This is a genomic window from Streptomyces sp. CB02009, assembly GCF_001905825.1.
GTDB lineage: Bacteria > Actinomycetota > Actinomycetes > Streptomycetales > Streptomycetaceae > Streptomyces.
This window is the reverse complement of record NZ_LIVV01000002.1, coordinates 332,405-556,612: the sequence shown is the minus strand read 5'-3', so window position 1 is coordinate 556,612 and position 224,208 is coordinate 332,405. Positions and strand designations below refer to the sequence as shown.

Below are 224,208 nucleotides of genomic sequence, written 5' to 3'. Positions count from 1 at the left end.
CAGCGGTTGCCCGCGTCCCCCGCCGCGTCGAGCGTCGCCCGGCCCACGGCCACGTGGTCGGGGGTGTTCCAGGGGGCGCCGGGGCCCCCGCCCCAGGTGTCGCGGTGGTTGAGGGTGATGACGAGCTCCGGCCGGTGCCTGCGGATCGCCGCCGCGATGTCGCGGCGCAGACCGAGCCCGTACTCGATCACGCCGTCGCGGTGGTCGAGGAACTCCACCGTGTCCACTCCGACGACCGCGGCGCTCTCCCGCTGCTCCCGCTCGCGCAGCGGACCGCAGGCGTCCGGGGCGATCGTGTCGATCCCGGCCTCGCCGCGGGTCGCGAGGACGTAGGCCACCTCCTTCCCCGCGTCCGTCCAGGCGGCGACGGCCGCCGCGCAGCCGTACTCCAGGTCGTCGGGGTGGGCGACGACGGCGAGGGCGCGCTGCCAGTCGCCGGGCATCTCCGTGAGGTCGTTGACATCGGTTCCGGTCATGATCGCAGGATACGGGCGGCCTCCGACGCGGTCGGGCGGAACGCTCCGGAAAGGATCACCGAGCGCGAGACGTTCCTGGGCCGGTCGGGGTTGAGTCCGCGGCGTACCGCCAGCGCGACCGCGAGCCGCTGGGCGCGGACCAGCGCGGCCACCGGGTCGATCGCGTCGGCAGCGAACAGGGCGCCGGTGGACTCGACTTCGTCCTTGAGTCCCGAGGGGGCGGGGCCGAGGCACCACACGAGGCTGGACCGGTCGCTGATGCTGATCGGGCCGTGGCGGTACTCCATCGCCGCGTACGACTCCGTCCAGACGCGGGCCACCTCGCGCAGTTTGAGGGCGGCCTCGTCGGCGAGGCCGACGGTCCAGCCGGTGCCGAGGAAGGTGAACTGACCGCGCCGCTCCCACGCGGCGGGCAGCCGCTCGTAGAGGACGAGTTCGGCGTCGGCGACGGCGGGCCCCAGGTCCACCCCGAGCCCCGCACGCAGGAGTTGGAGCGCCGTGGTCGCGAACCGGGTCTGGACGACGGAGCGTTCGTCGGCGAAGCCGAGGTCGAGGACCCGGTCGGCGAGCCGTCCCGCGGGGCTGCCGGGCACTCCGGTGAGGACGAGCGTCGGGATGCGGCCCGCCGCTCCGGCGAGGAGCTGGACGACCTCCGTGGTGGTGCCGGAGCGGGTGAGGGCCACGATGCGGTCGTAACCGCGCCCGAGCGGCGTGGAGTCGGAGGCGGGGAACGCGTCGGTCTCACCCGCGCCGAGGGACTCGCGCAGCGCCGCGTAGGCGCGGGCGATGAAGTACGAGGTGCCGCAGCCGACCACCGCCACCCGCTCGCCGCGGGCCGGCAGCAGGGCGGCGTCGTGGTCGGCGATCTCGGCGGCGCGGCGCCAGCAGTCCGGCTGGCCGGCGATCTCCGCGCTGACGTGGGTGCTCATGTCCGGGTCCTCTCCTCGGCCGGCCCCGCACGGGGCCAGGACCGAGTTGTACCGGCTCCCGTCCGGTGCACTCCATGAGCGGGGGCGGTCCGACCCTTGGACTTTTGCGCGCCGCCGCCGGGCGGCGCGCCGTCCTCGCCCGGGCGGTCAGGTCTCGTCGCGGGAGAGCGCGAGCAGCCGGTCCAGGACGCGCGGTCCCCCGGCCCGCACCCCGTCGTGCTCGAACTCGTCCGTCACCCAGGTGCGCAGACCGCGGATCGCGCGCGCGGTGTCGAGGGAGTGGCCGGTGTCCACGTACATGTCGTCGTGGTAGACGGCCGCGGCGACCGGGACCCGGTTGGCGGCGAGGCGCTCGGGGTCGTACAGCGGGGTCCAGTCGGTGCGGGCGGCGAGGAGTTCCGCCGTCTCGCGGAGCGGGCGCAGGGCGGGGTCGGTGGTGAAGTGCCAGGGGTGGACGGTCTCGCCGGTGAAAAGCGGCGGCCGTCCCTCGGCGAGCGCGGCGCGGGCGTCGAAGTCGGGGTGCTCGGCGCGGACCCGCTCGGCCGCCCAGTCGGTGGGTCCCTCGCCCTGGGCGTAGATGGCCTCGTGGAGCACGGCGTAGAGGGGATGTCCGGCGTACGACAGGTGGGCCTGGACCTGCTCCAGGAAGGCGTCGGCGAGCGCGGGTCCGCCGGGGGTGGGGAGGAACGCGCCCTCCAGGAGCAGATGGAGCTGGTGGGTGCCCTCGCCGGAGCCGAGGAGGATGCCGAGGGACTGGAAGGCCTCGGCGGTGAGCAGGCCGCCGCCGGGCAGGGTGACCTCGTGGTCGAGGAGGTGGGCGACGACGGCGCGGGCCCGTTCGGCGTCCTGCGGGTAGCGGGTGTAGTGGGCCTCGTTCTTGCGCCGGATGCGGGGGTAGGCGGCGCGGTAGACCTCGTCGGCGGTGGCGTGCAGGGAGGGCAGACCGCCGGTGATCAGGACCCGCTCCAGGCCCTGCGGCGCGGCCGAGAGGTAGTGGGTGGCGCAAAAGCCGCCGAAGCTCTGGCCGAGGACGGTCCAGGGGGCGCCGCCGGTGAGCCGGCGGCGGATCAGCTCGCAGTCCGCGACGATCGCGTCGGCGCGGAAGCGGGCGAGGTAGTCGGCCTGCTCCGCGGGGGTGCCGCGGAGCGGCAGGGTCTGGCGGTTGGCAGGGGTCGAGCGGCCGGTGCCCCGCTGGTCGAGGAGGAGGACGCGGAACTCCTGGACGGCCCGGCCGAGCCAGGCCTGCGGGCCGATGAACCGGCGGGCGCCGAAGCCGGGACCGCCCTCCAGGTAGACCAGCCAGGGGAGCTGCTCGCGGCCGGGGCCGGCGTTGCCGCTCGCGACGACCTCACGGCCGAAGACCTCGATCCGCTCGCCGTCGGGGCGGGCGTGGTCGAGGGGGACGGGGAAGCGGTGGTCGGTGAGGACGAGTCCCGGCTGCCGGTAGGTGGTCACGCTGTTCCTGCTCCTGTTCGGTACGCCCCCGCCAGGACAGTGGATCACATGGCGGGGGCGTACCGGAGGAGGGGCGTCAGGAGGTCGGGAAGTCGTCCGCCGTCCTGACGCGGTCACGGATCCAGACGCCGGCGGGCTTCAGCTGGCCGGTGCCCGCCCAGGGGCCGCCGGAGGCGCAGGTGCCGGTCTTGAAGACGGCGCCGCTGCGCTCGTCGTCGGAGAAGTTCCAGTTGACCCAGCTGATCTTCTTGGCGGCCATCAGGTCGAGGAACCGCTGCGACATCGCGAAGTCGTTGCCGCCCTCGCCGGCGTAGTTCTGGGTGCCGAACTCGGTGACGAAGACGGGCAGCTTGTCGGCGGCGCGGGAGAGGGTGTTCAGGTACTCGTCGCGGTGCGAGAACGCGTAGAAGTGGAAGGTGTACATGATGTTGGCCGCGTTCACGGGGTTGGACACGACCTCGGACTCGTCGGCGCCGTCGGAGACTCCGAACGAGGACCACGCGCGCGTGCCGACGAGGATCGGGGTCTCGGCGTCCTTGGCGCGGATGACCGGGATGAGCTGCTCGGCGTAGCTCTTGATGCGGGACCAGGCGACGCCGTTGGGCTCGTTGGCGATCTCGTACAGCAGGTTGGTCTTGGCGCCGTGGCGCTGGGCGATCTCGGTGAAGAAGGTCTTGGCGCGGGCGAGGTTGTAGTGCGGGTCGCCCGGGTCGAGCATGTGCCAGTCGACGATCACGTACAGGCCGCGCGCGGTGGCCTGCTCGATGAGGGAGTGGGCGAGGTCGGTGTACTTGCGCGGGTCGGTCTCGTAGCCCTCCTCCTGGACGTAGGTGGAGACGCGCAGGACGTCGGCGTTCCAGTCCTTGGCGAGGGCGTCGAGCGAACCGCCGGTCAGGCACTGGCTGTACCACTGGGTGCCGTGGCTGGACATGCCGCGCAGCTGGATCGGCTTGCCGTGGGTGTTGCAGAGCTTGGTGCCGCAGACCTTGAGCTGGCCGTTCACGGCGGCGGGGGTGGTGCCGGTGGGCGGCGGGGTGGTGGCGCCGTCGACCTTGAGGTGGTCGACGTTGGGGCCGCCGTTGGCGGTGGTGGCGGTGGCGCGGATGGTGTTGGCGCCGGCCTTGAGGGTGGTGGTGAGGGTGGTGGTCGCCCAGTTGGTCCAGGCTCCGGTGCCCGCGAAGGACCTGCCGGAGGCGGCGACGGTGCCGTTGACGGCGATGTCCATGGGGCGGTCGGTGGTGGTGCCGTTGGCGTAGCGCAGGGTGAGGGTCGCGGGGCCCGCCTGGGCGGCGTTGACGTTCCACTGGACGTAACTGCCGCGGGCGTTGTCGTAGTTGACGAATCCGTTGCCGGTGAACCCGGTGTGGTTGGACTCGACGGCGCCCTGGGAGACGGTGGCCGTCTCCGCCTCGTGGGTGACGGGGGCGGCGGTCGCGGTGGGCGGGGTGACGGCGAGGCCGAGGAGCAGCGCGCCGAGGGCGGCTCCGGCGGCGGCGAGGCGACGGACGTCGGGCCGTCGGCCGGTGCGGGTGCGGGGTCGTGCGGATCGTGCCGAAGTCATGGGGGTCTCCACGGAACGACGAACGAGGCCTTGGGGAAGGCCGGGGAAGGGTGACGTGGGCGCCACCCTGGACTGGAAGGAAACTTTCCTAACGGATGAATAGCAGGGTCGCGATCCGCCTCGCAAGGGTCATGACAAGAGACGCAGTTCAACGGGCTGACGGCGACGGGCCTCCGGACTCAGCGCGGGACGAGCCCCTTCGCCACGAGATAGTTCCTCGCCACGTCCTCCGGCAGGCGGCGCCAGCTGTCCACCTGTTCGTTGAGCCGCGCCAGATCGGCCGTGGTCAGGACGGTGTTGAGACGCGACAGCGCCCGGGTGACGCGATCGCCGCCGGCGCGGGCCCGGTTGACGACGGGGACGATGTGGTCGGCGTTCTGCAGGTGCTTGTCGTCGGCGAGCAGGACGAGCCCGAACTCGTCGAGCGTGGCATCGGTGGTCGTGGTGAGCACCAGCTGGTCCTGGCCGTTCTGGACGGCCTGTTTGGCCGGTGTGGTACCGACGCCCTTGGGGTCGACGGCGGTGATGTCGATGCCGTAGACCTCGCGCAGACCGGGCGCGCAGTACGGCCGCCGGACGCATTCGTCACCGGCCGCGAGCCGGATGGGGAGGCCGGTGGCGCCGAGATCGCTGAGGGTCCTGAGCCGGTGTTCGGCCGCGAACTCGGCGGTGACGGCGAAGGCGTTCTGGTCCACGGCCCCGCCCGCGTCGAGGACGGTGAGCCCGCGCGGGGCGGCCAGCCCGCGGAGGGCCTTCATCGTCGCGTCCAGGTCGGGCGAGCCGACGGTCGGCGCGTCCGCCCCGTTGGCCTTGGCGTTCAGCCAGTCGGCGAAGGTCGCCGCGTACTCCGCCACGACGTCGATCTGACCGCGCTCCAGGGCCGGTTCGTACAGCTCGCGGTTGGTGACGGAGAGGATCTTCGTACCGTACCCGGCGTCCTCGAGGAGCAGGGCGTACATCTGGGCCAGCAGGTCGCTCTCGGTGAACCCGGCCGAGCCGACGGTCAGCCGGCGGCTGTCCCCCGGTGGCGCCGTGACCTCTCCCTGGGCCTCCAGCGAGGGTCCGGCGGCGCAGCCGCCGAGCAGGACGCAGGCCGCCAGGACAAGACCGGGCGCGGCGATCCGGGGCGGACGGGGCACTCCGCTCACCGGCCGCTCCCCCGCACGCCCGCGGGGGCGAGGCGCTGGACGCCCTCGAAGACCCCTTCCACGAGCAGCGCGAGGACGGCGACGAGGCACGCTCCGGCGACGACCTGCGGGGTGGAGGCGAGGTTGAACCCGGCCGTGATGATCCGGCCGAGCCCGCCGCCGCCGGCGAGCGCGGCCACGGTGGCGGTGGCGACGAGCTGGACGGCGGCGATCCGCACACCGGTGAGGATCAGCGGCAGCGCGAGCGGCACCTCGACCAGGGTCAGGGTCTGGCGGCCCGTCATGCCCATGCCCCGGGCGGCCCGTACGACGTCGGGATCGACGCCGCGCATCCCCACGTACGCGTTGGTCAGCAGCGGGGGCACGGCGAACAGCACGAGCGCGATGATCGTCGGCCACGGGCCGTACGAGCCGATCGGGCTGAGGAGGAGCAGGACGAGGACGGCGAAGGTGGGCACGGCACGGCCGACGTTGGACAGGTTCACGGCGAGCGCGCCGCCCTTGCCCAGGTGTCCGAGGACGAGGGCGACGGGCAGGGCGATCGCACAGCTGATGGCCAGGCAGACGACGGTGAGGAGGAGGTGCTCGGCGAGCCGGTGCCCGATGCCGTTCTCGCCGGACCAGTGCGCGGAGGTGGTGAGCCAGGACCAGGCGTCGGCGAGGGTGGTCATGCGGGCCGCCCGCGGGTCGGAGTGGTGGTCATGCGGGCTGCCCCCGGGTCGGAGTCGTGGTCATGCGGCCTGCCCCGGGTCGGAGTCGTGGTCATGCGGACTGCCCCCGGGTCCAGGGGGTGAGCAGCCGCTGCGCGCCGAGGAGGAGCAGGTCGGCGGCGACCGCGATCACGACGCACAGCGCGGAGGCGGTGAGCACCTGGGCCTTGAAGAACGTGTTCATGCCGGCGTAGATGAGGTTGCCGAGTCCGCCGTGGCCGACGATCGCCCCGATCGTGACGAGGGAGACGGCCGAGACGGTGGCGATCCTGAGGCCGGCCATGGCGGCGGGCACCGCGAGCGGCAGCTCGACGGCGAGCAGCAGCCTGACCGGACCGTATCCGAGGCCGCGGGCGGCCTGGCGGGTCTCCTCGGGAACGGCCCGGAGTCCGGCCAGGATGTTCCGGACGAGGAGCGTGAGGGAGTACAGGACGAGGCCGGCGACGACCAGGGCCGCGGACAGTCCGTAGACGGGCAGGAGCAGCGAGAACATCGCGAGCGCCGGAATCGTGTACAGGAGCGTGGTGACCCCGAGGACCGGCCCGGCCGCCCAGCGCCACCGGCGGGCCGCGATCGCGAGGGGGAGGGCGAGCACCAGGCCGAGGGCGACGGAGACGGCCGTCAGCTGGAGGTGCTGGACGACGGCGTCGGCGAGGATCTCGCTCCGGGTGGAGAGATAGGCGCCGCAGAGCCACTCGTTGCGGGCGAGGCAGTCGTCGGGCGGAGCGATCACCCTCCCATTCGAGGCGGTACGGGCCCGCCGCGCACGCGGGCCGGTCCGTTCGGGGGCGCGGACGGTGCCGGACGGTCGCACCGCCGCCCCGGCGCCCCCTGGGTCAGCTGCTCTCCTGGAGCACCGACAGGACGTTCCCCGCCGGGTCCGTGAACCACGCGATGGCCGGTCCGCCGTCGACCCGGACGACGCCCTTCGCGTCGGCCTCGAATCCCTCGTAGCGCTCCAGGGTCACTCCGCGCCCGGTCAGGTCGTCCACGGCCCGGTCGATGTCGTCGACCGCGAAGTTGAGGATCGTGAAGGAGGCGGGGGTGTGGTCGTCCTTGGGATAGACGAAGACCTTGGCCCCGCCCGCCAGGGTGAGGAAGAGCATCCGCATGTCGTCCTGCCCCTCCTCGCCCACCTCGAGGCCGAGGGTGTCGCCGTAGAAGCGCCGGGCGGCGTCCAGGTCGTCGACCGAGAAACCGCTGAATGCCGGGGTGTCGCCGAACATGGCGTGCTCCTTTCCGGGGCCCCGTTCCGGGCGCCCCTTCCAGGATCCGCCGAGTGTCCGCCGCCCGCCGCTCAGGCCGCGGGCCCGGGGCGCGGGCCCGGGGCGCGGGGCGCTCAGGGCGCGATCGGCAGTTGCCGCTTGTGCTCGGTGAGCTCGTAGCGGCGCACGATCGTGGCGAAGGCGGCCTCGGCGACCGGCTTGCCCTCCAGGAAGTCGTCGATGTCGTCGTACGTGACCCCGAGGGCGTCCTCGTCGGGCTTGCCCGGGTCCAGCGTCTCCAGGTCGGCCGTGGGGGTCTTCCAGACCAGCTCGGCCGGGGCACCGAGCTCGGCCGCGACCGCGCGGACGCGCCGCTTGGTCAGTCCGGTGAGCGGGACGACGTCGGCGGCTCCGTCGCCGAACTTGGTGAAGAAGCCGGAGACGGCCTCGGCGGCGTGGTCGGTGCCGACGACGAGCCCGTCGTGGGCGCCGGCGACCGCGTACTGGGCGATCATCCGCTGCCGGGCCTTGATGTTGCCCTGTACGAAGTCCTGGTGGTGGGCGTCGCGGAAGGCGACGCCGCCGGCGAGGGCGGCCTCCAGGGCCGCGTCGCTGGCGGCCCTGACGTCCACGGTGAGGACCTCGTCGGCACGGATGAAGCCGAGCGCGGTCTGCGCGTCCTTCTCGTCGGCCTGCACGCCGTACGGCAGCCGCATCGCGTAGAACGTGGCCTCGTGTCCGGCGGCGCGGGCCCGCTCCACGGCGAGCTGGCAGAGGCGTCCGGCGGTGGTCGAGTCGACGCCGCCGCTGATGCCGAGGACGAGGGAGCGCAGGCCGGTGGAGGTGAGGCGCTCGGTCAGGAAGGCCACGCGGCGCTCGATCTCGGCCCGCGGGTCGAAGGTCTCGGCCACCTGGAGGTCCCGGGCGATCTGCTGCTGGAGGGCGGTGGACGCCGGGTCGGTCACGGAGGTCTCCTCGTCGGGTGCAGGTGGTGCGAGGTCGACTCTACGCACCGGGGCGGCGGCCCGTCGCCCTGCCCCGGCCGCACCGCCCGGGTCGCCTCGGGGGCTCAGTCCGGGGGGGGGCGGGACGCGGGCGTCACGGGCAGCGGGGCGGCGCGAGCGGCGTCAGGGCCTGGGCGCCACGGGCCTCGGCGTCGCGGGCCTCGTGTACCGGGTCAGGACGCAGGCGCCACGGGCCTAGGCGTTGCCGGCCTCGTGTCCCGGGTCGGGACCGGGCGGCGCGAGCGGCATCAGGGCCCGGGCGCACCGGGCGGCGCGTCCGGGGCCGCCTCCGGGGTGCACAGGACCTCGACCCGCTGGACGAGGTTGTTGGCGAACCCGCCGCGGTTCCAGGGCTCCACGACCGGCTGGACGTGGCCCTCCGCGTCGGTGGCCCGCACGGTCAGATGGCGCAGGCCGGGGGTCGCCGTCCACGTGGTCCGCCAGGCGGACCACGCCCAGGGGTGCGCGGGGTCCCGTACGAGCTCCGCCTCGGTCCAGGCCGCCCCGCCGTCCTCGCTCACCTCGACACGGATGACCGGCCCGTGGCCCGACCAGGCACGGCCGGTGAGCGGGACGGGGCCGGGGCGGACCACGCGGGTCCTCGACATGAAGTCGGGGAATCCGGGCGGCACCATCAGGGCCCGGGGCGCGATGAGTGTGACGGGCTCTCCCGGCTCCCCGGGCTCCTGCCGTACGCGATAGGCCACGGCCTGCTGGAACCCGGTGTACGGGGTGTCGGTGAGCGTGATGTCGCGGAGCCACTTCACGTGGGCCATGCCGTACCAGCCAGGGACGACCAGTCGGAGCGGACTGCCGTGCTGCGGGGGCAGGGGCGCTCCGTTCATGGCGTACGCGACGAGGACGTCACGGGCCGGGTCGGCGGCCGTCGTGAGGGGGAGGCTCCGCCGGTAGTCCTGTTCCACGCCCCGCTCCACCCCGTGGTCGGCGCCGGTGAACACCGCCTCGACGGCGTCCTCCGCGACACCCGCCTCCGCGAGCAGCGCGGCCAGCGGGACACCGGTCCAGTCGGCCGTTCCGACGGCCTCGACGAGCCAGGGCTGGCTGACCGGCCGGGGCGACAGCCTGGCCCGTCCGTTCCCGGCGCACTCCAGCGTGACCCGGCGGGTGGCGGAGGGCCGGGAGCGGAGCTCGTCGAGGCCGAGGTCGAGGGCCCGCAGCACCCGGCCGCCGACACGGAGCCGCCAGCCGTCTGCGGCGGTGTCGGGGATGTCGTAGTGGACGAGGACGTAGTGCAGGCCGGGCGGCGTGACGTCGTAGCGCAGCGCCTCCAGGGGCAGCCCGTGGTTGCGGGCGGCGAGGGCCAACTCCTGCGCCGAGACGCCCTCGTCGGGCCCGGCCACGCGTCCCGGGGTGCTGATGTCACTCAGACCGCTCAGGGATCCGTCCATGCCCTCATGGTGCGCCGCGGCCCGGCGCCCGGCACCTCGGCACGGACGGGTCGCGGGCGGGTCCTGAACGAGTCCCGGACGGATCGCGGACGGGGCCTGGGCGGGTCCCCGGCGCATCGCCGACGAGGCTCGGGCGGGTCCCCGACGGGTACCCGAGTGCCGGACGGGTGCCGGACGGCCCGTGCCGAGCGCGGTGCCTCAGGCCTGGCGAGGGCTCCGCAGGGCTCGGTCCAGGCCGTCCTGGGGAAGTCCGGTGAGGGCGCGCACGAAGATCTCCTCGTAGGCCGGTTCGCCGATCGTCGCGCGGGCCGTGTCCGTGTACTTCTCGTGCAGCGCCCGCAGGCCGGGCAGGCCGCGACGGGGCTGGCCGGTGGAGCGCCAGTACGCCTCCCCCGTGCCCGAGACGTCGGCCGCCCGCTCGCCGTCACCCGCCGCCGCGAGCGCCGTGGCGAGGACGTCGAGCCCGAGCGCCACCCCCAGGCTGGCGCCGAGGCCCCGGGTGCCTTCGAGCATCGCGCGCGCGTGCCCCGCCGCCGTCGCGGGGTCGCCCTCCAGGAGGCCCGTGAGGGCGAGCTGGTACTCCAGGGCCGTCCGCGTCCAGTGCTCGTCCAGCTCCTCGCACAGGTCCCGCAGGGCCAGCGCCCGGTCGCGGGCCTCGCCGAGCCGGCCGAGGCCCGTCAGCGCGAACACCCGGACGAGGTGGCAGCGGAGCCGGGCGGCGGAGTCGGCGGGACCGCCCCTGGCGGCGTCGAGGACATGGCCCACGACGATGTGCGCGGCCATCGGACGGCCGGTGGTGAGGGCGAGGAGCCCGGCGAGGGCGGCGGCGTCGAGGGTCAGGTCTCCGGGTCGGCCGTGGTGGCCCGCGCGCCCGGCACCGTCGGCGTCCTCCAAGCCCTCCGCGTACTCCGTGTACTCCGTGTGCCGGGCCTCCCGGGCGCAGCGTTCGCTGACGTCCTGCGCGGGGCCGAACTCCCCCTGCAGCACCAGGGTGACACCGAGCGCCCACAGGGCGCGGGCCCGGGTGCGGCCGCGCGCGCCGCTCAGGAGCAGGGCCTGTTCGAGGCCGTCACGGGCCTCGCGGAGCCGCCCCCGGCAGGACCAGGCGAAGGCGACCGAGCCGATGAGGTCGAGGGCGGCGTCGGGGTCGGTCCGCAGCAACCGGTCGAGGGCGGTGCGCAGGTCGGTGTGGTGGGCGTCGACGGTCCGGTACCAGCGGAGTTGGCGCGCGCCGTGCCAGTCGGCCTCGCCCCGCCGCGCGAGCCCCCGGAAGTGGGCGGCGTGGCGGTCGGCGACGGTGCCGGTCTCGCCGGTCCGGTCCAGCCAGGTCGCCCCGTACGCGCGGATCGTGTCGAGCATCCGCAGCCGGCCGGCGGCGTCCGGCGGGCGGACCACGGAGGCGCGGACGAGCCCGTCGAGGGCTCCCGGGAGGGTCGCCCGGTTCAGTGGGCCGCCGATGCAGACGGCGGTCGCCGACGCCAGGTCGAAGGGGCCGCGGAAGACGGAGAGCCGGGCCCAGAGGAGGCGTTCGAGCGGGGCGCTCAGCTCGTGGCTCCAGCCGATGGCGGCCCGCAGGGTCTGGTGGCGGCTCGGCCATACCCGCTCGGTGTGCGCGAGCAGCTCGAAGCGGGCGGAGGGCGGGGCGTCGAAGCGGGTGCCGAGCTGGTCCCTGACGGCTTCGGCGCCCTGGAGGCGGATCTGGGCGGCGGCCAGTTCCAGGGCGAGCGGGATGCCTTCGAGGCGTACGCAGATCTCGCCGGCCGGGCCGGCGGCGGTGAACTCCTCGCCCGCGGCCCTGCGGAGCAGCTCCAGGGCGTCGCCCCCGGCCGGCGGCAGCGGGTCGAGGTGGACGACCTGCTCCCCCTCGACGCCGAGGGGACGCCGGCTGGTGGCCAGGACGGTGAGTCCGGGTGCGGCGGCGAGGAGTTCGGCGACGAGCCGCGCGCAGGGTTCGGCGAGGTGCTCGCAGGAGTCGAGGACGAGCAGCAGGCGGTCGTCGGCGAGCCGGTGGCAGAGTCCGGTGGTCGCCATGCCGGGGGTGTGGTCGGAGAGGTCGACCGAGTCGGCGACGAGGGCGACGAGGAGCCGGTCGCCGTCGAGCGGGCTGAGGTCGGTCCACCAGGCGCCGTCGGGGTACCCGTCGGCGGCGCGGTGCGCGGCGCGCAGCGCGAGCCGGGTCTTCCCGACTCCCCCGACGCCGGTCACGGTGACGAGGCGGTGCTCCGCCAACGCGGCGGATATCCGCTCCAGTTCCGTGCGGCGCCCCACGAAACCGGGGTTCTCGTCCGGCAGATGTCCACGCACGGGAGCAGTCTCCCTCATGAGAGCGACGAACGGGTGGTCGGCACCGGTTCGTTACGACGGCCGGACCGGCGCGGTGCCACCCTCCCGACCGTCACGATGCCGCACCTCGACCGTCACCGCCAGCCCCCGCGACCGTCACCGGTCCTTCACTTCGGGCGGGACGGTCGTCCCCGCCGACGGTCACGACGACGGAGTGCCAGCCCTGGGCGCCGTCGGGCATGGTGCCGGTGCGCTCCTCGGGCTGGGTGGCGCCGGTGCCGTCGGTGGCGCGGACGGTGAGGGTGTGCCGGCCCGGCGTCGCCTGCCACGGGTGCAGCCACTGGCGCCAGGTGTCGCTGCTGTCCTCGGTGCCGAGACGGGCGTCCTGCCAGGCGCCGTCGTCGATCCGTACCTCGACCCGGCGGATGCCCCGGTGCTGGGCCCAGGCGACCCCGGCGACCATGACGGTGCCGGCGGCGGGCCGGGCGAAGGCGCGGGGGGTGTCGATGCGGGACTCGGTCTTGACGGGGGCCTGGGCGGCCCAGCCGCGCGGGACCCAGTAGGCGTCGTAGGCGGCGAAGGCGGTGAGTTCGATCGACTCGATCCACTTGCAGGCGGAGACGTACCCGTAGAGGCCGGGGACGACCATGCGGACGGGGAAGCCGTGGGTGAAGGGCAGGGGTTCGCCGTTCATGCCGAAGGCGAGGAGGGCGTCGCGGCCGTCCATGACCTGCTCGACCGGGGTGCCGATGGTCATGCCGTCGACGGAGCGGGCGACCAGCTGGTCGGCGGGGCCGCCGGCGGAGGGCGGCCGGACGCCCGCCTCGCGCAGGAGGTCGGCGAGGGACACGCCGAGCCAGCGGGCGTTGCCGACGTACGGGCCGCCGACCTCGTTCGAGACGCAGGCCAGGGTGATATCCCGCTCCACGATCCGCCGGGTCATGAGCTCCCGCAGGGTGACGGTGAGCTCCTGCCGGACGCCCTCGCCGTGGACGCGCAGCCGCCACCGGTCGGCGTCGGCCCGGGGGACGACGAGCGCGGTGTCGACGCGGTAGAAGTCGCGGTTGGGGGTGACGAAGGGGCTGATGCCGGGGACCCGGAGCTGGGCTCCGGCGGGTACGGCCGGCGCGGGGGACGCGGGCCGGGGCAGCCGGAGGGCCGCGCGGGAGGCGGCGGCATTCTCCTCGACGGGGCTGCCGACCGCCCTGGCGAGAGCGGCGGCCGCGGTCGCGACGAGGCCGGCGGAGCCGGCGGCGATCAGGAAGGCCCTGCGGTCGGCGCGGGCGGCCTCCGACCCCGTCCCCGCCCTCCGGGCCAGGATGCCGGTCAGGGCGTACAGCAGGGCCGCTCCGACGGCGGCACCCACCAGTGAGGGCACGGCGTCGAGCGCGGAGTCCGAGTCGGGCCGGGTCACGGCCGCGAGGGCGCCGAGGACGCCGAAGGCACCGACGGCCGCGGAGCCGAGCAGCCGGTGGTGCAGCGCGAGGAGCCCGATCCCGGCGGCAAGGACCCCGAGGACGATCAGGATGCCGAGCTGGAGGACGGCCTTGTCGCTCTCGCCGAACTCACGGATCGCCCACTCCTTGACGGCCGCGGGCGTCCGGTCGACGACGCTGCCGCCGACGGCGGTCACGGGGCTCGCCTCGGGCCGTACCCAGTACGCGGCGAGGTCCGCGACGGCGAGGGAGACGTACCCGGCGACCAGGCCGCCGACGGCCGCGAGGAGTCGGTCCGTGCGGGTGGGCCCGCCGGGGGGCTCGGAGTCGGAGAGGGTCATGCTCCTCATTCGGCAGGAGCAGAGCTCAGGATGTGCCGATTCACCTGGACGGTGGACAGCGCCGGGGCCCGGCGGCGCGTGGGGGCACGGCAACCCGGCAGCGCGGAGGCCCGGCGGCGCGGGGCCCGGCAGCGCGGAGGCCCGACGGCGCGGGGCCCGGCAGCCCGGCAGCCCGGCGGCGCGGGAGCACGGCAGCCCGGCGGCTGGGCCCCCGGACGGGTCACGCCGCGCCGGCGGTGGCCTGGGCGGCCGTGGCCGCGCGTCCGCCCGGCGCCTCGTTCAGGGAGCGGCGCATCCGGTCGAGGCCGCGGCGCGCATGGCTCTTCACGGTGCCGAGCGGCATTCCCGTGCGCTCGGCGATCTGGACCTGGGTGAGGTCGCCGTAGAAGGCCATGGCGAGCACCTCGCGCTGCGCGGCGGGCAGCTTCGCCAGCTCGCCGGTGACCACGATCCGTTCGAGGACCCGGTCGGGGTCCGGGGCGGACAGGCCGTCGGGGGACAGCCGCTCGCCCACCGCGACCACCAGATCCCGGCGCCGGGTGCGCGCCGCAAGGGCGTCGGCGATCTTCCGGCGGGTGATGCCGACCAGCCAGCCGGGGAACGGACCGCGCTCCGGCCGGTAGCCGGCCCGGCCCCGCCAGGCCGCGAGGAAGACCTGCTGGCCGACGTCCTCCGCCTCCCTGGCGTCGCCGAGGGTGCGGGCGGCGAGGGCGTGGACGAGGCCGTGCCACCGGGCGTGGGCGACGGCCAGACAGTGCTCGTCGCCGCGTACGAACCCGTCGGCGACCTCTCGGTCGGACAGGGGCCGCGGCTCGCTCGGGAGCGGGGGCCGGGCTTCGACGCTCAGTGCGGTCATGGCGACTGCTCCTCTGGCCGGGACCGGCGGAGTCCGGTCGGCGGGCGTGGTCCCCTCGCGGGGCACCCCCAAAGGCTCCGTCCCGGCACGGCAGCCGCACCATTCGCAACGGTTGTGCGTCGTATCGTGGACCTATGACGGAACCCTCACCGGGTCTCACCAGCGGCGCGGTCGCGCGCCGCCTGGGAGTGGCGCCCACCACCCTGCGCTCCTGGGATCGGCGCTACGGCATCGGCCCCGCCGCCCATGAGAGCGGCCGGCACCGACGGTGGGGCCCGCACGACATCGCGGTCCTCCAGGAGATGTGCCGGCTGACCGCCGCCGGAGTCCCTCCGGCGGAGGCGGCCCGGTCCGCCCGGGCCGGAGCCGGGCCCGCCGTGCCCGCCGCCGACGAGGTGCCCGCCCCGCCCGCCGCCCGCGGAGCGGCCCTGGACGACGTCCGGCGGGAGCTGCGGGGCCTGGGCCGCGCGGCCGTCCGGCTGGACTCGGAGGCCATGGACGCGCTGCTGGAGTCCGCGATCGCGCGGTACGGCCTGGTCACCGCCTGGGAGGAGGTGCTGGCGCCGGCCCTGCACGCCGTGGGCCGCAAGTGGGAGACCTCGGAGGACCGTTACGTCGAGGTGGAGCACCTGCTGTCATGGCACGTGTCGACGGCGCTGCGCCGGGTCGGCGCGGCGGGCCGTGCCAGGGCCTCGGAGACGGGTACTCCCCCGGCCCTGCTCGCCTGCGTGCCGCAGGAGCAGCACACCCTGCCCCTGGAGGCGCTCGCCGCGGGGCTGGCCGAACTCGGGGTCCCCACCCTGATGTTCGGGGCGGCCGTACCGCCGGAGGCACTCGCCCAGGCGGTACGGAGGACGGGTCCTGCCGCGGTGGTGCTCTGGGCCCAGGCGCGCTCGACGGCGGACCACCCCCTGGCGCGCCATGTCGCCGACACCTCGTGGGGCGTCAGGGGCGCCCGGTCCCGGACGGCGGTCCTCCTCACGGGTCCCGGCTGGGCGGGCCGGACGCCCGGGCCCGGCATGCTGCGCCCCACGGGTCTGCGGGAGGCCCTGTCCCTGCTGCGCGGTCTGTGCGTCGCCGCACGGGACGGCGAGGGGGCGGCCGCCGTCCCGGGAGGCTCCTGAGCGGAACCGTTCGGCCAGGGCCCGGAGTTCCCGTCCGGTGCGGGCCCGGAGCTCCCGTCAAACCCGGGCCGGACGGGCCTGATCGGCAAGACACCCCTAGTCCTTGCCGCGGGCGCTCCGGAAGCGGGCGAGGCCGTCGGCGAGGTCGACCACGGGGTCCGGGTAGTCGTACCGGGCCCGTTCGAGCCCGGGCAGCTTCCACGGCTCGTGGACCGCGGGGCCGTCGATCCCGGCGAGTTCCGGTACCCATCGCCGTACGTACGCGCCGTCCGGGTCGTACCGCTTTCCCTGGATCACCGGGTTGAGCACCCGGTTGGGGCGGCTGTCGGTGCCCGTGCCGGCCATCCACTGCCAGTTGAGCTGGTTGTTGGCGACGTCGCCGTCGACCAGCAGGTCCAGGAAGTGCCGCGCTCCCTCGCGCCAGTCGATGTACAGGGTCTTGGTCAGGAAGGAGGCGGTGAGCAGCCGCCCCCGGTTGTGCATCCAGCCCTCGTGGGCGAGTTGCCGCATCGCGGCGTCGACGACGGGGTAGCCGGTCCGGCCCTCGCGCCAGGCCCGGAGGTCGGCGTCCGCCTCCTTTCCGCGGCGCCAGCGGTCGTGATGGGTGCGGTAGTCGTCCGCGGCGGCGTCGGGGCGTGCGGCGAGGACCTGGTGGTGGAAGTCGCGCCAGCAGAGCTGGCGTACGAACGCCTCGGCGCCCGCCCCGCCGCGCGACCTGGCCCGGTGGACGGCCTCGGTCGCCGAGACGGCGCCGAAGTGGAGGTACGGCGAGAGGCGGGACGTCGCGTCGCCCGCGAGGTCGTCGTGGCCTTCCTCGTACGCGTCGACGCCCCGTGCCAGCCAGGCGGCGAGCCGCTTCCGGCCCTCCTCCTCACCGCCGCCGGCGAGACCCTCGGAGGTGGCGGGGACGTCCGCGCGGGCCGGAAGGTCCTCGGAGCGGATGTCCGGGGGCGTCCGGACCACTCGCGGGGCCGCGATCGGCTCGCGCAGCCGTTCGCGCGACCAGCGGCGGAAGTAGGGCGTGAAGACGGCGTAGTGGTCGGATCCGTCCGGTGTCACGGCGCCGGCGGGCAGGGCGGTGACGACGGCGTCGTGCACGTGCAGGCGCCGCCCGTCCGCCTCAAGGGCGTGGCGGAGCCTGTCCTCACGGTGCCGGGCGAACCCGCTGAGCCCGGCCGCCATGTGGACGTCGTCGGCCCCGGCCTCGCGGGCGACCGCGCACACCTCGGCGACGGGGTCGCCCGAGCGCACCACGAGCCGGCCGCCGCGCTCGCGCAGTCCGGTGTCGAGGGCGGCGAGGCAGTCCGCGAGGAACGCGTCCCGGTTCGGCGCCCCGTGGCCCGCGCGGGCCACGGCCGGGTCCCGTACGAACAGGGGGACGACCTGGTTCTCCCGGCCCAGCGCGGCGCGCAGCGGCGGATGGTCGTGGACGCGGAGGTCCGAGGTGAAGAGGACGACCGAGACGTTCATGGCACCGCTCCTGGCATGGGGTGACCGGCCGGCCCGGCGAGGTGCCGGCCCGGTGGGTCGCTGTACTGATGTGACGCGTGCGGAGGTCATTCGCCCCGTGGGGGCGAGCCGGATGCGGGTGCCCGGGTCGACGCGGACGTGGAGCCGGTCCGGGGGGACGACCCGGAGGGGGACGACCCGGAGGGGGACGACCCGGAGGGGGACGACGAGCCGGGTGACGGGCCGGACGCGGCTGACGCCTCGGACGCGCCGGACGCGGGTGACGCCTCGGACCCCGGCGACGCGCCGGACGCGGGCGACGCGCCGGACTTCGGCGGCGGGCCCGCGGTCCCGTCCGCCTCGCCCGCCACTTTCGCCTCTTTCGCCTTGCCCGCCTCGTTCGCCTCGCTCGCCTCCGCCGTCAGCGCGATGTTGCGGGCCATGCCGCCGAAGACCACGGCGTGGAACGGCGCGACGCTCCACCAGTAGGCGTGCCCGGCGAGGCCGTGGGGGTGGAACAGGGCCCGCTGCCGGTAGCGGGTCTCCCCGTCCTCGTCGCGCTCGGCGTACATCTCCAGCCAGGCCAGGCCGGGGAGCCTCATCTCGGCGCGCAGCCGCAGCAGCCGGCCCCGTTCGATCTCCTCCACCCGCCAGAAGTCCAGCGAGTCGCCGGCCCTCAGGTGCAGGGCGTCGCGCCGGCCGCGGCGCAGACCGACGCCTCCGACGAGCCGGTCGAGCCAGCCGCGGACGGCCCAGGCCAGCGGGAAGGAGTACCAGCCGTTCTCGCCGCCGACGCCCTCGACGACCTTCCACAGTGCCTGCGGTGACGCGCCGACGGTGAGGTCTCGCTCGTCGGTGTAGAGGCTGCCGCCCGCCCAGTCGGGGTCGGTGGGCAGGGGGTCGCTGGGCGCGCCGGGCACCGACGCGGAGGACCAGCGGGTGGTCGTCCTCGCCTCGCGGACCCGCTGGAGGGCGAGGGCGAGGGCCCGTTCGAAGGGGAGGGGGGCGTCGGGCGGGTCCGGCACGAAGTCGGCGATGTCGTGCTCGCCGCAGACGACCTCGTAGCGGAGCGACTCGGCCAGCGGGCGGGCGATGGACCGGGGCACCGGGGTGACGAGGCCGATCCAGTGGCTGGACAGCCGGGGGGTCAGGACCGGCACCGGGAAGATGAGCCGCCGGGGCAGTCCGGCGACCTCGGCGTAGCGGCGCATCATCCCGAGGTACGTGAGGATGTCCGGGCCGCCGATGTCGAAGGCCCGGCTGACCTCGGCGGGCATCCGCGCGCTGCCGACCAGGTAGCGCAGGACGTCCCGGACGGCGATCGGCTGGATCCGGGTGCGGACCCAGCTCGGGGTGACCATCACGGGCAGGCGTTCGGTGAGGTAGCGGAGCATCTCGAACGAGGCCGAGCCGGAGCCGATGATGACGGCGGCGCGGAGCACCGTGGTGGGGACCCCGGACTCCAGGAGGATGCGGCCCACCTCGGCCCGGGACCGCAGGTGCGGCGAGAGCTCTTCGTCGGGCACGTCGCGGGGGGTGAGGCCGCCGAGGTAGACGAGGCGTCCGACGCCGGCGGCGCGGGCCTCCCGGGCGAAGTTCTCGGCCGCGGTGCGGTCGGTCCGCTCGAAGCCCTGCCCGGCGCCCAGGGCGTGCACCAGGTAGTACGCGACGTCGACGTCGCGGAAGGCGGGAGCGAGGCTCTCGGCGTCGGTGACGTCGCCCCGGACGATCTCCACCTCCCCGGCCCAGGGGTGGTCGCGCAGTTTCGCGGGGGTGCGGGCCAGGCACCGCACCCGGAAGCCGGCCTCCAGGAGGTCCGGGACGAGGCGGCCGCCGATGTAGCCGCTGGCGCCGGTGACCAGGCACAGCGGTGCCGGGGCCTCCTGCCCTGACGCGTCGCTCATGGATCTGCTCCGTTCCGCTGGAGGAGTGGTGTCCGCCGCGCTCCCCCGCCGGTCGGGGGTCCGGCTTCCTCCGGTTCACTTCCGGAGGGGCGGCCGCCGTGGATGCAGCGGCCGGTTTCTATAGGCTGATCGTGTGGCCAGTACAGAGGAACCCGAGACCGGTGGGACCGCGCCCCGGCGCGTGCCGGGTGACGCGCAGAGCTTCGCCCGCGCGCTGCGGCGGACGAACGGCGAGATCAACCGACTGGTCCATGGTTTCGCGCTCGCGCAGGGACTGCATCCCACGGACGTGCAGGCGCTCTCCGTCGTACTGGACAGTCCGGAGCCGCTGACCCCGGGTCGGCTGAGGGAGCACCTGGGGTTGACCTCGGGTGCGGTCACCGCCTGCCTCGACCGGCTCGAACGGGCCGGGCACATCCGGCGCTCCCGGGAGAGCGCCGACCGCAGGGTCGTCCATGTGCACTACGTGGAGGGGGCGAGGGCCGCCGCGCGCAGCTACTTCATGCCGTTGGCGCAGGCGGCGGAGCGGGCCCGGCTGCGGTTCGACGCGGAGGAGCTGGCCGTGGCCGTGCGCTTCCTGGAGGCGTTGAACGAGGAGCTCGGCGATCTGACCGTCCCGCGTCGCTGACCCGGCTCCGGGGCCGTGCGACGCCCGCCGGTCGCGCACCGCCGATGTCTCCCTCCGGCGAGCCCCCGGCACCCCCTGCACCCTCGCTCGCCCTCTCCGTGCTTCAATCTCTCTCAATCATTGAGATTCTTTCTCCTTGAGAGACTTCGTCCGTGTCGAGAGACCCCTTCCCTGGAGTCCGCATGCCACGCCCCGCACGATGGGCCGCACGTCTGCTGCCCCTCGTCCTGCTCGTCCTCTGGCTCGCCGTCGGCGGCGGGCTCGGTCCGTACGCGGGAAAGCTCGGTGAGGTCGCCACCAACGACCAGGCCGCCTTCCTCCCCCGCAGCGCCGAGTCCACCCGGGTGATCGAGGCCCAGCGGGCCTTCCGCCAGGACGAGACGCTCCCCGCGCTCGTGGTCTGGACCTCGCCCGGCGGCGCGCCGCTCGGTCCCGAGACACGCGCCGCGGCCACGCGCGCGCTGGCCACGCTCACCGGGCAGCCGGGCGTCGTGGGCGCCCCGAGCCCGGCCCTTCCCTCCGAGGACGGGGAGGCGCTGCGCGGAGTCGTCCAGCTCCGCCCCGATCTCGGCGACGAGCTCGCCCCCACCCTCGCGGAGATCGACCGGGCGGCCTCGGCCGTGCCCGGGACGACGGTGTGGCTCGCCGGCCCCGCCGCCACACAGGCCGATCTGTCGGACGCCTTCGCCGGCATCGACGGGCTGCTGCTCGCGGTCGCCCTGGTCACGGTGCTGCTCATCCTGCTGCTCGTGTACCGCAGTGTGCTGCTCCCCCTGATCATCATCGTCGGCGCGGTGCTCTCGCTCGCCCTGGCCTGCGCCGTGGTGTACGTGCTCGCCGACCACGACGTCGTCCGGGTCGACGGACAGGTCCAGGGCATCCTGTCGATCCTGGTCATCGGCGCCGCCACCGACTACGCACTGCTCCTCGCCGCCCGCTACCGCGAGGAGCTCGCCCGCCGTGACGGCGAGCGCGTCCCGGCCATGCGCGCGGCGCTGCGCCAGTCCGCCGGTCCCATCACGGCCAGCGCGGCCACCGTGGCCCTCGCCCTGCTCGCCCTGCTGTTCAGCGATCTGACGAACAACCGGGCCCTGGGCCCGGTGGGCGCCATCGGCATCGTCTGCGCCGTGCTGAGCACGCTGACCTTCCTGCCCGCCGTCCTGGTGCTGCTCGGCCGCGCCGCGTACTGGCCCTCCAAGCCCCGCCCGTCCGAGTCCGAGGGCGGCGGCCACGGGATCTGGCGCCGCGTGGCCTCGCTGGTCGACCGCGCTCCCCGCAAGGTGTGGGCGGCGACGCTCGCCGGACTGCTCGCCTGCGCCGCCTTCTCCCCGCTCCTGGAGTCCAAGGGCGTGCCGCTCGACGAGATCTTCGTCAACGACGCCCCTTCCGTCGCCGCGCAGGAGGCGCTCGGCCGGCACTTCCCCGGCGGGGCCGGCAACCCGGCGATCGTGATCGCCGACGCGGCCGCGGCGGCCCGGGTGACCTCGGCGGCCGAGGCGGTCGAGGGAGTCGACTCGGCCGCGGCCGTCACCGCCTCCGGCCGGCCCGGGGCCGGAGCCCCGCTGGTCGTCGACGGACGGGTCCGGATCGACGTCACGCTGACCGACGCCGCGGACAGCGACGCGGCCGCGGCGGCGGTCGCCCGGCTCCGCACGTCGGTGCACGCGGTGCCGGGGGCGGACGCCCTCGTCGGCGGGTACACGGCGCAGCGGTACGACACCCAGCGGACCGCCGAGCGCGACCGGATGCTGATCGTGCCGGTGGTGCTCGCCGTCATCCTGGCCATCCTCGTGGTCCTCCTCCGCTCGCTCCTGATGCCGCTGCTGCTCGTGGCCACGGTGGCCCTGAACTTCTTCGCCACCCTCGGGGTCTCGGCCCTGGTCTTCCAGCACGTCTTCGGCTTCAGCGGCACGGACTCCTCGGTCCCGCTCTACGGATTCGTGTTCCTGGTCGCACTCGGCGTGGACTACAACATCTTCCTGATGTCCCGGGTGCGGGAGGAGTCGCTGCGGCACGGGGTCCGCGAGGGCGTGCTGCGCGGACTGACCGCGACCGGCGGTGTCATCACCTCGGCCGGTGTGGTGCTGGCCGCCACATTCGCGGCGCTGGGCGTCATCCCGCTCGCCTTCCTGGTGCAGATCGCCTTCATCGTGGCGTTCGGCGTCCTCCTCGACACCCTCGTCGTCCGCTCGCTGCTCGTGCCCGCGCTCGTACGGGACCTCGGCCCCGTCGCGTGGTGGCCCGGCAGGCTGAGCCGGACGGCGACGGGGCCGGGGCCGGAGGGCGGTGCCTCCCGGAAGAACGCCTCCGCTACTTAGGCATCAGCACCGTGTCGACGATGTAGACGGTGGCGTTGGCCGTGGGGACGTTGCCGCAGACCACCTTCGCGGACTCGTTGACGGTGAAGGACTCGCCGGAGCCCTGGGTGGTCAGCCGGCCCTTCTGGAGGGTCGTGAAGGAGCCGTTCTCCAGCTGCTTCGGGGTGAGCTTCTGGCCCACGACGTGGTACGTGAGGATGTCCGTCAGCATCGCCTTGTCGGCGAGGACCTTGTCCAGGTCGGCCTTCGGGATCTTGGCGAAGGCGGCGTTGGTCGGCGCGAACACCGTGATGTTCTCGGCGTTGTTCAGCGTGTCCACGAGACCCGCCTGCTTGACGGCGGTGACCAGCGTCGACAGCTCCGGGTTGTTCGATGCGGCCGTGGCGACCGGGTCCTTGGCCATGCCGTCGAAGGAACCGGCGCCCTCCTTCGGCACCGACGCGCACCCGGGGCCGAAGGGGCCGTCGGCCGTCGTGCCGGCCGCCGTCGACGAGGCCGCCGCCGGGGCCGCCGCTCCGTCGCCGCTCTCCTCGCCGGAACAGGCGGTCAGGCCCAGCGGCAGCAGCACGGCGGCGGTCACGGCGACGGAGGCACGACGGAAGGTCTGGGTGTTCATGATCACTCCTGGGGCTTCGGGTCCACCGGTCGGCGGCCCCTCAGCGGGCATTCGGCGTGCCGCTGCGTCCGGATGGCTTCCCTCACCCGAAGGAGTGATGAGGACGGGCTGCCGCGCCCGGACCGGCCGAGCCGTGCGGAAATGTTTCCGCCGCGACCCGTCCACCGGGCCGTCGGCTCCGAACACCTCCTGTACGCGAGTGATTCCTGGAGGAGACCGCAGGTGAGAGAGAACGTGTGGATCGGCGACGTCCGACCCGCGACTCCGGACCTTCCCGAGCTGATGGGACGCGTGGCGCTCGGCGACCAGGAGGCCTTCACGGCCGTCTTCGAGGCCGTCTCGGGGCCGGTGCTCGGCCTGGTCCGCACCGTGCTGCGGGACCCCGCCCAGTCCGAGGAGGTCGCCCAGGAGGTGCTGGTCGAGGTGTGGCGGACCGCGGCCCGCTACGAGCCCGCCCGGGGGTCGGTCCTGGCCTGGGTCATGACGCTCGCGCACCGCAGGGCCGTCGACCGGGTGCGGTCCGAGCAGGCGGCCTCGAACCGCGAGAAGCGGGTGGCCCTGCTGGAGCACACGGCCGCCTACGACGAGGTGGTGGAGCAGGTGGAGAGCCGGCTGGAGCGGGAGCAGGTCCGGCGCTGCCTGCGGGGCCTCACCGAGCTGCAGCGCCAGTCGGTGGATCTGGCGTACTACCGGGGCCTCACCTACCGCGAGGTGGCGGAACTGCTCGCCGTTCCGCTGGGCACCGTGAAGGCGCGGATGCGCGACGGGCTCATCCGGCTCAGGGACTGTCTGGGGGTGGGGGCGTGAACACCGCGGATCCGCACACGATGACCGGCGCCTACGCGCTCGACGCGCTGGACCCCGAGGAGCAGGAGGCCGTACGGCGCCATCTGGCGGAGTGTCCCTCGTGCGCCCAGGAGGTCCTGGAGTTCTCCGAGACCGTCGTCCGGCTCGGCCTCGCCGTCGCGGTGACGCCGACCGCCACACTGCGGACCGGTGTCATGGAGCGGATCGCGACCGTACGCCAGGAACCGCCGGCGACGAGGGCCGTGCGGGCCCCGCGCGGGCGGCGCGGCCTGCGCCGGTGGTCGCACTGGGCGCTGGCGGCCTGTCTCGCCGGAGCGGTCGGGCTCGGCGGGGTCGCGGCCTGGCAGCACGGGCTCGCCGAGGACGCCCGGCAGGAGACGAGCCGCGCACGCCAGGCGAACGACGCCGTCGCCGAGGTCCTCGCGGCCCCGGACGCCCGGGTCTCCACCAGCCGGCTCGAAGGCGGCGCCGTGGGCACGGTCGTCGTGTCGGCCTCGCTCGACCGGGCGGTGTTCGCCGCCTCCGGCATGGCGCCGCCACCGGCCGGCAAGGTCTACCAGCTCTGGTACGACGACGAGGGCACCATGCGGTCCGCGGGGCTGATGGACCCGGGGGCCACCGCGGAGGCGACCCTCCTCGACGGTCCCGTGGACCGGGCGTCCGGGGTGGGAGTCACCGTCGAACCCGCCGGCGGCTCGCCGAGTCCGACCTCCGCTCCGGTCGCGGTGCTCGCCTTCCCCCGGGCCTGACCCGGGGGAGGGCGCACGGGGGCACGCGCACACGCGCACGCGTGCCCCCGCCCCGCGCGGCCCGCAGGGCCCCGCCCGGAGGTTCATGGGGTCCGGTCGGTCGGGCCCGCGTGCTCACCGGGCGTGGCCAGTTCCTCCACCGCCTCCGCTCCGACGACCGCGCCCGTGGACCTCTTGCCGCGCCGCAGCCGGCCTTCGAGCCAGGAGGCGAAGGTGGTGAGCGCGAAGTTGAGGATGACGAAGAGGACGGCGACGACGGTGAAGCAGGCGATCGTGTTCGCTCCGTAGTTGGCGCTCATCGGGCGGACGGAGGCGAGGAGCTCGGAGAAGCCGAGCATGGCGCCGCCGAGCGCGGTGTCCTTGACGATGACGACGAGCTGGCTGACGAGCGCGGGCAGCATGGCCGTGACCGACTGCGGGAGGAGCACGTACGCCATGGTCTGGCCCTTGCGCATGCCGATGGCCTTCGCCGCGTCGGTCTGTCCCGCGGGGAGGGCGAGGATGCCCGCCCGGACGACCTCGGCGAGCACGGAGGCGTTGTAGAGGACGAGGCCGGTGACGACGGCGTACAGCGGACGGGTCTCCGGGCTGATGTCGGTGAACTCGGAGTAGGCCGCGTTGGCGAAGAGCATGAGGATCAGGACGGGGATCGCGCGGAAGAACTCCACGACCGTGCCCGCCGCGCCGCGTACGGCCCGGTGGTCCGAGAGGCGGGAGATGCCGAGGAGCGCGCCGAGGGGCAGCGCGATCACCATGGAGAGTCCGGCGGCGATCACGGTGTTCTCGAGGGCGGGCAGGAGGTACGTCTCCCAGACCCGGGCGTCCGTGAAGAAGGGGGCCCACTTGGACCATTCGAGCTGGTTCTTGGCGGCGAGGCCCGCCACGACCCACCACACGACGGCGGCGAGCGCGAGCAGGAACAGCAGCGTCCAGAGGAGGTTGCGGCGCCGGGCGCGGGGGCCGGGGACGTCGTAGAGGACGGTGGGCCTGGTCTTCACCGCTTCACCGCCACCTTCTTGGCCACCCAGCCGAGGAACAGGCCGGTGGGCAGGGTCAGGCAGATGAAGCCGACGGCGAAGATCGCGGAGATGAGGATGAGCTGGGCCTCGTTCTCGATCATCTCCCGCATCAGCAGGGCGGCTTCGGCCACGCCGATGGCGGCGGCCACGGTGGTGTTCTTGGTGAGGGCGATGAGGACGTTGGCGAGGGGGCCCACGACGGAGCGGAAGGCCTGCGGGAGCACGACGATGCGCAGGACCTGGGGGAAGCTGAGCCCGATGGCGCGGGCGGCCTCGACCTGGCCGAGGGGCACGGTGTTGATGCCGGAGCGCAGCGCCTCGCAGACGAAGGCGCTGGTGTAGGCGGTGAGGCCGAGGACGGCGAGCCGGAAGTTGATCGTGGTGAACCGGTCGGCGCCCATGCTGACGCCGAGGGTCTGGAACAGGCCCAGCGAGGTGAAGACGATGATGACGGTGAGGGGGATGTTGCGGACGATGTTGACGTAGACGGTGCCGAAGCCCCGCATGAGGGGGACGGGGCTGACGCGCATCGCCGCCAGCAGCGTCCCCCAGACGAGGGAGCCGATCGCCGAGTAGACGGTGAGCTGCACCGTCACCCAGAAGGCTCCGAGCAGGTCGTACCCCTGGAGGAAGTCGAACACGACGACCCGCTCACTTCACGATGACGCCGATCTCGGGGGCGGGTTCGTTCTGGTAGTTCGCGGGGCCGAAGTTCTTCTTCACCGCCGCGTCCCAGGAACCGTCGGCGACCATCTTCTCCAGGGCGGTGTTGATCTTGTCCTTGAGCTCGCTGCCCTTCTGGACGCCGATGCCGTAGTTCTCGTTGCTCATCTTGAAGCCGCCGAGCTTGAACTTGTCCTTGAACTGACTCTGCGCGGCGTATCCGGCGAGGATCGAGTCGTCGGTGGTGACGGCGTCGATGACGCCGTTCTCGAGTCCGGTCAGGCACTCGGAGTAACCGCCGTACTCCTGGAGCTGGGCGTCCGGGGCGATCTTGTCCTTGACGTTCTGGGCGGACGTCGAGCCGGTGACCGAGCAGAGCTTCTTGTTGTTGAGGTCGGACGGCTGCTTGATGGAGTCGTCGTCGGCCCGGATCAGGACGTCCTGGTGGGCGAGGAGGTAGGGGCCGGCGAAGTCGACCTTCTTGGCCCGCTCGTCGTTGATCGAGTACGAGGCGGCGATGAAGTCCACGTCGCCGCGCTGGAGCATCGTCTCCCGGTCGGCGCTCTTGGCCTCCTTCCAGACGATGTCGGACGGGTCGTGACCGAGCTGCTTGGCGATGTAGGTGGCCACGTCGACGTCGAAGCCGGTGTACGTGCCGTCCGGGGTCTTCAGGCCGATGCCGGGCTGGTCGTACTTGATGCCGACGGTGATCTCCTCGCCGCCGTGGTCGCGGGGGACGGCACCGGTCGCGCCGTTCGCGAATCCCGCGGAGGTGAAGGAGAGGACGACGGCCGCGGCGACGGCCACGGTGGCCCTGCCGGTGCTGACGGTCGTCCTGCCGGTCCTGGTCGCGTTCATGAGGATCACCCCTGGGGGCTGCTCAGTGGTGTCAGTGGTGGAGGATCTTGGACAGGAAGTCCTTGGCGCGGTCACTGCGCGGGTTGCTGAAGAACTCGTCCGGGGTGGTCTCCTCGACGATCCTGCCGTCGGCCATGAAGACGACGCGGTTGGCGGCGGATCGGGCGAAGCCCATCTCGTGGGTGACGACCACCATCGTCATGCCGTCCCGGGCGAGTTGCTGCATGACCTCCAGGACCTCGTTGATCATCTCGGGGTCGAGCGCGGAGGTCGGCTCGTCGAAGAGCATCACCTTCGGTTCCATGGCGAGGGCGCGGGCGATCGCCACGCGCTGCTGCTGGCCGCCGGAGAGCTGAGCGGGGTACTTCTCCGCCTGCGAGGCGACCCCGACCCGGTCGAGGAGGGCGCGGGCGCGCTGCTCGGCCGCCTTCCGGTCCTTCTTGCGGACCTTGATCTGGCCCAGGGTGACGTTGTCGAGCACCGTCTTGTGCGCGAAGAGGTTGAAGGACTGGAAGACCATCCCGACGTCGGCGCGCAGGGCCGCGAGTTCCCGTCCTTCGGCCGGCAGGGGGCGTCCGTCGACGACGATCCGCCCCTTGTCGATGGTCTCCAGGCGGTTGATCGCGCGGCAGAGCGTCGACTTCCCCGATCCCGACGGCCCGATGACGACCACGACCTCGCCCCGGTGGATGGTGAGGTCGATGGACTGGAGCACGTGCAGGGTGCCGAAGTGCTTGTCCACCCCGCGGAGCACGACGAGCTCGTCGCCTCCTGCCGGGACGCCACCTTCCGGGACGGGCATGTCACCCTCCTGGCTCACGCCCCCGCTTCGCTCCTTCTCACGTTCATGCTCCGCCCTCCGTCCGGCCCCCGCACTCCGGAGGGGGTGCACGGAGAGTGAGCGGGCACACCGTGCCGTGGCCCCCGGCCGGGTCGGCCGGGGGCCACGGGGGGCCCGAGCCGCCGGACGGCGGCCGGGCCGCGCTCAGGAGGCGGTCTCGCGGGCGGCCAGTTCGATCAGGTCGCAGACCTCGACTGGCCGGGAGGCGAGCGAGGCGTGGCTCGCGTCGAGCTCGACGGTCTTGCGCGGGTTCATCCGCGCGGCCATGCGGCGCTCGTTGTCGGGGTGGATCATGCGGTCCTCGGTGGAGACCTGGTAGTACGTGGGCTTGGCCCGCCAGGCCGGGGCGGTGACGTTGTCGGCGAAGGTGGAGCCGAGCGGAGCCTTCTGCGTGACGGCCATGACCAGGGCCTCTTCCGGGGTCAGGTCCTGGGCGAAGCTGTCGTGGAACGCGTCCTGCTTGATCCAGAGGTAGCCGTCCGAGTCGGGGGCGATGTTCTCGAAGGCGGCGGGCGGCTTCTCCTGGCTGATCTGGCCGGGGCTCTCACCGGCGTCCGGGGCGAAGGCCGCGATGTAGACGAGACCGGTCACGTTCGGCAGGTCGCCGGCCTCGGTGATGACGGCGCCGCCGTAGGAGTGGCCGACGAGCAGGACGGGGCCGTCGACCTGCCGGACCATCTTCCGGGTGCGTTCGGCGTCGTCGGCGAGCGAGGTGAGCGGGTTCTCGACGGCGTGGAGCCGGTCGTGGCCGCGCCGGTGGAGCTCGGTGATCACCTTGGCCCAGTGGGCGGCGCCGCCCCAGAAGCCGTGGACGAGGACGATCGCGGGCTTGTCTGCCATGGGTTCCGTACCGATCTGCGCGAGGAATGGGATCCCGCCCCTGCCCCGCCCCGTACCCCCGCGGTCACGCTACGGGAGGGCAGGTGGGCCCGCATGTCAGGCCGGAACCACGCGCGCGTGGGGGCGGGCTGGCGGACACTGGGGGTGGGAGCCGAGTGCGTGAGGAGGGTCCGCCATGAGCAGTGCCGCACCCAAGGTCAGCACGTTGCCGCCGGAGCACCGGGAACGCCTGATGGCCTTCGCCGAGGACGTGTACTTCGAGTCCGGTCACCGGCTGTTCGAGGAGCAGCAGCACGCCGACCGGTTCTGGATCGTGAAGACGGGCGCGGTGACGCTCGACGCGAAGGTGCCGGGGCGCGGGGCGCCGGTGATCGAGACCCTCCACCACGGCGAGCTGGTGGGCCTGTCGTGGCTGTTCCCGCCGTATCTCTGCCAGTCGGGGGCGGAGGCGATGACCCCGGTCCGGGCCCAGGAGTTCGACGCCCCGGCCGTGCGCTCGATGTGCCGCTCGGACGCGGACTTCGGAGCCTCGGTCATGTTCTGGGTGGGCTCGATCCTGGCCCACCGCCTCCAGGTGACCAGGGTCCGGCTCCTCGACCTGTACGCGCCGCACGGGAGCGGCATCCTGGCCTGACGGACGGGACGGCACGCCACGGCGGTGCGGAGGAGACCGCGCGGCCGTGCCCTTGCGCCCGCGCCCGAGGCGCGGAGCCGGGGAGCCACGGAGCCGGGAAGGCCCCACGCGGGGGCGGGCCCGGACCCCGGGACCGCCGGACGCTACCGTGACGGTGCACCGGCGGGTCCGGTCCCCGGCGCTCACCGCGGGGCGGGCGGGCCCTCGGCCAGAACTCCGTCGACGAGCTGCGAGGTCCCGATGAGCGACCCGACGACGGCACGCGAGGCGATCGCCCTCGTCGCCGGCGACGACTTCACCGAGTTCCCCTGCGCGGAGGGGCCCTTGACGGACGACGGGCCGCTGGGATGGCCCGGCTACTCCGCCGCGCACGCGCGTGCCTCCGCCCGTACCGGCGAAAGCGAGTCGGTGGTCTGCGGGACGGGTCGGATCGGCGGGGTGCGGGCGGTCCTGGTCTCCTTCGAGTTCGGGTTCCTCGGCGGTTCCCTCGGGGAGCGGACGGGGGCGCGCGTCGCCGCGGCCCACGCGCGGGCCCGCGCGCTGCGGCTGCCCGTGGTCGTGCTGCCGGCGACCGGCGGCAGCCGGATGCACGAGGGCATGCGGGCGCTGCTCCAACTCCAGCTGCTCGCGGGCGAGTCGGCTCTCACCCGGGCCGCCGGGCTGCCGCAGATCGCCGTCCTGCGGGACCCGACGACGGGCGGCGGCTGGGCCACGCTCGGCGCCGGATCGGATGTGGTGCTGGCGCTGCCCGGCGCCCAGGTCGGCTTCGCCGGTTCCCGGGTCCGCCCGCCGGACGCGGACCCCGCCGCGTACACCGCCGAGGCGCAGCTCGCGCACGGCCACGTCGACGCGATCGTGGCGCCCGACGCGCTCCGTGACGTCCTCGGGCGCTGGCTCTCCCTGCTCACGCGTCCCGCCGCGGGCCGGGCGGCGCCGCCGCGCGCGCTCGGCGACCCGGGCACGCCGCCCGCCGCGAGCGGCCGGGAGGCGGTGGCCCGGGCCCGGCACCCGGAGCGCCCCCGGGCGGGCGCGTACCTCGACGCGTACTTCTCCGTCCGCGAGGAGATCTCGGGCGACCGTGCCGGGGGTGTCGATCCGGGGATGCGGTGCGGCTTCGGACGGCTCCCCGACGGCCGTACGGTGGCGTACGCGGCGCAGTGCGGGACCGCGACCCGCCCGGCGGGGTTCCGTACGGCCGCCCGGCTCGTACGGCTGGCCGACCGGCTGGGGGTACCGGTCCTCACCCTCATCGACACGCCCGGGGCCGCCAACGACCCGGAGGCGGAGCGCGCCGGCGCCGGCCCGGCGATCGCCGACCTGTTCGCCGCCGTCGCCACCGCGCGCGTCCCCGTGACCTCGCTGCTCGTCGGCGAGGGCGGCTCGGGCGGCGCCCTCGCCCTCGCGGCCCCGGGCCACCTGTGGGCCACTCCCGACAGCTACTTCTCGGTGATCGCCCCGGAGGCCGCGGCGTCGATCCTCAAGCGCCCGCCGGAGGAGTCCGCCGCGACGGCGGACCGGCTCCGCCTGCGCCCGCGCGACCTCCTGGAGCTGGGCGTCGTCCGGGGCGTCGTGGAGAACTGAAGCCCGCGGCCTCAGGGGCCGACCGCACCCGCGTGACCGGTCCGCGGCCGGTCCCGGGACACGGCACCCGGGACGGCTCGGCGCCGGGCCCGGCCCCGGCCGTTCAGTAGTAGTTGCGCATGATCTCGTCCGCCCAGGCCGGCTGGGCGGTCGGGCCCTGCGGGGCGAACTCGGCCATGTACGGCTTGATGTCGAGGACCGGTGTGCCGTCGACCGCGTCGAGGCCGCGTACGTGGATGTCCAGGCCGTCGGTGCGCACCAGCACGCAGCGGGAGAGTCCGAGCCGGTTGGGCCGGTTCTTGCCGCGCTGGGCGAAGATCCCGACCAGCGGCCACTCCGTGTTGCCGCGCGGGTGGCGGGCTCCGGTCTCCACGGCGTCCGGTCGTACGCGGTCGAAGTGGTAGACGACCTCCAGGTGCGAGAACGCGTCGAGGCCGGCGAGCGCCTCGGGGCCGAAGGCCTCCGCGTCCAGCCGGATGACGGACTCGACGTCGCCCCACTCGTCGTCGCGGACCTCCGCGCGGCCCCCGACGACCCGGCCCACCGGATGGGAGACGACGGACGTGCGGATCTGTTCCTCTGCCATGGGCTCCTCGTTCCTTCCCGCGCCCCCGGAGGGACTCCCGCCCGGCACGCTACCGCCGCCCGCAGAACCGTCAGATGCCGGGCCCGTACCCCGGATCGGGCCCCTGGCGCGGATGCCACACCACCGAGACCCCCCAGAGGCCGAGTGCGACCACGGCGGCGCACACGAGGAACGCCGCCCACGGGCGGAGCCACCGTGTCGCCGCCGCCCAGGCCACCGGCGGGACCAGCAGGCCGGCGAGCAGGATCAGGGGCAGCTCGACGAGGATGACGCTCCAGTCCCTGGCGTGCGCCTCGAACCCGCCGTCGATGCTGTACGCGGCCCGGGGCAGGGCGAAGACCCCGGCGGCGGCGATCCCGCCGACGGCGAGCAGGCAGCCGACGGCGCCCTGGGCCCGGCCGTCGTCGGCCCCACTGCCCCTGTCGGCGCTGTCGACGCCGTCGGTGTCGGCGCTGTCAGCGCTGTCAGCGCTGTCAGCGCCCTCGGTGACCTGGCCGATGCCGTCTGAACCGGTGGCGGGGTTCTCGCTCATGCCCGGGAGGGACGCCGGACGCCGCGGGCCGGTTCCGGAGGCCGGGTGCGCCTCACGGGGCCCGTGCGCGGTCCGCACCGCACGGCTCGCCGAACCCGCGGCCGCGGGTGACCATGGTGAACGGAACCTGGCGAGAAGCCGGCCGGCACTGGAGGGCACCCGTGGCGCACACCGGCACCACCACCGACGTACTCATCGTGGGCGCGGGTCCCGTCGGCCTGAGCGCCGCCGCCGAGCTCCGCAGGCACGGGGTGCGCTGCCGGCTCGTCGACCGGCTGCCGGCGCGGCTCCCGTACGCCAAGGCCGTCGGGATCCAGCCGCGCACCCTGGAGCTGTGGGACCGGATGGGCCTGATCCGGTCGGTCCTGGAGGCCGCCGTCCCGATGCGCGGCCAACTGACCTACGTCAACGGCGCGGTGGCGGCGCGTGTCTCGCTCGAACTGCCCCCCGACGTGCCGTACGGCTTCGCGGCCCTGCCGCAGTACGAGACCGAGCGCCTCCTGGAGGAGTACGTCGCCGGCTTCGGAACGCACATCGAGCGCGGGACGGAACTCGTCTCGTTCGTCCAGGACCCGGACGGGGTCACCGCCCTGCTGCGCGGCGCGTCGGGGCTCACCGAGGAACTGCGGGTGCCCTATCTGATCGGCTGCGACGGAGCCCACAGCGTCGTCCGCAAGACTCTGGGCCTGTCGTACGAGGGCGGCGCGTTCCCGGAGGCTTACATGCTCGGCGACGTCGTGGCCGAGTCCGAGTGGGACCTGCCGCAGGGGTACGCGCTCCGCTGCGAGCACCGGGCCGACGACGGGTCCCTCGACGACGTCCTCGTGTGCATCCCGCTGCCCGGCGACGGCCGTTACCGGATGTCGATGAAGGTGCCGCCCGAGCTGGCCGAACCGACCGACACGGCGCGGGCGCGACCGCCACGGGGCGGCGGCTCCCCGTCGGACGGACTCGCCCACGGCCTCCAGGACGGTCGCGGCCCCGACCTTTCCCACCTGCAGGCCGTCGTCGACCGGCTGGCCCCGGGCCCGGCCCGGCTCTCCCAGCTGCGCTGGTCGTCGGTCTTCCGCATCAGCCACCGGATCGTCGGCCGCTACGGCGAGGGCAGGGTGTTCGTCGCGGGCGACGCCGCGCACATCCACCCGCCCACCGGCGCCCAGGGCATGAACACCGGCATCCAGGACGCCGCCAACCTGGCCTGGAAGCTCGCCCTCGTGGTGCAGGGCGAGGCCGGGCCCGCGCTGCTCGGCAGTTACGACGCCGAGCGGCGCCCGGTGGGCGAGGAGGTCGTCGGCCGTACCGTGCGGCACGCCACCCGGGGCCTCGAGAACGACCCGGGCGATCTGACGACGCTGCTGCTCCGTGAGGCCCAGCTCCTCGTCGGCTACCGGGACGGCCCGCTCGCCGGCGCCCCGTACGGGCCGGTCGACGCGCCGCAGCCCGGAGATCTGGCCCCGGACTGCGGCGGTCTGGACACACCGGTCGCGGTCTACCCGCTGCGGCTGCTCGACGTCCTGCGCGACCGGCCGGGACACGTCGCCGTGCTGTACGGGGCCGATGCCACCGGGCTGGCGCGGGCGGTGGCGGCGGCCAGGGCCGTCGCCGTCGAGCGGCTGCCGCTCGACGTCGTCGCCCTGCTCCCCCGGGAGGCCGATCCGGACACCTCCCCCGACCTGGGCGCTCCGGCCTACCGGGACGCCGGCGGGGAGTTCGCGCGGATCTACCTCCCCGACGGCGACACCGGCTTCGTCGTGCGCCCCGACGGGCAGCTCGCCGCCCGGTTCCCGCTCGGCGCCACCACGGCGGCCCTGACGGACTGCCTCCGGACGCTGTCCGTACCGCTACGGGACCCAGTGGTTGCCTGAGGCCGTGATCATGACCTGGAGCTGGATGCTCGCGGAGAAGTAGCTGCTGGTGTCGATCGGGGTGGCCAGCATCTTGTTCCACAGGGCGTCCAGCCAGGCCTGGCTGCCGGAGTCGGTCATCGCCGCCACCGCGAACGGGGCGAAGAAGGCCGCCTCGCTGCCCGCCGAGATCTGGGTGCCGTTGAGCTTGTAGCCGATGGCGATCTTGTTCGGGTCGCCGCCGGTCTTCGTCTTGATCCAGCTGTTGAGCTTCCGCGCGGCCGCGAGCGACGTGGCGTCGCCGCTGGTCACCGCGTCGTCCGCGATGCGCCACGGGGTGCGGCAGGCGTTCCACCAGTACGCGCCGTCGTTGGGGTCCTCCAGGACCTGGCCCGGGGCGGGCTTCGGCGTGGTGTTGGTGTCGACGACGAAGTCGGGGAGGAGTCCGGTGCCGGAGGCGTAGGTCGACTGGAGACGGGAGATCTGGGTCTGGTGCGCGGTGCGCACGGCGTCCCAGGTCGTGTCGCCCGAGGCGGTGCGGAAGGCGCGGAAGTGGTCGACCATCCAGTCGGACGTACGGGTGATGTAGTAGTACTGGTCGCCGGAGCTGCTCCAGTCGCCGAGCTTCAGGAGCTTGGTCGTCGGGTTGAGTTCGTCCTTCTTGATGGCGGCGATGTGCTTGAGCGCGAGGTCCTTGTAGTTGTAGGTGCCGGTGCTGCCCCACTGCTTGTCGGCGAGGAGCAGGCCGTACGCCACGTCCATGTCGCCGTCGGTGGCGCCGTCACCGCCGTTGACGCTGCGGCAGTTGACGTCCTGTTCGGCGGCGAGCAGGTTCGGGTTGATGGCGGACGGGTGGTCGATCTTCCACTTGACGAGGCCGTCGAAGATCTTCTTCGCGTCGGGGTCGGCGCCGGCCATGGTCGCGGCGACGACCATGCCGTAGCCCTGTGCCTCGGCGACGTACGGGTGGTCGGCGTCGGGCGAGATGATCTGGTACCAGCCGTTGCCGCAGTTCTGCCGGACGAAGGCGGACTTCCACCTGTTGTAGTAGTCGACGACCTTCTGGTCGAGGGTGGCCTGGGACCCGGAGGGCTTCAGCGTGCCGGCGGCGTAGGGCCTGAGGTGGCTGCCGAAGGGGACGGCCGTGCCGCCGCCGCCCCCGGTGCCGGTGGGCGCGCCGTAGACCTCGAACTCCCAGAGGGAGTAGCCGTACGCGGTGCCGCGGCCGGTGCCGTACATACGGACGTAGCGGCCGCTGCCGGAGACCGTCAGGTCGTCGGTCGCGCCGTCACCGGCCGTGGTGGAGTAGACGTCGGACCAGGTCGAACCGTCGGCCGAGGTCTGTATCTTGTACGTCTTCCCGTACGCGTCCTCCCAGTTGAGCTTGACGCGGGAGATCGTGTGATTCACCCCGAGGTCGATGCGGATCCACTGCGGATCGACTCCTTCGAGGCTCGCCCAGCGAGTGGCCGCGCTGCCGTCCACCGCGAGACCGGGCCCGAAGGCCGAGGTCTCGACGGACGAGGCCGTCACCGCCTTTCCGGTGGACACCAGACCGTCGGCGGCCTGTGCCTGCGGCAGCACCGTCAGGGGCAACGCCAGCAGACCCGCGAGCCCGAGAAGCGAGACGCTTCGTCGACGCATGACAACTCCCTTTCCCTCCATGGCCAATGGTTAGGAAATGTTCCTAACCATTGGCCCGGAGAGTAGAGAGACCGGAAGGCCCGCGCAAGACCCCGCACCACAACCGGGACGCGAGGACGGTGTCGGCGTCGCTCGACGCGGGGGGATCTGACGGTGCCGCTGATGTCGCGGACGGGTTCAGCCGGACGGAGACTCCGCACCGCCCTCGGTCGGCTCCGAACCGCCCTCCGTGGACTCTGCGCCGCCCTCCGTGGACTCCGCACCGCCCTCCGTGAACGCGTCCCCGGCCTCTCGCCGCGCCGCGCGGGCGTCCCGTAGCGCCGTGTGCACCGACCAGACCACCGAGACCAGGGGGACGGCCACCACGGCGCCCACGATGCCCGCGGCGATGGAGCCCGCGATGACCGAGATCGCGACCACCAGCGGGTGGAGCCGTACGGCCCAGCTCATGACGAGCGGATGCAGGACGTGGCCCTCGATCTGGCCGATCACCACGATCAGCCCGATCACGATCGCGGCCACCAGGGGCCCCTGCGAGGCCAGCGCCACGACGGCGGCGACCGCCAGCGCGATGGGCGAGCCGATCAGCGGCACGAACGCGGCGACGAACTCCAGCAGGGCCAGCGGCACCGCGAGGGGCACGCCGAGGAGCCACAGGGCGATCCCGACGAGCACCGCGTTCACCGCCGCCACGAGCACGATCCCGTGGGTGTAGCCGGTGAAGGTCCGCCAGGCGGCGCGCCCGCCCACCGCCACCCGCTCGCGGACCGACCCGGGCAGCTGCTTCCGGAACCAGGCCCACTGGCGGTCGCCGGAGTGGATGAAGAACACCGCGGAGAACACGGCCAGGGCCAGCGTCGTCAGCACGGCCACCACATGGTGGGCCCCGCTCAGGGCCGTACTGACCAGGGTCGAGCGATGGCTGGAGAGGTACTCCCCGATCCTGGCCTGGAGGTCGCCGAGGGCCCCCGGGTTCAGCCGGAACGGCGGCCGCTCCAACCAGTCCTCGATCCGGCCGACCCCCACCCGGAACTCGCGCACGAGGGTCGTCCGCTCCCCCGCCACCGCCTCCCCGACCAGCGCGAGCACGCCCAGGACGAGCGCGATGCCGCCGAGGAGGGTGAGCGCCACGGCGAAGGGCCGGGGCAGCCCCCGGGCGACGACGTCGGCGACGGGACGGAGCAGCGCGGTGATCACGAGCCCGAGGAAGAGGGCCACGCCGATCTCGTGGAAGCGCCCGAGCACCGCGAACAGGCTGTAGACCAGTACGCCGACGACGAGCAGCCGCCACGCGTACGCGGCGGCCGTGCGGAGGAAGGGGCTGACCATGACCGTCGTGGATGTCCCTGGCTGCATCCCACCGACCTACCACCCGCGGCGGCCTCGCGCCGTCAGGATCACAGGCGGGCGCCGGGAACTCCGCCGATCGGCGGTGCGGCGGCGGCGCGACGGGCGCGTCCGGGCCCTTGAGGCCGCGATCGTCAGAGGGAGGCGATCGTGACGCGCGTCGCTGAGGCCGCGGCGGCGACGGCCGAGCGGGGCCGGTCCGTCCAGTCGAGGAGCCGGAGCTCGCCCTGCGCGGACTGACCGGTCTGACCGGTGTGACCGGTGTGACTGGTGTGACTGGTGTGACCGGACTCACCCACCTGGCCCGCCTTGAGCCGGGCCTCCGCCCGGACCCACAGCCGCAGCAGCGCCGGGCCCGCGTCCGGCGAGGCCGCGGCCTCCGCGACGTCCGCGTCGGGGAGGAGACGGCGGAGTACGTGGACGGGGCCGGGGCGGCGCGTCGCCGGCTCGACGTCGACGCCGATCGCACCCGGGCCCACGGCGGCCGCGACAAGGCCGTCGGCGTGACTGAGGCTGACGCCCACGCCGGGCCGGCCCCGCAGGTACGGGCGCCCGTGACCGTGTTCTCCGCACCCCGGGCACCGCTGGGCGAGGGCGGGCGTGTCCGGCGGAAGGCCGGTGGCACGGGCGACGCACAGCCGCAGGAGGAGGCGCGCCGCCAGTACGTCGTCCCGGCGGCTCGGCAGCCGTATCCCCGCGAGGCGGCGCCGTTCCCACGGGGCCAGCAGAGCCTCGTCCAGATCGGGGTGGGCCAGCACCTCCGGGGTCGTGGCCACGACCGCCAGCGCCGTCTCCGGGCCCGGCTCCGGCCCCCCTACGGGACCGCCGCCCGTCATCGGTGGGCGCTCAGCCGGCGGCGGCGCTCAGGAAGCGCTCCTGGACACGGCCGAGGGTGCGGAAGTCGTCGATGGTGACTTCCTGGAGGTCGATGGTGTTCCCGGAGAGCTCCTCCAGGAGGTCGATGAACTCGAGGAAGTCCATCGAGTCGATGAGACGCGCCTCGATGAGGTCCTCGTCGTGGGCGATGGGGCCGTCGAGACCGGGATTCTTCTCGTGGAGCCACTCGGCGATGCGTTCCATGGGGAGGGGTTGCTCCTTGCTCACAGCTGTCGTGGGGAAGTGGGAGGGATGCGTGGCGCCGCGGCCCGGCCTCAGACGCGGGCGTCTCGGAGCCGGTCCAGGGCCTGTTCTGCGGTGCCGTGGGCGAGGATCATCGCGTGGATCCAGCGTTCGAGCCCGAAGGCGACGCAGGAGCTGTACGCCGCGCCGGCCGAGCCCGCGCGGATGTCCAGCCGTTCGCCGAAGAAGTTGCGGTGCCGGTTCACGGAGGCGATGGCCGTGCCGTCGGGGGCGCAGAACTCGTGCTTCACCGGGTCGAGGGCCATCAGCCTGGCGCGGGAGCCGCCCTTGTCGTAGAAGGGGTCGTCGGCCACGGCCCGGGTCAGCTCCAGACCGAGGAGGGCGGCCGCTTCGAGGATGAACTCCGCGCCTCGCTCCAGGTGTTCGACGGATCCCTGCTTGGTGCCGAGGTACAGGACCTCGCGCATGTGGAAGCCCCACAGGCGGCGCAGGCCGTCGTAGTGGGTCTCGTTGCGGAAGCAGCGGCCCGAGGCGGAGAGGCGGAGGCCGTCCTCGCCGACGTCCCGGCCCTCCAGGGAGAGCAGGAGCCCGTAGCAGGTCGCGGACGGCAGCAGATGGCCGGTCGGCCGCAGGGGCAGCTCCCCCGGTGTCTCGCCGGCCGCGAGTCCGTCGAGCGCGTCCGGGGCGAAGCGCCCGGCGGAGACGCCGAGATGGGGGAAGTTACGGAAGAAGTCGAGGCGCGTCAGGCCCTCCACGGACAGCAGCGGCGGGCCGACGACCTCGGGCGCGGAGAGCCGTGCGGCGAGGCCCGTGAGCAGCTCGTCGAGTCCGCGCAGGAGCGCGGTCCGGACCGGGTCCAGCGTGATCAGGCCCGCACCCGGGCTCTTCAGGCCGCCGTCCGGCAGGGCCGTGGCGCTGGGTGTGCTCATGGAAACCGCTCCCTCTGGGCGTGGGCGAGCGAACCGGGATACGGGGAACGCCCTTGGATGTGGTCGCCGTCGACCGCGAGACGCAGCAGCGGTGAAGCCGGCCGACATCCCTGCGGGACCGGACTGCGCAAGGGGACACTAGGTCAGCCTCGCGCAGGTTGTCTAGACCAAAGCCGATAGGCTGTCACATGCAAGTCAGCATATTGAGACGTCACTTGACAACGAGTATGGTCTAAACCAATTCTTCTGAACGGTGTGGCCACGACCCCCACGCCGGGCGCCGCCGCGCGTCCGTTCCGTCCACCCCGACGTCCGACCTTCCGTCCGTCCATGCCACTCGCCCCCGGCTCCGCGCCGAGGGTTTCTCCGTGCTGTCCACCGGCCGGGGAACGCGTGCCCCGACTCCCGCCCTGGAGGGACCAGATGACGACGCCCGCACCCCATCGCCCCCGCCGCCGCCCCCACCTCCACCGGGCGGCCTCGGACCTGCCGTACTTCAGCGCGGACGGCGAGTCCTACCTCGCCCAGACGACGCTGCGGGAGCTGAAGAAGTCACGGCCGCTGCGGGTGCTCTCCGAGGAGGACTTCGCGCACTGGCAGACGTACGGCTACGTCATCGTCCGCGAGGCGGTCCCCGCGGAGGCCGCGAAGCGCCTGCTCGACTTCACCTGGGACTTCCAGGGCCTCGACCCGGAGCGGCCGGAGAGCTGGTACGAGGACCGGCCGTTCCGGTCCGAGCTGGACCAGCAGCTGCACGTCTACGGCTTCGTGGAGGCCTACCACCACCAGCTCCTCTGGGACAACCGCCAGGCCCAGCGCGTCTACGACGCCTTCGTGGACGTCTGGGACTGCGAGGAGCTCTGGGTCACCCAGGACCGGCTCAACCTCAACCCGCCCAACATCGGCAACCGCGACCGCGCCCTCATCGAGCCCACCGACCGCGGCTTCGACATCGATCTGCACTGGGACATCGACACCACGCTCGGGGTCCCTCCGCAGCGGGTGCAGGGGATCATCGCGCTCAACGAGACCCGGCCGGAGTCGGGCGGCTTCCAGTGCGACCCGGAGCTGTTCCGGCGGTTCGAGGAGTGGAAGGTCGCCCAGCCGGCCGACCGCGACCCGCTGCGACCCGCCGTGGACCGGACCGAGTACCCCGTCGTACGCCCCGATCTGCACCCCGGCGACCTGCTGATCTGGAACGGCCTGCTCGCCCACGGGGTGGCGCGCAACGTCTCCGAGGACCAGGTACGGGCGGTCCAGTACCTGTCGATGATGCCGGCGCTCGAAGGGCACGAGCGGCTCAGGCGGTCCCGCGTCGACTCCTGGCGGCACCTGCGGACCCCGCGCTGGAACCGGACCCTGGTCGGCGACCCCGTGCGCCACGAGTCCGAGCGGTACCCCACGGCCACCCTGAACGAGCTCGGCAGCCGCCTGCTGGGCCTCACCTCATGGAAGGACGCGGAGGAAGCCCCGACGGCCACCGCGGGCGCCGCCTCCGTTCCCGGCCAGGACGGGGAGCCGGCGTGCGCCGTGTCTGCCTGACCCTGCCCACCGACCGGGCCTGCGCCGCGACCCTCCGGGCCGTCGCCGAGGAGGCCGCCTACGGCGCCCGCGCGTTCGGCGTCGAGGTGCGACTCCTCGTCCTGGACTCCTCCGACCCGGCGACCCTCGCCGAGCACCGCGAGGTGGTCGCCTCACTGCCCCCGGCCCCCGGCGTGGTCGTGCACCACCTCGACGAGGACGAGCAGCGGACCTTCCTGCGGGAGGTGGTCGCCCGCTCCGGCGCGCCCGCTCCGGACCGCCTGCTCGGCCTGCTGCTGCCGGACCGCGTCTCCTACGGCGCGTGCACCAACCGCGCCTTCCTCCTCGCGGAGGCCCTGGGCTGCGCGTCGGTCCACCGCCGCGACTCCGACAGCCGCTACCAGTACCTGGACGGGGAACCGGTGTTCCCGCTCCACCACGAGCTCACGGCCCTGGGGCTGCGGGCCGCGGACGTGGCCGCCCTCGTCTCCCGGAGCAGGCTCGACCCCGCCTGCGCGGACCGGCCGGTGGCCCTGGTCGGCGGCTCCTTCGTCGGCGAGATGTCCGTGGACGTCGAGGAGATCCGCCGGCTCGACCCGGGGATCTACGAGGACGTCGTCGGTCTGTCGATCCCCTCCGGCTACCCGGAGATCTGGCGCCGGAACCTGATCGCCGAGTCCTTCCGGGGCGCCGGAACGGCCGCGTACACCGGCGACCGGACGACGCTCATGAGCGTCAGCCCGACGCGGGTGGACATGTGCAACATCGCCTTCGACCGCGAGGTGTACCGCCGGGTGCCGCTGCCGCCCGCCACCGACACGATCGGCAGCGACTACTTCCTGATCCATCTCGTGCAGGACGCCCGCCTGCCGGGCGTGCTCCACAACCGGCACATCGTCAACTTCCATACGGGTGAGCGTCGTTCGGACGCCGGATTCCTCGCCTATCAGCGCCGCTTCGCCAAGTACCTCCTCTCCACACCCCACTTCGCCTCGATGTACGGCGCGATGAAGGAGGCCGGTGACGCCCTGCTCGACGCCGAGGGGCACGTCCGGGCCTCCGTCGTCGCCGGGTTCGCCAGGGACAGCACCCGGGTGGACCGGTCGGAAAACGCCGAACGGCTCGATGTCCTCGACCGCTCCTACCGCGCCCTGGGCGGCCGCTACACCGCCGCCGCCGACACCCTGGCCCCGCTCCGCGAGCAGCTCCTCGACGAGGCACGACAGGACATGGAGGAGTTCGCCCTGCTGACCGACGCGTGGGAGGCCCTGACCCGCGCGAGCCGGGCGGTCCCCCCGGGGAGCGCCCGCACCGTCACCGTGGCGTACGCCGGGGGCGAGGCCCGCCGGGGCCCCGTCACCATGGGCCAGGCCAACATGATCCGCTGCATGCTGCGGGACGAACCGGAGCACATCAACATCCACGACGTGTGGCCCGTTCCCGAGGGGACCCGGACGGAGGCCGCGATCGAGGCCCTCCGGGCGCTCGCGGTCCGGCACGAGGCACTGCGCACGACGTTCCCGCACACCGCAGGGAACGCGCCCTGGGAGCAAGTGGTCGCGGCCGAAGGGACGTTCACGGTCACCGTCCTCGACCACGAGGACCTGCCCGACGACGCCGCCGGGTACGCCGACTCGCTGGCCCGGGCGGCCCGCGCCGAACGCTTCCGCCTGGACCGGGACTTCCCCCTCCGCGTCTCCCTCGTGGCCCGCTCCGGCGCTCCCGTCTTCGCGGCCATGGCCGCGAGCCACGCCGTGACCGACGTCGGCGCCCTCGCGGTCCTCAAGGACGAGTGGCTGGGCCTCCTCGCCGGTGAGACCCTCCCGCCGCCGGCGTCCCTCACTCCGCTCGACCTCGCCGCGGAGGAGGCGAGCCCCGCCGGGCTCCGCAAGTCCGACGCCTCGCTGCGGTACTGGGAACGGATCATCCGCACCGGGCCCCAGGCCGTGTTCGCCGAGCCGGCAGCCGAGGGGACCGAGGTGCGGACGCCGCGGCTCACCCTCCGGTCACGGCGGGCCGCGCGGGCCCTCGCCCTGGTGGCCGAGCGCACCGGAGGCATGCCGTCCACGGTGCTGCTGACCGCGTGGTGCGCGCTCGTCGCCCACCGCGCCGACCAGCACGCGTGCGTGGCCGCCGTCCCGACGTCCAACCGCTACCACCCCCGGCTCGCCCGCTCGGTGAACACGCTGTCCCAGGACGCGCTGCTCTCCCTCGACGTCCGGGTGCCGAGCTTCGACGCGCTGCTCAAGAAGGCCTGGGGGGCGGCGCTCAACGCGTACCGGCACAGCCAGTTCGACGCGGTGACCCTCTGGGAGATGATCGGGAGGACGACGCACGAACGGGGCAGCCGGTTCGCGCGCGATGTCGTCTTCAACGACATCAGCACGCTGCCCGCCACGGTCACGTCCGGGTCCGGGTCCGGGTCCGCGTCCGGGTCCGGACCCGGGGATGATGCGGCCGTCCCGGAGGCGGACGCGCCCACCGGCCGCGAACCGGAGCTGAGTTGGGGCCCGGACCAGGTCCTGCCGACCCGCGTCCTGACCTTCGTCCACGCCTCCGAGCCGCTGCTCCACCTGAGCACCTATCTGGATCCCGCGCTGTTCAAGCGGGACGAGGCGGAAGCCTTCGTGACCGGTCTCGTACGGCTCCTGGAGGCGGCCGCCGTCGACGACGTGCCCCTCGCGTCGCTGACCGAGGTGACGGGTGTCCGTCCGGTCGAGCGCGGGCCGCGGTGGCGGCGGGTCGACGGGTCCTGGACGTCGCCGCCGCTCGTGGCGCAGGCCCTGAGCGAGGCCCTGGAGGGCCTGCCCGTCCACGTGACCGCGGACGACGCCGGGGTCACGGACGGCAGCACGCCCCAGGACGGGGCCCTGACGGCGTACATCGCGGCCGGGGACGCCCCGCTGACACCGGCGCAGGCCCACACCGCGCTGATGGACGCGCTGCCCGGCCGCCCCGGGGTACTGGCCCCGCGCCGGTACGTGATCGTCCACAACCCGCCGGCGGAGGCGGACCGGACCCGTGCATGGCTCCGGCAGCAGATTCTCAGGGAAGGGACCGGCCGGGACCGGGATGTGACATGACGATGGACGAGGCAACCGCTCAGCGGGAGCAGGACTCCCCGCCCAGCCCGTGGCGATCGAGCCGCTTCCGGCTGTTCTTCACCGCGCGCAGCACCTCGCTGCTCGCCGACGGCATGCTGATGGTGTCGCTCACGACCGCCGTGCTCGGCGCGGGGTACGGAGCGGCCGGGGTCGGATACGCGCTGGCCGCGTGGATGGCACCGATCGTCCTGCTCGTGCTGTTCGGCGGCGTGCTCGCCGACCGGTTCACCCCCCAGGTGATGATGGTCGGCGCGGACGTGGTGCGCATGGTGGCCATGCTGGCGCTCGCGGCGCTGCTGATCGGCTCGGACGTCGAGTTGTGGCACATCATGGCGCTCCTCGCGCTCAGCGGCGCCGCGACCGCGATGTTCCAGCCGGGGCTGGCGAGCCTGGTCCCCCAGGTCGCCGAGGACATCCAGCGGGCCAACGCGCTGCTGCGGATCTCCGAGGCGATCTGCACCCTGCTCGGGCCGGGTGTGGCGGGCCTCCTCGTGGCCTACTGGAACGTGGCCGGTTCGTTCGTGGTCATCGCGGCGGCGTACGCGATGAGCGCACTGGGCCTGGCTCCGCTGCGCAGGCTGAGCACCGCCAAGGACGAGAGCGACGACCCGATGTGGCACCGACTCGCCACGGGCTGGCACGAGTTCAGGTCGCGCTCGTGGCTGTGGGGGGTCATCGCCGTGTGGGCGGTGTACGGCCTGTTCGTCTTCGGGCCGGCCCTGCCGCTCGGCGCGGCGCTGCTCACCGAACAGCACGGCGCGAGCGGGTACGGCTGGATCGCCTCGGCCGACGGCGCCGGCACGATCGTCGGCGGCCTGCTCGGCATGCGGGTCCGCCCGACGCGCCCGCTGGTCGCGGGAGCCTGCGCGATGTTCTTCTTCACCCTCAACCCGCTCGCCCCGGCCCTCGGCTGGTCCTTCACGGTGACGGCCCTCACCGGCGTCGTGGCGGGCTGCGGTTTCGCCTTCTGGGGCGTCATGTGGGCGACGAGCGTGCAGTCGCACATCCCGCTCGCCGTCCTGAGCCGCGTCTCGGCCTATGACGTGGCCGGGTCCATCATGGTCATCCCGCTGGGCCGTGCCCTGGCGGGCCCGGCGGCGGACGCGTACGGCGCGGACCGGGTACTGCTGTTCTCCTCGGTCATCGGCATCGCACTCATCGGGGTCATGCTCTCCATACCCGCGATCCGCGCCCTGGGGCGCGCACCGGAGGAGTCGCCCGCACCGGTCGGGGGTAGGTAGGGACTTCGGCGGGGAGAGCGAGGGCGGCGGCCCGTCCGCCGCCCTCGCTCCGCACGAAGGGCGTGCGCGGGGATTCCCGGGCGCGGGCGCGTCGGGGAACATGTTGCAGTACCGCACGGAGCGCAAGCGGCACGTCACGGAGGCGCGGGCCATCGACGCCGTCCGGGACCCCGACCCGCTCGTGCGTGTGAGACCCGATCGCGACCGGACCGCTCGACGCTCGACGGGAGTTCGTCATGCACGATCCCAACCCCAGGCTCACCCAACAGGAACAGAAGATCCTCGAAGGGATCGAAGCGGGCCTCCGCGGTGACACGTCCCTCGATCGCAGGCTGCGATCGCTCGGGCACACCGCCGCGGGGACTCCCGGCAGGGGCGGTGGGCGGGGCGGGGTCCCGCGCCTTCGCCTCGGCTGGTTCACCGCCGTCCTCGGCATCGCCTGCGTGGCCCTGTTCCTCCTCGCGGCCGCGTCCTCGTCGTCCGGTCCGCTGTGGCTCTTCGCCGCGGTGTGGGTGGTCACCGCGGTGTGCCTGATGCGGCTGCTGCTGGGGGCGGTGGCCCGCCGGAGGGGTGCGGCGGGCCGGCGGCGGGCGGACTGACCGCTCGGAGGGCCCCGCATGAACCCCGACATCGGGGGCAGTGGCCGGTTACAGGGAAGCGGACCCGGTGCGGGATTCGACGGAAGGAACCCGGTCATGCGCAAGAGCACCGTGCAGAAGGGCAAGGGGACGGTCGAGGAGGCCGCGGGGAGGGCCACCGGAGACACGCGCCTGGAGGCGGAGGGCAGGGCGGACCGCGCGGCGGCCGAGGCCCGGGCGGCGATCGAGCGGGTGCACCAGAGCGCGCGGCGGGCACGCGACGGCATGCGGAGCCACGACTCCTGACGGGATCGCCACGTCGTACGCGAAGGGGCCGGACGGATCACCGTCCGGCCCCTTCGCGTACGGCTCCTTCGGTGACACCTTCCGGTCAAACAAGCTGACAATGGGGCCAGTTGCCGCCGCGTGACGCGAGGTGCCCGTCGGAGCCGCGCCGGGAAAACCCTTGGACGGCGTGCGTCCCCACACGGAAAACTGCCCATCCTGTCCACTTTGATCCGAAAGGCAGGATTGGATGGGAACACCCGAATCGCGCAAGAGTTCGCCGGGCAAGGGCTCGGTGCTCCTCGCGCTTCGCTACTACACACGGGAGCTGGTCCGCCTCAAGTGGTGGACGGTGCCCGCGATGCTGCTCCCGGCCCTGGGCAACATCGGAATCTTCTACATCGTGCCGCTGATCGTCGCCAAGCTCGTCGGCCGCATCGCGGGGGACGCCGGAGGCGGCGTCGGCGGTGACTTCGGCCCGATGCTGCCGTACGTCCTCGGCTTCGCGGGCGTGCTGCTGTTCGCCGAGGTGCTGTGGCGGGTCGGGCTGCACTGCCTGAACCGTCTGGACGCCCTCGGCATCGAGCACCTGTACGTGATCGGGATGGACGCGCTGTTCGCGAAGGACGCCGCCTTCTTCCACGACAACTTCGCCGGCTCGCTGACCAAGCGGGTCCTCAGCTTCGCCTCGCGGTTCGAGGAGTTCGTCGACACGCTCACCTTCTCGGTGATGGGCAAGTTCGTGCCCCTGGTGTTCGCGTCGGTGGTGCTCTGGACGTACGAACCCCTGCTCGTCGTCGGTCTCCTGGCGATGATCGCGGTCACGACGGTGTGCGTACGGCCCCTGATCCGGCGCCGCCAGGCACTCGTCGACCGACGCGAGGAGGCGATCGCCCGGGTGTCGGGGCACGTCTCCGACAGTCTGATGAACATGGACACGGTCCGGTCGTTCGCCGCCGAGGAGCGCGAGGCGGCCGAGCACCGCTCCCGGGTGGCCGAATCACGCCGCCTCACCCTGCGGTCGTGGGACTACGGCAACCTGCGCATCGACACGCTCATCGCACCGATGTCCGTGCTGACCAACGTCCTCGGCCTGGTGCTCGCCCTCTCGCTCGGCGCCGGGGAGCACGGCGTCGAGGCGGTCGTCGTCGCCTTCACGTACTACTCCAACGCCACCCGGATCATGTTCGAGTTCAACCAGATCTACCGCCGCCTGGAGAGCTCGATGACCGAGGCCGCGCAGTTCACCGAACTGCTGCGGACCCCGCCGACCGTGCGGGACCCGGAGAAGCCGGAACCGCTGCTCTCCGACGGCGCCGACGTGCGCTTCGACCGGGTGACCTTCGCCCACGCGGGCGCGAAGCCCCTCTTCGAGGACCTCGAACTGGCCGTGCCCAGCGGGGCGAAGGTGGGTTTCGTCGGCCGGTCCGGCGGAGGCAAGACCACTCTCACCCGGTTGCTGCTGCGGATGACGGACATCGACGGCGGCCGGATCACGATCGGCGGACAGGACATCAGCCGGCTGCGGCAGACCGAGCTGCGGAGCCTGATCGCCTACGTGCCGCAGGACCCGGCGATGTTCCACCGGACGCTGCGGGAGAACATCGCCTTCGCCCGGCCGGACGCCACCGACGCCGAGATCCGCCGTGCGGCCGAGGCGGCGCACGTCACGGAGTTCGTCGACGCCCTGCCCGAGGGCTTCGACACGATGGTGGGTGAGCGCGGAGTGAAGCTGTCGGGCGGCCAGCGCCAGCGGGTCGCCCTCGCGCGGGCGATTCTCCGCGACGCGCCGATCCTGCTGCTCGACGAGGCGACCAGCGCCCTCGACTCCGAGAGCGAGATCCTCGTGCAGGACGCGCTCTGGCGCCTCATGGAGGGGCGGACGGCGCTCGTGGTGGCGCACCGGCTCAGCACGGTCGCCACCATGGACCGGCTCGTCGTCCTCGACAGCGGACGCATCGTCGAGCAGGGCACGCACCACGAACTGCTCGCCGCCGAGGGCGCCTACGCGAAGCTGTGGCAGCACCAGTCGGGCGGCTTCCTCGACGACACCGCGACCAGGGCGGAGCAGGTGTAGGGCCCGGTGGGCGCGGCGGCACGCCCACCCTCCGTGACCGGCCGGGTCGGAGGGCGCGACTTCGACGCACGAGCGACGCGCGTGGCGGACCCCGGTGGATCGAGGGACGGTGGAGGGACAGGCGGCCGAACGCCGTCCCGTACCACCCGGGGAGAGGCCATGACTCAGCCGCTCGTACCACCCCAGGAGACCCCGCCCGCGGAGGGCTCCACGTCCTCGGCCCACCAGGAGCGCCCCGACGGCGGCATCTGGGAGCACCCGATGTTCTGGCTCTCCCTCATCGCCCTGGGTGCGGTCATGGGAGGGCTGTTCTTCATCTTCAGGACCGTCGCCTTCTGAGACCCCGCCCGGCCCGGCCGGGCGGGATCGCCCGCTCCGTCACCGGGTCCGAGCGGCGGCGGTGATCGGCTCGATCACGTACCGCGCCACCGCCTCCGCCGCGTCCGCGCCGGGCGGCAGCGGCGGGGGGCTGCCGACGAACGCCCGGTCCGCGAACCCGCCGTCGAGGTGGGGCATACGCACGTCCACGACGGAGATCCCGCGGTCGCGCTGCTCTCTCCGCACCACGCCCAGCCAGGCCGCGAGCGCCGTCTTCGCCGCCGTGTAGTCGGCTGTCGCGCGCATCGGCCTGTCGACGATCAGACCGGTGACGACCACGACGGTCGCGGGAGGCTCCAGGACCGGCAGGGCTCCCCTGACGACGGCCATGGGCGCGAGGGCGTTGACCGTCATGAGGTGTTCCGCGGCGGCGTCGGTGACGTCCTCCGCCCGGCCGAAGCCGGCCACCCCGACGGTGACGACGACCGTGTCCAGTCCCCCGAGGGCCTGCGCTGCCCACGACGCCAGCGCGGCCCCGCCCGCGAGGTCGTAGGCGTCGAACGCGCGGTACGGGCAGCTCCCCCACCAGCTCGACCGCTCCGCCAGCTCGCGTGCGTCACGGCCGGCCACGGCGACGGCACCGCCCCGGTCGACCAGCGTCTGCGTCGCCAGACCGCCGATCATTCCCGTCGCACCCACGACGAGTACCTTTTCCCCGGCCATGTTCGAGACCTCCCGGACCTTTCGGTGTGCCGCCGTGCGGCGCGGGCGCGGCCGCGTGCTCCGCCCGTCCGACGGACCGACTCGGCCGTCTGTACTTCCCCCGGGGCGACCCGCGGGGATGCGGCTCCCCGCACCCGGTTCCCGAGGCGGGCGTTCCCGGGGACGTCCGCGGGGACCCGCATCCGCGGCGCGCCCGCGCGGCGAAGTCGGAGTGGATGCCACAAGGCGTCCCACGGGTCGGAGCGGATCGGGACCGGTATGACCAGCACGCATTGGCTCTTCGGCGACCAGCTGGGGCCCGGGTTCCTCGACGGGGCGGACGGTGAGGGGCCCGCGCGCGACGCCCCCGTGGTGATGATCGAGTCCCGCGACGTCTTCCGTCGTCGGCGCTTCCACCGGGCGAAGGCCCATCTGATCCTCTCCGCGATGCGGCACCGGGCGGCCGAACTCGGCGACCGCGTGACGTACGTACGGGCCGACACCTACCGGGAGGGGCTGCGTCAGGCGGTGGGCGGCGGACCGGTGACGGTGCACCATCCGACGTCCCGGGCGGCACTGGCTCTCGTGCGCTCCCTGGACGGCGTCACCGTGCTCCCGCCGCGCGGCTTCCTCCTCCGCCAGGACGACTTCCGCGGCTGGGCGGAGGCGCAGCGGGGCCTGCGGATGGAGTCCTTCTACCGGCACGTCCGCCGTGACCACGCGCTCCTGATGGACGGCGGGGAGCCCGCGGGCGGCACGTGGAACCTCGATCACGAGAACCGGGAGCAGCCGCCGCCGGGACGGCGGACGCTCGGGGTCGCGGCCCCCTACCGGCCGCGGGAGGACGCCGTCGACGAGGAGGTCCGCCGCGACCTCGACCGCTGGGAGCGCGACGGGGACGTCTCCTTCGTCGGCCGCGACGGGCCCCGGCGGTTTCCCGCGAGCCGCCGGGAGGCCCGGAGCGCCTTGCGGCGCTTCCTGAGCCACCGGCTCGCGGATTTCGGCGCGTACGAGGACGCGATGCTCGCCGACGACGAGGTCATGAGCCACAGTCTGCTGTCCTCGTCCCTGAATCTGGGGCTGCTCGACCCGGTCGAGTGCGTGGAGGGCGCGGAGGCGGCCTGGCGCGCGGGCGAGGCACCGCTGAACTCCGTCGAGGGCTTCGTCCGGCAGATCGCCGGATGGCGCGAGTACGTCTGGCAGCTCTACTGGTACTTCGGTGAGGACTACCGGACGTCGAACGCCCTCGGCCACACCGGCTCCCTGCCCGACTGGTGGAACGAGCTGGACGCGGACGCCGTGTCGGCCCGGTGCGTGGCCACGGTGCTGCGCCAGGTCAGGGACACGGGATGGACGCATCACATTCCGCGGCTGATGGTGCTGGGGAGTTACGCGCTCCAGCGCGGCTGGGATCCGGCCGCCGTGACGGACTGGTTCCACCGCTGCTTCGTCGACGGGTACGACTGGGTGATGCTGCCCAATGTGGTGGGCATGTCGCAGTACGCGGACGGCGGCCGGATGACCACGAAGCCGTACACGTCGGGCGGCGCCTACATCGATCGCATGAGCGACCTGTGCCGACCGTGCCCCTACCGCCCGGACCGGCGGGTCGGGGCCGACGCCTGCCCGTTCACGGCGGGCTACTGGAACTTCCTGCACCGTCATCGCGGCAGGCTGGAGCAGAACGCCCGGATCTCCCGCGCCGTCCACGGTCTCGACCGCCTCAAGGACCTGTCGGCCCTGCTGGAGCAGGAACGGGAGCGGGGCGAGGGTCCGCCGTGAGCGGGTCGCCCGTGCTCCGTGGTCAGCGCACCCGTCCCCGGGCCTTCAGATGGGCGGCCGGGACCTCCGGGGCGGGCAGGGGATCGCCGTCGTAGCCCTTCACGTCGCCGAAGCGGGTGCCGGTCGTCCAGGCCTCGCGCGCCTCGCGGATCTCCTCGTCGGTGCGGCCCACGAAGTTCCACCACATGACGATCTCCTCCTCGAACGGCTCGCCGCCGAGGAGCATCAGACCGGCGTCGGAGGCCGCCCGCAGCGGAAGTTCGGTACGGCCGCAGCCGAGGTAGAGCATGGAGCCGGGCAGGACCGGGACCCCGTCCACGTGGACCTCGCCGGACATGGCGAGGACCGCGTACTCGAAGTCGGGGTCCAGCGGGAGGCGGGCCTCCGTGCCGGAGGTGAGCGCGAGGTCGGCGCCGACGATCGGGCTGTACGTCGTGCCCGGCGACACGGCTCCGTCGAGCTCGCCCAGGATCACCGTGGCCGTCAGGCCGGGGCTCGTGGCCCGGGGCAGGTCCGCGTGGTGCTGGAAGTGCGGCTCCACCTGCCGGTGGGCGTCGGGGAGCGCCACCCAGAGCTGCGCGCCGTGGAGGTAGCGGGCGTGCGGGCGCGGGCTCTCCTCCGAGTGGGAGATGGCCCGGCCCGAGGTCATCAGGCCCAGCTCGCGCGGCCGGATGGTCTGCAGGCTGCCGGTGGAGTCGCGGTGCAGGACCTCGCCGTCGTGGAGCCAGCTGACGGTCTGGAGTCCCATGTGCGGGTGCGGCGGGACCTGCATGCCCGGTTCGTCGGCGATGTCGTCGGGACCGTAGTGGTCGACGAAGGCCCAGGCCCCGACCATCCGCCGGCCCAGGTTGGGGAGCAGTCGGCGGACCTCGGTCGACTCGCCGAGCCGGACGTGGCGGGGGCTGAGGAGTTCCCGCACCGGCTCGGCGACGACGAACCCGCGGCCGCCGCACACGGTCAGCGCGGCCTGACGATCAAGATTGCTCATGCTCAACCTGTTCCTGTCCGGAGACGGCACCCTTGGTGGAATGTTCAACCATCTCGGTGTGTTGACGTGGTCGACCACCTCACAGGGTGGCAGATCCGGGCCTCGGGAAAGGGCGAGCAAGTGAGCGACACGTACTACGAGTTCGGAACGGCCGGCGAGCGCTGGGACCGCGCCCGGCTCTTCTTCGACGCCAAGGAGTACGGAACAGCCGTCCGCATCCTCACCGGACTGGTCGCGGAGCACCCGGAGCAGACGGCGCAGCGACTCCTCCTCGCCCGCGCCTACTACCACTCCGCCCAGCTCTCCCGGGCCGAGACCGAGCTGCGGGCGATCCTGGAGCGCGACCCGGTCGAGCACTACGCCCGACTGATGCTGGGCCGCACCCTGGAGCGCCTGGGGCGCACGGACGAGGCCGCTCCGCACCTGCGGATGGCCGCCGCGATGGCGGGAGAGACCCCGCAGCCCTGACGCGCCCCTGATACCCCCGTCCGGTATTGTCGGCGGCCAGGAGGTCCTGGACGTGCGCACACACCGAGCGGAACGCCGCAGACGAGCGGAAGGTGCCCTGGCGCACCTTCTGCTCGTCGTCGTGCTCGCGCTCGGGGTGTTCCTGATGCACGCCGTCGGCCACCCCGAGGGGTCCGGCGGCATGGAGACCGGTTCGGCGTCCGCCCACCACTCCGTCGCGCCGCACGGTGCCGGTGACGAGGGCTCCGACGCCGACGCGGGGCACGAGCCGGGGCCGGGGATGGACATGACCACCCTGTGCGTGGCCGTCCTCGCCGGCTGGCTGTTCGCGGGGCTCGTCAGGGCCGCGCTCGGCCGCCGCCCCGACTGGCTCACCCTGCTGCTCGCGCGGCTGACGCCCGCGCTGGGCCCACACGCGCCCCCGCCGATACCTCCCGACCTCGCCCGGCTGTCCGTCCTGCGGATCTAGGCCGTACGCCGCCGCGGGCGCCTCGCGCTGCCCGTGAACGTCTTCGGCCTGCTCCTCTCCGTCCGCACGACCAGTACACGAGGTATCACTCATGCGTTCCTTCACCCGCCGTACCGCCAGGAAGATCGCCCTCGTCGGCGCCGCCACCGCGGCCGGGCTGCTGCTCAGCGCCTGCGGCACGGACGACGGCACGAGCGGAATGGACCACGGCGCCGCGTCCGCCGTCCCGTCCGGTTCCCCGTCGGCCGCCCCGTCCGCGTCCGCGTCTGCTTCCGGCTCCGGCTCCGGCTCCTCCGACGCGTCCGCCGCACCCGGCCCCTTCAATGACGCCGACGTCATGTTCGCCCAGATGATGATCCCCCACCACGAGCAGGCCCTGGAGATGGCGGAGCTCGCCGAGGGCCGGGCCGAGGACCCCGAGATCAGGAAGCTGGTCACCGCGATCGAGCAGGCCCAGGACCCCGAGATCCAGAAGATGAAGGCCTGGCTCAAGGGCTGGGGCAAGCCCGAGTCCGCCGGTCACGGAGCCGGCGGCGCGGGCGGCCACGGCATGGCCGGGATGATGTCCGAGCAGGACATGAAGGACCTCGCGGCCGTCAAGGGGAAGGCCTTCGACCGCACGTTCGCCGAGCTGATGATCGCCCACCACGACGGCGCCGTCGACATGGCGAAGGACGAGCAGAAGAACGGCGAGAACCCCACCGCCAAGGCGCTTGCCGACGACGTCGTACGGACCCAGTCCGACGAGGTCGCCGCCCTGAAGAAGATCCTCGACCGGCTCTGACCCGGTCCGGCTCCCCTTCCCGTACACCGGCACCCGGCAACCGGCACTCGTACCTGTCCGCGCGCCACGGGCGGTCCGTCCCCCTTCGGGGCGGGCCGCCCCCGCCGCGTGCCCCTGCTCCCAGGCGAAAGAACGATGACGACGCACTCCACCCGCCGGCCGGCCACCGCCGCTGCCGCCCTCACCCTCACCCTGACGCTCGCTCTCGCCGCGTGTTCACCGTCCGTCGAGCCGTCCCGCGCCTCCTCCGGCGACACGGCCCAGGACGACGGTCCGGCGACGGCCCTCAGCCACGTCCACGGGCTCGGCCTGCGGGGCGGCCGCCTCTACGTCGCCACCCACCAGGGCATCCACACACCCGGCGCCGACGGCTCCCCGGTCCTCGTCGGCGACCGCCGCGACGACTTCATGGGCTTCACCGTCACGGCCGACGGCGACTTCCTCGCCAGCGGACACCCGGCCCCCGGTACCGGCGGCCCCGCCGACCTGGGCCTCGTCACCTCGACCGACTCCGGGCTCACCTGGCGGGAGACGTCACTCGCCGGGCAGGTCGACTTCCACGCCCTCGACACCGCGCGCGACTCCACCGTCTACGGGTACGACAGCGCGAACGGGCTCCTCCGGGCCAGTGCCGACGGCATCACCTGGGACGACCGCGCGGCGCTGCGCGCCCTCGACATCGCCGTCTCCCCCGCCGATCCGGCGACGGTCCTCGCCTCCACCGAGTCCGGGGTGGCCCGCAGCACGGACGGCGGCAGGACCTTCGCACCGGGCGCGGGCCGGGTTCTCGCGTACCTGTCGTGGGGCTCCCCCGACGCCCTCTTCGGCGTCGATCCCGACGGCGTCCTCTTCCGGAGTACGGACGGGGGCGCCGCCTGGAGCCTCGTCTCCACCGTCCCCGGCGGGGCACCGCAGGCGCTCACCGTCGTGGACGCCCGCCGGCTGTTCGTCGCCACCGGGGACGGGGTGTACGAGTCACGGGACGCGGGCCGGACCTTCGAGCGCCGGATGGCGGTGAAGGCGGCGGACGGCGGCCACTGACCGGCACCGGGGGCCCGCTCCGGACCACGGCGCCGGCCGGGGCGGGGCGCCCGCAGCCGGGCGGCCGGGCCCGCTCGGGACGGCGCAGCCCAGGCCGGGACCGGTCGGCCGCGGCCCGGGCCGGGGCCGGTCGGCCGCGGCCCGGGTCGGGGCCGGGCCGGGTCGGGTAGCGCCGGGCCGGGCCGGGTCGGGTCGGGTAGCGCCGGGCCGGGTCGGGTCGCGTCGGGTAGCGCCGGGCCGGGTCGGGTCGCGTCGGGTAGCGCCGCGCTCTACCGCTCAGCGCTCCACGACCACCTCGCCGCCCACCACGACCGTCTCCGCCACCGTGCCCGGGATCTCCTCCGGGGCGATGCGCAGGATGTCGCGGGAGAGCACGACGAAGTCGGCCAGCTTGCCGACGGTGAGGGAACCCCGCTCGTCCTCCAGGAAGTTGGCGTACGCCGAGCCCATCGTGTAGCCCTCGACCGCGGTCTCGACGTCGATCGTCTCGCCCGCCGTCCACGCCTCCCCGCCACCGGGCGGGCGGCGCGTCACGGCGGCGTGGATGCCGACCATGGGGTCCATCTCGGCGACGTTCCAGTCGCTGGAGAGGGCGAGGACGGCGCCCGCCTCGCTCAGGCTGCGCAGCGGCCAGGCCTTGTGCCAGCGGTCCGGTCCGACGTTCTCGGCCCAGTCCTTGCCGGGTCCCGCGATGTCCGGAGCGGCGTGCCGGGGCTGCATGCAGGCGACGACGCCGAGTTCGGCGAAGCGCGGGGTGTCGGCCGGGTCGAGGCACTCGACGTGGACGACCTGGTGGCGGGCGTCGCGGGGCCCGTTGGCGGCGCGGGCCCGCTCGACGGAGTCGAGCACGGTCCGGATGCCGCGGTCGCCGGTGGCGTGGACGAAGCACTGGAAGCCGTGCGCGTCGAGCCGGGTGAGCAGCTCGGCGAACTCCTCGGGCGGGTAGAAGGTGTCGCCGCGGTGGTGGCCGCAGCCCGCGTACGGTTCCAGGAGCGCGGCGGTACGGGGTTCGACGACGTCGTCGATGTAGAGCTTGAGCGGTCCGACCCGCAGCCGGTCGTCCGCGAACTCCTCGGCCGCGGCCCGGAATTCGTCGAGGTCGGCGTCGGTCGTGCCGCGCGGGTGGAAGAGCGCGGCGACGATCCGGGAGCGCAGGCGGCCCTCGGCGCGGGCGCGCTGGAAGAGGGCGAGGTCGTCGAGCGAGTTCTGGGGCTCGACGACGGTGGTGATGCCGAAGCCGATGGCGTCGTCGAGGCTCTTGGCGAGCCGGCCGTACTGCCGGTCCGGCGCGGCCCAGGGGACGCCGAGCTCGCGCAGGGCGCGGTGGCCTTCGCGGGAGAGCCCCTTGACCGCGAAGTCCTTGACGAATCCAGTGGGTTCGCCGGTCGTCGGGTCGGTGACGGCCCGTCCGAAGGGGAGGTCGGTGTGGTCGCGGTCGACGCCGAGCGTGCGGAGGGCGGCGGTGTTGAGCCAGGCGGTGTGGACGTCGTAGCTGAGGACGAGGGCGGGGGTGTCGCCGGTGGCCGGGTCGAGGTCGGCGGCGGTCGGCATGCGGCCGCCGGGGACGGCGGAGTAGTCGAAGGCCTCGGCCTCGATCCACTCGGCGTCGGGGTGCGCGGTGTGCCAGGCGCGGATGCGGTCGTGGATCGCGTCGAGGGTGCTCGCGCCGGCGAGCTGGACGCAGGCGTCGTCGGAGCCGAGGCGGACGTGGTTGTGGGCGTCGACGAAGCCGGGCAGGACGAGCCGCCCGCCGGCGTCGAGGACCCGGGTGCCGGGCCCGGCCCAGGCGCCCGCTTCGGCGTCGGTGCCGATCCAGACGATCCGGCCGTCGCGGACGGCGAGGGCCTCGGCCTCGGGGAGCGCGGGGTCGACGGTGTGGATCCGGGCGCCGGTGAGGAGGAGGTCGGCGGAAGCGGAGGAGGGGGTGGTGGTGCCGTTCATGCGGGGTGACTCCGTGACGTACGTACGAGGGGGGGTGTGCATGCGGTTCGGGGGGCGCGCGGGGCTCTCGGGGTGTACCGAGGCCCGCTCCGGGGTCGGGGGCTCAGGGGTGTGCCGGCGCCGTTCCCGGTCGGACCGTGCGGCGGGCGAGGAGCACGTACACGAGCGCCGAGACGCCCGCGCCGAGCAGGGTGAGGTCCGCGCCGCCGAGGGGGGCGACGAGCGGTCCGGTCCACAGTTCGGAGGCGCAGGTCAGGGCCGAGAAGAGCAGGCCCGTGAGGAGCGCGATCAGGCCGGGCGGGTGCCAGCCGGAGCGGTACCAGTAGGCGCCGCCGGTGCTCGCGTGCAGTCCGGCGGAGTCGTAGGTGCAGCGGCGGAGCACCATGTCGGCGAGGAAGACGCCGCCCCAGGGGGCGAAGACGATGATCAGGAGGGAGAGGAAGGAGAGGAGCGAGGTGGTGAAGTCGGTGAGGAAGAGGGCGCCGAGGGAGCCGGCGGCGGTCACGGCGGCGCTGATGACGATGGCGCGGGCCCGGCTCCAGGGGATGCCGAGGACCTGGAGGTTCAGGCTCGACGAGTACAGGGTGATGATCGAGTTGGTGACGGATCCGCCGAGGACCAGGGCGAGGAAGAGCGGCTGGAACCAGCCGGGCAGGAGGCTCTCCGTCCCGGCGACTGCGTCGGTCATGTCGGTCTGGGTCGCGGCGGCCGCTCCGGCGACCCCGAGCGCGACCGAGGAGACGAAGCCGCCGAGGGCTCCGCTCCAGGTCACAGCCTTGAGGGAGGTCGTGCGGGGCAGGTAGCGGGTGTAGTCGGCGGGCATCGGGAGGTACGAGAAGGGCCCGGCGAGCATCACGACGAAGGCGAGGCTCCAGCCGGCGGCGCCGGGCGCGGCGGAGGGGGCGGAGGTGTCGGCGCCCGGCAGGACGAGGACGAGCAGGGCGGCGAACCCGACGGCGAGGACGTAGGCCATCCAGCGTTCGGCGAACTGGACGGTGGCGTGGCCCCAGAGGGCGACGGCGAAGGTCAGCGCGAGGGTGACGCCGAGTGCGAGGGCACGGGTGGCGTTGCCGCCGTTCCAGCCGAGGTCGGCGAAGAAGGCTTCGAGGGCGAGGGTGCCCACCACGGTGTTCACGATGGTGTAGCCGATGCTGACGATCCAGTTGAGGAGACCGGCCGGCCAGTTGCCGCGCAGGCCGAAGGCCGCGCGGGAGATGACGAGGGTGGCGGTGCCGGTGCGGACGCCGCTGAGGCCGGCGGCGCCGATGGCGAGGAAGGAGAGGCCGCCGATCACGACGACGGCGGTGGCCTGCCAGAAGGAGAGCCCGAAGGCGACGGCGAGGGCGCCGTTGATGACGTAGGTGAAGGTGAGGTTCGAGCCGAACCAGAGCCAGAAGACGTCCTTGGCGCTGCCGTGCCGTTCGGCGTCGGGGATGGGGTCGATCCCGTGCTCCTCGACCTGGAACACCTCGTCCCGGGCCGTGGTCGCCGTGGCCCCCGTGGTTCCGGGCGCCGTCTCGTGTCCGAGCACTCCGCACCTCCTGATCCTGAGCGCCGTCGCGGACGCTGCCGTGAACGCTGCCGCGAGCACCGTGGTGAGCGGCATCGCGAGTGCGTCTTGAATGACGTTCTAACTTCTTGAATGACATTCAAGATGTGCGATGACTTCCGGCCACGTCAAGACCCTGGCTGGTTGCGATTAAGGTCGATCCAGCAGAGACACCGGCGGAACGACGGAACGGGGAGAGTGACGGTGGCAGGGGCGGCACGACGGCGGGACGGGCACGTCACCCAGGAACGGATGCTGGAGGAGGCCATGACGGCGATCGCCGAGGACGGCCTCTCCTCGCTCACGATGTCGGCGCTCGCGGAGCGGCTCGGCACGAGCGGCGGCCACATCCTGTACTACTTCGGCAGCAAGGACCTGCTGCTGCTCGCCGCACTCCGCTGGAGCGAGGCCGCGCTGGCCGAGGAGCGCCGCGCGCTGCTGTCCCGGCGGATCACGGCCGAGCGCAAGCTCGACCGGTTCCTGCGGCTCTACCTGCCGCGCGGTCCGCGCGATCCGCGCTGGACCCTGTGGATCGAGCTGTGGGCCCGCACCCCCGGCAACGGCGCGCTCGGCGAGGCCCAGGAGGAGCTGGACCGGGGGTGGCACGAGGACCTGGAGGCGCTTCTCGCGGGCGGCGTCGCACGGCGGCGCTTCGCCCCGCTCGACGCCGCGGCACGCGCCTCCGAACTCCTGGCCCTGCTGGACGGGTTGAGCACCCGGGTCGTCCTGGGCCAGGCGTCCGGCCGCGATCCGCGGCCCGCCCTGGAGGTGGCCCGGTCGGCGGTACGCGCGCTGGTCGCCCCGTACGCCCCCGACGCAGGCGACGGACCGGACGGCTCCGGCGACGGACCGCGCGATGCCGACGACGGACCGGGCGCCGCCGGCAACTCCCCCGACGGCGCCGGATCATGACGTTCCGTCAGCCCCGGTAGGCCTCCAGGAGGCGCAGCCACGCCTCGCTCAGCGTCGGGTACGACGGTACGGCGTGCCACAGGCGGGCGATCGGGACCTCTCCGACGACCGCGACGGTCGCCGAGTGGACGAGCTCGCCGATGCCCGGGCCGACGAAGGTGGCGCCGAGGACCACCTCGCGGTCGAGGTCGACGACCATCCGGGCGTGCCCCCGGTAGCCCTGGGCGTAGAGCCCGGCCCCGGCGACGTTGCTCATGTCGAGGTCCACGGCCCTGACCCGGTGGCCCGCGCGCTCCGCCTCGGCGAGCGAGAGCCCGACGGCGGCCGCCTCGGGGTCGCTGAACACCACCTGCGGCACGGCGGCGTGGTCGGCGGTGGCCGCGTGCGCGCCCCAGCTCGACTCGTCCAGGGCGTCCGTGTCCTTCGCGCGGGCCGCGATCGCGGCGCCGGCGATCCGGGCCTGGTACTTGCCCTGGTGGGTCAGGAGCGCCCGGTGGTTGACGTCCCCGACCGCGTACAGCCAGTCGGTTCCGGCGACCTTGAGGCTGTCGTCGACGTCGAGCCAGGAGCCCGGCTTCAGGCCGACGTTCTCCAGGCCGATGTCCTCGGTGCGCGGGGCCCGGCCGGTCGCGAACAGCACCTGGTCGCCCTCGACGTGGTCGCCGCCCTCCAGGACCACGGTGACCGGTCCCGTACCGCCGTCGCGGACGACCGCGGTGACCGAGACGCCGGTGCGGACGTCCGCGCCGCGCGCGGTGAGGGCCGCGGCCACGTGCTCGCCGACGAAGGGCTCCATCCGGGGCAGCAGCCCCCCGCCCCGTACGAGCATCGTCACCTGCGACCCGAAGGCGTGCCAGGCGGTCGCCATCTCGACGCCCACGACTCCCCCGCCGACCACGATCAGCCGCCCCGGCACCCGGTCGGAGCTGGTCGCCTCCCGGCTGGTCCAGGGGCGCGCCCCGGACAGGCCGGGGAGGTCGGGGAGGACGGCGCGGCTGCCGGTGCAGACGGCGACCGCGTGGCGGGCGGTGAGGACGTGGCGCTCACCCTCGGGGCCCGCGACCTCGACCCGGCGGGGCCCGAGAAGACGGCCGTGGCCCCGGAAGATCCGTACGCCGATCGAGTCGAGCCAGTCCACCTGGCCGTCGTCGGTCCAGTCGCCGACGACCTCGTCCCGGTGGGCGAGGACCTCCCGGGTGTCGAGGGGTCCGCGGACCGCCGCGCGCAGGCCCGCCACCTTCCGGGCGTCGGAGCGGGCGATCACCGGGCGGAGGAGGGCCTTGCTGGGCATGCAGGCCCAGTACGAGCACTCGCCGCCGATCAACTCGCTCTCGACGATCGCGGCGCTGAGGCCGGCGGCCCGCACCCGGTCGACGACGTTCTCGCCCACGGGGCCGGCCCCCAGGACCACCACGTCGTACTCGTGCTCGTGCTCGCTGTCCACCGTTCGTGTCATGGGTGACAGTCTGGCTCAGCGGCGCGGAATAGCGAGGCTCGATACGCCGTTGTGCGGGGCGAGTCCCCAGGGGACCGTGAGGACACCGCCAGGAGATCCCCGAAAGGTAGGAACATGAGCACCGTAGAGCTCACCAAGGACAACTTCGACGAGGTCGTGAGTGGGAACGAGTTCGTCCTGATCGACTTCTGGGCTTCCTGGTGCGGTCCCTGCCGTCAGTTCGCCCCGGTCTACGACGCGGCGTCCGAGCGCCACGAGGACCTGGTCTTCGCCAAGGTCGACACCGAGGCGCAGCCGGAGCTCGCGGCGGCGTTCGAGATCCGCTCGATCCCGACGCTGATGATCGTCCGTGACAACGTGGCGATCTTCGCGCAGCCCGGCGCCCTGCCGGAGGCCGCGCTGGAGGACGTCATCGGCCAGGCCCGGAAGCTGGACATGGACGAGGTCCGGAAGTCCGTCGAGGACGCCAAGCAGAAGTGATCCACCGCGAGGGGGGTACGGGAGCCGCTCCCGTACCCCCCTCGCGTGCTGTCCGGGTGCTCAGCGCTCCAGGACCAGGGCGAGGCCCTGGCCGACACCGATGCAGAGGGCGGCGAGCCCGGTGCCCGAGCCCGCCGCGGCGAGCTGGTGGGCGACCGATCCGGCGAGGCGGGCGCCCGAGGCGCCCAGCGGGTGGCCGATGGCGACCGCTCCACCCCGGGGGTTCACGATCTCCGCGTCGAGTTCCGGCCATTCCGCGAGGCAGCCGAGGGACTGGGCCGCAAAGGCCTCGTTCAGCTCGAAGGTCCGCAGGTCGGCGAAGGTCCGACCGGACTTCTCCAGGGCCCGCCGGACCGCCTCGACCGGTCCGAGGCCGAAGAGCTGGGGCTCGATGCCGGTGACGGCGGACGTGCGGATCCGGGCGAGCGGCTCGCGGCCGGTCTCGCGCAGCCCGTCCTCGTCCACGAGCAGCAGGGCGGCGGCGCCGTCGTTGAGCGGGGAGGAGTTGCCGGCCGTGACCGTGCCGCCCTCGGGGCGGAAGGAGGGCTTCAGCTTGGCGAGGGCCTCCATGGACGTGGAGTCGCGGATGCACTCGTCGCGGGCGAGGTCCACCCCCGGGTAGGGCACGACCTCGTTGTCGTACAGACCCTTCGCCCAGGCCTCGGCCGCCTTGCGGTGGCTGGCGAGCGCGAAGGCGTCCTGCTGCTCGCGGGTGATGCCGTGCCGGTCGGCGATCAGCTCCGCGCCCTCGCCGAGCGGGACCGTCCACTCGGCGGGCATGCGCGGGTTCGTCATGCGCCAGCCGAGGGTGGTGGAGTGCAGCTGCTGGTGGCCCGCGGGGAAGGCCCGCTCGGGCTTCTGCAGGACCCAGGGGGCGCGGGACATCGACTCGACGCCGCCGGCGATCGCCACGGAGGCGTCGCCGAGGGCGATGGCGCGGGCGGCCTGGATGACGGCTTCGAGACCGGAGCCGCAGAGGCGGTTGACCGTGACGCCGGGCACGGAGACGGGCAGCCCGGCGAGCAGCACGGCCATCCGCGCGACGTCGCGGTTGTCCTCGCCGGCGCCGTTCGCGTCGCCGAAGTAGACGTCGTCGACGCGCGCCGGGTCGAGCGCGGGCGTGCGGTCCACGAGGGCCCGGACGACGTGCCCGGCGAGGTCGTCGGGACGTACCGGGGCGAGGGCGCCCCCGAACTTCCCGATCGGGGTGCGGACGGCGTCGACGATGTAGACGTCGCGGATGCTCATCGGTTCTCTCCCACGTGACCTTCGGAACGACTCTGTTCGCCTGGTGGCAGGACTTTCGCCCCGCGCACTCACGTCTTGGCGCGCGCAGAGTCTCTGCCCGTCGGACCGCCCTGTCAACGGGCTCCTTCGGGACAGGACGCCCCAGGTCAGTCGCGTGCCGCCGGGCGGGCGAGGGCCGTGAGGCCGTAGTCGAGCTCGCGCCCGTCGACGAGGAGCGCCTCCACGGTGCGGGTCTCGGGGTCGATGTCGGCCCTGATGCCGTGGCCCTCGTAGATCGGATAGCCCGACTCGCCGTGCCGCCCGGTCGCCTCCACGAGGGCGGTGCGCACGGCACTGTCCGTCACGGCGGCGCCGCCCCGGTCCTCGACGTGCGCGGGCACCAGCAGGATCTCGAAACGCTGCGGAACTGTGCTCATGGACCGACGCTAAGCGCTCGGCCGCCCGCCCGCCGGGCGGCCGGTCAGCTGGACTCGCGCCGGACGACCCGCGAGGCGAGCAGCGCGCGGGTGCGGGGCGGGACCTCCGGTTCCCGGACGGCCCGGTCGACCAGCTCCGCGAGTTCGCGTCCGAGCACCATGTCGATCCGCACGGTGCTGAGCCGGGGCCGCAGGAGCCGGCCGAGCAGCAGATCGTCCGCGCCGACGACGGCGACGTCCGCCGGCACGGCCAGACCGGCGTCCTGGAGCGCCCGCATCAGGAGCATCGCGTACTCGTCGTTGTAGGCGAAGACGGCGTCGAGGCCGAGCTCCCGCCAGCGCGCCGCGAGCGCGTCCGCCGACTCCTCGTCGTACCGCAGCGGCAGGGGTACGACGGTGGCGTCGGTGCCGTGGACCGCGCGCCGCGCGCCGTCGAGGCGGGGGCCCGAGAACATGGCGAGGCCCGGCTCCTCGGGGATGACGACGCCGATCCGGCGGCGGCCGCTCTCCACGAGATGGGCGGTGGCCACCTCGCCCACCCGCCCCTGGTCCATCACGAGGGCGTGGGTGCCCTCGACGCCCTGGGTCCCGAGGGTGATCACGGCCCGCGCCCCGGACCGCTTGAGGATGCCGACGCCCTGCCCGGTCAGCTGGACCTCGCCGAGCGAGACCACGGCCACCGGACGGAGCTCGGCCCAGGCGCGGGCGGCCTCCTCGGCCTCCAGGCCGACGCTGCCGTACTGGACCACCGTGTAGTCGAGGCGGCGCAGGGCCCACTGGAACTCGTTGAAGAACTGGCTGTACAGCGGTCCGACCGGCACGTGGGAGGTCGGCAGCAGCACCATCCGGCTGTGGCCGGCCCGCAGGCTGCGGGCGGCCGCGTGCGGCACGTACCCCAGCTCCTCGGCCGCCTCGCGCACCCGGCGGCGGGTCGGCTCGCTGATCCGGACGGCCGAGGTGTTGTTCAGGACGTACGAGACGGTGGCCCGGGAGACGCCCGCGAGACGGGCGACATCGGCGCTGGTCGGGACCGCGCGCCCGGTGGGGCGTTCGGGGGTGTGTTCGGTTGGCTGACTCATCGCTTCGGCATCTTTCCAGAACAATCCGGCCCGAGGTCTGGCGGATGGCCGGAAACGGGTGCTACACAATGCTCACACGTGTCACTGACACGTGTAACTAACTCGTTCGATCCGCTTCTCGCCCCCTGTCGGGCGATCTCCCCAGGAGGGCACCGTGGCCCTTTCCTCCCCCGGCTCCACCACGTCCGGCACCGGCGATCCGGGTCCCGGCTCCGCCGCGGCCGGCCGGCCGACCCGCGGGCTGCTGCCCCTGCTCCTCACCGGCAACACCGCGATGTACGCCCTGTACATCGGCGTCCCCGGACTGCTCCTCGCGCTCCAGATCGAGGAGATCGACCCGGCCGACAAGGTCGCCAACTTCGGCCTCGTCTCCGGCATATCCGCGATCTTCGCCACCGTCTTCAACCCGGTGGCGGGCGCCCTGTCGGACCGCTCGGGCCGCCGCAACCCGTGGATCCTCGCCGGCGGCCTGCTCGCGCTGCCCGTGATGCTGCTCCTCGGCAGCGTCCACACGATCCTGCTGGTGACCATCGCCTGGTGCCTCGGCCAGGCCGTCATGAACGTCTACCAGGCGGCCCTGACCTCCGTGGTGCCCGACCGGGTCCCGGTGGCCGCCCGGGGCAAGGCCTCCGCGGCCGTCGGCCTCGGCCTCCCCGTCGGCTCGACGATCGGCGCCCTGGTCGGCGCCGCCTTCTCCGAGGACTACCGCACCGGCTACCTCGTCTTCGGCGCGATCGTCGCGGCCACCGCCGTGCTGTTCACGGCCTGCGCCCGGGAGCGGCGGATGCCCGCGAAGGCATCGCTGCCCGTGAAGCAGCAGCTGGCGGCCTTCGGCAGCGCCCTCGGGGACCACGACTTCCGCTGGGCCTTCATCGGCCGGGCCCTGCTGGTCCTGGGCTACTTCGCGGTGGCCGGGTTCCAGCTGTACATCCTCAAGGACCACACCGAACTGCCCGCCGGGCTCAGCCCCGAGGAGGCGGTGGCGATCCTCATGCCGCTCAACGCGGTCGCCATGGTGGTCTCCACCGTGCTCGGCGGCTGGCTGTCGGACCGCTTCGACCGGCGCAAGCTCTTCGTGGGCGCCTCGGCCGCGCTGGCCGCCGCCGCCCTGCTCATCCCGGCCTTCTCGACGAGCTGGACCGCGATGCTGGCCTTCTCCGCAGTCAACGGCCTCGGCTTCGGCTGCTACATGGCCGTCGACACCGCCCTGGTGACCATGGTGCTGCCGAAGGCCGAGGACGCCGCCCGCGACATGGGCGTCCTCAACATCGCCAACGCGGGGCCGCAGATCGTCGCCCCCTTCGTGGCCTCGCTCATCGTCTCGCTGAGTGGCGGGTACACGGCGCTGTTCCTGGTCGCCGCCGTACTGTCGGTACTCGGCGCGCTCGCCGTGCGCCCCATCCGCAGCGTGCGCTGACCCCGGTCGGCGCCCGCCCGGCACCGTCAGAAAGGCCGCACCGTGCGTCTGCACACGACCACTTGGGGTTCGGGCGACCGGACCGCCCTGCTCGTCCACGGCCTGATGGCCGACCACCGCACGTGGCGGCGGGTCGGCCCGGCACTCGCGGAGCGCGGCTACCGGGTGGTGGCGGTGGACCTGCGGGGGCACGGGGCGAGCGGGCGGGCCGCCGGCCCGGAGGCCTACCGGCCGGCGGACCACGCCGACGACCTCGTCGAGTCCCTGCCCTCCGGGGCGGAGCTGGCGATCGGCCACTCGCTCGGCGCGCTCGCGCTCGCCCGGGCCGTGGAGCGGCTCGCGCCGGCCCGGGCGGTGTACTCCGACCCCGCCTGGCACCTGGCGGCCGGCCCCTGCGGCTACCGGGCCGAGATGTTCGTCCGGGGCAGCTCGATGACCAGGGAGCAGATCAAGGGGTTCAACCCGCACTGGCCGGACGAGGACGTCGACACGGAGATGGCGTCGGTACGGGACTGGGACGAGCGGACGGCGCACGGCCTCACGGCGTTCGTGGGCGCCGACATGTGGCCGGTCCGGCCGGTGGTGCCCTCCCTCGTCACCCTCGCCGATCCGAGCACGCTGGTGCGACCGGAGCACGCCCGGATGCTGACGGACCGCGGATTCGAGCTCCGTACGGTGAAGGGCGCGGGCCACACGATCCACCGGGACGAGTTCGACGGGTTCATGTCCGCTCTGGACGGCTGGATCTGACGTACCGTTCAGCCATGGACGACGCGTCGATGGACTCCTCGATGGTGGGACTGCTCGGCCGGGTGACCGGCACCGTCGGGCCCGGTCTCGTCGGTGAGGTGATCGTCCGGATCCGGGGCGGTGCCGAGCACTTCCTCGCCCATCCGGCCTCACCGGAGGAGCGGTTCGGTATCGGGACGGTGGTGATGGTCATGGAACATCTCCCTCCGCGCACCGTCTATGTCACAGCCGCGTACGACAGTTGACGCAACCGTTGAGTGGCGCCGGTCACCGGCGCACACTCCCTTCACCGGATCCGCACCGGACCCGGTGAAGGGGGACCATGTCCATGGGCATCGGCATTCTCGCGGGCGCCGTCGTCGGCGCCTTCGCCGTTCTCATCATCGTCTTCAAGATGATGTGGCGCGTCGCGGAACCCAACGAGGCGCTGATCATCTCCGGTTCGAACCACAAGAACGAGGGCCTCGGCGCGGGTATGGGGTTCCGCATCGTCACCGGGCGCGGCACGCTCGTGCTGCCCGGTGTGCAGGCGGTGCGCAAGCTCTCGCTCGACCTCAACGAGACCCAGCTGTCCGTCGAGTGCGTCACCCACCAGGGCATTCCGCTGAAGGTCCGGGGTGTGGTGATCTTCAAGGTCGGTGACGACTTCGTGTCGATCGCCAACGCCGCACGCCGGTTCCTCGATCAGCAGAAGCTGATGAGCGAACGGGTGCACATCGTCTTCGCCGGTCATCTCCGCGCCATCGTCGGCGGGTTGACCGTGGAGGACATGATCCGTGACCGGGAGAAGCTGACCGGGCAGGCGCGTTCGGCCTGTGGCACGGAGATGGAGAAGCTCGGTCTGATCGTCGACTCGCTGCAGATCCACGAGATCGAGGATCCGACCGGGTACATCAAGAACCTGGCCGCCCCGCACGCGGCCGCCGTCCAGCGGGACGCGCGGATCGCGCAGGCCGAGGCCAACCGGCGGGCGACCGAGGCCGAGCAGCAGGCCGCGGCGCGCATGTCGGAGGCGACCCGCGACAGCGAGATCCTCCAGGCGGGCTACCAGGCCGAGCGGGACCAGGCGTCCGCGAAGGCCCGGCAGGCCGGTCCGCTGGCGGAGGCCGCCTCGCGCCAGGAGGTCGTGGTGCAGGAGACCCGGGTCGCGGAGCTGGAGGGTCACCGGAAGGAGCAGCAGCTCCAGGCGGAGGTCCGCAAGCCGGCCGACGCGATGGCGTACGAGACCCGGACGCTGGCCGCGGCCGAGCGGGACGCCCGGATCTCGGCGGCCGAGGCCGAGGCGAAGGAGACCGAGCTGGCGAGCGCGGCCAAGGCGACGGCGACCCGGCTCACGGGTGAGGCGGAGGCGGCGGCGCAGCACGCCAGGGGGCTCGCGGTCGCGGAGGCGACCCGGGCGAAGGGTCTGGCGGAGGCCGAGTCGATCAAGGCCCGTGCGGCGGCGCTCGCGGAGAACCAGGAGGCCGTGGTCGCGCAGCAGCTGGCCGAGAAGTGGCCGGAGATCGTCTCCGCGGGCGCGTCGGCGTTCGGGAACGTGGACCAGATGGTGCTGCTCAACGGCGCCGACGGCATGGCGGACGTGTTCGCCAAGGCGCTGACCATGGGCGGGACCGGTCTGGGTCTGGCCCGGCAGCTGCTCTCCACGATGAACCCGGCCGCCCAGGAGCGGCTGGGCACGGGAGTGCCTCCGGCGCCGCGGGCGGCGGAGGCGAGCGTCGAGATCAGGGTCGGCGACGGGGAGTAGCCGCCCGGCCACCGACCTGGCGGCCCGGGGGACCCGGCCGCCTCGGGACGGGAGGGGGAACGCGGGCCGGGGCCCGGTGCCGTGACGGCGCCGGGCCCCGGCCTCTCATCCCCGTCGGCTCCCCGCCTCGCTCCGTGCCCGCTCGGCTCCGACCGCGGTGGTGGCCACTCTCAGTTGTGGCCGAACTTCCGTTCCTTGCGGTGCGACGCGTGCTCCACCAGGGGCATCGACGTCTCGCTCTTGGGAGCCGCCGAGGTCTGTTCCTTCGTGGTCGCCTCGGTGCGGTGCTCATGGCCGCCGGTACGGGCTCCCCGGTTCGTCCGGGTCTGTTTCCTGCCCACGATCGTGCCTCCCGTGACGGGTGTCGGACGGTGGTCCGTATCCCCTCAGCCTGGCACGGGGCCGCGGGCACCGCATGTCAGGCCGGGGCCGCCCCGACGACGCGGCTGAAGGCCGCCAGTGTCGGTGCGCCCTGGGCGCGGTCCAGTACCGCGAAGACGATCTCCTCGAAGTGGCCGGCGAAGCGGCCGTCCCCGGTGAGCAGGGCCTTGAACGCGCCGGCGACCTGTTCGGGGTCGTTCTGGAAGACGCCGCAGCCCCAGGCGCCGAGCACGAGCCGCCGGTAGCCGGCCGCGGCGGCCGTCTCCAGGACCCGCTCGGCCCGGGACGCGAGGGCGCCCGGCAGGCGGTCGACGAGGGCGGGGGTGCGGCGGCGGACGACGCCGGCGTTGGGCGCGGGCGAGGTGAGGAAGCCGACGGTGAAGGGCTCCGCGAGGAGGGCGCCGCGGTCGTCCCGGAAGACCGGCACGCGGGGCGAGTGGATGACCCGGTCGGTGTAGAGGACGTCGCGGTCCTCGCGGTGGTGGGCGTAGTACGCGGGGGCCCGGAGCAGGGTGGCGTGCAGGGCGGAGGAGCGGCAGAGCGCCTCCTCCTGGGCCTGGGCGCCGTTGAGGTAGCCGCCGCCGGGGTTGCGGGCGGAGGCGAAGTTCAGGACGGCCACGGGGCGGGTGGCGTCGGCGGCGGTCATCCGCCGGGCGGCGGCCAGGCTGCTCTCGCCCGTGACGTCGAGGGTGGGCGTCCGGTCGGTGTCGGGGGTGACCGGGACGGGCTCGGGTCCGTGGAGTCGTGTTCCGGCCAGGGCGGCGGTGAGGTCCGCCGCGAGGGAGACGGTTCGGCCGTCCGGGGCCCGGTAGTGGCCCGCGGCGACGATCTCCTCGGTCTGCCGCGCGATCGCGCGCAGTCGTGCACTCATGACCTCAGGATGATCGTTTCATCCCGCCCGGGACAACGGAATTTCCCGGGATCAGGCCCGGTCCCGGCAGGAGCCGTACCCATCGGTTTCCGGCCTGCCGGGGGCGCGGGGGGCGCCTTCGGCGGGTTCGGGGCGCTCTTGCACGCCGCTCGGTGGTGGCTTTAGGTGGAAGCAGAACTTCCCGGGGCCGGTCCCGACCGGCCTGACGACCAGGAGGTGCACGGATGGCGTCCAGCGGCATACGGAGCGGCGAACCCGCTCTCGCCGAGGCCGAGGCGGAGGAACTGCTGCGATGTATCTGCTTCAAGACCGGCCCGCCCCGCACCGTGGGGGTGGAGCTGGAGTGGCTGGTGCACGAACTGCGTGACCCGCGGCGCCCCGTCCGGCCGCCGAGGCTCGCGGCGGCCCTCGACACCGTGCGGTCCCTGCCGCTGGTGTCGTCCCTGACCTTCGAACCCGGCGGGCAGCTGGAGCTCAGCTCGCGCCCGGCCGGTTCGCTCATGGAATGCCTCGACTCCCTCGCCGCCGACCTCCGGGCGGTACGGTCGGCGCTCGGACCGCTCGGCCTCACCCTCAGCGGATACGGGGTGGACCCCTGGCACTCACCGCGCGGCCGGGTGCTCCACGAACCGCGGTACGACGCCATGGAGGCCGCGCTCGACCGCACAGGACCCGCCGGGCGGGCCATGATGTGCGACTCGGCGTCGGTGCAGATCTGCCTGGACGCGGGCCTGGAGGAGCCGGGGCCGCTCGGCTACCACCGGCGCTGGCAGCTCGCCCACCTCCTCGGCGCGGTGCTCGTGGCGGCCTTCGCCAACTCCCCGCTGCACGCGGGCCGTCGCACCGGCTGGCGCTCGACGCGGCAGTCGCTGTGGGCGGACCTCGACCCCCGCCGGGCCCTCGCCCCGCCGCCGGACGGGGAACCGCGAGCCGAGTACGCGGCCCACGTCCTGGACACCCCGGTGCTGTGCGTACGGGCCGACGAGGGGCCGTGGGCGGTGCCCGAGGGGCTGACCTTCCGCGACTGGCTGCGCTCGGGACTGCCCCGGCCGGCCGACGCCGACGACCTGCGCTACCACATGACGACGCTCTTCCCGCCGGTGCGGCCGCGCGGCCATCTGGAACTGCGGATGGTCGACGCCCAGCCGGGCCAGGACGGGTGGATGGTGCCGGTGGCCGTGACGACGGCGGTGTTCGACGACCCGGAGGCGGCGGAGACCGTGTACCGGGCGGTGAAGCCGCTGGCGGAGCGGGCCGGCTGCGACCCCGCCCCGCGCAACCCCCTCTGGCTGGCGGCGGCCCGTGACGGCCTGACCGACCCCGAGCTGCACGCGACCGCCCTCGCCGTGTTCGCCGCGGCCCTCGACGCGCTGCCCCGGATCGGGGCGAGCGAGGAGGTGCGGCGGGCCGTAGCAGCCTTCCACGAGCGGTACGTGGTCCCCGGGAGCTGCCCGGCCGACGACCTGGAGGTGCTGACGTCATGACGGAGACCCGGACCGAGCTGGACCCCGAGGCCCTGCGCCGGCGCGCCCTGGACGCCCTGACCGCCGCGCGGGCCCGGACGGCGCTGCTCACCTCCTGCGTCGAGGACGGCGAACTCACCGCCCAGCACTCCCCCTTGATGTCGCCGCTGGTCTGGGACCTGGCGCACATCGGCAACCAGGAGGAGGTGTGGCTGTGGCGGGCGGTCGGCGGGCGGGAGGCGCTGCGGCCCGAGATCGACTCCCTGTACGACGCCTTCGAGCACCCGAGGTCGGCCCGCCCGTCGCTGCCGCTGCTCGCGCCGGGCGAGGCCAGGACCTACGCGGCCGACGTCCGGCTGCGGGTCCTCGACGTGCTGGAGCGCGCCGAGTTCGACGAGCGTCCGCTGCTCCGCGCCGCCTTCGCGTTCGGCCTCGTCGCCCAGCACGAACAGCAGCACGACGAGACGATGCTGATCACCCATCAGCTGCGGAAGGGCCCCGCGGCGCTGACCGCTCCCCCGCCGCCGCCGCTGCGGAGCGGCCCGCTGCCCGCCGAGGTCCTCGTCCCCGGCGGCCCGTTCACCATGGGGACCTCGGAGGAGCCGTGGGCGCTGGACAACGAGCGTCCCGCGCACGTGCGGATCGTGCCCGCCTTCCACATCGACACCGTGCCGGTCACCAACGGCGCGTACCTGGCCTTCATGGCCGACGGCGGCTACACGGACCGGCGCTGGTGGCGGCCCGAGGGCTGGGCGCAGATCAGGGAGCACGACATCGCGGCCCCGCTGTTCTGGCACCGGGACGGCGCCCAGTGGCTGCGCCGCCGCTTCGGGGTGACCGAGCCGGTGCCGGAGGAGGAGCCGGTCCTGCACGTGAGCTGGTACGAGGCGGACGCCTACGCGCGCTGGGCGGGACGGCGGCTGCCGACCGAGGCCGAGTGGGAGAAGGCCGCCCGGTACGACCCGGACTCCGGGCGCTCGCGCCGCTATCCGTGGGGGGACGCCGACCCGGGCCCCGAGCACGCCAACCTCGGCCAGCGGCACCTGCGGCCGGCCGCCGCGGGCAGCTATCCGGAGGGCGCGTCGCCGCTCGGCGTACGGCAGTTGATCGGCGACGTCTGGGAGTGGACGGCGAGCGACTTCCTCCCGTACCCGGGCTTCACCGTGTTCCCGTACAAGGAGTACTCGGAGGTGTTCTTCGGCCCGGACCACAAGGTGCTGCGGGGCGGTTCGTTCGCCGTCGACCCGGTCGCCTGCCGGGGGACCTTCCGCAACTGGGACCTGCCCGTGCGCCGTCAGATCTTCTCCGGCTTCCGTACGGCCCGCAGCGCGGAGCTCGACTGATGTGCCGTCATATCGCCGCCGTGGGCGAGCCGGTGGCACTGGGCGAGCTGCTCGTCGAGCCGGAGCACGGGCTGCTGCGCCAGTCCTGGGAGCCCCGCATGCAGACCAGCGGCGTGGTGAACGCCGACGGGTTCGGGGTGGGCTGGTACGCCGAGGGCGATCCGGTGCCGGCCCGTTACCGGCGCTCCGGTCCCGTCTGGGGCGACCTCTCCTTCGCCGACCTGGCCCGGGTGGTGCGCTCCCGCGCGCTGCTCGCCGCGGTGCGCGGGGCGACCCTGCCGGGCGCCGACGGGGAGGCCGCCGCGGCACCGTTCACCGCCGGGCCCTGGCTGTTCAGCCACAACGGCGCCGTCAGGGGCTGGCCCGGCTCGCTCGCACCGCTCGCGGCGACCCTTCCGGCCGGCGAGCTGCTCGGGCTCGAGGCGCGGACCGACTCCGCGCTGGTCTGGGCGCTCGTCCTGCACCGGCTGCGGTCCGGCGACGCGCCGGGCCGTGCCCTGGCCGACACGGTGCGGGAGGTCGCCGAGGCGGCCCCCGGCTCCGGCCTCACCCTGCTGCTCACCGACGGGTCGCTGATCGCGGCGACCGCCTGGGAGAACAGCCTCTGGTACCTGACGGGCCCCGACCGCGTGGTCGTGGCCTCCGAACCGTACGACGACGATCCGCGCTGGCGGGAGGTTCCCGGGCGCACGCTCGTGACCGCCACCCGCGCCGACGTCACCCTCACCCCGCTCAAGGAGCCCTCCGCGTGAGCCCGTTCCAGCTGACCCGCACCCTCGCCCCGGACGCCGCCGACGCCGATCTGCGCGCCGACGTCCTCCACGGCCTCAACCGCTCCCCCAAGGAGCTGCCTCCGAAGTGGTTCTACGACGCCCGGGGCAGCGAGCTCTTCGAGGAGATCACCCGGCTGCCCGAGTACTACCCGACCCGGGCCGAGCGGGAGATCCTGAAGCAGCGGGCGCCGGAGATCGCCGCCGCCACCGGGGCCAGGACCCTGGTGGAGCTGGGCTCCGGCTCCTCGGAGAAGACCCGGTTCCTGATCGACGCGCTGCTGCCCGGTCTGGACAGCTACGTGCCGGTGGACGTGAGCGAGTCCGCGCTGACCGGGGCAGCGGAGTCGCTGCTCGCCGAGCGGCCGGGGCTGCACGTCCACGCCCTGGTCGCCGACTTCACCCGCGGGCTCGCCCTGCCCGGGACGGCGGGGCCCCGTCTGGTGGCCTTCCTCGGCGGCACGATCGGCAATCTGCTGCCCGGCGAGCGGCGGACCTTCCTGCGCTCCGTACGGACGATGCTCAGCCCGGGCGACGCCCTGCTGCTCGGCACGGACCTGGTGAAGGACGAGGCGACGCTCGTCGCCGCGTACGACGACTCGTCCGGGGTGACGGCGGCCTTCAACAAGAACGTGCTCGCGGTGATCGACCGGGAGCTGGGCGCGGACTTCGACCCGGACGCCTTCGACCACGTGGCGGTGTGGGACCGCGAGCGGGAGTGGATCGAGATGCGGCTGCGGGCCCGCCGCGCGCTGACCGTGAAGATCCCGGAGCTGGACCTCGTGGTGCCGTTCGCGGCGGGCGAGGAGATGCGGACGGAGGTGTCCGCGAAGTTCCGTCAGGCGGGCGTCCGGGCCGAGCTCGCGGAGGCGGACCTCGACCTCGACCGCTGGTGGACCGACAGCGAGGGCAGGTTCGCGCTGTCGCTGGCCACCGCGCGCTGAGCGGCGGCCGCCAGGGCGCGGCGGTCCGGGTACCGGGCTGCGGGCAGGGGTTCCCGGAGCCGGACGACGGCGGTGAGCCGGCGGGTGGAGACGACCCGCCACAGCGAGGAGCCGAGCGGGTCGGCGCCGACGTACGCGGCGGCGTCCGTGGGCCGGTAGTCGATCCGTACCGGCTGCACCGCGCAACCGGCGTCGAGGGCGGCCTGGAACGCGGCCGGGCGGAACCGGCCGCGTTCCCGGCCGCACCAGGTCGAGCCCTCGGGGAAGACGACCACGCGGCCGCCGCCCGCGAGCGCGCCCGCCATGGTCCGTACGGTGGCGGGCAGGGCCATGATCCCCTCCCGGTCGATGAAGAGGGTGCCGCCGAGCGCGGCGAGCGTGCCGAGCACGGGCCAGCGGCGCACCTCCGACTTGGCGACCGTACGGCCCGGCAGGACGGCGGCGATCAGCGGTATGTCGAGCCACGAGACGTGGTTGGCGACGACGAGGAGCGGGCCGCCGGCCGGGGCGGGCACTCCTCCCTCGTACCGGACGTGGACGCCGAACGCGCGGACCACGGCCCGCATCCAGTACCGGACGAGGGCGAGGCGGGTGGCGGCCGGCAGGAGGCCCGCCGGAGGGGCGAGGAGGAGGCCGAGGAGGACGGTGCCGAGTCCGGCGATCAGCCGGACCACGGCCCGGAGGGCCCCGGCGGACTCCGGGCCGTCGCCGCTCGGCCACGGGGCGGGTTCCGGGTGGGCGGCGCAGTGGCCCGGGGTGCAGGGCGCCGTGGGGAGCCACGGCGAGAGGGCCGTGGTCCCGCTCACCGTGCCGGGGCGAGCGAGAGGAAGTGGTTGAGGTAGCGCGGGTTGGTCCGGCGCAGCGAGAGCAGGACGTAGAGGTCGGCGACGCCGAAGTCGGGGTCGTGCGCGGGGGCGCCGCAGACCCAGGCGCCGAGCCGGAGGTAGCCGCGGAGCAGCGGCGGCAGCTCGGTGCGGCCCTCGGGGCGGGTGATGCCCTCGGGGCTCCAGAGCTTGTGCGGGGTGACCCAGTACTCCTCGGGGGCGAGGTGCTTGGCCTTGACCGTGTCCCAGGTGGCGGCGGCGAGGGTGCCGCCGTCGGCGAGCGGGAGGGAGCAGCAGCCGGCGAGCCAGGTGTGGCCGGTGTCCGTCATGTAGCGGGCCAGGCCGGCCCAGATGAGGGCGATGACGGCGCCGTTGCGGTGGGCGGGGTGGACGCAGGAGCGCCCGACCTCGACCAGGTCGTGCCGGATCGGGGCGAGCCGGGTGAGGTCGAACTCGCTCTCGGAGTAGAGGCGTCCGGCGACGGCGGCCCGTTCGGGCGGCAGGATGCGGTAGGTGCCGACGATCTCGCCGGTGGTCTCCTCCCGTACCAGGAGGTGGTCGCAGTACGCGTCGAAGGCGTCGGTGTCGAGGCCGGGCTCCGGGCCGTCGAGCTGGGCGCCGAGTTCGCCGGCGAAGACCTGGTGGCGCAGCCGCTGGGCGGCGCGGACGTCCTCCTGGTCACGGGCGAGCCCGACGAGGTAGCGGGGGGCGGGCTCCTCGGCCGGGGTCCGCGGCGCCGTCTGCTCGACCAGGGACCGGGGTTCGGGTCGCCCGCCGGGCGACGGGGGCTGGGCGGGTACGGCGAGCGGCTGAGCGGGGACGGCGAGCGCGGGGGTCGGTGCGGCCATGTCGGGCTCCTCCGGCGTACGGAAGGGTAAGGGGCGGCGCCGGACCGTGCGAGCGGTGGCCCGGCTCCTTACTTCTTCCGTCACCGGCTGGATTCGACATGACCGTCCGGGGACCCGCGGGTGTGGAGGCGCTGAATGCTATTCGGCGAGGGTGTCCGTGATCTCCGCCGAGGCCAGCTTGGCGGCCTTGAGCGGGTCCTCGCCCTGGAGGACGGCCGTCATGTAGGGCTTGATGGGGTTGTCCGCCTCGACATCGGCCCACTGCGGGGAGTTGGGGGTGGCGCGGCCGCGTGCGGCGCCCCTGGCCATGGCCGCGGTGGCCTCCTGGCCGGCGACGACGGAGGCGAGGCCCTTCTTGTTGGGCACGTAGCCCATGGTGCGGGCGAGGTCGGTCTGCCACTTCTCGCCGGCGAGCGCCTTGACGACGTCGAGGGCGGCGCCGCGCTGCGGGGCGTTCTCCGGGATGATGAGGTCGGAGCCGCCGGTGAAGACGGCGCAGGGCTGGCCCTCCTTGGCGCCGGGTATCGGGAAGTAGCCGAGCTTGTCCTTGAGGGCCGGGTTGGCCTTGAGGATCGCGGCGACGGCGCTGGGCGCGGCGATGAGCTGGGCCACGTCGCCCTTGGCGAAGACGTCGGCCTGCGGCGGGTTCTGCTCGTCGGCGTCCTTGGGGCCGGAGCCGAGGGACTGGAGTTCCTTGTAGTAGGCCATGCCGCGCCGGGCCGCCGCGCTCTCGAGCGCGCCGGTCCACTGGCCGCCCCGGTCGGTGGCGAGTTCGCCGCCCTCGTCCCAGATGAATCCGGCGAGGGTGTACCAGTCCTGGCCGGCCAGGTAGATGCCCTGGGAGCCCTTGCTGTTGAGCTTCTCGGTGTCGGCGAGCCACTGGGCGCGGGTGGCCGGCGGCTTGTCGATGCCGGCGTCGGCGAACAGGTCCTTGTTGTAGATGACGATGCGGTTCGCCGCGTACCAGGGGATGCCGTACTGGGATCCGCCGATGCTGCCGGGCTCGGCGAGACCGGGCAGCCAGTCCTCGCTGCCGAGGTCGCGGACCGACTCCAGGGTGAGGTCGAAGAGCTTCTCGGTGTCGGCGTACTGGGCGACCTGGGTGTTGCCGACCTCGATGACGTCGGGTCCGCCGGGGCCCTGGATGGCGTCGGTGACCTTCTTCCCGATGCCGGTCCAGTCCTGGATGGTGACCTTGAGTTCGACGCCGTCGTGCTCCTCCTCGTACGCCTCGGTGAAGCGGTTGAGGAAGTCCTCGCTGACGCTGTCCCGCATGAGCCAGATGTCGACGGTCTTCGTCCCGCCGCCGCCCGGGAGCATCCCGCAGCCGGCGAGGGCGAGCGCTGTGGCGGCTGCCAGGGGGCAGGCCAGATGGCGGTTCTTCACGTAGGTCACCTTCTGCGGTTCAGCACAGGGTCGTGCGGCAAGGGGGGCTGACCCGACATGGGGGGACCGAACGGGGTGTTCGCGCGGGTATGTGGCCTGGATTCTGGTCTGGACCAACGGGATGGTCAAGTCCTTGACCATCCCGTTCCGCACCGCGAGCGCACCATGCGTTCCGTTACCTGAGGTAACTCCCCATCGGTGGCCTTTGATCCGCTGTGCGCCGGAGAGGAGACACGACAAAGCCCCCGAACGACGCCGCTGAGGCATCGTCGGGAGCCTCGGACGGGGGGGCGGGCCCAGGGGCAGGGGCAGGGACAGGGGGCAAGGGGCAGGGGTTCTCCTGCCCCTTGCCCGGCCGGTCGGCGGGACGCCCTCTAGGCGGGCTCCTCCAGGCGGAAGCCGACCTTCATGCCCACCTGGTAGTGGGCGACCTGACCGTCCTCGACGTGACCGCGGATCTCGGTGACCTCGAACCAGTCGACCGAGCGCAGTGTTTCGCAGGCGCGGGTGATCCCGTTCCGGATGGCGGTGTCGACGCCCTCCGAGGACGACCCGACGATCTCCGTGACGCGGTAGACGTGATCTCCCATGGCGGCCTCTCCTTCGCGTTCCGACTCCATCCACACTGCACGGAACCGGAGACCGCCGCGAGTCGAGGTGGACCGCGCTGCCGCGTCGGGGCGGTGCCGCCTCGGCATCACACCGGCATCCACACCGGCGCCGCATGGCCGTCGCACGGGCGTCGCAGGGGCGTCACATCGGCCGGGAATGCAGCCGGACCGGCCCCTCAGGCCAGCGGCTCCCCTCCTGGAGCGGGAACCACATCGTCCGCAGGGGCATCGGCGCCGGGCCGTCGGGCTGCTCCACCCACACCTCGCCGGCCACCTCGTTCCAGCCGAGCCGCGCGTAGAGGCCGGAGACGTCCGGGCGGCAGAACAGCATCGCGAACGCGGGCCCCAGCGTCCGCGCGTGCTGGAGGGCCCCGCCCACCACCCGCGCGGCGAGCCCGCGGCCCCGCTGGTCCGGGGCGACGGCGACCCCTCCGAGGCCCACCACGTCCATCCGGCTCCCGCCGACCGACAGGGGCAGCACGAGCAGCCCCGCGTGGGCGAGGAGCCGCCCGTCCGCCCTGATCCCGAAGTGGTGCTCCTTGGGCAGCCAGACGAGACCCCAGTCGTCCACCCCGAACGGGTCGGCGGCGTCCCCGAAGATCTCTGACCGGTCGTAGGCCTCCAGCCGCACCACGGCCGGTGCGGCGGTGGACCGCTCCGCGCGCATCAGGTCCGGCCCTCCTTCTCCTGGGCGTCCCTCAGTTCCTCGGACGGGGCGGCCCACCGGGCGCGTACGACGGGGAAGCCCGCCTCCTCGGCCGCGTCGCAGACCAGCATGTCGTCGTCGACGAGCATCCGGATCGCGCGGTCGGCGGCCAGCCGCCGCAGGATCTCCACCTTGGTCACCCGCGCCGGGCGGAAGTCCCGGTTGCGACGCATGTGGACCGGCCCCTCGGGCAGCCCCTGCGCGGCCAGCCAGGCCAGGGTGTCCCTGCGGCAGCGCTCCGGGCGTCCGGTCAGGTAGACGACGTCGCACTCCTCGGCCGCCCCGCGGCACAGCGCGACCCCCTCGTCCAGCGGCGGATCGTCGGGCGCCGCCGCGAAGAAGGCGTCCCAGTCCTTGGGGCGGCGCTCCAGGAAGTGCTGCCGGTGGGCGGTCGCGGCAAGCGTGTTGTCCAGGTCGAAGACGGCCAGGGGCCGGTGGTTCTCGGCTGTCACACGGCCCAGCCTAGAAGGTGGGCGCGGCCGGCACCCCGCCGCCGTGGACCGGGAGCGCGGGACGGGAATCCCTCCCCTCCCCGAGCGTTGAACCCCTTGTGAGCACTTTCCCCGGCGGCATCCGCTTCTCCGTCCTCGACCGCTCCCGCACCCGGGAGGGCGAGGACGCCCCCCGGGCGCTGCGCGACACCGTGCTCCTCGCCCAGGAGGTGGAGGCCCTCGGCTACCACCGCTTCTGGGTCTCGGAGCACCACAGCGTGCCCGGGGTCGCCGGTTCCGCGCCGACGGTCCTCGCGGCCGCCGTCGCCGCCGCCACGACGCGTATCCGGGTGGGTACCGGCGGGGTGATGCTTCCCAACCACCAACCGTTGGTGGTGGCGGAGCAGTTCGGCGTCCTGGAGTCGCTCTTCCCCGGCCGGATCGACATGGGCGTCGGGCGCTCGGTCGGCTTCACCGACGGGATCCGCCGGGCGCTCGGGAGGGACAAGGACGACGCCGACCGGTTCGGCGAGCAGCTCGGCGAGCTGCTCGGCTGGTTCACCGGCGAGCAGACCGCCCACCCGCAGGTGCACGCCAGGCCCGCCGAGGGGCTGCGGGTGCCGCCCTTCGTCCTGGCGACCGGCGAGGGCGCGACGATCGCCGCGGCGGCCGGACTGCCGCTGGTCATCGGCGACCTCCGGGGCCGGGACCGGCTGCTCGCCGCCGTGGAGACGTACCGCTCCGCGTTCCGCCCCTCCGTGTGGTCCGCCGAGCCGTACGTGGTGATCGCCGGGACGGTCGCGGTGGCGGGGACGGAGGCGGAGGCCAGGCGGCTGCTGATGCCGGAGGCCTGGTCGCTCGCCCACTCCCGGACGCTGGGCGTCTTCCCGCCGCTCGTCGCGCCCGAGGCGGTCGAGGGGCTCGTGATGACGGAGAAGCAGCGCGGTTTCTACGAGTCGGGCCTGACCGGCCATGTGCACGGCACGGAGGAGCAGGTGGCCGACGCGCTGGAGAGGGCAGTGAAGGAGACCGGGGCGCAGGAGGTCCTGGTCACCACGAGCACGTACGACAGGGCGGCGCTGAGCGAGTCGTACCGGAGACTCGCGAGGGCGGTGGGCCTCACGTAGGCCGTCTCAGGGGCGGCTGAGCGAGTCGTACCGCAGGCTCGCGAGGGCGGTAGGGGCTCACGTAGGCAGTCTCAGGGGCGGCGGACGGCAAGCAGTGCCATGTCGTCGGACCGCGCGCCGCCGGTGAACCGGTGGACGTCGGCGACGAGCGCGTCGAGGAGGCGGTCCGGCGAGGCGAAGGTCCGGCCATTCAGCCGGACGGCCGGATCGTAGAAGACGCCCGCCTCGTTCCGGGCCTCCGACAGTCCGTCCGTGTAGAGCAGCAGGGTGGCCCCCGGCGGGAACGGGCCCGCCGTCATCTCACCCGGCCCCGGGGCGAGTTCCCCGAGCCCCAGCGGGAGGGAGAAGGCCCGGGGCTTCAACGGGACGACGGTCCCGTCGCCGCGGAGCAGCAGCGGCTCGGGATGCCCCCGGTTCAGCACGCGCAGTTCCTTGTCCCCGGGCGGGATCTCCACGAAGGCGCAGGTGGCGAAGCCCTCCGTGTCGTCGATGCCCGCGCGGCGGCTTCCCTCGCGGCTCAGGGCGCGTTCCAGGCTGTCCGCCACGCCGTGCAGGGACGGTTCCCGGTCCGCGGCCTCCCAGAAGGCGCCGAGGATCACGGAGACCGTCTCGATGGCCCCCAGCCCCTTGCCCCGGACGTCGCCGATGAGGAGGCGCACCCCGTGCGGGGTGGAGCGGGCGGCGTAGAGGTCCCCGCCGATGAGGGTGTGCTCCTGGGCGGCCTCGTAACGGGCACCGGACCTCAGCGCTCCGAGTCGGTGCTCGGGCGTCGGCAGCACGGCCCGCTGCGCGGTCTCGGCGACGCCCCGGGCGGAGGCCAGGCGGCTCCTGTCGCGGCGCACCACGCGGTTGAGGAAGACGGCGATCGCCGTGACGCAGAGCAGGGTCGCCAGTTCGGTCACGAGACCGTGGAGGGCGGTGATGCCGCCCATGTGCCCGGTGACCCCGTAGAAGACCGTGATGGCCAGCAGTCCCGCGCCGCCGAACAGAACCGCGGCCCACCAGGCGAAGAGCGGCGCGGAGATCAGCGGAGCCGCGGCGAAGAGAGGGGTTCCGGTCAGTTCTCTCGGGGTGCTGACCTGGAAGGCCACCCCCGCCGCCAGGCACAGAAAGGGCAGGGTCCGGGCGAGTTGCCCGGCGCCGCCGGTGCGGGTTCCCCCGGGCGGCACGCCCGGGGCACCACGTGAACGATCGTCCATGCGGCCCTCCAGGGAGGCAGCCGGCCCCCTCCCAGTATGCGGGCGCCCCGACCCCCCTGCGAGTGAGGGACCTCCCGGTTCGCCGGATAAAATCACCGTATGCCCGAAAGCCACCATGATCCGTACGTCCGTGTCCGCGGTGCCCGTGAGCACAACCTCGCGGGAGTGGACGTCGACATCCCCCGCGACGCGCTCGCCGTCTTCACCGGGGTCTCCGGATCCGGCAAGTCCTCCCTGGCCTTCGGTACGATCTACGCGGAGGCCCAGCGACGCTACTTCGAGTCGGTGGCGCCGTACGCGCGGCGGCTGATCCACCAGGTGGGGGCGCCTGCCGTCGGTGAGATCACCGGGCTCCCGCCGGCGGTCTCCCTGGAGCAGCGCCGGTCCTCCCCGAACGCCCGCTCCTCCGTCGGCACGGTCACCACCCTCTCCAACTCCCTCCGCATGCTGTTCTCCCGGGCGGGCCGCTATCCGGAGGGGGCCGAGCGGCTCGACTCCGACGCCTTCTCCCCCAACACGGCCGCGGGCGCCTGCCCTTCGTGCCACGGGCTCGGCCGCGTCCACGACACGAGCGAGGAACTCCTCGTTCCCGAGCCCGAGCTGTCGATCCGTCAGGGGGCGATCGCGGCCTGGCCGGGCGCCTGGCAGGGGAAGAACCTACGGGACGTCCTCGACACCCTCGGGTACGACGTCGACCGGCCGTGGCGCGAGCTCGACGCGAAGGACCGGGAGTGGATCCTGTTCACGGACGAGCAGCCGGTCGTCACGGTCCATCCGGTACGGGACGCGGACCGCATCCAACGCCCGTACCAGGGCACGTACATGAGTGCGCGGCGCTACGTCCTGCGGACCTTCTCCGACTCGAAGAGCCCCACGCTGCGGGCGAAGGCCGAGCGGTTCCTCACCAGCGCGCCCTGCCCGGTCTGCGGCGGCGGGCGGCTGCGGCCCGAGGCGCTCGCGGTGACGTTCGCCGACCGGACCATCGCCGAGCTGGCGTCGCTTCCGCTGACGGCGCTGGCCGGGCTCCTCTCCGCCGCGTCGGCGGAGGACGGGGAGACCGCGCGCGTCCTGACCGAGGACCTCGTCGCCCGGATCGCGACCGTGACCGAGCTCGGCCTCGGCTATCTCAGCCTGGACCGGGCCACCCCCAGCCTCTCCAACGGCGAGCTCCAGCGGCTGCGCCTCGCCACCCAGCTGCGCTCGGGCCTCTTCGGCGTGGTGTACGTCCTGGACGAGCCCTCCGCGGGTCTGCACCCGGCCGACACCGAGGCCCTGCTCGTGGTGCTCGACCGGCTCAAGGCCGCCGGGAACTCCGTCTTCGTCGTCGAGCACCACCTCGACGTGATCCGGCACGCCGACTGGCTCGTGGACGTCGGGCCGCTCGCCGGAGTGCACGGCGGGCGGGTCCTGCACAGCGGGCCGCCGGGCGGACTCGCGGACGTCGAGGCGTCCGCGACGCGCCGCTTCCTCTTCGACCGGGAGCCGCGACCCGCCCGGGAGGTGCGTGCGCCGGCCGGGTGGCTGCGTACGGGGCCGGTGACCCGGCACAATCTGCGGTCGGTCGACGCGGCCTTCCCCGTCGGGGTGCTGACGGCGGTCACCGGCGTATCGGGCTCGGGGAAGTCGACGCTCGTGGGCGCGCTCACCGAGGAACTCTCCGGGGTGGGGCGTCTGGTGACGGTGGACCAGCGGCCGATCGGGCGCACCCCGCGCTCCAACCTGGCGACGTACACGGGTCTGTTCGACGTGGTGCGCAAGCTGTTCACGGAGACCGGGGAGGCGCGCGCCCGCGGCTACAAGGCCGGCCGCTTCTCCTTCAATGTTCCCGGGGGCCGGTGCGAGACCTGCCAGGGCGAGGGCTTCGTCTCCGTGGAGCTGCTCTTCCTGCCCAGTACGTACGCGCCCTGCCCCGACTGCCACGGCGCCCGCTACAACCCCGAGACGCTCCAGGTGCGGCTGCGGGGGCTCACCATCGCGGAGGTCCTCGATCTCACCGTCGAGTCCGCCGCCGCGTTCTTCGAGGACACGCCCGCCGCCGCGCGGAGCCTGCGCACCCTGCTCGACGTGGGCCTCGGCTATCTGCGGCTGGGGCAGCCCGCGACGGAGCTGTCCGGGGGCGAGGCGCAGCGCATCAAGCTCGCGTCCGAGCTCCAGCGGCCGCACCGCTCCCCCACGCTGTACGTCCTTGACGAGCCGACGACGGGTCTGCACCCGGCGGACGTCGAGGTCCTGATGCGGCAGCTCCACGGCCTGGTGGACGCCGGCCACTCGGTGATCGTGGTCGAGCACGACATGGACGTGGTCGCCACCGCGGACTGGGTGCTCGACCTCGGTCCGGGCGGCGGCGACGAGGGCGGCCGGATCGTGGCCGAGGGCCCGCCGGGCCGGGTGGCGCGGGCGGCGGAGAGCCGCACCGCGCCGTATCTGCTCCGCGCCCTCGGTCCCGCCGCGAGGGACTGAGGCCCTCACGGCGGGCCGGGGCCGCCGGAGCAGAAGCCCGTGGGACCGGGTCGGGCCGCCGGAGAGCGGCGGCCCGTCCGGTGGGTCAGGCCGCCGTGTCGAAGGTGTAGTGGCGGGTGTGGTCGAGCATGTCGGCCGGGGTCACGTCGTTCCACGGGCGCATGGTGTCGCCGAGGTCGACGACGTTCGCGGTGCCCGCGGCCGGCAGGTACGGGGACCGGGGGTGACGGGCCTGCCAGTCGGCCCAGAGCTTGTCGATGAAGGCGTGGTGCAGCCAGAAGACGGGGTCGTTCGGGGAGACCCCGGTGCCCATCTGGCCGCCGACCCAGACGTGGACGCGGTTGTGGAGGTTCACGCCGCGCCAGCCCTCCAGGTGGTTGCGGAAGCCGTCCGACGAGCTGTTCCAGGGAGCCGTGTCGTAGGTCTCCATGGCGAGGACGGAGTCCACCTCTGCCCGGGTGGGCAGCTGGCGGCCGCCCGCGCCGAGGTCGCGCCGCAGGTAGTCGCGGCCGTCGACGCGGACGGTGATCGTCCAGCGGTTGCCGCTGCGGGCGAACGCGCCGTCGAGCACCTGGCCGTCGCGGGCGCGCCCGGTGCCGCCGAGGAAGTCGGGCGCCCAGAGCGAGGAACGGGAGGTGCGGTCGGCCGTCCAGTCCCAGTAGGGGAGGTTGACGGTCGGGTCGACGGACTGGAGCGCCTGCTCGAACTCGATGAGGAAGCGCCGGTGCCAGGGCAGGAACGACGGCGAGCGGTGGCCGACGCGGTCGCCGTTGTCGGTGTCGCTCATGATGAAGGCGTTGTGCGTGGTGACGAAGGTGTCGTACCGCCCGGAGCGCTTGAGCTCCAGGACGGCGTTGACGAAGCGCCGCTTCTCGTCGGCGGTGAGGGAGGCCTGGTTCTTGCGTACGGTCATGACGTTGCCGTTCCTGGATCGATCAGCCGAGGGTGAGGGGTACGAGCGGGGCGCCCTGGAGTTCGCGGACGGCCGCGCGGGCCAGCGACTTGGGCGTGGCGACGGGCTCGTAGTGGTTGATCACGCTGATCCAGGTGCCGTCGGCGTTCTGCATGACGTGCAGTTCCTCGCCGTCGATCGTCACGGAATAGCCCCCTCCGTGGTGCCCCCCGTGGTGGCCTCCGCCGTGCGCGGGCCCGCCCTTGATGCGGCGGCCCTGGTAGACCTCGTCGAAGGAGGCCGGGGCCGGACCGGCTGCCGGCGCCGCGGTCCGGGGACCGTCGGCGACGGCGGATCCGGCCAGGGCGAGGCCCGCGGCGGCCCCTGCGGCTCCGGCCGCGACGCCGAGGACCCGGCGGCGGGTGATGCTGGACATGAAACCCCCAAGTGGTCTGTGCGACCGGGGGTTTGGTCATATGCCCCCGGCAGTGCTCATCAGTACCCGGGGGTGGGGGCGGGGCGGAAATCGCCGCAGGCGGGTTGGCTGCGATGTGGACAACTTGCCATGAAATGTACAGAATTGAACGGAGTTGATCTTGCTGTTCGCACGGTCGACAGCGCCCCGAAGCGAAGATCTTACGGAGAAAGTGTTCGTTTCGTGAATGATCTTTCGATTCGGGGCGCGTCGTGTGGCGGAGCCCACGCCCCGAGACTGTCCTGATCCGGCCTCAGCCCCGGGCGGCCTTCCGCTGCGCCCGCAGCCACTCCTTGTTCATCGCGGAGATCGACGGCAGCGGGATGCCCTTCGGGCATGCCGTCGCGCACTCGCCCGTCAACGTGCAGCCGCCGAAGCCCTCGGCGTCCATCTGGGCGACCATGTCGAGGACCCGGGTCTCGCGCTCCGGGGAGCCCTGGGGCAGCACGTTCAGGTGGTTGACCTTCGCGGAGGTGAAGAGCATCGCCGAGCCGTTGGGGCAGGCCGCCACACACGCGCCGCAGCCGATGCACTCGGCGTGCTCGAAGGCGAAGTCCGCGTCGGCCTTGGGGACGGGCGTCGCGTGGGCCTCGGGGGCCGCACCCGTGGGCGCGGAGATGTAGCCGCCGGCCTGGATGACCCGGTCGAAGGCGGAGCGGTCGACGACCAGGTCCTTGACGACCGGGAAGGCGGAGGCCCGCCAGGGCTCGACGTCGATCGTGTCGCCGTCGTCGAAGGACCGCATGTGGAGCTGGCAGGTCGTGGTCCGCTCCGGCCCGTGCGCGTCGCCGTTGATGACGAGGCTGCACGCGCCGCAGATCCCCTCGCGGCAGTCGTGGTCGAAGGCCACGGGGTCCTCGCCGCGCAGGATGAGGTCCTCGTTGAGGGTGTCGAGCATCTCGAGGAACGACATGTCGGCGGAGATCCCGTCCACGTCGTAGGTGGACATCGCGCCGGGGGTGTCGGCGTTCCGCTGGCGCCAGACGCGCAGGGTGAGCCTCATGCGTAGCTCCGCTGGGTGGGGTGGACGTACTCGAAGGTGAGGTCCTCCTTGTGGAGGACGGGGGCCGTGCCCGTGCCGCCGAACTCCCAGGCCGCCGCGTACGCGAACTCCTCGTCGTGGCGGGCGGCTTCGCCGTCCGGCGTCTGGGACTCCTCGCGGAAGTGGCCGCCGCAGGACTCGGCGCGGTGCAGCGCGTCGAGGCACATGAGCTCGGCGAGCTCCAGGTAGTCGACGATGCGGTTGGCCTTCTCGAGCGACTGGTTGAACTCCTGGCCGGTGCCGGGGACCTTGATCCGGCTCCAGAACTCCTCGCGGATCTCGGGGATCCGGGCCAGCGCGGTCCGCAGGCCCTCCTCCGTACGGGCCATCCCGCAGTACTCCCACATGAGTTCGCCGAGTTCCCGGTGGAAGGAGTCGGGGGTGCGGTCGCCGTCGACGGCGAGGAGGAGGTTCAGCCGGTCCTCGGTCTCCGCGAGCACCTCCCGCACGGCCGGGTGGTCGTCGGTGACGGGCTCGGCGTGGGGGTGCCGGGCGAGGTAGTCGTTGATGGTGGCCGGGAGGACGAAGTAGCCGTCGGCGAGGCCCTGCATGAGGGCGGAGGCGCCGAGCCGGTTGGCGCCGTGGTCGGAGAAGTTCGCCTCGCCGATGGCGAAGAGCCCGGGGACGGTGGTCTGGAGGTCGTAGTCGACCCAGAGTCCGCCCATCGTGTAGTGGACGGCGGGATAGATCCGCATGGGGACCTCGTACGGGTTCTCGGCGGTGATCCGCGCGTACATGTCGAAGAGGTTCCCGTACTTCTCCTCGACGGCGGCCCGGCCCATGCGGCGGATCGCGTCGGCGAAGTCGAGGTAGACGCCCTGCCCGCCGGGGCCGACGCCGCGGCCCTCGTCGCAGACGTTCTTCGCGGCGCGGGAGGCGATGTCACGCGGGACGAGGTTGCCGAAGGAGGGGTAGATCCGCTCCAGGTAGTAGTCGCGCTCGTCCTCGGGGATGTCGGCCGCCGCGCGGGTGTCGCCCTTGGCCCGGGGGACCCAGATGCGGCCGTCGTTGCGGAGCGACTCGCTCATCAGGGTCAGCTTGGACTGGTGGTCGCCGGTGCGCGGGATGCAGGTGGGGTGGATCTGGGTGAAGCAGGGGTTGGCGAAGTAGGCGCCGCGCCGGTGGGCCCGCCAGACGGCGGTGGCGTTGGAGTTCATGGCGTTCGTCGACAGGTAGAAGACGTTGCCGTAGCCGCCGCTGGCGAGGACCACCGCGTCCGCGTAGTGGGTGGAGATCTCGCCGGTGATCAGGTCGCGGGCGACGATCCCGCGGGCCCGCCCGTCGACGACGACCAGGTCGAGCATCTCCGTACGGGCGTGCATCTCGACGTTTCCGGCGGCGATCTGCCGGGACAGCGCCTGGTAGGCGCCGAGCAGGAGCTGCTGGCCCGTCTGGCCGCGGGCGTAGAAGGTGCGGGAGACCTGGACGCCGCCGAAGGAGCGGGTGTCGAGGAGTCCGCCGTACTCGCGGGCGAAGGGGACGCCCTGGGCGACGCACTGGTCGATGATCTCGACGGAGATCTGGGCGAGCCGGTGGACGTTGGACTCGCGGGCGCGGAAGTCGCCGCCCTTGACGGTGTCGTAGAAGAGGCGGTGGATCGAGTCGCCGTCGTTGCGGTAGTTCTTCGCGGCGTTGATGCCGCCCTGGGCGGCGATGGAGTGGGCCCGGCGCGGGGAGTCCTGGAAGCAGAACTGGACGACGTGGTAGCCCTGTTCGGCGAGGGTGGCTCCGGCGGAGCCGCCGGCCAGGCCGGTGCCGACCACGATGATGCGGTGCTTGCGGCGGTTGGCGGGGTTGACCAGCCTGGCCTGGAAGCGGCGGGTGTCCCAGCGTTCGGCGACGGGCCCCGAGGGGGCCTTGTCGTCGGCGACCGGACCTCCGGTCGTGAAGTCGAGGAAGCTCATGTCAGCTCACCACTCCGGTCATGACGGCGACGGGGACGGAGATGAAGCCCGCGGTCAGGACGAGCGCGAGGGTGTCGGCGAGGCCCCGCAGGAGGCGCTCGCGGCGGGCGCTGCCGATGCCGAGGGTCTGGGCGGCGCTCCAGAAGCCGTGCCGGACGTGGAGGCCGACGGCGAGCATGGCGACGATGTAGATGACGTTGCCGTACCAGGTGGAGAAGGTGTCGACGACGTTCTGGTAGGGCTTGCCCTCCTCGAAGCCGCCGGGGTGGACGGTCCCGGTGGTCAGGTCGAGGACGTGCCAGACGATGAAGAGGGCGAGGATGATCCCGCCCCAGCGCATGGTGCGGGTGGCGTACGAGGAGCGCTTGCGGCGGTGGACGTACGCGGTGGGGCGGGCCTTCACGTCCCGGCGACTGAGCTGGTACGCGGAGACGGCGTGGGCCACGACGGCGGCGAGGAGCACGATCCGCACGAGCCAGAGGGCCCACTCGTGGTGCAGGACGGGGGCGCCCATGACCCGCAGCCAGTGGCCGTAGGCGTTGAACTCCTCCGGGCCGAAGAAGACCTTCAGGTTGCCGGCGACATGGGCGACGAGATAGCCGAGCATGAGCAGCCCGCTGACTGCCATGACCGTCTTCTTGCCGAGGGTCGACGACAGGAATCCGCGTGACGGTGTGGGGGACGGCGGGCGGCCCGTCGTCCGGTCCCTCGTGGGTGCCAGAGCCATGCCTACGACGCTAGGGCCGAAGGGCCCGAGAGGTCCAAGACATGGTCCGGCTGATCTCAATAGGCCCACCCTATGAAAGTCGCCTACGCTGTGACCATGCAGTTCCAGCAGCTCCTCTACTTCGTCGCCGTGGCCGAGACCCGTCACTTCACCCGGGCCGCCGAGCGCGTCCATGTCTCGCAGCCCTCGCTCTCCCAGCAGATCAAGGCCCTGGAACAGGAGTTGGGCGCCGAGCTGTTCAGCCGGGCCCGCGGGAACATCACGCTCACCGACGCGGGCGAGGCCCTGCTGCCGCTCGCGCGGCGGATCCTCGCCGACACCGAGACCGCCCGGATCGAGGTGCAGGAGCTGGCCCAGCTGAAGCGGGGCCGGGTGCGGCTCGGGGCGACCCCGAGCCTGTGCACGGGGCTGCTGCCGGACGTCCTGCGCGCCTTCCACGACCTGCACCCGGGAATCGAGCTCCTCATCGAGGAGGGCGGCTCGCACGACCTCGTCCGGGAGCTGGCCCGCGGTGCCCTCGACCTGGCGCTGGTGGTGCTGCCGCTGCCGAGCCCGTCGCCGGCCCTGACGACCGTGGAGCTGCTCCGGGAGGACCTGGTGGTCGTCTCCTCCGCCTCCGCCCCGGCGCCGCGCCGCCCGGTCCGGATCACCGACCTGCGCGACCAGCCGCTCGTGATGTTCCGGCACGGCTACGACCTGCGGGAACTGACCGTGGCGGCCTGCCGGGCGGAGGGCTTCGAGCCGACGTTCACGGTCGAGGGCGGCGAGCTGGACGCGGTCCTCGGTTTCGTACGGGCCGGGCTCGGGCTCGCTGTCGTCCCCGCGATGGTGGCGGCGCGGGCGGGCCGGGACCTCCGGGTGACCGCCCTGGCCCGGCCGGGCCTGCGCCGGACCATCGCCCTGGCCCACCGCAGCGACGTCGCACCGCCGAGGGCCGCGCGGGAGCTCCAGCGGATGCTGCTGGCCTCGCGACGGGCCGGACCGGACCGGACGGTGGGCACCGTCTGAGGGAACGGCCGGCGGAACCGCCACCGCTCTCTCCCCGCACGCCCCGCCCCGCCGCTCGCCGCACGCCCCGCCCCGCCGCCTGACCACGGGCAGTCGGCGTCGCGCCGCCCACGCCCCGTCGGCCCTCGCGCGCCCCCGTAAATCCGCGTGCGACGGACCGGCGGCGGCTGCGAGCATGCCCGCATGGTCCACGCTCTCGAACATCTGGTCGTCCGGCACACCCACCGCCTCCCCTCCCCCACCGGTCCGGCCGGGGACGGGGCCGCCGCCACGCGCAGGTTCGACGCGGCGCTGATGACCGCCGGGTTCAAGCTGTCGGGCGAACTGGTCGAGCGCCTGTCGGGGCTGGCCGGGCCGACGGTCGTCAGGACCGCCGTCCGGACCCTCGCGACCGTCCGTGAGCTCGTCGGCGACCACGTCCGGCACAACGTGTACTTCGTCGACTTCCCGGACAACGTGCCGGACACGCTCGACTTCTGGAGAGAGTGCGTCGCCGAGGCTCTCGCCGACGACGCCACGCGCGCCCGTACCGTCGAGCAGCTGAGCGCCGGCGTCCTGGACCTGCTGACCCTTCCTTCGTACGGCCGCTACCGGCACACGTACGAGGAGATGCTCGCCGTCCACGACGAGCTGATCGCCGCGGCCGGCGACCGGCTGACGGTGCTGCACCTCGGCGCGGACGCGGACACCGAGGTCACCGCGCTCTATCTGGCCCTGGCGGGCAGCACGACCCCGCTCGGCGAGGAGCATCTGCGGGATCTCGCCGCGCTCGCCGGGCCCTGCGCGGACGGCCCCCAGCCGGAGACGATCACGGTCCGGGAGAGCCGCGCCGTCGTCAACCACGCCCGGCTGCGGGTGGGCGCCGCTCCGCTGCTCGACACCGTGACCGACGTGCTGCGGCTGGCCTGCGCCCTCGCCGAGGGCGATGTCACCCTGCGCGAGCCCACGCGTTTCCGCGCGCTGTCCCGTCCGCACCGCCGCGCCCTGCTCGCGGGCCTCGACGCGGTGGTGGCCGCGTCCCCCGCGAAACTGTCGGACGTGTCCGCGCACCGGGAGGCGTGGAAGCGCCTCGGGGAGCGCCTGCACCCCCACGAGTACCCGCACTGGCCGCACGCCGCCGAGGTGTTCGCCGTCGCCCGCGGCGAGCGGAGGGCGCCGTCGTTCGACAGCCGCATGGAGGAGCTGCTCGCGCGGGGCGATGTCGCGGGAGCGGCGGATCTCCTCGCCTCGCACGCGCCGGGGCGGCTGTTCCGCGCGCTGGACCGGCTGCTGCGCGTCGCGGCGGACGCCAAGGAGCGGGAGGCGGTCCTCGCGGCCGTCGAGCGGGCCGCGCCGGAGGTGGCGGGCCGGGTCGTCCTGTCGGTGCGCGAGCACGTCCGGAACCGCGCGGGAGGGGGCGATGCGCGCCGGGTGTTCGTGAACCGGGCGGGCGCGGCCTGGGTCGCGGACGACACGCGCCCGCCGTTGGAGGACGCCGACCGCGAGCGGCTCGTCGCGCTGCTCGACGCCGAGACGCGGCGCCGACTCCCCTCTCCGCGGCGGCTGTTGATCGACCCGGACGTCCTGGACGTGGCCCTGCCGTTGAGCGGCCGGGCGGCCTCTGCGGGACTCGGTGTGCTGCCGCGCGGCTCGGTCTCACCGGTCGAGGGGGAGCTGCTGCGCTTCTTCACGTACTGGCGGGAGGCGCGGCGCACGACCGACCTCGATCTGTCGGCGCTCGTCCTCGACGCGGCGTACGGAACGGTGACCTGGCTCTCGTACACGGCCCTGACCGACGTCGAGGGCCGGCACTCGGGTGACATCACCGAAGCCCCGGACGGGGCTTCGGAGTTCATCGACCTGCGGCTCGGGGCGGTGCGGGGGACGTTCGTCGTGCCGCAGGTGTACGTCTACTCGGGAGAGGGCTTCGACGAGGTGGCGGAGGGCTTCTTCGGCTTCATGCTGCGCGACTCCGAGCAGCGGGGCAGGCCGTTCGAGCCGAGGACGGTGCGGATGAAGTCGGATCTGCGGGGCCCTGGCAAGGCGGCGCTGCCGCTGGCCTTCCGCCGGGACGACGAGGGACGCTGGCACGCACACTGGCTACATCTGTACCTGCGGGGAGCTCCGTCGGCGAACCGGGTCGAGGGGCACCGGGTGACGATCGCGGTCCTGATGCGCGCCCTGTTCGACCGCACGTACCTGACCGTGCGTCACCTCGTCTCCCTGATGGAGGAGTCGGGGGCGGAGACGACGCTGTGGGACGGGCGGACCGTGCCGGACGGCCCGGTCACCTACATCGGCCTGGAGCGGCCGGACGGACTCGCCCCCGGCTCGCGCATCTTCACTCCCGAAAACCTGCGCGACCTGCTGCCCGCCTGAGTGCTACGGTCCTCTCGGGGCGAGGCCATGGAGAGGCTTCCTTCTACCCACTCCCTGAAATAGCCTCTCCGCTTTCCTCCCCCGTACCTCTTCCCGGCCTCCCCGCTTCGCGCGGGGAGGCCGGTTTCGTGGTCCGGGTCTCAGACCGCGTCCGCCAGGAGCAGCGAGTGGATGCGGTCCGGGGCGCCGGGTCGGGCGTAGTACCAGCCCTGGGCCGTGTCGCAGCCGAGGTCGCGGAGCTGGCGGGCCTGGGCCCCGGTCTCCACGCCCTCGACGGTGACGGCGAGTTCCAGGCTGTGCGCCAGGGAGACGATCCCCTCGACGATCTTGAGGTCGACCGGGTCCACCGGATGCTGCTGCATGCCGCGGGTGAAGGAGCGGTCGAGCTTGAGGACGCTCACCGGCAGCCGGCGCAGATTGGCCAGGTTCGAGTAGCCGGTGCCGAAGTCGTCGAGTGCGATGTCCACGCCCATCTCGGCGAGCTGGCGCAGCGGCTTGAGCAGGTCCTCGTCGGCGCCGATCAGCGCCGACTCGGTCACCTCCAGGCAGAGCGCGCCCGGTTCGAGCCCGGACCGCTCCAGGACGTCGACGGTGTCGGCGACCAGCCGCGGGTGGTGGAGCTGCGTCGGGGAGAGGTTGACGTTGATCCTCAGCGGCCCGCCGTCGGCGTGCCGGGCCTGCCAGAAGCGGGCCTGGCGCACGGCCTCCTGGAGCACCCAGCGGCCCAGCGGCACGATGAGTCCGGTGTCCTCGGCGAGCGGGATGAACCGGTCGGGGCCGAGCACTCCGTGCTGCGGGTGGCACCAGCGTACGAGCGCCTCGGCGCCGTGGACGCTGCCGTCGTCGAGGTGCACCAGCGGCTGGTACTCGATGAAGAACTCGCCGCGTTCCAGCGCGGTCGGCAGGGCCGTGGTGAGGCCGTGCCGGGTGATGGCGCGGGCGTCGGCCTCCGGGTCGGCGAGCTCGAAGCGGTTGCCGCCGGCGGACTTGGCCCGGTACATGGTGATGTCGGCGCTCCGCAGCACCTCGGCGGGGGTGCGTTCGCCGGCCGGGCCCTCGACGACGCCGAGGCTGCCGCGGACGGTCAGTTCGCGGCCGTCGATGCGGAGGGGGGTGGCGAGGGCGGCGAGGATGCGGTCGGCGAGTTCGGTGACGTCCTGTTCGCCGGCGGCGCCGGTGGTGAGGGCGACGAACTCGTCGCCGCCGAGCCGGGCGACCATCTCGCCGGACCCGGTGACACAGCTCTGCAGCCGGTCAGCGACCTCGACGAGGAGCCGGTCGCCGGTGGAGTGGCCGAGGCTGTCGTTGATGACCTTGAAGCCGTCGAGGTCCAGGTAGCAGAGGCCGAAGCGGGCGTTGTCGCCGGGCGCGAGGGCCTTCTCCAGGCGCTCGAAGAACAGGGTCCGGTTGGGGAGCCCCGTCAGCGCGTCGTGGGTGGCCTCGTACCGCAGGCGCAGATGGAGCAGCCGCCGCTCGGTGGTGTCCTCCATGAGGGCCAGCTGGTACTGGGGGTTGCCCTCCGCGTCGCGGAGCAGCGAGACGGTGAGGTTGGTCCAGAGAACCGTTCCGTCGCCGCGGTAGTACGGCTTCTCGACCCGGTAGTGCTCGCGGTCGCCGCGGACCAGCTCGTCGTAGAGCTTCCAGACGTGCGGGCCGTCCTCCGGGTGGACCCACTCGCTGACGTTCCGGCTGCGCAGCGGGCCCTCCATGCCGCCGAACATGCGGGTGAGGGTCTCGTTGACCTCCAGGACGTTGCCGTCGAGGTCGGCGATGCCGATGCCGATCGCCGCTCCGTCGAAGACGGCCCGGAAGCGGCTCTCGGTGGCGTGCAGGGCGATCTCTGCGGCACTGCGGGCGGAGAGCGCGGAGCGCGCGATGGCCTCCTGCTCGGACCGGGTGCGCTCGCGCAGGGCCTGGGCGTAGCCGGCGGCCATCGCGTGCTGGAGCCGGGAGCAGCGGGCCCGGAGCTCCTCGGCGGGCAGGTCGGACTCCGTACCGCAGTAGAGCACCAGGTACGAGTCGACGACCCCGAGGCTGCGGCCGAGGGCGTCCGGGTCGGTGCAGTGCGCGGCGACGAGCTCCGCGCCGGCGCGCTGGGCCGGGGCCGTGTCGAACGGCCGGGCGTGCAGGGCGTCGTACAGCCTGCGCGCCAGCGGCAGCAGGTGGACCTCGAACTCGGCACGCGTCAGCGAGGTGGCGGTCACCGGGAAGATCGCGCGGCTCCAGATGGTGACGAACCGCCTGAGTCTGTCCTCCGGGCCGTCGGCTTCGGCAGCGCCGCCGGACGGCTGAGACGGGACCTTCACGCCTTGCGCCCCACCCCTGCGAACCCGGAGAAGGCGTAGGGATCCTCCTCCTCGGCCGGACTGTCCGGACGCCAGAGGGGCATCGGGACGAGGCCGGGCTCGATCAGTTCGGTTCCCTCGAAGAAGCGGGTGATCTCGGCGCCGGAACGCATCACCAGCGGGTTGCGGATGTTCCGGTAGACCCCGACGGTGCCGCCGGCCTGCTCCTCGGAGAGCGGGATGCCCTCGTACGAGGCGTGGGTGATCACCAGGAGGCTGCCGGGCGCGAGGGCGTCGAGCAGTTCGGTGACGGCCGCGTACGGGCGGTCCTCGTCCTCCAGGAAGTGCAGGACCGCGACGAGGAGCAGCGCCACCGGCCGCTCCAGGTCGAGGAGTCGGGACACCTCGGGACTGTAGAGGATGTCGGCCGGCTTGCGCAGGTCCGCGGCGACGACCGCGGCGCCCTCGTCGCCCTCCAGGACGGCGCGGCTGTGGGCCACGGCGACGGGGTCGTGGTCGACGTAGACGACCCGGGCCGCCGGGTCGGCGGTCCGGGCGACCTCGTGCACGTTGCCGAAGGTGGGTATGCCGGAGCCGATGTCCAGGAACTGGGTGACGTCGTTGTCAACGGCGTGGCGGACGGCGCGCCGCATGAAGGCGCGGTTCGCCTGCATGACCTTGGGCAGGCCAGGCATGAACTCCATGGCCCTGCGCGCCGCTTCCCGGTCCACTTCGAAATTGTGCGAGCCGCCCAGATAGAAGTCGTACATACGGGACACGCTCGGCACCGAAATGTCGATACCAGGCGGAGCCCAGGCGGGACGCTCCATCAATGTCTCCAACAAGTCGCCATGGGGGATGCGGCCATGTGTTCGCGGCCGGTGTTCGAGGTGAGGCTACTGATCGCCCGCCGAGAGAGCGAGTAGAAACGGAAATTCGCGGTCCGTTCTTGGTCACACGCCTTTGGCACGTGCTCTCGGGAGCGAAGAGTTCACGCCTTCAGGCTGTGCAAATTCACGTGCATATGAGTGTGCGTCGGCTCCTCGGCCGCGTGCGGCTCCCCGCGTCGGACGCCCAGGCCCCGCCCGCACCTTGGCCGTTGCCGGCGGAGGGCTCCGGTCGCCGGTGCAGGATGCCCCGTTCCCCTTCCCGTCCGACAGGGCGACAACCGGACAGTTATCGATCCGAGGCCGGAACGGACCCGGTCCGCCGCCTTCCGGAATCCGTCCGCCCTGCGATACCCGGGCATTGGGCCCCGCGGCGGCGCCCCCGCCGACTTCGAACGAGGCGAAAGGTCAAACCAGTCCGCCCGGAGATCCGCTCCATCCGGCGAATCCCGCTCGAATCCGCCCCGGCGCGGCCCGCCTCTGATCAAGCTCGACGGCGTGTCTCTGAACGGATCACTCCTCGCGCGGTCGCTGGCGGCCCTCGCACTCGTGTGGCTCCTCGCCACCCCGGTGCCCGTCGCCGCGGACGCCTGCGCCTACGCCTCGACCGGCCCGGGCGGTTCCCACGTCGCCGTGGCGGTCGCCGGCGACGGCCACCGCGACGGCCGCGACGACGGCGACGGACGCGGAAGCTCAGGGAAGGGCAAGGGAAAAGGCAAGGGAAAGGGAAAGGGCCACGGCCATCACCACCACCCGAAGCCCTGCCCCACCGAGCCGCCCCCGCCGTGCCCGTCCCCCACGCCGACGCCCACGCCTTCTCCCACCCCCACCCCGACACCCACGCCGACACCGACTCCGACTCCGTCGCCCGAACCGCCGTCCCCGTCTCCCTCCCCGACGCCCCCACCGAAGCCGACGCCGAAGCCGCCGCGGCCGACCCCTCCGCCGCCCCGGCCCGCGCCGAAGCCACCGGCCGCCAGGCCCGCACCCCGCCCGGAGCCGCCGGCCCCCGCACCTCCGACCACGAGGCCGCCGGAGCCCGCGCCCGCACCGCCCCCGCCGCCACCTCCGCCGCCGCCGAGCCCGACGCCTCCGCCCACCGTCCGGCCCCGGCCGACGACGCCCGCCCCCGTGGCGATGCCCCACTACCGGCGCGCCTCGCGCCCCCAGCCGAAGACCGGCACCTCCGTCGTCACCGCGACCCTCATGATCACCGCGCCCGCGGTGCTCGCGACGGCGATCCTGCGCCCCCGGTCCAAGTGACCCGCTGCCCCCCGACCCCTTCGCCCCTCTGAATCCCACAAGAGGAATCCATGTCTGAATGGCTTGTTCTCACCCTTGCGATGGCCGCCGCGTGCGCCGTCGTCCTCACGATCGTCGTCATCAACCACCGCCGGATCCCCGATGACGACGACCCCAGCGAGACCCCGGACGTCATCGAGTACATGACGATGATGATCGGCGTGATCTACGCGATCGTCCTCGGTCTCGCCATCGCCGGCGTCTGGGAGGCCCGCGGCGCCGCCCAGGAGACCGTGCGGCAGGAGGCGCAGGCGATGCACGAGATCTCGGCCCGCGCCGAGGTGTACCCGCAGGCGGTCCGCGAGCGCATCCGCGCCGACGTCGACGCCTACGTCGCCTATGTCGTCGACGACGAGTGGACGTACATGGCGGAGCACGGCGAGCTGAGCGAGGAGGGCACCGCGCTCCTGGAGAAGGTGCGGCGCAGCGTCACCGACTACCAGCCGGCCACCGACTTCGAGGGGCAGGCGTACCAGCCCCTCGTCGACCAGGTGGCGGTGGCCGACGACGCCCGGGGGGCCCGCGGGCAGAACGCGGGGGCGACCATGCCGGGGGTGGTGTGGTTCGGCCTGATCGTCGGCGCCCTGGTCACGGTCGGGCTGATCTTCACCCTGCAGATCCGCAGAACCGGGCGCGAACTGCTGCTCGCCGGACTCTTCAGCGTGCTGATCGCCTTCCTGCTGTTCCTCATCTGGGACTTCGACGCGCCGTTCGGTCGCGGCATCTCGGCAACCGCCGCGCCCTTCACCGATCTGTTCCCGGGGCTCGCACCGTGAGGCGACCCGCGAGGCGACACGTGAGGCGACACACCGGATGAGCCGGTCGGGGGACACACGTGCCCCATTCGCACGTCTGGGATCGCGGCTGTGGTAATGCGCTTCTAGCGTTTCGGACATCGAGGTGTACGCACGGTCTTTCGCGGAAACCCCCTTTCCGCGGCTGCCCCTCGGGACCCGGAGGATTCACCATGCGCGCGATACGTGCCGCGTCCACTGCCCTGCTGGGGGCGGCCGCCCTCGCCCTGGCCGCCCCCACCGCCGTCGCGGCGGACGGTGCTCCCGCACCCAACCCGCGAGCGGCACGGGCCAAGGCACCGGGCGATTTCGTCGTGTCGCCCTCGGTCGTCGCCCCGGGCGGCCGGGTGACGCTGAGCGCCCCCGGCTGCGCCAGCACGGCGACGGCCTCGGCCGGCATCTTCGACACCGTCACCATCGCACCGGGCTCGGCGGCGCTCGCCACCGTGGACCTGGACGCCCGGCGCGGCGCCGTGTACACGGTGTCGTTCAACTGCACCGGCGGGATCTCGGACACCGCGACGCTGACGATCAGCGGCACGCCCACCGCCACTCCGACCATCAGCTCCACCATCCTCACTCCCCCGCGTGGTGTGCAGGGTGGTCTCGGCGGTTCGGCGGGCGGCTTCGAGCCGCTCCAACTGGCCGCCGGAGGTGCCCTGGTGGTCGCCGCCGCCGTCGGCGGTGTGTACGCGGTGCGCCGCCGGACCGGTTCGGCCCGTCGCCACTGAGCGGCCGTCGTGACCGGTCAGGCGACGGCGTCCTCGGACGCCCGTCGCCCCCGGGTCCCGGCGGGGACTCGGGGGCGACGGGCGGAGCGGCCCGGCCGGGAGGTTCGTCCGGTCAGACACCCGCACCGGTCATACGGCGACGGCGGACGATGAAGAGACCGCCGCCGAGCGCGGCCGCGGCGACCAGGCTGCCGCCGACGGCCATCTCCGTGGAGCTGGGGGCCATCGAGCCGCCGAGACCGCCCTGGGCGCCACGGCCCGGGAGGACGCGGAACGGCTCGGTGACCACGTTGGAGCCGCCGTTGCACCGGACGGCCAGGTTGTAGTTGCCGGGGGTGGCGTTGTTGTAGACGCGGGCGACGGCGGTGGAGACGCCGTTGCCGCCCGAGAGGGTGGCGTCCGGGAAGGCGTTGGACGTGACCGTGCCGCCACGGTTGCAGCCCCTGGCGGTGATCGTGAGCGTCGACCCCGGGTGGACCTCGAAGGGGCTGACGGTGACGTTGCTCGGGGTGTTGTTGGAGCCCCCGCTGACGACGTTGCCCGGACCGTTGGTGGCGGCGGCAAGGGGGGCCGCGAGGCCGACCGCCGCGATCGCGGTGGCGGTCACCGCCAGAGTGCGTGCTGCACGCATGGTTGAACCTCCAGTGGAAGACGCCCCAAAGCGGTGCTCCGGGAGTGTCGACGAGTACGCCTTCCATGACGAACCATCACAAGTCACAGCAAGCCGCGCATTTCGGCACTGGGCCACCCGGTGAGGCGACACGCCCGGGATCAGGTCTCCGGAGGAGGGAGAACCGCAGGTCAGGGCCGAGCGGGCTGCTTATCTGACGATTACTCGGATGGGTCAGCCGCTCGTCACCCGCCTGTCGGCCGCTGCCGCCCGGGACGCGCTCCGTGCCACCCCGGGCGCGCGGGGGTCGGGAGGGGCGTCGCAGCACCCCTCGCGGGGGTCGGGAGGGGCGTCGCAGCACCCCCGTACCCGCGCTCCGGCACCCGTCCGGCGGCGGCCCCCACCCGTTCGCTCCGTTCGGCGCGACGGTCCGTCAGGTCGCCTTTACCGTTCTGACGACGCCACGAAGGGAGAACCATGCCCCCGAAGGACTTCCGCGTCTTCCAGCGCAGGAGACGCCGCCCCTGGGGCGTCCTGACCCTCGCCATGCTGTCCGGGATCGCGATGATGCGCAACGGCGTGGACTTCGCGGACGGGCCTCCGCAGCCCGCCGCGGCGGCCCGTCCGGTGGCTCGCCCGGTCACCCCGCCGGACGGGGCGACGGAGGGTCTGGAACCGCTGCCCTTCGCCCCCGCCTCGCGGATCAGGATCCCGGCGATCCAGGTCGCCGCCCCGATCATGGACGTGGGCCTGGACCCGGACGGCTGGGTGGCGGCGCCGCCGCCCCAGGACGCCAACCTCGCCGGCTGGTACCAGAACGGCATCTCCCCCGGCCAGCGCGGCACCGCGGTGGTCGTCGGCCATGTCGACAACGCCCAGGGGCCCGCGGTCTTCTACGGCCTGGGCTCCCTGGAGAAGGGCCAGCACATCGAGGTCGAGCGGTACGACGGCCGGATCGCGGTCTTCGAGATCTACGGGCTCGAGGTGTACGCGAAGGACAACTTCCCCGGCGTGCAGGTGTACGCCGACACGGGCGAGCCCGAGCTCCGGGTCATCACCTGCGGAGGCGGCTACACGCGGGCGCGTGGCTACGACGGGAACGTCGTCGTGTACGCGCGGATGGTGGGCTCCCGCTAGCGGGGCACGGCAGAGGGCCCCGGCACCGGGTGTGGTGCCGGGGCCCTTCGCCTGCCCTGCCGGTGCCCGTACCGATCCGGCCGCGAGCGCCCGTTCCGGAGCGCTCAGCGCCGCGGGACGGTGATGCGGTAGCCCGCGTCGAGGAGTTCGGGCAGATAGCGGCGGAGCGCGGCCACGCTCTGGGAGCGGTCGCCGCCGGCGTCGTGGGAGAGGACGACGGCACCGGGCGCGGCGCCGTCGAGCACCCGGCGGACGATGGTGTCGGCGCCGGGCTCCTTCCAGTCCAGGGTGTCGACGGTCCAGGCGAGCGGCTCCATGCCGAGCTCGGCCCCGATCTCGAAGGAGTGCCGGTTCCAGGCACCGTAGGGAGCGCGGTACCAGAGCGGGGCCGTCCCCAGCGTCCGTTCCACGACCTCGCTGGTGGAGCCGAGCTCGTCGCGGATGCGGGAGGGCCGCAGTTTGGGGATGAGCGGATGCGACCAGGAGTGGTTGCCGACGACGTGCCCGTCCGCGGCCATCTCCCGCAGCAGGTCCGGGTTCTCGACCGCCATCTCGCCGCAGACGAAGAACATGGCCCGGCAGTCGTGGCGGCGCAGGGTCTCCAGGATGCCCGGGGTGTAGCGGGGGTCGGGGCCGTCGTCGAAGCTGAGCACCATCGAGCGGCCGACGCCGGACATGCTGAGGAAGGGCCGCTGCCGTACCGGCGGCACGGCCCGCCGGTACGCGGGGGGCGCGTACGCGGTCATCGACTGGAGGCGGTACGCGGTGGGGCCCAGCCGGGCGGACTGCGCCTGCGGGCCGGCGGCGGGGCCCGCTCCCCGGCCCGGTGGAGCCGGAGGCGCGGCGGTCCCGCCGGCCCGTTCGGGTGCCGCGAAGCGGTCCGCCGCGAGGAATCCGACGGTGGCGGTGGCCCCGAGGGCGGCGGCGAGCCGCAGCACCGCACGGCGCCCCGTGGGCATCTGATCCTTTTTCATGACCAATGGTTCATACGGATGAGGACCCGCGCGGCTCATCGACACCGACCGCCCCGTCGAAAGCACCCGATGAGCCGATAGCCTCGACGGGTGAGCGAACAGCAGCCCGGTCGGTTCGAACGCGGTACCGACGGCCCGAAAGTGATCATGGCGGGGATCGACGGCTCCGCCTCCTCGCTGCGCGCGGCGGCGTACGCGGCCGGGCTCGCGCGGCGGCAGAACGCCCTGCTGGCGCTGGTCTACGTGCAGCCGGTGATCACCGCGGGGGCCGCCATGGGGGCGCCGACGGCGGGGACGACCGAGGAGATCGCCCAGGACCTGGTCGCGGAGATCCGTACGTCCGCCGAGCGCGTGAAGGACCTCTGGCGGATGCGGTGGGAGTTCCACACCTTCCGCGGCGACGCCTACGCGGGGCTGGTCCAGGCGGCGGAGGAGCTGACGGCGGACGCCGTGGTGGTGGGCGCCTCCGAGTCGGCCGGCCACCGGTTCGTGGGCTCGGTGGCCGTCCGGCTGGTGAAGGCGGGCCGCTGGCCGGTCACCGTCGTACCGTGACCGGTCCCGGTCGTGCCATGACCGGCCGACCTCTGCCGTGACCGGGCTCGACATCCGACCTCTGCCGTGACGAACGCCGGCGACCGCCCGCCACCGTGACCACGGTCGGCGACCGGCCGGGGCGGTCGGCGCCGGGCTGCTACCGGCCCATCACCAGCCCGTCCGCGGCCGCGCCGCGGCTGAGGACCACCTGCCGGACGGTGTCCCGGATCTCGGCGTGGCGGGGGTCGGAGCCGTCGGCGGCGCCGAGGTTGACCACCCGGCCCCGAGCGGTGTCGAACCACTGGGGGACGAACTCGGCCTTGGTGACCTCCCAGCGCCCGCCGGGGGTCCTGGGCGGGCCGAACGTGAAACGGCCGATGCTGCCCTGGTTGCCGCGGGCGTCGTAGGCCCCCTCGTGGTTGATCATGTCCCCGGCGATCTGGTCGCCCATCCCGTAGACGATCCAGGTGCCGTTGACCTTCTCGTACGCCTGCGGGACATGCGCGTGCGTCCCGATGATCAGGTCGATGTCGGGGCGGCCCCCGCTCCGCGAGGCGGTCAGCGCCCGGCCGAGCCCGAGCTGCCGCTCGTCGGGTTCCGTCTGCCACTCGCTGCCCCAGTGGACGCTGACCACGACGACGTCGGCGCCGGCCGCGCGGGCGGCTCGGGCGTCCGCGATCACCTTCCGCTCGTCGAGCGTCCGCACGGCCCACGGCTGCCCCTCGGGCATCGGGTAGCCGTTGGTGCCGTAGGTGTAGGCGAGCTGGGCCACGGTGGCACCGCCCGCCGTGAGCAGCGTGGGCTTCGCCGCCTCCTCGGCCGTGCGGGCCGAGCCGGCGTGGCGGACGCCCGCGCGGTCCAGGGCGTCGAGGGTGCGGCCGAGGCCCGCCGCCCCGTCGTCGAGGGTGTGGTTGGAGGCGGTGGAGCAGGAGTCGTAGCCGGTGGCCTTGAGCGCGGCGGCCACCTGGGGCGGCGACTTGAAGGCGGGGTAGCCGGTGTAGGGCCCGCCCTCCTTGCCGTACACGGTCTCCATGTGGCAGAGGGCCAGGTCGGCCCGGGAGACGACGGACTTCACCCCGGAGAGCATCGGCGCGAAGTCGTAGCCGTCGCCGCCCGCGTCCTGGGCGGCCCGGCGGATGATCGAGTCGTGCGGAAGGATGTCCCCGGAGGCGACCAGGGTGAACCCGGCGGGCGCGGACGCCCCGCCGGGCGCGGCGGACGGGGCGGCGGGCGGCCCGGAGCCCGGTCCTCCGCCGGTGGCCTCGGGGCTGGGGGCTCCGCCGGCCGGACCTTCGCTCCCTTCGGTGCAGCCCGTCGCCGCCGCGAGCAGCAAGGCGGCGAGCGCCACCACACCCGCGGGTCTGGTGCGTGAGGTCATGTCGGCACTCCGCCCGATTCGTGGGATGAACATCTCTTCACACGAATTGATCTCGCACGACAGCCGCAGTCAAGGGTCGGGGCCGCAGGGCGTCCGGAACCCGCTGAAACGGACGCAATGGCTCCGGTCGACCGGCCCCTGACCGTTCGCCGTACCATTCGCCGCTCGGTGCGACCGTTCGTCGCAGACCGATGTCCGTTCCCTGTCCCCCGCCGTCCGAATGGGTTGCGATACGCCCCGGACGACGAGCCGCAGGAGAGGCGGGGAGCATGACCACGGCGACCACCGACGAACGGACCCTCGAGGAGCTGCAGCGGGACCACGGCCCCGCACTCCTCTCCTTCCTCCTCGGCCTCACCTACGGGGACCGCCAGCGGGCCGAGGACCTCGTCCAGGAGACCCTGGTACGGGCCTGGCTCCACCCCGAGGCCTTCGACGGCCCCTACGAGTCGATGCGCCCCTGGCTCTTCACCGTGGCCCGCCGCCTCGCCATCGACGCCCGGCGCTCCCGCCTCGCCCGGCCCGCCGAGATCGGGGACGGCGTCCTCGCGGTGACCCCCGACCCGGACGACGCCACCGCCTCGGCCGAGGCCGCGCTCGACGTACGGGCGGCCGTCCGCGAACTGAGCCCCGAGCACCGCGAGGTCCTGGTCCGGATCTACTTCCACGGTCTGACCGTCAACGAGGCCGCCGTCGACCTCGGCATCCCGGCCGGCACCGTCAAGTCCCGCTCCCACTACGCGCTGCGGCAGCTGGGCCGGTCCCTGCCCGGCTACCGGCCGCACCGCGCGGCCGTTGCCCGGCCCCGTGCCACGGCCTCACAATGACGCTGTGACGCTGACCATCGCCGCCGCCGAAAAGATCCTCGCCGACAACTTCGCGCCCTGGGTGCTCGATCTGGGGCTCACCGTCGCCTCGGTCGACGACCAGGGGGCCGTGCTCCGGCTCCCGTGGTCGGAGCGGCTCGCCCGGGAGGGCGGGGGCCTGTCCGGGCAGGCCCTCATGGCCGCAGCCGACACCGCGACCGTGATCGCGGTCGCCGCGGCCCGGGGCGGCTTCGTGCCCATGACCACCGTCCAGCAGTCGATCAGCTTCCAGCGGGCGGTCGTCGGCGCCGACGTCCTCGTGCGGGCCCGGCTCACCAAGGCGGGAAAGCGGATGGCCTTCGCCGACATCACCATGACGGCCGAGGGCACGGAGGAGACCGCCGCCCACGCGACCGCGGTGTACGCGCTCCTCGGCTGAACCGCCCCTCTCCGGGCGCCGGCCCGGCGGCCGCCCCGGGCACCGCCCTGACGGCCGCCCCGGCCGTCGGCGGAGCCGCGCCGCTGCCGCCGGGGACGCCTCCCCCGCCCCGTGCACCTCCCGGGACATCAGCAATCCCACCGGCACCGATCCGGCCGGGAAACGTATCCGAAAGCACACGGGCGAGTTGAGCAAAGCGGGACACACGGGCGCCCTCCACGGAGGAAGCTCTCCCCGGGTCCCTCACGTCCGGGTCCCCGATGTCCGGGAGAAGGTGGGAGCGTTGCGCCCCGAGAGCACGAACGGCGCCGGCGGCACGAGTGGCGGCGAACTCGCCGTCCCGATGGCCTGGCTGTGCGCCGAGTACCTGGCCGACGAAGTGCTGCGGGCCGCCGCCCTCGTGGCACCCGGCTCACTGGAGTACCGGGCGGGCCTCCAGGCGCTCGCCCTCACCGTCCACCTCTCGGAGGAGCCGGACGGACCGGTGGACGACCGGCCCGCGGGCCGCGTGGACGAGTGGCTGCGGCACACCGCGTACGACCGGCCCTGGCCGCCCTGGGTCGAGGAACGGCTCGCGGCCCGCCGCACGGCCGGCGGCGGCCCCGACCTGGCGCTCGCGGAGACCGCGTGGCGGCGCCTGCGCGACACCTGGGTCCTCGCCGCCGACCTCGACGCCCGGACGGACGAGGAGTCCGGCTGCACGGTCGACGAGGAGGAGCAGATCTGGCTGCCCGCCTGGAAGCTGGGGCTGCCGCTCGCCCATCTCTCGCTGCACCTGCGCTGAGCCGGCCCGGCTGTCCGGCCGGTCTGCGGTCCACGGTCAGGCCGGTGAACGGTGGACGCCGGGGCGGTACTTGGGGATGCGTACCGTCACCTTCATCCCCGCGCCGACACCCGTCTCGATGACGAGTCCGTACTCCGTCCCGTACACCTGGCGCAGCCGCTCGTCCACGTTGGAGAGGCCGATGCCGGAACCGGCGGGGTGCTCTCCGCGCAGCACCGCCCGCAGCAGCTCCGGGTCCATGCCGATGCCGTCGTCCTCGACGCTCACCACGGCCTCCGCGCCCGCGTCGCGGGCGGCGATCGTGACCCGGCAGCCCCGCTCCCGGTCCTCCAGTCCGTGCTTCACGGCGTTCTCCACCAGGGGCTGGAGGCACAGGAAGGGCAGGGTGACCGGCAGCACCTCGGGGGCGATCTGCAGCGTCACCTTCAGCCGGTCGCCGAAGCGCGCCCCGGCGAGCGCCAAGTACTGCTCGATGGAACGCAGTTCGTCGGCGAGCTGGGCGAACTCGCCGTGCCTGCGGAAGGAGTAGCGGGTGAAGTCGGCGAACTCGAGCAGCAGTTCCCTGGCCTGCTCCGGGTCGGTACGGACGAACGAGGCGATGGCGGCGAGGGAGTTGAAGATGAAGTGCGGGGAGATCTGCGCGCGCAGCGCACGGATCTCGGCCTCCACGATGCGGGTGCGCGAGCGGTCGAGTTCGGCCAGCTCCAGCTGTACGGAGGCCCAGCGGGCCACCTCGGTCGCGGCCCGCACCAGGACGGCCGACTCCCGCGAGCCGTAGGCGACGAGCGCGCCGAGCACCCCGTCCTCCCCGGTGAGCGGGGCGATCACCGCCCAGCGCAGCGGGCAGGCGGGGTCGGCGCAGTCCGTGTGCACGGACCGGCTGCGGCCGCTCTCCAGGGTCTCGGCGGCCTGCTCCGGCACGTGCGCCCGGTGATGGTCCTCACCGGGTCCGTCCCAGGCGAGGACGGCGCCCCGGTCGGTCAGGCAGAGCGCCTCGGTGCCCAGCAGCGAGCGGAGGGTGCCCGCCGCCCTGCGCGCGGTCTCCTCGGTGAGCCCGGCGCGGAGCGGCGGCGCGGCGAGGGAGGCGGTGTGGAGGGTGTGGAAGGTGGCGCGTTCGACGGGGGTGCCGAGATCGGGATCGGCGGCCCGCCGGGCGGTGAACCGTCCGAGGGCGAAGCCCGCGGCGAGCAGCACGGCGCCGGCGGCGGCCGCGGCGGCGAGGGCGATGCCGCTCATCGGCGGACCTCCTGGACGGCGGCGGGCACGGTGCCGGTGATCTCCTCCGGCAGGTGGAGGCGGGCGAGGAGCGCCGGAGTGCCGGGCGGGACACGGCGGGGTGTGGCGAGGGAGACCAGGACCATGGTGAGGAAACCGAGCGGCACCGACCAGACCGCGGGCCAGGCCATCAGGGTGTGCGGCCAGCCCTCGGGGGCGAGCCCCGCCCGGGTCGCCATGACGGCCGCGAGCGCGGAGCCGCCGCCCAGCAGCAGCCCGGCCGTCGCGCCGGGCGGGGTGAGGCGCCGCCACCAGATGCCGAGCACCAGCAGCGGGCAGAACGAGGAGGCGGAGACGGCGAACGCGAGGCCGACCGCGTCGGCGACCGGCACCTTCGAGGCGAACACCCCCACCACCAGCGGTACGGCGGTGGCGAGCAGGGTCGCGAGACGGAAGTGCCGTACGCCCCGGGACGGCAGGACATCCTGGGTGAGGACTCCGGCGACGGACATGGTGAGCCCCGAGGCGGTGGAGAGGAAGGCGGCGAAGGCGCCGCCCGCGAGGAGCGCGCCCAGGAGGTCGCCGAGCAGCCCGCCCAGGATGCGGTCCGGCAGCACGAGCACGGCGGCGTCGGCGGAACCGGTGAGGGCGAGCTCGGGGGCGTAGATCCGGCCGAGGGCGCCGTACAGCGGCGGCAGCAGGTAGAAGGCGCCGACGAGTCCGAGCACGACGAGGGTGGTGCGGCGGGCCGCCCGGCCGTGCGGGCTGGTGTAGAAGCGGACGGCGACGTGCGGCAGGCCCATGGTGCCGAGGAAGGTCGCGAGGATCAGTCCGTACGTGGCGTACAGCTGGTGTCCGTCGCGGCCGCCGGCCAGCGGCTGGGACCAGCCGAGCGGATCGAGCCGGGACTCCGGCCGGCCGGAGTCCGGGGGAGGTTCCGCGCCTGCGGCGACCCTCTCGGGCAGTGCCGCTCCCGGCGCGAAGGCGAGGGTCGTGCCGCCGGCGACGTGATGCGTGCCGGGGGCCAGGGTCACGGTCCGCTTCTCGTACGGGACCGCGTCGACGCTGCCGGTGACCGTGACGGTGAGCGGGTCGTCGAGACCGATCCGTACCGCGTCGGCCACCGTGACGACGGTGTGGCCGCGCAGCACGGCGGGGGCGTCGAAGCGGGCCCGGGGCGCCCCGTCCCCGTACCAGGCCGCGAGCAGGAAGAGGACGGGGACGAGCAGGGCGGTCAGCTTCAGCCAGTACTGGAAGGCCTGGACGAAGGTGATGCTGCGCATGCCGCCCGCGGCGACCGTACCGGTGACGACGAGGGCGACGAGCAGCCCGCCGACCCAGTCGGGCGCTCCGGTGAGGATCTCCAGGGTGAGCCCGGCGCCCTGGAGTTGGGGCAGCAGGTAGAGCCAGCCGATGCCGACGACGAACAGGCTGGCGAGACGGCGCACCTGCGGGGACTGGAGGCGGGCCTCCGCGAAGTCGGAGAGGGTGTACGCCCCCGAGCGGCGCAGCGGGGCGGCGACGAGGACCAGCAGCACGAGGTAGCCGGCGGTGTAGCCGACGGGGTACCAGAGCATCGCGGGGCCCTGGACGAGGACGAGCCCGGCGATGCCGAGGAAGGAGGCGGCGGAGAGGTACTCGCCGCTGATGGCGGCGGCGTTGAGGCCGGGCCGGACCGTGCGCGAGGCCACGTAGAAGTCGGAGGTCGTCCGGGAGATCCGCAGGCCGAGGGCGCCGATGAGGACGGTGGCGAGGACGACCGCGGTGACGGCTGCGACGGCGTAGGTCTGGTTCACGCGGTGCTTCAGCGTTCGACGAGGCCGGTGAAGTCGCGCTCGTTGCGTTCGGCGCGCCGTACGTACCAGTGGGCGATCCCCCAGACGACGGGATACACCCCGACGCCGAGGGCGAGCCAGACGAAGGCTTCGGGGGCGGGCAGGGCGAGGACCAGCGGCAGCGAGCCGACGAGCAGCGCGAGCGCGCCCAGGGCGGTGAGTGCGGCGCGCAGCTGGCTGCGCATCAGGGAGCGGACGTAGGTGTGGCCGAGGGTGGTCTGCTCGTCTATCTCGGAGCGCGCCGGCGGATGGACGGGACGGCGCCTGGCGGCGTCCGGCACGGTCGTCCCGGCGCCGTGGGCGGAGGCGTACGTGACGGTCTCGCGGCGGGGCCTGCGCTGGGGGTCCCCTCGGCCGACGGACGGGGGAGGGTGCTGCTCGGACATCTGCTCGGGCATCTGATCGGGCATCTGATCGGACATCGTCGTCCGCTTCGGTCGGAAGGAGCGGCCATCGGGGCCCGGTTCGCGTGGAGTCTACGCAGGTGGGAACACCCGCGGTAGGGGGTCGGCGCCGTCGGGCTCAGCCCCCTGCGCGGCGCATCAGCAGGTCGCGCAGGGGCCGGGCGTGCCGCCGGCTGACCGCCAGGTCGGTGTCTCCGACCCGTACGGAGGTGGCGCCGCCGTCGAGGCGGAGCTCGTCGATCCGGGCGAGCGCCACGAGATGGCTGCGGTGGATGCGGACGAAGCCGCGGGCCGCCCACCGCTCCTCGAGGGTGGAGAGCGGGATGCGGACGAGGTGGCTGCCGTGGTCGGTGTGGAGGCGGGCGTAGTCGCCGTGGGCCTCGACGTAGACGATGTCGTCGACGGAGACGAACCGGGTGATCCCGCCCAGCTCGACGGGGACCTGCTCGGCCACGGCGGGCGCGGCGGGCCCGGCCGCGGCCGGGGCGGCGGTGGCGTGCACGAGGTCGTGGACGCGGCGCACGGCCTCGGCGAGGCGCTCCCTTCGGACGGGCTTCAGAACGTAGTCGACCGCCTTGAGGTCGAAGGCCTGGAGTGCGAAGCCCTCGTGGGCGGTGACGAAGACGACGAGCGGCGGGCGGGCGAAGCCGGCGAGCAGGCGGGCCACGTCGAGCCCGGTGAGGCCCGGCATGTGGATGTCGAGGAAGACGACGTCGACGGCGTCGTCGCCGTCCGGCCCGGTCTCCAGGGCGCGCCCGATCCTGCGGAGGGCGGCGGTGGCGTCCCCCGCGCCCTCGGCGGAGCGCACACGGGGGTCGGCGCGCAGCAGGTAGAGCAGCTCCCCGAGGGCGGGTTCCTCGTCGTCGACGGCCAGTACGCGCAGCATGCGGCGGAGTGTAACCGGCGGTCGAGGAGCGCCTCCGCGAGCGCCGGCGACTCCACGGCCTCGGGCACGTCCGCAGCCTCGGGCACGTCCGCGAGCGCGAGGCTCTTGCGAGCCCGAGGCTTCCGCGAGCGCGACGCTTCCGCGAGTGGTTTCGCGAGCGCTTCCGCGGCCTCGGGCTACTTCAGGAGCTTGGACAGACGGCGGTCGGCGAGCGGCCTGCCGCCGGTCTGGCAGGTCGGGCAGTACTGGAGGGAGGAGTCGCTGAAGGAGACCTCGCGGATGGTGTCCCCGCACACGGGGCAGGGTTCACCGGTGCGGCCGTGGACGCGCAGACCGCTCTTCTTCTCGGCCTTGAGCTTGCCGGCGGCGAGGCCGTGGGAGCGTTCGACGGCCTCGTGGAGGGTGGTCCGCATCGCCGTGTAGAGGGCGGCGGTCTCGTCCGGGGTGAGGTTCTGGGTGGGTTTGAAGGGGGACATCTTCGCGGCGTGGAGGATCTCGTCGCTGTACGCGTTGCCGATGCCGGCGATGAGGCCCTGGTCGCGCAGGGCGCCCTTGATCTGGCGGTGTTCGCCGGAGAGCAGGGCGGCGAACTCCTCGGGGCCGAAGTCCTCGGCGAGCGGGTCGGGTCCGAGCCGCGCCACGCCCGGGACCTCCCCCGGGTCGTGCACCACGTACACGGCGAGGCGCTTGGTGGTGCCCGCCTCGGTGAGGTCGAAGCCGTCGCCGCCGGTGAGCGCGGTCCGCAGCGCCAGCGGCCCCTTGCCGGGCTTCGGCGGTCCCGAGGGCAGCGGGTCCTGCCAGCGGAGCCAGCCCGCGCGGGCGAGGTGGAAGAGCAGGTGCAGCTCACCGGCGGGGCCCGCGACGGTGAGGTCGAGGAACTTCCCGTGCCGTCCGACCGCGGTGACCTCGGCGCCCTCGACGGCGCTCAGGGGCGGGTCGTACGTCTTGAGCACGCTGATCGCGACGGGCAGCACGCGGGCGATCTCCTTGCCCACCAGATGCGTGTCGAGGAACGCGCGGAGCGCTTCCACCTCGGGGAGTTCGGGCATGCTCCCACCCTGCCGCACGGCCGGCTGGGCCGCTCGCCGGACACCGCCGGGGCGTGTCCACCGGGGCCCGGCATGATCGGGAAGGCACCCCCTAGGGTGGGTGACGTGCGCGTACTGCTCGTCGAGGACGACGAAGACCTCCGGTTCGGGGTGGCCGCCGCTCTGCGGGCCGCCGGGCTCGCCGTCGACGAGGCCGCCGATCTGCCCCGGGCCGACGAGGCCCTGTTCGTGACCGCGTACGACTGCGCGGTCTTCGACCGGATGCTGCCGTCGGGGGACGCCGCCGCCTTCGTCGAGGGGCTGCGGCGCGACGGCCGCGCCGTGCCGGTGCTCTTCCTCACCGCGCGCGACACGGTGGCGGACCGCGTGGAGGGCTTCGCCAGCGGGGGCGACGACTACCTGGTGAAGCCGTTCGCCGTGCCCGAGCTCGTCGCCCGGGTGCACAGCCTGTGCCGGCGCTCCGCCGTCGTCCGGCCCCCGGTCCGGCACGTCGGCGACCTGGAGATCGACACGGCACGTCGGCTGGTCCGCCGGGCCGGGGTGCTCCTCACGCTCACCGCCAGGGAGTTCGCGGTCCTCGAGGCCCTCGCGGCCCGCGCCGACCAGGCGGTCCCGCGTGCCGAGCTGATCGAGAGCTGCTGGGACGAGATGGCCGACCCGCGGTCCAACGTCCTCGAGGTGCTCGTCTCCCAGCTCCGCCGCAAGCTCGGGGACCCGCCACTGATCCACACCGTGCGCGGGGTCGGCTACCGGCTCGCGCCGCCCGACGGCACACGGTGAGGCGGGGGTCCTCCCGCAGGTCGGCGGGGTCGTCGGGCCCGCTCACGCCGACGGAGCGGGTCCTGCGGCTGCGCCGCCGGATCAGTCTGCTGTTCGCGCTGACCAGCGCCGTGGGCCTGGTCGCGATGGCCGCGCTCGCCGTACGCAGCGACAGCGCGCGCTGGCGGGAGCAGCTCGACCACTCGATGGAGGCGGACACCAGCTGGGCCCTGGGGCTGCTGGAGACCGACGAGACCGGGCGGCCGACCACGGACGTCCTCGCGGACACGGTCGACACCGACTGCCCACCGCTGACCGTGCTCCTCGTGAACACGGCGGCCGAGGCCGGGACGAGCGGGACCGGAACCGGTGGCACCGGGTCCGGCAGGACCGACGACGGGGAGCTGATCGTCCAGCGCGCGCCCGCGGCGCCGTGCCTGACGGCCGGTCCCGGGGTGGTCATGGAGGCAGGGCGGGCGGCCGTGCGGGCCGGGGAGGCGCGCGGCTTCGACCGGCACACGGCGGGCGGAGAGCCGGTACGGGTCTTCGCGCTGCCCTTCTACCCGCCGGAGGCGGCGGAGGACACGGCGCCGCAGGGCGCCCTGGTGACCCTGACCGACGCCTCGGCGCAGGGCGACGACCACCGGCGGCTGGTCTGGCTGGTGACGGGCGGCTGCGCGGTCCTCGTCCTCCTCTCGGCGGCCGTCGGACACGCCCTGTCGGGGCGGGCGGTCCGGCCCGCGCTCACCGCGCTCGGGCAGCAGGAGGCGTTCCTGGCGGACGCGGCGCACGATCTGCGGACCCCCGCGGCCTCGCTGCGGACGCTCGCGGAGACGGCGCTGCGCGGCGACACGGACAGCACCGAGGTGCACCGGCGCACGCTGCGTCTCGCGGAGGGCATGGGCAGGCTCGTCGACGGGCTGCTGACACGGGCCCGCCTCATGTCCGGCACGGCCGCGGTGGCGCGCCAGCCGCTCCGCCTCGACCAGGTGGTGGAGGCGGTCGTCCAGGAGGCCGAGGCGTCCGCGGAGGGCCATCGGGTGCGGGTCGAGGCCGAGGACACGGTCGTGGTCGCCGACCCCGACCTGGTCCGGCGCGCCGTCGGCAACCTGCTGGGCAACGCGCTCGCGCACGGCCACGCGCCCGGTGTCCCGGCGGAGGTACGGATCACGGTGACCCGGGACGGCACGCTGACGGTCGAGGACGCGGGGCCCGGCCTGCCGCCCGAGGTCGTCGGCGCCCTGTTCGAACGCTTCCGCAGCGGATCGGGGTCGACCGGCCTCGGTCTGTCGATCGCGTCCTGGGTCGCCCACGCCCACGGCGGCACGCTCACGGCGGGGCGGGCGGACGGGGGCGGGGCGAGGTTCGTCCTGAGGCTGCCGACACCGGACTGAGTGCCGGGTCGGGGCGCGCCGGGTCCCAGCCGCCGCGGCCTCAGGACGGCGGCAGCTGACTCAGGACGGCCGCACCCTCCGAAGGACCGCAGCCGCCGGACGGCCGCAGCCTCAGGACGACGGCGGCTCCCTCGGGCCGGCCGCGGGCTCTGGGCTGCCCCTCACTCCGTACAGCCACAGCCTCGCGATGACAGCGCGGACGCCCCTCCGCCCGTCGCGCCTCCTGCGCCTCATCGGCCCCGTCGCGCCTCCCCCGCCTCCCCCGCCTCCCCCGCCTCCCCCGCCTCCCCCGCCTCCCCCGCCTCCCCCGCCTCCCCCGCCTCCCCCGCCTCCCCCGCCTCAGCAAATCCTCAGCATCCCCGCGCGATCCTTCCCTGGACCGACCACCCATGGGAGTACCTCGTGACCACCGCCCCCACCCGCCGCCGCCAGGCGCTCGTTCTCGCCCTCGCCGTGCTCGGCGTCGCCTCCCTCGGCGCCTGTACGGCCGGGTCCGGCCCCGGCGGGAGCCGGCCGGGGTCCTCGGCCGGGCCCGCCGATCCGGCAGACCGGGCCGACCTGCGGCGCTTCTACGGCCAGAAGCTCGCCTGGAAGCCGTGCGGCGACCACCTCTGCGCGTCGCTCACCGTTCCGATGGACTACGCGCGCCCCGGCGACGGCAGGACCTTCGTCCTGCCGGTCGCGAAGGCGGCCACGGCGGTCCCCGGGAAGCGCGTCGGGTCGGTCGTCCTCAACCCCGGGGGTCCCGGCGAGCGGGGCGTACGGCTCATCGAGGACGGCGGCGCCGACGCGATGGGCCCCGGTGTACGCGAGCGCTTCGACGTCGTGTCCTTCGACCCGCGCGGCGTCGGGGAGAGCAGGCCGGCGCTGACCTGCACCCCTGCGGGGTCCGCGGACACAGCCCCGGGCGACGACGCGTTCTCTCCTCCCCTCGTCCCCCGCACGGACGCCGAGCGCCCCGACGCCCTCGCGGACGCGCGGGCCACCGCGGACGGCTGCCGGAAGGCCAGCGGGCCGCTGCTCGCGCACGTCGGCACGGTCGACGCCGCCCGCGACCTCGACGTCCTGCGGGCGGCGCTCGGCGACCGGCGGCTGACCTACGTCGGCTGGTCGTACGGCACGAGCCTGGGCACCTCGTACGCCGAGCAGTTCCCGCGCCGCGTCCGGGCGATGGTCCTCGACGGGGCGGTCGATCCGTCGCTCGACTGGCGGCAGCGGACGCTCGGTCAGGCCGCCGGTTTCCGGGACGCGGTGGAGGAGTACGCGGCCTCCTGCGCCGATGTGGTCGGCGACGGCTGCCCCGGTGCGACGCCCGAGGAGATACGCGGGCTGATCGACCGGCTCGTCGAGCGGACGCGGCGCGAGCCGCTGCCGGTCGACGATGCCGCGTACGGTCTCGACGCCGCGGCCGTGGTCTCCGCGCTGAGCCTGTCCATGTACACACCCGAGGACCAGTGGGCCGCGCTCTCCGAGGCCCTGGGGGAGGCGGACGGCGGGGACGGTACGAAGCTGGCGGCGCTCGCGTCGGGAGAGGAGGAGCCGCCCGGCACCGACGCCGAGTCCGAGTCCGGCACCGACACCGGAAGCGACGACGCATCCGGCCCCGAGTCCGACGCCGGCACCGTCCCCGAGGACAACAGCGAGGCCGCCCTCATCGCGATCAACTGCCTCGACGTCCCCCACCCGCGCGACCCGCGGGCCTACTGGGACGCGCTCGCCCCCGCCGAAGAGGCGGCGGGCGTCTACGGCACCGCCGGGGTGACGGGCGAACTGGTCTGCAAGGACTGGCCGGCCGGGCCGCAGCGCCCGCACCGGGTGAGCGCCGCGGGTGTCCCCCCGGTCCTGGTCGTGGGCACGGCCGGGGACCCGGCGACGCCGTACGCCGAGGCGGTGAGCCTGGCGCGCCAGTTCCCCGGCGGCATGCTGCTGTCCTTCGAGGCCCCCGGGCACACCGGGTACGGCCGCAACCCCTGCGTCGACAGGAAGGTCGAGGAGTACCTGATCCGCCTGGCGAAGGTCCGCCCCGGCACGGCCTGCACCCCGTAGGCGTCGGGTTACGGCCTCTCCGGGCGCTCCGGCGTCTCCGGCGGGTCCAGGAGGTCGAGTTCGGCCGTCAGGGCCCCGGCGAGCGCGTCGAGGTCGGGGACGGCCTCGCCGTCGGCGACGAGGCCGATGTGGACCTGGCCGCCGTACGGGGACATGGCGACGGCGAGGGACTGGCCGCGGGCCAGCGGGGCCATGGGGAAGAGCGCGCGCAGCGGCGCCCCGCCCAGGGAGAGCGCGGAGCGCGGCAGCGGCACCTGGGTGACCAGGAGGTCGAAGAGGATGCGGGCCGCACCCGCGGCGAACGGGGCGCCGAAGCGGTGGGCGAGCGGCGGCAGCTGGTCGGCGAGGAGGGCGACGGCCCCGGCGCCCCTGAGGGGGCCGGCGGCCTTGTTGCGGTCCATGGCGCTCCGGACCGCGGCCAGCCGGTTCGCCGGGTCGGCCTCGGTGACGGGCAGGTCGAGGAGGTAGCCGGAGAGGCTGTTGCCGGGGCCGGGCGGGGTGCCGGGCCGCCGCCGGGAGACGGGGACGAGGGCCCGGAGGTCGGCTCCGGGGAGGGCCGGCCCGCGGCCGTCGAACCAGCGGCGCAGTGCCCCGGCGACCAGGGCGAGGAGGACGTCGTTGGCGGTGCCCCCGGTGGTGCGGCGGATCCGGTGGACGCGTTCCAGGGGCAGCGACGCGGTGGCGATCCGGCGGGTGCCGCTGGGCTCGGCGGCGAGTGCGGCGGTGGGGCGTCCGTCGAGGCGGCTGGCGCGGACGACGGAGGCACCGACCTCGACGGCCCGGCCGAGGTCGCCGAGCCGGTCGCGGGCCATGCCGAGGAGCCGTCCCGGCCCGGGGAGCCAGGAGCGCGGGGGCACGGGGCGGGCGCCGCCGGCCGTGCGGCGGCCCGCGGCGATCTCGTCGAAGATGCCGGCGCCGATGGCGACCGCGCGCATGCCGTCGGCGAGGGCGTGGTGGAGTTTCACGAGGACGGCGAAGGAGCCGTCGGGGGCGCCGCTGAGCAGGTACATCTCCCAGGGCGGCAGGCCGCGGGCGACGGGCCGTTCCATGAGTTCGGCGGCGAGGCGGGCGGCCTCGGCGGGGAAGTCGGCGCCGGTGAGGGCGATCTCGTGGACGTGCCGGCGTACGTCGAAGTCGGGGTCGGCGCTCCAGGCGGCGCCGCCCACGGGCAGCAGGACGTCGCGGACGCGCATCCGGAGCCGGGGGACGGCGGCGGCGCGGCGGGCGAGCAGGCCGAGGACGTCCGGCGGTTCCTGGCCGCCGGACGTCGGGGCGGGGCCGAAGTGGGCGAGCGCCCCGAGGTGGAGGGGGTGCGCGGTGGATTCCAGGTGCCAGAAGGCCAGGTCTAGCGGTGCCAGTAGCTCGCTGCTCACTCGTGTCCTCACGTACTTGCTGCGCGGAGAGCCGGGAGCACGCAGTCAATCGTGCACCGACAGTTACGGTCAAGGACGAACCGTGCACGCTCTGTCAGCAGTCGCGCCCTTCCGTCCACCGTCGCACCTCTCTGTGACGGGCTCAGTTCTGCACGGTGAATTCGCACCACACGCACTTGCCGCTCCCCCGGGACTCCACTCCCCAGACGTCGGAGATCTGGTCGACGAGCAGCAGTCCCCGCCCGGAGACGCCCGCCTCGCCCGCCTCGCGGCGCCGGGGCAGTGCGCTGGAGCGGTCCTCGACCTCCACCCGGAGCCGGCGTTCGGCCCCGCCGAGGATCCGCAGGGTCACGATGGCCCCGCCGTCGGTGTGCATCAGCGCGTTGGTCATGAGTTCGTCGGCGACCAGCTCGATCTCGTCTGCCCGTTCCTCGGCGCCCCAGGCCCGGACGGCGGCCCTGATCATGTGCCGGGCCGAGCTCAGCGCCTCGGGGTCGTTCTGGGCCACGTGCTGCTGGAACCGGCCCGCTCCGTGGCCGGCGGTCGCGGCCTCGCGGCGCAGGAGCAGGATCGCGACGTCGTCCTCGCCGCCGCGGTCGGCGACCACGTCGCACAGGTGGTCGGCGAGCTCCTGGAGGTCGGCGGGCCCGCGCCGGACGAGGGCGGAGAGCCACTGGAGGCCTTCGTCGAGGTCGGAGCCGGGCTTCTCGACGAGACCGTCGGTGTAGAGCATCAGGGTCTGTCCGGGGTCCAGTTCCAGCGTGGTCACCGGGTAGTCCAGCCGGCCGAACTCGGCGGAGAGCCCGAGCGGCAGTCCGCCCTCCACGGGAATCCTGCGGCAGCGCCCGTCCACCTCCCGGATCAGCGGGTCGACGTGGCCGGCGCGCACCACCTGGACGACCCCGGTGCCGAGGTCGACCTCGGCGTAGGTGCAGGTGGCGAAGCGCTCGGTGTCGAGTTCGTGCAGGAAGACGGAGGCGCGGGCCATCACCGTGGCCGGGGTGTGCCCCTCGGCGGCGTAGGCGCGCAGCACGATCCGCAGCTGGCCCATGACGGCCGCCGCGTGGGTGTCGTGGCCCTGTACGTCCCCGATGACGGCGCCGACCCGGCCGCCGGGGAGCGCGATGATGTCGTACCAGTCGCCGCCGATGTCCCGGCCGAGGCGGGCGGAACGGTAGCGGACGGCCGTCTGGGCGCCCGGCACCTCGGGGATCCGGCGGGGCAGCATCGCCTGCTGGAGCCCCTCGGCGAGGTCGTGCTCCTGCTCGTACAGCATGGCCCGCTGGAGGCTCTGGGCGATGCTGCTGCCGAGAGCGACGAGCAGGGTCCGCTCGTCCTCGCTGAAGCCCGTCTTGTCGCTGTAGAGGAGCCCGAGCGCGCCGATGGGCCGGGCCTGGGCGATGAGCGGGAGGTACACGGCCGCGGTGATGCCGAGTCCGCTGATGTGCGGCCAGAGGACCGGGAAGGAGTCGGCGAAGTCCCGGGGCGACTCGATGAACCGCGGCCGCAGGGTGCGGATCACCTCGCTCATCGGGTACGGCTCGTCCACCCGGGTGAACCGGGTGCCCGGCACGAAGGCGCCGTCGGGGCCCTCGGCGACCAGATGGATGCGGCCGGCGTCGAGGAGGCCCATGACGAGGCTCGCGGCGCCGAAGTGCTCCAGCGCGTGGGAGTCGTTGAGCAGGTCGATGACGTCCTGCACGGTCCGCGCGTAGGCGAGGGCGGCCGTGGTGCCCTCGACGACGCCGGCGCGCCGGCGCTGCCCCTCGTCGAGTCCGAGCCGGGCGGCGGACTCGCTGAGCTCGTGGGTGGCGTCCCTGACGACACCGACGATGCGGACCGGGCGGCCGCTGTCGTCGCGGTGGACGATCCCCTGGGTGTGGGTCCACTGGTGCACGCCGTCCCGGCGGCGGATGCGGAAGTACGCGCCGTACTCGGCGCTGCCGTCCTTGAGCGCCGTGGCGACCAGGGTGTCGAGGCGGCGGGCCTCGTCCGGCAGCACCCGCGAGCCGAGCGAGTCGGGTCGGCCGTCGTACTCGGCGGGGTCCATGTCGAAGACGTCGAGCGCGGCCTCGTCCATGACCATCGTGCCGTCGACGAGGTCCCAGTCGAAACCGCCCATCCGGAAGGCCGTGCCGAACGCGCCCAGGATCCGTGCCCTCCCGGTGCCGGCTCCCTCCAGGGCGCGGCTGAGCCGCCCGACCGCATCCCCTCCCCCGCTGCCCGCGTTCATGGGGCCACGCTAGGCGCAGCCCCGCCCGTGCGCACCATGAAGATCCGTTTCATCCCTCGAAGGTCTCGGGCTGGTCCGGGACCGGCTGGGCGGGGAAGAGGTCCTCGGGCGGCAGTTCGCCGTCCGGGACGGTCGGCTCGCCCGGGGGCTCCGCGAAGGGGTCGGCGGGGTCGGTGTTCGGGTCCTGGTACGGATCCGCGTCGGGCACGGGGTAGGGGTCGGGGTCGGCGGGGCTCGGGGCGGTGCCGGTGCCCCCCGAGGTGTCGGGCAGCGGGCTCTCCGGGACCGGGGGGACCGGCGCGGACGGGACGGGCCGGGAGGGGCTGTCGGGCGAGGCGGGGTCGGAGGACGGACGGCGGCCGGGGGCGCTCGGGTCGGGCGTCGCCTCGCCGAGGGCGCAGCGGTCCGGGTCGCAGTCGGGTTCCACGGCGGGCTTGCGGTCCTCGGCCCCGTCGCTGCCGGTGGCCCGCTCGATCCAGCTGCGGTCCGCGTTGTTGACGATGACCAGGCTGGTGACCACGGTGGTGGTCGGCCGGACGACGATCACGCGCTCGGGGTCGAAGCCGTCCCACGGTTCGCCCTGGTGGATGCCGTCCTGGACGGCGGTCGGGGTGCGGAGCGGGTTGCCGCAGGCGCAGCGGACGCGCGGGGAGCCGTACTGGTCGACGAGGACCGCCGTACCGGTCTGGAGGACGGACTGGAAGGCCTTGGCCCTGCCCTCGCTGTAGCCGTGGTTGGTGACCCGGGTGTCCGAGCGCAGGACGACCGGGGTCAGCCCGCGCAGCCAGTCGGCGAGGTCGGTGTCGCGGATTCCGGCGGCCTCGGCGAAGGCGCGGGTCCGGTCCGCTTCGGCGGAGAGGGACGCGACCTGTCGCTCGACGTCGCAGCTGCCCTCCGCGCGCGTGCCGCCGTAGAGGCCGGGGGTGGAGCCGGTGACCTCCCGGATCTGCGCGCCGTCGCTCTCCGGGCCCTGGGCCGGGGCGGACGTCCGCGCGGTGGCCCGCGCCGAGGACTCGGTGAAGGGGTCGGGGCCCTGGGCGGCGAAGGGCTGGAGGAGGACGTCCTGCGTCGGACCGGCCGCGGCGGGCTGGGCACCGCCGCGGGACCCCTCCCAGACGGAGGTGCACCCGGCGAGGAGGAGCGAGGCGGTGAGTGCCGCGAGCGCGGACCGGGCGACGGCGGCGCGCGGGCCGGACACGCGGGGAGATGCCGGGTCGGGGGCGGTCGGGCCGGACACGTGGGAAGCCGCCGGGTCGGGGGCGGTCGGGTGGGTCGCGCCGGGAGCGGCGGGGGTTCGCCACGTCCGGCAGAGGGGTGAGCGCACCTGGTTCTCCCGCTTTCTCTCCCGGGCCACGGCGCCCGGTTCCGGCCAGTCCTTCATGTCTGTCGCAGTGCGCGGGGCCCCGCAAGCGGAGGGCCGCCGACCGTGTCGCCCACGCACTTGAACACGTTCAAGAAAGGCTCTACGCTCGAACCTGCCAGTTGAACACGTTCAAGTGGGGGGAGGCGCGATGACCGCACTGTCGGTCCTGGTGGGCACGGTCGTCACCGTCGGCATGGTCTGGGTGGTCCCGACGGGGCTCGCGCTCCTCGACGGCCCCCGGCCACCGGGGTGGGATCCGCTCCGGCGCGCCTGGCCGCTGTTCGCCGTGCCCGGCGTGCTCGCCCTCTGGCTGCCCCGCTCCGGGCTGTCGACCGGGCTCGCCGCCGTCTACGCCCTCGCCACGCTGGCCCTCGCGCTCCAGGCCCCGGCCCGGCTGGTCCTGAACCGTTCCCTGGCACCCGGCGAGGTCGCGGTCCTCACCGCCCTGGTCGCGCCCTCGGTCGCCGGGCTCGCCCTGGTCGCGGAACGGGCCTCGTACCCGCTCTTCGGCTTCGACCTGGACATCCTGGCGCTGACCGTCCCGCACTTCCACTTCGCGGGCTTCGCCGCCGCCCTCGTCGCCGGTCTCCTCTGCCGCGTCGCCGACGGCCCCGCCGCCCGCTTCGCCGCGCTCAGCGTCCCGGCGGGCACCCTGCTCGTCCTGCTGGGCTACTTCGTCGACGACTGGGCCGAGCTGCTCGGCGCGGTCGTCCTGACGGCCGGCATGACGGCGGTCGCGGTCCTGACCCTGCGCGAGCGCCGCGCCCTGGCGGCCGACCGCCTCACCCGGGGACTGCTCGCCGTATCGGCCCTGGTCCTCTTCGCCACCATGCTGCTCGCGCTGAGCTGGGCGGTGGGCGAGGCGACCGGCCTTCCGCACCTCGATCTGACCTGGACGGCCGCGACCCACGGCCTGGGCAACGCCCTGGGCTTCGCCGTCTGCGCGCTGCTCGCCCACCGCCGCCTCCGCTCGGACCACGCGGCGCCGCACCCGCCCTCGACCCACCTCACGACTCCCACGACCCCCGCCCCTCCCCCGGCCCACCCGCGAACGGAGCTTCCCGCATGACCCGCCTCATGAGCAGCCTGTCCCGGCCCGACCGCTCCCGCCCGGCCCTCAGCTACCGCGAGGTCGCCGCCACCCGCACCCCGGCCGACCTCCCCGAGGGCTACCACCACCTCCGGTACAGCGCGGTCGTCGGCCACGGCCGGGCCGCCTTCGAGGCCGCCGGAGCCGCCGTCACCACCTGGCGGATGCACCGCGCCACCGGGGCGCGCCTCCTCGCCGACGCCGACCGGGCCGCGCCCGGCGTGACCGTCGAGATATCGGCGGGCCTCGGCCCGCTCCGGCTCGGCGCCCCCTGCTCGGTGATCTGGACCGCGTACGAGGAGCGGCGCGTCGGCTTCGCCTACGGGACCCTGACCGGGCACCCGGAGTGCGGCGAGGAGTCCTTCATGGTCCACCTGGAGCCGGACGGCACGGTGCGGTTCGCGGTCACCGCGTTCAGCCGCCCCGTCGCCTGGTACACCCGGCTCGGCGGCCCCGTGGTCCCCCTTCTCCAGCGGGAGTACGCGCGCATGCTGGGCCGGACGCTGCGGCGCCTCGTCAGGACGTGATCCCGGGCCGATACTGGAAGCGATGGAGTGGTTCACCGCACCCGACCACTGGCTGAGCCGGATCGTCTTCCAGCGGGGCCTCGCCGGGCTGTACTGCGTGGCGTTCCTGTCGGCGGCCCTGCAGTTCCGGGCGCTGATCGGGGAGCGCGGCATGCTCCCCGTACCGGCGTACGTGCGCGGCACCCGGCCGCGGCACACCCCCTCGCTCTTCCACTGGCGCTACTCCGACCGCCTCTTCGCCGCGGTCGCCTGGTCAGGCGCCGCGCTCGCCCTCGCGCTGCTCGCGGGCGCCGGGGACGCGGTACCGCTACCGGTGTCGATGCTGCTGTGGCTGGTCCTGTGGGCGCTGTACCTGTCGATCGTGAACGTGGGCCAGACCTGGTACGCCTTCGGCTGGGAGTCGCTGCTCCTGGAGACCGGGTTCCTGGCGGTCTTCCTCGGCAACGACGAGGTCGGACCGCCGGTCCTCGTGCTGTTCCTGCTGCGCTGGCTGCTCTTCCGGGTCGAGTTCGGCGCCGGGCTCATCAAGATCCGCGGCGACCCGTGCTGGCGCGACCTGACCTGCCTCTGCCACCATCACGAGACCCAGCCGATGCCCGGCCCGCTGAGCTGGTTCTTCCACCACCTCCCGCGCCCGCTGCACCGGGCGGAGGCGGCGGCCAACCACGTCGTCCAGCTCTTCGTGCCGTTCCTGCTGTTCACCCCGCAGCCGGTGGCCACGGTCGCGGCCGGTCTGATGATCGCCACCCAGCTGTGGCTGGTGCTCTCCGGCAACTTCGCCTGGCTGAACTGGATCACCATCGTGCTCGCCCTCTCCGTCGTGGACGCCTCCCCCGTCACCGGCGAGCACCCCCGGCCCGATCCGCCGGTCTGGTACGTGGTCCTGGTCGTCGTGGTCACCTTGTTCGTCCTGGTACGGAGCTACCGCCCGGTGCGCAACCTGCTCTCCCGGAACCAGGCGATGAACCGCTCGTACGACCCGTACCACCTGGTCAACACCTATGGGGCGTTCGGCACGGTCGGGCGGATCAGGGACGAGATCGTCGTCGAGGGCACCGACGAACCGGTGCCGCACGCGGGCACGGTGTGGCGGGAGTACGACTTCAAGGGCAAGCCCGGTGATCCGCGCCGGCTGCCCCGCCAGTTCGCCCCGTACCATCTGCGGCTCGACTGGCTGATGTGGTTCGCGGCGCTCAGCCCGGGGTACGCGCGCGACTGGTTCGGGCCGTTCGTCGAGCGGCTGCTCGACGGAGACCGGGACACCCTGCGGCTGCTCGCCCGCAACCCGTTCCCCGACGCGCCGCCGACGTTCGTCCGCGCGCGGCTCTACCGGTACCGCTACACGACCTGGCGCGAGCTGCGCGCGACCGGGGCCTGGTGGCACCGGACGCTCGTCCGGGAGTACCTGCCGCCGACCCGGCTGCGGGAACCGGCGCGCGGACCCCGCTGAACGCACCGGTGCCCCCGGCCGCGAACGGCCGGGGGCACCGGGGGTGAAGCGGGGATCAGTCGATGCTGGGCAGGATGTGGGGCTCGGCGAGGTCGTCCTCGTAGCCCGCGAGCCGGATCGGGGCCGCGTGGGCCCACACGTCGAGGCTCCCCAGCTCGCCGCTCCTGCGCGTCCGGTCGTTGGGTTCGGCCGGTCGCGGTTCCTGCTTCGTCAGTTCTGGTGTCACCGCGCACTCCTCTGTGTCGCGTACCTGTAGGACAGATGCCGGTCGGTCGCGGTGGCGCCGTTGTCGGGCGGGACCGCGGCCTTGGTGGCAGGCCTGTCCCTGGAAGACCGTGAGGACGGTGTGTCTCCTCGGTGGCCGACCGTGGACATCACACTAACCAAATGAGCACGCCTGCGCTCTACCGGGCTCCGAACTGTGACGCAATCGGGTGAACCAAGCCGAAAGAGCGCCCCACCTGGCCGGTGAGGCGCTCTTGCCGGAACGGCGGAAACCGCCTGTGCGGGCGGTCCCTGAGGGTTCCTACCAGTTCGCGGGGGCGTAGTCCTTCAGGAAGCAGCCGTAGAGGTCCACGCCGTCCTCGCCGCGCACGATCGGGTCGTACACCCGGGCCGCGCCGTCGACCAGGTCGAGCGGGGCGTGGAAGCCGGCCTCGGCGAGGCGCAGCTTGTCGAAGTGCGGACGCTCGTCGGTGATCCAGCCGGTGTCGACCGAGGTCATGAGGATGCCGTCGGTCTTGAACATCTCCTCGCCGCTGGTCCGCGTCACCATGTTCATCGCGGCCTTGGCGGCGTTGGTGTTCGGGTGACCGGCGCCCTTGTAGCCACGGCTGAAGACGCCCTCCATGGCGGAGACGTTCACGACGTACGAACGTCCCGAGGCGGCCTTCCTCGCCGCCTCCGCCATCACCGGGCGCAGCTTGCTGATGAGGATGAACGGCGCCGTGTAGTTGCACAGCTGGGTCTCGAGGAGCTCCACCGGGGAGATCTGCTCGATGCTCTGCACCCAGGTGTTGGAGTCGACGACGTCCGGGACCAGGCCGCCCGCGTCGATGGCGGTGCCGTCGAGGTGCTTGGCGATGGTGGCGTTGCCCGCGACGAGCGCCAGGTCGGCGACCTGCTGGGCCTCCAGGTCGCGCACGCCGGCGGGAAGCTCGGACGATCCGACGAGCTCGCCGACCGCGCCGGAGTTGAAGGCTCCGATCACGTGGTGGGCGGGCAGCTCGCCGGCCGGCAGCGCGGCGCTCTCGCCCTCCACGAGGGCGGCGTACGCGGACGGCAGCCGGCGCACGGTCTGCGTCGCGTTGTTGATGAGGATGTCCAGCGGACCGGCCTCGGTCATCTGGTCGGCGAGCGCCACGGCCTGGGCCGGATCGCGCAGGTCGATGCCGACGACCTCGAGGCGGTGCATCCAGTCCGCCGAGTCCTCCATCGCCTTGAAGCGGCGGATGGCGTCCTTGGGGAAGCGGGTGGTGATGGTGGTGTGGGCCCCGTCGCGCAGCAGCCGCAGCGCGATGTACATGCCGATCTTCGCCCGGCCGCCGGTGAGCAGGGCGCGCTTGCCGGTGAGGTCGGCGCGGGCCTCGCGCTTGGACCGGTTCTCGGCGGCGCACTTCTGGCAGAGCTGGTGGTAGAAGTAGTCGACCTCGACGAACCGCGTCTTGCAGACGTAGCAGGAGCGCGGACGCTGGAGTATCCCGGCGATCCGGCCCTCCTCGGTGACCGAGGACGGCAGGATGCCCTCGGTCTCGTCGTCGATGCGCTGCGCGGAGCCGGTGGCCGTGGCCTCGGTGACCGCCTTGTCGTTGGCCGTCTTGAACGCCCGGCGCTCCTGGCGGCGGCGCTGCTTCACGGTCCGGTAGATCCCGGCGGTGGCGCGCCGGACGCGGATGGCGTCCGGGTGGTCGACGTCCAGCTTGTCGAGCTCGTCGAGGACGCCGAGGCAGACGGCCAGGCGATCGGGGTCGATTCCCGGCCCGTAGTCCTGGTTTTCTTCGGTCACCGTCATGGCCTTCGGGTTCCTCGTTCGCTCGTACGTCACCGTTCGTGGGCTGTCACCGTCCGTGGACGCGTACGACGGCAACCTCAGCAACTTTACGGAGCGGGGGCCCGCCCCTCCAAACCCGTTCGGGGGGCGTGGTCGAAGACACAGTCGCCGCACAGTCCCGCGCCGGGGCAGCGGTAGTAGAGGCAGCAGCTGGAGCGGCGCAGCCGGGGCCCGCGGACCGTACCGGCGAGGTCGGGGTGGTCGAGGAGTCCGGAGACCAGCTCGGCGGCCCGTGCGGCGGCCTCGGGGCGGTCGTGGGCGTGCGCCCAGCGGGTCAGCTCGCGCAGCGCGCCGGCCAGGGCGGAGCCCGCGTTGCCCCAGAGCAGGCGCGGGGAGATCCGCCCGTCGCGGCGGAGTGCCGCGTGGAAGGGCACGAGGTGGGCCTCCTGGACGGCCGCGCGGAGCTCCTCGACGGTCCCGGGGCGGGTGCCGGAGCCGGCCCACCACAGGTCGTCGGGTGAGGTGAGGGTTCCGTCCCAGTACAGCTCGGCGGGGTCGAGGGCGGGGAAGCGGCCGTGGAGGGCGGCGGGCCCGAGGGCGGTCGACCAGAGCCGGGCGGCGAGCCCGAGGTGGGCGACGGACGCCCCGACGCGCCGCTCGGGGGCGCCCAGCCGGGCGGCGACCCGGTCCACGCGCGCGTGGAGGGGCCCGTCCTCGCCCGCGTACAGGCGCGCGAGCGGGCGGTGCCCGCCGCCGCTCTCCGGCGCGCTGGTGCGCAGGGCGAAGAATCCGCCCACCGAGCCGCTCTCGACGAGATCCACCCGAGCTCCCCCATGTTCCGGTCGCGGTCGCGTGCCGAGGTCTTCCGGGCACGGATTCCGACCACGGTAACCGCTCCGCACAGCTCTTCGGCACGGCTCGAAAAAGTCGCTTTGCACCCGTTCTGACCTGCACGGGTGTACATCTCCAGGCGTACGTCCGGCCCATGTACTGCGCCAGGTGTACCCGCGAAGACGTCCCCTGGTACGACGACGCGATCGGCCGGGAAGAGAGATCGTGGAAGGTATGAGTCCCCTCCTGCTGTCCGTCCTCCTGGCCCTGGTCTCGGCGGTCGCCTACGCGGCCGCGGCGATCGTGCAGGAGCGGGTCGCGGCCTCCGCCGCAGGTCCGCGCTACGCGCCGCTGCGCAGCCCGGCCTGGTGGGGCTCCGTCCTGCTCAACGGCCTCGGCGCCACCCTGCACGTCGCGGCCCTCGCGTACGGACCGCTCAGCCTGGTCCAGCCGCTGGGTGCGCTCACGATCGTGTTCGCGCTGCCCATGGCCGCGCTGTTCGTCGGCCGCAAGGCCGGTTCGCGGGCCTGGCGCGGCGCCGTGATGGCCACGGTGGGTCTGGCCGGACTGCTCAGCCTCACGAGCGGTGCCGAGGCCCGGTCGCTCGCCGACGGCGACCGGTGGCTGCTCGCCGGCTGCACCTTCGGGCTGGTGGCCCTGCTGTTCGCGGCCGCGCACCTGGTGGGCAGGTCGGTGCTGCGCAGCGTCGTCCTGGCCGCCGCCGCGGGTGTCGCCTTCGGCATCGCCTCGGTCTTCACGAAATCCGTGGCGGAGGAGTGGACGCCCGGCGCGCCGCTCGCTCAGTGGCCCGCGCTCCTGGTGCTCTCGGCGCTCGCGGTGACCGGGCTGCTGCTGTCCCAGGCCTCGTACCGGGGCGCGGGGCTCGCGGCCCCGCTGGCCACCGTCACGGTGGTCAATCCGGTGGTCGCCGCGGCCGTGGGCCTGACCCTGTTCGGCGAGAGCTTCCGCTACGGCGCGGCGGGCACCGTCGCCGCGCTGATCAGCGGCGCGGTGGCCGCGGGCGGCCTGATCCAGCTCACGCTGGACCGGATGACGGTGCCGGCCGAGTCACCGCCGGCACCGGGTCAGGGGCGTGCGCCGGACTCCGGGCCAGCAGCGGGGTCAGAGGGAGACCCCGCGCGCCCTGAGGTAGGCCAGGGGGTCGATGTCGGAGCCGTACCCGGGACCCGTCCGTACCTCGAAGTGCAGATGCGGTCCCGAGCTGTTGCCGGTCGATCCTGACCGGCCGATGCGCTGGCCGGCGGTGACCCGCTGGCCCTCCCGCACGGCGAGCGCGGACAGGTGGGCGTACTGGCTGTAGCGGCCGTCGTCGTGGCGGAGCACGATCTGGTAGCCGTACGCGCCTCCCCACCCGGCGGAGACGATGCGTCCCTCCGCCACGGCCTTGACGGAGGTGCCGGTGGGCACGGGGAAGTCGACGCCGGTGTGGTAGCCGCTGGACCAGGAGGAGCCCGGCTTGCCGTAGCGGGTGCCGATCCCGGCGGAGACGGGGGCGGAGTAGCGGGCCTCCGACGCCTCGGAAGGCCGCGGCTTGGTGGCGGGCCGGGGAGCGGGCTTCGGCTTGGGCTTGGTGGCGGGTTTGGCCACCTGCTTCGCCACGGGCTTCGTGGCGGGCTTGGACACCTGCTTCACGGGCGGCTTGGCAGCCGGCTTGGTGGCGGGCTTGGTCACCGGCTTCGCCGCGGGCTGCTGGGCGACCGGCTTCGCGGTCGGCTTCGCGGTCGGCGGTGCGGCGGGCCTGGTCCGGGGCGCGGTGCCCGGTCCCGAGAGCTTCGGCGGGGCCGTCGCGACCGAGGGGGCCTTCGTCGGCGGCTTCGCGGGGGCGGCGATGCGCAGGGTCAGGCGCTGGCCGGGGTGGATGAGGTCGGGGTCGTCGCCGACGACGGGCCGGTTCGCGTCGTACAGGCGCTTCCAGCCGCCCTGCACCCGCTCGTCGCGGGCGATCTTCGACAGGGAGTCGCCGGGCGTCACCGTGTACATCTCACGGACGGTGGGGACGGCGGTCGGGCCGACGTTCCTGGCCGGGCGCTCGGATAAGGCGCGCTGACCGGGCAGGGAGGCGGTGCTGGGCGTGTTCCCGGCGCGGGAGGCCTTCGTGGTCCCCGTACCGCCGGGGGTGATGTCCGGGGCGTCTCCGCCCCGGGCGAGGCCCGCGGCGGGCCCGCAGGACGGCCAGGCGCCCGGCCCCTGGCCCTTCAGGACCCGCTCCGCGATCGCGATCTGCTGGTCCTTGGAGGCGAGGTCGGCGCGCGGCGCGTAGTGCGTGCCGCCGTAGGCCTCCCAGGTGGACTGGCTGAACTGCAGACCGCCGAAGTAGCCGTTGCCCGTGTTGATGTGCCAGTGGGAGGTCGACTCGCAGGACGCGACCTTCTCCCAGACATCGAGCGAGGCGGCATGAACGGTGCCCGCACCGATGAGGGGCAGCGCCATTCCGGCGCCTCCCGCGGTGACGGTGAGCGAAGCACGGTTGATCCGGCTCGGCTGGTGGCGGCGGTGACGTCCGCGTACGGCCATGGGCCCCCCTTGAACACAGCAGCAGCCGTCCAAGTTAGGGGTGGCGCACGCTCCGTGACAAGGGATTCGCCAAAGCCCAAGCCCCTTGTGTCACCTTCCCGTTGACGCGGGCCCCCGGCCGGCGGGTCCCGGCTGGGGCTGGGGCTCGGGTTCCGGCACGGGTCCGCCGGGCTGCGGCGCCGGGCTCGGGTCGGGATCCGGAGGGACCGGCACCGGGTTCGGCGGGGGCACCGGCGGCGGTGCGGGGGCCGGCGGCGGGATGGGCGAGGGGGGCAGCGGATCGGGGTACGGGTGGGTCATCACGGACCTCTCGGTCGACGGGTTCCTCCCTCCCCAGGGTGGCCCGGCGGGCGCCGCGGCGCCCGCCGGACCCCGCCCTCCGGGTCAGCCGCCGGCCGCGCCGCGCGGACCGGACACCGCGGCGGCCGCGGCGGCGAGGCCGAGGCGCGGACTCGCCAGGACCGGGCGCGAGGTGGCCGTCCGGGCGACGGCGTCGGCCATGGACGCCTGCGCGAGGACGACGACGCCGTCCTCCGCCGGGGCCGCGCCGTCCACGGCCGCCGCCACGGCGTCGAGGTAGCCGTCCCGGTCGCCCGCCTCGAACAGCTCCCAGGCCCCCTCCACCACGACGGTGCGGATATGCGGGGTCTCCGGTGCCGCCTCCTCGGCGATGAGGGCGACCGTGGGTTCGAGGGTGGAGCGCAGTGCGGCCACGACGACGATCCGACGGTACCGGGCGGCTTCGGCGGCCATCGGCCGGTCCACCCGGAGCACGGGGACGCCGAGGGCGCCCGCCTGCCGCTCGGCGATCCCGCCCAGTGTGGAACAGGTGCAGAGCACGGCTTCCGCGCCGTCCGCGACGGCCGCCGCGAGGGCGGCGGCCACCGGACCGGCGACCGCCCCGGGACCCGCCTCCCTGGCCCGTACCAGCAGCTCCTCGTCGACGAGGTGCCGCAGGACGAGCCCGGGGTGGTGCCGGTCCCGGAGCCCGTCGAAGACGGGCACGTGGACCGGTGAGGTGTGCAGCAGGGCCAGGGTTCCGGGCGCGGTCACCACAGGCCCGGGGTGGCCTTCAGCTGGAGCTTCGCCGCGTCGACCACCTCGGACGGGGCGGCCGGCGCCTCGTCGGGGTGCCGCTCGGCCCAGGCGGCGGCGTACGGGCAGAGCGGGACGACGGGTACGCCCTCCCGTGCGGCGATCGCGTAGAACTCGCGCACGAGCGCCCCGGCGACGCCCTTGCCCTCGTGGCCGTCCTCGACGACCGTGTGCACGGCGACGAGGGCGTGCGGCTCGGAGGTGAGTACGAAGTAGACGACGACACCGACGTACGTGCCGTCCTCGAAGGCCTCGAGGCGGCCCTTCGCCCGGTCGTCACGAATCTCCGGCTCGGCCATGCGGCGACGCTCCCTCGGCGTGGTGCGGTCAGATGTGCGCGGCGGCGGTCGCGGGCACGGCGTGCGGGCCGCGCACCGTGTCGCTCCCGGGGACGGGCGCGGAGGCGTCGGTCCCCAACTCCACGATGCGGTTGTCGCCGTCGACGTGCACGACGCGCGGCACGAACGCACGGGCCTCGGCGTCCTCGACCTGCGCGTAGCTGATCAGGATCACGAGGTCGCCGGGGTGGACCAGATGGGCGGCGGCACCGTTGATCCCGATCACACCGGACCCGCGCTCCCCCTCGATCACATAGGTCTCGAGTCGGGCGCCGTTGTCGATGTCGACGATGTGCACGAGCTCACCGGGCAGGAGATCGGCCGCCTCCATGAGATCGGCGTCGACGGTGACGGAACCGACGTAGTGCAGGTCGGCCTGGGTCACGGTGGCCCGGTGGATCTTGGACTTGAACAGAGTGCGCAGCACAGTGGACTCCTCTGAGACGGCTCCCTGCCTGCTTTGTGCAGGTCAAGGGCGGGCTCGACCCTACACCCGTGCCCCCGTGCGTTGTTTGTGAGGAAGATCGCTCCGGCCGGGCTGGACGGCTTCCCGCCCGGGGCTGACCCTTCGCGCCGACGCCTGTGGGGACGACTGCTCTGCTCTGCGCGATCGGCGCCGCGGCGGCCGTCCGCGCCTGAGGCCCTCCGCCGGACGCCGGGACCGTCCCGGCGTCCGGCGCCCGGTCCGCCTCGGGTTCGCGAGGGCATCGACCGCGCGGTGTTCCATGACCGCGTCCTGCGCGGCGACGACCACGGCCGTGGCCGCGTCGCCGTCGAGCCCCGGCTCCTTGTCGGACCGTTCGGCGCCGATGCCTGCCGCCGATGCCCACCGCCCAGGCGAGGGCCGTCTGAACGGGTCCCCGCCGCTCCCGGCCCTGTGACGGGCCGGCGCGTCGGCCGTTCCACGCGTCGCACGCCGAACGGCAGGCGGCCCCGGCGTCGGCTCACCGTTCGCCTCCAGGGCGGCCTCCTCTCTCACGGCAGGGCGATGTCGCCCCTCGACGCGGCGTGCTGCTTCCGCATGATGCGGGCCACGTGGTGCTCCACGGTGCGGGTGGACAGCACGAGGCTCTCGGCGATGTCCCGGTTGGCGCGGCCCTGGACGACGAGTCGGGCCACCTCCTCCTCGCGCGGGGACAGCTGGTCGCCGTAGCCCAGGCGGCCCCGGCGGTGGGTGGTGACGATGGCGTGGCGCCGCAGCAGTCGTTGGCACCGTGCGACGTCCCAGCGGGCGCCCAGGTGCCGGTAGACCTCGACGACGTCCTGGACCCCCTGGGCCGCGGCCTCTCCGTGCAGGTCGAGCAGACACCGCCCGCGGGCCTCCGCGGCGCGGGCGGCATCGAGCGGGCGGTCGAGCAGGCGCCACCGCTCCTCCGCGTCCGTCAGCAGGGCGACCGCGTCACCGGGGCGGCCCGCGGCCTCCGCGAGCAGCGCGCGGCACACGGTGAGCGCCGCGTGGGCGGCGGGCGCGTCGGCGTCCGCGGAGCCCGCGGCGAAGTCGGCGACGAGCCGCCGGGCCCGCGCCGTGCGGCCGTCGCCGTGGAGGGCCTCCACGGCGACGGGCAGGACTTCGCTCCCCCACATCCAGCCCCGGGTCCGTTCGATCCGGCGCAGTACGTCCTCCACGGCCTCGCACGCCTGCCCGGGGCGGCCCGCCTCCAGGTGGACGCGGGCGGTGGCGGCGGCCGAGGACGTGAGGATGAAGCCGGTGTCGTAGCACGCGGTGCGGGCGGCCTCGGCGAGGTCGTGGCGGGCCCGGGGGACGTCGCCGAGCGCGTGGAGCGAGGTCAGTCCGCGCACCAGCATCGCCTCGGCGGTCAGGTCGGGTATCTCCTGGTAGAGCCGGGTGGTGCGGTCGGCGGCGGCGTGCAGACCATCCCAGCGGCCGCCGTGCCAGGCGAGGACCAGTCGGGCGGTGCCGACGAGTCCTTCCAGATACGGGCTGCTGCTGTCGGCGAGACCGGTGACGGCCCGGTCGAGGAAGTCCCGTGCCCGCGTGCCGTGTCCGAGCGCGCTGGCCGCGTGCGCCAGGTTGGTCCAGCCCCGGGCGTGGTGCGCGGCCTCCATGGCGGACCCGGCCGGCCCGCGCAGTGCCTCCGCGGCGTGCCAGGCGCGCGGATCGCCGACGAGCATCAGAGCGGTGGCCCGGTTGGCGGCGATGGCGGCCCGGGCGACCGGGTCGGTGACCTGCTCCGTGAGCGTCTCGCCGCGGTCCAGCCAGTGCCGGTGCCGGTCGACGGGCCAGCCCTGGAGGGAGGGGATGGCGGCGACGGCCATGGCCCGTGCGGCGGTCTGCGGATCGGACGTCTCCAGGTCGGGGATGGCGCGGGCGACCTCTTCGAGGCTGTCCAGCGCTCCGCCGGTCTGGTTGCGCAGGACCACGCTGAGGTGCAGGCGGATCTCGCCGCGCAGCCGGGGCGGCGGGTCGTCCTCGTCGAGGACGGTGCGCACGGCGGCGACCACCTGCTCGTCGGCCCGCGCCAGTTGGGCGGTGCGGGCCAGTTTCGCGGCGGTGCGCACCCGGCCCTCGGCCCGGGGGTCCTCGACCACGGCCCGGGTGTACAGGCGGGTGGCGGTGGCGTAGTCGCCGGCGGCAGCCGCCCGGTCGGCGGCCACCACCAGGCAGCGCAGGCTCGCGCGGACGTGTCCGGCGGCCGCGTACAGCCGGGCGAGGTCGACCAGCGGCACCGGCCCGTCACCCGCGCGGTGGAGGGCGCGGGCGGCGCGCAGAGCGAGCCGCGCCGCCCGCGGCCCCGGGACCCGCGCCAGCGCGGCCCGGCGGTCCAGCGGATGCCGGAAGGACAGCGACGGCCCTTCGGCGCGCAGCACGGACCGCCGTACGCACGCGTCGACCGCCGCTTCGGCCGCCCCGGGCAGACACTCCGCCACCTCGGCGAGGACGCCGACGGGGGCCGGCCGGCCGAGGACCGCGGCCGCCTCGACGAGACGCCGGGCCTCCTCCCCCAGCGGCCCGCACCGCCGGGCGAACTCCCGGGCCACCCGCCCCGGCACCTCCGCCTCCCGTACGACGGCGAGCACCGCGGGCCCCGCCGTGCCGTTCTCCGCGCCGGCCGAGAGCAGCTCCCGGGCGTCGTCGAGGAGGGCGCCGGCGGCTCCGGGCAGTCCGCCGGACAGTTCGTGCACGAGTGCGGCGAGCTCCGCCAGCTCCTCCGGCCGGACCTGCGGGCACCCCGCCGCCCACCGGCGGACGCACTGCTTCGTCTCCTCCCGTGTCCAGGGCCGTACGCGGATCTCCTCGTACCGCCCCGCTGCCCGGGTACGGACACCGAGAACCGGCAGCCCGGGGGCGGCGTCCTCGGTCAGCACCAGCCGCAGCCCGGCGGGCAGGTCGTCCGCGAGCCGGTCGAGCAGCCGGAGCGTCGCGGGGTCGGCGAGGTGGACCTCTTCCAGGACCAGCACGGTGTCGCCGAGCGAGCCGAGCAGGGTCGCCACCGCGCGGGGGAGCAGTCCTCGACGTACCTCCGGGTCCGAGGCCGACGCGGGCGGGTCCGGCAGGCGGTCGGCCAGTTCGGGCACGACGAGTCCCACGACTCCGGTGACGGGTGCCGTCCGGTCGGCCTGGGCGGGAGGGTACGGGAGTTGGGCCAAGGCCGAGGCGACGGCCTCGAAGGGCAGCGGTTCCGCGCCGTCCGGGCATGTCCCGCGCAGCTGCGTCCACTCCGCGAACTCCGCCCCGCCGAGCACCTCGTCCACGAGCCGTGACGTCCCGGCCCAGGCCTCCCCGCGCACGACGACGACACCGCGCCCCGCGCGCAGGGCCGCCCGGAGTCGCCGTACCTCCTCGTTTCGGCCGACGAACCCGGCCCCTTCGGAGGGCACTTCGCCGTGCGGCGCGTCGCAGGGGCGTCTCTCCACGGCTCCGCCTTTCACCGGCCACCCACCCGGTGGCTCCGTCACACGTCGTGGAGGTCCCGGGGACCGGACTCCACGTGTCGCGCCGCGGGCGCGGCCGCGGTGTCCGCCGGGCGGGTGGGTCCACCCGCAGGTGGCTCCACCCGCAGGTGGTCTACCGGCAGCGGTGCCTCCGTCGCAATAGGGGGCGGCTACCCACGGAATCCCGTCGGCCCGGCGCGGTCTCCGCCAGGCGACGGGCGGTGACGTCCCGTCCCCACTCTTTGGGTAGCGCTACGCATTGCCGGCCTCCTCCCCGGTGACCGAAGCTCTGGGCGGTCCGGTCGCGCCATCCCCGTCCACCACGGTCCCCGACCGCTGGAGGCACGGGGCGGCAGCACCCCACGCAGCCGTACGGCGTGACCGGATCCGTGCGTCGCGGAGCCCGCTCCGTACGCCACGTCACCCCGTCCCGCCGTCCCGGCGCCGCCAACAGCGGCGCCCGTACGACCGCCTTCGGCCGACGGATCGTCACGGTCCCCACCCGGACCACCGTCTCGGCCGGCCGGCGGCCATCCTCCGGGCGCGCGCCGTCCCACCCCTGACGGAGCGCGCCCGGAGCAACCGGCGGAACGGATGCCGCCCTCCGGACACCGACCCCGGTCCGGACACCTCCCACGAAGGAAGCCGTCATGGAGTTCGACGCTCGCGCCCTCCGGCGCCTGCTCGCCATCAGCACAAGTGCCGCCCTGCTCGCCGTGGCCTCCGCGACCACCGCGGCCACGGCCGCGCCCACACCGCCCGGCGGCGGGGAGAACCGCATCGTCGGCGCGGACCGACCCGGCGCGGTCGAAGGCTCCTACATCGTCACCTTCAAGGGCTCCGTCACCTCGGCCGACGTGCCCGCCTCCGCCCGCGCCCTGGCCAAGCGCCACGCCGGCAGCCTCCGCTACACCTACACCGCCGCTCTGCGCGGCTTCGCCGTCCGCATGTCGGAGAGCCAGGCCCAGGACCTGGCCGCCGAGCCCAGCGTGGCCCGCGTGGAGGCGGACGGCGTCGCCTACGCGGTCGACACCCAGCCCTCGCCGCCCTCCTGGGGCCTGGACCGCGTCGACCAGCGCAGCCTTCCCGTGGACAAGAGCTACACCTACGGCACCACCGCCTCCAACGTGAACGCGTACATCGTGGACACCGGCATCCGCATGAGCCACCGCGACTTCGGCAACCGCGCCGTCAGCGGTTACGACTTCATCGACAACGACTCCAACGCCTCCGACTGCCAGGGCCACGGCACTCACGTCGCGGGCACCGTCGGCGGCGGCTCCTACGGCGTCGCCAAGGGCGTCAAGCTCATCGGCGTCCGCGTACTGAACTGCCAGGGCACCTCGGGCGACACCTGGGCCCCGGTCCTCGCGGGCATCGACTGGGTCACCAAGAACGCTGTCAAGCCCGCCGTGGCCAACATGAGCATCGGCGGTGGAAAGACCCAGTCGGTGAACGACGCGGTCGCGGCCTCCATAGCCTCCGGCGTCACCTGGGTCGTCGCGGCCGGCAACAACAACGCCGACTCCTGCTCCTACTCCCCGTCCTCCACCCCGTCGGCCATCACGGCCGGCGCCACCAACAGCCGCGACGCCCGAGCCACGGGCTGGTCCAACGGCCAGGGCTCCAACTACGGCACCTGCCTGGACATCTTCGCCCCCGGCGACAGCATCGTCTCCACCTCCAACTCCGGCGACACCGCCTCCCAGACGATGAGCGGCACCTCCATGGCCGCCCCCCACGTCGCCGGCGCGGCCGCCCTGCTGCTCGCCGCCAACCCGACCTGGACCCCGGCCCAGGTCCGCGACAGGCTGGTCGCCGACGCCACGGCCGACAAGGTCACCGACGCCCGCACCGGCTCGCCCAACAAGCTCCTCTACACCGGCACCGGTGGCACCACCCCGCCGCCCACCGGCAAGAAGTTCGAGAACACCGACGACTACCAGATCCGCGACAACGCCACCGTCGACTCCCCGCTGGCGGTCACCGGAGTCACCGGCAACGCGCCCTCGAACCTCGCCGTCACCGTCGACGTCCGCCACACCTACCGCGGCGACGTGAGGCTGGAGCTCGTCGCCCCCGACGGCACCGCGTTCGTCCTCAAGGACTACAACTCCAACGACAGCGCCGACAACATCCAGGGCACCTTCACCGTCAACGCCTCCGGCGAGTCCGCCGACGGCACCTGGAAGCTCCGCGCCACCGACAACTGGACCAACGACACCGGCTACATCAACGCCTGGTCGCTCCAGTTCTGACCCGCCGGCCTCCCGCGTGAAGCGGGTCGCCCGCGTGAAGCCGGCCTCCCGCGTGAAGCCGGTCGCCCGCCCACGCGGCGGCCCCGTTCCCGGCGCACTCCGCCGGGAACGGGGCCGTCGCGCCGCTTGAGGCGACGGCCCGATCGCTGCCGCGGGCGAGCTGTCGGGCCATGTCGGGAACCATCCGTTCCAGCCCAGGACTCGCGGGGACCCATGCTGGCCGGATGCCGATCGCCCCGTCCCGGAGGGGGTCCGGAACGGGGCGATCGTGAGACGGCGCCGACGCCGTCGGGCCTGGCGCTACTTCAGCAGGGTGCGGAACTCGTCGAAGTCGAGGACCCCGTCGTGGTTCGCGTCAGCCGCCATAGCCTTCTTGACCTCTTCCGAAAGATGCCCATGGGCGCCCTCGGCCTTGAATCCCTCCGCCAGCTCGACGATGTTGATCCGCCCGTCGCCGTCCGTGTCGATCTCGTCGAACAGCGCCCTGAGCTCGGCCTCGTTCACGACATACCTCTCTCACGTTCACGGGCCCCGAAGGCCCACACGCCCACCACCCTGCCACACCGTCGGCGGCACGCTGACGACCAAGCCTTCGGACGGGACCGCCTCACCGGCCAACGCCCCCGGGCCACCACGCTCACGGAGTCGGCCGGCCGGCGCACCGAGCCGGACCACCTCCTCCTCAACTCCGACGAGCTGTGCGCGTACCGGCTGCACGCGTCGTACCGGCAGTCCCTGCGTGAGATCGTCCTCGCCCCTGGTCTGGAGCCGCTGGAACCGCTGCGCTCCGGCGACGCCGACGCACGCCAGGAGGCTGCCGAGGACGCGGTGCTGCGCGCGGTGACGGTACGGGCCGCGTGGCACGACCGACGGGACGGAGACCTGCCGCTGCTCCGGCTCCTGCTGGAACACGAGAGCCCCCGACGAACCGACTGGTACCGGGAACGGCGGCTCGCCGCGCTCCTGGTGGCGGCGCACTGCCGGGCCGAGGACGTCCCGCTCCTGCGGGCGGCCACCCACGGGGCGGTCACCGACAGCGCCGGAGGCGGGGCGTGGGCCACCGCCGCGGTGCTCGAGGACAGCGAGTTCACCTGGGTCGAACTGACCCACAGGCAGGGGCGTGTCGAGCATGCCCGGGTCGCCCTGATCCGGATGCCGGACGACACGGGCCGGACGAGGACGGGGCGGAGGCGTTCGTCCCCGACGGGAGGATGGTCCCGCCACCCGTGCCGACGGACAGTGGGACGCACGGGGACCGCTCCGGAAGGCCCGGAAACTCATGCCGACCGGATGCCGACCGGATGCAGGCTGGTCCGCGGTGGATGAGAGCGGCGACACAGGGCAGGAAGGCACCGTGACATCGACCATGCGCCACACGCACCAGAAGACCCCGGGAGACCGGCTCGGCGAACCGCTGAGACGGGGACGCTCGACCCTGCGTACCACCGCCGTACGCCTCTGGGACGACAACGTCGCGGACTCCGCCGCCGCACTCACCTACTACGCGGTGCTGGCGCTCGTGCCCGCCCTGCTCGTCTCGGTCTCCCTGGTGGGACTGGCCGGGACCGACGCCCGCGAGCACCTGATCCGCGACCTCACATCCTACGTCCCTCCGCAGTCGGCCCAGGTGCTGCGGGAGGCGCTGGAGGGCGTCACCTCGGCGCCCTCCTCCCTGTGGGCCCTGCTCGTCAGCGGAGTCCTGAGCGCTCTGTGGTCGGCCTCCAGCTACCTGGCGGTCTTCCGTCGCGCGCTGCACGCGATGCACAGGCTGCCCGACACGCGGCCGCCGCTGCGCGCGGCGCACGTCCTCGTGCTCACCGCAGGCGCGCTGCTGGGCCTGCTCGTGGCGGGCGCCGCCGGGCTCGTCGCGACCGGACCCGTGGCCCGTCAGCTCGCCGCGGCCGTCGGCCACTCGAGCACGGTCGGCATCGCCGTGCTGCGTTGGCCCGTGCTCCTGGTGATCGTCACGGCGCTGATCCTCGTCCTCTACCGGACCGGGCCGGTCCAGGCCCGCGGCGTACGCCGGGGGTTCCCGGGCGGTGCGCTGGCGGCGTTCCTGTGGCTCAGCGCTTCGGCGCTCTTCACCGTCTACACACAGTTCGGGACCTACAGCCGCCTGTACGGTTCCCTGGCGGGGACCGTCGTGTTCCTCGTGTGGCTGTGGTTCAGCAATCTGGCCCTCCTCACCGGCGCGCAGTTCAACGCGGTGCTCGCCCAGAACGGGGAACGGACCGATGAGGCACCGGCGAGCGCCGAGACCGCCTCCTCCCCCGGATAGCGGCGGCGCGCGGCGGCAGTGAGCACCGCGCGCGCCTCCCACCGCCTATCCGTCGGCGAGGCCGCCGGGGATGTCCAGCCGGCCGGCGACGGTGGTGAGGGCCTCCCCCAGAGGCAGGGCCACCCGCGTGACGGCGTGCCGGTCGCCCCGAGTCGGGTCCCGGTTGACGATCAGCACCGGTTTTCCGGCCTGGGCCGCCTGGCGGACGAACCGGAGCCCGCTCATCACGGTGAGGGACGACCCCAGAACCAGCAACGAGGCTGCCTGACGTACCAGCTCACGGCAGCGCTCGACGCGCTGCGGCGGAACCGCTTCGCCGAAGAACACCACGTCCGGCTTGAGGGTGCCCCCGCAGCCGGCGCAGGGCACCACCTGGAAGTCGCCAACCTGTTCGTCGGTGAGGTCGGCGTCACCGTCCGGGTTGATTCCGGCCGTGACCGGCTCGAAGCCCGCGTTGGCCTGCTCCAGCCGACGGGCGAGCTCGCGGCGCGGACTGAAGGCCCCGCAGGAGAGACAGACGACCCGCTCCAGGCTTCCGTGCAGCTCCACGACGTCCTCGCTGCCGGCCGACTGGTGCAGGCCGTCGACGTTCTGGGTGATCACTCCCGCGAGCAGGCCCTGCCGTCCGAAGGCGGCCACGGCCCGGTGCCCGGCGTTGGGCCGTGCGCGGCCGAAGGTACGCCAGCCGAGGTGGCTGCGCGCCCAGTACCGGCGCCGCGCCAAGGCATCGGCGGTGAACTCCTGGTAGGTCATCGGGGTGTGCCGGCTCAGGCTTCCACCCTCGCCCCGGTAGTCGGGGATGCCCGACTCCGTGGAGATGCCCGCCCCGCTGAGCACCAGGACGCCTCCGGCGCTCAGCGCGTCGGCGACCGGCTCCAGACTGGTGGTGCCCGGCAGCAGGTCCTCGGTGGGGGTCCAGCTCAGAGTGGGGCGCATACGCATGCCACCAGGGTACGGAGCCGGCGCGGCTACCGGCCTGCACGGCGGAGGCGTGCGATCCACAGCGCGCCACGAAAGCACTACTCTCCGTGATCGGGCCGCTGTGTCTTCTACGATCCGCCGGCGGCGGGCGCGGGCATCAGCACGGTTCACCGTCGCGCGGCCCGGTGGTCTGCCTGCGCCTCATGACCGCGTACGAGATCGCCGGGAGCTCGGTCAGTGGTTATCTCGTGTTGTCGGTCACGGCGACCACACCGTGCCCCGGGACTCGTACTCCAGCATCGTCTCCAGGGCGGTCGTCGTGTCGGCGCCCAGTTCGCGGCGGGTGATCCAGAGGGCGAGTTCGAGGCCCGACGTGATGCCTCCCGCCGTCACGAGGTCGCCGTCGTCGACGACCCGTGCGTTCTTCACCAGGCCGCCCTGTCGTGCGAGATCGGCCTTGGCGTTGTGGTGCGTGGTGCAGGGGCGGTCGCGGGTGAGGCCGGCGGCGGAGAGCAGCATGACCCCGGTGCACAGGGCCGCGAGGACGGGGCCGGGGCCGGCGGAGGCCGCCGCGAGGGCGCGGGGCAGGGTGCCCCGGTCGATCTCCGCCCATACCCCGGGGCTGTCACGGCGGGCGTAGCCGCCGCCGGGGACGACGAGGACGTCCGCTTCGTCTGGGGCCCAGCGGTGCAGGCCCCTGACCTCCGTGCCGTACGCGGCGGTGACCGAACGGGCTCCGGTCGCCGACACGTAGCGGACCTCGACCGGGCGCGGGGTGAAGTACCCCGCCGCCGAGAAGACCTCGTACGGGGCGGCGAAGTCCAGTTCCTCGACTCCGTCGAACATCACCAGGTGGACGCGCAGCGGGACGGTCTGGCCGGCGGTAGGCGTTTGGGTGGTCGACGCGGCTGCCGGCGCGCTCGTGGCGCCGACTGCCGTCGTGCCGAGCGCCGTCGTGCCGACTGCCGTCGTGCCGAGCGCCGTTGTCGCGCGGAGCAACTGCCTGCGGTTCATGGGGCTCCTGACTCGGGAGGGATGCCGGGGAGGAGGTCGAGGCGGGCTCCCGTGGGGTTCCCCCTCCGGGCCGGGAACTCGGCGGCTTCGCCGTACGACTCCTCCACCGCACCGGCACGGAAGCGGCGAGAGGCACGGGATGGGCGGACTGGACATACGCATGCGCGGGGTCGGCTGTCGGCACGGCCGCGCCGAGGCCGTGGTGGGCGTGGACCTGGAGATCGCCGCCGGCGAGCGGGTCGCCCTGACGGGGACGAACGGGTCCGGGAAGACGACGCTGCTGCGCGCGGTCCTCGGAATGCACCAGCGGACGAGCGGCTCCATCGAGGTCGGCGGGCGCGTCGCGCGCTCGGCCGCCGAGTGGGCGTGGCGGCGCCGGTCCTGCGCCTGGATCCCGCAGAAGCCCGCCGCCGGACGGTTCCCCCTTCGGGGCGACGAGCTGCTCGCGAGCAGCGGTGCGCCCGACGAAGCGGCCTCGGCGGCCGGGCGGCTCGGAGTCGGCGCACTGGCCTCGCGCCCCGTGGGCACCTTGTCCGGTGGGCAGTTGCAGCGCATGTACCTGGCGCGGGCCATCGGCTGTGTCGCGGCGGGCGCCCAGGTGCTGCTCGCCGACGAGCCGACCGCCGCCCTCGACTTCGAGGGGCAGGAGGAGGCCGCCGACGTCCTGACCGCGCTGCCCGTCACGCTCGTCGTCGTGACCCACGACCGGGCACTGGCCGACCGGTGCGACCGGGTCCTGGAGATGGCCGCGGGCCGGCTGCGGGAGGTGCGGTGAGCGCGCTCGCGGCGGCCGATCTCGGCGCCGTGCTCCAGCTCGTACCGGTCCAACGGGCGGGGGTGGCGCTGCTCCTGGCGGCCATAGGCCTGCCGGTGATCGGCGTCGTCATCGTGGGCCTGGACATCATGCCGGTGCGGTTCGCGATGATGCACGTGGCGCTGCTCGGCATCGCGGTCGGACTGCTGACCGGCATCGACCCGATGGTGTGCGCCATGGTGGCCTGCGCGTTGTCGGGGGCGGGCGTCGCACCGCTGGCCCGCACCCCGGCGGGGCTCTCGGGCGCGATGGGTCTGCTGATGAGCCTCGCCATCGCCGCCGCGCTGCTCCTCCTCGCCGTCTCCGGCGTCAACGCCTCGGGGGCCTTCGCGCTGCTCTGGGGGTCGATCCTCTCGGTCGGCACGCCGGACCTCGTGGTCCTCGGCGCGCTCGCCGTGGTCGTCCCCGGACTGTTCTGGTGGCGGCGCCGCGAGGTGGCGCTGCTGCTGTACGACCGCGAGCTCGCCCAGTGCTCGGGCGTGCCGGTCCGCTTCCTCACCACAGCACTTCTCGTCCTGGTCGCGGTCGCCGTCGCCGGCGCGATCAAGCTGACCGGGGCGCTCCTGGTCGACGCGCTGACGCTGCTGCCCGCGCTCGCGGCACGCCGGCTGGGCCGCTCGCTGGGGTCGATCACGCTGTGGGCGGTCGGCATCGGCATCGCGGTCAACGTCACGGGCTTCCTGCTGGCCCTGTGGCTGGACTGGCCTCCGGGTCCGGTCCTCGTCCTGACGGCGGGGGTTGTCGTCCTCGCCGTGCATCTCATCCCCGAACGGAGAATCAGCTCATGGCGCGCACCCGCGTCCGTACCGCCCGTCTCGCTTCCCTCGTCGCACTGAGCGCGGCGCTGCCCCTGCTCGCGGGGTGCGGGGAGGACAAGCCGGCCTCCGGCACCGGCACCAAGGAGGCGGGTGACAAGCCGGTGGTCGTCGCGACGACCACCTGGGAGGGCGCCTTCGCCAAGGCCGCCGGGGCCGAGGACGTCACGGTGATCGTGCCGCAGTCCGTGCACCACGCCCCGGACTACGACCCGAAGCCCTCCGACCTGGCGGCCGTCGCGAAGGCGGACTTCGTGCTGTACGCGCCGTTCGAGCCGTACGCGGCGAAGATCAAGGAGGCGGCCGGCTCGAAGGCCAGGCTCGTCGAGGTGAACCTCGACAACGACCCGGCCAAGGCCGGAGCCGAAGTCACCCGCCTCGGCGGCCTGTTCGGCACGAAGGACGCCGCCGCGCAGTGGAAGACCCGTCTCGACGCAGAGGTCACGAAGCTGAACGGCGAGCTCAAGGCCGCCTGGCCGGACGGCAAGAGCCCGACGGTCGTCTCCCAGGTCTTCACGGCCTGGGCGGCCGGTCTCGCGGGTGCCACGCCGGCGGGCACGTACGGCCCCGAGCCGGTGACCCCCGCCCAGTTGGCCTCGCTGTCGGCGAAGAAGCCCGCCTTCGTCCTCGACAACGCGCACATGTCGACCGGCACGGTGCTCCCGGACTCGGGCGCGAAGCAGGTCACGGTGGTCAACTACCCGGGAGAGGACCTGGATCTCCTTGCGGTGTACCGCAACGCGGCCGCCGAGTTGAAGAAGGCCATGAGCGGTTCCTGACCAATGTCAGCTGTTCCCATGGGAGTTGAGCGGTTCCTGATCGCGCGGACGGCTCCGCACCGTGGGACCAGGAGGGGGAGGGTCGCGGTGCGGCCCTCCCCCTTCCGTTCGTCCGGCGGATCAGCCGCGGGGATCCGCCCGATCCGCCGGGCGGAACCCCGCTCGTCACGCCTCGACGAGTACGGACTCCCGGTCCTCCGCGATCCGGTTCCGCAGCGCGGCGCGGTCCGGCTTTCCGGCGGCGGTGAGCGGCAGTTCGGGCAGGACCAGGAGGTGCTCGGGGTGCTTGTGCCGGTCGAGTCCGCGCTCGGCCAGGTACGTCCCGAGGTCGGCGAGCGACGGGGCCGCCGGGCCCTTGGCGACCACGCAGGCGGCGAGCCGCTCGCCCATGAGCGGGTCGGGCACGCCGACGCAGACCGCGTCCCGGACCTGCGGGTGGGAGACGAGTTCGCGCTCGACCTCGGCGGGGCTGATGTTGGCGCCGCCGCGTATCACCACGTCCTTGAGGCGGCCGGCGACGTGCAGCACGCCGTCGGCGTCGAGGAATCCGAGGTCACCGGTCCTGACCCAGCCCTCGGGTGTGCGGTAGCGCGCGTCGAGCTCGGGTGAGGCCACGTAGCAGAGCGGGGTCATGGGGCCGCGGGAGACGATCTCGCCGATCCGTCCTTCCGGCAGCGGCTCGTGGGTGTCGGGGTCGGTGATGCGGATCTCGGCGACCCGGGGGTCGGGGCGGCCGGCGACGACGCCCGAGCGGTCGGTGGGCGGCACGGTGTGCTGGAGCCCGGTGTGGCAGTTGACGCCGTCGGCCGATCCGTACAGGTTGACGACGGGACAGCCGAAGGCGTCGGCCGCCGCCTCTGCGGTCGCCTCGTCGAGGGGCGCGCCGCCGAGGACGAGCGCGGTCGGGGCGGGCAGGGGTTCGTCCGTCCGCTCCAGGGCCTCCAGCATCATGCGGATCATGGTGGGGACGCCCAGGATGTGGGTGGGCCGGTGGTCCCGTACCGCGGCGAGCGCGGCCTCGGGAGTGAAGTGGTCGAGCAGGACGAGGGTGCCGCCGTGGCGGGCGAGGGCGACGGCCGTGCCGTTGGAGCCGAAGGCCGAGGCCAGGGGAACCAGGAAGAGGCACCGGGGCGGGGTGTCGTCGGGCATGAGGGAGGCGAGGAAGTTGCCGCGTCCTCCGGCCAGGGCGTTGTGGGAGTACGCCACCATCTTCGGCTCGGCCTCGGAACCGGACGAGACGAGGATGCGGGCGGCGCTGTCGGGGTCGGGGTGGGCCGGGACGAAACGGGCCGGGTCGGTGCGCAGCAGCTGGGACAGCGGAATCGTTCCGTCGGGTGCGGGGCCGCGGCCGGCGGCGATGACGTGCCGCAGGGCCGGCAGGGCCGGGGCGAGGCTCTGGAGGTCGGCGGCGTGGGTCTGTCCGCGGTGTTCCACGGCGGCGATGACCGCGACGGCCTCCGCGCGGCGCAGCAGGCATTCGGCCTCCACCGCGCCGCGCCCGACCGGGAAGGGGAGGGCGATCGCGCCCAGGGCGGCGAGTGCCAGGTCGGCGATGACGGCGTTGCGGTGGTTGGGCAGTTGGACGCCCACAACGTCCCCGGTGCCGACGCCGAGGCCTCGGAGGCCCTCGGCGAGGGATCGGACCTTGCGGTCGAGGGCCGTGTAACAGAGGGTGCCCTTGGCGTCGATCACGGCGGTGCGGTGCAGGTCGGCGATCTGTCTGGCCCGGTAGAGGCTGTAGACGTCGAGGTCGGGGCAGATGCCGTCCACCGCCCAGGAACGGCGGAGGTCGGCGGGGAGCAGGTCGGTCAGGGTGACGGTCACGCGAGGCTCCAGGGGTCGGGAACGGCGGGGGCTCCGTGCGCGTCCCGGCCGATCGGGCCGGACAGGCGCGGGTCGTGGTGAAGGGCGGACAGGTCGGTGGTGACGGCCGTGGCGGTCAGGCCGTGGCCGCGCAGCTGGTCGAGCGCGTCCTCGGTGCAGATCCCCGTGACGTCGTACGCCGCGGCGGCGGCCGCGCTGCCGTCGCTCGGCGCGATCCAGCCGTCGGAGGTCCTGAGCGGGTGCCGGAACCCGGCGGGGCGACGGGGGTCGGCCCCGGTGGCGGCCCGTCGCAGGGCCGGGGCGAGGAGGCTGTCGGCCGCGCCGAGCAGGGAGGACTCGACCCGTACGCCGTGGCCCGTGCGCCACCGCAGGAGCAGGCCCGCGAGGACGGCCTCGGTGCCGTGCAGGCCGCCGAGGACGTCGAGGAGCGTCATGAGGGAGGGCACGGGCGGTTCGCCGGTCGGGTGGGCGGCCTCCCCCACGCCGGTGCGGGCCTGCACCATGAAGTCGGTGCCCATGGGGGCGTCGTCGATCCGGTCGGCCCAGCCGCCGGTGTACGCGTACACGAGGGACGGGTTCACGGCGGCGAGGTGGGCGGCGTCGAGCTGGAGCTCCGCCGCCTTGCCCGGAGCCCAGTTGTGCAGGAACACGTCGGCGTCGGCGACGAGTTCACGCAGTCGCGTCCGGTCGCCGGGCGCCTTGATGTCGATCTCGACGGCCTCCTTGCCCCGGTTGAGCGCGAGCCAGCGGGCGGAGATCCCGTCGCAGGCCGGCGGCATGCCCCGGAGCGGGTCACCGCCCGGGGGTTCGATCCGGATCACGCGGGCCCCGAGCAGGCCGAGGAGGTGGGCGGCGAGCGGTGCCTGGATGCGGCGGCCCGCCTCCAGGACGGTCAGTCCGGCCAGCGGCAGGTCCGCCGTGGGGGCCGGGGCGGAGGTGCCGGCCGCGGTCGCCCGGGGAGCCGTGGCCGTGCTTCCGGCCCGGGTCGCCGCCCGGGCCGGGCCGAGTGCGCGCAGGGACCAGGGGTCGGCGCCGTCGTCCTCGGCGGCGCGCTCGGCGAGCGTCCGCAGTCGGCACACCTCGGCCCCGGACCGCGCGGCGGCCTGCCGGATCCCTGCCCACGGGTGGCGGCGGGTCACCTCGTGCAGGTCGACGGGGAAGGGCGCGCAGGCGGTGGCGTACCGGAACTGGAACGGGCGCCAGCCTGCCCGTATCGCGTCGGCGGGGGCCTCCAGGGTGCGCCAGAACGCCGCCCAGGCTCCCGGGTCGAGCGCCTCCAGTTCGAACAGGACGCCGTCGGAGGAGGTGAACGGGGGTCCTCCCGGCGCGGGTTCGACGGCTTCCGGTTCGTCGGCACCGGCTGCCGCGAGGTACTGGGAGACGGTGAGCAGTCCGGTCCGGTCGGCCGTGGTCGTCCGCGCGGGGGCCGCCGGGCCGCCCCGGGCCTGCCCGACGAGCCCCGCGAGCAGGCCCTGGACGGTGAGCACCCCGGTGGCGGTGGCCAGGTAGTCGACGGCGAGGCCGCGCGGGGTGCCGTGGCGGCGGCCGTGGACGGCCATGACCCCGGTGACGGCCTGGGCGGTGGCCTCGTCCTCGATCCCGGAGCCCTCGGTCCCCCAGGAGGTACGGGCCGCGACGGGCGCGAACTCCGCTCCGTCCAGGGTGATGTGACCCGAGTCGGCGTCCTTCACCGTCGCCCCGAGTCGTCGCAGGTGGTCGGAGACGACCCGGGTCAGGGGCTCGGGGCCGCCGATGTCGCACCGCAGTGCGTCGAGCGGGCGGGCGGTGTCGAGCGGGCGGCGGACCGCGGTGTGCGCGGTCGGCGATGACGCCATGCCTCTCCTCTCCTGGCGCGGCGGTGATGGCCGTCGCGCGGGGACTGTCACGGTCTCGGGAACTCGGGGGGCGGTGGGCCCGACCTCTTCCACGGGCAGGCAGTCGGACGCGTGTTCTGCCGAGTTCCCGAGACGGAGGAAACAGTGACGGATCATGACGTACCGGATGTCGATCTGCTGCGGAAGCGGGTCGCCGCGTTCGTCCGTGACCGCGTGTTCCCCGTGGAGCAGGTGCTCGACGCCGGCGGGCCGACCGCCGGGGACCTGCGCGAGCGGTTGCGCGAGGAGGCCCGGAGGGCCGGCCTGTGGGCGCTTCCCCTGCCGGCCGAACTCGGCGGCGGCGGCCTGTCCTTGGAGGCGTACGCGTCGATCGCCGAGGCGGAGGGCGCGAGCGACCACGGCCCGGTGGCGCTCGGGTCGGCCTCGCTCCTGGACGTGACGATGCTGGCCCGGCACGGCTCGACCCGGGTGCGCGCGTCGTACCTCCCGGGTCTGGTCTCCGGCGGGCTCCGCACCTGTTACGCGATGACCGAGCCGGACACGCCCGGGACGGAGCCGGCGCTGACGGCGACCCGGGCGGAGCGGCTGCCGGGCGGCGGCTGGCGCGTGACCGGCCGGAAGTGGTTCGTGTCGAACGCGGGGCACGCGGACCTGGTGACCGTGCTCGCCCGCACGAGCGGATCGACGGGGGACCGCGGCGGGCTCTCCCTCCTCCTCGTGCCGACCGGCTCGCCCGGCTTCCGGGTCGTGCGCGAGCTGCCGATCCTGGGCGCGACCGGGCAGTACGAGATCGACTTCGACGGTGTCGAGGTCGCCGAGGACCACCTCGTCGGCGAGCTCGGGCAGGGCCTGGCGGTCGCGGGTGAGCGTCTCCAACTGGGGCGCACCCTGCGGGCGTTGCGCTGGCTGGGCCAGGCCCAGCGGGCCTTCGACCTGCTCTGCGACCGCGCCACCGAACGCCGGGGCGGCCGGAGTCCGCTCGCGGACCGGCAGCTCGTCCAACAGCACGTCTTCGAGGCCCTGTTGGCGCTACGGACCGCCCGCCCGCTCGTGCACGAGGCGATGGCGCTGGTCGCGGACGGCCGCGACGCCCAGGTGGAGGTGGGGCTCGCGAAGACGGCGGCGGCCCGAGCCCTCCAGGACGTCGCCGACCGGGCCGTCCAGGTGTTCGGCGCTGCCGGGCTCGGCCCGGACACGCCGCTGCCCGCGCTGTTCCGTACGGGGCGGACGGCCCGGATCCTCGACGGGCCGGACGAGCAGCACGTCTCCTCCGTCGCCCGGCGCGTCCTGCGGAGCCGTCGGGGCTCCGCCGTCACACCCGCCTGAGGTCGGCCCGCCCGAGGAGCGCCGCGAGGCCGAGGGCCAGGAAGAAGTCGCCCCAGACGAGTTCGTGGCGGACGGCCGTGCCGCCGGGCGCGTCGTAGCAGCCGTCGAGGAGCATCCCGGCCGGCCGGGTCCCGCCCGGCCGGGTGAGGTGGTCGTGCGCGAGCCGGTGCAGGACGGCCCGCGCCCGGGCCGCGCACGCCGTCGGCCGTACGGCTCCGGGGGCGAGCGCCAGCTTCAGGAGGGCGACCGCGGTGATGGCGGCGGCCGAGGTGTCGACCGGGCCGTCCGGATGGCGGGCGTCCGTCGGCGGAACCAGGGGTCCGCCGAGCGTCGCGCAGTCGCCGAGGAGGAGTTCGGCCGCCGCGGTCAGCCGGTCCGCGCGCCAGGTGGGGGTGTCCGCGCGCAGCAGGGCGTCCGCGACGGCCAGGAGGAGCCACGCCTCGCCCCGGCTCCAGCCGGGTGCGGGATCGTCCTCGGCCAGCCAGCCGCGCGTCCGGTCCAGGCGCCAGGCCGGAGCGGGGCGCCCGGTGCCGCCGCGGGGCAGGCACAGGTCCAGATGGCGGTGCAGGTGCCTGGCGGCCGCCTCCCGCCCCTCGGGTCCGGCCGAGGCCAGCAGGGGTACGAGACCGGGGACGCCGTCCGTACGGGCCCGGAGCCGTTCGCCGCCGAGGGCCGAGCCCCAGGGGACGAGGCCGAGTTCCGGGTCAAAGGCGCCGACGGCGGCCTTCGCCGCCCGCTCCCGAAGGGCTCGCGTCGTCGCGTCCCGGGTGGCCAGGGCCGTGCCGTACCAGAGGATGAGGCCGCGGGTCGCGGTGTCCGCCCCGGCCCAGGGGGCGAGCCGGCCGGTGACGGCGGCGGCCGCCGCACGGTCGTCGGCGCTCCCGGTGCGGGCGGCCCGGAGCCACAGAAGACCCGCCCAGAAGCCTCCCGTCCATGATCCGCGCCCTGTGGTCGTCCAGCGGCCGTCGACCGGATCGGCGTACAGGGGGAAGCGGTCACCGACCTGCTCAGCGGTCTCCCCCACGCGCTCCAGGACGAGTCCGAGGGCTTCGTGGGCCCAGTCCGTGGCCGTCAGCGTGGGGCGGTCACGCGCGGTCGGCGATCCGGTGACGGTCGCAGCCGGGCTCGCACCGGGGACTGTTGACCCCGTGACGGTCACCGCGGACCGGTCGCCCGCCTCTGGCGACCCCGTGGCCATCGCCGGGGGCCGGTCACGCGCGTCCCGCGACCCGGTGACAGTCACCGCCGACCTCCCGCCGGGGTCCGGCGACGTCGTCGCCGTCACCGCGAACTCCCCGCCCGGCAGCGGCGACCCCGTGGCCGTCACCGCGAACTCCCCGCCCGGCAGCGGCGACCCGTGGCCGTCACCGCGAACCTCCCGCGCGTGTCCGGCGGTCCCGGACCGCCCAGGCCAGCGCGACCGCCCCCGCGACGGCGAACTCCGCCGCTACCAGCGTCCAGCCCTCCCCGTACCGCCCGCGCTCCGCGAGGAGTCCGAACAGGGGCGGGCCCACCGCGAACCCCGCGAAGAAGCCGGCGGCGACCAGGGCGGAGTCCTGCCCGGCCCGGCCGGGCGCGGAGCGCTGCATGACGAGGACCATCGACACCGCGTTGCCGGACACGGCGAACACGCCGACGGCCACGGCAGCCGCCCACACCAGCGGCTCGACGTGGACGGCGGCGGTCAGGAGCACGGCCGCTCCCACCGCCCCGGCCGCGAGCAGGGCCGGCAGCCACGGAGCCCGGTCGGGCGTGGCGGCACGGGACCAGCCGACCCGGCCGCCGATGCCGGCGAGGCCGAGGACGGCGACCAGCGCGCCCGCCACCGTCGGCCCCATGCCGAGGCGTTGCGCCCCGAAGAGGGCCAGGTAGGTGTTGACGGAGGCGATCCCCGCGCCGAGGAAGAGCGAGAAGGCGGCCAGCCAGGGCACGGGACCACCGCGGCGGGACGGTGCCGGGCCACCGGCGGCTCGCACGGCCGGCGGTGACACGTCGACCGGCAGGGCCCGCCAGGCCCACAGGGCCGCGCCGAGCGCTGCCGCGGCGGCCACCCAGACGGCACCCCGCCAGCCGATCACGCCGGCGGCCACGGCGAGCGGCAACCCGGCGACGAAGGCGCCGAGTTGGACACCGGACTGCTTGGTGCCGGTGACCGCGCCCCGCCTCGGCGCCGGTACGGACGCCAGGATCGCCTTGTTCGTCGCCGGGTTGGCGAGCGCCTGGGGCAGCCCGCCGAGCGCGACGGCCACCAGCAGCAGACCGGGGCCGGGCGCGGAGCCGATCAGGCCCAAGGCCACCGCCGAGAGGGCGAGCAGGGCCACCAGCGCCCTGCGCGGGCCGACCCGGTCGACCAGACGGCCGCCGACGGGCGAGAGGACGGCCGCCGCGCCGAAGCCGACCGTGGTGGTCAGCCCCAACACGGTCTCCGTGACACCGAGTCGGTCGACGAGGCGCGGACCCAGCGCACCGAGCAGGAAGAGCTGCATCATCGAGAACGCCATGGCCGTCGTGAGGAGCGCGGTCAGCCCGCGGACCGGTCCCGCTCCGGTGTCGGCGGGTGCCTCCGCCGACGTACCCGCGCTCGTCACCGCGTCCCCTCCCCCGTTCGGCGCTCGGGCCGAACGCCGTCGCCTTCGAGGAGTCGTGGCGGGGGCGCCGGAAGTTCCCGCGGCGCTCTTGTGGGACCCGTCACAGTCGCGTACTCATGTCCCGACAGGTCGTGGGGGCGGCCGAGGGACGGCCGTTCCCGCTCTCGTTCCCCCGGGAGGGTGCAAGGATGGGCGCGCCATGACACCAGGCCGATGTTCGCGAGGGGTCCGGGCCGCGATGTTCGCGGCCGTCTGCGTGCTGCTCGCTGCCACCGGCCACATCCTCATGTCGGGCCAGGGCGTGCCCGCTTGGACTCTCGCCGTCGCCTTCGCCGCCACCGTGTCCGCCACTTGGTTCCTCGCGGGCCGCGAGCGCGGTCTCCTGGCCGTCACCACGGCGAGCGTGGTCGTGCAGAGCGCGCTCCACACGGCCTTCTCGTGGTCCCAGACGCCGGCCGTGCCGGCGGCGACCCGGTCCATGAACGACGTCCACGCGGCGCACGGGCACATGGCGAACGCCGCCATGGGTCACGGGGACATGGGTCACGGGGACATGACCGCGTCCGCCGGCATGCTGTCCCAGGCTCCGGCCGGGCACGACATGACGGATGTGTCCTCGTCCTTAGGAATGCTGTCGGCCCACCTCCTGGCCGCGCTCCTGAGCGGCCTGTGGATGGCGTTCGGCGAGCAGGCCGCGTTCCGCCTGCTGCTCGCCACGTCGCTCCGGCTCTTCCGCCCGCTGCGTCCGCTGCTCGCGTCCTTCGCCCCCGTCGTACGGAACCGTCCCCGGTTCCGGCCGGTGCGAGCCGGTGACGAGCGGACTCCGCGCCGGCTCCTCCTCGCCCATTCGCTCATCTCCCGAGGTCCACCCCAGGCACTCGCTGTCCTCTGACAGCCGGCTCCCCGAGCTCGACGGCTCCGTTCCGTCGCTCGGGCATCGGTCATGCCGCGCCCACCCGGTCGCGGCCGGCCGTACCCGTCACCGGCCACGGCGCGGACCTCATCCACGCGCCGGCCGGATTCCCTTTGCCTTGTAAGGACTTGTGGCGATGACTCCTGCCCACGACACCCTCATGCAGCGCCCGACGAGCACCTACCGCTCGGCGTACGCACCGAACGCCGAGACGGACGCGGCGACGACCCGGCTCGCGCTGGCCGCCCGGGACGGCGACCCGGCCAAGGCCGACCTCTTCGTACGCGCCCTGCACCGCGACGTCCGGCGCTACGTGACGTATCTCAGTGCCGACCGCCAGGCCGCCGACGACCTCACCCAGGAGGTGTTCCTCCGCGCGCTCGCCGCGCTGCCCCGCTTCCAGGGGCGTTCCTCGGCCCGCACGTGGCTGCTGTCGATCGCCCGTCGGACCGTGGTCGACAGCCTGCGGCACGCGGCCGCCCGCCCCCGCCTGTCCGACCGCGACGACTGGCAGGCGGAGGCCGAGCACACCCAGCCCCGGGGGCTTCCCGGCTTCGAGGACGGCGTCGCGCTCGCCGAGCTCCTGGCCGCCATCCCGACGGAACGGAGGGACGCCTTCGTCCTCACCCAACTCCTCGGCCTGCCTTACGCGGAGGCCGCCGAGGCCATCGGCTGTCCCGTCGGCACGGTTCGCTCGCGGGTCGCCCGCGCCCGGACCTCCCTGGTCGCCCTGATACGCGGCGCCGAGGAACCGGTGCCGTCACCGGTACTCGCCCCGGGCGGCGACGTTCCGGCATCCAGGCGGTTCACACGGGCGCCCGCGCTCGCCTGACCGTTCTCCTGCCCGTTCTCCTGCCCGCTCGCGGGAACCGGACCGTCCGGCCGTCCGACTCCTCCGGAAACACGGCCCGATCCCTCCGGTGCCGTACAACGCACTCAGGAGAGACGACCGATGGAAAAGCCAGGCCCTGCCTCGTCCCCCGCGGGGGGCACGGGGCGGTGGGGTTCCCCGCCCGTCGTCCTGGGGGGCTTCCTCCTGCTGCTCGCCCTGGTGTTCACGGGGTCGTACGCGCTGGGTTCGGCGGTGGGGCCGATCGGCCCCGCCCCGGACCCGCCGGCGACGACGGGCCCGCCGGCCACCACGGAGCACCCGCACCACGGGGGTCACTCGTGACGCGCGGACCGGCCGCCGTCCAGGCGGAGACGGGGACGGCCGCCCCAGGGACGGCCGACTCGGGAACCTCGGACCCGGGGACGGCCACCCCGGTCACGACAGACCTCGTGGTCGGCGGCATGACGTGCGCCGCGTGCGTCAACCGGGTCGAGAAGAAGCTCTCGCGCCTGGAGGGAGTCACCGCCTCGGTCAATCTGGCGACCGGACGGGCGCGAGTGCGTCATCCCGCCGCACTGCCCGTCGAGGAGCTGGTCTCCACGGTCGAGAAGGCCGGCTACACGGCGGCGCTTCCGGTGCCTCCCGCCGGCCCCGGGCACGGCGACCGCACACCCGGCGACCCCACACCCGGCGAGCGCACGCCAGGCGATCGGTGGCCCGCCGACCGAGGACCCGGCGACCGCGGTCCCGGTGCGCCCGCCGCCGGCCGCGGCGGGGAGGAGGCGGAGCGCCGACGGCTCGTGATCACGGCGGTCCTCGCCCTGCCGGTGCTCGTCCTGTCCATGGTGCCCGACCTGCAGTTCCGCAACTGGCAGTGGCTGTGCTTCGCGCTGGCCGCGCCGGTGGCCGCGTGGGGAGCGTGGCCCTTTCACGTACGGGCGTGGCGCGGGCTGCGCCACTCCGCCTCGACCATGGACACGCTGGTGTCGCTGGGCGTGGTGGCCTCGTTCGGCTGGTCGGCGTACGCGCTGTTCCTCGGCGGGGCGGGAGAGCCCGGCATGCGGATGCCGTTCACCCTGGCCCCCGGGGCGGCCCCGGACGGCATGGCGCACGTCTATCTCGAAGCGACCGTCGGCGTACCGCTGTTCGTGTGGGCGGGCCGCTTCCTCGAAGCACGGGCCCGTCGGGGTACGGGGGCGGCACTTCACGCGCTGGCCGGACTGAGCGTCAAGGACGTGGCGGTACGGGGGAAGGACGGTGGCGAACGCCTCGTACCCCTGGAGCGGTTGCGTGCAGGGCAGACGTTCCTCGTGCGGCCGGGCGAGCGCGTCGCCACCGACGGTGTGGTGGTCGAGGGCGGTTCGGCGGTGGATCTGTCCCTGGTGACCGGGGAGAGCGAGCCCGTCGAGGTCGCACCCGGCTCCGAGGTGGTCGGCGGCTCGGTCAACGTCGCCGGGCTGCTGCTGGTACGCGCCACGGCGGTCGGCGCGGACACCCGGCTCGCCCGCATCACCCGTCTGGTGGAGGAGGCGCAGGCCGGGAAGGCCCGCGCGCAGCGGCTCGCCGACCGGGTGGCGGGCGTCTTCGTCCCCGTCGTCCTGGCCCTGGCCGCGGGCACCCTCGGCTTCTGGCTCGGGACCGGCCGGGACGCCGAGTCGGCGGTCACGGCCTGCGTGGCCGTCCTGGTCGTGGCGTGTCCGTGCGCGCTGGGGCTGGCCACGCCGACGGCTCTCCTGGCCGCGACGGGGCGGGGAGCCCAGCTCGGCATCCTGGTCGGCGGCCCCGAGGCGCTGGAAGGGCTCCGGCACGTCGACACCGTGGTGCTCGACAAGACCGGCACTCTGACCTCAGGCCGGACGACCGTCGCCCGCTTCACCGTCGCCCCTGGCGTCGGCGGTCTCGCGGAGAGCGCCGTCGTGCGGTACGCCGGGGCCGTGGAGCGGGGTTCGGAGCATCCGCTGGGCCGGGCGGTCGTCGACCACGCGCGCGCGTACGCCGATGCCGATGCGGATGCCGATGCCGAACTCCCCGACGTCGTCGACTTCCGCGCCCTGCCGGGCAGGGGGGCCCGCGGCGTCGTCGACGGGAGGCTGGTCGAAGTCGGCGCGCCGACGGGCGACCTGCCGGCCGTCCTCGCCGACGCCCTGAAGGCGGCGGAGGCCGCCGCCCGCACGCCGGTCCTCGTGCGTGTCGACGGCGAGGCGGCGGCCCTCGTCGAGATCGGGGACGTGGTGCGTCCCGGGACCTACCGGGCCGTGGACTCCCTCCGCCGCCTCGGCGTACGTCCCGTCCTGGCGACCGGGGACGCGAAGGGTCCCGCCCTGGCCGTGGCCGCCGACCTGGGCATCCAGGAGGTCCACGCCCGCTGCGCCCCCGAGGAGAAGGCCGCTCTGGTCCGCGCGCTACGGGACCGGGGGCATCGGGTCGCGGTCGTGGGCGACGGCGTGAACGACGCCGCCGCGCTCGCCGGCGCGGATCTGGGCATCGGCCTCGCCAGCGGCACCGACGCCGCCATCGGCGCCGCGGACGTCACCGTCGTCCGTACGGGGATCGAGGCCCTGCCCGATGCCGTACGGCTCGCCCGGCGCACCCTGGCCACGATCCGCGTCAACCTCGTCTGGGCCTTCGGCTACAACGTGGTGACCGTGCCCCTCGCGATGCTCGGCCTGCTCAACCCGATGGTGGCGGCGGCCGCGATGTCGGCGAGCTCGGTCCTGGTGGTGGCCAACAGCCTGCGGCTGCGCGCCTGGCGCCCGCCGTCGGCACCCCGGCGGCGACGGCTCCGGCACGGGTGACGCGGCTGACGCGGTTGGCTCGGCTGGTCCGGCTGACGCGGTTGGCTCGGCTGGCGCGGTCGGCGCGGATGGTGCGGATGGTGCGGTCGGCGCGGATGGGCGGCTGACTCGGTCGGCGCAGGTCACGGGTCGGGGCGGCTCCGGGCCGCGCGGTCGGCTATTCGGCCGTGACGTCCAGGAGTCTGCGGGTGCGGGCGCTCGCGCCGCTGACGGTCAGCGGGATGTCCAGGCTGGCGCACATGCGGTGGGCGCGGGCCAGGGCGCTGAGGGTGGCCGGGGTGGGGTCGGCGGTCGGGACGGCGACGGCCACCCGGGCCGGGCGGAGCGTCTGGACCAGGGCCTGCACCTGGAGCGCGACGGCGGCCCGGTTGGTGACGTCCAGGTCGCGGTGGAGCGTCACGTGCAGCACATGGTGACGTACGACGTGGCTGATGAGCATGGTCCCTCCGCGCAGGACGACGAAGGCCCACAACTGGACACGCTGTGGGCGGTTCGTCCGAGGATGTCACGGCGACCGGCCCGGAGCCCTTCTGGTGCCGCCGATGGCGTGGGGTGTCCGCCCGGACCCCGCGGGATCCGGTTCTCGGACCTCTTCACGGCAGTGAAAGGATCACTGCCGTGAAGAGCCGTGTATGGAGTGACGGGCCGGTCGGCGACGAGCCGGCCGCGAGCGGCGGCCTGCTGCGGCTGCTCGGCGGCGCCGGGTCCGGGACAGACGCAGGCGGGGCCGACGGGGCGGGGACCGGTTCCGACGGGACCGGGCGGCGGATCGTGACCGGGCCGCTGGTCTGCCGGTACTGCGACGGGGACCGGTTCGAGGTGACGTCGTACGAGTGCTTCTGCGAGGGCTGCTGCCTGCCGCTCGACGTACAGGACGAGGACGAGGACGACGAGAAGGACAAGGACGGGTGCGGCGGTGCGGGCCCGGTGGTCCGGGAGCTCCGGCCGCCCACGGCCGCGTCCCCCGGCGCGGACACGGGCATGGTCAGGTGTCCCGCCGGACACGACCTGTTCCAGGTGGCCGCCGCGTACACGCTCGACCCGGACGGCCGGATGCGCCGCCTGTCGGTCGGCCTGCGGTGTCCCGTCGACGGGGCGCTGGGCCTGCTCGTCGACGACGTGCTTATGACGCCGGCGCCTGTCCGGTGACCCACCGGGCGGGCTGATTCCTCGACGTCCCGGGTCCTCGGCCGTCGGGCAGACGGGCAGACGGGTCTCGCCTGGGCCGCCGGGCCCGTCGGGCGCGCGTCGCGCGTAAGGGCCGGAGCCCGAGCCGTGCAGCGGACTCGGGCTCCGGCGAGGTGCACGGATGCCGTGCACGGGCGTGGCGCCCGCCTCATGGACGGGCCGCACGCCTACGGGTTTCAGTGCCAGTACTTCATGGTCGTACCTCCTCCCCCGTGTCTGGACGCAGGGTGACCTCGAAGCGGTCGAGACCGCGGAGGGTCAGGTTGCGCCGGTGTTCCGGTTCCGCGACTGCCCGTGCCTGCGGATAGTCCCTGGCCAGGGCGCCGAGGACCGATCCGGTGAGACGGATCGCCATGGACGCGCCCAGACAGGCGTGGGCCCCGCGTCCGAACCCGAGGTGAGGGTTCGGGGCGCGGTCGAGTCGCAGCTCTGCGGGTTGGGCGAAACGGAGCGGGTCGTGGTTGGCCGCGCCCAGGAAGAGCGTGACCGGATCACCCGCCTTCATCGTGACGCCACCCAGTTCGGTGTCGGTGACGCAGACCCGGGCGTCCGCCTGGACCGGTGCGTCGTACCGGATGAGTTCGTCCACGGCCGTGGACGGGGTCGCCGGGAACGCTTCGAGCGCGCCCGGGGTGGTGAGGAGTGCGGCCGCCGCGTTGCCGAGGAGGCGGGAGGCGGATTCGTAGCCGGCGTGGAGGACGGCGCGCAGACTGTTGCGCAGAACCGTTTCTGCCACGCCGCTGTCCGCCGCGTGCTCGGCGACGTACGCGATGAGGCCTGTCTTGGGCGGGTCCGCGAGCCACCCGCCCGCGTACTCGGCGAGCCGGGCGCGGGCCGCGACGGCCGGCTCGTGCTTCTCCGGCCAGAGACCGGCGTCCATGCCGTCGACGACGGTACGGGACATGGGCACGAACCAGTCGAGCCCGGGCGCCTCGACGCCGAGGAAGGCGGTCACGAAGCGGAGCGCCACCGGCTCGGCGAGCTCCCCGACGAGATCGAAGGAGGGACGGCGGGCCGACTCCGCGAGCAGATCGGCGATCTGCCCCTCCAGGTCGTCGTGGAGCGCCTGCCGGTCCTGTGCCCGGAATCCGTCGAGCAGCAGGTGCCTGATGGCCGTGTGCTCCGGCGGGTCGAGGGTCTGCACGCTGAGCAGCGGGGCGGGGATCTCCTCCCCTGCGCGCCGCCAGTCGGAGGCGAAGCGGTTGCTGTCGGTGAGCACGGCAAGGCAGTCGGCGTGCCGGGTCAGGACCCAGGAGCCGAGCAGTTCGTGCCACAGGACGGGAGAGGCCTCACGCATCCGGGCGTACGAGGGGTAGGGGTTCCGCAGGACCGACGGGCGGGCGAGATCCAGGATCGGGTCCACGGCTGCCGCTTGCTCCACGAAACGTCTCCCCTGCGCATAGGGCCTGGTTGAGGCCTTGGCTGCTACCGAGTCGAGCGGTACGAGGCGCCGGCCACCGGTGGGTGGAGCACCTCGCGGATCCTGCCACCGGCTGTTCGCCGGTCGTTCTCCGAACATCAATGCGAGCCGAGCGCCGGTGACGCTACCACGCAACTGGGGTGGCTGGTATGACTACCTGCCAGAGATCTTTCACAAAGCTGCGGGGAGTTACGGAAGATGACCGGTCAAGAGCAGGCAATCGTTCACGATGTCCCGGTGAACGTCGCCCAACAGCCCAACCCCTACCCGCTCTTCGAGCGCATCCGCGAGCACGGCGTCGTCCAGCGCGTGCGGCTGAATCCCACTCTTGAAGTCTGGATGGTCACCGGTTACGACGAGGCCGTCGCCGCGCTCACCGACCCGCGGCTCAGCAGCAGTCCCGTCGGCGTGAACGGACTCGAGGAGGAGATGGCCCACCAGGAGCGCACCAACGTCCTGATGGCCAGCATGCTCGTCGCCGACGGCGAGGACCACACCCGGCTGCGCAACCTCGTCTCGAAGGCCTTCACGGCCCGCCGCGTGGAGCAGCTCGCCCCTCGCGTCCAGGCGCACACCGACGCCTTCCTCGACGCCTTCGCGGCACGCGGAACCGCCGACCTGGTCTCCGAGTTCGCACTGCCGCTGCCCATGGCCGTACTCAGCGAACTCATCGGCATCCCGGCCGAGGGACAGCCCGACTTCGCCCGGCTCGCGGTCGGCCTGATCATGCCGCCGAACACCCCTGAGCGACTGGCCAAGGGCGCTCGCGCCCGGGCCGAACTCACGGAGTTCTTCGAGCCGTTGATCGCCCAGCGGAAGGCCGACCCGAAGGACGACCTGCTGAGCGCGCTGTGCGCCGCGCAGGCGGAGGAGCGGATCAGCGACCGCGAGCTGACGGCCATGACGATCCTGCTCACGCTCGCCGGACACGAGACGACGGCGAGCCTCATCGCCAACGGCGTCCACGCCCTGCTGCGCCACCCGGACCAGTTCGCCGCGCTCCGCGACGACCCCTCGCTGCTGCCGGGTGCGATCGAGGAACTCCTGCGCTACGAGGGCCCGGTGAGCCGTGGCGTCGCACGCTTCACCACCGACGCCTACGAGATCGGCGGGGTCACCGTCTCGCCGGGCGAGATGATCATCATCGGGCTGGCCGCCGCCAACCGCGACCCGGGCCGTTACGACCGTCCGGACATCCTCGACGTCGCACGCCGCGAGGTTCCGCAACAGCTCGCTTTCGGCCATGGTGTGCACTTCTGCCTGGGCGCGCCGCTGGCCCGCGCGGAGGCCCGGATCGCCATCGGCACGCTGCTGCGCCGCTTCCCCGACCTGCGGCTCGCCGACCCGGACGCGGATCTGAGCCGGCGCGAGGGCATCCTGCGCGGCATGGCGACCCTGCCCGTGGCCTTCACACCCGAGGCCTGAACCGTCGTCCCGACGACACAGAGACGAACGGAGACAGACGGATGACTTCGGCCTCCGGCACGGCGGCGTTCGACGCGATCGCCCCCGGCTACGACGCCTCGCGCGGCGGGACGGCCCGGGCCGCCGGATTCGCCGAGCAGCTCGCTCCGCTGCTCGACCCCGGCCTCCCGGTACTCGACATCGGTGTGGGCACGGGCATCGTGGCGGCCGAACTGACCGCGCGCGGCCACGTGGTGTACGGGCTCGACCTGTCGACCGGGATGCTCGCGCGGGCCGTGGAGCGGCTCGGCCCGCGGGTGGCGGCGGCGGACGCCTGCCGGCTTCCGGTCCGTACCGCCTCGGTGGACCAGGCGGTCTCCACCTGGCTGCTGCACACCGGGCCCGACCACGGCACGGTCTTCGACGAGGTCGCCCGGGTCCTGCGCCCGGGCGGCCGCTATCTGGTGATCCCGGCCGGGGGCACCCGTCCCACGGACGACATCGGACGCGTGGTGGGCGAGTTGGAGGACCGGCTCGATCCGCTCAGGACCCGTCAGGACGGGCCGTGGACCCTCGGGCCTATCGCCGAGGCACGGGGGCTCGTCTACCGGGGCCCGGCCTCCGAACGCCCCACGACCTTTTGGGTGTCGCCCCGCGCGATGGCCCGCTCCCTGTCCGGCGGGCTCTTCACCGGAGCCTGGCCGGTCACGGGCGACGCCACCCGCCTGGTGGCGGAGACCCAGGAGAGGCTCCTCGCCCTCCCGGACCCGGACGTTCCCCGCGTGCGGGAGATGGCCGACTTCGTGATGGTGTTCGAGAAGCCCTGAGGCCTCGTGGGCGAGCGGCTCAGGCGCGGGAGCGCTGGTCGGCCGGCGGCCTGGCCGCCGCGCCGGGGCCGCGCAGGGACGCCGCGTACGCGTCGTCCGGGTCGAGGCGGCGCAGTTCCTCGGCGATCAGCTCGGCCGTCGTCCGGACCTTGAGGGCGAGGACCCGGCCGGGCTGGCCGGGAATGGAGAGCCGCGCGACCGGCCCCTCGGGCCGGTCGATGCGGATCTCGCCGTCCGCGGTGCCCATGCGGACGGCCGTGACGACGGGCCCGTCGGTGACGACCCGGTCGACGGGTACGCCCAGCCGGACCTCGAACCAGCGGGCGAGGAGCTCGGCGCTCGGGTTCTCCGCCTCGCTCTCCACGGCGGCGGACGTCACGGTCAGCGGGGCCTGGTCGAGCGCGGCGGCCAGCATCGAGCGCCACGGGGTGAGCCGGGTCCAGGCGAGGTCGGTGTCGCCGGGGGCGTACGAGGCGGCCCGCTTCTCCAGGGCGGCGAGCGGATCCTCGACCGCGTACATGTCAGTGATGCGGCGCTGGGCGAGTGAGCCCAGCGGGTCGCGCGACGGCACCTCGGGGGCGTCGACGGGCCACCAGACGACGACGGGGGCGTCGGGCAGGAGCAGCGGCAGGACCACGGAGTCGGCGCGGTCGCCGAGTTCGCCGTGCAGCCGGAGCAGCACCGTCTCGCCCGAGCCGGCGTCGGTGCCGAGCCGGACCTCGGCGTCGAGGCGGGTCTCGTGGCGCCCGCGGGGCGAGCGGGCGTGGCGCTTGATGACCACCAGGATGCGGGAGGGGTGCTCCCGGGAGGCGTCGTTGGCGGCCTTGACCGCGTCGTAGGCGTTCTCCTCGTCGGTGACGACGACAAGGGTGAGCACGACACCGGCGGCGGGTGTGCCGACGGCCCGGCGGCCTTCCAGGATCGCCTTGTTGATCTTGCTGGAGTTGGTGTCCGTCAGATCGATCTTCATGCGCGGCGACCGTCCCTTCCTCTGCGGCGAGCCTAACCCTCCCGCGCGGCGGACGCGTGCGGGCCCCCGCTCTCGACCGGCTTCACACGGATTCCGGTCCCGCCTCCTCCGCGGCGGCCGCGGCGGCCGCCTGGTCCTCGGCCCGCCGGTTGACCACGGCCGCGGCGGCGAGCGCGGTGCCGAGGAACGCGGTGATCACCACCCAACGACGGTCGAGGACATGGCCCGTGGCGTGGTCGAGGGAGTACCGGCCGGCGCCGGTGACCCCGATCGCGGCGGCGACGAAGCCCAGGAACGCCGGGTACTCGTAGCCGCCGCTCTGGGCGAAGAATCCGGCCGGCGCGTGGACGGCGACGGCCCCGGTCATGGCTCCGGCGGCGGCGGCCCCCGCGGCCGGGGTGGCGAGGCCGAGGGCGAGCAGGGCACCGCCGCCCGCCTCGCCGAGACCGGCGGCGATGGCGCTCTCCCGGCCCGGGTGGAAGCCCATCGCCTCCATGGCCTTGGTGGTGCCGTCGATGCCGCCGCCGCCGAACCAGCCGAAGAGCTTCTGGGTGCCGTGCGCGGCGAGTACGGCTCCGGTGCCGACCCTCAGCACGAGGAGCCCGAGGTCGCGTCGGTTGGGGTGGCCCATGGAGTTCTCCAGGTGCGGGAGGAGGAAAGGGGCGGACTCGTACGCGGTCCACTGTGGTCGCCCTGCCCGGCCCCCGCCGCCCGGGAGCCCGGGCGAATACTCCGTAAGAGTCACCTTTTGCGGGGTTTGCCCACGGGTGCTTGGGTGGGAGGGCCGTCGCCGTCCCGGGCTCCGCGAGCCGCGGCCCGCCACGGCCCGAGGGAAGTGGGTACGCATGACCGCCGAGTCCACCGGGACCGCAGCCCTGCGGGAGAGGGTCCGGGCCCTGATGCCCCGGGCGAAGGAGGACCTGACCGAGCTCGTGGCGATGCGGTCGGTGGCCGACCCCCGCCAGTTCCCGCCGGAGGAGTGCGCGAAGACCGCCGACTTCCTCGTCCGGGCCTTCACGGAGGCGGGACTCCAGGACATGCGTCGGGTGACGACCCCCGACGGCTCGGACGCGGTCGTGGGGCACGCGCCGGGCCCCGAGGGGGCGCCCACCGTGCTCCTGTACTGCCACTACGACGTGCAGCCGCCGCTGGACGACGCGGCGTGGGAGACCCCGCCGTTCGAGCTCACCGAACGCGACGGGCGCTGGTACGGCCGCGGCTCGGCCGACTGCAAGGGCAACATCGCCATGCACCTCACGGCCCTCCGCGCGCTCGGCGGTCCGGACGGCCGGGGCTTCCCCGTGCACATCAAGTTCGTGGCGGAGGGTTCGGAGGAGCAGGGCACCGGCGGCCTGGAGCAGCTGGTCCCGCTGCAGCCCGAACTCTTCGCCGCCGACACCCTGCTGATCTGCGACACCGGGAACTTCGCGCGGGGCCTGCCCACCACGACCACCTCGCTGCGCGGGCTCGCCAATGTCGTCGTCACCGTCTCCACCCTCAAGGGGGCGATGCACTCCGGCATGTTCGGCGGGCCCGCGCCCGACGCCCTGGCCGCGCTGATCCGGATCCTCGACAGCCTCCGCGACGAACAGGGCAACACCGTGGTCAAGGGCCTGCCGGACGACGGCGTCTGGGACGGGGTCGACTACCCGGCCGACCAGTTCCGCGCCGATGTCGGCGTGCTCGACGGGGTGTCCCTCGTCGGTACGGGTTCGGTCGCCGACGAACTCTGGGCGCGGCCCGCGGTCACGGTGCTCGGCATCGACTGCCCTCCGGTGGTGGGCTCCTCGGCCGCCGTGCAGGCGAAGGTCAGCGCCCGGGTCAGCCTGCGGATCCCGCCGGGGGTCGACACCGACGACGCCCAGCGCGCCCTGGCCGCCCATCTGACCTCGGCCGCGCCGTGGGGCGCACGGGTGGAGGTCGAGCCGGAGAGCGGCGGCCAGCCGTTCCGGGCGAGGACCGACGGCCCCGCCTACCGGGCCCTGGCGACGGCGCTCCGCGAGGCGTACGGCAAGGACATGGTCCAGTCGGGGCAGGGCGGTTCGATCCCGCTCTGCAACGTGCTGGCCGCCCACTTCCCCGACGCCGAGATCGCCCTGATCGGCGTCGAGGAGCCCGGCTGCCTCATCCACGCGCCCAACGAGAGCGTGGACCCCTCGGAGATCGAGCACATGGCGCTGGCCGAGGCGCTCTTCCTCAGCGGCTACGCCGGCCCGCACTGACCCGCGCCGACCCGGCCCGCGGCCACACCTCCTCCACGGAAGGACGGGAACCGTCCATGACACAGACTCACGACGGTCCGAGGCACCAGGACATACCGCCGGGCCCGCTGGGCATGCTCGCGGGCGCCGCCTGGCAGGCGCTCCTCCTCGCCGGAACGGCGTCCCTGGTCCTCGGCATCCTCGTGCTGGCCTGGCCGGAGGCCTCGCTGTTCGTGGCCGGCCTGCTCTTCGGCCTCTTCCTGCTGTTCAGCGGCGTGATGCAGCTGGTCGCCGCCTTCGGCACGCACACCACGACCGCGCTGCGCGTCATGGCCTTCATCAGCGGCGCCCTCTCGATCCTGCTCGGCCTGCTCTGCTTCCGGGGCGCGACGCAGTCGACCCTGCTGCTCGCGCTCTGGATCGGGATCGGCTGGCTCTTCCGCGGCATCACCGAGACCCTCGCGGCGGCCTCCGACGCCGCGATGCCGGCGCGCGGCTGGCACGTCTTCCTCGGCATCGTGAACGCGCTCGCCGGTGTGGTGCTCATCGTCTCCCCGCTGGAGTCGGCCAGGGTGCTCATGATTCTGGGAGGCATCTGGCTGCTCGCCGTCGGCGCGGTCGAGATCGTCACGGCGTTCCAGGTGCGGGCCCGTGCCAGGCACCTGCCGCCGGGCGCCTGACGGCCTCCGCGACGCTCCCCACCGCTGCGCCCGAGCTCCGGCCCGAGCACGCGCCCGGCCGCCGTCCCGTCCCCTCGCCGTCCGCCCGATTCCCGGGCGGACGGCGAGCGCCGTTGACGCGTGCGCTACATTTTGCCGGTCCTTGACCACCGATCCCCCGTGATCGCGACCTCCCGGAGACCGGCACACCATGAGCGACATCGTCAACGGCCTCGGCCGGGCCGGGGCCTACGGCGCCCTCGGCGTGGTCCTGCTGATCCTCGGCATAGTCCTCGTGGATCTGCTGACCCCGGGCAAGCTCCGCCGGCAGATCTGGGAGGACCGCAACCGCAACGCCGCAATCCTGCTGAGCTCGGCGCTCCTGGGCATCGGCGGCATCGTCTTCACCTCGATCTGGACGACGTACGAGAACTTCGGCAAGGGCCTCGTGTCGACGGCCGCGTTCGGCCTGCTCGGCCTGGTGATGATGGCGGTGGCGTTCCTGGTGGTGGACCTGGTCACGCCGGGCAAGCTCGGCGCCACCCTGGTCGACCCCGAGCCGCACCCGGCGGTCTGGGTGACCGCCTCCTGCAACATCGCCGTCTCCGCGATCGTCTCCGCCTCGATCGCCTGAGCCCACCCGGCCGTCCGGGCCGACTCGGACCGTCCGGGCCATCGGCGCCGTCCGTGCCCGCCGGTGTCGTGTCCTTCGGTTCAGCCCGGCAACGGCTCCACCTCCAGGAAGCGGCGCCCGCGCGGTCCCTTGTAGAGCAGGGCCTCCCAGCCGAGTCGCGTCAGCGCGGGTACGCAGCCGCCGAGGGCCGTCGCCTCCTCCTGAGCGGCTCCCGAGCCCGCCGGGCCCAGCCACTCGACCACGGCCGTCCCCGGCCGGTCGCCCGGCCGGACGCGGTAGCCCGTGGCGATCCGCGCCCCGGAGGCGTCCACGGCCGAGGGATTGTGGCCGCCCGACTCCAGGGCCAGGGCCACCGCGCGGACAGGCTGGCGGCGCTCCCAGTCCGCGGGCACGGCCTTCGGGCCACCGCCGTCCCCGGGGTGTGTCAGCCGTCTGATCTGGAGCAGGCCGTCGAGGGCGGCCCTGACCTCCCTCGACCGCTGCTCGACGTCCGCCGGGGGCACCGGCGGACCGTCCCCCGTGGCCGCGTCGAACGTGCCGCCGCCCCCGTGGCCCGCCGTCACTGCAGCCGCCGGATGTCGCCGCGCACTCGGTAGAAGCCTCCTGCCGCCGCGTGCAGGGCGTCGACCACGTACCGCGCGCCGGGCTCCCGGATCGCGCGCGGGAACTGCACGTTCCACGCGGAGTCGTAGCCCTCGGTGAGGACTCGGACCCGTGTCCTGCCCGACTCGTTCACGCACTCCACGACCACCGATCCCGCCGGGGCGACGCTGACGGTGGTGACGGCGGTGACCGTCGTCGCCGGCTCGAAGACCGGCATGGCCGCGGCGAGCTTGATGTCCCGCGCGACCGGCACCGTTCCGCCCTGGGCGGCCTGGATCGCCGCCTCGCTCGCGTCCACGCACACCAGCGAACCGTCCGTGGTCACCAGGTAGAGGCGCTCGTCGCGGTACTGCATGGACAGCGCCGAGCCCCCTCCCGTCCCGAGCTTCCACAGCCGGGTGCCGTCCTCCGCGAAGCAGTAGACGGACGAGGCCGAGTCAGCCGCGAAGACGAACCGGCCGCCGGGCGAGGTGGCGCAGGAGTACACGGGGCTGTCGCAGCTGTAGACCGCCTCGACGCGCCCGTCCTTCTTCGCGAGCCGCTGGACCTTCTTGCGGGCCGTGCCCGCGTAGACCGCGGTGTCCTCCTGCCAGCCGAAGAGCACACCGCCCTCGGTGGCCGTGTGCCACAGCTCGCCGCCGCCGTCCGGCGCGTGGGCGGCGACGCCCCGCGTGTCCCCGTAGTAGACGGCGTCGCCGTCGGCGCGGACCATCCAGGCGTGCTCGCCCTGGCCGCCGCGCGCCCACTGGTGCTCGTCCTCGTGGTCGATGACGGTCAGCCGGCCCGAGCGGTCGGCGACGTGCAGCACGCCCTCGTGGATGTCGAGCCAGAAGATGTCGACGTCGGTGGCGATGTCGTACGCGGCGAAGGGCAGCTTGGACGACAGGTCGTACACCTTGCCGTCGTCGCAGCCGGCGTAGATCCAGAAGTCGTCGGCGACCAGGCACTTGACGCCGTCCGGCAGGCTGAACCGGGCCTGCACCTCGCCGGAGCGGTCGAGCGTGAAGACGTCGCCCGCCTGGTTGCCGACCCAGCAGCGCTCCTCGTCGACATGGATGCCGAAGGCGGCCGAACCGGTCCGGAAGCGCCACAGGACGGGGGCGACGGCACGCGCGGTGGAGGGCGCGGAGGTCACCGCGCGGCGCGTCACGGCGCGGGCCGCCCGCTGCCCCCGGACCGCCGGGGCGTATCCCTTGCGGACCTTCTCCCCTATCTTCTTCGCCGCGGCCGCCTGCGCCTTCGCCGCCGTGGGGAACGTGGAGCTCTGCGTCTGGCCCGCCGTCCCGATGCGGCCGTAACGGACCGACACCGCGAGGTCGTCGACGGTCACTTCGTAGAACTTGTGGGCGCCGCCGTCGTCCTGCGACAGCTCCAGATAGGTCGTCGTCATGGTGAAAACGGTAGGGGCACCCACTGACAACGGCCCCCGGTGAAGCCTTGGCCAAGGGGCCAAGGGCTGTCACACGGGGCGGGACGTCGCCGTGCCGACGCGGCCCGAGCTCCGGACCCGGTCCCGGTGCGGCCGGTCAGGCCTCGACCGGGTCCGACGCGGGAGACGACACCGGACCCGATGCCGAGTCCGACGCCGCGCCCGGCGGCACCGGGTCCGACGCCCGGTCCGACGTCGCCGCGCGGGGGTTCTCCTTGATCGTGATCCGGCCCTTGCGGATCGTGGCGAGGCGGGGCGCCCTGCGGGCGATCGCGCTGTCGTGGGTGACCATGACGAAGGTCAAGCCGTGTTCCTTCCACAGCCCTTCCAGAAGCTCGACGATCTCGTCGCGCATCGACTCGTCGAGGTTTCCGGTGGGTTCGTCGGCGAGCAGCACCTTCGGGCGCTTCACGAGCGCGCGGGCGATGGCCACCCGCTGCTGCTGGCCGCCGGAGAGCTCGGACGGGAGGTGCCCGCGGCGTTCGCCGAGCCCGACCGACTCCAGGGCCTCGGCGGCCCGGCTCCGGCGCTCGGCCGGCTTGGTGCCGAGCGGGACGAGCGCGGTCTCCACGTTCTCCTGGGCGGTGAGCGTGGGGATGAGGTTGAAGCTCTGGAAGACGAAGCCGATGTTCTGGCCGCGGACCGCGGTCAGCTTCCGCTCCGGGAGCGCGGCGAGGTCGGTGCCGTCGAGCAGGACCCGGCCCGAGGTGGGGCGGTCGAGGCCGCCGAGCATCTGGAGCAGCGTCGACTTGCCGCCGCCCGTGGGGCCTTGGATGACCAGCCGGTCGCCCTGGGCGAGCGTGAGGTCGACCCCGGCGAGCGCGTCGACTCTCTCCTGCCCCCGCCGGTACTGCTTGGTGACGCCGATCAGTTCGTACATGGTCCAACTCCTGTGATACGTGGGTGGGTTCGGTCGCTGCTACTCGACGCGGCGCAGCGCGTCGGCGGGGCGCAGCCGCGAGGCGCGCCAGGCGCCGAAGGCTCCCGCGACCAGGCCGCCGCCGAGGGCGAGGAGGACGGCGAGACCCACCGTGGCGACGCTGACCGGGGCGGTGAGGGCGATGTCGACGGTCTTTCCGGCGGTCGTTCCGGCCGGGCCGCCGCCGAAGGCCATGCCGCCGCCCCGGCCACCGCCGCCACCGCCGAACACGCCGCCGGTCGAGCCGAGTTCCGCGGTCAGGGTCGGGCTGACGGCCGTCACCGCGTACGCGCCTGCGAGACCGATCGCGATGCCGAGGGCACCGCCGATGAAGCCGTTGACGAGCGCCTCGCCGACCACCTGGCGGGTGACCCGGCCGCTCTTCCAGCCGAGCGCCTTGAGCGTGCCGAACTCACGGACCCGGCGGGTGACGGCGGAGGAGGTGAGGAGGCCCGCGACGAGGACGGCGGCGAGCAGCACGGCGTACGAGAGCCACCTGCCCACGTTCGACGCGAGGTCGGCCGCGGTGTCGAGCGAGCCGGAGACCGTCTGGGCCAGGTCGGCGGAGGTGGTGACGGTGGTGCCGGTGACGTTCTTCTGGATGGCGGCCTTGACCGCGTCGATCCTTGTCGAGTCGGTCGCCTTCACGTAGATCGTGGTGATCTTGGCCGCGGAGGACGAGAGGGTCTGGGCCTGCTTGAGCGGCAGGTAGACCTGGGCGGCGGACTGCCCGCGGTCGGCGGTCGCGATGCCGATGATCTCGAACGCGACGTTCTTCACGGTCAGTTCGTCGCCGACGGCGAGGTCCTTCTGCTGGGCGTAGGCGCTGTCGACGACAGCGACCTCGGCGTCCGTCTCGGTGGTCTTGAAGGTACGGCCCTGGGAGACGGTGGAGGTGGTGAGGGGACCGAGGTCGGGGGCGGTGACGTCGGTGCCGTAGAGCGTGAAGGAGTCGACGTCGAAGGCCGCGCCGCCGCCGGTGACCGTGTCACCGGGACCGGAGCCGCCGCCGGAGCCACCGCCGTTGCCTCCGCCGGTCTCGGCGCCGGGCTGCCCGGGCTGTCCCTGCTGGGTCTGGCCGCGCTGGATCCGGCCCCGCGCGAACTCACCGTTGATCTTCAGGTTGACGAGGCTGAGTCCGCCCACCGCGCGGTCGACACCGGGCTGTCCCGCGACCGTGGCGACGGTGGAGTCCGCGAGGGTCTGGAAGCCCTGGACCATCAGCCGGTCGCTGCTCTGCTCCTCGCCCTCGTCCCTGCCCTGGAACTCGAACCGGGGGCGCTGCGGCTGCGCGCCGTCGGCCGGCCGTTCCTGCGCCTTGGTCACCGTCAGGTCCGTACCGAGGCCGTAGAGGGATTCGAGGACCTTGCTCTGGGCCTGGTTCATGCCGGAGGACACCGAGTTGACGACGATGACCAGCGCGATCCCGAGCGCGAGCCCGGAGGCGACGACGAGCGCCGCCTTTCTGCGGCGGCGCAATTCGCGCCGGAGGTAGGTGAAGAACATGGCGTGAAGCTAGGGGCGGCGCGTGATGACGGGATAAGGCCCGCGTGAGAGCGGGATGAGAGTGATCGGTCTCCTGTACGCGGAGAGCCCGTCGATGGCAGGGTCGGTGCCATGTCGAGCAGCGGCGAAGTGACGCGCAGGGGACCGGTGACAGCACTCCTGGACGCCTCCGGGCTCTTCTTCAAATCGGCGCGGGACGCCTTCCCGGAGGCGGTCGCGGCCGACTGGGCGGCCGCCGCGGCCCTCGACCCCGGTGCGGTCGGGCCCGACGGCGCGTGGCGGCTGGACTTCCGCTGCTTCGCCGTCGCCGACCCGGACGGTGCGGGCTGGACGCTGGTCGACGCGGGCGTGGGTCCCGCCGAAGGTCCCGGGGCGCCGTGGTGTCCCGTGCCCGGCCGGCTCCCCGATGTCCTCGCGCAGGCAGGCATCGACCGGGCGGACGTCCACACCGTCGTACTGACCCATCTGCACGAGGACCACTCCGGCTGGGCCGCCGACGCCGCCGGGCGGCCGTTCTTCCCGGAAGCCCGGTACGTCGTCCAGCGCGCGGAGACGGCGGCTCTCGACCGCCTCGACCCGGTGTGGGACTGGGTGGTGGAACCGCTCCGCGCCGCGGGGCGATTGCACGAGGTCGACGGCAGGCACCGACTGCGCCCGGGTGTCACGCTGCTGCCCACCCCCGGGCACACCCCCGGCCACCAGTCCGTCCTGGTCGAACGGCCGGACGGCCGGGACGTCCTGGTCACCGGCGATCTCCTCGTGCACGCCGTGCAGCTCGCCGCGCCCGCCGTCGCGTACGCCCACGAGCGCGAACCGGCGGCCGCCCGGACCTCTCGGGAGGAGCTGCTCGCGCGCGCCGCGGAGAGCGGGGCGGTCCTCGCGACAGCCCACCTGACCCGGCCGTTCGTCGACGTACCGGGGACCGCCTCGGGGCGGTGACCCGGGAGAGGCCCCTCCGTCAGGCCCCGGCCCCGGCCACGCTCCCCGCCCCTGTGCCGGTGCCTGCGCCCATGCCGGTGCCGGTGCCGGTGCCGGTGCCGGTGCCGGTGCCGGTGCCGGTGCCGGTGCCGGTGCCGGTGCCGGTCACCGTGGAGTACGCCAGAGGGTCGGCCAGGACGTCGTGGAGGACGAGGGCCGCCGCGCCCCGGGAGGCGTCGGTGGCGGCGGAGGCGGGACGGAGGCGGCCGGCGTCCGGGGTCCAGAGGCCGGAGACGACGCGGTCGGAGAGCTCCTCGGCCAGCGCGGGCACCAGCCACGGCATCAGTTGCGGGTAGATCCCGCCGAGGACGACCGCCTCCGGGTCGAGGAGGTTCACGGCGCCCGACAGCGCGCGCCCGAGCATCCTGCCCGCCGCGGCGAGCGCGGCGAGGGCCCGCAGGTCCCCCGAGCCTGCGCGGTCCGCCAGTTCGGGGACTCCGGCGACCCCCGCCGCTCCGAGGAGCGCGGCCTGGCCCGCGTACTGCTCCAGGCACCCGCGCGAGCCGCAACGGCAGCGCGGGCCCTCGGCGTCGACGACCAGGTGGCCGATCTCGCCGGCGAAGCCGTGCGCGCCGCGCAGGAGTTCGCCGTGGACGACGATCGCGCCGCCCACGCCGATCTCGCCCGTCAGGTGCAGAAAGGTGCGGAGGTCGCCGAGCGTGCCGGACCACAGCTCGGCGAGGGCCGCCATGTTGGCCTCGTTGTCGGAGGTCAGCGGCAGGCCCGCGGTGCCGGGGCGCAGCGCGGTGAGGGCCTCGCCGAAGAGGCGCTCGGCGTCGACCTCGTACCAGCCGAGGTTGGGCGCCTGCCGGACGGCTCCGCCGGAGACGAGGCCGGGCAGCGCGAGTCCGGCACCCGCCGGGGCGAGGCCCCGCTCGGCGGCCGTGTCGAGGACGCCGGCGGCGACGCGGGCGGCGCGGGCGAGCACCTCGGGCGCGCCGGCGGCACGGTTGTCGAGACGCTCGGTGCGGCGGACGCGGTCGGTGCCGGTGAGGTCGACGACGCAGACCGTCACGTAGTCGACGTTGATCTCGACGCCGAGTCCGGCGGGACCGGTGTCCGCGGGTTTCAGGACGGTGCCCGGCCGTCCCGCCTGCCCGCTGAAGGTCTTGCCCGACTCGACGAGGAAGCCCAGTTCGAGAAGCTGTTCGACGAGGGAGGAGACGGCGGGCCGGGTGAGTCCGACGCGGGCGGCGACGGCCGCCCGGGTGGTCTCGCCCGCGTCGTGGACGGTCCGCAGGACGAGACTCAGGTTGTGCCGGCGCACGCCCGACTTGTCGGCCTTGGGTTCCGTGGGCTGGTTCATGGTGAGCGCGAGCCTAGCCGCCCTTTTCGCCCACCCGGAAACGGCTCCGCCACAGGAGAGCGGCACCGCGGGCCCCGTACAGTTCAGTGACCGAACTCATGTGCGCTAGGGTCATGACCATGACGCTTCCGCGTGACTACCGCGGTCAGACCTGTGCGCTCGCACGCTCCATGGAGATCGTCGGCGAGCGGTGGACGCTGCTGATCCTGCGAGACGCCTTCTACGGGGTCCGCAGGTTCGGGGAGTTCGCCGCGCACCTGGGCGTTCCCCGGGCCGTGCTCGCCGACCGTCTCGGCACCCTCACCGAGGCGGGCGTCCTGGAGCGCCGCCCCGAGACGGGCACGGGCCGCCGCGAGGTCTACGGGCTCACCCCCAAGGGGGTCGCCCTCTGGCCGGCGGTCCGCGCCCTCACCGCCTGGGGCGAGGAGTTCCACCCGGCGGACGGCGGACCGCGCCGCGTCCTCCTGCACGCCGGGGACGAGGCCCCGCTCGACCCGGACGGACGCTGTACGAAATGCGGCACGGCCGTCCCCGTCGCGGACGTCGTGGTCGCCCCGGGCCCGGGGCTCGCACCCGCCGCCCCTGACGACGATCCGGTGACGGCCGCGCTCACCAGGCCCCACCGGCTGCTCCGGCCCCTGCTGCGGCCTCCGCTCCGCACTCCGCTCCCGACTCCGCTCCCCTCCGCGTCCCCATGGGCGCCCCACGAGAGGTCCACAACGATGAAGATCCTGGTCGTCGGCGCCGGTGCCACCGGTGGCTACTTCGGCGCCCTGCTCGCCCGCGCCGGACGGGACGTCACCTTCCTGGTCCGCCCGGCGCGCGCGGCGGCGCTCCGCGAGCGCGGGCTCCGGGTGGTGGGCCGGGACGAGGAGTGGGTCCTCGCGCCCCGCCTCGTGACGGCCGACGCGCTCGACACCCCGTACGACCTCGTGCTGCTCTCGGTGAAGTCCACCGCCCTGGAGCAGTCGATCGAGGACATGGCGCCGGCCGTCGGCCCGGACACGGCCGTCGTGCCGCTCCTCAACGGCCTCGCCCACCTCGACGCGCTCAACGCCCGGCTCGGGACCTCGGCCGTCCTCGGCGGCGTGGCCAAGGTGGTGACCACGCTCGACGAGACCGGCGACATCCGGCGCCTGGCCCCGCTGGCCCATCTGACGCTCGGCGAACAGGACGGCACGCGCTCCGCGCGCGTGGCGGCGTTCCGGGCGGCGCTCGAAGACGCGGGCATCGCCTCGCCGGAGCCGGAGCACGTGGTCACGGCGATGTGGCACAAGTGGGTGTTCATCACGACCCTCGGCGCCGTGACCAGCCTGATGCGGGGCACGGTCGGCGAGGTCTACGACGTGCCGGGCGGTCCCGCCCTGGCCCCGGCGCTGCTCGACGAGGCGTCCGCTGTCGCCGCCGCGGCCGGACACCCCGTACCGGAGTCGGAGCGGGCGGCGACGCTCGCCGTCGTCGCCGCGCCGGGGTCGCCCATGGTGCCGTCCCTCTACCGCGACCTGGCGGCGGGCCGTCCGACCGAGGTCGAGCACCTCTTCGGCGACCTCACCACGCGCGCGCGTGCCCTGGACGTGGCGACTCCGCTCCTGGACCTGGCGACCCTGCACCTGCGGGTGCACCAGCAGCGCGTCACGGCGGGGACGGTCGTGGGCGGCGGGGCCTGAGGGGAGAGGGGGAGAAGGAGAGGCGGGTCGGCCGGGGCGGGGTTCCCTGGGGGGCCACTGAGGCAGGGTCCCCGTAGCGGCGCCGAGTTGGACTCCCGTGCCGGTTCTTGGACCCTCGGCGAAGTCCGTGGCGCACTCCCGGCCCGCTCAGGATCATGGCGTCATGAACCTCGACTCCTCCCTCCCCCTCGGCCTCGACTGGGTGACCGCCCCCGCCGCCTGGTCCCTCGCCGACGGTGTCCTCACCGTCACGGCCGCTCCGCACACGGACGCCTTCACGGACCCGGTCGGCGGGGCGGCCCGGCGGGACGCCGCCGTGGCCCTGACGACTCCCCCGGACGGCGACTGGCAGCTCTCGGCCCGCCTGCGCGTCGGCTTCCGTTCGTCCTGGGACGCGGGAGCGCTGTTCCTCCAGTCCGACGACGACCACTGGGCCAAGCTCAATTTCGAGCAGGCCCCCGACGGGACCCCCAGCGTCTACTCCGTCGTGACCCGAGGCCGGTCCGACGACGCGCTCGCGGGCCCGGTCGCGGGAGAGTCGCTGTGGCTGCGCGTCAGCAGGATCGGCGAGGGCTTCGCCTTCCACGTCTCCGACGACGGCGCGTTCTGGCGCCTGGTGCGCCAGTTCGCCCTGGACGGCTCCGGTCCCGTACGGGCCGGCATCGAGGTCCAGTCACCCGTCGGCGAGGGATGCCGCGTCGACTTCGACGACATCCGCCTCACCCCCACCACCCTGGCCCACCTCTTCGACGGTCGATGACAGCAACGTCGGCGTCGCCGCCGACAGGACCCCCGCGATGCGGTGCCAGGTCTCCTCGTCGCGGCCGACCGCGGGGAGGACCTCGCCCGCGCCCGTGCCCCAGGCCGTCGTCAGGGCCACCGGGTCCGCGCCGGTCACCGCGCCCGCCGCGAGGGCCGCGGCGCCGAGGGCCACGAGCTCCTCGGCGGCCGGCACGACCAGGGGCCGGCCGGAGAGCCGGCGGACGGTCTCGGTCCAGGCCCGGCCGCGCGCCCCGCCGCCGATGAGGCGCAGCGGCCGGTCCCGTACGTCGGGGGCGGCCGGGTCCAGGCCGCAGGCCGCGAGCAGGTGGTCGAGGGCGCGCAGCACCGTGAAGGCCGCGCCCTCGTAGGCGGCGCCGAGGATCGCGCGCGGGTCCGTGCCGTGCCGCAGGCCGGTGACCAGGCCGGCCGCGTGGGGCAGGTCGGGGGTGCGTTCGCCGTCGAGGTACGGCAGGACGACGACTCCGCCGCCCCCGGCCCCGCCCGGCGCCGTGTCCTCGCGGTCCAGGCCCAGGAGCGTGGCGAACCGGTCGACGGCGAGCGTGCAGTTGAGCGTGCAGCCGAGGGGGAGGTACGTCCCGTCGGTGGCGGCGAAGCCCGCGAGGCCGGGGTCCGCCGGGCGCCCGCGGGTCGCGGCGAAGACCGTGCCCGAGGTGCCGAGGCTGACGACGGGGTGGTCGAGGAGACCGGCGCCGCCGAGGCCGAGGCCGACCGCGGCGGCCATGTTGTCGCCGGTACCTGCGGCGACGACGACGGTACGAGGCAGGCCCAGGGCCTCGGCGGCCGCCGAGGTCAGGGTGCCCACGCGGCTCGCGCCGCCGGGGGCGACGGCGGGCAGCAGAGCGGGGTCGAGGCCGATGAGATCCAGGATCTCGGGGTCGTACGCACCAGTGGCGTCCACACCGTGGCCGCCGGCGGTACCGGCACCCACACCGCCGCCGCCCATACCGGCGGCACCGCCCCCGCCCCTCCCGTACCAGCACGTCCCCGAGGCGTCCCCCGGGTCGGTCACCGCGATTCCGGTGAGGCGCTCCGTGAGGTGGTCGTGCGGGAGGCGGACGCCCGCGACGGCCTCCGCGTGGCGGGGTTCGTGCGCCCGCAGCCACTGCCACTTCGCGGCGGTCATGGAGGCGACCGGCACCGAGCCGGTGCGTTCCAGCCAGGCGGCGGGGCCGCCGAGGCGGGCGGCGAGGGCGGCGGCCTGCGGGGCGGAGCGGGTGTCGTTCCAGAGCAGTGCGGGTCGCAGGGGGCGGCCGTCGGCGCCGAGGGTGACGAGGCCGTGCTGCTGTCCGGCCACGGCGATGCCGGTGACGGCTCCGGCCGGGACGCCCGCGTCCCGTACCGCCGCGCGGACGGCCGTGACGAGGGCGGTCCACCACTCCTCGGGGTCGCTCTCGCGGGCTCCGGCGGAGCCGGTGACGGTGTGCGGGGCGCGGCCGACGGCGAGGAGTTCGCCGGTGTCGGCGTCGACGGCCGCGGCCTTGGTGGACTGCGTGGAGCTGTCCACGCCGATCACGACGGAGCGCCTCGTGGGCACGTCCTCACCTCTTCCCTGTCCTGCGTCACCGTAGGCCGACACGGGGGCCGATTCGCGGCTGGGGCTGGCGCCCCGGTGTGTCCGTCCCGTATTAGTTATCTCAGAAAACAAATCCCCAGAGCAAGAGAAGGACACACCATGCCGGAGCTCTTCTCCCCCACCCCCGAGGACCGCTTCACCTTCGGCCTGTGGACCGTCGGCTGGCAGGGCCGCGACCCGTTCGGCGAGGCCACCCGCCCGGCTCTCGACCCCGTCGAGACGGTCGAGCGGCTCGCCGCGCTCGGCGCGTACGGCGTCACCTTCCACGACGACGACCTGATCCCCTTCGGCGCTCCGGACGCCGAGCGCGACGCGATCGTCAAGCGTTTCAGGGCCGCGCTCGACCGCACGGGGCTCGCGGTGCCGATGGCCACCACGAACCTCTTCACCCACCCCGTCTTCAAGGACGGCGGGTTCACCGCCAACGACCGGGACGTGCGCCGCTTCGCGCTCCGCAAGACCCTCCGCAACATCGACCTGGCCGTCGAGCTCGGCGCCACGGTGTACGTGGCCTGGGGCGGCCGGGAGGGTGCCGAGTCCGGCGCGGCGAAGGACGTCCGGGTCGCGCTCGACCGTATGAAGGAGGCCTTCGACCTGCTCGGCCAGTACGTCACCGAGCAGGGCTACGACCTGCGCTTCGCCATCGAGCCCAAGCCGAACGAGCCGCGCGGCGACATCCTGCTGCCCACCATCGGGCACGCCCTGGCCTTCATCGAGCGTCTTGAGCGCCCCGAACTCGTCGGCGTGAACCCGGAGACGGGCCACGAGCAGATGGCCGGGCTCAACTTCCCGCACGGCATCGCCCAGGCGCTCTGGGCGGGCAAGCTCTTCCACATCGACCTGAACGGTCAGTCCGGCATCAAGTACGACCAGGACTTCCGCTTCGGGGCGGGCGACCTGCGGCAGGCGTTCTGGCTGGTGGACCTGCTCGAGACGGCCGGGTACGAGGGGCCGCGCCACTTCGACTTCAAGCCGGTGCGGACGGACGGCTCCGACGGGGTGTGGGAGTCCGCGAAGAACTGCATGCGCAACTACCTGATCCTCAAGGAGCGCGCGGCGGCCTTCCGCGCCGACCCGGACGTCCAGCAGGCCCTGGCGGCCTCCCGGCTGCCCGAACTCGCCGTCCCCACGGCCGCCGACGGCCTCGCGGGACTGCTCGCCGACCCGACGGCGTACGAGGACTTCAACCCGGACGCGGCCGCGGCCCGCTCGATGGCCTTCGAGCACCTCGACCAGCTGGCCCTGGAGCACCTGCTCGGCGTCCGCTGACGGCCCGCGGCGGTGTCCGACGCCGACGCGCCGGCCCCGACCGGAGGGGGGGGCCGGCGCGCGCCTCGGCGAGCTCGGCCCGATGCGACGGCTCGTCGGGCGAACCCGGCGCGATGCGACGGTTCGTCGGGCGAACCCGGCGCGATGCGACGGTTCGTCGCGCGCTTCGGCGAACCCGGCCCGACGGGTCGGCTCGTCGCGCGGCCTCGGCCCCTGCCACACTACGGAACCGTGAAGGCAGAGCACCGCGTGAAGGCAGAGGAGCCCGAGGACCCCGTGATGCGAGTCGCCCTCTTCGTCACCTGCGTCAACGACGCCGTCTTCCCCGCCACGGGCGTGGCCACCGTCCGCGTACTCGAACGCCTGGGCGTGGAGGTCGACTTCCCGGCGGCGCAGACCTGCTGCGGACAGCCGCAGTTCAACACCGGCTACCGCGCAGAGACCGCGCCGCTGGTACGGCGCACGGTCCGGGCCTTCGAGGGCTACGCGTACGTCGTCACCCCGTCGGGCTCGTGCGCGGCGATGGTGCGCCACCACTACGCGTCGTTCGGCGCGGAGGCCGCGGGCCTGGCCCCCCGCGTGTACGAGCTGACGGAGTTCCTGGTGGACGTCCTCGGGGTGACGGACGTCGGCGCGTACTTCCCCCACCGCGTGACGTACCACCCGTCCTGTCACGGTCTGCGCCTCCTGGGGCTCGGGGAGCGGCCGCGCCGGCTCCTGGAGGCGGTGAAGGGGCTGGAGCTGGTGGAGCTGCCGGGTGCCGAGGAATGCTGCGGCTTCGGCGGCACGTTCGCGGTGAAGAACCCGGACGTGTCGGCGGCGATGGGCGCCGACAAGATCGCGAACGCGCTGTCCACGGGCGCCGAAGTCCTGTGCGGCGCGGACAACTCCTGCCTGCTGCACGTGGGCGGCATGCTGAGCCGGCACGGCGCGCCGCTGCGCGCCGTGCATCTGGCGGACATCCTGGCGAGCACGGAAGAGGAGCCCTGGCGGTGAACGAGACGTCCGGTGGGACCTTCGTCGGAATGCCTGCCTTCCCGGAGGCGGCGCGGGCCGCGGTCGGGGACGCGACGCTCCGCGCCAACCTGCGGCACGCGACCCACACCATCCGCGACAAGCGGGCGCGGGCCGTGGCGGAGCTCGACGACTGGGCGGAGCTCCGGCAGGCCGGCAAGGAGATCAAGGACCGGACGCTCCGTCATCTCGACGAGCACCTCGTCCGGTTGGAGGAGGCGGTGACGGCGGCGGGCGGCACGGTGCACTGGGCCGCCGACGCCGACGAGGCCAACCGGATCGTCACCGCTCTCGTCAGGGCGACGGGCGAGACGGAGGTGGTCAAGGTCAAGTCGATGGCCACCCAGGAGATCGGGCTCAACGAGCACCTGGAGGCCGAGGGGATCGCCGCGTACGAGACGGATCTCGCGGAGCTGATCGTGCAGCTCGGCGACGACCGGCCCTCGCACATCCTGGTCCCCGCCATCCACCGGAACAGGGGCGAGATCCGCGACATCTTCCGCGAGAAGATGGGCCGTTGGGGGCGACCCGCGCCGGAGGGGCTGAGCGACACACCGGCCGATCTCGCGGAGGCGGCCCGGCTGCACCTGAGGGAGAAGTTCCTGCGGGCCAGGGTCGGGATCTCCGGGGCGAACTTCATGGTCGCCGAGACCGGGACCCTCGTCGTCGTCGAGTCCGAGGGCAACGGCCGGATGTGCCTGACGCTTCCCGAGACCCTGATCTCGGTGGTCGGCGTGGAGAAGGTGGTGCCGACCTGGCGGGACCTCGAGGTGTTCCTCCAGACGCTGCCGCGCTCGTCGACCGCCGAGCGCATGAACCCGTACACGAGCATGTGGACCGGCACGAGCGACGGCGACGGGCCGTCCGCCTTCCATCTGGTGCTCCTCGACAACGGACGCACGGACGCGCTCGCCGACGAGGTCGGGCGCCAGGCGCTGCGCTGCATCCGCTGCTCGGCCTGCCTCAACGTCTGCCCGGTGTACGAGCGGGCCAGCGGCCACGCGTACGGCTCGGTCTACCCCGGGCCGATCGGCGCGATCCTCACCCCGCAGCTCCGGGGCACGGTGAGCGAGATCGACGCCTCCCTGCCGTACGCCTCCTCGCTCTGCGGGGCCTGTTACGAGGTGTGCCCGGTGGCCATCGACATCCCCGAGGTCCTGGTGCATCTGCGCGAGCGGGTCGCGGCCGAGGGCGGAAAGGGGCACCGGCTCGAACGGGCGGCGATCAAGGCCTCCTCGTGGGTCCTCGACCACCCGACCGCCCTCGCGACGGGCGAGCGGATCGCCTCCGCCACGCGCGCGCTGCACCCGAAACGGCTTCCGGGGCCCGGCGCCCGCCAGTGGTCCGAGCACCGGAACCTGCCCGAACTGCCCGCCGAACCGTTCCGCGACTGGTGGAAGAAGAACCGCCGATGACCACCGACTCACGCGCGCGCGTGCTCGCCCGCATCCGCGCCGCCGTCGCCGACGCCCCCGAAGCCCCGGACGTCACCCGCGACTACCGCACGAGCCACAGCCCCGACGACACTGACGACCCCGACACGCTCCTCGACCTGCTCCACGAGAACCTCGCCGACTACCGCGCCCACGTCCACCGCTCCGCGCCGGACGACCTCCCGGACCTCGTCGCCCGGCTCCTCGCGGAGCGCGGCGCCCGCAGCGTCGTCGTACCGCCCGGACTGCCCGAGGAGTGGCTCGCGGCGAGCGGCGCCGAGCGGCGGACCGACACGCCCCCGCTCACCCCGTACGCGCTCGACGGCATCGACGCGGTGGTGACGCGGTGCGCGCTCGCGATCGCCGAGACCGGCACGATCGTCCTCGACGGCGGCCCGGGGCAGGGCCGTCGGGCCCTCACCCTGGTGCCCGATCTGCACGTGTGCGTGGTCGAGGCCCCCGAGCAGGTGGTGGCCTCCGTGCCGCAGGCGCTCCCGCGGCTCGACCCGGCCCGCCCGCTGACCTGGATCTCGGGGCCGTCCGCGACGAGCGACATCGAACTCGACCGGGTCGAGGGCGTCCACGGCCCCAGGACGCTGGAAGTGATCCTGGTGACTCGGCCTCCGGCCGCCGACTGACCCGGCCACGCGGGGGCGGCCCCGGGCCGCCTTGACGATGCCCGCCAAGCACGCGGCGGGGGCCGGCCCCCGGCGCCGCCATCTCCCTCTCCCCCGGGGGCGGGCCGGACCGCCCGGACGCCGACCCGTCCGGACTCAGACCACCCCGACCCCATTCCTTCCGGACTCAGACCGCCCAGACGCCCGCCCGTCCGGACTCAGACCGCCCAGACGCCGTCCCGCATCAGATGGCGGCCGGCCAGTTCGGGTTCCTCGAGCCAGGCCTCCACGGCGGTGGGGCGGACCCGGAACCAGCCGTACGCGGGGCCCGAGTTCCGCGGGTCCCAGCCGCACTTCGCGGCGAAGCCGTCGATCGCCTCCGTCGGGACGTCGTCGACGACGAGGGTCGTCACGTCGCCGTCGATCAGGACGACGTCGCGGGTGTGCCCGAGCGCCAGCCGGGTCCGCCCGCCGGCGGCGAGGTTGCGGCCGGTGGGATTCGTCAGCCGGGTGCACAGCCAGACGTCCGCGCCGTCCCAGTGGAAGGCGAGCGGCACGAGGTACGGCCGGGCGTCGGTGCTCGCCGAGGCCACCCAGACGTCCACCTCCTCCGCCAGCCGGGCGAGGACGTCCTTCTTGCGCTGCTCGGGGTCGCGTACCGCGGGGTGCGTCGTCATGGCCCGACCCTACGTCGTCGCGATCGCGGTCCTTCGCACCCGTGCGGACGAGGGAGGAGAAGGCGACCTCGCCCCCGGGAACCCGGCAAGAAACGAAGAAAGCGCTTGCGCGAAGCATTGACGAAACACGAACACCCCCCTAGCTTCATGCCCGTTGCACTTCGTACGTCATATATGAGACGCGATACACGAGATCTGAGAGTGCTCCATGGCCTTCGCCCCCAGCCCCATCCCCTCCCGCACCCAGTACGTGCTCGAAGCGATCAAGCACGACATCCTCACCGGAGGTCTCAGACCCGGCCAGGCACTGGTCGAGGCCGAACTCGCCGCGCGTTTCGGGGTGTCGAAGACACCGGTCCGCGAGGCCCTGAAGACCCTGGCGGGCAGCGGGCTCGTGGTGATGAACCAGTACAAGGGCGTCACCGTCCGGATGGTCGACGCCGACATGGCCCGTGCCGTCTACGACGTGCGCCTCCTCCTGGAACCCGAGGCGGTCCGCCGCACGGTGGCGTCCCGCGCCCCGCTCGACGACGCGCGGCAGGCCCTGAGCCGGGCGGCAGGAGCCGAGGACCCGGCCGAACGGTCCCTGGCCAACCGGGCGTTCCACCGGGCGCTGTACCTGCCCTGCGGCAATCCGCTGCTCGGCCGGATGCTCGACGAGGTCCGCGACCAGGCCGCCCTGGTCTCCACCGTCGCCTGGGCGGCCGTCCCCTCCTGGGAGCGGGAGGCCGCCGAGCACGAGCAGATCCTGCGGCTCGCGGCCGCCGGCGACGTGGACGGTGTCGGCCGGGCGGTCCACGACCACATCGCGTCCTTCGTCGAGCGTGCCTTTCCCCGACACCCGGAGACGCCGCACGCCGAGACGCAACGGCACGAGACGCAACGGCCGGACACGCAGCCGCTCGACACGCAGGGCCCCGAGACGCGGCACCCCGAGAACCAGTCCTCCCCGAACGGCGAGTGAGCATGGAATTCGAGACGATGAGAGCCGCCCTCGCCGACGTCGTGGCCATCCCGGTCACCCCGTTCGCCGAGGACGGCTCCGTGGACGCCGTCACCCACCGCGGGCTGCTGCGCCGGCTCCTCGACGGCGGGATACGCACCCTCACCCCCAACGGCAACACCGGCGAGTTCTACGCCCTCACCCCCGAGGAGCGCCGCTCCCTCACCGAGATCACCGTCGACGAGGCCGGCCGACGTGCCGCGATCCTCGTCGGCGTCGGCCACGACGTCCCGACCGCGGTCGAGGCCGCCCGGCACGCCCGGGCCACGGGCGCCCACATGGTGATGGTCCATCAGCCGGTGCACCCGTACGTCTCCGAGGGCGGCTGGGTCGACTACCACCGGGCCATCGCCGAGGCCGTCCCCGAGCTCGGGGTCGTCCCCTACATCCGCAACCCGCTGCTCGGCGGGGCCCGGCTCGCCGAGCTCGGCGCCGCCTGCCCCAACGTCGTGGGGGTGAAGTACGCCGTCCCCGACGCGGCCCGGTTCGCCGGCTTCGCGCGGGACGCGGGCCTCGACCGCTTCGTCTGGGTGGCGGGCCTGGCCGAGCCGTACGCACCCGCCTACTTCGCGGGCGGCGCCACCGGCTTCACCTCCGGCCTGGTCAACGTCTCCCCCGCGCTCTCCCTGGAGATGCTGGACGCGCTGCGGTCCGGCGACTACCCGACCGCGATGAAGGTCTGGGAGCGGATCCGCCGCTTCGAGGAACTGCGCGCGGCGAACGGCAGCGCCGACAACGTGACGGTGGTCAAGGAGGCCCTCGCGTCCCTCGGCCTCTGCCGCCGGTCGGTCCGCCCGCCGAGCCGCGAACTCCCCGCGGACGAAAGGGCCGAGGTCGCCACGCTCGCGGCCGGGTGGCCGGTATGAACGGCGAAGGGCCCCGCGACGCGAGCCGGACCCCCGGCGAGGACCGGACGGTCGACAGGAGCCGGACCCCCGGCGAGGACCGGCCCGGCGGCGAAGACCGGCGCCCCGCCGAGGGCGGCCGTCGTCCCGAGGAGCTGCGCAGTCACCAGTGGTACGGCACCGACGGCCTCCGCTCCTTCAGCCACCGGGCCCGCACCCGGCAGCTGGGCTACCTCCCCGAGGAGCACCTCGGGAAGCCGGTCGTCGCGATCCTCAACACCTGGTCCGACATCAACCCCTGCCATGTGCACCTCCGCGACCGCGCGCAGGCCGTGAAGCGAGGGGTGTGGCAGGCCGGCGGCTTCCCGCTGGAGTTCCCGGTCTCCACCCTCTCGGAGACGTTCCAGAAGCCGACCCCGATGCTCTACCGCAACCTCCTCGCGCTGGAGACGGAGGAGCTGCTCCGCTCCTACCCGGTGGACGGGGCGGTGCTCATGGGCGGCTGCGACAAGACCACCCCGGCGCTGCTCATGGGCGCGGCCTCGGTCGACCTGCCGACGGTGTTCGTTCCGGCGGGGCCGATGCTGCCGGGGCACTGGCGGGGCGAGACGCTCGGCTCCGGTACGGACATGTGGAAGTACTGGGACGAGAAGCGGGCCGGGCGGATCGGCGACTGCGAGATGGCGGAGCTGGAGAGCGGTCTCGCCCGCTCCCCCGGGCACTGCATGACGATGGGGACGGCGTCCACGCTGACCGCCGCGGCGGAGACCCTCGGGGTGACCGTGCCGGGTGCCTCCTCGGTGCCGGCGGTCGACTCGGGGCACGACCGGATGGCGGCGGCCTCGGGGCTGCGGATCGTGGAACTCGTACGGCGGGACCTGCGGCTGTCGCGGATCCTGACGCGGGAGGCATACGAGGACGCGGTCGCCGCCGTCCTGGCGCTCGGCGGCTCGACCAACGCGGTGATCCATCTGATCGCGATGGCGGGGCGCTCGGGGGTGCGGCTGACGCTCGACGACTTCGACCGCATCGCGCGGACGGTGCCGGTGCTCGCGAACCTGCGGCCGGGCGGGCGTTTCCTGATGGAGGACTTCCACTTCGCGGGCGGGATGCCGGGCTTCCTCTCCCGGCTCACCGACGTCCTGCACCTGGAGCGCCCGACGGTCTCGCACACCACGCTGCGGGAGCAGCTCGACGGCGCGCTCGTGCACGACGAGGAGGTGATCCGGGACCGTTCGAGGCCACTGGCCGCCGAGGGCGGGGTCGCGGTGCTGCGGGGCAACCTCTGCCCCGACGGCGCCGTCATCAAGCACATCGCGGCCGAGCCGCGGCTGTTGAAGCACACCGGCCCCGCGTTCGTCTTCGACGACTACCGGTCGATGCAGCGGACCGTCGACGACCCCGCGCTCGGCATCACGCCCGATCACGTGCTGGTGCTGCGGGGCGCGGGCCCGAAGGGCGGTCCGGGGATGCCGGAGTACGGCATGCTGCCCATTCCGCGGTACCTGCTCGAACAGGGGGTGCGGGACATGGTGCGGATCTCCGACGCCCGGATGAGCGGGACGAGTTACGGGGCGTGCGTGCTGCACGTGGCACCCGAGTCCCATGTCGGCGGCCCTCTCGCCCTGGTCCGCACCGGCGACACGATCACCCTCGACGTGGCGGCGCGCTCCCTTCATCTGCACGTATCGGACGAGGAGTTGGACGTGCGCCGGGTGGCCTGGACGCCCCCGCCGCCCCGGTACGAGCGCGGTTACGGCGCGCTCTACATGGAGCAGATCTCCCAGGCCGACACCGGCTGCGACTTCGCGTTCCTGTCGCGTCCCGGCACGACCCCCGATCCGTACGCGGGCTGAGAAACCGTCCCACCTGCCCGACCACCTCACCGGGCCGGCCGCCCCACCTGCCCGGGCACCTCGCCCTCCCGGCCGCCCCGGCCGCCCCACCTGCCAGCCGCGCCGCGTGCCCCCGCATGCCCCAGCAGCCCCCTCAGCTTCGCCCTGCCCACCCGGTCCCACCCCGCCCCATCCACCCCGACCTGTCCGGAATCTCGAACGCCGTCCGCGCAGCGCTTCACCGAGAACGGAGCCGCCGTCATGGCCTCAGCTGTGACCCCACCGCCCCAAGCCGTCACGGCACGGCGCCGCCGCCGCACGGGGGCGAGCCCCCGCCGACTGCCGTACCTCCTGATCGCCCCCGCCGGCCTGCTGATGCTGGGCTTCATCGCGTACCCGGTGATCAGCGTCTTCTATTACAGCCTCCAGCACTACAACCCCACGAAGCCCTGGCGGAACGGCTTCGCGGGGATCGACAACTTCACCCGGATCTTCACGGACGACCCGCGGTTCTGGGGAACGCTGACCTTCAGCCTCAAGTGGGTCGTCGTCGAGGTGACCCTCCAGCTCCTCTTCGGACTCGCGCTCGCGCTCATCGTGAACCAGACCTTCGTGGGCCGCGCGCTGGGCCGGGCCCTGGTCTTCTCCCCCTGGGCCGTCTCGGGCGTGCTCACCTCCGCGATCTGGGTGCTGCTCTACAACTCCCAGACGGGGATCAGCCGTTACCTCGCGGATCTGGGCCTCGGCACGTACGGAACCTCCTGGCTGTCCGACACCTCGACGGTGTTCCCGGCGGCGATCGTCGCCGATCTCTGGCGCGGGGTGCCCTTCTTCGCCATCCTCATCCTGGCCGACCTGCAGTCCGTACCGAAGGACCTGTACGAGGCGGCCGAGGTCGACGGGGCGGGCCGGGTACGGCAGTTCGTCCACATCACCCTGCCGCACATCCGGGACGCGATCGTCCTCTCCACGCTGCTGCGCGCGGTCTGGGAGTTCAACAACGTCGACCTGCTGTACACGCTGACCGGCGGCGGCCCCGCGGGCGAGACCACCACGCTGCCGCTCTACATCGCCCACACCAGCGTCGACGCCCACAACTTCGGATACGCCTCCGCGCTCACCACGGTGGCGTTCGTGATCCTTCTCTTCTGCTCGATGGTCTACCTGCGCCTGAGCAAGTTCGGAGGCGACGCCCCATGATGGCCGAGTCCACCCTCACCGCCGCTCCGTCCCCCGGGACCGCGCAGGTCCCGCCACCCCCCGGCCGGACGCCGCCCGCCGGCGCCCGCGCCCGGCGCAGGGCGTGGGACGAGGTGCCCCGCTGGCAGATCTACCTTCCCCTCGGGATCTACCTCGTCTTCACCCTCGTCCCCTTCTACTGGATCCTGCTCTTCGCCGTCCGCCCGGCCGGCTCCACCTCGCTGCTGCCCTGGCCGATGACGACCGCGCACTTCGAGAAGGTCTGGAACGAGCGCAGCTTCGGCGTCTTCTTCCAGAACAGCCTGCTCATCGGGATCGCGGTGCTCCTCAGCACCACCGTGGTCGCGCTCGCCGGCGGGTACGCGCTGGCCCGCTTCGACTTCAGGATCAAGAAGGGCTTCATGCTGGCCCTGCTCTGCTCGCAGTTCGTGCCGGGCGCCCTGCTCCTCGTCCCGCTGTTCCAGATCTTCGCCGAGCTCAAGATGATCAACTCCCTGGGGAGTGTGATCATCGCCGAGACCGTCTTCCAGCTCCCGCTGTCGATGATCCTCATCAGCGGCTTCATCAGGAACGTGCCGTACTCCCTGGAGGAGGCGGCCTGGGTGGACGGCTGCAACCGGTTCTCCGCCTTCCGGATCGTCGTCCTCCCCCTGCTCAGGCCCGGACTGGTCGCCGTCGGCTCCTTCGCCTTCGTGCACGCCTGGAACCACTTCCTCTTCGCCCTGATGTTCCTCAGCAGCCAGGACAAGCAGACGATCCCCGTCGGACTCAACACCCTCATGGGCGCCGACAGCGTCGACCTCGGGGCGCTCGCCGCGGGCGGCGTCATCGCCGCCGTCCCCGTAGTCATCGTCTTCGGCTTCATCCAGAAGTGGCTGGTCACCGGGTTCAGCGCCGGGGCGGTGAAGGGATGAGCCGCCGTGTCGTACGCGGGGAGGGCGGGACCACCGCGCGCACCCCCCTGCCGGTCGTCCTCGCCGGTGCCCGCGGCCACGGCCGCAGCCACCTCGTCAACATCCACCGGCTCCAGGAACGCGGCCTCGTCCGCCTCGCCGGGATCTGCGAACTGCGCCCGCTCGACGCCGCCGAGCTCGACGGCGTCGGGGCTCCGGAGCAGTCCGCCGACTTCCAGGCGCTGCTCGCCTCCACCGGCGCCCGGATCGCCGTGCTCAGCACCCCCATCCAGACCCACACCGCGATGGCGCTCGCCGCCGCCCGGCACGGGGCGCACATCCTCCTGGAGAAGCCGCCGGCCCCGTCGTACGCCGAGTACCGCCGCATGTCCGACGGCGTCGTGGCGGCCGGAGTGGCCTGCCAGATCGGGTTCCAGTCGTTGGGGTCGCACGCCGTGCCCGCGATCCGCCGGATGGTCGCGGAGGGCGCGATCGGCGAACTCCTCGGCGTCGGCGCGGCCGGGGCCTGGGTCCGCGACGAGGCCTACTTCCGGCGCGCCCCCTGGGCGGGCCACCGCAGGCTCGGCGGGGCCGACGTCGTCGACGGGGCGCTCACCAACCCCCTCGCGCACGCCGTCGCCACGGCACTCGCGCTGTCCGGCGCCACCCGCGCCGAGGACGTCGAGCACATCGAGACCGAGCTGCTGCGCGCCCACGCCATCGAGTCCGATGACACCTCCGCGGTACGGATCGTCACCTCGGCCGGCGTCCAGGTCACCGTCGCGGCGACGCTCTGCGCCGAACGGTCCTCGGAGCCGTACGTCGTGGTCCACGGCACCCGGGGCCGGATCACCTTCTGGTACCGGCAGGACCGGGTGCTCGTGCAGCGCGCCGGGCGCGGACCGGTGGAGACCGAGTACGGCCGCGGCGACCTCCTGGAGAACCTCGTCGCGCACGTCACCGACGGCGAGCCGCTGCGGGTCCCGCCGGCGGAGACCGGCGCGTTCATGCGGGTCGTCGAGGCGGTACGGACCGCCCCCGACCCGCTGGCGATACCCACCGCGCACTGGCGCACCGCGCCCGGCGACAGCGCGCCGCGCCGGGTCGTCGACGGCGTCGACGCCCTGGTGGACGCCAGTGCCGACGGGCTCAGACTGTTCTCCGAACTCGGCGCCTCCTGGGCCCCGTCGCCCCGGGCGGAGGCCCGATGACCCCCGATGCGCCGACGGTCCTGCGCTGCGCGGGCCGCACCGTCGCCCGGTACACGGCCCGGCCCGCGACGGCCCCCGACCGTTCCCCCCGGCCGTACCTCCATCCGGTCACCACCCTCGCCGGCCGGCCGGTGACCGAGACGGTGCCCGACGACCATCCGCACCACCTCGGCGCGGGCGTCGCCGTGCCCGACGTCGAGGGCCGCAACTTCTGGGGCGGCCGCACCTTCGTCCGCGACCGCGGGCCGGTCGCGCTCGACAACCACGGGGTGCAGCGTCACGACGGGTTCACCCGGTGCGGCCCGGACGGCTTCGCGGAGGAGCTGACCTGGACGGCCGGGGGCGAGCCGCTGCTCCGCGAGCACCGGACGGTGGCGGCCACCGCGCTCACCGGGACGGCCTGGGCGCTCGACCTCGCCTTCTCCCTCACCAACGTGTCCGGGCGGGACCTGTCGATCGGCAGCCCCGCGACCAACGGCCGGCCGGGCGCCGCGTACGGCGGCTTCTTCTGGCGCGCGCCGAAGGGGGCGGCGGCACCCGTGGTGTTCGGTTCCGGGAACGCCGGCGGCGGTCCGGGCCCGGACGGCGAGGAGGCGGTGCACGGGACGCGCGCGGACTGGGTGGCCCTCGCGGGCGAGGGCTGGACCTTGGTGTTCGCCGGGGCGACCGCCCGGACCCGGGAGGACCCGTGGTTCGTCCGGGCCGCCGAGTACCCGGGCGTCGGCTCCTCCCTCGCCCACGACGAGCGGCTTCCGGTGGCCGCCGGAGAGAGCGTCGTACGGCGGGTGGTGACCGTCGTCGCCGACGGGCGCCTCGACCGGGACGGGGCCGCGGCCCTGGTCCGCCAGGCGGTGACGTCATGACGCGGGGCCGGTGCCCTCCTGCCGCCGAAGGCCCTCGCTGACGGCACGTACCGCCCCGCACTCCCCACGCTCCCCCTCGCACACCCCTCTCCCCCGCACTCCCCTCGCGCACCCCCCTCCCCGCAGTCCCCGCAACACCCCGAGAGAAGAGAGCCGACGATGACCATCCTCCCCGGCGGACGGCGCAGAGCCGCCCTCGCCCTCGCCCTGTCCGGCGTCCTCGCCCTGACCGCCACCGCCTGCGGTGACGACGGCGGCGGGGGCGGCGACAAGGGCACCGAGGGATCGGGCAAGGGAAAGATCACCTTCTGGGACAACAACGGCGGTGTCCGCACCGACGTCTGGAAGGAGATCATCGCGGACTTCGAGAAGGCGAACCCCGACATCGACGTCGAGTACGTCGGGATCGCCTCCAAGGAGGTCCAGTCGAAGTACGACACCGCGATCCAGGGCGACGGACTGCCGGACGTCGGCGGCATCGGCGCGGCGATGCTCGCCGGGATCGCCGCGCAGAACGCCCTGGAACCGCTGGACGCGCGGATCGAGGGCAGCGCCCTCAAGGGCAGGCTGAACGCCGGCATGGTCGCGAGCGTCAAGTCGGCCGGCGGGCAGGGCAAGCTGTTCACCGTCCCCACCTCCGCGAGCAACGGCGTGCTGTACTACCGCACCGACCTGTTCGAGGCGGCCGGCCTGCAGGCGCCCACCACCTGGTCGAAGTTCTACACGGCGGCCGAGAAGCTGACGGCCCCCGACAGGAACCGCTTCGGCTACACGATCCGCGGCGGCGCGGGCTCGATCGCCCAGGCGCTGGACGCCATGTACGGCCAGAGCGGCATCACGAGCTTCTGGAACGGTGACAGGACCACCGTCAACGACCCGAAGAACGTGGCCGCGCTCGAGAAGTACGCCGGCCTGTTCAAGCGGACCACCCCGGCCGCGGACGTCAACAACGACTTCACCAAGATGGTCGCGCAGTGGGACAGCGGACAGATCGGCATGCTGAACCACAACCTCGGCTCCTACCAGGACCACGTGAAGGCCCTCGGGACGGAGAAGTTCCGGGGCATCCCCCACCCGACCCTCGACGACGGCACCCGGGTGCAGGTCTCCAACCCGGTCGACGGCCTCGGCCTCTTCTCCTCCAGCACGAACAAGGCCGCCGCCTGGAAGTTCATCGAGTTCGCGGCCTCGCACGCCTCCAACAGCAAGTGGAACAGGTCCGCCGGCGCCATCCCGGCCAACACGGAGGCCGCGCGGGACCCCTGGCTCCAGGAGGCGGAGCCGACGAAGCTCGGCGCCGAGGTCCTCTTCAGCGGCAGCGCGACGATCGTGGAGCTGCCCTACTACCTGCCGGACTGGAACACGATCTCCAAGGCCGAGAACGAGCCGGGCTTCCAGAAGGTCCTGCTCGGGACGTCCACCGCGAAGGAGTTCCTCGACCACCTGGCCGAGCAGCTGAACACGGCACAGGCCGAATGGAAGCAGCAGAACCCGTGAGCGTCGGCCGCCGCGCGGTGGTCCCGTCCGGGGCGGGCCTCGCGCCCGCCCCGGACGGGGCTCCCCCGGCCCGTCCCCGAGGACACCCCCGCATGCGCACCCTCTTCATCGCCGGCGACTCCACCGCCGCCCAGAAGTACGCCGACGCCGCACCCGAGACCGGCTGGGGCATGGCCCTCCCCTTCTTCCTGCACCGGGGCGTGCGGGTCGCCAACCACGCGGCCGACGGGCGCAGCACCAGGAGCTTCCTCGACGAGGGCCGGCTCGAGGCGGTCCTGGCCGCGCTGCGCCCCGGCGACCTGCTCCTGATCCAGTTCGGCCACAACGACCAGAAGGTCGCCGACCCCACCCGCCACACCGAGCCGTGGACCGCCTACCAGGACAACCTCCGGGTCTTCGTCGAGGGCGCGCGGTCCCGGGGCGCCCTCCCGGTGCTCGCCACCTCCGTCGAGCGGCGCGGGTTCGACGTGGACGGCACCGCGCTGCGGACGCTCGGCGCGTATCCGGCGGCCATGCGGGAGACCGCCCACGACGCGGACGTCCCGCTCCTCGACATCGAGGCGCTGTCACTCGCCCTGTGGCAGCGGCTCGGCCCCGAGGCCACCACGACGTACTTCAACCGGACCGCGACCGGGCAGGACGACACCCGCTTCAACCCGCCGGGGGCGATCGAGGTGGCCCGGCTCGTCGTCGCCGAGCTGCTCCGCACCCATGTCCTCGCCCCGCGCGAGACGCGCCGCGTGGACGACCACGTTCCCGCCGGGCTCATCACCTGGCCCGGACATCCCTCTGCCGCTTCCGAGTTCGAGGAGAGCCGATCGTGAACCGACGCATACGACGGGGAGTGGTCGCCGCGACCGCCCTCACCCTGACGGTGACCGCGCCCGCGGCCGCCGCCCACGCCGCCCCCCGCCCCGGTGCCGACCCCGCCCGCGCCACGCTGCCGGCCGGCGACGGCTGGGCGTCCGAGGGAACCGGCACCACCGGTGGGGCGGCCGCCGTCGCCTCCCGGGTGTTCACCGCCACCACCTGGGCGGAGTTCCGGGCCGCGCTGGCCGTACCCGGCACCGAGCCCCGGATCGTCAAGGTGGTGGGCACCCTGAACGCCACCGCCGCAGGCTGCGCCGCCTTCGAGGCCCCGGGCTACGACTTCGCCCGCTACCTCGCCGACTACGACCCCGCCGTCTGGGGGTACGAGAACGTGGTCAGCGGGCCCCAGGAGGACCTGCGGGCGGAGTCCGCGATCGCCCAGGGCGAGGCCATCAAGGTCAAGGTGCCCGCGAACACCACGATCGTCGGGGTCGGCCGGCACGCCGGGATCACCGGCGGCAGCCTCCAGGTGCAGGGCGTCGACAACGTCGTGGTCCGCAACCTGACGCTGGAGAGCCCGCTCGACTGCTTCCCGCAGTGGGACCCGACGGACGGCGCGACCGGGGCGTGGAACTCCGAGTACGACAGTCTCGTCGTGTACGGCTCCACGCATGTCTGGATCGACCACAACACGTTCACCGACGGGTCCCGTCCGGACAGTTCGCTGCCCACGTACTTCGGCGAGCTCTACCAGCAGCACGACGGCGAGCTGGACGTCGTGCGGGGCGCGGACCTCGTCACGGTCTCGTGGAACGTCTTCACCGACCACGACAAGACCCTGATGATCGGCAACAGCGACAGCGCGGGCGCCACCGACCGGGGCAGGCTGCGGGTCACGCTGCACCACAACCTCTTCGAGAACGTGGTGGAGCGGGCACCGCGGGTCCGGTTCGGCCAGGTCGACGCGTACAACAACCACTTCGTGGTGCCGAGTTCGGCGTACGCGTACAGCCTCGGCATCGGGCAGGAGTCCCGACTCCACGCGGAGAAGAACGCGTTCACGCTCACCGGGGACGTCCCGGCGGGCCGGATCCTCAAGAAGTGGAAGGACGCGCCCGTCACCACCACGGGCAACTACGTGAACGGCAGACCGGTCGACCTCCTCGCCGTCCACAACACCCAGTTCCCGGAGGAACTGCTACGACCCGACGCGGGCTGGACCCCCGCCCTGCGCACCCACGTCGACCACCCGCGGGCCGTACCGGCCCTCGTCGCCGGCCGGGCGGGCGCGGGGCGCTTCTGCTGAGCGGGACAAGCGGCGAACACCTGCCGGATCATGACGTTCCACGAGCCCGACGGCAGCTGCCTAAAGTTCCACTGGCCCGACACCCACCTCAAGAAGAAGAAGGAGGAACCACAATGGAGTACGAAGCCGTCCCCGCCGAGCTCACCGCCACCGAGGCACTACCGGGCCTCGGCTCGGCGCTGGGTCGGCTCGACTCGTTCCTCGTCAGGGGCGGGGTCCACTAGGTCGTGGCCCGCGACGGAGCACGAGTCGAAGCGGGCCGCCTCTCGGCGGACGCGAGCACGGTCTTCGACATCCGCCACGGCTGGCTGCTGCCGGGGCCGGACCGCGCGTACGCCACCCCCGTACCGGGCGGCGGCCTCGCCGTGAGCGGCGTCGACTCCGTCACCCTCCACGAGGCGGACGGAAGCATCCGGTGGGCCTTCCCCCACCTCGCGTGGCCGAGCGGAGCCCATGGCGCATGCGTCCCCGATCCCACCGGCACGGCGCTGCTCGCGGTCGTCCGGCCCGCCCTCGACACCGACCCGAGCAAGGTGCTGCTGACCTTCGACCTCGCCACCGGCACGGTTCTGGCCACGGCGGAACTCCCCACACGCTGGGGCACGTACGAGTTCCAGCAGCCGCTCGGCCCGGCCGCCGCACAGGTGGTCCTCCTCAACGCGGCCCAGGGGCAGGAGGAGGCGTACTCCCTGCTCGTCACCGCCACGCGGGAGCACCTGGAGATCACGCAAGTCGGCGGCTGCGACGAACCGTTCACGGGCAGCAGTCTCCCTTCCGGCGCGTTCCTGACGCTCGCCGTCGGCGGGGAGCAGCTCACCCGGTACGACACGCCGGACCGCAGCGGGACGGTGGCGAAGGCGGCGGTCGTCCTCCCGGACGAGCTCGTCTTCATGGGGCAGCCAGGCTTCCTCGACAAGGAACGGATCCTGGCGCCGGTCGGCGAGGACCCCTGGGAGGACGAGTGCCGTCACGCCCTCCTCGGCGCCGACGACCTGCGCCTCCGGGCCAAGGTCACGTATCCGCCGGGCACCGGGGTGACGGCCCGCACGCTGCCCCTCGGCGACGGCACCTGGCTCACCTTCGACGACGACACGGTCCACCGCTGGCGCACGGGCTGACGCCCGGCCCGGCGCTCACGGGGACATCCTGATCGGTTCGGTCAGCCCAGGAAGCTCAACCGCACGTGACGGTGGGCATTGTCCTTGTTGGCATCCACCAAACTCCGTTAAGGCAACGCAGCGCCCTGCGGGACATCGGGACCGGTCGGGCCATGCGTTGCTCGGACGAGCGCAAAGATCCAAAACCGGCCGGCCTTACCCGGATGGCGGCTACCGTGGGTGTGACGGATCACCCGAGTGCTGGGAGCGGCATGGGACTGGCGAACGAAAAGATCATTTCCCAGGTCGAGGACCTGCTGCGAGGCACGATCGTCATACCCTCCATCCAGCGCGACTTCGTCTGGATGCGGCCTGATGTACGTGATCTCTTCGATTCTCTCTACCGGGGCTATCCGGTGGGTGCCATGCTGCTGTGGAAGACCGGCCTCAACGTCCCGTTCAAGACTGCCGCTATCGTCCAGACCGACAGAACGGCGGACCAGCCCCTCTATCTGCTGGACGGACAGCAGCGGCTGACCTCTCTCGCCTGGGTCTACCGCCCGCAGTCGAAAGCCGACGGACGGCACATAGACCTGCGCTTCGACGTGCGTACCGAGGAATTCGTGACCCCGAGCGCCGTGCAACGCAAGGATCCGCTCCTGATCCCGGTGTCGACGCTCCTGCAGGAGAACGTGCAGTTCTATCCGGTCCTCAACAAGGCCGGGGTGTCACCCGACGACCCGGACTTCGGCAGATGGATGCAGCGGCTGCAGAAGGTGAACAACATCCGATTTCACCAGATCGCCGTCATCACCTACGAGTCCGACGACTACGAGGAGGTCGCCGAGCTCTTCGCCCGGCTGAACAAGGGCGGCCGGCGGCTGTCCAAAGGTGATCTCGTGTACAGCGCCATCGCGGCCCGCTGGTCCGCCGGCCTGGATACCATGGATGCCTTTCACCAGGAGCTGCGGGACAGCGACTTCGACCTGAACAGGGAAGCCGTCCTACGCCTCATGAGCCTCCTCGCGGGTACGGGCGCCCATCACATCAAGCTCATCGGAGCGGAGGTGGACGAGACCGCGCTGAAGGAGGCGTGGCACGCCACCGAGAAGGCCCTTCGCTTGGCCATCGACTTCCTGAAAGGCGAGTGCTCGATCCCCCGGTCCGAGATCCTCTCCTCGCCGAACGTCACGATCGTGCCTGCGCTGCTCCTCCACCATCGGGGCGGCAAGCTGCGCCCGGGGGAGGCGCAGCTGCTGCGTCGCTGGGTGTACACGGCTATGGCCTTCAGCCACTATTCACTGCAGGTCGAGGGCAAGCTCGACGCGGAAGCCAGGCTGATCAGATCCCGTGCCGGGGAGGACCTGTTCGCCGAGCTCATCCGTCGAGCCTCCGGTCCTCGCTCCCTGGACAGCGCCCTCCATCCGAGGGACCTGGAGCAGAAGTACTCCACGCACGCCTTCTTCAAACTGCTCTACATCGCCGCGCTGCGGGACAGGGCGCGGGACTGGGCGACCAACATCGCCATCAATGATCAGCCGATGAACAGCGGTTCCAGGATCGAGTTCCACCACGTGTTCCCTCGCGCCCGGGTCCAGGGGGCCTACGCGAAAGAGGAGTGGAACAGCCTCGCCAACCTGGCCTTCGTCACCGGTCGGACCAACAAGATGATCTCTTCCCGGCTGCCCGTCGACTACATGGTGGGCGTCGCGCCGGAGCGCCTGACCGAACAGTGGATTCCCAGCACCCCGGAGCTGCGGTCCCTGGACCGGTTCCCCGACTTCCTGGCTGCGCGCAGAAACTTGCTGGCCAACGTCCTCAACGAGCTCCTGGGGCTACCCGCCTACGCCGGGGAGAGCATCCGCCAGGACTCCTACGAGATGCCCGCCGACGAGACCGTGATCGCGGAAGATCCCTCCGCGCCCGCACTGGTCAAGCCAGACGTGCAGGCGTTGCGCACGGAACAGGGCGTCGAGTTGCACGCCGTCTACGAAGGTCGGCGCACCACCGCCTACTACGATCCGCCGTCCCGCACCGTGACGGTCCCCTCCGGCCCCGGGCGCGGCGTATACGAGTCCCCCAGCGGGGCGGCGGTGGCCGTGGTGCGGTCTCTCAACCCACACGTCAACCCGAACCGCAACGGGTGGTCGTTCTGGACCGTCACGGCCACGGGGGCACTCCTGCAAAGCATCCGATGACGGACAGCAGCCACGGCTGTGCACGTTGTCTGCCGCCCGTATACGTCAGACATCCCGACCAGCAGCCCAAGGCTTCGCTCGTTGCGCTCCACGGCCAAGGAGAAAAAAATGCCCGCTGCCGGACCGGCTCCCCGTCTCGTCCCGTTCGCCCAGGCGGCCCACGAGCATCTTCAGCAGATACAGGACGTCACGCCTGCGCTCACGCCCACGTCCACCATCCTCGGGCCCTACGACGTCCCGGCGTACGGGTACCTCCGGAGCATCATCCTGGATGTCCATGCATTCGGCGGCTCCGGCTCTGGCTCTGGCTTTTCCGCCGCGGAAGACGCGCCATGGAGTGTGATCTCCGAGATCGCGCTCATCGACACGAACGGAACGCCCGTCGTCGGCCCCTTCTCCGGGTATGACCTGTACCTCGTCAACAAGTACGGAGGATACGCCTACGCTCCAGACCCGAAGCTGTCACCGATGTATTCGGGTGTCGCAGCGTCCGACGGCGGTTTCCGATTCTGCTTGCGAGTTCCCGTGGAGTTCTCCGCGCAAGATGGACTGGGAAGCCTCCCGAATACGAACGCGGCATCCACTTGGAAGGTCCGAATCACGCTCGCCCCTGCGAACCACGTCTACGGCACCACACCATCCCTCCTGCCCTCGGTGCATGTCCGGATGCATCTGGACGCATGGTCCCAGCCGTCAAGGACAGATCCCGAGGGCAATACGACGACCCAGGCACCACCGGCCGTCGGTACGACGTCTTACTGGTCCAAGATCATCCTTCCGGTATCGTACGGCTTCAACACGCTCCGGCTACTGCGCGTGGGGGCGCACATCCGCAATCTGTTGTTCGTCTGACGCAACACGGCCGGTTCGCGGTCGGAGGGTGACGCAATGTTCCCTGATACGACGTCATTGTTCTGCGACACCCATCTCCTGAAGGCCTACCAGAAAGATCTATGGAAGCACGAGATGTTCCGGAAGACGGGGCTCTCTGCGCCGATCGAGGCAGCGAACGGACTCGACTCCGGGGTGTATGTCGAGAACTATTGCCCCCACCTCGACGGGAGGGCTGGCGACGAACTCCACCACCGCCACCTGGCAACCACAAGGGCTACAAGATGCGAGCTGATGGGATCGTTCTCTGCGGCCGGAACCCTCACGGTGCTCACGAACGACGTGGTCCCCGCTCCCAAGATCTGCACGGACGAGGTCGGGCCGGAGGGGCGTCGGCAGTGACATCACCCATGAGCCGCTCAGCAAGGTGGTCCCAGGAAACAGCCTCCTGTGCCGTGTCGTCGCCCGTTCCGGCGTGACCACTGTCTGAATTCCCGTCCCTTTACCGCTCGATCTCGCCCACCGTGGTACCCCGCATCGTTCTCCTTTTTCTCCGGAGCGTCAGGAGGATCGGCGGCCCCACCCCGGAGGATCTTGATCGGCTCCCGATCAGCAGAGGAAGCTCAACCGCACGTGGCGGTCGGGGTTGTCCTTGTTGGTGTCCACCAGGCACACCGACTGCCAGGTGCCGAGGGCCAGTTCGCCGTCGATCACCGGGAGCGTCGCGTGCGGGGCGACGAGGGCCGGCAGGACGTGGTCGCGGCCGTGGCCCCGGCTGCCGTGGCGGTGCTGCCAGCGTTCGTCGGCGGGGAGCAGGTGGTGCAGGGCCGTCAGCAGGTCGTGGTCGCTGCCCGCACCCGTCTCGATCAGCGCCACGCCCGTCGTCGCGTGAGGCGTGAAGACGTTGAGGAGGCCTCCCCGTCCCTGGGCCACCTCGGCCAGGAAGGCGACGCACTCCCCGGTCAGGTCGTACACCGTCTCCGATCCTCCGGTGGTGACGTCCAGGACCCGTGTGCTGAAACCGTTGCTCATCCCCTCATCCTGACGCAGCGGGCGGCCCTCTCGAACACCCCACGCGGGCAGTCCGCCGAGGTACCCCCGGCCGCTCGCGCGCGACGTCCGGCGTCAGCCGCGCTCCGGAGCGCCGGCGACCGGTAGTCGCGCACAGCGGCGGCAGGCTCGGGCCGAGGTCGCCACGACGGCGTGGGACGCGGCGGCGAGCGCTCCCGCGCAGGCGAGCAGGGGCCAGTTCGTCGCGAGCGCGGCAGCGGTGACGAGGGCGAGCGTCGTCACCGCCATGGCGCCTCCCGCAGTAGTCCCGGTCCAGGCGACCAGGGCCGGCAGCCGGGCCGGCGGGGAGAGCCGACGGGCGAGGGTTCCGGTGGCGGCGAGAGCCGCGGCGGCCAGCAGCGTGGCCGCGATCGCGACCCCGGACAGGTGCGCGGCCAGGAGTCGTGAGGTGTGGAGAACCGTTCCCCCGGGCTCCTGGGCGGGCACCCCGGTGAGGTACCAGCAGACGATCAGCAGGGGTGCGGTGAGCGCCACGGCCCGGGCGGTGTGCCGGGCCTGGGCGAGGGTCAGCTCCCGCTGGCAGCTCGGGACGAGCTCGTCGACGGTCCCGAACTCGCGGACCGCCGCACCGACGGCCTCGCGCCGCGGGACGCCCCGCTCGACCTGGGCGTCCGCCGTGTCCTCGAGTCCGCCGCGGATCTCCTCGATCATCCTGTCCTTGGTCCGGGCGGGCCCGTGCAGGGCCGCGGTGAGATCGGCGACGTACGCGGCGAGGGGGTCGCCGGGGGGACCGGTGCAGGCGGGGTCGAAGTCTGCGGGAGGAGCGGGGTCGGCGACTGCGGGACGATCCGTTTCGGCCGGACCGGTCGCTGCGCCCGTGCCCGCGGCGGTCATGTGGCGAGCCCCTGCGGTGGAGTCGGGTTGAGGACCGAACCGATCGCCGCGGTGAACTCGTTCCAGGCCGTGCGTTCGCCGGCGAGCGTCCGCCTGCCCTCGTCGGTCAGCTCGTAGCACCGGCGGCGCCGCTCACCGGAGGACTGCCAGCTGCTGCTCAGCAGGCCGGTGCGCTCCAGCCGGTTCAGGGCCGGATAGATGGTGCCCGTGCGCAGTTCGAGCGCGCCTCCGCTGCGCTGCTGGACCGCGGCGATGATCGCGTACCCGTGCAGCGGGCCCGGTTCGAGCACCGCGAGCAGCAGTCCGTCCAGGTGCCCTCGCACCGCATCCGCCTTCATAGGTAGGCAGCCTACACAAGAGAGCCGTAGGCAGTGTATGTATTGGTAGCCAACCTATTGGCAGCCAGAACATCCCACTCCTGTCCGGAGGCATGCGCCGTGACCGAATTCCTGCTGTCCGTCCACGTCCTGGTGGCGATCGTCACGGTCGGGTCGATCACCGTGGCCGCCTCGATGTTTCCGCGCATCGCGCTCCGCGCCTTCGGCGGCGGCGGCGATGGAAGTAGTGCCACCGGTGAGGGGCGGGACGGACGGTCCGAGGGGACGGGGACGGCCGTGCTCCTCCATCGGGTCTGCACGGGGTACGCCGTCGCCGGGGTCATGGTGCCGGTGTTCGGCATCGCGACCGGCGCCCAGCTCGGCGTGCTGACCGACGCGTGGCTGATCGTCTCGCTCGTGCTCACCGTCGCCGCCGCGGCCCTGCTCGGCCTGGCCGTCCTGCCGGGTCAGCGACGCCTGCTCGCCCTCGCCGAGGGCGCGGCCGCGGAGGAGGAGGCGCGGCCCGTCGCGTCCCGGCTGTCCATGACGACCGGGGTGTTCAACGTCCTCTGGGCCGTGGTCGTCGTCCTGATGATCGTCCGCCCCGGCTCCACGACGGGCGCCTGACCCCGCCCGTTCCCTCCGGTACGGCCGGGCGCGGGGCTCAGGTCATGTTGAAGTAGGGCAGGGGGCCCGCGGGTTGGGCGGCGGTCACGCGTCGGACGACCGCGATGGCGAGGATCGCGCACAGGATGCCGATGCTCTGGTCGACCGGGTTGCGGTAGTCGAACCGGTCGAGGACCAGGAAGTGGAAGGCGACCGAGAGCGGGCCGTCGAGGAGCCAGACGAACCACCAGGCGTTGATCAGCCAGGCGTCGCGGGGCGGGCCGCCGGCCCGGTGGATGTCGAGGGCGATGCGGCGCGGCAGCCACCACATGGCGAGCGGGATGGCCCAGGCGCCGATGGCGAAGCCCACCGGGTACTGGTGGCTGCCCGGGGCGAGGACCTCGGCGTTGGCGCGGACGCGGAAGAACCAGACGATGAACGCGACCCAGCACGACACCTGGAGGACGGCCGGGAACGGCACCATGTCCTCGGCGAGCCAGGGCGAGTCCCTGCCGCCGGTCGCCATGATGTAGACGTCGGCGAGCGCCTGAGTGGCAATCAGCGACTGGACGACGAGCGCCGGTCCGATCGGGTTGCGGAATCTGAAGCGCGGGCCCCGCGCGGCGGCCGGTCCGACCGGCACGTTGTAGGCGTCCATGGAATCCCCCCGGATTACGGCGACACCACCGTGCGACGTCACGGCGGCGGTGATCACCGGCATCGTAGGCGCGTTCCGGCCAGGGCGTCGAAGGACGGCTCAGCCCCGGGACGCGATCCGGGCGGGTCGGGCGGGTCGGGCGGGTGGGCCCTGAGAGCCGGGCGGCCACCGGCCGGCGTCCTCGCTGCGGACACGGACCGGGCGGCCCCCTTCTCGGGGACCGCCCCGTCCCGTCGTACGCGAAGCCGCTCCGTGCGGGGCGGCTGCTGGGCGAGCAGCTTCGCGTACGAGCCCTTGGGGGGAGGGAGAGCGCCACGGCCGGCGCGGTCGGCTGCCGGAGTGGACGCGTTCGTGGTCGGAGGCGAGGCATGCGGTGGTTCTCCTCTCGGCTCGGGAGATCGGGGAGCTAGGAGCGAGAAGCGAGAAGCGAGAAGCGAGGAGCGGAACGTGCATGGAGACAAGCTCCGAACCAGTGGGAGCGCTCCCACTGTGCAGCGGGGACGCATCGGCGTCAAGGTGCGTGAAGAGTCGAAGGCAATGGGTGAGGGAATTTGCCCAACCCCTCTTTTCCTTGGCGGTAGTTGACGCTACGGTCTGGCCGACCAGTGGGAGCGAATCCGTCCGGTCGGCACATCGTCAGGGTGTGCCCTCGCTGCGAGGACTCGCTCATGCGACATCCCCCACGTCTGTCCGCGCTGCTCTCCGGAGCGGCGCTCGCGATGGCGAGCACCGCGTTCGCCCTCATGGGTACGGCCTCAGGAGCCGCGGCCGCACCCTCCTGCACGGTGGAGTACTCGGTCGCCGGCCAATGGGCCGGCGGTTACCAGGGTGCTGTCACCGTCACCAACCACGGTGCCGCGCTGAACGGCTGGAGCCTCGGCTTCGCCTTCCCGGCCGGCCAGGTCGTCAGCCAGGGCTGGGGCGGCACGTGGTCCCAGTCCGGGACCGGCGTGACCGTGGTGAACGAGAGCTGGAACGCCGCGTTGGCCACCGGCGCGAAGGTCACGGGCGGCTTCATCGCCTCCTGGTCGGGCGCCAACACGGCGCCCACCGCGTTCACGCTCAACGGCGCGCCGTGCTCCTCGGGCACGACACCGACACCCACACCCACGCCCACACCGACACCCACACCCACACCCACCGATCCGACGACACCGCCCCCCGACCCCCCGACCACGCCGCCCACCACCCCGCCCACCACTCCCCCGACGACACCCGCCCCGGTCACCGGCGCACCCGAACTCGGCGTGTCCGGGAACAGGTTCACCGATCAGAACGGCGCGACCCGGCGCCTGCTGGGCGTCAACCGCTCCGGCGGCGAGTTCATGTGCGTCCAGGGCCACGGCATCTGGGACGGGCCCGTCGACGACGCCTCCGTCAAGGCCATCGCCGACTGGAAGGCGAACACCGTCCGCATTCCGCTCAACGAAGAGTGCTGGCTCGGCCTCGACAACATCAAGCCCGAGTACCGGGGCACGCCGTACGTCACCGCCGTGAAGGACCTGGTCTCCAAGGTCCTCGCGCACGGCATGACCCCGGTGGTCGAACTCCACTGGACGTACGGCCAGTACACGGGCAACTCCTCGGGCTGCGCCGACGTCCACGCCTCCTGCCAGAAGCCGATGCCCGGCGCCCGGTACACACCGGCGTTCTGGACCTCGGTGGCGAACACCTTCAAGAGCGACAAGCGGGTCGTCTTCGACCTGTTCAACGAGCCCTATCCGGACCGGGCGACCTCCACCGCGACCCAGGCCTGGTCCTGCTGGCGCGACGGCGGCACCTGCCCCGGCATCGGCTACGAGGTCGCCGGCATGCAGGACCTGCTCGACGCGGTACGGGCCACCGGGTCGCGGAACCTCGTCCTCGTCCCCGGCATCGCCTACGCCAACGACCTCAGCCAGTGGCTCGCGTACCGCCCCACGGACCCGGCGGGCAATCTCGCCGCCGCCTGGCACGTCTACAACTTCAACACCTGCGCCGACGAGACGTGCTGGAACAACACCCTCGCCCCGGTGGCCGCCGAGGTTCCCCTCCTCGCGGGCGAGATCGGTGAGAACACCTGCGGACACGCGTTCGTCGACCGCGTCATGAAGTGGTTCGACGACCGCGGCCTCTCCTACCTGGGCTGGACCTGGAACACCTGGAACTGCGCCTCGGGTCCCGCGCTGATCAGTTCGTACGACGGCACACCCACCGCATTCGGCATCGGACTGCGCGATCACCTGCGCGGTCTCACCCCCTGAAAGGAACCTCCACCCGCATGAGCCGCACCAGTCGCACCGCCCTCCTGGCCGCCCTCGGCCTCGTCACGGCCACCGGCGCCACCGCCACCGTCCTCGGCACGGCCACCGCCGGCGCCGCCACCCCCGGCTGCAAGGTCGTCTACCAGATCACCAACCAGTGGAACACCGGGTTCGGCACCAACGTGACCGTCACCAACACCGGTGACCCGGTGGCGTCCTGGACCCTCGAATGGACCTACGCCGGCAGCCAGCAGGTCACCCAGGGCTGGAACGCCACCCTCACCCAGTCGGGCGCCGCCGTCACCGCCAAGAGCCTCTCCTACAACGGGACGCTGGCCACCGGCGGTTCGACCTCCTTCGGATTCAACGGCTCGTACAGCGGCACCAACGCCGTGCCCGCGGCCTTCAAGCTCAACGGTGTCGTCTGCGACGGCGCCACCGAGCCCACGACACCCCCGACCACCCCGCCCACCACACCACCGACCACCCCGCCGACGACCCCTCCGACCACGCCGCCGGCCGGCACCAAGGCCGACAACCCGTACGCCGGCGCCAAGGTCTACGTGAACCCCGAGTGGTCGGCGAAGGCGGCAGCCGAGCCGGGCGGCACCAAGGTCTCGAACCAGCCCACCGCCGTCTGGCTGGACCGGATCGCCGCCATCAACGGCTCCGCCACCTCCATGGGCCTGCGCGCCCACCTCGACGAGGCCCTGCGGCAGAAGGGCTCCGGCGAACTCGTCGTCCAGCTGGTCGTCTACAACCTGCCCGGCCGCGACTGCGCCGCGCTCGCCTCCAACGGCGAGCTCGGCCCGACCGAGATCGGCCGCTACAAGACCGAGTACATCGACCCGATCGCCGCGATCCTCGCCGACGCGAAGTACGCCGGCCTGCGGATCGTCACCACGGTCGAGATCGACTCGCTGCCGAACCTGGTCACCAACGTCTCGGGACGCCCGACCGCCACGGCCAACTGCGACGTCATGAAGGCCAACGGCAACTACATCACCGGCGTCGGCTACGCGCTCAGGAAGCTGGGATCGATCGGCAACGTCTACAACTACGTGGACGCCGGCCACCACGGATGGCTCGGCTGGGACGACAACTTCGGCTCCTCCGCCGAGCTGTTCAAGCAGGCCGCCACGGCCGAGGGCTCCACCGTCGCCAACGTCCACGGCTTCATCGTGAACACCGCCAACTACAGCGCCCTGAAGGAGGACCACTTCACCATCGACGACAGCGTGAACGGCGTCTCCGTGCGCCAGTCGAAGTGGGTCGACTGGAACCGGTACACCGACGAGCTGTCGTACGCCCAGGCGATGCGCGCCAAGCTGGTCTCGCTCGGCTTCGACAGCAACCTCGGCATGCTGATCGACACCTCCCGCAACGGCTGGGGCGGCACCGCCCGGCCCACCGCCGCGGGCCCGACGACCACCGTCGACACGTACGTCAACGGCGGCAAGTACGACCGCCGCATCCACCTCGGCAACTGGTGCAACCAGTCCGGTGCCGGTCTCGGCGAGCGGCCCCAGGCGGCGCCCGCCGCGGGCATCGACGCGTACGTCTGGGTCAAGCCCCCGGGCGAGTCCGACGGCGCCAGCAAGGAGATCCCGAACAACGAGGGCAAGGGCTTCGACCGGATGTGCGACCCGACGTACACGGGCAACGCCCGCAACGGGAACAGCATGTCGGGCGCACTGCCGGACGCCCCGATCTCGGGCCAGTGGTTCTCGGCCCAGTTCCAGGAGCTCCTGAAGAACGCCCACCCGGCGCTGTAGCGCCCCGCACGGAGCCCGCGGCCGGCCGGACCTCCGGGTCCCGGCCGGCCCCGGGAGTGCCCTCGCGCCCCCCGACTGCCCGGCACCCATAACCCGTAGCCCGACGCCCGCAGCCCGCAGCCCGCAGCCGGGCGTCAGCACGACTCCCGCACGACCAGCTCCGTCGGCAGCACCCGCCGGCGGGGCTCCTCCGGTGCCTCCGCGATCTCCTCCAGCAGCATCCGGGCCATCGTGCGGCCCATCTCCTCGATGGGCTGCCGCACGCTCGTCAGCGGCGGGTCCATCAGCCGTGCCACCGGTGAGTCGTCGACGCCAACGAGGGCAACGTCGTCGGGGACCCGGCGGCCCGCCTCCCGCAGCGCGCTCCGCGCCCCGGCCGCCATGACGTCGGAGGCGGCGAAGACGGCGTCCAGGTCCGGGCTGCGGTCGAGCAGCCGCCGCATCGCCCGACGGCCGCCCTCCTCGGTGAAGTCGCCCGTCGAGACCAGCCCTTCGTCGGGGGCGAGTCCGGCCTCCGCGAGCCCCGCCCGGTAGCCGCCGAGCCGGGCGCGGGCCACGTACATGTCGAGCGGGCCGGTGACGGTCGCGATCCTGCTGCGGCCGCGCCCGACGAGATGGGCGACGGCCGCCCGGCCGGCCCCGATGTTGTCGGAGTCGACGTACGGCACGGGCTCGGCCTCGGCCCGGCGGCCGTTCATGACCACCGGCAGGCCCAGCTCCCTGATCCGGTCGGGCAGCGGGTCGTCGCCGTGGACGGAGGCGAGCAGGACTCCGTCGACGCGCTGGGCGGCCAGGTACTGCTCGAAGCGCTGCCGCTCCTGCTCGCTGCGGACCAGGGTGAGCAGCAACTGCTTGTCGGCCTCGGCGAGTTCGGCGCTGACCCCGCGGATCAGGTCGAGGAAGTACGGCTCCGCGAAGAGCCGGGCCTCGGCCTCGGGGATGACGAGCGCGATCGCGTCCGTGCGGCTTCCGGCGAGGGCGCGGGCGGCCTGGTTGGGTACGTAGCCGAGTTCGGCGACGGCTCTGGCGACGGCCGTTCTGGTCTGCTCGCTCACCCGGGGGGATCCGTTGATCACCCGGGAGACCGTGCCCCGGCCGACCCCCGCCCTGGCCGCGACCTGCTCCAGGGTGGGTCTGCCGCTCTGCCGTCCGCTCACCACTCCCGAACTCCCCTCGTAGGACAACGCGCTGCTCACCACGGGTTCCGGCCGAAGAAGCGCGCCAGGATGGGAGCGCTCCCACCGTAGTCCAAGCCGTCGCCTTCGCGCCACGAGGTGTGTTCAGGAGATGACGCGACCGCCCTCGCTCAGGTCCGCGAAACCCCCGGAAAACCTTCCGGTAACGAATCCGCGTTCATGTCTTGACACTCGTACCCGCCAGAGAGCAACCTTCCGGCAACGACGTGGGAGCGCTCCCATCCGGGACGCGCACAGCCTTGCATCAGGTCTGGCAGGCGCCGCCGAGCCGCGATCAGCGGGCCGGGCCTCTTGGCGCACAACAAGCACCACCTTGGGACGAGGAGAGTGGAATGCGCACTTCCAGCAGCAGACGCGGACGCCGTGCGGCGATCGCGGCGGTCGCCGTCGTCGTGACCGGCACGACCCTGCTCACCGGTTGCGGCAGCGACGACGACAACGGCGGCAAGGGCGGCGGGGGCGGTCAGGGCAACGAGAAGATCACGCTGCGGATCGGGACCTTCGGTTCCTTCGGCTACGACAACAAGACCGGCGCGAAGCTCTACGCCGAGTACGAGCGGCTCCACCCGAACATCAGGATCGAGGAGTCGAACGTCTCCGACGGCCAGAAGTACTGGGACACGCTGAAGCTGCGCCTCGCGCAGAACAGCGGCGTCGCCGACATCCAGGCCGTCGAGGTCGGCTACATCGCCGAGGCGACCGGCGCGGCGATGGCGAACAAGTGGGTCGACCTGGGCAAGGAGGGCGGCGCGAAGATCGACGCCTTCCTCGACTGGAAGGTCAAGCAGGCGACGACCGGCGACGGCAAGGTCATCGGCCTCGGCACCGACATCGGCCCCATGGCCATCTGCTACAACAAGGACCTCTTCGCCAAGGCCAAGCTGCCCACCGACCGGGACGCCGTCGGCAAGCTGTGGTCCGGCGACTGGGCCAAGTTCCTCGCGACCGGGGAGAAGTACAAGGCCGCCGCACCCGCCGGCACCTCCTTCCACGACTCGGCGAGCGGCCTGTTCAACGCCGTCGTCTCCAGCGACCCGGTGCAGTACGCCAACACCTCCGGCGAACTCGACTGGGAGAACAGCCCCGGTGTGAAGAACGCCTGGGACACCGCCGTCAAGGCCGCCCAGGGCGGACTGACCGCCAAACTGCGCCAGTTCGACGAGAAGGGCACCTGGAACGCCGCCTTCAAGAACTCGAAGTTCGCCACCGTCGCCTGCCCCAGCTGGATGACCGGCATCATCAAGGACCAGGCGGGCCCCGCCAACCAGGGCAAGTGGGACATCGCCGCGCCGCCGGTCGCCGGCAACTGGGGCGGCTCGTTCCTCGCCGTGCCCAAGGCGGGCAAGCACACCAAGGAGGCCGCCGAGCTGGCCGCCTGGCTGACCGCCCCGGAGCAGCACGCCAAGGTCTTCGCGGTCAACGGCAACATCCCCTCGTCCAAGGACACGCTCACCTCCTCGGCGGTCCAGGAGGCGAAGCTGCCGTACTTCGGCGACACCCCCGTCGGCAAGATCTTCTCCAGCGCGGCGTCCGGCATCACCCCCGCCGTGATCAGCCGCTACGACGGCCAGGTCAAGACCTTCCTCACCGACAACGGCATCCTCGACATCGAGCAGCGAGGCACCGACCCGGCCAAGGCCTGGGAGAACGTCAAGAAGCTGGTCGACGACAAGATCGACCAGTAGCGGGGACACCCGCCGGTCCGCCGCCCGCGGGCGGCGGACCGGCACCGTCCGCACCACCGCACGCATCGACCCTGGAAGGACGCCCCCGTGGCCACCTCCGTTCGGGCGAGGCCCGACGGCTCCCCGCCGCCCGCCGCATCGCCCTCCTCCCCCGGCCCGCGCGGCCGCCGCTCCCCCGGCGGCCTGCGCAGCACGCTCTACCGCTGGGACGTCAAGGCGATCCCGTACGTCTTCGTCGCCCCCTTCTTCCTCACCTTCGCCGCCTTCGGCCTCTTCCCGCTGATCTACACCGGCTGGCTCTCGCTCCACCGGGTCGAGCTCGGCGGGGACCCGACGTGGAAGGGGCTCGAGAACTACACCGACCTCGCGACCAGCGAGTTCTTCTGGAACGCGCTCTTCAACACCTTCACCATCGGGGTGATCGCGACCGTTCCCCAGCTGCTCATGGCGCTCGGCCTGGCGCATCTGCTCAACTACAAGCTCCGCGGCCGGGGCTTCTTCCGGGTCGCGATCCTCGCCCCGTACGCCACCTCCATCGCGGCGGCGACGCTGGTCTTCGCCCAGCTGTTCAACACCGACTACGGGATGATCAACGGCGTCCTGGGCTGGATCGGCATCGACCCGGTGAACTGGGAGTCGTCCAAGTGGCCGGCGCAGATCGCCATCTCGGTGATCGTCACCTGGCGCTGGACCGGCTACAACGCGCTGATCTACCTGGCGGCCATGCAGGCCGTGCCGCAGGACCTGTACGAGGCGGCCGCGCTCGACGGCGCCTCGCGCTGGCGCCAGTTCGTCAGCGTCACGATCCCGTCCATCCGCCCGACGATCCTCTTCACGATCATCGTCTCCACCATCGGAGCCACCCAGCTGTTCGGCGAGCCGATGCTCTTCGGCGGCAGCGTCGGGATCAGCGGCGGCAGCGGCAACCAGTTCCAGACGCTGAGCCTGCTGATGTACGAGAAGGGCTGGGTGACCGGCGCGCTGGGCCAGGCCTCGGCGATCGCGTGGGTGATGCTGCTGCTCCTGCTGCTCGTCGGCGGCGTCCAGGCGCTCGTCTCCCGCCACAACCGCAAGAAGCTGGGGGGCTGACCTCATGGCGCACACTCTCGACAGGACCCCGGCCGGGCCCCGAGTCCCGGTCGCCGCCCCGGCGACGGCCCGCCACGGCCGCCGCTTCGGGCAGACCGCAGGCCGCCAGCACCACGCGGGACCGCTCACCTACGTGCTGCTCGTCGCCGCCGCGTTCGTCTCGCTCTTCCCGCTGTACTGGAACGTGGTCGCCGCCTCGCACACGGGCGAGCGGGTCGTGGAGGCGCCGGCGCCGCTGCTGCCGGGCGACCGCCTCCTGGACAACCTCAGCTTCGCCTGGAACCAGGTCGACATGGGCGAGGCGCTGATCAACACCACGATCGTGGCGAGCCTGGTGGCCCTGTCCACCGTGCTGTTCTCCACGCTCGCCGGTTTCGCCTTCGCCAAACTGCCGTTCCGGGGCCGGGGCATGCTGCTCTCCCTGGTGGTCGCCACCATGACGATCCCGCCGCAGCTCAGCGTCATCCCGCTGTACCAGATCATCACCGACCTCGGCTGGTTCGACCAGCTCCAGTCGGTCGTCCTGCCCTCGCTCGTCGCCGCCTTCGGCGTGTTCTTCATGCGCCAGTTCCTGGTGGAGGCGCTGCCGGTGGAACTGGTGGAGGCGGCCCGGATGGACGGCGCCCACAGCCTCCGGATCATCTGGCACGTGGTCTTCCCGGTGGCGAGGCCCGCCATGGCCGTGCTCGGCATGCTGGTCTTCGTGCAGGCGTGGAACGACTTCTTCTGGCCCTTCATCGCGCTCACCCCGGACGGCAACCCCACCCTTCAGGTGGCACTCGCCGGGCTCGGCGCGGGCAACCACACGGTGGACCACGCCGTCGTGCTGACCGGTGCCCTCATCTCCACCGTGCCGCTCCTCCTGGTCTTCGCCTTCCTGGGCAAGCACATCGTGGGCGGCATCACCGCGGGCGCCGTCAAGAGCTGACCGGCCGCCCCGCCCCTCTCCACCGAACGTCTCGAACGTACCGACCCCGTACTCGCGTTGGGAGCCCTCTCCTATGACCGCGTCCGAAACCCGGCCGCTCACCGCCGTCCGCTCGTTCCCGTCCGGCTTCCTCTGGGGCGCGGCCACCGCCGCGTACCAGATCGAGGGAGCGGCGGCCGAGGACGGCCGTACTCCGTCCATCTGGGACACCTTCTCGCACACCCCCGGCAAGGTCTTCGAGGGGCACACCGGTGACGTGGCCGTGGACCACTACCACCGGTTCCGCGAGGACGTCGGAATCATGTCCGAACTCGGCCTGAACGCCTATCGGTTCTCCGTCTCCTGGTCCCGGGTGCAGCCCACCGGGCGCGGGCCGGCCGTCCAGAAGGGCCTGGACTTCTACCGGGCTCTCGTCGACGAGCTGCTGTCCGCCGGGATCGAGCCGGCGCTCACGCTCTACCACTGGGACCTGCCCCAGGAGCTGGAGGACGCGGGCGGCTGGCCCGAGCGGTCCACCGCCGAGCGGTTCGCGGAGTACGCGGGGATCGTCGCGGACGCCCTCGGCGACCGGGTGACCCGCTGGACGACCCTCAACGAGCCCTGGTGCAGTGCCTTCCTGGGGTACGGCTCCGGGGTGCACGCCCCGGGCCGCACGGATCCGGCGGCCTCGCTGCGCGCCGCCCACCATCTGAACCTCGGGCACGGTCTCGCGGTCCAGGCCCTCCGGTCCTCGCTGCCCGCGGACCGGCAGATCTCGGTCTCGCTCAACCTCCACGAGGTGCGGCCGCTGACGGGTTCGGCCGAGGACCTGGACGCGGCGCGCCGGATCGACGCCGTCGGCAACCGGATCTGGCTGGGTCCGATGCTGGAGGGCGCCTACCCCGAGGACCTGATCCTCGACACCGCGCAGGTCACCGACTGGTCGTTCGTCAGGGACGGTGACACGGCGACCGCGCGGCAGCCGCTGGACCTGCTGGCGATCAACTACTACACCCCGACGCTCGTCTCACAGGTGCCGGAGGGTGCGGAGAAGCCGCAGGACGACGGTCACGGCGCCAGCGACCACTCGCCGTGGCCGGGCGCGGACTCGGTCGCCTTCCACCGGGCGCCGGGCGAGCCGACGGCGATGGGCTGGGCGGTCGACCCGAGCGCCCTGTACGACCTGCTGACCCGGGTGTCGGAGGCGTACCCCCACCTCCCGCTGGTCATCAGCGAGAACGGCGCGGCGTACGAGGACGTGGTGTCCCCGGACGGTTCGGTGCACGACCCGGAGCGCGCCGCCTATGTGCACGCGCACCTGGAGGCGGTGCACCGGGCGATCGAGGCCGGGGCGGACGTCCGCGGCTACTTCCTCTGGTCGCTCCTCGACAACTTCGAGTGGGGCTACGGGTACGCGAAGCGGTTCGGCGCGGTGCGGGTGGACTACGACACCCTGGAGCGGACGCCGAAGTCCAGCGCCCGCTGGTACGCGAAGGTGGCGCGGACGGGTGACCTGGTGGCGCCCGACGGCGACTGACCGCGGCGGAAGCGGGGGGAGGGCCGTGCCGGTGGTCCGGCACGGCCCTCCCCCGTGGCCCCGGGACGGGGGCGACGGTCAGATGTCGATCACGCGGTAGCCGATGACGTAGACGCCGCCGGAGCCCTCGACCGAGCGCCACTGGGTCTCGGCGCCGGCCTCGCTGCCGGTGACGAGCGTGGCGCCGAGCTTGTCGTCGCCGCTGGTCGAGTCGTCGTCCCAGAGGGTCAGGGTGCGGGCCTGCTGCTTGCCGAGGATGAGGGCGGCGTTGCCGTTGCCGTCGGCCATCGACCGGACGTAACCGGTGCCCATGGTCTGGTACTTGACCCCGTTGCCGGGCCAGACCTTGACGGCGTTGCCGTTGGCGTCGGTGATCTTGAGGTAGGCCTCGTCGTGGTCGCCCTCGCTGTTCTTCTGGCAGTGCAGTTCGACCAGTTCGATCCGGACGTAGTCGATCGGCTCGGCCTGGGCGGTGCCGGCGAAGGCGGCGACGCTGCCGAGCCCGAGCAGGGCGGTGGCGGCCGTTCGGGCGATTCGGTTCTTGCGCATGTGGTCCCCCCACACATCGGGTCACTGGTGTGACGTGGTGTCGGCTCGCCGCGGTGCGGCGGGCCGGTGTGCCGTTCCCCTCGGCACGACACCCACTGTGCCCGCCGCCTCCTCCCGGTTCTACGCGCGTTCCACTGGACGGAACGGCGCCGTGCGCACGCCCGTTCAGGGCACGAGCGCGGCCGCCGGCACGGCCCGTCTCCGAGGTCCGCCCCGGGCGAGCGCGCGGGTGACGGCGGCCCCCGCCTCGGCGACGCCCCGGGCGAGTGTGCCGAGCGGCCGGCCGGCCGGGACCAGGGCGGCGAGCGCCGCGACCGTGCGCCCGTCGGGGGTGCGGATAGGCAGGGCGGCGCAGCACACCCCGTCCATCACGTCCTCCCGGTCGAGGACGGCGCCGCCGCGGAGCGGCCCCCGCAGGGCCTTTCCTGCGGCGGTGCCGAGGTGGAAGGCGATGCCCTCCCGTACGGGGAGGAGCGGTTCGAGTTCCCCGGGGACCGAGCCGACGGTGATCGCCATGTCCTCGCGCAGCACGGTGAGGACCACGCTCGCGCCGGTGGAGGCCCTGAGCCGCTGGAGCGGCAGCCGGGCGGCGGGCAGCAGTCCCGGGTGGGGCTCCCAGGCCTGGCCGATGCGGTAGAGCTGGGGGCCGACCCGGTAGCGGTTGCCCTTCCGTTCGACCGCGCCGAGCGTGACCAGCTGGTCGAGCAGCCGGTGGACGGTGCCTTTGGGCACCCCGCAGACGAGCGCCAGCTCCGTCACCCCGGCCTCTTCACCGCTCCGGCGCAGAGCGTCGAGCAGTGCGAAGGCCCCTTCGAGCACGCTCCGGCCCCGCGCCGGGCCGGGTGTGCCGCCCCGCTCCCGCCGGAGCCCGGCTCTGTGCGGTTCGCATACCTCGTTGGCGTCCATGAGTCCCCCGACTCCGCGGGCCCGGCCGAGGTCCCCCGATGGCACGGCTCCGGGCATGTCCCCCACCATGCCGCAGACCGGTGGATTCCGGCGAAGGGCTCGTGTCGTCCGTCGTGTCGCGGGGCGGGCCCGGGGCGACCGCCCCGGGCCGCCGCTCCGCTACGGCTGGCTGTCGAGCCAGCTCAGCTTGTGCCCGTAGAGCACCCGCTGGCAGTAGTCCGTGCCGGCCGGGTCGCCGGTGGCACGGTTCGCGCCGCAGTCCGACGCCTGGCCCGGGCGGTGTTCGGAGAGGGACCACAGCCGGCCGGTGCCGCGCTCGACGTAGAGGTCCTCGGCGCCCCGGGCGGTCTTGACGGGCTGTCCGTGCGCGACGAGCCGGCCGCCGTCCCAGGTGTAGCGCCAGAGGTTGCCCGGCTCGTCGGTGCCCTTCGACTCGTTCACGTAGAGGGTGCCGTCCTGAGCGGCCGCGCCCTGCGCGCCGCCGTTGGCCAGCGGCAGGTAGTTGGCCCAGCCTTCGGCCGGGACGTCGGCCGAGCGGCCCTCCAGGGCGGCGACCGGGTAGGAGGCGATGCGGCCGGTGGACGGGTAGCCGCTCTCGGGGCGGCAGTACTCGCCCATGAGCAGCCGGTCCGGGGTGGTGCTGCGGTCCAGCGAGATGTAGGAGGCCTTCGGCGCTCCGGTGGAGACGCAGGCGTACGAGCCCTGCGGGTTGCTCTGCGTGGCCTTGAACTTCCAGGCGGCCACCTGGGGCATCACGTAGCGGTAGCCGAAGCTGTACCAGACGTTGTCGTGACGGCCGACCTTGGTCTTGTCCTCGACGTTGGCGGTGGTCTTCACGCCGTCCGTGTCGGAGCCCATCGCGTCGTGCGTCTTGGGGTCGCCGTCGGGGTCGAGGTCCATGATGGTGCGCATGTCGAAGACGCGCAGGCCGTTGCGGGTGTCCGCCACGTAGAGGTAGTTGCCGTACCAGACGATCCCGCCGGCGTGGACGCCCTTCTGGATCGGGTACTCGGCGGCGTGCAGACCGTCGAAGGAGACGTGGTCGGCCGAGTTCACGTACGTCCAGCCCAGCAGGACGTGCCGGTACTTGACCTCGGGGCTGCCGGTGGCCGGGTTGGTCCGGCTCTGGACGAAGGTGATGCGGACGCCCTTCTGGTTGCAGGCGTCGTTCGCCTCCAGTTCGGCCGTGGTGCAGTCGCCGGCCGTCGGGAGCGGGTCGTTCTCGCGGCCCGGGTCCCAGCCGTCGTAGGAGGCGAAGAGCTGGATGTCGCCCGCCGAGCCCCACACCTCGTCGATCTTGGCGTCGGAGACGCCGGTCATGCCCTGGGGGACCCATTCCTGCGAGACGGAGTCGTCGTTCTGCAGGCAGTACTTGATGTCGGGGTCAGGTGCGGTGCCGAACGGGTCGCGGGAGCACCCCGGCTGGATGGTGCGGTTCGCGCCGATGAGGAGGTTCTGGACGCCGGACTTGGGCAGCACCGCGTCCAGGCGGTTGACCCGGGTGGTGGTCTCGGCGTTCAGCGCGCCGGGCGACATGGTGAAGTCGCCGGGCGAGGCCGCGCCGCCGGGCTCGGTCCAGGCGCGGGTGGTGAAGGGCGAGGCGGCCGCCTCGGTCGTACGGGGCTCCTGGATCCAGCTCTGCGGGGCGGTGGGCGGAAGGTCCTCCGCCTGGGCCGGCGCGGCGAGGCCGGTGAACGCGAGCGAGGCCGTGGCGGCGGCCGTGAGCCACGCGCGACGTATGCGCCTTGTGGGCATGGGTGGTTGTCTCCGTTGCTCCTGTGCCGGTAAGTCGAACGGAGAGTTCCAGAACGCCTGAGCGAAATGCAAACGTGTTCACGACATCGACAAGAGTGCCCCGAGGAAGGCGCGGTGGGCGCGGATCGGGCGATGTCGGCACCGACCGGGCGATCCGACGACCGCTCCGTGAGGGCGGGGTGAAGGTCGGCGTCGTTTTCCGTGAGCACTCCTGACGGAGATCTCCGGAACTCCCCCAGGTCCGCGGCTCAGGGCGCGCCGCGGCACGACGCGGGCGCCGCTCCGTGATGCGGCCTGATCAGCCCGTCCGCCCCTTAGGGTGGGCGGTCATGAGAGCCCCTCACCCGACCGCCTCCCGCCCCCGCAGGCGCCGCGCGACCACCGGACCGGTCGTCCTGGTCACCGCCGTCGCCGGACTCGCGGTCCTCGTCGCCACCGCCCCGCCGTCGCTGGCGGCGCTCCGCCCCGCGGCGCGGGACACCGTGTCGGCGAGCCCCTGGCTGCGCCCGGCAGGGACGCCCGTGACCGTGATCGCCCATCGGGGGGCCTCCTCGGCCGCCCCCGAGAACACCCTGATCGCGGGCGAGGTGGCCCGGCGGGGCGGGGCCGTCTGGATCGAGAACGACGTCCAGCCCAGCGAGGACGGCGTACCGTACGTCCTCCACGACGCGACCGTCGACCGGACGACGGACGGCACGGGGCCGATCCGCTCGCTGACCTCCACCGAGCTGGACTCCCTCGACGCCGGTTCCTGGTTCGCCCCGGCGTTCGCCGGGGTGCATGTGCCCACGCTGGAGGCCCAGCTGGCGGACCTGCGGCAGCGGGGCGGGAAGCTGCTGCTCGAGGTGAAGGGCCAGCACAGCTACGACCAGGTGCGGCGGATCGTCGAGCTGGTGCGCGAACAGGGCATGAGCGACCGGGTCTTCGTCCAGAGCTTCGAGGTCACGCATCTGCGGTACGTCCACGAACTGGCTCCCGAGCTGCCGTTGGGGCTGCTGCGGGACACCCTGGACGCCGACCCCGTCGCCATCGCCGAGGACCTGCACCTCGCGTCGTACAACCCCTCGGACCGGGCCCTGTCCAGCCGTCCGGGGATCATCGGCGACCTGCACGCGGCGGGTGTCGCCGTGAACGTCTGGACGGTCGACACCCCGGCGCGCTGGAAGGCCCTGGACGCGCTCGGAGTGGACGGGATCATCACCAACCGCCCGACGGAGCTGGGCGGTTGGTCGTCCGGACGGGTCTCCTGAGGCCTACGGCACGACCTTGATGTCGTCCACGAAGGCCCGGACCATGATCGCGTGCGTGAAGACGACGGTCCCGGGCTTGATCAGGCCGCCGTCGCCGCCGTCACCCTTCACCTGGACGGTGCGCTCGCCCAGGAAGGTGAAGGTCCTGCTGTCGAAGATCCACTCGGTGCGCTGTCCGCTGGTCTCGTCGAGCCGTGCGACGGCGACGCCCTTGCGGCCGGCGGCGTCGGTGGCGCCGTCCACCGTGACGACACCGGGGATCTTCGCGGCGGCCCGGTAGAGGGCCGCCGTCAGCTCCGGGGTCGGCCAGCTCTCCACGAGCAGGTCCCCGATGGTGGTGAAGGCCTGCTGGTCCTTGCCGTTGCCCTGCCCCTCGGTCTCCTCGTAGATCTTCCGGAGCAGCGCGTCGGGGTCGGTGGGGAGGGTGGCGAGGTAGTCGTGGGACGGCGCGCCGAGGTGGGGCGTCGGCACGTTGCCCTGCTCGTCGCGGCCTTCCAGGGTGATGCCCTCGGGGCCGGTGTTGCCGGGCTCGATCAGCCAGCCCTTGAGGCCGTCGGGCGAGCGCCAGGACCTGCGGGTGTGCAGGGGGTCGCTGACCAGGCTGGTCTTGTCGCCGATGGTCTTCACATGGGTGTTCGCGGCCAGCGTCTCGATGTAGATGTACTGGCCGGCGCGGGCGTTCGGGGCCTCGGCCCCGGCGGCGGCGAGCGAGATGCGGTCGAGGAGACGCGGCGCGCCCTCGGCGTCGACGGCGCCGAGGGTGGTGGTGAGGACGGGGCCGGCGGCGCGGTCGACGGGGTGCTGGGCGTCGCCGGGGGTGAGGACGAGGACGCCGACGGCGAGTGCCCCGGCCAGCACGGTGGCGGCGGGCAGCAGGATCGCCTTCCGCAGGAAGGGGTTGCGCGGGGTGCGTGCGGCGGCGGCGCTGCGGTCGTCGTGGATCTGGCTCATCAGGCGCTCCTTGTGGAACTGGTGGCGGCCCTGAGGAAGGTCGTGCTCCTCGATCGCCGGGAGGCCTCCGGTCTCGTGCCGGTTCGCCGTACGGGTCTTGTCCGGGTCGGGGTTCATCGGATTCCTTCCTGCGCGGGCCGGACCGCGTTCACGCGATCACCTGTTGTCTGTCGGGGGCGGGAGGCGGGTTCCCGTCTTTCCGGGGCGAGTTCGTGTCTTTCTCTGGCGAGTTCCTCCTCGGCGCCGGTGCGGAGCCGGGCGCGGGCGCGGGAGAGCCGGGAGCGGACGGTGCCGACGGGGACGCGGAGGGCCCGGGCGACCTCGGTGTAGGCGAGGCCCTCCCAGAGGCAGAGGACGAGGACTTCGCGTTCGGTGCGGCGGAGGGTGCCGAGCGCCCTCAGGGTGGCGGCGATGCGGCGCCGGTCGTCGATCCGGCCGGCGACCTCGGAGGCGTGGTCGGGTACCGAGGCCCCGGCCTGTCCGGCGGCGGCGTACGCGTCGGCGGCCGCCCGGTAGCGGCGGTTGCCGCGGCAGTGGTTGCGGGAGACGTTGGTGGCGACGCCGAGCAGCCAGGGCCGGAGCGATCCCCCGTCCGGGTCCACCTTCCGGCGGAGCCGCCAGGCTTCCAGGAAGGTCGCCGCCATCACGTCCTCGGCGACCGACCAGTCGCCGGTCAGCCGGAAGGCGTGGTTGTAGACGCTCCGGGCGTAGGAGTCGAAGAGTTCGGCGAAGGCCGAGGGGTCTCCGTCCCGGACGCGTGCGCGCATGTCGTTGTTCACGTCTCTCGTCTGTCCGGCCCCCGGAGCGGGTTCCCGTGACCCGTGTCACAGCGGGCGGCGAGTTCCGCGAGGAGTTCGGGGTTGACGATGCGCAGGATGGTCGCGACGTCCTCGGGGTCGGCAGCCGCCCACAGGGCCTGCCGGGCGGCGCGGTACTTGGCGGCGAGCCGTTCCCGCTGGGCGGGCGGCAGGGCGGCGGACCGGTCGGAGCGGCTGTTGTGGGCGTTGTCGGCGATCTTCACGAGGGTGGCGTCGGGGTCCTCGGTGATCCGGCGGATCTTCTCCTCGTACGCCGTTCCGGGGGTGTTGGTCACGGCTTCGACGACGGTGACGACGCGGTCCGGGATCCCGGCGGCCCGGAGCCGTTCCGCCGTCCACGCGGTGTCCTCGATGACGTCGTGCAGCAGCCCGGCCATGGCCAGGTGCGGGCCGAACGGGGCCAGGCCAGCGGCGACCGCCCTGACGTGTGCGACGTACGGGACACCGGTCTTGTCGGTCTGTCCGGCGTGCGCGCGGCCGGCGAGCGCGTCCACCTCGGCGAGAGTCGTCATCGCCCCATCATCGCGGGGAGCTGCCGGCCGCCCTTCGCCCGCCCCGCGCCCGCCCCGCGCCGGCTCCCCGGCGGCCGCCCTCCACCGTGCAACACACTCTTCACACACCGGCGGGAATCCGGTGCGCGGGCGGGCCGGTTGGCGCTGGTATGACTCTCGGAGTAACGCTCGGCTCGACCTCCGTCCAGCGCACGATCGACAGCACGGTGCTGCTCGCGCGGGAGGCGCGCGACGCGGGCCTGCACTCGGCGTGGTTCGGCCAGACCTTCGCGTACGACTCGCCGTCCCTGGCCGCGATCGTCGGGCGCGAGGTGCCCGGGCTCCAGGTCGGGACGTCCGCGATCCCCGTCTTCGGCCGCCATCCGCTGCTCGTCTCCAGCCAGGCGCAGACCGCCCAGGCGGCCACCGGCGGCCGCTACCACCTGGGGCTCGCCCTGGGCACCCGGCATCTGACCGAGACCGGTTTCGGCATCCCGTACCAGCGGCCCATCGGCCTGCTCAGGGAGTTCCTCACGGCGCTCCGCCCGCTGCTCGAAACGGGCAGCGCCGACTTCCACGGCGAACTGCTGACCGCGACCACGCCGTACTCGGCGGCGGTGCCGGGCGCCCGGCCGACCGTGCCGGTCCTGGTCGCCGCGATGGGTCCGCAGGCCTTGCGCGTCAGCGGTGAACTGGCCGACGGGATCCTGCCCTTCCTGGCGGGGCCGCGCGCGCTCGCCGAGCACATCGTCCCCGCCGTCACCGCCGCCGCGGCGGCGGCCGGCCGCCCCGCGCCCCGGATCGTGGCCCTGGTACCGGGTGTGGTCACCGCGACCGCCGGGGTGGCGGCCGTACGGGAGAAGGCGGCCGGGGCGCTCGCGCTGTACGAGCGGATTCCGTCCTACCGGCGCGCGATCGAGGCGTCCGGCGCCGCCCGGGCCGCCGAGATCGCCGTGATCGGCGACGAGGAGGCGGTCGCCGCGGAGGTACGGCGCTACCGCGACGCGGGGGCGACCGAGGTGGTGTTCACGGCGACGGAGCTGAACGGGGAGGACGACCGCGTCCGCACCTGGAGACTGCTCGGCGAACTGTCACGGGGCTGAGTCTCAGCCCTTCTTCGGGGCGGCCGCCGGTTCCGCCTCTCCCTCGCCCTCGGTGTCCAGGTGGGGCAGGATGCGGTCCAGCCAGCGCGGGGTCCACCAGGCGTGCTTGCCGAGCAGGGTCATCACCGCGGGTACCAGCAGCAGGCGCACCACGGTGGCGTCGATGAGGACGCTGGCCGCCAGGCCGAGGCCGAGCATCTTGACCACGATGTTGTCCGAGACGATGAAGGCCGCGAAGACGCTCACCATGATCAGTGCGGCGCAGGTGATCACCCTGGCGGTGATCTCGAGGGCGTGGGCCACACTGGCCTTCGAGTCGCCGGTCCGCAGCCATGCCTCGCGGACCCGGGACAGCAGGAAGATCTCGTAGTCCATGCTCAGGCCGAAGACGATGGCGAACATCATCATCGGCACGTAGCTCTCGATGGGCACCTTGCCGGACACACCGAGCGCGGGCCCGCCCCAGCCCCATTGGAAGACGGCCACGACCACGCCGTACGAGGCCGCGATGGAGAGCACGTTGAGGACGGCGGCCTTCACCGCGACGAGGAGACCGCGGAAGACGATGAGGATGACGAGGAAGGCGAGCCCCACCACCACGGCGATGATCAGCGGGAGCCGGCTGGAGACGAGGTCGAGGAAGTCGACCTGGGAGGCCGTCGTGCCGGTGACGTAGGTCTTCGCCTCGGTGCCGGCCGCCGCCTGGGGCAGTACGTCGTCGACGAGGTGGTTGGTCAGCTGGGTGGTCTTCTCGTCCTGCGGAGAGGCCACCGAGTAGGCGGTGCCGACCAGGACGTCCCCGTCGGAGGTGGCCTGCAGCGGGGTGATGTAGGCCGCGTCGGGCACTCCGGTCAGCGCCTGCTTGAGCTTGTCGGCGAGGTCAGCGCGGTCCGCCGAGGGTACGGCCGTCTGGTCGACGACCACGGTCAGCGGGCCGTTCGCGCCGGGCCCGAAGGCGGTGGAGATGAGGTCGAAGGCGCGCCGGTCCGTGAAGGACTTGGGGTCGGCGCCGTCGCCGATGTGGCCGAGCTGGATGAAGAGCAGGGGGAAGGCCAGGACGAGCAGCACCAGGACGCCGCCGGTCAGGAACCACCAGGGGCGCTTCTCCACCCGCTGGGCGTACCGGTGCCAGGTGCCGTGCGCGGGCGCTCCGGGCTCCGCGTCGGTCTCCGCCACGGGCTTGCGCACGTGGTAGCGGTCGATGCGCTTGCCGACGAGCCCGAGCATGGCCGGGACCAGGGTGAGCGCGGCGAGGACCGCGGTGACGACCGTGAAGGCTGCCGCCAGGCCCAGTTTGCCGATGAAGCTGACGCCGGAGACCCACAGGCCCGAGAGGGCGATGATGACCGTACAGCCGGAGACCAGGACGGCGCGGCCGCTGGTGGTGGTGGCGAGGCCGGCGGATTCGGCCGGATCGTGCCCGTCCATGAGGTTCTGGCGGTGACGGGTGATGAGGAAGAGCGCGTAGTCGATGCCGACGCCCAGGCCGATCATGGTGGCGAGGGTGGGCGAGACCGTGCCGAAGGTGAAGGCCGCCGCCATCAGGCCGAGGAGCGCGAGGCCGCAGATCGCCCCGAGGAGCGCGGTGATCAGTGGCAGGACGGCGCCGACGACGCTGCCGAAGCCGATGAGGAGGACCACGATCGCGACGGCGAAGCCGATGGCCTCGCTGGTGCGGTCGTCGGCCGCGGGCCGGGCCAGTTCACCGAGGGGGCCGCCGTACTCGACGTCCACGCCCGCGTCGCGGAGCGGTTGGACGGCGGTGTCGACGCCGGGCAGGTAGCCGGTGCCGAGGGTGGAGGGCGGCACGCTGAAGCGCACGGTGATGTAGGCGGTCTTGCCGTCGGTGGACAGCGGGCCGGTGTTGGGCACTCCGGCCGGCAGGGCGGGCGGGGTGGTGCCCGGCGGCGGCAGGGGGTTCTGGACGCCGATGACGTCGGGCAGTTTCTCCAGCGCGGCGACGGTCGAGTTGACGACCGACGCCTCGTCCGTGAGCGGCCCGGAGGTCCTGTTCAGGACGATCTGCGAGACGTAGCCGGCGGCTGCGGGGTCGTGCGCCTGGAGGGCGTCGAGGCCCTCCGTCGACTGCACCCCGGGGAGGTCGAAGTCGTCGGAGTACTGTCCTCCGACCGCCCTGTCGGTGATCTGGAGTCCCACCATCGCCGCCAGCCACAGCGCGATGACGACGATGAAGTGGCGGGCGCACCAGTGTCCCAGTCTGTACAGCGCACCCCTGGGCGGTGTCGGCCGGGTGGCGGCCGGGCTTCCTGCGTTCATGGGCAAGGCCGTGTCCCGTTGGGAAGTCCCCGAGCGGTCCCCCGCACCGACCGTGCGCGGGTCTACCCGTCCCATTGTTCGCCCGCCCCGCCCCTCCGGCATCTCGACCGGCGCATACGGGCGTTCGGGCAGGCCAGAGGGGGTGTGGGAGGGGGGATGGGGCCCGCCTGCCAGGCCAGATCGGGTCAGGTCGGGCCGGGTCGCGTCAGGTCGGGCCGAAGTCAGGTCAGGAGGCTGTTCGGGTGCGAGGAGCGGCGGGCCGCGGCGAGCAGGGCGTGGATCCGGGGGCCGGCCTGGTCGATGTCGGTGACGGGGGTGGGGAAGGGCAGCCGGACGTCCTGGTGGCCGGCGGGGTGCTCGAGCCGCAGGGTGATGCCGTACCGGTCGAGCGCCACGGGGAGGGCGCGGACCATGTCCCGTGCGGGGCGGGGCCGGACGAGGCGGAGCAGCAGGGGGACGAGCTCGGCGTGGCCGTCGACGAGATGGGTCAGCATCGACGCCTCGCAGGAGGCCATCGGGTCGATGTCCGTCGCGTGGAGCTCCTCCAGGGTGATGTAGCTCCGGCCCTCAGCGTCCTCGAGGAGCGCCTGGCCGAACTCCATGCAGATGCTCGCGGCCGACTCGGGCTCGTACGGGGCGGCGAGGAGTCCGGTCAGGGTGACGCGCGCCCGGAGCCGGTCCCGTACGGGGGTGGGGGCGATGTCGGTGAACTCCAGGCGGACGGGGATCCGCGCGGTCTGCCCGGCGTGGCTCTCCTCGGACGGGTCGTGGAGGTGGATGTGGCCCATGGGTCCGGTCCCGTCCAGGAGGTGCACCTCCTGGTGGAGTCCGTCGGACACGACCGTCATCGAGTGCGCGGCGGCAAGGATCGATCGCACGCGCTCGGCAGGGGTGGGCCGCGTGACGCGGGTGGTGAAGGGACGCATCCGAGTTCTCCCGGGACAGGTGACGGAGACAGACCAGAGACTGTCGCTCAGGACCGTTACTTAGGTAAGCCTAAGCTAACCCATCCCAGGTTCGCTACGGAACGGCGAAATCCGGCACCGCGCGGGGCGCCTGACACCTCATGTGATGATCTCCCTTTCGCACTCCGGATCCACCGCACACCCCAGGGGGAGAGACCATGGGAACCACGGACGCCAACGGCGTCGATCTGTCCGGCGTCACCGGCAGACTCATTCAGACGGTCGACCTGGTGAAGGGCCCCGCACCGCAGGCGATCGCCACCGATCCCGTCAACGGACACGTCTTCGTCCTCCAGGTGGAGAGCTCGGCCACGGCCGCGCAGGGCAACCTGTACCTCAACCGCATCCACCGCAGGACCGGCGCGGTCACCGGCTCGATGCAGCTGAAGGGCTTCGGCCACGGGCTCTCCATGGGCGCCGAGCCGGTGGGCACCGACACCTACCTCTGGACCGAGGTCGGCCCGCTGCAGATATCGAAGGACGGCGCCGCCTTCGGCAAGGCCGTCACCCGGTTCCGCTTCGTCGACGGCGGAGTCCTCGACGGGGCCGTGATCCCGCAGAGCCAGAAGTTCACCCCGCCCGGCAGCACGTCGAGCACCGGCCCCTCGCTCGACCCGCTGAACAACCAGCTGTGCGTCATGTACCACAAGGACGGAAAGCGGCACTTCACCCGGTACGACGCCGCCGCGGCGGCCACCGGCTCATGGGTCCCGGTGGGCACCACCTTCGTCATGCCGGCCGGCGAGGACGCCACGCCCGACGTGCCGACCCCCTACCCGCTGCAGCAGACCCTCGTCTCCCAGGGGTACACGGCGCTGGGCGACGTCCTCTACGCGTACCAGTGGGCGCCGTACGACAAGGAGAACAACCCCGAGATACCCGACTCGTTCCCGGGGATCGCCTTCATCACCTCGTACGCGTGGACGACCGGCGAGCGCATCGACCGGCAGGTGGTCACCAACGCCGACGGACTCACCCGGCGCGAGCCCGAGGGCATCGCCGCCGAGGTCGACCCCGCGACCGGCGAGACCCGGCTGCTCTTCGGCTTCAGCAACACCGTCCCCGGCACCACCGGCTCCCGCGACGTCACGATCGGCTGGTACCCCACCAAGCCCGCGGTGGACGGGGTCAAGGTGCTCGCCGACTGGGAGGACCTCGCGCTCGAGGCCGGCGTCTCCCCCGGCGCCGAGCGCCCGCGCGGACGGCTGATCGCCCTCGCCGGCACCACCTACCTCCAGCTGCGCGGCACCGTCACCTGCTCCCCCGGCCTGACCGCGGACAGCAGGATCGGCACCCTGCCGCACCGGCTGCGCGCGACCCGTCTGACGCGCCAGAACGTGCCCCGCAACAACAACACCGGCCGCTGCGTGTGCCGGATCGAGACGGACGTCACCGGCGCGCTCCGCGTCTACGGGGCCACCAGCGACAACGCCATCACCTGGATCGACTTCGACGGCGTCTCCGTCGCCTGGCGATGAGCGGCCCCGTGGACCGCTCCGCGAACAGCCGCGTGGACAGGTCCGCACACCGCCCCATGGACAGCTCCGCGGCCGGCCCCCTGACCGGCCCCGTCACCCCGCCCGCACGCCCCACCCGCCCCGGAGGACCCGCATGACCCAGCCCAGCACCAGCCGCCGCTCCCTGCTCACCGCCGCGCTCGCCGCCCCCGCCGTCGCGGTCGCCGGGCCGCTGCTCACGGCCACGCCGGCCGCCGCCGACCCCGTGGACGGCTGCCAGGTCGTCGTCGACTGGACGGCGATCGCCGTGGACCCCGCCGTGGTGAACGAGCCCGGCGCGCCCGCCGAGGCCCGGGTGATCCGGCTCGCGGGGACGGAGTTCCTCCAGTTGCGCGGCACAGTCACCTGTGCGTTCACCGCGGACGGCCGTCTGGGCACGCTGCCCGCCACCATCCGCCCGCCCAAGCTGACCCGCGGCGTCTGCCCCCGCAACAACAGCCTCGGCATCAACGCGATCCGCATCGAGGCCAACACCGCCGGCGCCGTCAACGTCTACGGCCCCCAGGCGACCAACAAGGTGACCTGGATCCAGCTGGACAACTTCTCCTCCGTCATGCGCTGAGGCACGTCACCCCGGCGACACGCCCGTCACGGCGTGTCGCCGGACCAGTCGAGGCGGCCCGGATCGCCGGGGCGCGGGTCGTACAGCGACCGGCCCCCGGCGCCGTACCGCCCCAGCTCCGTCTCCAGGGCCGCGCCGGCCGCCCGCTCCTCCGGGGCCCGGTCGGTGACGTCGAGCAGCAGCCCGTCGAGCGGGCCGCCGACCAGCTCGGCATAGACGCGGCCGGGCCTCGGGCCCGGTCTGGGGTCGTCGTGGTCCTGGCCGTAGACCCGGCCCCTCAGCAGCTCCTCGTCCCTGTCCATACGAGACAGCGTCGCAGCCGCCACTGACAACGAGAAGAAGGTCACAGTCGTACGCCCTCCTGCTACTTTGTCGATCTCCCCTAGCATCCGAGCATGACGGTCCTGCCTGACGACGGGCTCACCCTGGCGTCCGAATTCCCCGAAGCGCCACACGAACAGTGGCAACACCTTGTGGCAGGTGTCCTGCGCAAGTCCGGCAAAGAGGTGTCCGGCGACGCCGCCGAGGACGCCCTCTCCACCCTCCTGGAGGACGGCCTCGACGTCCGTCCGCTCTACACGGCGGCCACGGCACCCGAGACCACGCCCGAGACCGGACTCCCCGGCTTCGCGCCCTTCGTGCGCGGCGGCCGCGCCGAGGGCGGCGCCCTGGGCGGCTGGGACGTGCGCCAGCGGCATCTGGCCGCCGACAACGACCTGGTCCTCGCCGATCTGGAGAACGGCGTCACGTCCCTGTGGCTGGGCGCGGGCGGCACCGGCATCCCGGTCTCCTCGCTCGCCGCGGTCCTCGACGGCGTCTACCTCGACCTGGCACCGGTCGTCCTCGACGCGGGCGACGAGACCTCCGCGGCCGCCGAGACGCTGCTCGGTCTCTACGCGGAGCGGGGCGTCGCCGACGACGCGGCCCGCGGCAACCTCGGCGCGGACCCGCTCGGCCACGAGGCCCGCACCGGCCGCCCCGCGTACGACCTCGCGTCCGTGACCGGGCTCGCGCGCCGCTGCGCCGACCGGTACCCGGGACTGCGCGCCCTGACCGTGGACGCGCTGCCGTACCACGAGGCCGGCGGCTCGGCCGCGCAGGAGCTCGGCTGCTCCCTCGCGACCGGTGTGGCCTACCTGCGGGGTCTGACCGGGGCCGGACTGAGCGTCGCCGAGGCGTGCGCGCAGCTGGAGTTCCGGTACGCGGCGACCGCCGACCAGTTCCTGACCATCGCCAAGCTCCGCGCGGCGCGCCGGCTCTGGGCCCGGGTGGCCGAGGTCTGCGGCGCCCCGGACGCGGGCGCGCAGCGCCAGCACGCGGTGACCTCGACGGTGATGATGACGCGCCGCGACCCGTGGGTGAACATGCTGCGGACCACGGTGGCCACGCTCGCCGCCGGAGTGGGCGGCGCCGACAGCGTCACCGTGCTCCCCTTCGACGACGCCCTCGGCCTGCCGGACGCGTTCGCGCGCCGGATCGCCCGCAACACCTCCACCGTCCTCATCGAGGAGTCGCACCTCTCCCGGGTCATCGACCCGGCGGGCGGCTCCTGGTACGTGGAGCGGCTCACCGACGAACTCGCGCACGCCGCCTGGGAGTTCTTCCAGGTCATCGAGAAGGCGGGCGGTCAGGAGGCCGCGCTGCGGTCCGGGACGGTCGGCGAGCGGCTCGCCGAGACCTGGTCCGCGCGCAGCAGGAGGCTCGCCACCCGCCGCGAACCCATCACCGGCGTCAGCGAGTTCCCCCACCTCACGGAGAAGCCCGTCGAGCGGGCCCCCGCGCCCGCGCAGCCGGCCGGCGGTCTCCCCCGGGTCCGCCGCGACGAGGCCTACGAGGCCCTGCGCGCCCGCTCGGACGCGCACCTGGCGGCGACCGGCTCCCGGCCGCGCGTCTACCTGGCCGCGCTCGGCCCGGCGGCCGCGCACTCGGCCCGCCTCTCGTTCGCCGCGAACCTCTTCCAGGCGGGCGGCATCGAGCCGGTCACCGAGGGCACGTTCGAGGAGAGCGGCGCGCGCGAGGCCTGCCTCTGCTCCAGCGACGCGCTGTACGCGGAGCAGGCCGCGACCGTGGCCGCGGAGCTGCGCGCGGCGGGCGCCGGGCACGTCCTGCTCGCCGGCCGCCCGGCGGACCACCCCGGTGTCGACTCGTACCTCTTCGCGGGCTGTGACGCCGTCGCCCTGCTCTCCACCGCCCTCGACCGCATGGGAGTGTCCTGATGTCCATCCCCGACTTCTCCGGGATCGAGCTCGGGGCGCCGACCGCCGACGGCGGTCCCGACGCGTGGCGCGCCGCCGTCAAGAAGGCCACGGGCGGCGACGACCTGCTCTGGGAGACCCCGGAGGGCATCGCCGTCAAGCCGCTGTACACCGGGCAGGACCTGGAGGGCCTGGACTTCCTGGACACCCGCCCGGGCATGGCCCCGTACCTGCGCGGCCCGTACCCGACGATGTACGTCAACCAGCCCTGGACGATCCGGCAGTACGCGGGCTTCTCCACGGCCGAGGAGTCGAACGCCTTCTACCGGCGCAACCTCGCGGCCGGCCAGAAGGGCCTGTCGGTCGCCTTCGACCTGCCGACCCACCGCGGCTACGACAGCGACCACCCGCGCGTCACCGGTGACGTCGGCATGGCCGGCGTGGCCATCGACTCGATCTACGACATGCGCCAGCTGTTCGACGGCATCCCGCTGGACCGGATGACGGTGTCGATGACGATGAACGGCGCGGTGCTGCCGGTCCTCGCGCTGTACATCGTGGCCGCCGAGGAGCAGGGCGTACCGCCCGAGAAGCTGGCCGGGACCATCCAGAACGACATCCTCAAGGAGTTCATGGTCCGCAACACCTACATCTATCCGCCCGGGCCTTCGATGCGGATCATCTCCGACATCTTCGCCTACACCTCGCAGCGGATGCCGCGCTACAACTCCATCTCCATCTCCGGCTACCACATCCAGGAGGCGGGTGCGACGGCCGACCTGGAGCTGGCGTACACGCTGGCCGACGGTGTGGAGTACATCCGCGCGGGCCGCGAGGCCGGGCTCGACGTGGACGCGTTCGCGCCGCGCCTGTCGTTCTTCTGGGCGATCGGCATGAACTTCTTCATGGAGATCGCGAAGCTGCGCGCGGCCCGGCTCCTGTGGGCCAAGCTGGTCAAGCAGTTCGACCCGCAGAACGCCAAGTCCCTCTCGCTGCGGACCCATTCGCAGACCTCGGGCTGGTCGCTCACCGCGCAGGACGTGTTCAACAACGTCACGCGCACCTGCGTCGAGGCGATGGCGGCCACCCAGGGCCACACCCAGTCGCTGCACACCAACGCCCTCGACGAGGCACTCGCCCTGCCGACCGACTTCTCCGCCCGCATCGCCCGCAACACCCAGCTGCTGATCCAGCAGGAGTCGGGCACCTGCCGGACCATCGACCCGTGGGGCGGCAGCGCGTACGTCGAGAAGCTCACGTACGACCTCGCGCGGCGCGCCTGGAAGCACATCCAGGAGGTCGAGCAGGCCGGCGGCATGGCGAAGGCCATCGACGCGGGCATCCCCAAGCTGCGCGTGGAGGAGGCCGCGGCCCGGACCCAGGCCCGGATCGACTCCGG

Annotated in this window: 203 protein-coding genes (2 of these 203 only partly in view); 100 read left to right on the top strand and 103 right to left on the bottom strand. The window is 73.5% G+C overall.

All coding sequences use genetic code 11. The features are described 5' to 3' along the window. From AMK27_RS09895 to AMK27_RS09835, 13 genes are all read right to left on the bottom strand, one after another. Positions 1 to 476, bottom strand: partial view of a PIG-L deacetylase family protein gene (locus AMK27_RS09895; protein WP_073904805.1) — the 5' portion only. It extends 277 nt beyond the left edge of the window; only the first 476 of its 753 coding nucleotides appear in the window; its start codon is at positions 474 to 476; its stop codon lies off the left edge, out of view. Further along, positions 473 to 1,405: an SIS domain-containing protein gene (locus AMK27_RS09890; protein ID WP_073904803.1), complete on the bottom strand. Its 933-nt coding sequence runs from the start codon at positions 1,403 to 1,405 to the stop codon at positions 473 to 475. Before AMK27_RS09890 ends, AMK27_RS09895 begins: the two co-directional genes overlap by 4 nt. 147 nt (positions 1,406 to 1,552) lie before the next feature. After that, entirely contained in the window at positions 1,553 to 2,860 is a 1,308-nt protein-coding gene (locus AMK27_RS09885) for an alpha/beta fold hydrolase (RefSeq protein ID WP_073904801.1), read from the bottom strand. A gap of 76 nt (positions 2,861 to 2,936) precedes the next feature. After that, the gene (locus tag AMK27_RS09880) at positions 2,937 to 4,421 is read right to left on the bottom strand and encodes a cellulase family glycosylhydrolase (RefSeq protein WP_073904799.1); all 1,485 of its coding nucleotides are present in this window, start codon (positions 4,419 to 4,421) and stop codon (positions 2,937 to 2,939) included. A 179-nt stretch (positions 4,422 to 4,600) separates the two neighbouring features. Further along, positions 4,601 to 5,542, bottom strand: a complete 942-nt coding sequence (locus AMK27_RS09875; protein WP_198955852.1) for an ABC transporter substrate-binding protein — start codon at positions 5,540 to 5,542, stop codon at positions 4,601 to 4,603. 23 nt (positions 5,543 to 5,565) lie between these two features. Beyond that, entirely contained in the window at positions 5,566 to 6,240 is a 675-nt protein-coding gene (locus AMK27_RS09870) for an ABC transporter permease (RefSeq protein ID WP_073904797.1), read from the bottom strand. A 91-nt stretch (positions 6,241 to 6,331) separates the two neighbouring features. Next, positions 6,332 to 7,012, bottom strand: coding sequence for an ABC transporter permease (locus AMK27_RS09865; protein ID WP_073905925.1), 681 nt, complete (start codon positions 7,010 to 7,012; stop codon positions 6,332 to 6,334). A gap of 103 nt (positions 7,013 to 7,115) precedes the next feature. Next, positions 7,116 to 7,505 (bottom strand): VOC family protein, encoded by a 390-nt coding sequence (locus AMK27_RS09860; RefSeq protein WP_073904796.1) that lies wholly within the window; start codon positions 7,503 to 7,505, stop codon positions 7,116 to 7,118. 113 nt (positions 7,506 to 7,618) lie between these two features. Then, positions 7,619 to 8,449 carry an ammonia-dependent NAD(+) synthetase gene (gene nadE / locus AMK27_RS09855; protein ID WP_073904794.1) on the bottom strand — a complete coding sequence of 277 codons (831 nt, stop codon included), beginning with the start codon at positions 8,447 to 8,449 and terminating at the stop codon, positions 7,619 to 7,621. A gap of 287 nt (positions 8,450 to 8,736) precedes the next feature. Beyond that, a complete protein-coding gene (locus AMK27_RS09850) occupies positions 8,737 to 9,897 on the bottom strand; it encodes a sulfite oxidase (protein ID WP_073904793.1) in 1,161 nt (386 codons plus the stop codon). 198 nt (positions 9,898 to 10,095) lie between these two features. Next, complete coding sequence (locus AMK27_RS09845) at positions 10,096 to 12,219, bottom strand: ATP-binding protein (protein WP_079188323.1); 2,124 nt, start codon at positions 12,217 to 12,219, stop codon at positions 10,096 to 10,098. 73 nt (positions 12,220 to 12,292) lie between these two features. Continuing rightward, positions 12,293 to 13,957 carry a molybdopterin-dependent oxidoreductase gene (locus tag AMK27_RS09840; protein ID WP_079188322.1) on the bottom strand — a complete coding sequence of 555 codons (1,665 nt, stop codon included), beginning with the start codon at positions 13,955 to 13,957 and terminating at the stop codon, positions 12,293 to 12,295. A 220-nt stretch (positions 13,958 to 14,177) separates the two neighbouring features. Next, positions 14,178 to 14,813: a sigma-70 family RNA polymerase sigma factor gene (locus AMK27_RS09835; RefSeq protein WP_073904790.1), complete on the bottom strand. Its 636-nt coding sequence runs from the start codon at positions 14,811 to 14,813 to the stop codon at positions 14,178 to 14,180. A 134-nt stretch (positions 14,814 to 14,947) separates the two neighbouring features. On the opposite strand from AMK27_RS09835, the gene AMK27_RS09830 reads away from it, so the two are divergent. Then, positions 14,948 to 15,937, top strand: a complete 990-nt coding sequence (locus tag AMK27_RS09830; RefSeq protein ID WP_073904788.1) for a MerR family transcriptional regulator — start codon at positions 14,948 to 14,950, stop codon at positions 15,935 to 15,937. Between the two features lie 96 nt (positions 15,938 to 16,033). On the opposite strand, the gene AMK27_RS09825 is transcribed toward AMK27_RS09830, so the two are convergent. Then, positions 16,034 to 17,407 carry a cryptochrome/photolyase family protein gene (locus AMK27_RS09825; protein ID WP_073904787.1) on the bottom strand — a complete coding sequence of 458 codons (1,374 nt, stop codon included), beginning with the start codon at positions 17,405 to 17,407 and terminating at the stop codon, positions 16,034 to 16,036. Positions 17,408 to 17,493: 86 nt separating this feature from the next. Then, a complete protein-coding gene (locus AMK27_RS09820) occupies positions 17,494 to 19,290 on the bottom strand; it encodes an SDR family oxidoreductase (protein ID WP_241847403.1) in 1,797 nt (598 codons plus the stop codon). A gap of 133 nt (positions 19,291 to 19,423) precedes the next feature. Between AMK27_RS09820 and AMK27_RS09815 the strand changes: the two genes are divergently transcribed. Next, positions 19,424 to 19,918 carry a MarR family winged helix-turn-helix transcriptional regulator gene (locus AMK27_RS09815; RefSeq protein WP_073904785.1) on the top strand — a complete coding sequence of 165 codons (495 nt, stop codon included), beginning with the start codon at positions 19,424 to 19,426 and terminating at the stop codon, positions 19,916 to 19,918. A 182-nt stretch (positions 19,919 to 20,100) separates the two neighbouring features. Further along, the gene (locus AMK27_RS09810; RefSeq protein ID WP_073904784.1) at positions 20,101 to 22,236 is read left to right on the top strand and encodes an MMPL family transporter; all 2,136 of its coding nucleotides are present in this window, start codon (positions 20,101 to 20,103) and stop codon (positions 22,234 to 22,236) included. Here AMK27_RS09810 and AMK27_RS09805 read toward each other — a convergent pair. Next, on the bottom strand, positions 22,229 to 22,852 hold the full coding sequence (locus AMK27_RS09805; protein WP_073904782.1) for a fasciclin domain-containing protein: 624 nt from the start codon (positions 22,850 to 22,852) through the stop codon (positions 22,229 to 22,231). The genes AMK27_RS09810 and AMK27_RS09805 overlap by 8 nt on opposite strands. 222 nt (positions 22,853 to 23,074) lie before the next feature. On the opposite strand from AMK27_RS09805, the gene AMK27_RS09800 reads away from it, so the two are divergent. Both AMK27_RS09800 and AMK27_RS09795 read left to right on the top strand, forming a co-directional pair. Then, a complete protein-coding gene (locus tag AMK27_RS09800) occupies positions 23,075 to 23,659 on the top strand; it encodes a sigma-70 family RNA polymerase sigma factor (protein ID WP_073904781.1) in 585 nt (194 codons plus the stop codon). Then, complete coding sequence (locus tag AMK27_RS09795; RefSeq protein ID WP_073904779.1) at positions 23,656 to 24,408, top strand: anti-sigma factor; 753 nt, start codon at positions 23,656 to 23,658, stop codon at positions 24,406 to 24,408. Before AMK27_RS09800 ends, AMK27_RS09795 begins: the two co-directional genes overlap by 4 nt. Positions 24,409 to 24,491: 83 nt before the next feature. On the opposite strand, the gene AMK27_RS09790 is transcribed toward AMK27_RS09795, so the two are convergent. The 5 genes from AMK27_RS09790 to AMK27_RS09770 form a co-directional block, all read right to left on the bottom strand. Continuing rightward, positions 24,492 to 25,406: an amino acid ABC transporter permease gene (locus tag AMK27_RS09790; RefSeq protein WP_073904777.1), complete on the bottom strand. Its 915-nt coding sequence runs from the start codon at positions 25,404 to 25,406 to the stop codon at positions 24,492 to 24,494. Continuing rightward, positions 25,403 to 26,068, bottom strand: a complete 666-nt coding sequence (locus tag AMK27_RS09785; RefSeq protein WP_073904776.1) for an amino acid ABC transporter permease — start codon at positions 26,066 to 26,068, stop codon at positions 25,403 to 25,405. The genes AMK27_RS09790 and AMK27_RS09785 overlap by 4 nt, the downstream gene beginning before the upstream one ends. A gap of 10 nt (positions 26,069 to 26,078) precedes the next feature. Next, complete coding sequence (locus tag AMK27_RS09780; RefSeq protein ID WP_073905922.1) at positions 26,079 to 26,948, bottom strand: glutamate ABC transporter substrate-binding protein; 870 nt, start codon at positions 26,946 to 26,948, stop codon at positions 26,079 to 26,081. Positions 26,949 to 26,979: 31 nt separating this feature from the next. Beyond that, the gene (locus AMK27_RS09775; protein ID WP_073905919.1) at positions 26,980 to 27,750 is read right to left on the bottom strand and encodes an amino acid ABC transporter ATP-binding protein; all 771 of its coding nucleotides are present in this window, start codon (positions 27,748 to 27,750) and stop codon (positions 26,980 to 26,982) included. Between the two features lie 183 nt (positions 27,751 to 27,933). Further along, positions 27,934 to 28,629, bottom strand: a complete 696-nt coding sequence (locus AMK27_RS09770; protein ID WP_073904774.1) for an alpha/beta hydrolase — start codon at positions 28,627 to 28,629, stop codon at positions 27,934 to 27,936. Between the two features lie 175 nt (positions 28,630 to 28,804). Between AMK27_RS09770 and AMK27_RS09765 the strand changes: the two genes are divergently transcribed. Then, positions 28,805 to 29,263, top strand: a complete 459-nt coding sequence (locus AMK27_RS09765; RefSeq protein ID WP_073904772.1) for a cyclic nucleotide-binding domain-containing protein — start codon at positions 28,805 to 28,807, stop codon at positions 29,261 to 29,263. Between the two features lie 240 nt (positions 29,264 to 29,503). Then, positions 29,504 to 30,844 (top strand): carboxyl transferase domain-containing protein, encoded by a 1,341-nt coding sequence (locus AMK27_RS09760; protein ID WP_073904771.1) that lies wholly within the window; start codon positions 29,504 to 29,506, stop codon positions 30,842 to 30,844. Between the two features lie 103 nt (positions 30,845 to 30,947). Here AMK27_RS09760 and AMK27_RS09755 read toward each other — a convergent pair whose 3' ends face one another. Together AMK27_RS09755 and AMK27_RS09750 are read right to left on the bottom strand one after the other, a co-directional pair. After that, on the bottom strand, positions 30,948 to 31,430 hold the full coding sequence (locus tag AMK27_RS09755; RefSeq protein ID WP_073904769.1) for an SAM-dependent methyltransferase: 483 nt from the start codon (positions 31,428 to 31,430) through the stop codon (positions 30,948 to 30,950). A gap of 70 nt (positions 31,431 to 31,500) precedes the next feature. Next, the gene (locus AMK27_RS09750; RefSeq protein WP_079188320.1) at positions 31,501 to 31,962 is read right to left on the bottom strand and encodes a hypothetical protein; all 462 of its coding nucleotides are present in this window, start codon (positions 31,960 to 31,962) and stop codon (positions 31,501 to 31,503) included. Between the two features lie 161 nt (positions 31,963 to 32,123). Between AMK27_RS09750 and AMK27_RS09745 the strand changes: the two genes are divergently transcribed. Next, the gene (locus AMK27_RS09745) at positions 32,124 to 33,827 is read left to right on the top strand and encodes an FAD-dependent monooxygenase (RefSeq protein WP_073904768.1); all 1,704 of its coding nucleotides are present in this window, start codon (positions 32,124 to 32,126) and stop codon (positions 33,825 to 33,827) included. On the opposite strand, the gene AMK27_RS09740 is transcribed toward AMK27_RS09745, so the two are convergent. The 5 genes from AMK27_RS09740 to AMK27_RS09720 form a co-directional block, all read right to left on the bottom strand. After that, positions 33,804 to 35,450, bottom strand: a complete 1,647-nt coding sequence (locus AMK27_RS09740; RefSeq protein WP_073904766.1) for a glycosyl hydrolase family 8 — start codon at positions 35,448 to 35,450, stop codon at positions 33,804 to 33,806. The two genes, AMK27_RS09745 and AMK27_RS09740, sit on opposite strands and share 24 nt — an antisense overlap. A gap of 177 nt (positions 35,451 to 35,627) precedes the next feature. Beyond that, positions 35,628 to 36,806 (bottom strand): AI-2E family transporter, encoded by a 1,179-nt coding sequence (locus AMK27_RS09735; protein WP_079188319.1) that lies wholly within the window; start codon positions 36,804 to 36,806, stop codon positions 35,628 to 35,630. Between the two features lie 125 nt (positions 36,807 to 36,931). Further along, positions 36,932 to 37,633, bottom strand: a complete 702-nt coding sequence (locus AMK27_RS09730) for a 4'-phosphopantetheinyl transferase family protein (RefSeq protein WP_073904764.1) — start codon at positions 37,631 to 37,633, stop codon at positions 36,932 to 36,934. Positions 37,634 to 37,643: 10 nt separating this feature from the next. Further along, positions 37,644 to 37,877: an acetyl xylan esterase gene (locus tag AMK27_RS09725; RefSeq protein WP_073904763.1), complete on the bottom strand. Its 234-nt coding sequence runs from the start codon at positions 37,875 to 37,877 to the stop codon at positions 37,644 to 37,646. A 71-nt stretch (positions 37,878 to 37,948) separates the two neighbouring features. Further along, the gene (locus tag AMK27_RS09720; protein ID WP_073904761.1) at positions 37,949 to 38,806 is read right to left on the bottom strand and encodes a hypothetical protein; all 858 of its coding nucleotides are present in this window, start codon (positions 38,804 to 38,806) and stop codon (positions 37,949 to 37,951) included. A gap of 423 nt (positions 38,807 to 39,229) precedes the next feature. On the opposite strand from AMK27_RS09720, the gene AMK27_RS09715 reads away from it, so the two are divergent. The 7 genes from AMK27_RS09715 to AMK27_RS09685 all read left to right on the top strand — a co-directional run bounded on the left by AMK27_RS09715 (position 39,230) and on the right by AMK27_RS09685 (position 47,951). Then, on the top strand, positions 39,230 to 40,348 hold the full coding sequence (locus tag AMK27_RS09715) for a phytanoyl-CoA dioxygenase family protein (protein WP_073904760.1): 1,119 nt from the start codon (positions 39,230 to 39,232) through the stop codon (positions 40,346 to 40,348). Beyond that, the gene (locus AMK27_RS44525; RefSeq protein ID WP_445194844.1) at positions 40,255 to 43,410 is read left to right on the top strand and encodes a DUF6271 family protein; all 3,156 of its coding nucleotides are present in this window, start codon (positions 40,255 to 40,257) and stop codon (positions 43,408 to 43,410) included. The genes AMK27_RS09715 and AMK27_RS44525 overlap by 94 nt, the downstream gene beginning before the upstream one ends. Beyond that, a complete protein-coding gene (locus AMK27_RS09705; RefSeq protein ID WP_073904758.1) occupies positions 43,407 to 44,672 on the top strand; it encodes an MFS transporter in 1,266 nt (421 codons plus the stop codon). The genes AMK27_RS44525 and AMK27_RS09705 overlap by 4 nt, the downstream gene beginning before the upstream one ends. Before the next feature lie 236 nt (positions 44,673 to 44,908). Further along, a complete protein-coding gene (locus AMK27_RS09700) occupies positions 44,909 to 45,271 on the top strand; it encodes a hypothetical protein (protein WP_073904757.1) in 363 nt (120 codons plus the stop codon). A 96-nt stretch (positions 45,272 to 45,367) separates the two neighbouring features. Then, positions 45,368 to 45,556 (top strand): CsbD family protein, encoded by a 189-nt coding sequence (locus AMK27_RS09695; RefSeq protein ID WP_073904755.1) that lies wholly within the window; start codon positions 45,368 to 45,370, stop codon positions 45,554 to 45,556. A 229-nt stretch (positions 45,557 to 45,785) separates the two neighbouring features. Further along, positions 45,786 to 47,612 carry an ABC transporter ATP-binding protein gene (locus AMK27_RS09690; protein WP_073904754.1) on the top strand — a complete coding sequence of 609 codons (1,827 nt, stop codon included), beginning with the start codon at positions 45,786 to 45,788 and terminating at the stop codon, positions 47,610 to 47,612. Between the two features lie 159 nt (positions 47,613 to 47,771). Next, positions 47,772 to 47,951 carry a DUF6480 family protein gene (locus tag AMK27_RS09685; protein ID WP_073904752.1) on the top strand — a complete coding sequence of 60 codons (180 nt, stop codon included), beginning with the start codon at positions 47,772 to 47,774 and terminating at the stop codon, positions 47,949 to 47,951. A gap of 39 nt (positions 47,952 to 47,990) precedes the next feature. Here AMK27_RS09685 and AMK27_RS09680 read toward each other — a convergent pair whose 3' ends face one another. Next, positions 47,991 to 48,653 carry an SDR family NAD(P)-dependent oxidoreductase gene (locus AMK27_RS09680; RefSeq protein WP_073904750.1) on the bottom strand — a complete coding sequence of 221 codons (663 nt, stop codon included), beginning with the start codon at positions 48,651 to 48,653 and terminating at the stop codon, positions 47,991 to 47,993. 258 nt (positions 48,654 to 48,911) lie between these two features. Here AMK27_RS09680 and AMK27_RS09675 point away from each other — a divergent pair, with 258 nt between their 5' ends. Beyond that, entirely contained in the window at positions 48,912 to 50,414 is a 1,503-nt protein-coding gene (locus AMK27_RS09675) for a cryptochrome/photolyase family protein (protein ID WP_073904748.1), read from the top strand. Between the two features lie 22 nt (positions 50,415 to 50,436). Here AMK27_RS09675 and AMK27_RS09670 read toward each other — a convergent pair whose 3' ends face one another. Continuing rightward, complete coding sequence (locus AMK27_RS09670; protein ID WP_073904747.1) at positions 50,437 to 51,402, bottom strand: pirin family protein; 966 nt, start codon at positions 51,400 to 51,402, stop codon at positions 50,437 to 50,439. Positions 51,403 to 51,522: 120 nt separating this feature from the next. On the opposite strand from AMK27_RS09670, the gene AMK27_RS09665 reads away from it, so the two are divergent. The 4 genes from AMK27_RS09665 to AMK27_RS09650 all read left to right on the top strand — a co-directional run bounded on the left by AMK27_RS09665 (position 51,523) and on the right by AMK27_RS09650 (position 54,164). Then, positions 51,523 to 51,870 carry a tetratricopeptide repeat protein gene (locus tag AMK27_RS09665; RefSeq protein ID WP_073904745.1) on the top strand — a complete coding sequence of 116 codons (348 nt, stop codon included), beginning with the start codon at positions 51,523 to 51,525 and terminating at the stop codon, positions 51,868 to 51,870. Positions 51,871 to 51,922: 52 nt separating this feature from the next. Beyond that, positions 51,923 to 52,339 (top strand): DUF6153 family protein, encoded by a 417-nt coding sequence (locus AMK27_RS09660; protein WP_073904744.1) that lies wholly within the window; start codon positions 51,923 to 51,925, stop codon positions 52,337 to 52,339. A gap of 91 nt (positions 52,340 to 52,430) precedes the next feature. Further along, complete coding sequence (locus AMK27_RS09655; RefSeq protein WP_073904742.1) at positions 52,431 to 53,123, top strand: DUF305 domain-containing protein; 693 nt, start codon at positions 52,431 to 52,433, stop codon at positions 53,121 to 53,123. A gap of 135 nt (positions 53,124 to 53,258) precedes the next feature. Beyond that, positions 53,259 to 54,164: a F510_1955 family glycosylhydrolase gene (locus AMK27_RS09650; RefSeq protein ID WP_073904741.1), complete on the top strand. Its 906-nt coding sequence runs from the start codon at positions 53,259 to 53,261 to the stop codon at positions 54,162 to 54,164. Between the two features lie 276 nt (positions 54,165 to 54,440). On the opposite strand, the gene AMK27_RS09645 is transcribed toward AMK27_RS09650, so the two are convergent. Together AMK27_RS09645 and AMK27_RS09640 are read right to left on the bottom strand one after the other, a co-directional pair. Then, positions 54,441 to 56,105 carry an amidohydrolase gene (locus AMK27_RS09645; protein WP_073904739.1) on the bottom strand — a complete coding sequence of 555 codons (1,665 nt, stop codon included), beginning with the start codon at positions 56,103 to 56,105 and terminating at the stop codon, positions 54,441 to 54,443. A 103-nt stretch (positions 56,106 to 56,208) separates the two neighbouring features. After that, complete coding sequence (locus tag AMK27_RS09640) at positions 56,209 to 57,636, bottom strand: purine-cytosine permease family protein (RefSeq protein ID WP_073904737.1); 1,428 nt, start codon at positions 57,634 to 57,636, stop codon at positions 56,209 to 56,211. 222 nt (positions 57,637 to 57,858) lie between these two features. On the opposite strand from AMK27_RS09640, the gene AMK27_RS09635 reads away from it, so the two are divergent. After that, positions 57,859 to 58,566 (top strand): TetR/AcrR family transcriptional regulator, encoded by a 708-nt coding sequence (locus AMK27_RS09635; RefSeq protein WP_079188392.1) that lies wholly within the window; start codon positions 57,859 to 57,861, stop codon positions 58,564 to 58,566. Between the two features lie 7 nt (positions 58,567 to 58,573). Here AMK27_RS09635 and AMK27_RS09630 read toward each other — a convergent pair whose 3' ends face one another. After that, the gene (locus AMK27_RS09630; protein WP_073904735.1) at positions 58,574 to 60,022 is read right to left on the bottom strand and encodes a dihydrolipoyl dehydrogenase family protein; all 1,449 of its coding nucleotides are present in this window, start codon (positions 60,020 to 60,022) and stop codon (positions 58,574 to 58,576) included. A 114-nt stretch (positions 60,023 to 60,136) separates the two neighbouring features. On the opposite strand from AMK27_RS09630, the gene trxA reads away from it, so the two are divergent. Then, a complete protein-coding gene (trxA, locus tag AMK27_RS09625; protein ID WP_073904734.1) occupies positions 60,137 to 60,502 on the top strand; it encodes a thioredoxin in 366 nt (121 codons plus the stop codon). A gap of 60 nt (positions 60,503 to 60,562) precedes the next feature. Here the strand turns inward: trxA and AMK27_RS09620 are convergent, their stop codons facing one another. From AMK27_RS09620 to AMK27_RS09610, 3 genes are all read right to left on the bottom strand, one after another. Beyond that, entirely contained in the window at positions 60,563 to 61,750 is a 1,188-nt protein-coding gene (locus AMK27_RS09620) for a thiolase family protein (RefSeq protein ID WP_073904732.1), read from the bottom strand. A 146-nt stretch (positions 61,751 to 61,896) separates the two neighbouring features. Then, on the bottom strand, positions 61,897 to 62,166 hold the full coding sequence (locus AMK27_RS09615) for a hypothetical protein (RefSeq protein WP_073904731.1): 270 nt from the start codon (positions 62,164 to 62,166) through the stop codon (positions 61,897 to 61,899). 44 nt (positions 62,167 to 62,210) lie between these two features. Next, entirely contained in the window at positions 62,211 to 63,245 is a 1,035-nt protein-coding gene (locus AMK27_RS09610; protein ID WP_073904729.1) for a LacI family DNA-binding transcriptional regulator, read from the bottom strand. Between the two features lie 154 nt (positions 63,246 to 63,399). Here AMK27_RS09610 and AMK27_RS09605 point away from each other — a divergent pair, with 154 nt between their 5' ends. The 4 genes from AMK27_RS09605 (at position 63,400) to AMK27_RS09590 (ending at position 67,156) form a co-directional block, all read left to right on the top strand. Beyond that, entirely contained in the window at positions 63,400 to 64,662 is a 1,263-nt protein-coding gene (locus tag AMK27_RS09605) for an MFS transporter (RefSeq protein ID WP_073904728.1), read from the top strand. Positions 64,663 to 64,704: 42 nt separating this feature from the next. Beyond that, positions 64,705 to 65,412 (top strand): alpha/beta fold hydrolase, encoded by a 708-nt coding sequence (locus AMK27_RS09600; RefSeq protein ID WP_073904726.1) that lies wholly within the window; start codon positions 64,705 to 64,707, stop codon positions 65,410 to 65,412. Positions 65,413 to 65,426: 14 nt separating this feature from the next. Continuing rightward, a complete protein-coding gene (locus AMK27_RS09595; protein ID WP_073904725.1) occupies positions 65,427 to 65,657 on the top strand; it encodes a hypothetical protein in 231 nt (76 codons plus the stop codon). 83 nt (positions 65,658 to 65,740) lie between these two features. Beyond that, positions 65,741 to 67,156 carry a flotillin family protein gene (locus tag AMK27_RS09590; protein WP_073904723.1) on the top strand — a complete coding sequence of 472 codons (1,416 nt, stop codon included), beginning with the start codon at positions 65,741 to 65,743 and terminating at the stop codon, positions 67,154 to 67,156. A 170-nt stretch (positions 67,157 to 67,326) separates the two neighbouring features. On the opposite strand, the gene AMK27_RS42975 is transcribed toward AMK27_RS09590, so the two are convergent. Next, entirely contained in the window at positions 67,327 to 67,497 is a 171-nt protein-coding gene (locus AMK27_RS42975) for a hypothetical protein (RefSeq protein ID WP_198955829.1), read from the bottom strand. 77 nt (positions 67,498 to 67,574) lie between these two features. Beyond that, the gene (locus tag AMK27_RS09585) at positions 67,575 to 68,408 is read right to left on the bottom strand and encodes a TIGR02452 family protein (protein WP_073904722.1); all 834 of its coding nucleotides are present in this window, start codon (positions 68,406 to 68,408) and stop codon (positions 67,575 to 67,577) included. A 224-nt stretch (positions 68,409 to 68,632) separates the two neighbouring features. Here AMK27_RS09585 and egtA point away from each other — a divergent pair, with 224 nt between their 5' ends. Genes egtA through egtD form a run of 4 tightly spaced genes read left to right on the top strand, consistent with a single transcriptional unit; the run spans position 68,633 to position 72,928 of the window. Then, a complete protein-coding gene (gene egtA, locus AMK27_RS09580; RefSeq protein WP_073904720.1) occupies positions 68,633 to 69,892 on the top strand; it encodes an ergothioneine biosynthesis glutamate--cysteine ligase EgtA in 1,260 nt (419 codons plus the stop codon). Continuing rightward, complete coding sequence (gene egtB / locus AMK27_RS09575; protein WP_073904719.1) at positions 69,889 to 71,214, top strand: ergothioneine biosynthesis protein EgtB; 1,326 nt, start codon at positions 69,889 to 69,891, stop codon at positions 71,212 to 71,214. The genes egtA and egtB overlap by 4 nt, the downstream gene beginning before the upstream one ends. Continuing rightward, positions 71,214 to 71,966, top strand: coding sequence for an ergothioneine biosynthesis protein EgtC (egtC, locus tag AMK27_RS09570; protein ID WP_073904717.1), 753 nt, complete (start codon positions 71,214 to 71,216; stop codon positions 71,964 to 71,966). The genes egtB and egtC overlap by 1 nt, the downstream gene beginning before the upstream one ends. Further along, a complete protein-coding gene (egtD, locus tag AMK27_RS09565) occupies positions 71,963 to 72,928 on the top strand; it encodes an L-histidine N(alpha)-methyltransferase (protein ID WP_073904716.1) in 966 nt (321 codons plus the stop codon). The genes egtC and egtD overlap by 4 nt, the downstream gene beginning before the upstream one ends. On the opposite strand, the gene AMK27_RS09560 is transcribed toward egtD, so the two are convergent. The 6 genes from AMK27_RS09560 to AMK27_RS09535 all read right to left on the bottom strand — a co-directional run bounded on the left by AMK27_RS09560 (position 72,823) and on the right by AMK27_RS09535 (position 77,755). Continuing rightward, entirely contained in the window at positions 72,823 to 73,734 is a 912-nt protein-coding gene (locus AMK27_RS09560; protein WP_073904714.1) for a lysophospholipid acyltransferase family protein, read from the bottom strand. The two genes, egtD and AMK27_RS09560, sit on opposite strands and share 106 nt — an antisense overlap. After that, entirely contained in the window at positions 73,731 to 74,600 is an 870-nt protein-coding gene (locus AMK27_RS09555) for a GNAT family N-acetyltransferase (protein WP_241847402.1), read from the bottom strand. Before AMK27_RS09555 ends, AMK27_RS09560 begins: the two co-directional genes overlap by 4 nt. Positions 74,601 to 74,738: 138 nt before the next feature. After that, positions 74,739 to 75,986 (bottom strand): extracellular solute-binding protein, encoded by a 1,248-nt coding sequence (locus tag AMK27_RS09550; protein WP_073905910.1) that lies wholly within the window; start codon positions 75,984 to 75,986, stop codon positions 74,739 to 74,741. A gap of 374 nt (positions 75,987 to 76,360) precedes the next feature. Beyond that, positions 76,361 to 76,576: a dodecin gene (locus AMK27_RS09545; protein ID WP_073904713.1), complete on the bottom strand. Its 216-nt coding sequence runs from the start codon at positions 76,574 to 76,576 to the stop codon at positions 76,361 to 76,363. Positions 76,577 to 76,739: 163 nt separating this feature from the next. Continuing rightward, positions 76,740 to 77,264, bottom strand: a complete 525-nt coding sequence (locus AMK27_RS09540) for a GNAT family N-acetyltransferase (RefSeq protein WP_073904711.1) — start codon at positions 77,262 to 77,264, stop codon at positions 76,740 to 76,742. After that, positions 77,264 to 77,755 carry a phosphatase domain-containing protein gene (locus AMK27_RS09535; protein ID WP_073904710.1) on the bottom strand — a complete coding sequence of 164 codons (492 nt, stop codon included), beginning with the start codon at positions 77,753 to 77,755 and terminating at the stop codon, positions 77,264 to 77,266. The genes AMK27_RS09540 and AMK27_RS09535 overlap by 1 nt, the downstream gene beginning before the upstream one ends. Before the next feature lie 98 nt (positions 77,756 to 77,853). Between AMK27_RS09535 and AMK27_RS09530 the strand changes: the two genes are divergently transcribed. Further along, on the top strand, positions 77,854 to 78,861 hold the full coding sequence (locus tag AMK27_RS09530; RefSeq protein WP_073904708.1) for an LLM class flavin-dependent oxidoreductase: 1,008 nt from the start codon (positions 77,854 to 77,856) through the stop codon (positions 78,859 to 78,861). Positions 78,862 to 78,932: 71 nt separating this feature from the next. Here AMK27_RS09530 and AMK27_RS09525 read toward each other — a convergent pair whose 3' ends face one another. Beyond that, the gene (locus AMK27_RS09525; RefSeq protein WP_073904707.1) at positions 78,933 to 80,060 is read right to left on the bottom strand and encodes a PP2C family protein-serine/threonine phosphatase; all 1,128 of its coding nucleotides are present in this window, start codon (positions 80,058 to 80,060) and stop codon (positions 78,933 to 78,935) included. Between the two features lie 99 nt (positions 80,061 to 80,159). On the opposite strand from AMK27_RS09525, the gene AMK27_RS09520 reads away from it, so the two are divergent. Continuing rightward, complete coding sequence (locus AMK27_RS09520) at positions 80,160 to 82,520, top strand: ATP-binding cassette domain-containing protein (protein ID WP_073904705.1); 2,361 nt, start codon at positions 80,160 to 80,162, stop codon at positions 82,518 to 82,520. An 85-nt stretch (positions 82,521 to 82,605) separates the two neighbouring features. Here the strand turns inward: AMK27_RS09520 and melC2 are convergent, their stop codons facing one another. The 5 genes from melC2 to AMK27_RS09495 form a co-directional block, all read right to left on the bottom strand. Beyond that, complete coding sequence (melC2, locus tag AMK27_RS09515; RefSeq protein ID WP_073904704.1) at positions 82,606 to 83,433, bottom strand: tyrosinase MelC2; 828 nt, start codon at positions 83,431 to 83,433, stop codon at positions 82,606 to 82,608. 22 nt (positions 83,434 to 83,455) lie between these two features. Continuing rightward, positions 83,456 to 83,848 (bottom strand): apotyrosinase chaperone MelC1, encoded by a 393-nt coding sequence (gene melC1 / locus AMK27_RS09510; protein ID WP_073904702.1) that lies wholly within the window; start codon positions 83,846 to 83,848, stop codon positions 83,456 to 83,458. A 292-nt stretch (positions 83,849 to 84,140) separates the two neighbouring features. Beyond that, positions 84,141 to 84,890 (bottom strand): succinate dehydrogenase/fumarate reductase iron-sulfur subunit, encoded by a 750-nt coding sequence (locus AMK27_RS09505; RefSeq protein ID WP_073904701.1) that lies wholly within the window; start codon positions 84,888 to 84,890, stop codon positions 84,141 to 84,143. Next, entirely contained in the window at positions 84,887 to 86,833 is a 1,947-nt protein-coding gene (locus tag AMK27_RS09500) for a fumarate reductase/succinate dehydrogenase flavoprotein subunit (protein WP_073904699.1), read from the bottom strand. Before AMK27_RS09500 ends, AMK27_RS09505 begins: the two co-directional genes overlap by 4 nt. Position 86,834: 1 nt before the next feature. Then, entirely contained in the window at positions 86,835 to 87,560 is a 726-nt protein-coding gene (locus tag AMK27_RS09495) for a succinate dehydrogenase (RefSeq protein ID WP_073904697.1), read from the bottom strand. A gap of 96 nt (positions 87,561 to 87,656) precedes the next feature. Between AMK27_RS09495 and AMK27_RS09490 the strand changes: the two genes are divergently transcribed. Both AMK27_RS09490 and AMK27_RS09485 read left to right on the top strand, forming a co-directional pair. After that, the gene (locus AMK27_RS09490; protein WP_073905908.1) at positions 87,657 to 88,568 is read left to right on the top strand and encodes a LysR family transcriptional regulator; all 912 of its coding nucleotides are present in this window, start codon (positions 87,657 to 87,659) and stop codon (positions 88,566 to 88,568) included. A gap of 183 nt (positions 88,569 to 88,751) precedes the next feature. Continuing rightward, complete coding sequence (locus AMK27_RS09485; RefSeq protein ID WP_073904696.1) at positions 88,752 to 90,926, top strand: TerD family protein; 2,175 nt, start codon at positions 88,752 to 88,754, stop codon at positions 90,924 to 90,926. Positions 90,927 to 91,066: 140 nt separating this feature from the next. Here AMK27_RS09485 and AMK27_RS09480 read toward each other — a convergent pair whose 3' ends face one another. Together AMK27_RS09480 and AMK27_RS09475 are read right to left on the bottom strand one after the other, a co-directional pair. Continuing rightward, positions 91,067 to 93,232: a putative bifunctional diguanylate cyclase/phosphodiesterase gene (locus AMK27_RS09480; protein WP_073904694.1), complete on the bottom strand. Its 2,166-nt coding sequence runs from the start codon at positions 93,230 to 93,232 to the stop codon at positions 91,067 to 91,069. Continuing rightward, entirely contained in the window at positions 93,229 to 94,041 is an 813-nt protein-coding gene (locus tag AMK27_RS09475) for an SAM-dependent methyltransferase (RefSeq protein WP_073904693.1), read from the bottom strand. Before AMK27_RS09475 ends, AMK27_RS09480 begins: the two co-directional genes overlap by 4 nt. 842 nt (positions 94,042 to 94,883) lie before the next feature. On the opposite strand from AMK27_RS09475, the gene AMK27_RS42680 reads away from it, so the two are divergent. The 3 genes from AMK27_RS42680 (at position 94,884) to AMK27_RS09460 (ending at position 96,925) form a co-directional block, all read left to right on the top strand. After that, a complete protein-coding gene (locus tag AMK27_RS42680) occupies positions 94,884 to 95,393 on the top strand; it encodes a hypothetical protein (protein WP_158076914.1) in 510 nt (169 codons plus the stop codon). 18 nt (positions 95,394 to 95,411) lie between these two features. Further along, positions 95,412 to 96,176: a bestrophin-like domain gene (locus AMK27_RS09465; RefSeq protein WP_073904691.1), complete on the top strand. Its 765-nt coding sequence runs from the start codon at positions 95,412 to 95,414 to the stop codon at positions 96,174 to 96,176. A 191-nt stretch (positions 96,177 to 96,367) separates the two neighbouring features. Further along, complete coding sequence (locus AMK27_RS09460; protein WP_073904690.1) at positions 96,368 to 96,925, top strand: hypothetical protein; 558 nt, start codon at positions 96,368 to 96,370, stop codon at positions 96,923 to 96,925. Between the two features lie 112 nt (positions 96,926 to 97,037). Here the strand turns inward: AMK27_RS09460 and AMK27_RS09455 are convergent, their stop codons facing one another. Continuing rightward, positions 97,038 to 97,556: a hypothetical protein gene (locus AMK27_RS09455; protein WP_073904688.1), complete on the bottom strand. Its 519-nt coding sequence runs from the start codon at positions 97,554 to 97,556 to the stop codon at positions 97,038 to 97,040. 456 nt (positions 97,557 to 98,012) lie between these two features. On the opposite strand from AMK27_RS09455, the gene AMK27_RS09450 reads away from it, so the two are divergent. Continuing rightward, on the top strand, positions 98,013 to 98,672 hold the full coding sequence (locus AMK27_RS09450; protein ID WP_073904687.1) for a class F sortase: 660 nt from the start codon (positions 98,013 to 98,015) through the stop codon (positions 98,670 to 98,672). A gap of 104 nt (positions 98,673 to 98,776) precedes the next feature. On the opposite strand, the gene AMK27_RS09445 is transcribed toward AMK27_RS09450, so the two are convergent. Further along, complete coding sequence (locus AMK27_RS09445) at positions 98,777 to 99,646, bottom strand: polysaccharide deacetylase family protein (protein WP_073904685.1); 870 nt, start codon at positions 99,644 to 99,646, stop codon at positions 98,777 to 98,779. Between the two features lie 90 nt (positions 99,647 to 99,736). On the opposite strand from AMK27_RS09445, the gene AMK27_RS09440 reads away from it, so the two are divergent. Beyond that, positions 99,737 to 100,198, top strand: a complete 462-nt coding sequence (locus tag AMK27_RS09440) for a universal stress protein (RefSeq protein ID WP_073904684.1) — start codon at positions 99,737 to 99,739, stop codon at positions 100,196 to 100,198. A 139-nt stretch (positions 100,199 to 100,337) separates the two neighbouring features. Here AMK27_RS09440 and AMK27_RS09435 read toward each other — a convergent pair whose 3' ends face one another. Then, entirely contained in the window at positions 100,338 to 101,558 is a 1,221-nt protein-coding gene (locus AMK27_RS09435; protein ID WP_073904682.1) for a CapA family protein, read from the bottom strand. Between the two features lie 269 nt (positions 101,559 to 101,827). Here AMK27_RS09435 and AMK27_RS09430 point away from each other — a divergent pair, with 269 nt between their 5' ends. The 3 genes from AMK27_RS09430 to AMK27_RS09420 all read left to right on the top strand — a co-directional run bounded on the left by AMK27_RS09430 (position 101,828) and on the right by AMK27_RS09420 (position 103,587). Beyond that, positions 101,828 to 102,385 carry a sigma-70 family RNA polymerase sigma factor gene (locus tag AMK27_RS09430; protein ID WP_073904681.1) on the top strand — a complete coding sequence of 186 codons (558 nt, stop codon included), beginning with the start codon at positions 101,828 to 101,830 and terminating at the stop codon, positions 102,383 to 102,385. A gap of 4 nt (positions 102,386 to 102,389) precedes the next feature. Next, complete coding sequence (locus tag AMK27_RS09425; RefSeq protein WP_073904679.1) at positions 102,390 to 102,803, top strand: PaaI family thioesterase; 414 nt, start codon at positions 102,390 to 102,392, stop codon at positions 102,801 to 102,803. A gap of 343 nt (positions 102,804 to 103,146) precedes the next feature. Further along, positions 103,147 to 103,587 (top strand): hypothetical protein, encoded by a 441-nt coding sequence (locus tag AMK27_RS09420; protein ID WP_382512445.1) that lies wholly within the window; start codon positions 103,147 to 103,149, stop codon positions 103,585 to 103,587. A gap of 36 nt (positions 103,588 to 103,623) precedes the next feature. On the opposite strand, the gene AMK27_RS09415 is transcribed toward AMK27_RS09420, so the two are convergent. The 5 genes from AMK27_RS09415 to AMK27_RS09395 all read right to left on the bottom strand — a co-directional run bounded on the left by AMK27_RS09415 (position 103,624) and on the right by AMK27_RS09395 (position 108,976). After that, positions 103,624 to 104,823, bottom strand: coding sequence for a histidine kinase (locus AMK27_RS09415; RefSeq protein ID WP_073904676.1), 1,200 nt, complete (start codon positions 104,821 to 104,823; stop codon positions 103,624 to 103,626). Beyond that, entirely contained in the window at positions 104,820 to 106,598 is a 1,779-nt protein-coding gene (locus AMK27_RS09410) for a sodium/solute symporter (RefSeq protein WP_073904674.1), read from the bottom strand. The genes AMK27_RS09415 and AMK27_RS09410 overlap by 4 nt, the downstream gene beginning before the upstream one ends. 8 nt (positions 106,599 to 106,606) lie before the next feature. Then, positions 106,607 to 107,023, bottom strand: coding sequence for a DUF485 domain-containing protein (locus AMK27_RS09405; RefSeq protein WP_241847457.1), 417 nt, complete (start codon positions 107,021 to 107,023; stop codon positions 106,607 to 106,609). A 136-nt stretch (positions 107,024 to 107,159) separates the two neighbouring features. Then, positions 107,160 to 107,927, bottom strand: coding sequence for a LytR/AlgR family response regulator transcription factor (locus AMK27_RS09400; protein ID WP_073904672.1), 768 nt, complete (start codon positions 107,925 to 107,927; stop codon positions 107,160 to 107,162). Positions 107,928 to 108,103: 176 nt separating this feature from the next. Further along, complete coding sequence (locus AMK27_RS09395) at positions 108,104 to 108,976, bottom strand: Fpg/Nei family DNA glycosylase (RefSeq protein ID WP_073904670.1); 873 nt, start codon at positions 108,974 to 108,976, stop codon at positions 108,104 to 108,106. Between the two features lie 105 nt (positions 108,977 to 109,081). Between AMK27_RS09395 and AMK27_RS09390 the strand changes: the two genes are divergently transcribed. The 3 genes from AMK27_RS09390 (at position 109,082) to AMK27_RS44155 (ending at position 113,175) form a co-directional block, all read left to right on the top strand. Then, positions 109,082 to 109,756: a response regulator transcription factor gene (locus AMK27_RS09390; protein ID WP_073905902.1), complete on the top strand. Its 675-nt coding sequence runs from the start codon at positions 109,082 to 109,084 to the stop codon at positions 109,754 to 109,756. Continuing rightward, a complete protein-coding gene (locus AMK27_RS09385; RefSeq protein WP_073904668.1) occupies positions 109,753 to 111,129 on the top strand; it encodes a sensor histidine kinase in 1,377 nt (458 codons plus the stop codon). The genes AMK27_RS09390 and AMK27_RS09385 overlap by 4 nt, the downstream gene beginning before the upstream one ends. A gap of 402 nt (positions 111,130 to 111,531) precedes the next feature. Next, positions 111,532 to 113,175, top strand: a complete 1,644-nt coding sequence (locus AMK27_RS44155; RefSeq protein WP_073904666.1) for an alpha/beta hydrolase — start codon at positions 111,532 to 111,534, stop codon at positions 113,173 to 113,175. A gap of 8 nt (positions 113,176 to 113,183) precedes the next feature. Here the strand turns inward: AMK27_RS44155 and AMK27_RS09370 are convergent, their stop codons facing one another. The 3 genes from AMK27_RS09370 to AMK27_RS09360 form a co-directional block, all read right to left on the bottom strand. Continuing rightward, positions 113,184 to 114,548 (bottom strand): wax ester/triacylglycerol synthase family O-acyltransferase, encoded by a 1,365-nt coding sequence (locus tag AMK27_RS09370; protein ID WP_073904664.1) that lies wholly within the window; start codon positions 114,546 to 114,548, stop codon positions 113,184 to 113,186. A gap of 142 nt (positions 114,549 to 114,690) precedes the next feature. After that, a complete protein-coding gene (locus AMK27_RS09365; RefSeq protein WP_241847455.1) occupies positions 114,691 to 116,670 on the bottom strand; it encodes a SpoIIE family protein phosphatase in 1,980 nt (659 codons plus the stop codon). Between the two features lie 160 nt (positions 116,671 to 116,830). Next, the gene (locus AMK27_RS09360) at positions 116,831 to 118,018 is read right to left on the bottom strand and encodes a DUF6777 domain-containing protein (protein WP_241847401.1); all 1,188 of its coding nucleotides are present in this window, start codon (positions 118,016 to 118,018) and stop codon (positions 116,831 to 116,833) included. A gap of 283 nt (positions 118,019 to 118,301) precedes the next feature. On the opposite strand from AMK27_RS09360, the gene AMK27_RS09355 reads away from it, so the two are divergent. From AMK27_RS09355 to AMK27_RS09345, 3 genes are read left to right on the top strand one after another with little or no spacing between them, the layout of a single operon-like run. Continuing rightward, positions 118,302 to 119,213, top strand: a complete 912-nt coding sequence (locus AMK27_RS09355; protein ID WP_079188390.1) for a YndJ family protein — start codon at positions 118,302 to 118,304, stop codon at positions 119,211 to 119,213. Next, entirely contained in the window at positions 119,210 to 119,761 is a 552-nt protein-coding gene (locus AMK27_RS09350; protein ID WP_073904660.1) for a DUF1990 family protein, read from the top strand. Before AMK27_RS09355 ends, AMK27_RS09350 begins: the two co-directional genes overlap by 4 nt. A gap of 22 nt (positions 119,762 to 119,783) precedes the next feature. Continuing rightward, positions 119,784 to 121,211 (top strand): lipase maturation factor family protein, encoded by a 1,428-nt coding sequence (locus AMK27_RS09345; RefSeq protein ID WP_073904658.1) that lies wholly within the window; start codon positions 119,784 to 119,786, stop codon positions 121,209 to 121,211. 55 nt (positions 121,212 to 121,266) lie between these two features. On the opposite strand, the gene AMK27_RS42970 is transcribed toward AMK27_RS09345, so the two are convergent. From AMK27_RS42970 to AMK27_RS09335, 3 genes are all read right to left on the bottom strand, one after another. Continuing rightward, on the bottom strand, positions 121,267 to 121,437 hold the full coding sequence (locus tag AMK27_RS42970) for a hypothetical protein (RefSeq protein WP_198955828.1): 171 nt from the start codon (positions 121,435 to 121,437) through the stop codon (positions 121,267 to 121,269). Between the two features lie 300 nt (positions 121,438 to 121,737). Then, on the bottom strand, positions 121,738 to 123,222 hold the full coding sequence (locus AMK27_RS09340; protein WP_073904656.1) for an SDR family NAD(P)-dependent oxidoreductase: 1,485 nt from the start codon (positions 123,220 to 123,222) through the stop codon (positions 121,738 to 121,740). A gap of 86 nt (positions 123,223 to 123,308) precedes the next feature. Beyond that, positions 123,309 to 124,022 carry a (2Fe-2S)-binding protein gene (locus AMK27_RS09335; RefSeq protein WP_073904654.1) on the bottom strand — a complete coding sequence of 238 codons (714 nt, stop codon included), beginning with the start codon at positions 124,020 to 124,022 and terminating at the stop codon, positions 123,309 to 123,311. Between the two features lie 244 nt (positions 124,023 to 124,266). Between AMK27_RS09335 and AMK27_RS09330 the strand changes: the two genes are divergently transcribed. Continuing rightward, complete coding sequence (locus AMK27_RS09330; protein WP_073904652.1) at positions 124,267 to 125,274, top strand: DMT family transporter; 1,008 nt, start codon at positions 124,267 to 124,269, stop codon at positions 125,272 to 125,274. Here AMK27_RS09330 and AMK27_RS09325 read toward each other — a convergent pair. The 5 genes from AMK27_RS09325 to AMK27_RS09300 form a co-directional block, all read right to left on the bottom strand. Next, the gene (locus AMK27_RS09325) at positions 125,155 to 126,567 is read right to left on the bottom strand and encodes a transglycosylase family protein (RefSeq protein WP_073904650.1); all 1,413 of its coding nucleotides are present in this window, start codon (positions 126,565 to 126,567) and stop codon (positions 125,155 to 125,157) included. The two genes, AMK27_RS09330 and AMK27_RS09325, sit on opposite strands and share 120 nt — an antisense overlap. Positions 126,568 to 126,951: 384 nt before the next feature. Continuing rightward, positions 126,952 to 127,623: an arylsulfatase gene (locus tag AMK27_RS09315; protein WP_241847400.1), complete on the bottom strand. Its 672-nt coding sequence runs from the start codon at positions 127,621 to 127,623 to the stop codon at positions 126,952 to 126,954. Further along, a complete protein-coding gene (locus AMK27_RS09310; RefSeq protein WP_073904646.1) occupies positions 127,617 to 127,961 on the bottom strand; it encodes a GNAT family N-acetyltransferase in 345 nt (114 codons plus the stop codon). Before AMK27_RS09310 ends, AMK27_RS09315 begins: the two co-directional genes overlap by 7 nt. 28 nt (positions 127,962 to 127,989) lie before the next feature. After that, positions 127,990 to 128,427, bottom strand: a complete 438-nt coding sequence (panD, locus tag AMK27_RS09305) for an aspartate 1-decarboxylase (RefSeq protein WP_073904644.1) — start codon at positions 128,425 to 128,427, stop codon at positions 127,990 to 127,992. 548 nt (positions 128,428 to 128,975) lie between these two features. Further along, positions 128,976 to 131,876, bottom strand: coding sequence for a LuxR C-terminal-related transcriptional regulator (locus AMK27_RS09300; protein WP_073904642.1), 2,901 nt, complete (start codon positions 131,874 to 131,876; stop codon positions 128,976 to 128,978). 668 nt (positions 131,877 to 132,544) lie between these two features. On the opposite strand from AMK27_RS09300, the gene AMK27_RS09295 reads away from it, so the two are divergent. Then, the gene (locus AMK27_RS09295) at positions 132,545 to 134,152 is read left to right on the top strand and encodes a S8 family peptidase (protein ID WP_073904640.1); all 1,608 of its coding nucleotides are present in this window, start codon (positions 132,545 to 132,547) and stop codon (positions 134,150 to 134,152) included. A gap of 300 nt (positions 134,153 to 134,452) precedes the next feature. On the opposite strand, the gene AMK27_RS44520 is transcribed toward AMK27_RS09295, so the two are convergent. Continuing rightward, the gene (locus AMK27_RS44520; protein WP_252122097.1) at positions 134,453 to 134,632 is read right to left on the bottom strand and encodes an EF-hand domain-containing protein; all 180 of its coding nucleotides are present in this window, start codon (positions 134,630 to 134,632) and stop codon (positions 134,453 to 134,455) included. Between AMK27_RS44520 and AMK27_RS43545 the strand changes: the two genes are divergently transcribed. Together AMK27_RS43545 and AMK27_RS09280 are read left to right on the top strand one after the other, a co-directional pair. Further along, positions 134,549 to 135,478 carry a hypothetical protein gene (locus AMK27_RS43545; protein ID WP_241847399.1) on the top strand — a complete coding sequence of 310 codons (930 nt, stop codon included), beginning with the start codon at positions 134,549 to 134,551 and terminating at the stop codon, positions 135,476 to 135,478. The two genes, AMK27_RS44520 and AMK27_RS43545, sit on opposite strands and share 84 nt — an antisense overlap. A 40-nt stretch (positions 135,479 to 135,518) precedes the next feature. Continuing rightward, a complete protein-coding gene (locus tag AMK27_RS09280) occupies positions 135,519 to 136,430 on the top strand; it encodes a YihY/virulence factor BrkB family protein (RefSeq protein ID WP_073904634.1) in 912 nt (303 codons plus the stop codon). 45 nt (positions 136,431 to 136,475) lie between these two features. Here AMK27_RS09280 and AMK27_RS09275 read toward each other — a convergent pair whose 3' ends face one another. Then, positions 136,476 to 137,372, bottom strand: coding sequence for an NAD-dependent protein deacetylase (locus AMK27_RS09275; protein ID WP_073904632.1), 897 nt, complete (start codon positions 137,370 to 137,372; stop codon positions 136,476 to 136,478). Between the two features lie 237 nt (positions 137,373 to 137,609). Continuing rightward, entirely contained in the window at positions 137,610 to 138,365 is a 756-nt protein-coding gene (locus AMK27_RS09270) for a DJ-1/PfpI family protein (protein WP_073904630.1), read from the bottom strand. Positions 138,366 to 138,504: 139 nt separating this feature from the next. Here AMK27_RS09270 and AMK27_RS09265 point away from each other — a divergent pair, with 139 nt between their 5' ends. Genes AMK27_RS09265 through AMK27_RS09255 form a run of 3 tightly spaced genes read left to right on the top strand, consistent with a single transcriptional unit; the run spans position 138,505 to position 140,773 of the window. Then, positions 138,505 to 139,140, top strand: a complete 636-nt coding sequence (locus AMK27_RS09265) for a metal ABC transporter ATP-binding protein (protein ID WP_073904628.1) — start codon at positions 138,505 to 138,507, stop codon at positions 139,138 to 139,140. Continuing rightward, entirely contained in the window at positions 139,137 to 140,015 is an 879-nt protein-coding gene (locus AMK27_RS09260) for a metal ABC transporter permease (protein WP_073904626.1), read from the top strand. The genes AMK27_RS09265 and AMK27_RS09260 overlap by 4 nt, the downstream gene beginning before the upstream one ends. Next, positions 139,964 to 140,773 (top strand): metal ABC transporter solute-binding protein, Zn/Mn family, encoded by an 810-nt coding sequence (locus tag AMK27_RS09255; protein WP_073904624.1) that lies wholly within the window; start codon positions 139,964 to 139,966, stop codon positions 140,771 to 140,773. The genes AMK27_RS09260 and AMK27_RS09255 overlap by 52 nt, the downstream gene beginning before the upstream one ends. A 165-nt stretch (positions 140,774 to 140,938) precedes the next feature. Here AMK27_RS09255 and AMK27_RS09250 read toward each other — a convergent pair whose 3' ends face one another. Together AMK27_RS09250 and AMK27_RS09245 are read right to left on the bottom strand one after the other, a co-directional pair. Then, positions 140,939 to 142,597 carry a class I adenylate-forming enzyme family protein gene (locus AMK27_RS09250; RefSeq protein WP_073904622.1) on the bottom strand — a complete coding sequence of 553 codons (1,659 nt, stop codon included), beginning with the start codon at positions 142,595 to 142,597 and terminating at the stop codon, positions 140,939 to 140,941. After that, positions 142,594 to 144,432 carry a CoA transferase gene (locus AMK27_RS09245; RefSeq protein ID WP_073904620.1) on the bottom strand — a complete coding sequence of 613 codons (1,839 nt, stop codon included), beginning with the start codon at positions 144,430 to 144,432 and terminating at the stop codon, positions 142,594 to 142,596. Before AMK27_RS09245 ends, AMK27_RS09250 begins: the two co-directional genes overlap by 4 nt. Before the next feature lie 144 nt (positions 144,433 to 144,576). Here AMK27_RS09245 and AMK27_RS09240 point away from each other — a divergent pair, with 144 nt between their 5' ends. Then, entirely contained in the window at positions 144,577 to 145,758 is a 1,182-nt protein-coding gene (locus AMK27_RS09240) for an acyl-CoA dehydrogenase family protein (RefSeq protein ID WP_073904618.1), read from the top strand. Here AMK27_RS09240 and AMK27_RS09235 read toward each other — a convergent pair. Continuing rightward, positions 145,745 to 147,085, bottom strand: coding sequence for a sugar ABC transporter permease (locus AMK27_RS09235; RefSeq protein ID WP_241847398.1), 1,341 nt, complete (start codon positions 147,083 to 147,085; stop codon positions 145,745 to 145,747). The genes AMK27_RS09240 and AMK27_RS09235 overlap by 14 nt on opposite strands. Positions 147,086 to 147,122: 37 nt before the next feature. After that, positions 147,123 to 148,346 (bottom strand): MFS transporter, encoded by a 1,224-nt coding sequence (locus AMK27_RS09230; RefSeq protein ID WP_073904616.1) that lies wholly within the window; start codon positions 148,344 to 148,346, stop codon positions 147,123 to 147,125. Positions 148,347 to 148,545: 199 nt separating this feature from the next. Between AMK27_RS09230 and AMK27_RS09225 the strand changes: the two genes are divergently transcribed. The 4 genes from AMK27_RS09225 (at position 148,546) to AMK27_RS09210 (ending at position 152,886) form a co-directional block, all read left to right on the top strand. Then, the gene (locus AMK27_RS09225; RefSeq protein WP_073904614.1) at positions 148,546 to 149,238 is read left to right on the top strand and encodes a hypothetical protein; all 693 of its coding nucleotides are present in this window, start codon (positions 148,546 to 148,548) and stop codon (positions 149,236 to 149,238) included. A gap of 181 nt (positions 149,239 to 149,419) precedes the next feature. Then, on the top strand, positions 149,420 to 150,091 hold the full coding sequence (locus AMK27_RS09220; protein ID WP_073905892.1) for a sigma-70 family RNA polymerase sigma factor: 672 nt from the start codon (positions 149,420 to 149,422) through the stop codon (positions 150,089 to 150,091). A gap of 120 nt (positions 150,092 to 150,211) precedes the next feature. Next, a complete protein-coding gene (locus AMK27_RS09215) occupies positions 150,212 to 150,433 on the top strand; it encodes a hypothetical protein (protein ID WP_073904612.1) in 222 nt (73 codons plus the stop codon). Positions 150,434 to 150,552: 119 nt separating this feature from the next. Further along, positions 150,553 to 152,886, top strand: a complete 2,334-nt coding sequence (locus AMK27_RS09210) for a heavy metal translocating P-type ATPase (RefSeq protein ID WP_073905890.1) — start codon at positions 150,553 to 150,555, stop codon at positions 152,884 to 152,886. A 157-nt stretch (positions 152,887 to 153,043) separates the two neighbouring features. On the opposite strand, the gene AMK27_RS09205 is transcribed toward AMK27_RS09210, so the two are convergent. Next, positions 153,044 to 153,325: a hypothetical protein gene (locus AMK27_RS09205; RefSeq protein WP_073905888.1), complete on the bottom strand. Its 282-nt coding sequence runs from the start codon at positions 153,323 to 153,325 to the stop codon at positions 153,044 to 153,046. A gap of 179 nt (positions 153,326 to 153,504) precedes the next feature. Here AMK27_RS09205 and AMK27_RS41745 point away from each other — a divergent pair, with 179 nt between their 5' ends. Then, positions 153,505 to 154,035 (top strand): hypothetical protein, encoded by a 531-nt coding sequence (locus AMK27_RS41745; RefSeq protein ID WP_073904610.1) that lies wholly within the window; start codon positions 153,505 to 153,507, stop codon positions 154,033 to 154,035. Between the two features lie 229 nt (positions 154,036 to 154,264). Here AMK27_RS41745 and AMK27_RS09195 read toward each other — a convergent pair whose 3' ends face one another. After that, positions 154,265 to 155,455, bottom strand: coding sequence for a cytochrome P450 (locus tag AMK27_RS09195; RefSeq protein ID WP_143204839.1), 1,191 nt, complete (start codon positions 155,453 to 155,455; stop codon positions 154,265 to 154,267). 276 nt (positions 155,456 to 155,731) lie between these two features. Here AMK27_RS09195 and AMK27_RS09190 point away from each other — a divergent pair, with 276 nt between their 5' ends. Together AMK27_RS09190 and AMK27_RS09185 are read left to right on the top strand one after the other, a co-directional pair. Continuing rightward, entirely contained in the window at positions 155,732 to 156,919 is a 1,188-nt protein-coding gene (locus AMK27_RS09190) for a cytochrome P450 family protein (protein WP_241847397.1), read from the top strand. 41 nt (positions 156,920 to 156,960) lie between these two features. Then, positions 156,961 to 157,725: a class I SAM-dependent methyltransferase gene (locus AMK27_RS09185; protein ID WP_073904604.1), complete on the top strand. Its 765-nt coding sequence runs from the start codon at positions 156,961 to 156,963 to the stop codon at positions 157,723 to 157,725. A 19-nt stretch (positions 157,726 to 157,744) separates the two neighbouring features. On the opposite strand, the gene opcA is transcribed toward AMK27_RS09185, so the two are convergent. Then, positions 157,745 to 158,695, bottom strand: a complete 951-nt coding sequence (gene opcA / locus AMK27_RS09180) for a glucose-6-phosphate dehydrogenase assembly protein OpcA (protein WP_073904602.1) — start codon at positions 158,693 to 158,695, stop codon at positions 157,745 to 157,747. A gap of 82 nt (positions 158,696 to 158,777) precedes the next feature. Beyond that, complete coding sequence (locus AMK27_RS09175; protein ID WP_073904600.1) at positions 158,778 to 159,326, bottom strand: DoxX family protein; 549 nt, start codon at positions 159,324 to 159,326, stop codon at positions 158,778 to 158,780. Positions 159,327 to 159,540: 214 nt separating this feature from the next. Here AMK27_RS09175 and AMK27_RS09170 point away from each other — a divergent pair, with 214 nt between their 5' ends. From AMK27_RS09170 to AMK27_RS09160, 3 genes are all read left to right on the top strand, one after another. Beyond that, complete coding sequence (locus AMK27_RS09170) at positions 159,541 to 160,917, top strand: dipeptidase (RefSeq protein WP_073904598.1); 1,377 nt, start codon at positions 159,541 to 159,543, stop codon at positions 160,915 to 160,917. Between the two features lie 56 nt (positions 160,918 to 160,973). After that, a complete protein-coding gene (locus tag AMK27_RS09165) occupies positions 160,974 to 161,576 on the top strand; it encodes an HdeD family acid-resistance protein (protein ID WP_073904596.1) in 603 nt (200 codons plus the stop codon). A gap of 190 nt (positions 161,577 to 161,766) precedes the next feature. Continuing rightward, positions 161,767 to 162,189 (top strand): DUF350 domain-containing protein, encoded by a 423-nt coding sequence (locus AMK27_RS09160; protein ID WP_073904594.1) that lies wholly within the window; start codon positions 161,767 to 161,769, stop codon positions 162,187 to 162,189. 80 nt (positions 162,190 to 162,269) lie between these two features. Here the strand turns inward: AMK27_RS09160 and AMK27_RS09155 are convergent, their stop codons facing one another. From AMK27_RS09155 to AMK27_RS09140, 4 genes are all read right to left on the bottom strand, one after another. Continuing rightward, on the bottom strand, positions 162,270 to 162,752 hold the full coding sequence (locus AMK27_RS09155; RefSeq protein ID WP_073904592.1) for a hypothetical protein: 483 nt from the start codon (positions 162,750 to 162,752) through the stop codon (positions 162,270 to 162,272). Next, complete coding sequence (locus AMK27_RS09150; RefSeq protein WP_073904590.1) at positions 162,749 to 164,182, bottom strand: WGR domain-containing protein; 1,434 nt, start codon at positions 164,180 to 164,182, stop codon at positions 162,749 to 162,751. The genes AMK27_RS09155 and AMK27_RS09150 overlap by 4 nt, the downstream gene beginning before the upstream one ends. A 136-nt stretch (positions 164,183 to 164,318) precedes the next feature. After that, positions 164,319 to 165,101 carry an ABC transporter ATP-binding protein gene (locus AMK27_RS09145; protein ID WP_241847396.1) on the bottom strand — a complete coding sequence of 261 codons (783 nt, stop codon included), beginning with the start codon at positions 165,099 to 165,101 and terminating at the stop codon, positions 164,319 to 164,321. 39 nt (positions 165,102 to 165,140) lie between these two features. After that, a complete protein-coding gene (locus AMK27_RS09140; RefSeq protein WP_073904588.1) occupies positions 165,141 to 166,646 on the bottom strand; it encodes an ABC transporter permease in 1,506 nt (501 codons plus the stop codon). Positions 166,647 to 166,757: 111 nt separating this feature from the next. Between AMK27_RS09140 and AMK27_RS09135 the strand changes: the two genes are divergently transcribed. Continuing rightward, positions 166,758 to 167,585, top strand: a complete 828-nt coding sequence (locus AMK27_RS09135) for an MBL fold metallo-hydrolase (RefSeq protein WP_073904586.1) — start codon at positions 166,758 to 166,760, stop codon at positions 167,583 to 167,585. Positions 167,586 to 167,604: 19 nt separating this feature from the next. On the opposite strand, the gene AMK27_RS09130 is transcribed toward AMK27_RS09135, so the two are convergent. After that, positions 167,605 to 168,930, bottom strand: coding sequence for an ROK family transcriptional regulator (locus AMK27_RS09130; RefSeq protein WP_241847395.1), 1,326 nt, complete (start codon positions 168,928 to 168,930; stop codon positions 167,605 to 167,607). Positions 168,931 to 169,049: 119 nt separating this feature from the next. Here AMK27_RS09130 and AMK27_RS44320 point away from each other — a divergent pair, with 119 nt between their 5' ends. After that, positions 169,050 to 170,597 (top strand): 2-dehydropantoate 2-reductase, encoded by a 1,548-nt coding sequence (locus AMK27_RS44320; protein WP_338014294.1) that lies wholly within the window; start codon positions 169,050 to 169,052, stop codon positions 170,595 to 170,597. 163 nt (positions 170,598 to 170,760) lie between these two features. Continuing rightward, positions 170,761 to 171,357: a DUF1349 domain-containing protein gene (locus AMK27_RS09115; protein WP_073904584.1), complete on the top strand. Its 597-nt coding sequence runs from the start codon at positions 170,761 to 170,763 to the stop codon at positions 171,355 to 171,357. Here AMK27_RS09115 and AMK27_RS09110 read toward each other — a convergent pair. Then, on the bottom strand, positions 171,271 to 172,914 hold the full coding sequence (locus tag AMK27_RS09110; RefSeq protein ID WP_079188311.1) for an FGGY family carbohydrate kinase: 1,644 nt from the start codon (positions 172,912 to 172,914) through the stop codon (positions 171,271 to 171,273). The two genes, AMK27_RS09115 and AMK27_RS09110, sit on opposite strands and share 87 nt — an antisense overlap. Positions 172,915 to 173,052: 138 nt before the next feature. Here AMK27_RS09110 and xylA point away from each other — a divergent pair, with 138 nt between their 5' ends. From xylA to AMK27_RS09090, 4 genes are all read left to right on the top strand, one after another. After that, entirely contained in the window at positions 173,053 to 174,222 is a 1,170-nt protein-coding gene (gene xylA, locus AMK27_RS09105) for a xylose isomerase (protein WP_073904582.1), read from the top strand. A gap of 279 nt (positions 174,223 to 174,501) precedes the next feature. Next, on the top strand, positions 174,502 to 175,218 hold the full coding sequence (locus tag AMK27_RS09100) for a (Fe-S)-binding protein (RefSeq protein ID WP_073905884.1): 717 nt from the start codon (positions 174,502 to 174,504) through the stop codon (positions 175,216 to 175,218). Positions 175,219 to 175,247: 29 nt separating this feature from the next. Then, positions 175,248 to 176,651 (top strand): lactate utilization protein B, encoded by a 1,404-nt coding sequence (locus AMK27_RS09095; protein WP_073905882.1) that lies wholly within the window; start codon positions 175,248 to 175,250, stop codon positions 176,649 to 176,651. Beyond that, positions 176,648 to 177,307, top strand: coding sequence for a LutC/YkgG family protein (locus tag AMK27_RS09090; RefSeq protein WP_073904580.1), 660 nt, complete (start codon positions 176,648 to 176,650; stop codon positions 177,305 to 177,307). Before AMK27_RS09095 ends, AMK27_RS09090 begins: the two co-directional genes overlap by 4 nt. A 197-nt stretch (positions 177,308 to 177,504) precedes the next feature. On the opposite strand, the gene AMK27_RS09085 is transcribed toward AMK27_RS09090, so the two are convergent. After that, positions 177,505 to 177,963 carry a pyridoxamine 5'-phosphate oxidase family protein gene (locus AMK27_RS09085; protein WP_073904578.1) on the bottom strand — a complete coding sequence of 153 codons (459 nt, stop codon included), beginning with the start codon at positions 177,961 to 177,963 and terminating at the stop codon, positions 177,505 to 177,507. 208 nt (positions 177,964 to 178,171) lie between these two features. Between AMK27_RS09085 and AMK27_RS09080 the strand changes: the two genes are divergently transcribed. The 14 genes from AMK27_RS09080 (at position 178,172) to AMK27_RS09015 (ending at position 193,954) form a co-directional block, all read left to right on the top strand. Next, positions 178,172 to 178,927, top strand: coding sequence for a GntR family transcriptional regulator (locus AMK27_RS09080; RefSeq protein ID WP_241847394.1), 756 nt, complete (start codon positions 178,172 to 178,174; stop codon positions 178,925 to 178,927). 2 nt (positions 178,928 to 178,929) lie between these two features. Beyond that, positions 178,930 to 179,832, top strand: a complete 903-nt coding sequence (locus AMK27_RS09075; RefSeq protein WP_079188310.1) for a dihydrodipicolinate synthase family protein — start codon at positions 178,930 to 178,932, stop codon at positions 179,830 to 179,832. Further along, complete coding sequence (araD, locus tag AMK27_RS09070) at positions 179,829 to 181,667, top strand: L-arabinonate dehydratase (RefSeq protein WP_241847393.1); 1,839 nt, start codon at positions 179,829 to 179,831, stop codon at positions 181,665 to 181,667. The genes AMK27_RS09075 and araD overlap by 4 nt, the downstream gene beginning before the upstream one ends. A gap of 240 nt (positions 181,668 to 181,907) precedes the next feature. Further along, on the top strand, positions 181,908 to 182,846 hold the full coding sequence (locus tag AMK27_RS09065; RefSeq protein WP_073904574.1) for a carbohydrate ABC transporter permease: 939 nt from the start codon (positions 181,908 to 181,910) through the stop codon (positions 182,844 to 182,846). Beyond that, positions 182,843 to 183,760 (top strand): carbohydrate ABC transporter permease, encoded by a 918-nt coding sequence (locus AMK27_RS09060; protein ID WP_073904572.1) that lies wholly within the window; start codon positions 182,843 to 182,845, stop codon positions 183,758 to 183,760. The genes AMK27_RS09065 and AMK27_RS09060 overlap by 4 nt, the downstream gene beginning before the upstream one ends. Further along, a complete protein-coding gene (locus AMK27_RS09055; RefSeq protein ID WP_073904570.1) occupies positions 183,757 to 184,950 on the top strand; it encodes a Gfo/Idh/MocA family protein in 1,194 nt (397 codons plus the stop codon). The genes AMK27_RS09060 and AMK27_RS09055 overlap by 4 nt, the downstream gene beginning before the upstream one ends. Beyond that, positions 184,947 to 185,813, top strand: a complete 867-nt coding sequence (locus tag AMK27_RS09050; protein ID WP_073904568.1) for a DUF6807 domain-containing protein — start codon at positions 184,947 to 184,949, stop codon at positions 185,811 to 185,813. The genes AMK27_RS09055 and AMK27_RS09050 overlap by 4 nt, the downstream gene beginning before the upstream one ends. Before the next feature lie 159 nt (positions 185,814 to 185,972). After that, the gene (locus AMK27_RS09045; RefSeq protein WP_073904566.1) at positions 185,973 to 187,310 is read left to right on the top strand and encodes an ABC transporter substrate-binding protein; all 1,338 of its coding nucleotides are present in this window, start codon (positions 185,973 to 185,975) and stop codon (positions 187,308 to 187,310) included. Beyond that, complete coding sequence (locus tag AMK27_RS09040) at positions 187,307 to 188,134, top strand: rhamnogalacturonan acetylesterase (protein ID WP_073904564.1); 828 nt, start codon at positions 187,307 to 187,309, stop codon at positions 188,132 to 188,134. The genes AMK27_RS09045 and AMK27_RS09040 overlap by 4 nt, the downstream gene beginning before the upstream one ends. Then, positions 188,131 to 189,426: a polysaccharide lyase family 1 protein gene (locus AMK27_RS09035; protein WP_107425517.1), complete on the top strand. Its 1,296-nt coding sequence runs from the start codon at positions 188,131 to 188,133 to the stop codon at positions 189,424 to 189,426. The genes AMK27_RS09040 and AMK27_RS09035 overlap by 4 nt, the downstream gene beginning before the upstream one ends. 227 nt (positions 189,427 to 189,653) lie before the next feature. After that, positions 189,654 to 190,544 (top strand): hypothetical protein, encoded by an 891-nt coding sequence (locus AMK27_RS09030; protein ID WP_073904562.1) that lies wholly within the window; start codon positions 189,654 to 189,656, stop codon positions 190,542 to 190,544. Positions 190,545 to 190,795: 251 nt separating this feature from the next. Next, positions 190,796 to 192,721, top strand: a complete 1,926-nt coding sequence (locus AMK27_RS09025) for a GmrSD restriction endonuclease domain-containing protein (protein WP_073904560.1) — start codon at positions 190,796 to 190,798, stop codon at positions 192,719 to 192,721. Positions 192,722 to 192,829: 108 nt separating this feature from the next. Next, positions 192,830 to 193,573 (top strand): hypothetical protein, encoded by a 744-nt coding sequence (locus tag AMK27_RS09020; protein ID WP_073904558.1) that lies wholly within the window; start codon positions 192,830 to 192,832, stop codon positions 193,571 to 193,573. A 36-nt stretch (positions 193,574 to 193,609) separates the two neighbouring features. After that, positions 193,610 to 193,954 carry a hypothetical protein gene (locus AMK27_RS09015; RefSeq protein WP_073904556.1) on the top strand — a complete coding sequence of 115 codons (345 nt, stop codon included), beginning with the start codon at positions 193,610 to 193,612 and terminating at the stop codon, positions 193,952 to 193,954. Positions 193,955 to 194,161: 207 nt separating this feature from the next. Here AMK27_RS09015 and AMK27_RS09010 read toward each other — a convergent pair whose 3' ends face one another. The 3 genes from AMK27_RS09010 to AMK27_RS09000 all read right to left on the bottom strand — a co-directional run bounded on the left by AMK27_RS09010 (position 194,162) and on the right by AMK27_RS09000 (position 195,795). Beyond that, positions 194,162 to 194,584, bottom strand: a complete 423-nt coding sequence (locus tag AMK27_RS09010; protein WP_073904554.1) for a YjbQ family protein — start codon at positions 194,582 to 194,584, stop codon at positions 194,162 to 194,164. Between the two features lie 93 nt (positions 194,585 to 194,677). Next, on the bottom strand, positions 194,678 to 195,457 hold the full coding sequence (locus tag AMK27_RS09005; protein ID WP_073904552.1) for a permease prefix domain 1-containing protein: 780 nt from the start codon (positions 195,455 to 195,457) through the stop codon (positions 194,678 to 194,680). Next, complete coding sequence (locus tag AMK27_RS09000; RefSeq protein WP_073904550.1) at positions 195,454 to 195,795, bottom strand: PadR family transcriptional regulator; 342 nt, start codon at positions 195,793 to 195,795, stop codon at positions 195,454 to 195,456. The genes AMK27_RS09005 and AMK27_RS09000 overlap by 4 nt, the downstream gene beginning before the upstream one ends. Before the next feature lie 99 nt (positions 195,796 to 195,894). Here AMK27_RS09000 and AMK27_RS08995 point away from each other — a divergent pair, with 99 nt between their 5' ends. Next, a complete protein-coding gene (locus AMK27_RS08995) occupies positions 195,895 to 196,401 on the top strand; it encodes a hypothetical protein (RefSeq protein WP_073904548.1) in 507 nt (168 codons plus the stop codon). A gap of 37 nt (positions 196,402 to 196,438) precedes the next feature. Here AMK27_RS08995 and AMK27_RS08990 read toward each other — a convergent pair whose 3' ends face one another. Continuing rightward, positions 196,439 to 197,038: a DUF4328 domain-containing protein gene (locus AMK27_RS08990; RefSeq protein ID WP_158076913.1), complete on the bottom strand. Its 600-nt coding sequence runs from the start codon at positions 197,036 to 197,038 to the stop codon at positions 196,439 to 196,441. 668 nt (positions 197,039 to 197,706) lie between these two features. Here AMK27_RS08990 and AMK27_RS08985 point away from each other — a divergent pair. After that, positions 197,707 to 199,281, top strand: a complete 1,575-nt coding sequence (locus tag AMK27_RS08985; protein ID WP_198955827.1) for a cellulase family glycosylhydrolase — start codon at positions 197,707 to 197,709, stop codon at positions 199,279 to 199,281. Positions 199,282 to 199,298: 17 nt separating this feature from the next. Then, a complete protein-coding gene (locus tag AMK27_RS08980; RefSeq protein ID WP_073904543.1) occupies positions 199,299 to 201,056 on the top strand; it encodes a glycoside hydrolase family 6 protein in 1,758 nt (585 codons plus the stop codon). Positions 201,057 to 201,190: 134 nt separating this feature from the next. Here the strand turns inward: AMK27_RS08980 and AMK27_RS08975 are convergent, their stop codons facing one another. After that, a complete protein-coding gene (locus AMK27_RS08975) occupies positions 201,191 to 202,213 on the bottom strand; it encodes a LacI family DNA-binding transcriptional regulator (RefSeq protein ID WP_073905876.1) in 1,023 nt (340 codons plus the stop codon). Between the two features lie 371 nt (positions 202,214 to 202,584). On the opposite strand from AMK27_RS08975, the gene AMK27_RS08970 reads away from it, so the two are divergent. The 4 genes from AMK27_RS08970 (at position 202,585) to AMK27_RS08955 (ending at position 207,470) form a co-directional block, all read left to right on the top strand. Next, entirely contained in the window at positions 202,585 to 203,937 is a 1,353-nt protein-coding gene (locus tag AMK27_RS08970) for an ABC transporter substrate-binding protein (protein WP_073904541.1), read from the top strand. An 87-nt stretch (positions 203,938 to 204,024) separates the two neighbouring features. Continuing rightward, positions 204,025 to 205,026, top strand: a complete 1,002-nt coding sequence (locus AMK27_RS08965) for a carbohydrate ABC transporter permease (RefSeq protein ID WP_073904539.1) — start codon at positions 204,025 to 204,027, stop codon at positions 205,024 to 205,026. Positions 205,027 to 205,030: 4 nt separating this feature from the next. Continuing rightward, positions 205,031 to 205,954: a carbohydrate ABC transporter permease gene (locus tag AMK27_RS08960; protein WP_073904537.1), complete on the top strand. Its 924-nt coding sequence runs from the start codon at positions 205,031 to 205,033 to the stop codon at positions 205,952 to 205,954. A 73-nt stretch (positions 205,955 to 206,027) separates the two neighbouring features. Then, positions 206,028 to 207,470: a GH1 family beta-glucosidase gene (locus tag AMK27_RS08955; protein WP_073904535.1), complete on the top strand. Its 1,443-nt coding sequence runs from the start codon at positions 206,028 to 206,030 to the stop codon at positions 207,468 to 207,470. A gap of 78 nt (positions 207,471 to 207,548) precedes the next feature. Here AMK27_RS08955 and AMK27_RS08950 read toward each other — a convergent pair whose 3' ends face one another. The 3 genes from AMK27_RS08950 to AMK27_RS08940 all read right to left on the bottom strand — a co-directional run bounded on the left by AMK27_RS08950 (position 207,549) and on the right by AMK27_RS08940 (position 210,680). After that, a complete protein-coding gene (locus AMK27_RS08950; protein ID WP_231070728.1) occupies positions 207,549 to 208,019 on the bottom strand; it encodes a hypothetical protein in 471 nt (156 codons plus the stop codon). A 165-nt stretch (positions 208,020 to 208,184) separates the two neighbouring features. Beyond that, positions 208,185 to 208,925: a helix-turn-helix domain-containing protein gene (locus AMK27_RS08945; protein WP_079188309.1), complete on the bottom strand. Its 741-nt coding sequence runs from the start codon at positions 208,923 to 208,925 to the stop codon at positions 208,185 to 208,187. A 159-nt stretch (positions 208,926 to 209,084) separates the two neighbouring features. After that, the gene (locus AMK27_RS08940; RefSeq protein WP_073904531.1) at positions 209,085 to 210,680 is read right to left on the bottom strand and encodes a hypothetical protein; all 1,596 of its coding nucleotides are present in this window, start codon (positions 210,678 to 210,680) and stop codon (positions 209,085 to 209,087) included. 329 nt (positions 210,681 to 211,009) lie between these two features. On the opposite strand from AMK27_RS08940, the gene AMK27_RS08935 reads away from it, so the two are divergent. Beyond that, positions 211,010 to 211,930: a glycerophosphodiester phosphodiesterase gene (locus tag AMK27_RS08935; protein WP_073904529.1), complete on the top strand. Its 921-nt coding sequence runs from the start codon at positions 211,010 to 211,012 to the stop codon at positions 211,928 to 211,930. A gap of 3 nt (positions 211,931 to 211,933) precedes the next feature. Here the strand turns inward: AMK27_RS08935 and AMK27_RS08930 are convergent, their stop codons facing one another. Genes AMK27_RS08930 through AMK27_RS08920 form a run of 3 tightly spaced genes read right to left on the bottom strand, consistent with a single transcriptional unit; the run spans position 211,934 to position 214,211 of the window. After that, a complete protein-coding gene (locus tag AMK27_RS08930; protein ID WP_073904527.1) occupies positions 211,934 to 212,998 on the bottom strand; it encodes a CU044_5270 family protein in 1,065 nt (354 codons plus the stop codon). Next, on the bottom strand, positions 212,995 to 213,660 hold the full coding sequence (locus AMK27_RS08925; RefSeq protein ID WP_107425516.1) for an RNA polymerase sigma factor: 666 nt from the start codon (positions 213,658 to 213,660) through the stop codon (positions 212,995 to 212,997). Before AMK27_RS08925 ends, AMK27_RS08930 begins: the two co-directional genes overlap by 4 nt. Then, positions 213,657 to 214,211 carry an HD domain-containing protein gene (locus AMK27_RS08920; protein WP_073904525.1) on the bottom strand — a complete coding sequence of 185 codons (555 nt, stop codon included), beginning with the start codon at positions 214,209 to 214,211 and terminating at the stop codon, positions 213,657 to 213,659. The genes AMK27_RS08925 and AMK27_RS08920 overlap by 4 nt, the downstream gene beginning before the upstream one ends. 149 nt (positions 214,212 to 214,360) lie before the next feature. Between AMK27_RS08920 and AMK27_RS08915 the strand changes: the two genes are divergently transcribed. Beyond that, positions 214,361 to 215,293, top strand: coding sequence for a TIGR03564 family F420-dependent LLM class oxidoreductase (locus AMK27_RS08915; RefSeq protein ID WP_073904523.1), 933 nt, complete (start codon positions 214,361 to 214,363; stop codon positions 215,291 to 215,293). Positions 215,294 to 215,296: 3 nt separating this feature from the next. On the opposite strand, the gene AMK27_RS08910 is transcribed toward AMK27_RS08915, so the two are convergent. Further along, on the bottom strand, positions 215,297 to 217,570 hold the full coding sequence (locus tag AMK27_RS08910) for an MMPL family transporter (RefSeq protein WP_073904521.1): 2,274 nt from the start codon (positions 217,568 to 217,570) through the stop codon (positions 215,297 to 215,299). Between the two features lie 221 nt (positions 217,571 to 217,791). Then, positions 217,792 to 218,496, bottom strand: a complete 705-nt coding sequence (locus AMK27_RS08905; RefSeq protein ID WP_073904520.1) for a DUF2470 domain-containing protein — start codon at positions 218,494 to 218,496, stop codon at positions 217,792 to 217,794. A 197-nt stretch (positions 218,497 to 218,693) separates the two neighbouring features. Here AMK27_RS08905 and AMK27_RS08900 point away from each other — a divergent pair, with 197 nt between their 5' ends. Both AMK27_RS08900 and AMK27_RS08895 read left to right on the top strand, forming a co-directional pair. Further along, a complete protein-coding gene (locus AMK27_RS08900; RefSeq protein WP_073904518.1) occupies positions 218,694 to 220,013 on the top strand; it encodes a hypothetical protein in 1,320 nt (439 codons plus the stop codon). 133 nt (positions 220,014 to 220,146) lie between these two features. Beyond that, positions 220,147 to 220,614 (top strand): hypothetical protein, encoded by a 468-nt coding sequence (locus tag AMK27_RS08895; protein ID WP_073904516.1) that lies wholly within the window; start codon positions 220,147 to 220,149, stop codon positions 220,612 to 220,614. A 26-nt stretch (positions 220,615 to 220,640) separates the two neighbouring features. Here the strand turns inward: AMK27_RS08895 and AMK27_RS08890 are convergent, their stop codons facing one another. Then, positions 220,641 to 220,916, bottom strand: coding sequence for a hypothetical protein (locus tag AMK27_RS08890; RefSeq protein WP_073904515.1), 276 nt, complete (start codon positions 220,914 to 220,916; stop codon positions 220,641 to 220,643). A gap of 93 nt (positions 220,917 to 221,009) precedes the next feature. On the opposite strand from AMK27_RS08890, the gene AMK27_RS08885 reads away from it, so the two are divergent. Together AMK27_RS08885 and scpA are read left to right on the top strand one after the other, a co-directional pair. Then, positions 221,010 to 222,830, top strand: a complete 1,821-nt coding sequence (locus AMK27_RS08885) for a methylmalonyl-CoA mutase family protein (protein WP_073904513.1) — start codon at positions 221,010 to 221,012, stop codon at positions 222,828 to 222,830. Then, a protein-coding gene (gene scpA / locus AMK27_RS08880) for a methylmalonyl-CoA mutase (protein WP_073904511.1) crosses the window boundary here: on the top strand, positions 222,830 to 224,208 show its 5' portion. 796 nt of this gene lie beyond the right edge of the window; 1,379 of the gene's 2,175 nt are visible here — the first part of the coding sequence; it begins with the start codon at positions 222,830 to 222,832; the stop codon falls past the right edge of the window. Before AMK27_RS08885 ends, scpA begins: the two co-directional genes overlap by 1 nt.

Bases quoted from the DNA above. Each gene is read 5' to 3' on its own strand.
- AMK27_RS09890 (WP_073904803.1), bottom strand. From the start codon at position 1,405: ATGAGCACCCACGTCAGCGCGGAGATCGCCGGCCAGCCGGACTGCTGG.
- AMK27_RS09880 (WP_073904799.1), bottom strand. From the start codon at position 4,421: ATGACTTCGGCACGATCCGCACGACCCCGCACCCGCACCGGCCGACGG.
- AMK27_RS09870 (WP_073904797.1), bottom strand. From the start codon at position 6,240: ATGACCACCCTCGCCGACGCCTGGTCCTGGCTCACCACCTCCGCGCAC.
- AMK27_RS09860 (WP_073904796.1), bottom strand. From the start codon at position 7,505: ATGTTCGGCGACACCCCGGCATTCAGCGGTTTCTCGGTCGACGACCTG.
- AMK27_RS09850 (WP_073904793.1), bottom strand. From the start codon at position 9,897: ATGGACGGATCCCTGAGCGGTCTGAGTGACATCAGCACCCCGGGACGC.
- AMK27_RS09845 (WP_079188323.1), bottom strand. From the start codon at position 12,219: ATGAGGGAGACTGCTCCCGTGCGTGGACATCTGCCGGACGAGAACCCC.
- AMK27_RS09840 (WP_079188322.1), bottom strand. From the start codon at position 13,957: ATGACCCTCTCCGACTCCGAGCCCCCCGGCGGGCCCACCCGCACGGAC.
- AMK27_RS09835 (WP_073904790.1), bottom strand. From the start codon at position 14,813: ATGACCGCACTGAGCGTCGAAGCCCGGCCCCCGCTCCCGAGCGAGCCG.
- AMK27_RS09830 (WP_073904788.1), top strand. From the start codon at position 14,948: ATGACGGAACCCTCACCGGGTCTCACCAGCGGCGCGGTCGCGCGCCGC.
- AMK27_RS09825 (WP_073904787.1), bottom strand. From the start codon at position 17,407: ATGAACGTCTCGGTCGTCCTCTTCACCTCGGACCTCCGCGTCCACGAC.
- AMK27_RS09820 (WP_241847403.1), bottom strand. From the start codon at position 19,290: ATGAGCGACGCGTCAGGGCAGGAGGCCCCGGCACCGCTGTGCCTGGTC.
- AMK27_RS09810 (WP_073904784.1), top strand. From the start codon at position 20,101: ATGCCACGCCCCGCACGATGGGCCGCACGTCTGCTGCCCCTCGTCCTG.
- AMK27_RS09805 (WP_073904782.1), bottom strand. From the start codon at position 22,852: ATGAACACCCAGACCTTCCGTCGTGCCTCCGTCGCCGTGACCGCCGCC.
- AMK27_RS09780 (WP_073905922.1), bottom strand. From the start codon at position 26,948: ATGAACGCGACCAGGACCGGCAGGACGACCGTCAGCACCGGCAGGGCC.
- AMK27_RS09775 (WP_073905919.1), bottom strand. From the start codon at position 27,750: ATGCCCGTCCCGGAAGGTGGCGTCCCGGCAGGAGGCGACGAGCTCGTC.
- AMK27_RS09770 (WP_073904774.1), bottom strand. From the start codon at position 28,629: ATGGCAGACAAGCCCGCGATCGTCCTCGTCCACGGCTTCTGGGGCGGC.
- AMK27_RS09765 (WP_073904772.1), top strand. From the start codon at position 28,805: ATGAGCAGTGCCGCACCCAAGGTCAGCACGTTGCCGCCGGAGCACCGG.
- AMK27_RS09760 (WP_073904771.1), top strand. From the start codon at position 29,504: ATGAGCGACCCGACGACGGCACGCGAGGCGATCGCCCTCGTCGCCGGC.
- AMK27_RS09755 (WP_073904769.1), bottom strand. From the start codon at position 31,430: ATGGCAGAGGAACAGATCCGCACGTCCGTCGTCTCCCATCCGGTGGGC.
- AMK27_RS09750 (WP_079188320.1), bottom strand. From the start codon at position 31,962: ATGAGCGAGAACCCCGCCACCGGTTCAGACGGCATCGGCCAGGTCACC.
- AMK27_RS09740 (WP_073904766.1), bottom strand. From the start codon at position 35,450: ATGCGTCGACGAAGCGTCTCGCTTCTCGGGCTCGCGGGTCTGCTGGCG.
- AMK27_RS09735 (WP_079188319.1), bottom strand. From the start codon at position 36,806: ATGCAGCCAGGGACATCCACGACGGTCATGGTCAGCCCCTTCCTCCGC.
- AMK27_RS09730 (WP_073904764.1), bottom strand. From the start codon at position 37,633: ATGACGGGCGGCGGTCCCGTAGGGGGGCCGGAGCCGGGCCCGGAGACG.
- AMK27_RS09725 (WP_073904763.1), bottom strand. From the start codon at position 37,877: ATGGAACGCATCGCCGAGTGGCTCCACGAGAAGAATCCCGGTCTCGAC.
- AMK27_RS09720 (WP_073904761.1), bottom strand. From the start codon at position 38,806: ATGAGCACACCCAGCGCCACGGCCCTGCCGGACGGCGGCCTGAAGAGC.
- AMK27_RS09715 (WP_073904760.1), top strand. From the start codon at position 39,230: ATGACGACGCCCGCACCCCATCGCCCCCGCCGCCGCCCCCACCTCCAC.
- AMK27_RS44525 (WP_445194844.1), top strand. From the start codon at position 40,255: ATGGAAGGACGCGGAGGAAGCCCCGACGGCCACCGCGGGCGCCGCCTC.
- AMK27_RS09705 (WP_073904758.1), top strand. From the start codon at position 43,407: ATGACGATGGACGAGGCAACCGCTCAGCGGGAGCAGGACTCCCCGCCC.
- AMK27_RS09700 (WP_073904757.1), top strand. From the start codon at position 44,909: ATGCACGATCCCAACCCCAGGCTCACCCAACAGGAACAGAAGATCCTC.
- AMK27_RS09695 (WP_073904755.1), top strand. From the start codon at position 45,368: ATGCGCAAGAGCACCGTGCAGAAGGGCAAGGGGACGGTCGAGGAGGCC.
- AMK27_RS09690 (WP_073904754.1), top strand. From the start codon at position 45,786: ATGGGAACACCCGAATCGCGCAAGAGTTCGCCGGGCAAGGGCTCGGTG.
- AMK27_RS09685 (WP_073904752.1), top strand. From the start codon at position 47,772: ATGACTCAGCCGCTCGTACCACCCCAGGAGACCCCGCCCGCGGAGGGC.
- AMK27_RS09680 (WP_073904750.1), bottom strand. From the start codon at position 48,653: ATGGCCGGGGAAAAGGTACTCGTCGTGGGTGCGACGGGAATGATCGGC.
- AMK27_RS09675 (WP_073904748.1), top strand. From the start codon at position 48,912: ATGACCAGCACGCATTGGCTCTTCGGCGACCAGCTGGGGCCCGGGTTC.
- AMK27_RS09670 (WP_073904747.1), bottom strand. From the start codon at position 51,402: ATGAGCAATCTTGATCGTCAGGCCGCGCTGACCGTGTGCGGCGGCCGC.
- AMK27_RS09655 (WP_073904742.1), top strand. From the start codon at position 52,431: ATGCGTTCCTTCACCCGCCGTACCGCCAGGAAGATCGCCCTCGTCGGC.
- AMK27_RS09650 (WP_073904741.1), top strand. From the start codon at position 53,259: ATGACGACGCACTCCACCCGCCGGCCGGCCACCGCCGCTGCCGCCCTC.
- AMK27_RS09645 (WP_073904739.1), bottom strand. From the start codon at position 56,105: ATGAACGGCACCACCACCCCCTCCTCCGCTTCCGCCGACCTCCTCCTC.
- AMK27_RS09630 (WP_073904735.1), bottom strand. From the start codon at position 60,022: ATGACACGAACGGTGGACAGCGAGCACGAGCACGAGTACGACGTGGTG.
- trxA (WP_073904734.1), top strand. From the start codon at position 60,137: ATGAGCACCGTAGAGCTCACCAAGGACAACTTCGACGAGGTCGTGAGT.
- AMK27_RS09620 (WP_073904732.1), bottom strand. From the start codon at position 61,750: ATGAGCATCCGCGACGTCTACATCGTCGACGCCGTCCGCACCCCGATC.
- AMK27_RS09615 (WP_073904731.1), bottom strand. From the start codon at position 62,166: ATGAGCACAGTTCCGCAGCGTTTCGAGATCCTGCTGGTGCCCGCGCAC.
- AMK27_RS09610 (WP_073904729.1), bottom strand. From the start codon at position 63,245: ATGAGTCAGCCAACCGAACACACCCCCGAACGCCCCACCGGGCGCGCG.
- AMK27_RS09595 (WP_073904725.1), top strand. From the start codon at position 65,427: ATGGACGACGCGTCGATGGACTCCTCGATGGTGGGACTGCTCGGCCGG.
- AMK27_RS09590 (WP_073904723.1), top strand. From the start codon at position 65,741: ATGGGCATCGGCATTCTCGCGGGCGCCGTCGTCGGCGCCTTCGCCGTT.
- AMK27_RS09585 (WP_073904722.1), bottom strand. From the start codon at position 68,408: ATGAGTGCACGACTGCGCGCGATCGCGCGGCAGACCGAGGAGATCGTC.
- egtA (WP_073904720.1), top strand. From the start codon at position 68,633: ATGGCGTCCAGCGGCATACGGAGCGGCGAACCCGCTCTCGCCGAGGCC.
- egtB (WP_073904719.1), top strand. From the start codon at position 69,889: ATGACGGAGACCCGGACCGAGCTGGACCCCGAGGCCCTGCGCCGGCGC.
- egtC (WP_073904717.1), top strand. From the start codon at position 71,214: ATGTGCCGTCATATCGCCGCCGTGGGCGAGCCGGTGGCACTGGGCGAG.
- AMK27_RS09555 (WP_241847402.1), bottom strand. From the start codon at position 74,600: ATGGCCGCACCGACCCCCGCGCTCGCCGTCCCCGCTCAGCCGCTCGCC.
- AMK27_RS09545 (WP_073904713.1), bottom strand. From the start codon at position 76,576: ATGGGAGATCACGTCTACCGCGTCACGGAGATCGTCGGGTCGTCCTCG.
- AMK27_RS09540 (WP_073904711.1), bottom strand. From the start codon at position 77,264: ATGCGCGCGGAGCGGTCCACCGCCGCACCGGCCGTGGTGCGGCTGGAG.
- AMK27_RS09525 (WP_073904707.1), bottom strand. From the start codon at position 80,060: ATGGACGATCGTTCACGTGGTGCCCCGGGCGTGCCGCCCGGGGGAACC.
- AMK27_RS09520 (WP_073904705.1), top strand. From the start codon at position 80,160: ATGCCCGAAAGCCACCATGATCCGTACGTCCGTGTCCGCGGTGCCCGT.
- melC2 (WP_073904704.1), bottom strand. From the start codon at position 83,433: ATGACCGTACGCAAGAACCAGGCCTCCCTCACCGCCGACGAGAAGCGG.
- melC1 (WP_073904702.1), bottom strand. From the start codon at position 83,848: ATGTCCAGCATCACCCGCCGCCGGGTCCTCGGCGTCGCGGCCGGAGCC.
- AMK27_RS09505 (WP_073904701.1), bottom strand. From the start codon at position 84,890: ATGAGGCTCACCCTGCGCGTCTGGCGCCAGCGGAACGCCGACACCCCC.
- AMK27_RS09500 (WP_073904699.1), bottom strand. From the start codon at position 86,833: ATGAGCTTCCTCGACTTCACGACCGGAGGTCCGGTCGCCGACGACAAG.
- AMK27_RS09495 (WP_073904697.1), bottom strand. From the start codon at position 87,560: ATGGCTCTGGCACCCACGAGGGACCGGACGACGGGCCGCCCGCCGTCC.
- AMK27_RS09490 (WP_073905908.1), top strand. From the start codon at position 87,657: ATGCAGTTCCAGCAGCTCCTCTACTTCGTCGCCGTGGCCGAGACCCGT.
- AMK27_RS09485 (WP_073904696.1), top strand. From the start codon at position 88,752: ATGGTCCACGCTCTCGAACATCTGGTCGTCCGGCACACCCACCGCCTC.
- AMK27_RS09475 (WP_073904693.1), bottom strand. From the start codon at position 94,041: ATGGAGCGTCCCGCCTGGGCTCCGCCTGGTATCGACATTTCGGTGCCG.
- AMK27_RS09465 (WP_073904691.1), top strand. From the start codon at position 95,412: ATGTCTGAATGGCTTGTTCTCACCCTTGCGATGGCCGCCGCGTGCGCC.
- AMK27_RS09460 (WP_073904690.1), top strand. From the start codon at position 96,368: ATGCGCGCGATACGTGCCGCGTCCACTGCCCTGCTGGGGGCGGCCGCC.
- AMK27_RS09455 (WP_073904688.1), bottom strand. From the start codon at position 97,556: ATGCGTGCAGCACGCACTCTGGCGGTGACCGCCACCGCGATCGCGGCG.
- AMK27_RS09450 (WP_073904687.1), top strand. From the start codon at position 98,013: ATGCCCCCGAAGGACTTCCGCGTCTTCCAGCGCAGGAGACGCCGCCCC.
- AMK27_RS09445 (WP_073904685.1), bottom strand. From the start codon at position 99,646: ATGAAAAAGGATCAGATGCCCACGGGGCGCCGTGCGGTGCTGCGGCTC.
- AMK27_RS09435 (WP_073904682.1), bottom strand. From the start codon at position 101,558: ATGACCTCACGCACCAGACCCGCGGGTGTGGTGGCGCTCGCCGCCTTG.
- AMK27_RS09430 (WP_073904681.1), top strand. From the start codon at position 101,828: ATGACCACGGCGACCACCGACGAACGGACCCTCGAGGAGCTGCAGCGG.
- AMK27_RS09420 (WP_382512445.1), top strand. From the start codon at position 103,147: ATGGCCTGGCTGTGCGCCGAGTACCTGGCCGACGAAGTGCTGCGGGCC.
- AMK27_RS09415 (WP_073904676.1), bottom strand. From the start codon at position 104,823: ATGAGCGGCATCGCCCTCGCCGCCGCGGCCGCCGCCGGCGCCGTGCTG.
- AMK27_RS09405 (WP_241847457.1), bottom strand. From the start codon at position 107,023: ATGTCCGAGCAGCACCCTCCCCCGTCCGTCGGCCGAGGGGACCCCCAG.
- AMK27_RS09400 (WP_073904672.1), bottom strand. From the start codon at position 107,927: ATGCTGCGCGTACTGGCCGTCGACGACGAGGAACCCGCCCTCGGGGAG.
- AMK27_RS09395 (WP_073904670.1), bottom strand. From the start codon at position 108,976: ATGCCCGAACTCCCCGAGGTGGAAGCGCTCCGCGCGTTCCTCGACACG.
- AMK27_RS09365 (WP_241847455.1), bottom strand. From the start codon at position 116,670: ATGGGCGGTTTCGACTGGGACCTCGTCGACGGCACGATGGTCATGGAC.
- AMK27_RS09350 (WP_073904660.1), top strand. From the start codon at position 119,210: ATGACCCGCCTCATGAGCAGCCTGTCCCGGCCCGACCGCTCCCGCCCG.
- AMK27_RS09345 (WP_073904658.1), top strand. From the start codon at position 119,784: ATGGAGTGGTTCACCGCACCCGACCACTGGCTGAGCCGGATCGTCTTC.
- AMK27_RS09340 (WP_073904656.1), bottom strand. From the start codon at position 123,222: ATGACGGTGACCGAAGAAAACCAGGACTACGGGCCGGGAATCGACCCC.
- AMK27_RS09330 (WP_073904652.1), top strand. From the start codon at position 124,267: ATGAGTCCCCTCCTGCTGTCCGTCCTCCTGGCCCTGGTCTCGGCGGTC.
- AMK27_RS09325 (WP_073904650.1), bottom strand. From the start codon at position 126,567: ATGGCCGTACGCGGACGTCACCGCCGCCACCAGCCGAGCCGGATCAAC.
- AMK27_RS09310 (WP_073904646.1), bottom strand. From the start codon at position 127,961: ATGGCCGAGCCGGAGATTCGTGACGACCGGGCGAAGGGCCGCCTCGAG.
- AMK27_RS09295 (WP_073904640.1), top strand. From the start codon at position 132,545: ATGGAGTTCGACGCTCGCGCCCTCCGGCGCCTGCTCGCCATCAGCACA.
- AMK27_RS43545 (WP_241847399.1), top strand. From the start codon at position 134,549: ATGGGCGCCCTCGGCCTTGAATCCCTCCGCCAGCTCGACGATGTTGAT.
- AMK27_RS09280 (WP_073904634.1), top strand. From the start codon at position 135,519: ATGCGCCACACGCACCAGAAGACCCCGGGAGACCGGCTCGGCGAACCG.
- AMK27_RS09275 (WP_073904632.1), bottom strand. From the start codon at position 137,372: ATGCGTATGCGCCCCACTCTGAGCTGGACCCCCACCGAGGACCTGCTG.
- AMK27_RS09270 (WP_073904630.1), bottom strand. From the start codon at position 138,365: ATGAACCGCAGGCAGTTGCTCCGCGCGACAACGGCGCTCGGCACGACG.
- AMK27_RS09265 (WP_073904628.1), top strand. From the start codon at position 138,505: ATGGGCGGACTGGACATACGCATGCGCGGGGTCGGCTGTCGGCACGGC.
- AMK27_RS09255 (WP_073904624.1), top strand. From the start codon at position 139,964: ATGGCGCGCACCCGCGTCCGTACCGCCCGTCTCGCTTCCCTCGTCGCA.
- AMK27_RS09245 (WP_073904620.1), bottom strand. From the start codon at position 144,432: ATGGCGTCATCGCCGACCGCGCACACCGCGGTCCGCCGCCCGCTCGAC.
- AMK27_RS09225 (WP_073904614.1), top strand. From the start codon at position 148,546: ATGACACCAGGCCGATGTTCGCGAGGGGTCCGGGCCGCGATGTTCGCG.
- AMK27_RS09220 (WP_073905892.1), top strand. From the start codon at position 149,420: ATGCAGCGCCCGACGAGCACCTACCGCTCGGCGTACGCACCGAACGCC.
- AMK27_RS09215 (WP_073904612.1), top strand. From the start codon at position 150,212: ATGGAAAAGCCAGGCCCTGCCTCGTCCCCCGCGGGGGGCACGGGGCGG.
- AMK27_RS09210 (WP_073905890.1), top strand. From the start codon at position 150,553: ATGACGTGCGCCGCGTGCGTCAACCGGGTCGAGAAGAAGCTCTCGCGC.
- AMK27_RS09205 (WP_073905888.1), bottom strand. From the start codon at position 153,325: ATGCTCATCAGCCACGTCGTACGTCACCATGTGCTGCACGTGACGCTC.
- AMK27_RS09185 (WP_073904604.1), top strand. From the start codon at position 156,961: ATGACTTCGGCCTCCGGCACGGCGGCGTTCGACGCGATCGCCCCCGGC.
- opcA (WP_073904602.1), bottom strand. From the start codon at position 158,695: ATGAAGATCGATCTGACGGACACCAACTCCAGCAAGATCAACAAGGCG.
- AMK27_RS09175 (WP_073904600.1), bottom strand. From the start codon at position 159,326: ATGGGCCACCCCAACCGACGCGACCTCGGGCTCCTCGTGCTGAGGGTC.
- AMK27_RS09170 (WP_073904598.1), top strand. From the start codon at position 159,541: ATGACCGCCGAGTCCACCGGGACCGCAGCCCTGCGGGAGAGGGTCCGG.
- AMK27_RS09165 (WP_073904596.1), top strand. From the start codon at position 160,974: ATGACACAGACTCACGACGGTCCGAGGCACCAGGACATACCGCCGGGC.
- AMK27_RS09160 (WP_073904594.1), top strand. From the start codon at position 161,767: ATGAGCGACATCGTCAACGGCCTCGGCCGGGCCGGGGCCTACGGCGCC.
- AMK27_RS09150 (WP_073904590.1), bottom strand. From the start codon at position 164,182: ATGACGACGACCTATCTGGAGCTGTCGCAGGACGACGGCGGCGCCCAC.
- AMK27_RS09145 (WP_241847396.1), bottom strand. From the start codon at position 165,101: ATGTACGAACTGATCGGCGTCACCAAGCAGTACCGGCGGGGGCAGGAG.
- AMK27_RS09140 (WP_073904588.1), bottom strand. From the start codon at position 166,646: ATGTTCTTCACCTACCTCCGGCGCGAATTGCGCCGCCGCAGAAAGGCG.
- AMK27_RS09135 (WP_073904586.1), top strand. From the start codon at position 166,758: ATGTCGAGCAGCGGCGAAGTGACGCGCAGGGGACCGGTGACAGCACTC.
- AMK27_RS09130 (WP_241847395.1), bottom strand. From the start codon at position 168,930: ATGAACCAGCCCACGGAACCCAAGGCCGACAAGTCGGGCGTGCGCCGG.
- AMK27_RS44320 (WP_338014294.1), top strand. From the start codon at position 169,050: ATGACGCTTCCGCGTGACTACCGCGGTCAGACCTGTGCGCTCGCACGC.
- AMK27_RS09115 (WP_073904584.1), top strand. From the start codon at position 170,761: ATGAACCTCGACTCCTCCCTCCCCCTCGGCCTCGACTGGGTGACCGCC.
- xylA (WP_073904582.1), top strand. From the start codon at position 173,053: ATGCCGGAGCTCTTCTCCCCCACCCCCGAGGACCGCTTCACCTTCGGC.
- AMK27_RS09100 (WP_073905884.1), top strand. From the start codon at position 174,502: ATGCGAGTCGCCCTCTTCGTCACCTGCGTCAACGACGCCGTCTTCCCC.
- AMK27_RS09095 (WP_073905882.1), top strand. From the start codon at position 175,248: ATGCCTGCCTTCCCGGAGGCGGCGCGGGCCGCGGTCGGGGACGCGACG.
- AMK27_RS09090 (WP_073904580.1), top strand. From the start codon at position 176,648: ATGACCACCGACTCACGCGCGCGCGTGCTCGCCCGCATCCGCGCCGCC.
- AMK27_RS09085 (WP_073904578.1), bottom strand. From the start codon at position 177,963: ATGACGACGCACCCCGCGGTACGCGACCCCGAGCAGCGCAAGAAGGAC.
- AMK27_RS09080 (WP_241847394.1), top strand. From the start codon at position 178,172: ATGGCCTTCGCCCCCAGCCCCATCCCCTCCCGCACCCAGTACGTGCTC.
- AMK27_RS09075 (WP_079188310.1), top strand. From the start codon at position 178,930: ATGGAATTCGAGACGATGAGAGCCGCCCTCGCCGACGTCGTGGCCATC.
- araD (WP_241847393.1), top strand. From the start codon at position 179,829: ATGAACGGCGAAGGGCCCCGCGACGCGAGCCGGACCCCCGGCGAGGAC.
- AMK27_RS09065 (WP_073904574.1), top strand. From the start codon at position 181,908: ATGGCCTCAGCTGTGACCCCACCGCCCCAAGCCGTCACGGCACGGCGC.
- AMK27_RS09060 (WP_073904572.1), top strand. From the start codon at position 182,843: ATGATGGCCGAGTCCACCCTCACCGCCGCTCCGTCCCCCGGGACCGCG.
- AMK27_RS09055 (WP_073904570.1), top strand. From the start codon at position 183,757: ATGAGCCGCCGTGTCGTACGCGGGGAGGGCGGGACCACCGCGCGCACC.
- AMK27_RS09050 (WP_073904568.1), top strand. From the start codon at position 184,947: ATGACCCCCGATGCGCCGACGGTCCTGCGCTGCGCGGGCCGCACCGTC.
- AMK27_RS09045 (WP_073904566.1), top strand. From the start codon at position 185,973: ATGACCATCCTCCCCGGCGGACGGCGCAGAGCCGCCCTCGCCCTCGCC.
- AMK27_RS09025 (WP_073904560.1), top strand. From the start codon at position 190,796: ATGGGACTGGCGAACGAAAAGATCATTTCCCAGGTCGAGGACCTGCTG.
- AMK27_RS09020 (WP_073904558.1), top strand. From the start codon at position 192,830: ATGCCCGCTGCCGGACCGGCTCCCCGTCTCGTCCCGTTCGCCCAGGCG.
- AMK27_RS09015 (WP_073904556.1), top strand. From the start codon at position 193,610: ATGTTCCCTGATACGACGTCATTGTTCTGCGACACCCATCTCCTGAAG.
- AMK27_RS09010 (WP_073904554.1), bottom strand. From the start codon at position 194,584: ATGAGCAACGGTTTCAGCACACGGGTCCTGGACGTCACCACCGGAGGA.
- AMK27_RS09005 (WP_073904552.1), bottom strand. From the start codon at position 195,457: ATGACCGCCGCGGGCACGGGCGCAGCGACCGGTCCGGCCGAAACGGAT.
- AMK27_RS09000 (WP_073904550.1), bottom strand. From the start codon at position 195,795: ATGAAGGCGGATGCGGTGCGAGGGCACCTGGACGGACTGCTGCTCGCG.
- AMK27_RS08990 (WP_158076913.1), bottom strand. From the start codon at position 197,038: ATGGACGCCTACAACGTGCCGGTCGGACCGGCCGCCGCGCGGGGCCCG.
- AMK27_RS08985 (WP_198955827.1), top strand. From the start codon at position 197,707: ATGCGACATCCCCCACGTCTGTCCGCGCTGCTCTCCGGAGCGGCGCTC.
- AMK27_RS08980 (WP_073904543.1), top strand. From the start codon at position 199,299: ATGAGCCGCACCAGTCGCACCGCCCTCCTGGCCGCCCTCGGCCTCGTC.
- AMK27_RS08970 (WP_073904541.1), top strand. From the start codon at position 202,585: ATGCGCACTTCCAGCAGCAGACGCGGACGCCGTGCGGCGATCGCGGCG.
- AMK27_RS08960 (WP_073904537.1), top strand. From the start codon at position 205,031: ATGGCGCACACTCTCGACAGGACCCCGGCCGGGCCCCGAGTCCCGGTC.
- AMK27_RS08955 (WP_073904535.1), top strand. From the start codon at position 206,028: ATGACCGCGTCCGAAACCCGGCCGCTCACCGCCGTCCGCTCGTTCCCG.
- AMK27_RS08950 (WP_231070728.1), bottom strand. From the start codon at position 208,019: ATGCGCAAGAACCGAATCGCCCGAACGGCCGCCACCGCCCTGCTCGGG.
- AMK27_RS08945 (WP_079188309.1), bottom strand. From the start codon at position 208,925: ATGGACGCCAACGAGGTATGCGAACCGCACAGAGCCGGGCTCCGGCGG.
- AMK27_RS08940 (WP_073904531.1), bottom strand. From the start codon at position 210,680: ATGCCCACAAGGCGCATACGTCGCGCGTGGCTCACGGCCGCCGCCACG.
- AMK27_RS08935 (WP_073904529.1), top strand. From the start codon at position 211,010: ATGAGAGCCCCTCACCCGACCGCCTCCCGCCCCCGCAGGCGCCGCGCG.
- AMK27_RS08930 (WP_073904527.1), bottom strand. From the start codon at position 212,998: ATGAACCCCGACCCGGACAAGACCCGTACGGCGAACCGGCACGAGACC.
- AMK27_RS08920 (WP_073904525.1), bottom strand. From the start codon at position 214,211: ATGACGACTCTCGCCGAGGTGGACGCGCTCGCCGGCCGCGCGCACGCC.
- AMK27_RS08915 (WP_073904523.1), top strand. From the start codon at position 214,361: ATGACTCTCGGAGTAACGCTCGGCTCGACCTCCGTCCAGCGCACGATC.
- AMK27_RS08910 (WP_073904521.1), bottom strand. From the start codon at position 217,570: ATGAACGCAGGAAGCCCGGCCGCCACCCGGCCGACACCGCCCAGGGGT.
- AMK27_RS08905 (WP_073904520.1), bottom strand. From the start codon at position 218,496: ATGCGTCCCTTCACCACCCGCGTCACGCGGCCCACCCCTGCCGAGCGC.
- AMK27_RS08900 (WP_073904518.1), top strand. From the start codon at position 218,694: ATGGGAACCACGGACGCCAACGGCGTCGATCTGTCCGGCGTCACCGGC.
- AMK27_RS08895 (WP_073904516.1), top strand. From the start codon at position 220,147: ATGACCCAGCCCAGCACCAGCCGCCGCTCCCTGCTCACCGCCGCGCTC.
- AMK27_RS08890 (WP_073904515.1), bottom strand. From the start codon at position 220,916: ATGGACAGGGACGAGGAGCTGCTGAGGGGCCGGGTCTACGGCCAGGAC.
- AMK27_RS08885 (WP_073904513.1), top strand. From the start codon at position 221,010: ATGACGGTCCTGCCTGACGACGGGCTCACCCTGGCGTCCGAATTCCCC.